168 protein-coding genes, 2 tRNA genes, 3 rRNA genes and 4 pseudogenes (2 of these 177 running past the window's edge) are annotated in these 230,686 nt (G+C 65.0%); 96 read left to right on the forward strand and 81 right to left on the reverse strand.

All coding sequences use genetic code 11. The annotated features are described in order from the left end of the window. A protein-coding gene (gene nhaR, locus C4K40_RS20770) for a transcriptional activator NhaR (protein WP_053137391.1) crosses the window boundary here: on the forward strand, positions 1 to 10 show its end. 896 nt of this gene lie to the left of the window's left edge; only the last 10 of its 906 coding nucleotides appear in the window; its start codon lies beyond the left edge, outside the window; the stop codon is at positions 8 to 10. A 3-nt stretch (positions 11 to 13) separates the two neighbouring features. Here the strand turns inward: nhaR and C4K40_RS20775 are convergent, their stop codons facing one another. Further along, the gene (locus C4K40_RS20775) at positions 14 to 1,174 is read right to left on the reverse strand and encodes an MFS transporter (RefSeq protein ID WP_053137386.1); all 1,161 of its coding nucleotides are present in this window, start codon (positions 1,172 to 1,174) and stop codon (positions 14 to 16) included. A gap of 346 nt (positions 1,175 to 1,520) precedes the next feature. On the opposite strand from C4K40_RS20775, the gene sstT reads away from it, so the two are divergent. Then, a complete protein-coding gene (gene sstT / locus C4K40_RS20780; RefSeq protein ID WP_022639740.1) occupies positions 1,521 to 2,753 on the forward strand; it encodes a serine/threonine transporter SstT in 1,233 nt (410 codons plus the stop codon). A gap of 78 nt (positions 2,754 to 2,831) precedes the next feature. Here sstT and C4K40_RS20785 read toward each other — a convergent pair whose 3' ends face one another. Together C4K40_RS20785 and C4K40_RS20790 are read right to left on the reverse strand one after the other, a co-directional pair. After that, on the reverse strand, positions 2,832 to 3,341 hold the full coding sequence (locus C4K40_RS20785; RefSeq protein WP_053137383.1) for a DUF1993 family protein: 510 nt from the start codon (positions 3,339 to 3,341) through the stop codon (positions 2,832 to 2,834). Positions 3,342 to 3,383: 42 nt separating this feature from the next. After that, complete coding sequence (locus C4K40_RS20790; RefSeq protein WP_053137380.1) at positions 3,384 to 4,439, reverse strand: AraC family transcriptional regulator; 1,056 nt, start codon at positions 4,437 to 4,439, stop codon at positions 3,384 to 3,386. Between the two features lie 161 nt (positions 4,440 to 4,600). Between C4K40_RS20790 and C4K40_RS20795 the strand changes: the two genes are divergently transcribed. Beyond that, positions 4,601 to 7,114: an alpha/beta hydrolase fold domain-containing protein gene (locus C4K40_RS20795; RefSeq protein ID WP_053137377.1), complete on the forward strand. Its 2,514-nt coding sequence runs from the start codon at positions 4,601 to 4,603 to the stop codon at positions 7,112 to 7,114. 208 nt (positions 7,115 to 7,322) lie between these two features. Next, a complete protein-coding gene (locus C4K40_RS20800; RefSeq protein ID WP_022639744.1) occupies positions 7,323 to 7,973 on the forward strand; it encodes a YceH family protein in 651 nt (216 codons plus the stop codon). 58 nt (positions 7,974 to 8,031) lie between these two features. Here the strand turns inward: C4K40_RS20800 and C4K40_RS20805 are convergent, their stop codons facing one another. Next, a complete protein-coding gene (locus tag C4K40_RS20805) occupies positions 8,032 to 8,850 on the reverse strand; it encodes a shikimate 5-dehydrogenase (protein WP_053137534.1) in 819 nt (272 codons plus the stop codon). A gap of 253 nt (positions 8,851 to 9,103) precedes the next feature. Here C4K40_RS20805 and C4K40_RS20810 point away from each other — a divergent pair, with 253 nt between their 5' ends. The 3 genes from C4K40_RS20810 (at position 9,104) to C4K40_RS20820 (ending at position 10,206) form a co-directional block, all read left to right on the forward strand. Next, a complete protein-coding gene (locus C4K40_RS20810) occupies positions 9,104 to 9,460 on the forward strand; it encodes a hypothetical protein (protein ID WP_022639747.1) in 357 nt (118 codons plus the stop codon). A gap of 250 nt (positions 9,461 to 9,710) precedes the next feature. Then, positions 9,711 to 9,905, forward strand: a complete 195-nt coding sequence (locus tag C4K40_RS20815) for a hypothetical protein (protein ID WP_022639748.1) — start codon at positions 9,711 to 9,713, stop codon at positions 9,903 to 9,905. A 118-nt stretch (positions 9,906 to 10,023) separates the two neighbouring features. Further along, a complete protein-coding gene (locus C4K40_RS20820; protein WP_022639749.1) occupies positions 10,024 to 10,206 on the forward strand; it encodes a hypothetical protein in 183 nt (60 codons plus the stop codon). A 54-nt stretch (positions 10,207 to 10,260) separates the two neighbouring features. Here C4K40_RS20820 and C4K40_RS20825 read toward each other — a convergent pair whose 3' ends face one another. Then, positions 10,261 to 11,328 (reverse strand): AI-2E family transporter, encoded by a 1,068-nt coding sequence (locus C4K40_RS20825; RefSeq protein ID WP_053137375.1) that lies wholly within the window; start codon positions 11,326 to 11,328, stop codon positions 10,261 to 10,263. Between the two features lie 156 nt (positions 11,329 to 11,484). Between C4K40_RS20825 and yegQ the strand changes: the two genes are divergently transcribed. Beyond that, positions 11,485 to 12,810, forward strand: a complete 1,326-nt coding sequence (gene yegQ, locus C4K40_RS20830) for a tRNA 5-hydroxyuridine modification protein YegQ (RefSeq protein WP_022639752.1) — start codon at positions 11,485 to 11,487, stop codon at positions 12,808 to 12,810. Between the two features lie 335 nt (positions 12,811 to 13,145). After that, positions 13,146 to 14,159, forward strand: coding sequence for a LysR family transcriptional regulator (locus C4K40_RS20835; RefSeq protein ID WP_022639753.1), 1,014 nt, complete (start codon positions 13,146 to 13,148; stop codon positions 14,157 to 14,159). Here C4K40_RS20835 and C4K40_RS20840 read toward each other — a convergent pair. After that, the gene (locus C4K40_RS20840) at positions 14,103 to 14,849 is read right to left on the reverse strand and encodes an SDR family oxidoreductase (RefSeq protein WP_053137531.1); all 747 of its coding nucleotides are present in this window, start codon (positions 14,847 to 14,849) and stop codon (positions 14,103 to 14,105) included. The genes C4K40_RS20835 and C4K40_RS20840 overlap by 57 nt on opposite strands. Before the next feature lie 302 nt (positions 14,850 to 15,151). Here C4K40_RS20840 and C4K40_RS20845 point away from each other — a divergent pair, with 302 nt between their 5' ends. Genes C4K40_RS20845 through C4K40_RS20865 form a run of 5 tightly spaced genes read left to right on the forward strand, consistent with a single transcriptional unit; the run spans position 15,152 to position 22,820 of the window. Beyond that, positions 15,152 to 19,339 (forward strand): amino acid adenylation domain-containing protein, encoded by a 4,188-nt coding sequence (locus tag C4K40_RS20845; RefSeq protein WP_256224250.1) that lies wholly within the window; start codon positions 15,152 to 15,154, stop codon positions 19,337 to 19,339. 31 nt (positions 19,340 to 19,370) lie between these two features. Further along, positions 19,371 to 20,126, forward strand: a complete 756-nt coding sequence (locus tag C4K40_RS20850) for an SDR family oxidoreductase (protein WP_022639757.1) — start codon at positions 19,371 to 19,373, stop codon at positions 20,124 to 20,126. Positions 20,127 to 20,158: 32 nt separating this feature from the next. Beyond that, positions 20,159 to 20,974 carry a 2OG-Fe(II) oxygenase gene (locus C4K40_RS20855; protein WP_201770008.1) on the forward strand — a complete coding sequence of 272 codons (816 nt, stop codon included), beginning with the start codon at positions 20,159 to 20,161 and terminating at the stop codon, positions 20,972 to 20,974. Between the two features lie 53 nt (positions 20,975 to 21,027). Then, positions 21,028 to 21,921: a phosphoserine phosphatase SerB gene (serB, locus tag C4K40_RS20860; RefSeq protein WP_053137369.1), complete on the forward strand. Its 894-nt coding sequence runs from the start codon at positions 21,028 to 21,030 to the stop codon at positions 21,919 to 21,921. After that, positions 21,918 to 22,820: a DMT family transporter gene (locus C4K40_RS20865; protein ID WP_053137364.1), complete on the forward strand. Its 903-nt coding sequence runs from the start codon at positions 21,918 to 21,920 to the stop codon at positions 22,818 to 22,820. The genes serB and C4K40_RS20865 overlap by 4 nt, the downstream gene beginning before the upstream one ends. Positions 22,821 to 22,880: 60 nt before the next feature. Here C4K40_RS20865 and C4K40_RS20870 read toward each other — a convergent pair whose 3' ends face one another. Next, complete coding sequence (locus tag C4K40_RS20870) at positions 22,881 to 24,197, reverse strand: Na+/H+ antiporter family protein (protein WP_164485057.1); 1,317 nt, start codon at positions 24,195 to 24,197, stop codon at positions 22,881 to 22,883. 580 nt (positions 24,198 to 24,777) lie between these two features. Here C4K40_RS20870 and C4K40_RS32260 point away from each other — a divergent pair. Further along, positions 24,778 to 25,848, forward strand: a pseudogene (locus tag C4K40_RS32260) (HAMP domain-containing protein); the annotation flags it as partial. Positions 25,849 to 26,196: 348 nt separating this feature from the next. Then, positions 26,197 to 26,706, forward strand: a pseudogene (locus C4K40_RS32265) (methyl-accepting chemotaxis protein); the annotation flags it as partial. Between the two features lie 159 nt (positions 26,707 to 26,865). On the opposite strand, the gene C4K40_RS20880 reads toward C4K40_RS32265, so the two are convergent. The 4 genes from C4K40_RS20880 to C4K40_RS20895 are packed head-to-tail and all read right to left on the reverse strand — an operon-like array spanning position 26,866 to position 29,466. Then, on the reverse strand, positions 26,866 to 28,179 hold the full coding sequence (locus C4K40_RS20880) for a sensor histidine kinase (protein ID WP_022639764.1): 1,314 nt from the start codon (positions 28,177 to 28,179) through the stop codon (positions 26,866 to 26,868). Beyond that, complete coding sequence (locus C4K40_RS20885) at positions 28,176 to 28,844, reverse strand: response regulator transcription factor (protein ID WP_022639765.1); 669 nt, start codon at positions 28,842 to 28,844, stop codon at positions 28,176 to 28,178. Before C4K40_RS20885 ends, C4K40_RS20880 begins: the two co-directional genes overlap by 4 nt. Continuing rightward, complete coding sequence (locus C4K40_RS20890) at positions 28,844 to 29,158, reverse strand: PepSY domain-containing protein (protein WP_031320197.1); 315 nt, start codon at positions 29,156 to 29,158, stop codon at positions 28,844 to 28,846. Before C4K40_RS20890 ends, C4K40_RS20885 begins: the two co-directional genes overlap by 1 nt. Beyond that, on the reverse strand, positions 29,158 to 29,466 hold the full coding sequence (locus tag C4K40_RS20895; protein ID WP_022639767.1) for a PepSY domain-containing protein: 309 nt from the start codon (positions 29,464 to 29,466) through the stop codon (positions 29,158 to 29,160). Before C4K40_RS20895 ends, C4K40_RS20890 begins: the two co-directional genes overlap by 1 nt. A 160-nt stretch (positions 29,467 to 29,626) precedes the next feature. Here C4K40_RS20895 and C4K40_RS20900 point away from each other — a divergent pair, with 160 nt between their 5' ends. The 9 genes from C4K40_RS20900 to codA all read left to right on the forward strand — a co-directional run bounded on the left by C4K40_RS20900 (position 29,627) and on the right by codA (position 36,446). After that, entirely contained in the window at positions 29,627 to 30,706 is a 1,080-nt protein-coding gene (locus tag C4K40_RS20900) for a patatin-like phospholipase family protein (RefSeq protein WP_022639768.1), read from the forward strand. A gap of 126 nt (positions 30,707 to 30,832) precedes the next feature. Then, positions 30,833 to 31,189 carry a 6-carboxytetrahydropterin synthase QueD gene (gene queD / locus C4K40_RS20905; RefSeq protein WP_022639769.1) on the forward strand — a complete coding sequence of 119 codons (357 nt, stop codon included), beginning with the start codon at positions 30,833 to 30,835 and terminating at the stop codon, positions 31,187 to 31,189. 78 nt (positions 31,190 to 31,267) lie between these two features. After that, positions 31,268 to 31,732, forward strand: coding sequence for a GNAT family N-acetyltransferase (locus C4K40_RS20910; RefSeq protein WP_022639770.1), 465 nt, complete (start codon positions 31,268 to 31,270; stop codon positions 31,730 to 31,732). Positions 31,733 to 31,749: 17 nt separating this feature from the next. Beyond that, positions 31,750 to 32,253, forward strand: a complete 504-nt coding sequence (locus tag C4K40_RS20915) for a nucleoside 2-deoxyribosyltransferase (protein WP_022639771.1) — start codon at positions 31,750 to 31,752, stop codon at positions 32,251 to 32,253. A gap of 60 nt (positions 32,254 to 32,313) precedes the next feature. After that, a complete protein-coding gene (locus C4K40_RS20920) occupies positions 32,314 to 32,937 on the forward strand; it encodes an NUDIX hydrolase (RefSeq protein WP_022639772.1) in 624 nt (207 codons plus the stop codon). Between the two features lie 82 nt (positions 32,938 to 33,019). Continuing rightward, a complete protein-coding gene (locus tag C4K40_RS20925; RefSeq protein WP_022639773.1) occupies positions 33,020 to 33,394 on the forward strand; it encodes a hypothetical protein in 375 nt (124 codons plus the stop codon). Next, a complete protein-coding gene (locus C4K40_RS20930; protein ID WP_022639774.1) occupies positions 33,391 to 33,588 on the forward strand; it encodes a helix-turn-helix transcriptional regulator in 198 nt (65 codons plus the stop codon). The genes C4K40_RS20925 and C4K40_RS20930 overlap by 4 nt, the downstream gene beginning before the upstream one ends. A 194-nt stretch (positions 33,589 to 33,782) precedes the next feature. Next, positions 33,783 to 35,051 carry a cytosine permease gene (codB, locus tag C4K40_RS20935; protein WP_053137355.1) on the forward strand — a complete coding sequence of 423 codons (1,269 nt, stop codon included), beginning with the start codon at positions 33,783 to 33,785 and terminating at the stop codon, positions 35,049 to 35,051. Between the two features lie 138 nt (positions 35,052 to 35,189). Beyond that, positions 35,190 to 36,446 carry a cytosine deaminase gene (gene codA / locus C4K40_RS20940; RefSeq protein WP_053137352.1) on the forward strand — a complete coding sequence of 419 codons (1,257 nt, stop codon included), beginning with the start codon at positions 35,190 to 35,192 and terminating at the stop codon, positions 36,444 to 36,446. A gap of 164 nt (positions 36,447 to 36,610) precedes the next feature. Here the strand turns inward: codA and C4K40_RS20945 are convergent, their stop codons facing one another. Beyond that, complete coding sequence (locus C4K40_RS20945; RefSeq protein ID WP_053137349.1) at positions 36,611 to 37,606, reverse strand: DeoR family transcriptional regulator; 996 nt, start codon at positions 37,604 to 37,606, stop codon at positions 36,611 to 36,613. 68 nt (positions 37,607 to 37,674) lie between these two features. Beyond that, positions 37,675 to 38,673 carry a cyclase family protein gene (locus C4K40_RS20950; RefSeq protein ID WP_022639779.1) on the reverse strand — a complete coding sequence of 333 codons (999 nt, stop codon included), beginning with the start codon at positions 38,671 to 38,673 and terminating at the stop codon, positions 37,675 to 37,677. A 99-nt stretch (positions 38,674 to 38,772) separates the two neighbouring features. On the opposite strand from C4K40_RS20950, the gene C4K40_RS20955 reads away from it, so the two are divergent. Next, positions 38,773 to 39,663: a LysR family transcriptional regulator gene (locus tag C4K40_RS20955; RefSeq protein ID WP_053137346.1), complete on the forward strand. Its 891-nt coding sequence runs from the start codon at positions 38,773 to 38,775 to the stop codon at positions 39,661 to 39,663. Positions 39,664 to 39,666: 3 nt separating this feature from the next. On the opposite strand, the gene C4K40_RS20960 is transcribed toward C4K40_RS20955, so the two are convergent. Next, positions 39,667 to 40,134, reverse strand: a complete 468-nt coding sequence (locus C4K40_RS20960; RefSeq protein WP_022639782.1) for an Lrp/AsnC family transcriptional regulator — start codon at positions 40,132 to 40,134, stop codon at positions 39,667 to 39,669. 533 nt (positions 40,135 to 40,667) lie between these two features. On the opposite strand from C4K40_RS20960, the gene C4K40_RS20965 reads away from it, so the two are divergent. Next, a complete protein-coding gene (locus tag C4K40_RS20965) occupies positions 40,668 to 41,819 on the forward strand; it encodes an MFS transporter (RefSeq protein ID WP_053137343.1) in 1,152 nt (383 codons plus the stop codon). A gap of 173 nt (positions 41,820 to 41,992) precedes the next feature. Here the strand turns inward: C4K40_RS20965 and C4K40_RS20970 are convergent, their stop codons facing one another. The 5 genes from C4K40_RS20970 to C4K40_RS20985 all read right to left on the reverse strand — a co-directional run bounded on the left by C4K40_RS20970 (position 41,993) and on the right by C4K40_RS20985 (position 47,187). Next, complete coding sequence (locus C4K40_RS20970; protein ID WP_053137341.1) at positions 41,993 to 44,437, reverse strand: TonB-dependent receptor; 2,445 nt, start codon at positions 44,435 to 44,437, stop codon at positions 41,993 to 41,995. Between the two features lie 96 nt (positions 44,438 to 44,533). Continuing rightward, positions 44,534 to 45,517, reverse strand: a complete 984-nt coding sequence (locus tag C4K40_RS20975; RefSeq protein ID WP_053137339.1) for a FecR family protein — start codon at positions 45,515 to 45,517, stop codon at positions 44,534 to 44,536. A 40-nt stretch (positions 45,518 to 45,557) separates the two neighbouring features. After that, entirely contained in the window at positions 45,558 to 46,058 is a 501-nt protein-coding gene (locus tag C4K40_RS20980; RefSeq protein WP_053137336.1) for an RNA polymerase sigma factor, read from the reverse strand. Between the two features lie 80 nt (positions 46,059 to 46,138). Further along, positions 46,139 to 46,291, reverse strand: coding sequence for a hypothetical protein (locus C4K40_RS31635; protein ID WP_022639787.1), 153 nt, complete (start codon positions 46,289 to 46,291; stop codon positions 46,139 to 46,141). After that, a complete protein-coding gene (locus C4K40_RS20985) occupies positions 46,282 to 47,187 on the reverse strand; it encodes a DMT family transporter (protein WP_053137333.1) in 906 nt (301 codons plus the stop codon). The genes C4K40_RS31635 and C4K40_RS20985 overlap by 10 nt, the downstream gene beginning before the upstream one ends. A 154-nt stretch (positions 47,188 to 47,341) precedes the next feature. Between C4K40_RS20985 and C4K40_RS20990 the strand changes: the two genes are divergently transcribed. Further along, a complete protein-coding gene (locus C4K40_RS20990) occupies positions 47,342 to 47,917 on the forward strand; it encodes a helix-turn-helix domain-containing protein (RefSeq protein ID WP_053137330.1) in 576 nt (191 codons plus the stop codon). Between the two features lie 87 nt (positions 47,918 to 48,004). Next, positions 48,005 to 48,451, forward strand: a complete 447-nt coding sequence (locus tag C4K40_RS20995; protein ID WP_022639790.1) for a hypothetical protein — start codon at positions 48,005 to 48,007, stop codon at positions 48,449 to 48,451. Between the two features lie 9 nt (positions 48,452 to 48,460). On the opposite strand, the gene C4K40_RS21000 is transcribed toward C4K40_RS20995, so the two are convergent. Both C4K40_RS21000 and C4K40_RS21005 read right to left on the reverse strand, forming a co-directional pair. Then, positions 48,461 to 48,877: a hypothetical protein gene (locus C4K40_RS21000; protein WP_053137327.1), complete on the reverse strand. Its 417-nt coding sequence runs from the start codon at positions 48,875 to 48,877 to the stop codon at positions 48,461 to 48,463. Positions 48,878 to 49,120: 243 nt separating this feature from the next. After that, positions 49,121 to 49,930, reverse strand: a complete 810-nt coding sequence (locus C4K40_RS21005; RefSeq protein WP_022639792.1) for a helix-turn-helix domain-containing protein — start codon at positions 49,928 to 49,930, stop codon at positions 49,121 to 49,123. A 473-nt stretch (positions 49,931 to 50,403) separates the two neighbouring features. Here C4K40_RS21005 and C4K40_RS21010 point away from each other — a divergent pair, with 473 nt between their 5' ends. From C4K40_RS21010 to C4K40_RS21030, 5 genes are all read left to right on the forward strand, one after another. Continuing rightward, a complete protein-coding gene (locus C4K40_RS21010) occupies positions 50,404 to 50,703 on the forward strand; it encodes a YXWGXW repeat-containing protein (RefSeq protein ID WP_053137324.1) in 300 nt (99 codons plus the stop codon). Next, the gene (locus tag C4K40_RS21015; RefSeq protein ID WP_256224249.1) at positions 50,700 to 51,332 is read left to right on the forward strand and encodes an RNA polymerase sigma factor; all 633 of its coding nucleotides are present in this window, start codon (positions 50,700 to 50,702) and stop codon (positions 51,330 to 51,332) included. Before C4K40_RS21010 ends, C4K40_RS21015 begins: the two co-directional genes overlap by 4 nt. Continuing rightward, positions 51,329 to 51,766: a hypothetical protein gene (locus tag C4K40_RS21020; RefSeq protein ID WP_053137321.1), complete on the forward strand. Its 438-nt coding sequence runs from the start codon at positions 51,329 to 51,331 to the stop codon at positions 51,764 to 51,766. Before C4K40_RS21015 ends, C4K40_RS21020 begins: the two co-directional genes overlap by 4 nt. Further along, positions 51,763 to 52,242: a periplasmic heavy metal sensor gene (locus C4K40_RS21025; RefSeq protein ID WP_022639797.1), complete on the forward strand. Its 480-nt coding sequence runs from the start codon at positions 51,763 to 51,765 to the stop codon at positions 52,240 to 52,242. The genes C4K40_RS21020 and C4K40_RS21025 overlap by 4 nt, the downstream gene beginning before the upstream one ends. 93 nt (positions 52,243 to 52,335) lie before the next feature. Beyond that, on the forward strand, positions 52,336 to 52,548 hold the full coding sequence (locus C4K40_RS21030) for a YXWGXW repeat-containing protein (protein WP_053137318.1): 213 nt from the start codon (positions 52,336 to 52,338) through the stop codon (positions 52,546 to 52,548). Positions 52,549 to 52,660: 112 nt separating this feature from the next. Here the strand turns inward: C4K40_RS21030 and C4K40_RS21035 are convergent, their stop codons facing one another. Beyond that, positions 52,661 to 53,536, reverse strand: a complete 876-nt coding sequence (locus C4K40_RS21035) for a LysR substrate-binding domain-containing protein (protein WP_022639802.1) — start codon at positions 53,534 to 53,536, stop codon at positions 52,661 to 52,663. 227 nt (positions 53,537 to 53,763) lie between these two features. On the opposite strand from C4K40_RS21035, the gene ampC reads away from it, so the two are divergent. From ampC to C4K40_RS21050, 3 genes are all read left to right on the forward strand, one after another. Next, a complete protein-coding gene (gene ampC, locus C4K40_RS21040) occupies positions 53,764 to 54,936 on the forward strand; it encodes a class C beta-lactamase (protein WP_053137315.1) in 1,173 nt (390 codons plus the stop codon). A 304-nt stretch (positions 54,937 to 55,240) separates the two neighbouring features. Beyond that, positions 55,241 to 55,957, forward strand: coding sequence for a phosphatidylcholine synthase (gene pcsA, locus C4K40_RS21045; RefSeq protein ID WP_053137528.1), 717 nt, complete (start codon positions 55,241 to 55,243; stop codon positions 55,955 to 55,957). A 138-nt stretch (positions 55,958 to 56,095) separates the two neighbouring features. Next, on the forward strand, positions 56,096 to 56,791 hold the full coding sequence (locus C4K40_RS21050; protein ID WP_053137312.1) for a hypothetical protein: 696 nt from the start codon (positions 56,096 to 56,098) through the stop codon (positions 56,789 to 56,791). Positions 56,792 to 56,855: 64 nt separating this feature from the next. Here the strand turns inward: C4K40_RS21050 and C4K40_RS21055 are convergent, their stop codons facing one another. Then, entirely contained in the window at positions 56,856 to 57,638 is a 783-nt protein-coding gene (locus tag C4K40_RS21055) for a sulfite exporter TauE/SafE family protein (RefSeq protein ID WP_022639801.1), read from the reverse strand. 313 nt (positions 57,639 to 57,951) lie between these two features. On the opposite strand from C4K40_RS21055, the gene C4K40_RS21060 reads away from it, so the two are divergent. After that, entirely contained in the window at positions 57,952 to 60,582 is a 2,631-nt protein-coding gene (locus tag C4K40_RS21060) for a patatin-like phospholipase family protein (RefSeq protein WP_053137308.1), read from the forward strand. Position 60,583: 1 nt separating this feature from the next. On the opposite strand, the gene C4K40_RS21065 is transcribed toward C4K40_RS21060, so the two are convergent. From C4K40_RS21065 to C4K40_RS21090, 6 genes are all read right to left on the reverse strand, one after another. Then, positions 60,584 to 61,114, reverse strand: coding sequence for a DUF3087 family protein (locus C4K40_RS21065; RefSeq protein ID WP_022639805.1), 531 nt, complete (start codon positions 61,112 to 61,114; stop codon positions 60,584 to 60,586). Positions 61,115 to 61,240: 126 nt separating this feature from the next. Continuing rightward, on the reverse strand, positions 61,241 to 62,734 hold the full coding sequence (locus C4K40_RS21070) for a PepSY domain-containing protein (RefSeq protein ID WP_053137305.1): 1,494 nt from the start codon (positions 62,732 to 62,734) through the stop codon (positions 61,241 to 61,243). Between the two features lie 53 nt (positions 62,735 to 62,787). Beyond that, a complete protein-coding gene (locus C4K40_RS21075) occupies positions 62,788 to 64,956 on the reverse strand; it encodes a TonB-dependent siderophore receptor (protein WP_053137302.1) in 2,169 nt (722 codons plus the stop codon). Positions 64,957 to 65,074: 118 nt separating this feature from the next. Then, positions 65,075 to 65,458, reverse strand: a complete 384-nt coding sequence (locus tag C4K40_RS21080) for a DUF2946 domain-containing protein (RefSeq protein WP_053137299.1) — start codon at positions 65,456 to 65,458, stop codon at positions 65,075 to 65,077. Between the two features lie 293 nt (positions 65,459 to 65,751). Further along, entirely contained in the window at positions 65,752 to 66,663 is a 912-nt protein-coding gene (locus C4K40_RS21085) for a universal stress protein (RefSeq protein ID WP_053137296.1), read from the reverse strand. Positions 66,664 to 66,760: 97 nt separating this feature from the next. Beyond that, entirely contained in the window at positions 66,761 to 67,888 is a 1,128-nt protein-coding gene (locus tag C4K40_RS21090; protein ID WP_053137293.1) for an MFS transporter, read from the reverse strand. A gap of 97 nt (positions 67,889 to 67,985) precedes the next feature. Here C4K40_RS21090 and C4K40_RS21095 point away from each other — a divergent pair, with 97 nt between their 5' ends. Next, positions 67,986 to 68,750, forward strand: coding sequence for a helix-turn-helix transcriptional regulator (locus C4K40_RS21095; RefSeq protein ID WP_053137290.1), 765 nt, complete (start codon positions 67,986 to 67,988; stop codon positions 68,748 to 68,750). 11 nt (positions 68,751 to 68,761) lie between these two features. Here C4K40_RS21095 and C4K40_RS21100 read toward each other — a convergent pair whose 3' ends face one another. The 4 genes from C4K40_RS21100 to C4K40_RS21115 form a co-directional block, all read right to left on the reverse strand. Next, positions 68,762 to 69,202, reverse strand: coding sequence for a carboxymuconolactone decarboxylase family protein (locus C4K40_RS21100; RefSeq protein WP_022639813.1), 441 nt, complete (start codon positions 69,200 to 69,202; stop codon positions 68,762 to 68,764). 262 nt (positions 69,203 to 69,464) lie between these two features. Next, positions 69,465 to 70,907 carry a mechanosensitive ion channel family protein gene (locus C4K40_RS21105; protein ID WP_053137287.1) on the reverse strand — a complete coding sequence of 481 codons (1,443 nt, stop codon included), beginning with the start codon at positions 70,905 to 70,907 and terminating at the stop codon, positions 69,465 to 69,467. A gap of 265 nt (positions 70,908 to 71,172) precedes the next feature. Continuing rightward, the gene (gene ycaC / locus C4K40_RS21110) at positions 71,173 to 71,799 is read right to left on the reverse strand and encodes an isochorismate family cysteine hydrolase YcaC (protein ID WP_022639815.1); all 627 of its coding nucleotides are present in this window, start codon (positions 71,797 to 71,799) and stop codon (positions 71,173 to 71,175) included. Positions 71,800 to 71,940: 141 nt separating this feature from the next. Further along, complete coding sequence (locus C4K40_RS21115) at positions 71,941 to 72,816, reverse strand: pirin family protein (protein ID WP_053137284.1); 876 nt, start codon at positions 72,814 to 72,816, stop codon at positions 71,941 to 71,943. 97 nt (positions 72,817 to 72,913) lie between these two features. Between C4K40_RS21115 and C4K40_RS21120 the strand changes: the two genes are divergently transcribed. Continuing rightward, positions 72,914 to 73,822, forward strand: coding sequence for a LysR substrate-binding domain-containing protein (locus tag C4K40_RS21120; protein WP_031320202.1), 909 nt, complete (start codon positions 72,914 to 72,916; stop codon positions 73,820 to 73,822). Between the two features lie 104 nt (positions 73,823 to 73,926). Next, positions 73,927 to 74,466, forward strand: coding sequence for a PaaI family thioesterase (locus C4K40_RS21125; RefSeq protein WP_022639818.1), 540 nt, complete (start codon positions 73,927 to 73,929; stop codon positions 74,464 to 74,466). A gap of 1 nt (position 74,467) precedes the next feature. Here C4K40_RS21125 and C4K40_RS21130 read toward each other — a convergent pair whose 3' ends face one another. The 5 genes from C4K40_RS21130 to C4K40_RS21150 all read right to left on the reverse strand — a co-directional run bounded on the left by C4K40_RS21130 (position 74,468) and on the right by C4K40_RS21150 (position 81,372). Continuing rightward, the gene (locus tag C4K40_RS21130; RefSeq protein ID WP_306108869.1) at positions 74,468 to 74,824 is read right to left on the reverse strand and encodes a response regulator; all 357 of its coding nucleotides are present in this window, start codon (positions 74,822 to 74,824) and stop codon (positions 74,468 to 74,470) included. 328 nt (positions 74,825 to 75,152) lie between these two features. Next, on the reverse strand, positions 75,153 to 75,869 hold the full coding sequence (locus C4K40_RS21135; protein WP_053137281.1) for an MgtC/SapB family protein: 717 nt from the start codon (positions 75,867 to 75,869) through the stop codon (positions 75,153 to 75,155). 98 nt (positions 75,870 to 75,967) lie between these two features. After that, the gene (gene mgtA, locus C4K40_RS21140; protein WP_053137278.1) at positions 75,968 to 78,730 is read right to left on the reverse strand and encodes a magnesium-translocating P-type ATPase; all 2,763 of its coding nucleotides are present in this window, start codon (positions 78,728 to 78,730) and stop codon (positions 75,968 to 75,970) included. Between the two features lie 672 nt (positions 78,731 to 79,402). After that, positions 79,403 to 80,740: a lysine N(6)-hydroxylase/L-ornithine N(5)-oxygenase family protein gene (locus C4K40_RS21145; protein WP_031320204.1), complete on the reverse strand. Its 1,338-nt coding sequence runs from the start codon at positions 80,738 to 80,740 to the stop codon at positions 79,403 to 79,405. 149 nt (positions 80,741 to 80,889) lie between these two features. Next, positions 80,890 to 81,372, reverse strand: coding sequence for a sigma-70 family RNA polymerase sigma factor (locus C4K40_RS21150; RefSeq protein ID WP_022639823.1), 483 nt, complete (start codon positions 81,370 to 81,372; stop codon positions 80,890 to 80,892). A 323-nt stretch (positions 81,373 to 81,695) separates the two neighbouring features. On the opposite strand from C4K40_RS21150, the gene C4K40_RS21155 reads away from it, so the two are divergent. The 5 genes and pseudogenes from C4K40_RS21155 to C4K40_RS21175 all read left to right on the forward strand — a co-directional run bounded on the left by C4K40_RS21155 (position 81,696) and on the right by C4K40_RS21175 (position 87,128). After that, entirely contained in the window at positions 81,696 to 82,868 is a 1,173-nt protein-coding gene (locus C4K40_RS21155; RefSeq protein ID WP_031320205.1) for an efflux RND transporter periplasmic adaptor subunit, read from the forward strand. Next, positions 82,869 to 84,842 (forward strand): MacB family efflux pump subunit, encoded by a 1,974-nt coding sequence (locus C4K40_RS21160; RefSeq protein ID WP_022639825.1) that lies wholly within the window; start codon positions 82,869 to 82,871, stop codon positions 84,840 to 84,842. It abuts the gene before it with no gap. Positions 84,843 to 84,845: 3 nt separating this feature from the next. Further along, positions 84,846 to 86,254: pseudogene (locus C4K40_RS21165) on the forward strand (efflux transporter outer membrane subunit). Between the two features lie 121 nt (positions 86,255 to 86,375). Continuing rightward, entirely contained in the window at positions 86,376 to 86,675 is a 300-nt protein-coding gene (locus C4K40_RS31640; RefSeq protein WP_053137273.1) for a DUF3349 domain-containing protein, read from the forward strand. Positions 86,676 to 86,702: 27 nt separating this feature from the next. Next, the gene (locus C4K40_RS21175) at positions 86,703 to 87,128 is read left to right on the forward strand and encodes an SMI1/KNR4 family protein (protein ID WP_022639828.1); all 426 of its coding nucleotides are present in this window, start codon (positions 86,703 to 86,705) and stop codon (positions 87,126 to 87,128) included. Between the two features lie 36 nt (positions 87,129 to 87,164). Here C4K40_RS21175 and C4K40_RS21180 read toward each other — a convergent pair whose 3' ends face one another. Beyond that, positions 87,165 to 88,796 (reverse strand): twin-arginine translocation signal domain-containing protein, encoded by a 1,632-nt coding sequence (locus tag C4K40_RS21180; protein WP_053137271.1) that lies wholly within the window; start codon positions 88,794 to 88,796, stop codon positions 87,165 to 87,167. 173 nt (positions 88,797 to 88,969) lie between these two features. Here C4K40_RS21180 and pvdM point away from each other — a divergent pair, with 173 nt between their 5' ends. From pvdM to C4K40_RS21195, 3 genes are read left to right on the forward strand one after another with little or no spacing between them, the layout of a single operon-like run. Beyond that, complete coding sequence (gene pvdM / locus C4K40_RS21185) at positions 88,970 to 90,319, forward strand: pyoverdine-tailoring dipeptidase-like protein PvdM (RefSeq protein WP_022639831.1); 1,350 nt, start codon at positions 88,970 to 88,972, stop codon at positions 90,317 to 90,319. A 30-nt stretch (positions 90,320 to 90,349) separates the two neighbouring features. Continuing rightward, positions 90,350 to 91,642, forward strand: a complete 1,293-nt coding sequence (locus C4K40_RS21190) for an aminotransferase class V-fold PLP-dependent enzyme (RefSeq protein WP_053137268.1) — start codon at positions 90,350 to 90,352, stop codon at positions 91,640 to 91,642. 37 nt (positions 91,643 to 91,679) lie between these two features. Continuing rightward, the gene (locus tag C4K40_RS21195; RefSeq protein ID WP_053137264.1) at positions 91,680 to 92,570 is read left to right on the forward strand and encodes a formylglycine-generating enzyme family protein; all 891 of its coding nucleotides are present in this window, start codon (positions 91,680 to 91,682) and stop codon (positions 92,568 to 92,570) included. Between the two features lie 191 nt (positions 92,571 to 92,761). On the opposite strand, the gene C4K40_RS21200 is transcribed toward C4K40_RS21195, so the two are convergent. After that, the gene (locus C4K40_RS21200; RefSeq protein ID WP_022639834.1) at positions 92,762 to 93,589 is read right to left on the reverse strand and encodes a N(5)-hydroxyornithine transformylase PvdF; all 828 of its coding nucleotides are present in this window, start codon (positions 93,587 to 93,589) and stop codon (positions 92,762 to 92,764) included. 205 nt (positions 93,590 to 93,794) lie between these two features. On the opposite strand from C4K40_RS21200, the gene C4K40_RS21205 reads away from it, so the two are divergent. Together C4K40_RS21205 and C4K40_RS21210 are read left to right on the forward strand one after the other, a co-directional pair. Continuing rightward, positions 93,795 to 95,447, forward strand: coding sequence for a cyclic peptide export ABC transporter (locus C4K40_RS21205; RefSeq protein ID WP_053137261.1), 1,653 nt, complete (start codon positions 93,795 to 93,797; stop codon positions 95,445 to 95,447). 149 nt (positions 95,448 to 95,596) lie between these two features. After that, complete coding sequence (locus C4K40_RS21210) at positions 95,597 to 97,966, forward strand: TonB-dependent siderophore receptor (protein ID WP_053137258.1); 2,370 nt, start codon at positions 95,597 to 95,599, stop codon at positions 97,964 to 97,966. 332 nt (positions 97,967 to 98,298) lie between these two features. Here C4K40_RS21210 and C4K40_RS21215 read toward each other — a convergent pair whose 3' ends face one another. Genes C4K40_RS21215 through C4K40_RS21225 form a run of 3 tightly spaced genes read right to left on the reverse strand, consistent with a single transcriptional unit; the run spans position 98,299 to position 135,346 of the window. Beyond that, entirely contained in the window at positions 98,299 to 116,475 is an 18,177-nt protein-coding gene (locus C4K40_RS21215) for a non-ribosomal peptide synthase/polyketide synthase (protein WP_124421349.1), read from the reverse strand. A 10-nt stretch (positions 116,476 to 116,485) separates the two neighbouring features. After that, positions 116,486 to 124,309, reverse strand: coding sequence for a non-ribosomal peptide synthetase (locus C4K40_RS21220; protein ID WP_124421350.1), 7,824 nt, complete (start codon positions 124,307 to 124,309; stop codon positions 116,486 to 116,488). Positions 124,310 to 124,312: 3 nt separating this feature from the next. After that, entirely contained in the window at positions 124,313 to 135,346 is an 11,034-nt protein-coding gene (locus C4K40_RS21225; RefSeq protein WP_124421351.1) for a non-ribosomal peptide synthetase, read from the reverse strand. A 174-nt stretch (positions 135,347 to 135,520) separates the two neighbouring features. Here C4K40_RS21225 and C4K40_RS21230 point away from each other — a divergent pair, with 174 nt between their 5' ends. After that, the gene (locus C4K40_RS21230; RefSeq protein WP_022639839.1) at positions 135,521 to 136,486 is read left to right on the forward strand and encodes a siderophore-interacting protein; all 966 of its coding nucleotides are present in this window, start codon (positions 135,521 to 135,523) and stop codon (positions 136,484 to 136,486) included. Between the two features lie 44 nt (positions 136,487 to 136,530). On the opposite strand, the gene C4K40_RS21235 is transcribed toward C4K40_RS21230, so the two are convergent. Beyond that, on the reverse strand, positions 136,531 to 137,271 hold the full coding sequence (locus tag C4K40_RS21235) for a thioesterase II family protein (RefSeq protein ID WP_053138873.1): 741 nt from the start codon (positions 137,269 to 137,271) through the stop codon (positions 136,531 to 136,533). A 153-nt stretch (positions 137,272 to 137,424) separates the two neighbouring features. Further along, positions 137,425 to 138,597, reverse strand: coding sequence for an MFS transporter (locus tag C4K40_RS21240; RefSeq protein ID WP_022639841.1), 1,173 nt, complete (start codon positions 138,595 to 138,597; stop codon positions 137,425 to 137,427). 125 nt (positions 138,598 to 138,722) lie between these two features. On the opposite strand from C4K40_RS21240, the gene C4K40_RS21245 reads away from it, so the two are divergent. The 9 genes from C4K40_RS21245 to C4K40_RS21285 all read left to right on the forward strand — a co-directional run bounded on the left by C4K40_RS21245 (position 138,723) and on the right by C4K40_RS21285 (position 148,096). Beyond that, the gene (locus C4K40_RS21245) at positions 138,723 to 139,310 is read left to right on the forward strand and encodes a TetR/AcrR family transcriptional regulator (RefSeq protein ID WP_053138870.1); all 588 of its coding nucleotides are present in this window, start codon (positions 138,723 to 138,725) and stop codon (positions 139,308 to 139,310) included. A gap of 118 nt (positions 139,311 to 139,428) precedes the next feature. Further along, positions 139,429 to 141,255, forward strand: a complete 1,827-nt coding sequence (locus C4K40_RS21250; RefSeq protein ID WP_053138867.1) for a glycoside hydrolase family 15 protein — start codon at positions 139,429 to 139,431, stop codon at positions 141,253 to 141,255. A gap of 52 nt (positions 141,256 to 141,307) precedes the next feature. Further along, positions 141,308 to 141,676 (forward strand): VOC family protein, encoded by a 369-nt coding sequence (locus tag C4K40_RS21255; protein WP_053138864.1) that lies wholly within the window; start codon positions 141,308 to 141,310, stop codon positions 141,674 to 141,676. 121 nt (positions 141,677 to 141,797) lie between these two features. Next, positions 141,798 to 142,184, forward strand: coding sequence for a hypothetical protein (locus C4K40_RS21260; protein WP_053138862.1), 387 nt, complete (start codon positions 141,798 to 141,800; stop codon positions 142,182 to 142,184). A gap of 32 nt (positions 142,185 to 142,216) precedes the next feature. Continuing rightward, entirely contained in the window at positions 142,217 to 142,669 is a 453-nt protein-coding gene (locus C4K40_RS21265) for a hypothetical protein (protein ID WP_053138859.1), read from the forward strand. A 59-nt stretch (positions 142,670 to 142,728) separates the two neighbouring features. Continuing rightward, on the forward strand, positions 142,729 to 143,634 hold the full coding sequence (locus C4K40_RS21270) for an alpha/beta fold hydrolase (RefSeq protein ID WP_053138856.1): 906 nt from the start codon (positions 142,729 to 142,731) through the stop codon (positions 143,632 to 143,634). Positions 143,635 to 143,711: 77 nt separating this feature from the next. Further along, entirely contained in the window at positions 143,712 to 144,185 is a 474-nt protein-coding gene (locus tag C4K40_RS21275; protein ID WP_022639847.1) for a hypothetical protein, read from the forward strand. 15 nt (positions 144,186 to 144,200) lie between these two features. Continuing rightward, positions 144,201 to 145,643 carry a TIGR01777 family oxidoreductase gene (locus C4K40_RS21280; protein ID WP_053138852.1) on the forward strand — a complete coding sequence of 481 codons (1,443 nt, stop codon included), beginning with the start codon at positions 144,201 to 144,203 and terminating at the stop codon, positions 145,641 to 145,643. 14 nt (positions 145,644 to 145,657) lie between these two features. Further along, the gene (locus C4K40_RS21285; protein ID WP_053138849.1) at positions 145,658 to 148,096 is read left to right on the forward strand and encodes an alpha/beta fold hydrolase; all 2,439 of its coding nucleotides are present in this window, start codon (positions 145,658 to 145,660) and stop codon (positions 148,094 to 148,096) included. A 7-nt stretch (positions 148,097 to 148,103) separates the two neighbouring features. Here the strand turns inward: C4K40_RS21285 and C4K40_RS21290 are convergent, their stop codons facing one another. Next, entirely contained in the window at positions 148,104 to 149,090 is a 987-nt protein-coding gene (locus C4K40_RS21290; protein ID WP_053138846.1) for a GlxA family transcriptional regulator, read from the reverse strand. A gap of 92 nt (positions 149,091 to 149,182) precedes the next feature. On the opposite strand from C4K40_RS21290, the gene inhA reads away from it, so the two are divergent. After that, the gene (inhA, locus tag C4K40_RS21295; protein WP_022639851.1) at positions 149,183 to 149,869 is read left to right on the forward strand and encodes an isonitrile hydratase; all 687 of its coding nucleotides are present in this window, start codon (positions 149,183 to 149,185) and stop codon (positions 149,867 to 149,869) included. Between the two features lie 11 nt (positions 149,870 to 149,880). Here the strand turns inward: inhA and C4K40_RS21300 are convergent, their stop codons facing one another. Together C4K40_RS21300 and C4K40_RS21305 are read right to left on the reverse strand one after the other, a co-directional pair. Then, positions 149,881 to 150,225, reverse strand: a complete 345-nt coding sequence (locus tag C4K40_RS21300) for an antibiotic biosynthesis monooxygenase (RefSeq protein ID WP_022639852.1) — start codon at positions 150,223 to 150,225, stop codon at positions 149,881 to 149,883. 23 nt (positions 150,226 to 150,248) lie between these two features. Continuing rightward, positions 150,249 to 150,881 (reverse strand): LysE family translocator, encoded by a 633-nt coding sequence (locus C4K40_RS21305; RefSeq protein ID WP_124421352.1) that lies wholly within the window; start codon positions 150,879 to 150,881, stop codon positions 150,249 to 150,251. A gap of 89 nt (positions 150,882 to 150,970) precedes the next feature. Between C4K40_RS21305 and C4K40_RS21310 the strand changes: the two genes are divergently transcribed. Then, entirely contained in the window at positions 150,971 to 152,296 is a 1,326-nt protein-coding gene (locus C4K40_RS21310) for a PLP-dependent aminotransferase family protein (RefSeq protein ID WP_124421353.1), read from the forward strand. A 267-nt stretch (positions 152,297 to 152,563) separates the two neighbouring features. On the opposite strand, the gene C4K40_RS21315 is transcribed toward C4K40_RS21310, so the two are convergent. Next, a complete protein-coding gene (locus C4K40_RS21315; RefSeq protein WP_053138783.1) occupies positions 152,564 to 153,364 on the reverse strand; it encodes an aminoglycoside phosphotransferase family protein in 801 nt (266 codons plus the stop codon). An 81-nt stretch (positions 153,365 to 153,445) separates the two neighbouring features. Further along, positions 153,446 to 153,904: an SRPBCC family protein gene (locus tag C4K40_RS21320; protein WP_053138786.1), complete on the reverse strand. Its 459-nt coding sequence runs from the start codon at positions 153,902 to 153,904 to the stop codon at positions 153,446 to 153,448. Between the two features lie 131 nt (positions 153,905 to 154,035). Between C4K40_RS21320 and C4K40_RS21325 the strand changes: the two are divergent. The 6 genes and pseudogenes from C4K40_RS21325 to C4K40_RS21345 all read left to right on the forward strand — a co-directional run. Then, positions 154,036 to 154,854: pseudogene (locus C4K40_RS21325) on the forward strand (ADP-ribosylglycohydrolase family protein); the annotation flags it as partial. Between the two features lie 54 nt (positions 154,855 to 154,908). After that, complete coding sequence (locus C4K40_RS31995; RefSeq protein WP_306108872.1) at positions 154,909 to 155,358, forward strand: GFA family protein; 450 nt, start codon at positions 154,909 to 154,911, stop codon at positions 155,356 to 155,358. Between the two features lie 38 nt (positions 155,359 to 155,396). Then, on the forward strand, positions 155,397 to 155,798 hold the full coding sequence (locus tag C4K40_RS21330) for a lysozyme inhibitor LprI family protein (RefSeq protein ID WP_053138792.1): 402 nt from the start codon (positions 155,397 to 155,399) through the stop codon (positions 155,796 to 155,798). A gap of 211 nt (positions 155,799 to 156,009) precedes the next feature. Next, positions 156,010 to 157,647 carry a WG repeat-containing protein gene (locus C4K40_RS21335; RefSeq protein WP_053138796.1) on the forward strand — a complete coding sequence of 546 codons (1,638 nt, stop codon included), beginning with the start codon at positions 156,010 to 156,012 and terminating at the stop codon, positions 157,645 to 157,647. A 101-nt stretch (positions 157,648 to 157,748) separates the two neighbouring features. After that, on the forward strand, positions 157,749 to 158,417 hold the full coding sequence (locus C4K40_RS21340; protein WP_053138799.1) for an HAD family phosphatase: 669 nt from the start codon (positions 157,749 to 157,751) through the stop codon (positions 158,415 to 158,417). A 467-nt stretch (positions 158,418 to 158,884) separates the two neighbouring features. Further along, positions 158,885 to 159,652 (forward strand): helix-turn-helix transcriptional regulator, encoded by a 768-nt coding sequence (locus tag C4K40_RS21345; RefSeq protein WP_022639861.1) that lies wholly within the window; start codon positions 158,885 to 158,887, stop codon positions 159,650 to 159,652. Positions 159,653 to 159,656: 4 nt separating this feature from the next. On the opposite strand, the gene C4K40_RS21350 is transcribed toward C4K40_RS21345, so the two are convergent. The 3 genes from C4K40_RS21350 to C4K40_RS21360 are packed head-to-tail and all read right to left on the reverse strand — an operon-like array spanning position 159,657 to position 163,847. Continuing rightward, positions 159,657 to 161,243, reverse strand: a complete 1,587-nt coding sequence (locus tag C4K40_RS21350) for a DHA2 family efflux MFS transporter permease subunit (RefSeq protein ID WP_022639862.1) — start codon at positions 161,241 to 161,243, stop codon at positions 159,657 to 159,659. Then, entirely contained in the window at positions 161,236 to 162,348 is a 1,113-nt protein-coding gene (locus C4K40_RS21355) for an HlyD family secretion protein (RefSeq protein ID WP_053138802.1), read from the reverse strand. The genes C4K40_RS21350 and C4K40_RS21355 overlap by 8 nt, the downstream gene beginning before the upstream one ends. After that, on the reverse strand, positions 162,345 to 163,847 hold the full coding sequence (locus tag C4K40_RS21360; RefSeq protein WP_053138805.1) for an efflux transporter outer membrane subunit: 1,503 nt from the start codon (positions 163,845 to 163,847) through the stop codon (positions 162,345 to 162,347). Before C4K40_RS21360 ends, C4K40_RS21355 begins: the two co-directional genes overlap by 4 nt. Before the next feature lie 250 nt (positions 163,848 to 164,097). Between C4K40_RS21360 and C4K40_RS21365 the strand changes: the two genes are divergently transcribed. Beyond that, a complete protein-coding gene (locus C4K40_RS21365) occupies positions 164,098 to 164,676 on the forward strand; it encodes a DUF4337 domain-containing protein (protein ID WP_053138808.1) in 579 nt (192 codons plus the stop codon). Between the two features lie 217 nt (positions 164,677 to 164,893). Next, complete coding sequence (locus C4K40_RS21370; protein WP_053138811.1) at positions 164,894 to 166,831, forward strand: amidohydrolase; 1,938 nt, start codon at positions 164,894 to 164,896, stop codon at positions 166,829 to 166,831. A gap of 157 nt (positions 166,832 to 166,988) precedes the next feature. Here C4K40_RS21370 and C4K40_RS21375 read toward each other — a convergent pair whose 3' ends face one another. Genes C4K40_RS21375 through C4K40_RS21385 form a run of 3 tightly spaced genes read right to left on the reverse strand, consistent with a single transcriptional unit; the run spans position 166,989 to position 170,584 of the window. Continuing rightward, positions 166,989 to 168,014: a histone deacetylase family protein gene (locus tag C4K40_RS21375; RefSeq protein ID WP_053138814.1), complete on the reverse strand. Its 1,026-nt coding sequence runs from the start codon at positions 168,012 to 168,014 to the stop codon at positions 166,989 to 166,991. A gap of 10 nt (positions 168,015 to 168,024) precedes the next feature. After that, positions 168,025 to 169,254 (reverse strand): Zn-dependent hydrolase, encoded by a 1,230-nt coding sequence (locus tag C4K40_RS21380; RefSeq protein WP_053138817.1) that lies wholly within the window; start codon positions 169,252 to 169,254, stop codon positions 168,025 to 168,027. A gap of 19 nt (positions 169,255 to 169,273) precedes the next feature. After that, a complete protein-coding gene (locus tag C4K40_RS21385; RefSeq protein ID WP_053138820.1) occupies positions 169,274 to 170,584 on the reverse strand; it encodes an MFS transporter in 1,311 nt (436 codons plus the stop codon). A 180-nt stretch (positions 170,585 to 170,764) separates the two neighbouring features. Between C4K40_RS21385 and C4K40_RS21390 the strand changes: the two genes are divergently transcribed. Then, entirely contained in the window at positions 170,765 to 171,700 is a 936-nt protein-coding gene (locus C4K40_RS21390; protein WP_053138823.1) for a LysR family transcriptional regulator, read from the forward strand. Here the strand turns inward: C4K40_RS21390 and C4K40_RS21395 are convergent. The 3 genes from C4K40_RS21395 to C4K40_RS21405 are packed head-to-tail and all read right to left on the reverse strand — an operon-like array spanning position 171,694 to position 174,673. Then, positions 171,694 to 172,623, reverse strand: coding sequence for a glyoxylate/hydroxypyruvate reductase A (locus C4K40_RS21395; RefSeq protein ID WP_053138825.1), 930 nt, complete (start codon positions 172,621 to 172,623; stop codon positions 171,694 to 171,696). The genes C4K40_RS21390 and C4K40_RS21395 overlap by 7 nt on opposite strands. Continuing rightward, positions 172,620 to 173,375, reverse strand: a complete 756-nt coding sequence (locus tag C4K40_RS21400; protein WP_053138829.1) for a class II aldolase/adducin family protein — start codon at positions 173,373 to 173,375, stop codon at positions 172,620 to 172,622. Before C4K40_RS21400 ends, C4K40_RS21395 begins: the two co-directional genes overlap by 4 nt. After that, the gene (locus C4K40_RS21405; protein WP_053138832.1) at positions 173,372 to 174,673 is read right to left on the reverse strand and encodes an MFS transporter; all 1,302 of its coding nucleotides are present in this window, start codon (positions 174,671 to 174,673) and stop codon (positions 173,372 to 173,374) included. Before C4K40_RS21405 ends, C4K40_RS21400 begins: the two co-directional genes overlap by 4 nt. 206 nt (positions 174,674 to 174,879) lie before the next feature. Between C4K40_RS21405 and C4K40_RS21410 the strand changes: the two genes are divergently transcribed. Beyond that, complete coding sequence (locus C4K40_RS21410) at positions 174,880 to 175,866, forward strand: LysR family transcriptional regulator (RefSeq protein WP_053138834.1); 987 nt, start codon at positions 174,880 to 174,882, stop codon at positions 175,864 to 175,866. A gap of 1 nt (position 175,867) precedes the next feature. Here the strand turns inward: C4K40_RS21410 and mrdA are convergent, their stop codons facing one another. After that, positions 175,868 to 177,760: a penicillin-binding protein 2 gene (gene mrdA / locus C4K40_RS21415; RefSeq protein WP_053138837.1), complete on the reverse strand. Its 1,893-nt coding sequence runs from the start codon at positions 177,758 to 177,760 to the stop codon at positions 175,868 to 175,870. Positions 177,761 to 178,045: 285 nt separating this feature from the next. Here mrdA and C4K40_RS21420 point away from each other — a divergent pair, with 285 nt between their 5' ends. Beyond that, positions 178,046 to 179,050 carry an alcohol dehydrogenase catalytic domain-containing protein gene (locus tag C4K40_RS21420; RefSeq protein ID WP_053138840.1) on the forward strand — a complete coding sequence of 335 codons (1,005 nt, stop codon included), beginning with the start codon at positions 178,046 to 178,048 and terminating at the stop codon, positions 179,048 to 179,050. Positions 179,051 to 179,149: 99 nt separating this feature from the next. Here C4K40_RS21420 and rrf read toward each other — a convergent pair. From rrf to C4K40_RS21445, 5 genes are all read right to left on the reverse strand, one after another. Continuing rightward, positions 179,150 to 179,265 (reverse strand): 5S ribosomal RNA (gene rrf / locus C4K40_RS21425). Between the two features lie 140 nt (positions 179,266 to 179,405). Next, positions 179,406 to 182,297, reverse strand: a 23S ribosomal RNA gene (locus C4K40_RS21430). Positions 182,298 to 182,511: 214 nt separating this feature from the next. Then, positions 182,512 to 182,587 (reverse strand) — tRNA-Ala (locus C4K40_RS21435). A 10-nt stretch (positions 182,588 to 182,597) separates the two neighbouring features. After that, a tRNA-Ile gene (locus C4K40_RS21440) sits at positions 182,598 to 182,674 on the reverse strand. 123 nt (positions 182,675 to 182,797) lie between these two features. Further along, positions 182,798 to 184,334, reverse strand: a 16S ribosomal RNA gene (locus C4K40_RS21445). The 16S, 23S and 5S rRNA genes sit together here with 2 tRNA genes alongside, the layout of an rRNA operon. A 695-nt stretch (positions 184,335 to 185,029) precedes the next feature. Here C4K40_RS21445 and rhtA point away from each other — a divergent pair. Both rhtA and C4K40_RS21460 read left to right on the forward strand, forming a co-directional pair. Continuing rightward, complete coding sequence (gene rhtA / locus C4K40_RS21455) at positions 185,030 to 185,917, forward strand: threonine/homoserine exporter RhtA (protein WP_053132972.1); 888 nt, start codon at positions 185,030 to 185,032, stop codon at positions 185,915 to 185,917. 158 nt (positions 185,918 to 186,075) lie between these two features. Beyond that, complete coding sequence (locus C4K40_RS21460; RefSeq protein WP_031320227.1) at positions 186,076 to 186,360, forward strand: hypothetical protein; 285 nt, start codon at positions 186,076 to 186,078, stop codon at positions 186,358 to 186,360. 9 nt (positions 186,361 to 186,369) lie between these two features. Here the strand turns inward: C4K40_RS21460 and C4K40_RS21465 are convergent, their stop codons facing one another. Next, the gene (locus C4K40_RS21465; RefSeq protein ID WP_053132976.1) at positions 186,370 to 186,939 is read right to left on the reverse strand and encodes a TetR/AcrR family transcriptional regulator; all 570 of its coding nucleotides are present in this window, start codon (positions 186,937 to 186,939) and stop codon (positions 186,370 to 186,372) included. 93 nt (positions 186,940 to 187,032) lie between these two features. Between C4K40_RS21465 and C4K40_RS21470 the strand changes: the two genes are divergently transcribed. Beyond that, positions 187,033 to 187,767, forward strand: a complete 735-nt coding sequence (locus C4K40_RS21470; protein WP_022639865.1) for an SDR family oxidoreductase — start codon at positions 187,033 to 187,035, stop codon at positions 187,765 to 187,767. A 35-nt stretch (positions 187,768 to 187,802) separates the two neighbouring features. Next, positions 187,803 to 188,399 carry a 2-hydroxychromene-2-carboxylate isomerase gene (locus tag C4K40_RS21475; protein WP_053132979.1) on the forward strand — a complete coding sequence of 199 codons (597 nt, stop codon included), beginning with the start codon at positions 187,803 to 187,805 and terminating at the stop codon, positions 188,397 to 188,399. 76 nt (positions 188,400 to 188,475) lie between these two features. On the opposite strand, the gene C4K40_RS21480 is transcribed toward C4K40_RS21475, so the two are convergent. The 4 genes from C4K40_RS21480 to C4K40_RS21495 form a co-directional block, all read right to left on the reverse strand. Beyond that, complete coding sequence (locus C4K40_RS21480; RefSeq protein WP_053132981.1) at positions 188,476 to 190,284, reverse strand: aminopeptidase P family protein; 1,809 nt, start codon at positions 190,282 to 190,284, stop codon at positions 188,476 to 188,478. Between the two features lie 54 nt (positions 190,285 to 190,338). Continuing rightward, a complete protein-coding gene (locus tag C4K40_RS21485; protein WP_031320228.1) occupies positions 190,339 to 191,496 on the reverse strand; it encodes an aminotransferase class V-fold PLP-dependent enzyme in 1,158 nt (385 codons plus the stop codon). Positions 191,497 to 191,705: 209 nt separating this feature from the next. Then, on the reverse strand, positions 191,706 to 192,320 hold the full coding sequence (locus tag C4K40_RS21490) for a LysE family translocator (protein WP_022639947.1): 615 nt from the start codon (positions 192,318 to 192,320) through the stop codon (positions 191,706 to 191,708). Between the two features lie 104 nt (positions 192,321 to 192,424). Then, positions 192,425 to 192,685 (reverse strand): hypothetical protein, encoded by a 261-nt coding sequence (locus tag C4K40_RS21495; RefSeq protein ID WP_053132984.1) that lies wholly within the window; start codon positions 192,683 to 192,685, stop codon positions 192,425 to 192,427. 401 nt (positions 192,686 to 193,086) lie between these two features. Between C4K40_RS21495 and msuE the strand changes: the two genes are divergently transcribed. The 4 genes from msuE to C4K40_RS21515 all read left to right on the forward strand — a co-directional run bounded on the left by msuE (position 193,087) and on the right by C4K40_RS21515 (position 197,207). Next, the gene (gene msuE / locus C4K40_RS21500; protein ID WP_022639949.1) at positions 193,087 to 193,650 is read left to right on the forward strand and encodes an FMN reductase; all 564 of its coding nucleotides are present in this window, start codon (positions 193,087 to 193,089) and stop codon (positions 193,648 to 193,650) included. A 9-nt stretch (positions 193,651 to 193,659) separates the two neighbouring features. Beyond that, positions 193,660 to 194,796 carry an FMNH2-dependent alkanesulfonate monooxygenase gene (ssuD, locus tag C4K40_RS21505; RefSeq protein ID WP_022639950.1) on the forward strand — a complete coding sequence of 379 codons (1,137 nt, stop codon included), beginning with the start codon at positions 193,660 to 193,662 and terminating at the stop codon, positions 194,794 to 194,796. Positions 194,797 to 194,895: 99 nt separating this feature from the next. Then, positions 194,896 to 196,083 (forward strand): acyl-CoA dehydrogenase family protein, encoded by a 1,188-nt coding sequence (locus C4K40_RS21510; RefSeq protein WP_053132987.1) that lies wholly within the window; start codon positions 194,896 to 194,898, stop codon positions 196,081 to 196,083. Positions 196,084 to 196,106: 23 nt separating this feature from the next. Next, positions 196,107 to 197,207 carry a sigma-54-dependent Fis family transcriptional regulator gene (locus C4K40_RS21515; RefSeq protein WP_022639952.1) on the forward strand — a complete coding sequence of 367 codons (1,101 nt, stop codon included), beginning with the start codon at positions 196,107 to 196,109 and terminating at the stop codon, positions 197,205 to 197,207. On the opposite strand, the gene C4K40_RS21520 is transcribed toward C4K40_RS21515, so the two are convergent. Further along, the gene (locus C4K40_RS21520) at positions 197,204 to 197,569 is read right to left on the reverse strand and encodes an antibiotic biosynthesis monooxygenase (RefSeq protein ID WP_053132990.1); all 366 of its coding nucleotides are present in this window, start codon (positions 197,567 to 197,569) and stop codon (positions 197,204 to 197,206) included. The genes C4K40_RS21515 and C4K40_RS21520 overlap by 4 nt on opposite strands. Positions 197,570 to 197,674: 105 nt before the next feature. Between C4K40_RS21520 and soxR the strand changes: the two genes are divergently transcribed. From soxR to C4K40_RS21575, 11 genes are all read left to right on the forward strand, one after another. Next, the gene (gene soxR, locus C4K40_RS21525; RefSeq protein WP_022639954.1) at positions 197,675 to 198,154 is read left to right on the forward strand and encodes a redox-sensitive transcriptional activator SoxR; all 480 of its coding nucleotides are present in this window, start codon (positions 197,675 to 197,677) and stop codon (positions 198,152 to 198,154) included. Positions 198,155 to 198,352: 198 nt separating this feature from the next. Further along, positions 198,353 to 198,820 (forward strand): VOC family protein, encoded by a 468-nt coding sequence (locus C4K40_RS21530; protein WP_053132993.1) that lies wholly within the window; start codon positions 198,353 to 198,355, stop codon positions 198,818 to 198,820. Between the two features lie 300 nt (positions 198,821 to 199,120). After that, positions 199,121 to 200,332, forward strand: coding sequence for a PepSY domain-containing protein (locus tag C4K40_RS21535; RefSeq protein ID WP_031320230.1), 1,212 nt, complete (start codon positions 199,121 to 199,123; stop codon positions 200,330 to 200,332). Further along, positions 200,329 to 200,871: a hypothetical protein gene (locus C4K40_RS21540; protein WP_022639957.1), complete on the forward strand. Its 543-nt coding sequence runs from the start codon at positions 200,329 to 200,331 to the stop codon at positions 200,869 to 200,871. Before C4K40_RS21535 ends, C4K40_RS21540 begins: the two co-directional genes overlap by 4 nt. Beyond that, entirely contained in the window at positions 200,868 to 201,206 is a 339-nt protein-coding gene (locus tag C4K40_RS21545; RefSeq protein WP_022639958.1) for a hypothetical protein, read from the forward strand. Before C4K40_RS21540 ends, C4K40_RS21545 begins: the two co-directional genes overlap by 4 nt. After that, the gene (locus tag C4K40_RS21550) at positions 201,203 to 201,775 is read left to right on the forward strand and encodes a DUF6162 family protein (protein WP_053132997.1); all 573 of its coding nucleotides are present in this window, start codon (positions 201,203 to 201,205) and stop codon (positions 201,773 to 201,775) included. The genes C4K40_RS21545 and C4K40_RS21550 overlap by 4 nt, the downstream gene beginning before the upstream one ends. A 36-nt stretch (positions 201,776 to 201,811) precedes the next feature. After that, positions 201,812 to 202,741, forward strand: a complete 930-nt coding sequence (locus C4K40_RS21555; protein WP_053133000.1) for a metal ABC transporter substrate-binding protein — start codon at positions 201,812 to 201,814, stop codon at positions 202,739 to 202,741. Then, positions 202,738 to 203,481 carry a metal ABC transporter ATP-binding protein gene (locus C4K40_RS21560; protein ID WP_053133004.1) on the forward strand — a complete coding sequence of 248 codons (744 nt, stop codon included), beginning with the start codon at positions 202,738 to 202,740 and terminating at the stop codon, positions 203,479 to 203,481. Before C4K40_RS21555 ends, C4K40_RS21560 begins: the two co-directional genes overlap by 4 nt. After that, complete coding sequence (locus C4K40_RS21565) at positions 203,481 to 204,380, forward strand: metal ABC transporter permease (RefSeq protein ID WP_022639961.1); 900 nt, start codon at positions 203,481 to 203,483, stop codon at positions 204,378 to 204,380. Before C4K40_RS21560 ends, C4K40_RS21565 begins: the two co-directional genes overlap by 1 nt. Further along, entirely contained in the window at positions 204,381 to 205,337 is a 957-nt protein-coding gene (locus C4K40_RS21570) for a metal ABC transporter solute-binding protein, Zn/Mn family (RefSeq protein WP_053133007.1), read from the forward strand. It abuts the gene before it with no gap. 189 nt (positions 205,338 to 205,526) lie between these two features. Continuing rightward, the gene (locus tag C4K40_RS21575; protein ID WP_053133010.1) at positions 205,527 to 206,351 is read left to right on the forward strand and encodes a bifunctional 2-polyprenyl-6-hydroxyphenol methylase/3-demethylubiquinol 3-O-methyltransferase UbiG; all 825 of its coding nucleotides are present in this window, start codon (positions 205,527 to 205,529) and stop codon (positions 206,349 to 206,351) included. A 64-nt stretch (positions 206,352 to 206,415) separates the two neighbouring features. Here C4K40_RS21575 and C4K40_RS21580 read toward each other — a convergent pair whose 3' ends face one another. The 4 genes from C4K40_RS21580 to C4K40_RS21595 all read right to left on the reverse strand — a co-directional run bounded on the left by C4K40_RS21580 (position 206,416) and on the right by C4K40_RS21595 (position 210,309). Further along, positions 206,416 to 206,640 (reverse strand): MbtH family protein, encoded by a 225-nt coding sequence (locus tag C4K40_RS21580; RefSeq protein WP_022639965.1) that lies wholly within the window; start codon positions 206,638 to 206,640, stop codon positions 206,416 to 206,418. Positions 206,641 to 206,722: 82 nt separating this feature from the next. Then, a complete protein-coding gene (locus tag C4K40_RS21585) occupies positions 206,723 to 208,135 on the reverse strand; it encodes an aspartate aminotransferase family protein (protein WP_053133013.1) in 1,413 nt (470 codons plus the stop codon). A gap of 170 nt (positions 208,136 to 208,305) precedes the next feature. Next, complete coding sequence (locus tag C4K40_RS21590; RefSeq protein WP_053133015.1) at positions 208,306 to 209,631, reverse strand: ATP-binding protein; 1,326 nt, start codon at positions 209,629 to 209,631, stop codon at positions 208,306 to 208,308. Beyond that, positions 209,632 to 210,309 carry a response regulator gene (locus tag C4K40_RS21595; RefSeq protein WP_022639968.1) on the reverse strand — a complete coding sequence of 226 codons (678 nt, stop codon included), beginning with the start codon at positions 210,307 to 210,309 and terminating at the stop codon, positions 209,632 to 209,634. A gap of 151 nt (positions 210,310 to 210,460) precedes the next feature. Between C4K40_RS21595 and dsbD the strand changes: the two genes are divergently transcribed. The 3 genes from dsbD to dsbG are packed head-to-tail and all read left to right on the forward strand — an operon-like array spanning position 210,461 to position 213,818. Continuing rightward, positions 210,461 to 212,212: a protein-disulfide reductase DsbD gene (gene dsbD / locus C4K40_RS21600; RefSeq protein WP_053133017.1), complete on the forward strand. Its 1,752-nt coding sequence runs from the start codon at positions 210,461 to 210,463 to the stop codon at positions 212,210 to 212,212. Beyond that, entirely contained in the window at positions 212,212 to 213,075 is an 864-nt protein-coding gene (locus tag C4K40_RS21605) for a TlpA disulfide reductase family protein (RefSeq protein WP_022639971.1), read from the forward strand. Before dsbD ends, C4K40_RS21605 begins: the two co-directional genes overlap by 1 nt. After that, positions 213,051 to 213,818 carry a thiol:disulfide interchange protein DsbG gene (gene dsbG, locus C4K40_RS21610; protein ID WP_053133020.1) on the forward strand — a complete coding sequence of 256 codons (768 nt, stop codon included), beginning with the start codon at positions 213,051 to 213,053 and terminating at the stop codon, positions 213,816 to 213,818. Before C4K40_RS21605 ends, dsbG begins: the two co-directional genes overlap by 25 nt. A gap of 163 nt (positions 213,819 to 213,981) precedes the next feature. Here dsbG and C4K40_RS21615 read toward each other — a convergent pair whose 3' ends face one another. From C4K40_RS21615 to C4K40_RS21640, 6 genes are all read right to left on the reverse strand, one after another. Then, positions 213,982 to 216,423 (reverse strand): TonB-dependent siderophore receptor, encoded by a 2,442-nt coding sequence (locus tag C4K40_RS21615; RefSeq protein ID WP_053133023.1) that lies wholly within the window; start codon positions 216,421 to 216,423, stop codon positions 213,982 to 213,984. Between the two features lie 89 nt (positions 216,424 to 216,512). Continuing rightward, complete coding sequence (locus C4K40_RS21620) at positions 216,513 to 217,487, reverse strand: FecR domain-containing protein (RefSeq protein WP_053133026.1); 975 nt, start codon at positions 217,485 to 217,487, stop codon at positions 216,513 to 216,515. After that, positions 217,484 to 217,990 (reverse strand): sigma-70 family RNA polymerase sigma factor, encoded by a 507-nt coding sequence (locus C4K40_RS21625; protein ID WP_053133029.1) that lies wholly within the window; start codon positions 217,988 to 217,990, stop codon positions 217,484 to 217,486. Before C4K40_RS21625 ends, C4K40_RS21620 begins: the two co-directional genes overlap by 4 nt. A 113-nt stretch (positions 217,991 to 218,103) precedes the next feature. Continuing rightward, complete coding sequence (locus C4K40_RS21630; RefSeq protein ID WP_053133032.1) at positions 218,104 to 219,156, reverse strand: hypothetical protein; 1,053 nt, start codon at positions 219,154 to 219,156, stop codon at positions 218,104 to 218,106. 54 nt (positions 219,157 to 219,210) lie between these two features. Continuing rightward, positions 219,211 to 220,248, reverse strand: a complete 1,038-nt coding sequence (locus C4K40_RS21635; protein WP_053133036.1) for a hypothetical protein — start codon at positions 220,246 to 220,248, stop codon at positions 219,211 to 219,213. A gap of 135 nt (positions 220,249 to 220,383) precedes the next feature. Further along, positions 220,384 to 230,686: the 3' portion of a non-ribosomal peptide synthetase gene (locus C4K40_RS21640; protein ID WP_053133039.1), read on the reverse strand. The gene runs 2,729 nt beyond the window's last position; 10,303 of the gene's 13,032 nt are visible here — the last part of the coding sequence; its start codon lies beyond the right edge, outside the window — the gene reads right to left on this strand; its stop codon occupies positions 220,384 to 220,386.

The following is a 230,686-nucleotide window of genomic DNA, read 5'->3' on the forward strand; positions in this document are numbered from 1 at the left end:
CGGCCACTGAACTTCAGGAAGCGCAGGCCTGGGGAGCGGCCTCCACCTTCATCAGCAGCACCGCCAGGAAGATGGACAGCAGGATGAAACCAGCCGCCGTGAACCCCAGGTGGCCCAGGCCGAAGGTATCGATCACCCGGCCGCCGACTATCGCCCCCAGGCCCACGCCGACGTTGGCCCCGGCGATGTTCAGCGAGGCGGCGAACGCCGGCGCCTGCGGGGCGGCTTTCATCATCCGCACATGGCTGACCAGGAACATCGCCGCCTGGGTCATGCCCCAGACTCCCATGGCCGCCGCCAGCCCCAGGGTCGAGTGAATGCTCGGCACCAGGGCCACCATGCCGCCCATCATCAAGGCACAGAACACCATCGAGGCGATCAGCGGATGGCGGTCCACCACCCGGCCTCCCAGGGAGTTGCCGATCAGCCCTACCGCGCCGAAGCCCATCAGGCACCAGCCCACCAGGGTACCGTTGAAGCCGGCCAGGCGCTCGAGGATATCCGCCAGGTAGGTATAGGCGGTGAACATGCCACTGAACACCAGGATCGACAGCAGCACATGCCCGAGCATCAGCGGATTGCGCAGGATGCCGAACTGCGAGCCCAGGCTGGCCTGTTCGTCATGCACCGCAGTCTTGGGCAAGTAGAGGAACAAGAGCAGTGCCTTGGCGAAGGCCACCAGGGCGAGGATGGCGAACGCGCTGCGCCAGCCGAAGACGTCGGCGATCAGGGTGCCCACCGGAATCCCGAATACCGTGGCGCAGACGATGCCGAAACCGATCTTGGAGATGGCGCGCCCGGCATCGTCCGGTCCGACGATATCCACCGCGGTTTCACTGGCCAGGGCCCAGAATACCGGCAACCCGAGGGCCGGCACCAGCCGGGCGAAGGCCATCACCCAGATGTTCGGCGCCAGGGCCGCCACGGTATTGGACAGGCCGAACAGCACCAATACGATGATGAACAGCTGCTTGCGCGGGAAACGCGCGAAGTAGGCGGTCAGGAACGGGCCGAACGCGGCGACGGTGAACGCGAACAGGGTCACCAGCAAGCCGGCCTGGGACACGCTGACCTGCAAGTCGCGGGCGATCGCCGGCAACAGGCCGACGATCACGAACTCCGTGGTCAGGATGGTGAAGCCCGCGGCCGATAACAGCAGGATGGGAAACAGCATGAAAACTCCAGCGACGACGAATGACAGCGAGGCCCGAAGGGCGCGCTGAGCGGATAGGAAAAAAGGGATGGCGAATACTAACAGACCGGGTCCGGGTCAAGGCAACCTCAAGCTGCTATCCCGGCTACCGACAAGTGGCAGATCGTCACATCGGCACGGGAAGCCGGGCCTGCTGTGCTAAAGTCCGCTCCCTGCCCCAAACGGACACCGGGCAAGCGCCTGCCACGTGATCGACCCGAGCGTCCGTTGCTTTCCGACCGCAGCCTTGTGTCGCGGTTCAATCCCGAGGCAGCGCCCTGCGGGACCGCCAACACGCACTGCACATTAAAAAAACAGAGATACCTTCATGAGCGCTTCACCTCCCTCTTTCCTGCAATCCCTCAAACGCTTGAGCCTGGTGACCCAGATCGTCATCGGCCTGATTGCCGGCATCGCCCTGGCACTGCTGGCGCCCGAGGCGGCCAAGTCCACCGCCTTCATCGGCAAGGTGTTCGTCTCGGCGCTCAAGGCCGTGGCGCCAATCCTGGTATTCGTGCTGGTCATGGCGTCGATCGCCAACCACAAGCACGGCCAGGAAACCCACATCCGGCCGATCCTGGTGCTCTACCTGCTGGGCACCTTCGCCGCCGCGGTGGTGGCCGTGATCGCCAGCAGCCTGTTCCCGTCGTCCCTGGTGCTGGTCACCCATGACGTGGCCGTCAGCGCCCCGGGCGGTATCAGCGAAGTCCTGCAAAGCCTGCTGCTGAGCGTGGTGGACAACCCGGTTAGCGCGCTGATGAACGCCAACTTCATCGGCATCCTGGCCTGGGCCATCGGCATGGGCGTGGCCATCCGCCATGCCGGGGAAGCCACCCGCAACGTGCTCGACGACCTGTCCAGCGGCGTGACCCTGATCGTGCGGGTGGTGATCCGCTTCGCGCCCCTGGGGATCTTCGGCCTGGTGGCCTCGACCCTGGCCACTTCCGGCTTCGATGCCCTGCTCGGCTACCTGCACCTGCTGGCGGTGCTGATCGGCTGCATGCTGTTCGTGGCCCTGGTGATGAACCCGCTGATCGTCTACTGGAAGATCCGCCGCAACCCCTTCCCCCTGGTGCTGACCTGCCTGCGCGAAAGCGGTATCACCGCCTTCTTCACCCGCAGCTCGGCAGCCAACATCCCGGTCAACCTGGAACTGAGCAAGCGCCTGGGCCTGCACGAAGACACCTACTCGGTGTCCATTCCCCTGGGCGCCACCATCAACATGGCCGGCGCTGCGATCACCATCACCGTGCTGAGCCTGGCCGCCGTGCACACCCTGGGCATCGCCGTGGACCTGCCCACCGCCGTGCTGCTGAGCGTGGTCGCGGCCATCTGCGCCTGCGGTGCGTCCGGCGTCGCCGGCGGCTCGCTGCTGCTGATCCCGCTGGCCTGCAGCCTGTTCGGCATCCCCAGCGAAATCGCCATGCAGGTGGTGGCCGTGGGTTTCATCATCGGTGTCCTGCAGGACTCGGCGGAAACCGCGCTGAACTCCTCCACCGACGTGCTCTTCACCGCTGCGGCCTGCATGGCCCAGGAAGACAAGGGCCAGGCATCCGCCTGATTGCGCCCCATTGAAAAAGCCCGGCCAGGTTGACCCTGGCCGGGCTTTTTCATGCCTGCAACACAGTCGGGAGCGGGATCAGAAGGCGCCCATGTAGTCACGCTTGCCCACTTCCACGCCGTTGTGGCGCAGGATGGCGTAGGTGGTGGTGACGTGAAAGAAGAACTGCGGCAGGCCGTAGCTCAGCAGGTAGGACTGGCCGCTGAAGCGCTTCTCTTTCGGAGTACCCGGGCGGGTGACGATCTCGATGCCTTCCTTGCCGTCGACCTGGGCCGGCTGGATGGTGTCGAGGAAGGCCAGGACCTTGGCCAGCAGCGCCTGGAGCTCGGCGAAGGTGGTTTCGCTGTCCTCATACTTGGGCAGCTCGATCTCGGCCAGGCGCGAGGAGACGCCCTTGGCGAAGTCCACGGCGATCTGTACCTGGCGCACCAGCGGGAACATGTCCGGATACAAACGCGCCTGGAGCAAGGCCGCAGGCTCGATGTTCTTCGCCGTGGCGTGGGCCTCGGCCTTGTGCAACACATCGCTCAGGGCCTTGAGCATCTGCTTGAAAACAGGAACGGAAGCGGCGTACAGGGAAATGGTCATGACAGTCTCGATCAACGGTGATGGGAATACAGCGCGCGCGGATTATAGCCCCAGGCCGTGACCCGGTGCGTCCTGCGCAATGCTCTGGCGGTAGACGCTGGGGGCCACGCCGAACCAGCGCTTGAAGCTCTGGGAAAAACTCGACAGGTCGCTGAAGCCCAAACGCTCGGCGATCTGGCCCAGGCTCAAGGCGGGATTGGCCAGCAGCTCCAGCGCCCGGGCCCCGCGCTGCTCGGCCAGCAACTGGCGATAGCTGGTGCCCTCCTCCTGCAAACGCCGCTTCAGAGTGCGCACGCTGGTGTGAATCAGGCGGGCCATGCCCGGCAAGTCCGGTACGCTGCCGGCGGGCTGCGCGTCCAGTTGCAGGCGCACCTGCGCGGCGCTGCCCTGGGATGCCTGCCGACGCTCCAGCAACTGCGCGCACATCTGCTCGCACATCGATACCGTGACCGGATTGGCCTGGGGCAAGGGACGCTGGAGCAAGCGCCGGTCGAACACCAAGGCATGATGGGCCGCACGAAATTCCGGAACCAGGCCGAAGATCCGCCGGGCCTCATCCACGCCATGCTGCACCGACGGAGCACCACGGCGAGTCAGCCGCAGCAGGCGAAAATCCTGGCCGACGATTTCCTTCATCAATACCGCCGCCGCGGCCATGTCCCGCTCCAGCAGGAACGTCCGCACCCGAGCGTCCGCCACCGCCGGCTCGCCAAAGGTCAGCACCCCAAGGCCGGGTTCCTGGTGATAGCCAATAGAGGCGAAGGCATAGGTCAGGGGCAGGAAACGCAAGGCCAGACGCAGGGCATCGGCCGGGGTCGCGCTGCTGATCAGGCCATAACCGAACAAACCATAGGTGGAAAAGTGATAGCGCAAGCCCACTTCATGGCCCAGCCCCGGCGGATGCCCCAGCAAGGCCAGCAAGTTGCCCACCAGTCGCAACTCCTGGGCCGCCGACAACAGGCTGTTGGGGTCCTGCAATTGCTCCAGGGACAGCCCCGAGCCAGCCAACAGGCGCGTCTGCGCCAGATCCCGCTCAAGGCCGAAGTTCACCAGCAACAGGGCGCTGGAGGGTCCGCGGGTGAATGACTGAATGTTCATGGGCCAGCTCGTCGCAGCATGTTTTGGCCCAAATACTAAAGTACTTGTCCCCTTCCAGCATGGGGTCGGCGCTCGATTGCCTGCATGCTTGCTCCACCAGGCTCGTAGTCTCCCCTCGGGAAGTGGCCACATCCCACCACAACAATAACAACGAGGTCGTCATGCCAGCATCCACCACTGCTTCGAACTCCGCACCCGACGCCAGCCAGCCCCTGGAGGCCATCATCATCGGCGCCGGCTTCGGTGGCCTGGGCATGGGCATCGCCCTGCGCAAGGCTGGGGCCAGCCGCTTCGTCATTCTGGAGAAAGGCCAGGACGTCGGCGGAGTCTGGCGCGACAACAGCTATCCCGGGGCCGCCTGCGACGTGCCCTCGCACCTCTACTCGTTTTCCTTCGAGCCCAATCCCCACTGGTCCCGGACCTTCGCCCCCCAGGCGGAAATCCACGCCTACCTGCGGCACTGCGTCAAAAGCCATGGCCTGGAACCGTTCATCCGGTTCGGCGCCGAGGTCCGCCAGGCCAGCTTCGACCAGGAGCTGGGCTGCTGGCAGGTGACCTGCAACGACGGCCAGGTGCTGCTGGCGCGCCTGCTGATCAGCGCCACCGGCCAACTGAGCCGTCCAGTGCTGCCGAAGCTGGCGGGCATGGAGAGCTTCGCCGGCCAGGTATTCCATTCCGCCACCTGGGACCACGACTACTCCCTGGCCGGCAAGCGAGTCGCGGTGATCGGCACCGGGGCCTCGGCGATCCAGTTCGTGCCGCAGGTCGCCGCCCAGGTCGCGGCGCTGAAAGTCTTCCAGCGCTCGCCGGCCTACATCATGGCCAAGTCCGACCGTCCCTACAGTCCCCGGGAAAAACAGCGTTTCGCCCGCTACCCGCTGTGGATGAAGCTGGTGCGCGCCGGCCATTACCTGCACTTCGAGTCCCGCGCCCTGGGTTTCACCCGCTTGCGCGGCCTGATGCGCTGGGCCGTGGGCCGGCCCTTCCAGAAGTTGCTGGAGACTTCGGTGTCCAACTCGCAGCTACGCCGGCAGATGACCCCGGACTATCCCATCGGCTGCAAGCGCATCCTGCTGTCCAACGACTACCTGGCCACCTTCGACCAAGCCCATGTGCAATTGCTGACCCAGGGCATCAAGCGCATCACCGAGCACGGTATCCAGACCCAGGACGGCGAGCAGCACGATGTGGATGCGATCATCTACGGCACCGGCTTCGCAGCCACCGAGTTTCTCTCGCCGATGCGCATCACCGGCCGCAACGGGCTCGATCTGAACCAGGCCTGGCAACAGGGCGCGGCCGCCTACCTGGGGCTCAGCGTGCCCGGCTTCCCGAACTTCTTCATGCTCTATGGCCCCAATACCAACCTGGGCCACAACTCCATCATCCATATGCTGGAAAGCCAGATATCCCATGTGCTGAAGGCTCGCCAGGCACTGCTGGCCAGCGGCGCCCGCACCCTGGAAGTGGACGAGCGCCCGCACCGGCGCTTCCAGTTGCGGATCCAGCAACGCCTGGCCAATTCGGTATGGAGCGGCTGCAAGAGCTGGTATGTGGACGAGCAAGGTCACAACAGCACCAATTGGCCCGGCTTCACCTTCACCTATCGCTGGCTGGCGCGATACGCCGGGCTGGCGGCCTACCAACTGTCCAGCCCGCTGAACCCGGCCTCGCCGGCGAGCGGGCGCAGCATCGCAGCCCCCCGGGACTGGCTGGAGCGGGCCAACGCGGCCTTCCTCAGGCTGTTCCTGCGCTGCACCTTCAGGGCCTTGATCGGCCCGCCACGGGCCCTGGCCAGCCAGCGCAAGCTCGTCGCCGGCATGTCCTGGCTGATGCCGCCAGCCCTGGGGGTCGCTCGGCGGCGCACGCACCTGGGCCAGGTACCGGTGCAGATCATCGAACCCAAGGCCACTGCCGCCAGGGGCACGATCCTCTACCTGCACGGCGGCGCGTTCTGCGTCGGCAGCCCGGACACCCACTACAGCGTCACCAGCCGCCTGGCCAAGGAAAGCGGCTGTGCCGTCTGGGTCCCCGACTACCTACTGGCCCCGGAGCACCCTTACCCGGCGGGCCTGGACGACTGCCTGGCCTGCTATGACGCGATCCGCGCCCAGGGTTGCCCGGCCGAACAACTGTTGATCGCCGGCGACTCCGCCGGGGGTGCGCTGGCGTTGGCCCTGGCCCTGGCCTTGAAGAAACGGGGCGACGGCATCGCCGCCGGGCTCATGCTGCTGTCGCCAGTCACCGACCCGACCCTGGCTGGCCCCAGCTTGCAGAGCCGCCAGGGCGTAGATCCGATGATTCGCCGCGACTGGCTGGAACAGGCCCTGCAAGCCTATGGCGCGCCCGATCAAGACCTGTTGCACCGCCCCCTGGAGGCCGAGCTGGACGGCCTGCCACCGATGCTGGTGCAGGTGGGTGACCAGGAGCTGCTGCTGTCCGACTCCTGCCGTCTGGCCGAGCATGCCCGGGCCTGCGGGGTACCTTGCGAGCTGGAAATCCACCACGAGCGCTGGCATGTCTTCCAACTGCAGGCCTTCTACCTGCGCTCGGCCAGGAATGCCCTGCGCAGCCTGGCGCGTTTCGCCCGGGAGCGCCTGGAGCAACCACCAGCAACCGATGCCCGACGGTCACCTGCAACGGCAAAAGCGTCCACGCAAGCACAACCCGGTTGATCGCCAGCGGCCACGCCCTCACGCGGGCGTGGTCCGGCACCCGGTTGCATGCCTGTCACCAAGTTCTGATGGCCAGAAACCGCTTCTGCGGGTAAAACAGAGCCCCTCGAAAGCGGCCATCATGGCCGTGGATATCCCCAGTGCCCAGCAGGCGACCTGAGCGGGCTATCCACGCGTCTTTCCATCAGTCATCAAGGGAGCAGTACTCATGAGCAGCGAACACGAAACCTCCAGCGAATCTCTGCGTCTTGGCAGCACGGAAATCCGCATCCTGGGTTCGTTGATCGAAAAACAGGCCACCAACCCGGAAACCTATCCCCTGACCCTCAACGCCCTGGTCATCGCCTGCAACCAGAAGACCAGCCGCGAGCCGGTGATGAACCTGACCCCGGGCCAGGTCGGCCAGAGCCTGCGCACCCTGGAGGCACAGGGTTTCACTCGCCTGCAGATGGGCAGCCGCGCCGATCGCTGGGAGCAGCGCCTGGAAAAAGCGCTGGAACTGGTACCCGCGCAATTGATCCTCTGTGGCCTGATGTTCCTGCGTGGCCCGCAGACCGTGAACGAACTACTGACCCGCAGCGGGCGCATGCACGACTTCGAAGACAGCGAGCAGGTCCTGCACCAGCTCGAGCGCCTGGTGGCCCGCGGCCTGGCCTTGCACCTGCCGCGCCAGGCCGGCCAGCGCGAAGACCGCTACACCCACGCCCTGGGTGACCCGGCGGACATGGAGGCGATCCTCGCCGCCCGTGGCAACCCGGTGGAGCGCAGCAGCGGCGGCAATGTGTCACTGGAGCGCATCGAAGAACTGGAAGCGCGGATCGCCGCCCTCGAAGAGCGTCTGGCCCGCCTGGAGGGCTAGGCCCTGGCCACTGCCGAAGGTTGCGACAATCGCGCGCGCCTTCGGCCCATCGGCCCCTTCAGCCCCGGGCGAAGGCCACGGCCTGCTGGAACTGCTCTTCGCTCGGGCGTACGCCGGTGTACAGCACGAACTGCTCCAGGGCCTGGATGGCAATCACTTCAAGCCCGGTGATGACCCGCTTGCCCGCAGCCCGTGCCTGTACGATCAACGGCGTCTCGGCCGGTACCGCCACCACATCGAACACGATATCCGCCGCGGCGATGGCCTGGGCCTCGAAGGCCAGTTGCTGCGCCTCGGGCCCGCCGCTCATGCCGATCGGCGTGACGTTGACCAGCATCCGCGGACGCAGGCTGCCCAGCTCCGCCTGCCACTGGTAGCCCAGGGAGCTGGCCAAGGCGCGGCCGGCCACTTCATTGCGGGCCACGATCACGCCATGGGCATAACCGCCGTCGCGCAAGGCACTGGCCACCGCCTTGGCCATGCCACCGCTGCCGCGCAGGACGAAGGTGCAATCCTTGGGCACGGCATGGGTCGCCAGCAACTGCGCCACGGCAATGTAGTCGGTGTTGTAGGCCTTCAAATGACCGTTGGTGTTGACAATGGTGTTGATCGAGGCAATGGCCCGGGCCGAGTCGTCCAGCTCGTCCACCAGGGCGATACAATCTTCCTTGAACGGCATGGAGACGCCGCAGCCACGGATACCCAGGGCCCGGATCCCTCCGACCGCGCCCGGCAGGTCCTGGCTGCTGAAGGCCTTGTAGTAGAAGTTCAGCCCCAGTTGCTCATACAGGTGATTGTGAAAGCGCAGGCCGAAGTTCCCCGGACGCCCGGACAACGACATGCACAACTGGGTGTCTTTATTGGGGTGCATTTGCATCTTCATCTCCTCGCTTGGCACTTTCGGATAGACGGGATTGGTCGGCCAGCCGCTTGTGCCCGATCATATCGGCGCTTGTTCAAAGGGCTCCAGCCGTCCAGGGATAACGGTAAAGAGGCCGGTACAGACCTTACACAACATTTACTCAGCGACTGTGCAGATTTTGCGATAACCGCTGTCTTAGAAGTATCCCCGCGTCAGTTCTTGAGTCTGGTGCAGACCATAAACGCAGGGGTTGAACCGAGGAAAAACCATGATCTCCAAAATCCCCAAGATAGCCCTGCTCATTGGTGCACTCGCTGTCGCCGGCCAGGCATCCGCCCATGGCGGTGGCTGGGCCGGGCCCGCCGCGCTGGGTGCGGTCGTCGGCGCAGCCGTCGTGGGTTCGGTGATCGCCAACCAGGATCGCCCGGTCTACGTGCAACAGGCCCCGGTGTATGTGCAACCAGCCCCGGTGTACGCCGCCCCACCGCCCCCTCCGGTCTACTACCAGCCGGCACCGGTCTATGTGCAACAGCCGATCTACTATCGCCCGGCACCGGTCTACTACGGGCCACCCCGTGGCTACTACGGCCATCCTCATTATTACTACGGCCCTGGCCGCTGGTAAGCCAACCCAGGTTCCCGAAACAGGCCCCGCCCTCCAAGGCGGGGCCTGTTGCATTCCGGCTCCGGCCGAATGTCTGAATAATTCTGCAGAATGTCGTGACTGGAACAGTACTTGCGTTTAAATCCGGCAATAGTGTGCCGATCCCAAGGAAGCCCCGGGCGACATGGGATGGTCATGTTTGTGTCATCCAAGGGCTGCAAGATCGATCCAGTCCGATCGCCCCAGGCCCATAACAACAAGGACGCTCCCCATGCCTACGCAAAATCCGCACCGCGTTGCCGGCCTCTGCACCTCCAGCCGGGTGTATGACGCCCTGACCGAGCTCAAGCACCTGGAGGGCCATCGCAACGCCAAGTTCCTCTCCCTGCTGACCCAGAACCTGGTGCGCAAGGGCCTGCTCAACGAGCATGAGGTGCTGCAGATGCTCGACCAGGTCGTGGACTGATCCCGCGCGCGCCGTGGGTGAATATCCTGCCCAGCCATCGATGTCCATTATCGATCCGGGTGATTTTTCGTAGCACTGGACACTTTGTAAGGTAACCGCTCCCATAGAGGAGCTTCCCATGCCCAAGGTCCAGATCATGTCCGTCATCGGCAGCGCCGTCCCCGCCCCACTGCGGGAATCGGGCTTGCTCGCCTGCTGGTACCTGGTCCGCGATGGCGAGACCGTCAGCGGCCCCCTGGCTTCATTAACCACTGCCCAGGCCCTTTCCCGGCAACTGGATCGCCAGCCGGTACACGCCTAGCTGCCTGAACGTTGACCGCAAGCGCGATGTCCCGAAGCTCCGGCACCAGGCCGTTCAGGGCAAGGGCAAGCGCGCCCGCGGCCGGGTCTCGACGAACAGTCCCCAGCTGGACAGGAACAACGCGGCGATCAAGGGGCCGATGACGAAGCCATTGAGGCCGAAGATCGCCAGGCCGCCAAGGGTCGAGACCAGGATCAGGTAATCCGGCATCCGGGTGTCCTTGCCCACCAGGATCGGTCGCAGCAGGTTGTCCACCAGGCCTATCACCAGCACCCCGAACAAGCCCAGCACCACGCTCTGCCAGATTGCCCCGCTGAGCAGGAAGTACACCGCCACCGGCCCCCAGACCAGCCCCGCACCCACTGCCGGCAACAGCGACAGAAAGGCCATCAGCACCGCCCACAGCAATACGCTGGGAATATCGAGAAACCAGAAGATCAACCCGCCCAGGGCGCCCTGGGTCACCGCCACCAGCACATTGCCCTTGACCGTGGCCCGCACCACCCGGGTGAACTTCAATTGCAGGCGCCGCTTCTGGTATTCCGCCAGCGGTACCGCGGCGCGGATCTTGCGCACCAACTCCGGGCCGTCGCGCAGGAAGAAGAACAGCAGGTAGAGCATGACGGAGAAACCCACCAGGAACTCGAAGGTGCCCTGGCCGAAACTGAACGCCTGGGTCGCCAGGTAGTGGCTGCCCTGCATCGCCCCCCTGGCCACCTTTTCCTGCAGGCCCTGGAGCTCCCCCAGGCCAAAGCGGTCCAGCAAGCCCTGGACGGACGGCGGCAGGCGATGCTTGAAAAGCTCCAGGTAGCCGGCGATGTCCAGTTGCCCGCTCTCGATCTTGCGATACAACTCGGCGCCTTCCTGGACCAACAGCACGCTGATGGCGATCACCGGCAGGATGGCGATCACCAGGCAAATGCCCAGGGTGCACAGCGAGCACAGGTTGCGTCGGCCCCCGAGGCGCAGCAGCAGGCGACGCTGCAACGGTGCGAAGAGAATGCCGAGGATCACCGCCCAGAACAGCGCGCCGTAGAACGGCAGCAAGATCCAGATGAAGGCCACACTGACCAATGCCAGCAACAGCAGCAGGCTCTTGTTTTGCAGGTTGTTCTGATTCATGTCCGGTCCAGGTCGGTCAACGCCGGTTGGCGTCCTGGGATTTAGTCCACCGTCGCGTCGCCAAGTGCCGTTTTTTCTCTAGCGGATATAGACCCAGGTCAATGAATGCCTGCGGGCGCTGCCTTACCCTCGCGACCTTTTGCGACCGACAGCCCCATGACGCTCCTCGCCAAACCCGAACTCCTGGCCCCCGCCGGCACCCTGAAGAACATGCGCTACGCCTTCGCCTATGGCGCCGACGCGGTGTATGCCGGACAACCGCGCTATAGCCTGCGGGTGCGTAACAACGAATTCGACCACGCCAACCTGGCCCTCGGCATCCGCGAGGCCCAGGCCCAGGGCAAGCGCTTCTACGTGGTGGTCAACATCGCCCCGCACAACGCCAAGCTCAAGACCTTCCTCAAGGACCTGGCGCCGGTGATCGAAATGGCCCCCGACGCGCTGATCATGTCCGACCCGGGGCTGATCATGCTGGTACGCCGGCACTTCCCGGCCATGCCGATCCACCTGTCGGTGCAGGCCAACACGGTGAACTGGGCCAGCGTCGAGTTCTGGCAGCAGCAGGGCCTGAGCCGGATCATCCTGTCCCGGGAGCTGTCGCTGGAGGAAATCGAGGAAATCCGCCAGCAGGTGCCGGCCATGGAGCTGGAGGTCTTCGTCCACGGCGCCCTGTGCATGGCCTATTCCGGGCGCTGCCTGCTCTCGGGCTACATGAACAAGCGCGACGCCAACCAGGGCACCTGCACCAACGCCTGCCGCTGGAAATACAAGGCCGAGCAAGCCACCGAAAACGACCTAGGGGAGATCGTCCAGACCTTCGAACCCGAGCCGACCCTGGGCCTGGGCGCCCCCACCGACCAGGTGTTCCTGCTCCAGGAAGCCAATCGTCCGGACGAGCAGATGCCGGCCTTCGAGGACGAGCACGGCACCTACATCATGAACGCCAAGGATCTGCGGGCGGTGCAGCACGTGGAGCGCCTGACACACATGGGCGTGCATTCGCTGAAGATCGAGGGCCGGACCAAGTCCCACTTCTACTGCGCCCGTACCACCCAGGTCTATCGCCGGGCCATCGACGACGCCGCAGCCGGGCGCGAGTTCGACCGCAGCCTGATGAACGACCTGGAATCCCTGGCCCAGCGCGGCTACACCGAGGGCTTCCTGCGCCGCCACGTGCATGACGAATACCAGAACTACCAAAACGGCAGCTCGGTGTCGGAGCGCCAGCAGTTCGTCGGCGAGCTCACCGGACTGCGCCGCGACCGCCTGGCCGAGGTCAAGGTGAAGAACCGCTTCGCCCTGGGCGACCACATGGAGCTGATGACGCCCAAGGGCAACTTCCACTTCGACCTGCATGAGCTGCACAACGCCCAGGGCCAGGCCATCGAAGTGGCCCCGGGCGACGGCCATACCGTGTACCTGCCGATTCCCGACCAGGTGGACCTGCGCTTCGGCCTGCTGATGCGCGATATCGGCGCCTGAGGCGCAACGCCCTCATCCTTCCCCCCTTGTCCGAGCACCGTCCGGCGTGAACCACGCCGGATGGGGGCATCCCCTGCGGTCCTGCCCAGGACCCGTCACGAAAGCCTGGTAAGCCTGATCGACAACGGTCTGCGGCCGCTGCCCGGATATCGTTGAATCAGGCCAGCCGCTGCCGGCAAACGCCCGCAGCGACAGGCCTGGCTGCCCCGGCCCACGCGGCTGGGAGAATAGGCGGGACGTTATACTTTTCGGCCGCGAAAGCAGACCGCGTTCGCGAAAAAGCAGCTCCTGCAGTAGCAGAATTACAACGATAAATACAAAGGAATGTCTTGATTATGTCCGACTCCAATCTGCATCGGCTCGCCAGCCAATTCTCTCCCAGACCCATGGAACACCGCCTGGAACTTCGCCATCTGCGCTACTTCAAGGCGGTGGCCGAAGAGCTGAGTTTCACCCGTGCGGCGCAGAAGTTGCACATGGCGCAACCCCCGCTGAGCCAACAGATCAAGCAGCTGGAAGAAGATCTTGGCGCCCTGCTGTTCGAGCGCCAGAGCCGGCCCCTGCGCCTGACCGAGGCCGGCGGACAATTCCTGCTCAAGGTCCGGGCCATCCTCGATGCCGTGCAGTCCAGCGTCAGGGAGATCCGCGGCCTGGCCGAAGGCCATACCGGACGCCTGTCCATCGGCTTCGCCGGCTCGGTGATGTACAACCGGCTGCCGGAAGTGCTGGGACTGTTCCAGCAGTGCTACCCGGATGTGGAACTGTCGTTCAAGGAACTGCTGGCGGCGGACATCGCCCCGGCGCTGCTGGAGCATCACATCGACATGGGCTTCGCCCGGCCCCCGATCGATGACGACCCGGCGATCGAGCAGCGCTTGCTGCTCAAGGAACCGCTGGTGGTGGCGCTCCCGGCCCGGCATCGCCTGGCCGGGCGCAAGCACCTGGAACTCAAGGACCTGGATAACGAGAAGACCGTGCTCTATCCGCGTTATCCGCTGCCGAGCCTGACCGACCGGATCCTGTCCCACCTCGAACCGCTGGGGATCAAGTTGCGCATCGTGCAACAGATCGAGAACCTGCAAGCCGCCCTGGGCCTGACCAGGGCCGGAGTGGGGCTGACCTTCGTGCCCCAGAGCGTCGGCGCCGAGCAACGCCAGGGCATCGTGTTCCTGCGGATTCGCGGCAACCCGCTGCATTCACCCCTGAGCGCCGCCTGGCTGCCGGCCTCCAACTCGGTGGCCCTGCGCAACTTCCTGCCCCTGCTCGGCCTGTTGGGAGAAGACCCCCAGGCCCTACCTGCCCCCGGCAACCGGGATAATGGCCCCGGTGACATAGCTCGCCGCGGCTGAGGCCAACCAGCACACGCAGTCGGCCACCTCCTCCGGCAATCCTGCCCTGCCTGCGGGCACTCCCGTGGACATCTCAGACAACCGCTCGGGTTTTCCGGCTGCGGCGTGCAACCCTGTCTCGATCAAACCTGGAGCCACGGCATTGACCCTGATTCCTTCGTCGGCGACTTCCTTGGCCAAGCCCCGGGTCAGGCTGTCGATGGCCCCTTTCGTCGCGGCGTAGTGGATCCACTCCCCGCCCCCGCCCAGTTCGGCGGCCCGGGACGACAGGTTGACGATGACCCCGCCCGCCCCACCATGGGAACGGCCCATGCGCCGCACCGCTTCGCGGGCACACATGAAGGCGCCGAACACATTGACCTGGAAGACATGCTCCAGGCGCTTATAGGACAGCGCCTCGAGCCGGGAGAAACCTTCGGTGATCCCGGCATTGTTCACCAGCAATGTCAGGGGTAGCGGGCGTCGATCCAGAGCCTCGAACAACGCCATGACCGCCACCGGCGAAGCGATGTCCAGCTGCCAGCTCCAGGCCACGCCACCAGCGGCGCCAATCGCCTCCTCCACCTGCCGGGCCGCCTCGCCGTCGTGCTCGTAGGTCAGGCACACCTCATACCCCAACAGCCCAAGCTGACGGGCCACCGCCGCACCTATTCCACGACTGCCACCGGTTACCAATGCCAAGCCTTTCATAGCGATTTCCTTATCCATTGCAGTTCAAGAAACCTTACAAGCCAAAGTTCAAAGAACAACTAATTTTTATAATTCCCGCCTCCAGCAAGTGTCAACGCCTAAGTTCATCAACAGCAACTTATATATAGCCCATATAAAAGCATACGCAGCCGATATTGGACGCAAGGTCCCGTGCTGCATAGCCTGCAGGCCAACTCGCTCATCTGTTGATGTTTTCCAGGCCGGCCACTTTGGCCACAAGGAAAGTTCTAATAACGGAGATGGAAATGGCTGAACTTCTAATAGAGCGGCTGACCGGATGGATGTCACGGTCGGCAGAACAAGTCGCACTCAGCGATGCCTCCCGGCAAATGACTTATTCAATGTTGGAACGAGATGCCCTGGACCTGGCCGGGCAAATCCGCGGACGTGGCATCGGCGCAGGACAACTGGTGGCGGTGGTCGGCCCCAGGTGCCTGGAAGTGGTGGTCGGGCTAGTGGCCGTGATGTTCAGCGGCGCCGCCTACACCATAGTCGAGATCGCCTCCCTTGAAGAGGACGCCGGCCCGCGCCTGGAGCAGATCGGCGCCGACCTGGTGCTGGCCGTGGGCGGCTACACCCTGATGCAGCACGATGCGGTGTCCTATGCCTTCGATGCCGACTGCCGCGCCGCTGCCCCTGCACCACAACCGACCATTGCCGGGGGCGATGCAGCCGCCTACGTGCTCTATACCTCCGGCTCCACCGGTACGCCCAAGGGCGTCGCGGTGTCCGCCCGCAACATCGCCCACTATTGCCAGGGCATCGCCCAGGCGCTGGGCATCACCAACGGCCTGCGCTATGCCCATGTCAGCACCCTGGCGGCCGATCTTGGCAACACCGGATTGTTCCTGGCGCTCTGGACGGGCGGCAGCCTGTACATCGCCGACGAATACGAACGCAAGGACCCCCGGGCCCTGTATCGGTTGCTGGGCGAACAACGCATCGACGTGCTGAAGATCACCCCCACCCACTGGCGCACCCTCCTCGACCAGGCCACGGCGGACCAGGGGCCGCGCCCGACCCTGGGCTGGTTGTTGCTTGGCGGCGAGGCCCTGGAGCCGCCATTGGCCCGCAGCACCCTGGCCAGTGGCATGGTCGGCCGGCTGTTCAACCATTACGGCCCGACGGAAACCACGGTCGGCGTCACGGTCCAGCCGGTCCTGGCCGAACAATTGGCAGCGCTGGGCGAGGCCAGTGTGCCCATTGGCCGCGCCCTGGGAGACAGCCAGCTGCGGGTGCTGGACGGCCATGGCCACCCTTGCCCCGCAGGAGTCACCGGCGAGCTGTTCATCGGCGGACCGCAAGTGGCCCTGGGCTACTGGCAACGGCCGGACCTGGATGCCGGGCGCTTCGTCGAACTCCAGGGCCACAGGTTCTACCGCTCCGGCGACCGGGTCCGGCTCGACGACCAGGGGCGCCTGCACTTCGCCGGGCGGGCCGACCGCCAGGTCAAGGTCAACGGCTACCGGGTCGAGTTGGGACATGTCGAAAGCGCGCTGCAACGGCTGCTGGAGCAACGGGCGGTGGTGGTCCATCGCCGCTTCGCCGAGCGCGACTACCTGCTGTGCGCCTATGAAGGGCCGCACAGGAGCAACGGCTGGCTGCGCGCCGGGCTCGCTCGGCAGGTGCCGGGCTACATGCTGCCGTTCAGCTTCGAGAACATTGCGCACCTGCCCATGAATGCCAACGGCAAGCTCGATCGCCAGGCCGTCGAGCGCCGGTTGCAGGAAGGTTTCGCCACAACCATGGCCAGCGCCCTGGACGACCAGGTCCAGGCCGACGAACCCTACGCCAAGCTGCTGAACGCCTTCCGCCGCCACTGCCGGGCAACGAGCGTGGAGACCGACAGCGACTTCTTCGACCTGGGCGGCGACTCCCTGGACGCCGTGCGCTTGATCTCCGAGCTGCAACTGGAGGGCTTCGACGTCAGCGCCCGGGCCTTTTTGGGCAGCCCCACCCTCGCCGGCCTGGTGGCCCAGCTGCAACAGGCCAGCTCACCCGCCGAGCCCGGCCACAACCGTGCCGAGCAGGCCAGCCGGGGCATCGCCGGCCCGGCGCAGCAGTGGTTCCTGCAACAGGACGTGCGTGAGCCCGACCGCTGGACCCAATCGATGCTGGTGCAAGCCGAAGTGCGCCTGGATGCCGGGCGCCTGGGCCAGGCCTGCCTCCAGGTCTTGCAGGCCCACGAGATGCTGCGCTCGCGCTTCGCCTTCGACGACCAGCGCCAGGCCTGGGTGTTCGAAGCCGGCGCCGCCTACCCCGAGGTGTTCTCCGAGCTGGATGCCGGAGCCGTCGATGCCAGCCTCGATGACTTGGCCAACCGTCGCTATGCCGTCCTGGAAAGCCGCTTGAGCATCAGTGCCGGACGCTTGTTCTTCGTCGAGCTGATCACCCACCAGGACCGGCAGTACCTGTTGCTGGTGGCCCACCACCTGGCCGTGGACGTGGTGTCCTGGAGCCTGATCCTCGACGAGTTGATGATCCGCTACACCAGCGACAGCCGCGCCATGCCCCTGCGCTGCGCCAGTTATGCCGACTGGGTCGGGCACCTGCAGGCCCACCGCGAACTCCTGGCCCGGGACGCCGGCTACTGGCGACAACGGCTCGCGAGCCCGGCGCAACAACCGTTCCCCGCCGGCCAGGAACAAGACGCCCAGACCGCCTGGATCGCCTTCGACGCCGAGCAGACCGCGCGCATCATGGCTGGCGCGGCGCGCAGCGGGGTGTCCATCGACCAGTACCTGCTGGGCCACTACCTGGCCCTGGCGAGCCGGCAATGGCCCGAACCGGTGCTCAACGTGACCTTCGAGAGCCACGGCCGCCTCAGTCTCGACGACCAGACCGAGATCTCGCGTACCGTGGGCTGGTTCACCGCCGCCTTTCCCCTGGCCCTGGACGCCGCCGAGCTGGCCCGCGAGCCAATCGCCACGGTTCGCCAGGCCCTGGCCGAGGTTCCCCACCTTGGACACTCCTATGCCAGCAGCGGGCTGCCGGCGTTCGCCACACGTCACTGCTTCAACTACCTGGGCAAGACCAGCCTCGGCCTGCGCGATGACTGGAAGCTGCGCCCGGCGCCGGTGACCTACGCCGGGCTGCGCGGTCGCGAGAACCCGCGGATCAACCAGTTCAAGCTCACCGGTCGGCTGGCGGGCGAGCAATTGATCCTGGACCTGAACTTCAACGCCCTGGCCACCCCGGCGGCGCTGATCGGCGAGTTCGCCCAGGCCCTGCGCGCGGCCTTGCTCGACGGCCAGGCCTCGGCAGGCGGCGTACAGCTGTCCGACAGCAGCTCCAGCGGCGCCTTGTGGAACATCCCCGCAACGGTGATCGGCAGCCATGGCGTGGCGCTGCCGGGCAAGGCCGCGCAGAACATCCTGCTGACCGGCGCCACCGGTTTCATCGGCATCCATGTGCTGCGCGAATTGCTGGAGCAGAGCAGCGCGACCCTGCACTGCCTGGTCCGGGCGGACTCCCCGAGCGCGGCCCGGGCCCGCCTGGCCGCCGCCTGGAGCCACTTCTTCAGCGATGCCAGCGCCTTGCCCCGGGAACGGGTGCAGGTTTGCGTCGGCGACATGAGCCAGCCCGGTTTCGGCCTGTCCCAGGCCCAATGGGCGAGCCTGGCCGGGAGCATCGACGCGGTCTACCACTTCGCCGCCGATACCCGCCTGGTGGGCAGCCGCAGCGACATGCAGCGCAATATCGTGTTTCCCACCCATGAACTGGTGCGCTTCGTCGAAAGCGGCCACGCCAAGGCCCTGCACTTCATGTCGACCCTGGCCGTCAGCGGCTGCTACCGGGGCGCCGAGCCGGTGGTGTTCGACGAAGACGCGCTGGACGTGGGCCAGGACTTCCTCAACGAATACGAGCGCTGCAAGTTCCTCGCCGAAGGCATAGTCCGGGAGCTGGCATACCGTGGGCACAGCGCCTTCATCTATCGCTCGGGCAACGTCACCGGCCACTCCCAGACCGCGATGTTCCAGCGCAACGCCAATGCCAATCGCTGGGTGCAGTGCATCAACGCCATCGCCCATGCCGGCTACGCACCGGCGCAGTACGACGAGCCGCTGGTGCTCAGCCCGGTGGACATCGTCGCCCGGGGCATCGTCAGCCTGTCTTTGGACCCGTCCCTGCGCAGCGGCACCTACCACGTCGACTCGCCCTACGCGATTTCCTCGGACCTGTTCGTCGCCTCGCTGCAAGACCTGGGCATCCCGATCAAGCGGGTCCGCGCGCACAGCCTCAAGGACGCCCTGGAACGCTCGGGCAAGACCACCCAGGCCGAAGTGGCGCTGGGCCTGTTCTGGGCCTCGCGCGAAGCACGCAACCTGACCTACGACCACTCACGGACCCTGTCGCGCCTGCAAGAACACCGGGTCGAGTTTTCCCAGCTGTCCCGGGACTGGGTGTTCACGTTCGTCCGACGCTTGAAGGATCGCGGATTGTTCGGGTACGCCCGGACCAACGGGTGACCACGGCCACCCCCACTTGAAGGAGCAAGCAATGAACAATCATTCGACCGTGGCGATCTCCGGCGGCACCTCGGGCATTGGCCGCGCCGTCGTCCAGGCGCTGGTGCAGGCCGGGGCCAACGTGGCCCTCAGCGGCCGCGACCAGGCCCGCCTGGAGCAGGTCTGCGCAGCGGCCAACGACAACGCCAGAAAGGCCGTCGGCATCGCCATGGATGCCTGCGACCCGGCCCATGTGCCGCAACTGTGGCGGGCCGGCGAGCAAGCCTTCGGCGAGCCGCCCAGCGCCTTCGTACTGTGCGCCGGGCGTGGCCTGCCAGGATCGCTGCTGGGCTCGGACAGCGCGCAGTGGCAAGAGCTGGTGGACGTCAACGTACTGGGCGCCATGCATCAGCTGCGCGCCGCGGCCAGGGCCTTCCTCGAACGCCGGCGCAGCAGCGAGCGGGTCCAGGACATCGTGGTCATCGGTTCCACCGTGGGGCGCCAGCTGTCCGCCGGCAACCCGGTATACGGCGCCACCAAGTTCGCCCTGCATTCGCTGGTGGAGTCCCTGCGCCAGGAGCTGGCCAGCAGCCTGGTCCGGGTGACCCTGATCGAGCCCGGGTTCGTGCGCACCGGCTTCCAGGAAACCGCCGGCTACGACATGCACGGCTTCGCTGCACTGGAACGCGACCAGGGTCCGTTCCTCGGCCCCGAGGACGTGGCCCGCGCCATCCGCTTCGTGCTCGAACAACCCGAGCACGTGCACATCGACGACATCCGCATCCGCCCTTCGCGGCAACGCATCTGACCCGCAACGTCACTTCCCAAGAGGATCCATGCATGAACATGCTCGTAAAACCTGCAAGAAGAGAAACCGCGCCACCGGTGGTGGCCAGCGAACTGACCACCGACACCCTGCTGGCCCTGGCCGCCCGGGAGATCGGCGCGATCCACGTCAAGGGCTACTACCCGGTGGCGATCGCCGAGCGAGCCGCCGAGGCCGCCATCGAGCACCCCAAGCTGGGTTACTACAACAAGAAATACACCAGCAGCGTCGGGCGCATCTGCACGCCGCACATCGATTCGGAGTGGGACCAGGAAGCCGGCCGCAAGTACCACGCCGAGGCGGTGGAGAACATCCAGGACCTGCGCAGCCTGTTCGAGCCGCACCTGACCCCGGCCGACAAGATCCGCCTGCAATTGCAGGAATACTGGCCCGGTGGCGCCAACATCCAGCGGCTCTACGGCCATGCCTGCTTCGTCGGCGCGATCCGCGTGTTCAAGCCGTCCTCGTCGCGGTTCTACCCGCACAACGACACCATCATCGAGGAGTCGGATGCACCGGAACTGGAGGGCATCGAGGAGCAATTGGTGGCCAACATGTACCTGCGCACCCCGCAACAGGGCGGCGATCTGCAACTGTGGCTGCGTGACCCGAGCCCCGAGGAGCTGGTCCTGATCCGCGATGTGGAAGGCCTGCTGCCGGAGAAGGTGGAGCAGCCGCCGCTGGTGCTGCATCCGGATGCCGGCGACCTGATTATCTTCAGTTCGCGCATGCTGCATGCCGTGACTCCCAGCAAAGACAGCTATCGTATCGGCATGGCGGCCTTCATTGGCTGCTATGGCAGCGACCGGCCCCTGACCTACTGGAGCTGATCGTCCCATGGACGTGGCGCCGCACCGATGCGGCGCCACCTTGGCGACAGGTTATGACACGACACCTCATTCTGTTCGGCTTCACCCCGGCACGACAGGCGGCCCTGGCCAGCGACCTGCACCAGCTGGGTTTGGACTCCCCCCGGCACGCCCACGGCAGTCTTGTCGTCCAGTGGCAACCGCGCCATGAAGCGCGGCGCGGGGAGCTGTTCAACGGCCTGCGCGAGCTGGCCACGGATTTCGCGGTGCTGCTCCCGGGCCTGGCCCTGGCGGACTTCCGCCTGCTGGCCTGCGACATGGACTCGACCCTGATCGAAGTCGAGACCATCGTCGCTTTGGCAGACCTCGTCGGCGCCACCGAGGAAGTCGGGCGCCTCACCGAGCGGGCGATCAGCGATGCCCGGGACGACTACGCCGCCAGCATGCGCTATCGCATCGGCTTGCTGCGCGGCCTGGCCGTGGCCGACCTGCATCGGCTGATCGAGCGCACCGTACGGCTGTCCCCCGGCGCCGCCGAACTGATCGCCATGGCCGCCCGGGCCGGCCTGCGGACCGCCATCGTCAGCGGCGGTTTCGACCTGGTGGCCCAGGGCATCAGGCAGCGCCTGGGCATGGACGAGGCGTTCGCCCACAAGCTGGAGGTGGTCGATGGGCGCCTGAGCGGCACCCTGCTCGGCGAGGTGATCGATGCCCCGGGCAAGGCCGCCATCGTCCAGCAACTGTGCGCCCGCCATGGCATCGCCCCGCAGCAGGTGATCGCCGTCGGCGACGGAGCCAACGACCTGGACATGGCCCGCCAGGCCGGGTTGTTCGTGGGCTTCCGGCCCAAGCCGGTGCTGCTGCCGGCCTGCGATATCGTCCTCGACCATGGGGGCCTCGACAGCCTGTCCACGGTCCTGGCCCAGGGCCGTCAGGTCGAGGGCCTGCGGGCCGAGGCAGTCCAGTGAAAAGCCTGCCGCCAACGTTGCGCCAGCGGCCGGACCTGTGGATCTCCGGCCTGTTCCTGCTGCTCTGGTCGTCGGGCTTCGCCATCGTCAAGGTCGGGCTGCAGTACTGCAGCCCGATGATGTTCCTCTGGCTGCGCTACGTGATCGTGGTGCTGGTGCTGCTGCCGGTGGTACTGGTGCAGCGTCCACCCCTGCCCCGGGGCCGGCCCCTGCTGGCGATGATCGCCAGTGGCGTGCTCATGCAGTGCGTGTACTTCGCCGGGACCTACCTGGCCATCGACGCCGGGATCAGCGCCGGCCTGCTGGCGCTGATCGTCTCGCTGCAACCGGTGGTGATCGGCGTCGCCTCGCCCTTGCTGCTGCGTACGCCGGTGGCCGGCCGCCAATGGCTGGGGCTGTTGCTGGGATTTTTCGGGGCGGCGGTGGTGATCCTGGCCAAGTCCGGCGTGGAACGCTTCACCGCGCTGGGCATGGGCCTGGCCTGGCTGTCGCTGCTGGGACTGAGCGCCAGCGTGCTGCTGGAGAAGGCCTCGACCCCGCAGCCGATCATCCTTTCGCTGTTCAGCCAGTACCTGCTGGGCATGCTGCTGGTCTCGCCCCTGGCCTTCACCTTCGATACCCAGCCGATCCAGTGGAACTGGGCCTTCGTCGGCTCCCTGGGCTACCTGTCGTTCTTCAATTCGCTGCTGGCGATCGCCTTGCTGATGCTGTTGGTGCGGCGTAACGAGGCGGCCAGGGTGTCGGCGGTGTTTTTCCTGGTGCCGCCCTGCGCGGCCCTGGTGGCCTGGCTGCTGCTGGGCGAGCCGATGCCCTGGCTGGCCTGGGGGGGCGTGGTACTGGCCGCCATGGGCGTGCGCCTGTGCAGCTCGCCCGCGCCGGGCAAGCCATTGCTCAAGTGATCGGCAGGACGGCCTGAGGCCAAAGGGGAGCCGGCCGGGCTCCCCGGGCGGGGATGTTGCTCAGAGCACCATGGCCGCGACCCAGCCAAAGGCCAGCAGCGGCAGGTTGTAGTGCAGGAAGGTCGGGACCACGGTGTCCCAGATGTGGTGGTGCTGGCCGTCGATGTTCAGGCCAGAGGTCGGGCCCAGGGTCGAGTCCGAGGCCGGCGAGCCGGCGTCGCCCAGGGCCCCGGCGGTGCCGACGATGCAGACGATGGCCACCGGGCTGAAGCCCAGTTGCACGCACAGCGGCACGAAGATCGCCGCCAGGATCGGCACGGTGGAGAACGACGAGCCGATACCCATGGTCACCAACAGCCCCACCAGCAACATCAGCAGCGCACCCACGCCTTTGCTGTGGCCGATCCAGCTGGCCGACGCCTGGACCAGGCTGTTGACCTCGCCAGTGGCCTTCATCACCTCGGCGAAGCCTGAGGCGGTGATCATGATGAAGCCGATCATGGCCATCATCTTCATGCCTTCGGTGAACAGCTCGTCGGTCTCGCGCCAGCGCACGATGCCCGACATCGAGAAGATCAGGAAGCCGCACAGGGCGCCGATAATCATCGAGTCCAGCAGCAGCTGGATGACGAACGCGGCGACGATGGCCAGGCCCGCCACCAACAGGGTCCGCGGGTTGTACTGCACCTCGACCTGCTCGACCTTCTCGATCCGGCCCAGGTCGTAGACGCGCTTCTTGCGGTAGCTGACGAACGCCAGCAACAGGCCACAGACCATGCCCAGGGCGGGAATGCCCATGGCGTGGGTGACGTTGACCTGGCTGATGTCGACACCACTGCGCGCGACGTTGGCCAACAGGATCTCGTTGAGGAAGATGTTGCCGAAGCCCACCGGCAGGAACATGTAGGGGGTGATCAGGCCGAAGGTGATGACGCAGGCGATCAGGCGCCGATCCAGCTGCAGCTTGGTCAGCACGTAGAGCAGCGGCGGCACCAGCAGCGGGATGAAGGCGATGTGGATCGGCAGGATGTTTTGCGAGGCGATGGCCACCACCCACAAAAGGCCGATCAGCAACCATTTGACCTGGCCGCCACCGTTGGCGTCCTGGCGATCCACCAGCAGCAGGATCTTGTCCGCCAGGGCGTGGGCCAGGCCGGACTTGGCGATGGCCACGGCGAAAGCCCCGAGCAAGGCATAGGACAGGGCCACCGTGGCCCCGCCGCCCAGGCCGCTGTTGAAAGCCTTGAGCGTGGCCTCGATCCCCAGGCCGCCGGTGAGGCCGCCCACCAGCGCGCCCACGATCAGGGCGATCACTACATGCACGCGGGACAGGCTGAGTACCAGCATCACGCCTACCGCGGCAATTACTGCGTTAATCATCGTTACCTCATTACTGCGGGCAAAAACCGCGCAAAAGCCAGTGACCGACCGGAGGGCAGCACGCTGCCGACATCGGGATGAAAGAGCTTGTTGTTAGAGGGCGCGCACTTTGCAGCAGTGGGCCCGGCTTGTCAAAACCGCGGCCCGGCGCCCATCGGCACCCGGCTTCGCATGGCTCGCAGGGCCGCATGGGTCGCAAGAACGCTGAAGGTCCTGCGGACCTTGGCGCAGCCTCGCGGGCTCGGCAGCGGCTACCCATATGGGGGGGTGACGGATTTCGAACGCTCGTTTAAAGAAACCCGACCAACGGCCGCTACAGTGCAAAGTCTCAGATATTTATCGAATAAAGGACGTCTCCATGTCGCTCAGACAACTTTCCATCCAATGGAAGATCACCTTGCTGGCCGGACTCTGCCTGTTGGGCATCGTGTCGCTGTTGGTGGGGCTTTCGCTGTATCGCATGGAGCACAGCTCCGAGATGGTCAAGGCCTCGAGCATGGAGATGCTCAATGAAGCCGCCCAGGCCCGGATCGAGGCCCAGGGCGAAGTCCAGGCCCTGGGGATCCGCCAGCAGTTCATGGACGCCTATCAATACGGCCACGGTTTCTCGCGCCAGGTGCTGTTCCTGCGTGAACAGGCCGAGAAGCGTTTCCTCGACGCCTTCGACCTGCGCGAGGACCTGACCCGCCAGGTCAAGTCGGCACTGCAGGCCAACCCCGACCTGCTGGGCCTGTCCCTGGTGTTCGAGGCCAACGCCCTGGACGGCAAGGACAGCCTGTTCAACGGCCAGACCGAACTGGGCAGCAACGAGCAAGGCCGCTTCGCCCTGTACTGGTCGCAACCGACCCCGGGCCAGCTGACCGCCATGGCGCTGCCGGAAAGCGACATGAGCAATACCCGCACCGGCCCCAGCGGCCAGCCGGCCAATGCCTGGTTCACCTGCCCGCGCAGCACCCTCAAGCCCTGCGTGATCGAGCCCTACTTCTATGACATCGCCGGGCAGAAGGTGCTGATGACCAGCATCGTCTTTCCGCTACTGGTGGACGGCAAGGTCATCGCCTCGCTGTCGGTGGACATCAACCTCAACAGCCTGCAGGCGGTCAGCCAGAACGCCAGCCGCAAGCTCTACGCCGGCCAGACCAATGTCAGCATCGTCAGCCCCGAAGGCCTGCTGGCCGGCTACAGCCCCGACGCCAGCAAGCTCAGCCAGCGCCTGGACAGCGTCGACAGCGCCAACGGCGCCGAGCTAATCCGCCAGCTGGCCAGCAGCACCCAGACCCGCAGCCTGCACAACAACCATGAGCTCAAGGTACTGGCGCCGTTCACCCCGATCCCCGGCGGCAAGCCCTGGGGCGTGCTGCTGGACGTGCCGGAAAAGGTCCTGGTGGGTCCGGCCGAGGCGCTGAAGAACGAACTGGATGCCAGCAACAGCAGCGGCACCCTGATGGAGCTGGGCCTGGGCCTGCTGGCTGCGGTGGTCGGCCTGCTGCTGGTATGGCTGATGGCCCGCAGCGTGACCCGGCCGATCCTTGGCGTGGCCGCCATGCTCCAGGACATCGCCAGCGGCGAAGGCGACCTGACCCGCCGCCTGGACTACGACAAGCAGGACGAACTGGGGCAACTGGCCGGCTGGTTCAACCGTTTCCTGGACAAGCTGCAACCGATCATCGCCGAGGTCAAACGCTCGGTGCAGGACGCCCGGGGCACCGCCGACCAGTCGTCGGCCATCGCCACCCAGACCAGCGCCGGCATGGAGCAGCAGTACCGCCAGGTGGACCAGGTGGCGACCGCATCCCACGAAATGAGCGCCACTGCCCAGGACGTGGCCCGCAGCGCCGCCCAGGCCGCCCAGGCTGCCCGGGATGCCGACCAGGCGACCCAGCAGGGCCTGACCGTGATCGACCGCACCACCCGCGCCATCGACCTGCTGGCCGCCGACATGAGCACCGCCATGGGCCAGGTCGAAGGCCTGGCCAGCGACAGCGAACAGATCGGCTCGGTGCTGGAGGTCATCCGTACCATCGCCGAGCAGACCAACCTGCTGGCTCTCAACGCCGCCATCGAAGCGGCCCGGGCCGGGGAAGCCGGACGTGGTTTCGCGGTAGTGGCCGATGAAGTGCGCAACCTGGCCCAGCGCACCCAGGAATCGGTGGAAGAAACCCGCCAGGTGATCGAGCAGTTGCAGAACGGCACCCGTGATGTAGTAGCGTCCATGGGCAATAGCCATCGCCAGGCCCAGGGTAGTGTCGAGCAAGTGGAACAGGCGGTGACCGCCCTGCGCCAGATCGGCGATGCGGTGACGGTGATCAGCGACATGAACCTGCAGATCGCCAGCGCCGCCGAGCAGCAGAGCGCCGTGGCCGAGGAGATCAACAGCAACGTGGCGACCATCCGTGACGTCACCGAATCGCTGTCGGAACAGGCCAACGAGTCGGCGCGGGTCAGCCAGTCGCTGAACAGCCTGGCCAACCAGCAGCAGGGGCTGATGGACCAGTTCCGCGTCTGACCCTGCAACCGCTGCCGAGCCCGCGACGCCGCGACAAGGCCCACAGGGCCTTCGGTGCCATCGAAGGCGACGTCCTCTTCGGAGTCGATCGCCGCCTTCGACAGCCGCGACGCCGCCAGCCCGGCATCCGGCAGCAGCGCAAAGCGGCCCCTGGCAAGCTCAGCGCCGGGGCAACTCGATCTCTACCCGCAAGCCGCCCAGGGGGCTTTGCCCAAGGCTCAGGCGGCCGCCCCAGGCCTCGACGATATCGCGCACTATGCCCAGGCCCAGGCCGTGGCCGTCGGTCTGTTCATCCAACCGGGCGCCACGGCTGAATACTTCATCCCGGCGCTGCTCCGGAATCCCCGGGCCATCGTCGTCCACCGCCAGGCAAAAGCCCGCGGCACCCTCCTCGACCTGCAGCCGCACTTGCGCATCCGCCCACTTGCAGGCGTTGTCCAGCAGGTTGCCCAACAGCTCCAGCAGGTCCTCGCGATCCCAGGGCAGGCGCAGCCCGGGCGCCGCGTGGTAGCTGAGCTCCAGGTGCTCGCCGTGGATCATGTTCAAGGTCGCCAGCAGCCCCGGCAACTCGGCATCGCACTCGAACAGCGCGCCGGGTAGCGCATCGCCGGCCAGCCGCGCCCGGTTCAATTCGCGGTTGAGCCGCGACTGCACCTGCTCCAGCTGCTCCAAAAGGATCTGCCGCACCTGCGGCTGGCCCGCCAGCTTCGGCCCCGAGGCCAGGCTCAGCAGCACCGCCAGGGGCGTCTTCAGGGCGTGCCCGAGGTTGCCCAAGGCATTGCGCGAACGCTTGAGACTGTCTTCGGTGTGCGCCAGCAAATGGTTGACCTGGGCCACCAGCGGCTCCAGCTCAACCGGTACCTGGGCATCGAGCTGGGAGCGCTGGCCCAGCTGCAGCTGGGCGATCTGCTCGCGGGCCGTCTCCAACGGACGCAAGGCCCGGCGCACGGTCAGGCGCTGCAGCAGCAGGATCAATAACAGCCCCGCCAGGCCCAGCCCGAGGCCGATCTGGCGCATGCGCTGGAAGCTCTCGCGCACCGGGGTGTAGTCCTGGGCCACGCTGATGCTGATGGCCTGGCCGAAGCGCTTGTAATCGCTGCGCAGCACCAGCAGCTGCTGGCCCTCGGGGCCCAGTTGCAGGTTGCCTTGCAGCCCGGCCTGCTCCAATTGCGGCAGGTCCTGGTCCCACAGCGAGCGGGAGCGCCAGTGCACGTTGGCGAAGTCGATACGAAAGTAATGCCCGGAGAACGGCCGCTGGTAGGCCGCCGACAGCCGCCGCTCATCCAGCTGCAAACCTTGCGGACCGCGAACCAGGGCCAGCAGCAGGCTTTCGCTGGCGTTGCGCAGGCCAGCCTCCAGGTAGCGTTGCAGGCCCACCTCGAACAACCACAGGCTGGTCTGCGCCAGCGCCAGCCCGACCACCAGCATCACCCCCACCAGGCCCAGGCTCAGGCGGCGCTGGATCGACCTCACGAGGCCGCCCCGCCGAACAGGTAGCCCTGGCCCCGACGGGTTTCGATGACGCTGCGCCCCAGCTTGCGGCGCAAATGGTTGACGTGGACTTCCAGCACGTTGGAATCGCGTTCGGTCTCGCCGTCATAGAGGTGTTCGGCCAGGTGGCTTTTGGAGAGGATCTGCTGCGGATGCAGCATGAAGTAGCGCAGCAAGCGGAATTCCGCCGCGGTCAGTTGCACGTCCTGGCCATCGCGGACCACGCACTGGCGGCCTTCGTCCAGGTGCAAGCCGGCGGCCTGCAGGGTCTGCTGGTTGGCCTGGCCATGGGACCGGCGCAACAAGGCCTGGACCCGCAGGTGCAGTTCTTCGGGATGGAACGGCTTGCTCAGGTAATCGTCGGCGCCGGCCTTGAGCCCTTCGATACGCTCGGCCCAGGAGCCCCGGGCCGTCAGGATCAGCACCGGGGTGGCCAGGCCTTCGGCACGCCATTGGCGCAGCACGTCCAGGCCCGGCACCCCGGGCAGGCCCAGGTCGAGGATGATCAGGTCATAGGGTTCGCTGGCCCCCTGGTACAGGGCATCGCGGCCATCGGCCAGCCAGTCCACGGCGTAGCCCTGGCGGTTCAGGCCTTCGAGCAACTCGTCGGCCAGGGATACATGGTCTTCCACCAGCAGCAGGCGCATCAGTCGTCTTCCTCGTCTTTCAACAGGCGCCCGGTGGCGGCCTCCAGGTCCAGCTCGCGGACCACGCCGTCCACGGTCAGCAACTCGACTTCATAGATGTATACGTCGTGTTTTTCTTCCAGTTCGGCCTCCAGCAGCTTGGCCCCGGGATAACGGTCCATGGCTTGTTGCAGCAGCTGCTCCAGGGGCAGGATCACCCCTCGCTGGCGCAGGCGCAGGGCCTCGTCCTGGTCCAGGTCGCGGGCCACCGCCAGCGAGCAGAACAACAACAGCGCCAGGGCCAGCCGGCTGCCGAGGGGCAATCTCCGATTCATTACGTGTCCTGATGATCCTTGAGTACCTGGCCGCTCACGGCGTCCAGTTCCAGGTCCCACTCCAGCCCCTGCGGGTCGCGCAGCTCGACCTGGTAGATGTACTTGCCGTACTCCTCTTCCAGCTCGGTTTCGCTGATGCTCGCCCCAGGATGCCGGGACAGGGCCATGGCATTGAGTTTTTCAAAGGAGGCAATGGTACCAGCGTCGCGCAGGCGCAGGGCTTCGTCGGGGCCCAGGTCGCGGGCATGGGCCAGGCTCGCGGTGAGGGCGATCAGGGTGGTGGCGAACAGGGCGGTCAGGGTCTTCATGGCAGGTCTCCAAGGCAGTGGCCAATGGCCAATGTTGTCCACGATACCCGGGGCAACTTAATTGAAGCTGAATCTGCCGCAGCGCCCTGACAGAACTTTCATTCGGCCCCCACGGGCAGGGTTCTCTATACTCGGCGACTGATTCGACAACGAGCCCGGTATGACCGCCATCCACATCAAGTTCGCCGCCCTGACCCTCAAGGCCGGCCCGCGCGCCTTGGCGCGCATCCGCCGCCAGGGCCTGCACGCCGGTGAAGTCGGCACCTTGCCCGGCGCTGCCGGCGGTCCCAAGGCCCTGGGCATCCAGGGCCTGGACCTGGCGCTGTTCGGCGAATGGTTGCCTGGAGTGCCCCGCGAACGTTCGCTGATCGGCGCCTCGGTGGGTTCCTGGCGGTTCGCCAGCGCCTGCCTGCCCGATGCCGCCGCAGGCATCCGCCGCCTGGGCCAGTTGTACAACGCCCAGAGCTTCGCCAAGGGCGTGACCATGGCGCAGATCAGCCAGAGCTCGCGGCAGATGCTCGACGACCTGCTCGAAGGCCGCGATGCCAGCATCCTCGACAATCCCCACTACCGACTGAACATCATGGTGGTCAAGAGCCACGGCCTGCTCGCCGATGACCATCGCGGGCGCCTGGGCCTGGGCTTGTCCTCGGTGATCGCCGACAACCTGCGCGGCCGCGCGCGGCTGTCACGGCACTTCGAGCGCCTGGTGCTGCACGACCCGCGCCTGGCCCCACCGCTGCATGCCCTGGAAGACTTCCCCTCGCGCTTCGTCCCCTTGGATCGCGGCAACCTGCGCCAAGCGCTGCTGGCCTCGGGCTCGATCCCCATGGTCATGCAGGGCGTGCGCGAGTTGCCCGGCGCCGGTGCCGGCACCTTCCGCGACGGCGGCCTGCTGGACTACCACCTGGACCTGCCCTACAGCGGCAGCGACATCGTGCTCTATCCACACTTCACCGACCGGGTGATCCCCGGCTGGTTCGACAAGACCCTGCCCTGGCGCCGGGCCAGCCCCGAGCGCCTGCGCGATGTCCTGCTGCTGGCGCCATCGCGGGAATACCTGGCGCGCCTGCCCTACGGCAAGCTGCCGGACCGCAACGACTTCAAGCGCTTCATGGGCGACGACGCCAGCCGGCAGAAATACTGGCGCAGCGCCATGGATGAAAGCCGGCGCCTGGGCGACGAGTTCCTCGAACTGGCCAGCCAGGGTCGCCTGGGCGAGCGCCTGCAGAGCCTCTGATACCCGGCATCGCTGCGGCAAAACCCTTTGATCAGGGTTTTTCCGTAACCGGGGGCAAGCTGATAAACTCGCCGACTGCCTCAATTCGCCCCAGGGCGATGCCATCCGACAGAGCTGACCGATACCGTGGAAATCTTCAAAGAATTTACCTTCGAATCCGCCCACCGCCTGCCTTTCGTGCCTGAAGGCCACAAGTGCGGCCGCCTCCATGGCCACTCGTTCAAGGTGGCGATCCACTTGAGCGGCGAGGTGGATCCGCATACCGGCTGGATTCGCGACTTCTCGGAAATCAAGGCCATCTTCAAGCCGCTGTACGAGCGCCTGGACCACAACTACCTGAACGATATCCCGGGCCTGGAAAACCCCACCAGCGAAGTCCTCGCCAAGTGGATCTGGAACGAGCTCAAGCCCCTGCTGCCGGAACTCAGCGCGATCCGCATCCACGAGACCTGCACCAGCGGTTGCATCTATCGCGGCGAATGAGCCGACCTGAAACCACCCCACGGGGTGGTTTTTTCATGCCTATGCTTGCCCCACTCCCGCCTCCCGAGCATTCGCGCCATGCCCTCGACCCCACCACCGACCATCCGCCCCGCCGCGCCACCTGACCTGGCCGCCATCGAACGCATCGCCAAGAACGCCTATGCGCCCTATATCGCGCGGCTCGGCCGGGAACCGGCGCCCATGCTCGAGGACTATTCCTGCCTGGTACTGGCCCGGCAGGTCTGGGTCCTGGAGGAGCAAGATGCGATCGCCGGCTTCGTCGTCCTGCTCGATGCCCAGGAAGCCCTGCTGCTGGACAACCTGGCGGTCAGCCCCGAGGCCCAGGGCCGTGGTCATGGCCGCCATCTGCTGGCCTTTGCCGAACGCCAGGCCCTGGCCGCCGGTCACAGTTGCGTGCGCCTCTACACCAACCAGGCGATGACCGAGAACATCGCCCTGTACGGCCGCCATGGCTACGTGGAAACCCACCGCGCGGTGGAGAACGGGCTGCACCGGGTGTACATGAGCAAACCGCTGGACTGAACCGCACAGGAGTTCCCATGCCGCCACGTATCTACCTCGCAGGCTTCGATGTGTTCCGCGCCGATGCGCAGGACCATGGCGAGTACCTCAAGCGGCTGTGCCAGGCCCAGGGCCTGCACGGGCTGTTTCCCCTGGACCACCAGGCACCGCCAGAGCTGTCGCCGGCGGCCACCGCGCAATGGATCTGCCGGCAGAACCTGCAGATGATCCGCGACTGCACGGCGCTGCTGGCCAACCTCAACGATTTTCGCGGCCTGGAGCCCGACTCCGGCACCGCCTTCGAAGTCGGCGCGGCCATCGCCCTGGGCAAGCCGGTGTGGGCCTACTTCAGCGGTCCCGCCACCCTGCGCCAGCAAGTGCCCCACGACGCCTGCGGCCGGGATGCCCAGGGCCTGCTGGTGGAGGACTTCGAGCTGCCGCGCAACCTGATGCTGGCCTGCAGCTGGAGCGGCCTGAGCACCACGGTGCAGTCCGCGATCAGCGAACTCGGGCAATGGCTGGCGCGTACAACCCCGGCTTGATCCCTGGGCCATGACGGTCTAAAACAACTCTCTTCGCCTTGAAGTCGCAGGAGCCCTCCCATGGAAAGCAGTTGGCTGACCCACGCCAAACGCCTGCAGGCCATCGCCTCCACCGGCCTGCATTTCTGCAAGGATGCCCACGATCGCGAGCGCTACCGGGAAGTCGCCGATATCGCCCACCAGATGCTCGCGCAGCTGGGCAACGTACCGTTGGAACGCATCACCGAACTGGTATCGGACTTCGCCCAGCGCTATTCGACGCCCATGGTGGAAGTGCGCGGCGCACTGATCGAGGACCACAAGATCCTCCTGGTACGGGAGATGACCGACGGTCTCTGGGCCTTGCCCGGCGGCTTTGCCGACGTCGGCCTGTCGGCCAGCGAGAACGTGATCAAGGAAATCCACGAAGAGGCCGGGATCGAGGTGGCCGTACGCGGCCTGTACAGCATCCGGCACAAGGCCAAGGGCCCCTACAAGGCCGACCATCGCGATTTCTACAAGCTGTATTTCCTCTGCGACCGGCAACAGCGCCGGGCGCCGGTGGCCGGTAGCGAGGCCAGCGAGGCCGGCTTCTTTGCCCTGGACCAACTGCCGCCGCTATCCCAGGGGCGCACCGTGGAGCGGGACATCCACGAAGCGTTCGACTTCCACCAGGGCAGGACCGCGCGGGTGCAATTCGACTGAGCACCAGCCGATGTAAAGTGAGCTTGACACCGGCATGTCGCTCCACCTAATGTAAAGCTCACTTTACATCAGGAGATCGCCCATGGGCGCCAAGCGTTACCTCGTGGAATTCACCTTGACCCTGTTGGCCTATATCGCCTGCGTGGTGCTCAGCAGCCATTGGCTGGAAGGCATGGCATCGGGCCCGGGCAAGATCGCCCTGGCCCTGGTACCGGTAGTGCCGATGATCGCCATGGCCCTGGCGGTGGTCCGGCAGTTGCGGCGCCTGGACGAAATGGTCCGGCGCGTCCAGCTCGAGGCCCTGGCCTTGTCCTTCGTCTGCACCGCGCTGATCACCTTCAGCTACGGCTTCCTGGAGACCGTCGGCCTGCCCAGGTTGTCGATGTTCTACGTGTGGCCGCTGATGGGCCTGATCTGGGCCCTGGCCACGGTGGTCGGCATGCGGCGCTACCAATGAACAACCAGGTACGCGAACTGCGCACCCGGCAAGGCTGGTCCCAGGCCGAGCTGGCCACCCGGCTCGAGGTGTCGCGCCAGACGGTGAACGCCATCGAGACCGGCCGCTACGACCCCAGCCTGCCCCTGGCCTTCAAGATCGCGCGGGCTTTCCAGATGCCCATCGAAGATATTTTCAGCCCGGACCCGGACTGACCTCTATCGGTGCGCCCTGGCCCGTTGCGCCAGGCTGCGCACCGTTTTACCCCAGCGTGCTTCAACGTCTTTACCCGGGGATTGGCTATAACTGCTGGAGCGCCCCGGCTCCAGCGGCGGCGTCCAGCCATGGCCGTCGAGAATGGCACGGCACCTGCAACACCACGTCGCGCCAATCAAACCAGGGACAGGCCATGACCCAGCACGCACCCGGCAACGACTACCCCTTGAGCGAAGTCCCGCAGCATGCCCGCAAGGGCCTGGCCTCGATGGCCATGGTGCTGCTGGGCTTCACCTTCTTCACCGCGACCATGTTCGCCGGCGGCAAGCTGGGCGTGGCCTACGACTTCCCCACCCTCTTGGCGGTGATCGTCCTCGGCAACCTGCTGCTGGGGCTGTACGCCGCGATCCTGGGCTACATCGCCTTCAGCAGCGGACTCAACTCGGCCTTGATGGGGCGCTTCTGCTTCGGCGAGCGAGGCAGCAAGCTCAGCGACCTGATCCTGGGCTTCACCCAGATCGGCTGGTATGCCTGGGGCACCGCCACCGCCGCCGTGGTACTGGGCAAGTACTTCCAGCTCGACCAGGGCGCGGTGCTGGGGTTGATGCTGCTGTTCGGCATGGGCTTTTGCGCCACCGCCTACATCGGTTATCGCGGACTGGAGCTTTTGTCCTGGATCGCGGTCCCGGCCATGGGCCTGCTGCTGGTGCTCTCGATGTGGACCGCCACCGAGCAGGTCGGCGGGCTCGACGGCCTGCTGGCACGGCAACCCAGCGGCGCGCTGGACCTGTCCACCGCCATCACCCTGGTGTTCGGCACCTTCGTCAGCGGCGCGACCCAGGCCACCAACTGGAGCCGTTTTTCCCGTTCGGCACGGGTAGCGATAGCAGCCAGCCTGATCGGCTTCTTCATCGGCAACGGCCTGATGGTGCTGATCGGCGCCTACGGCGCCATCGTCTACCAACAGCCGGACGTGGTCGAAGTCCTGCTGCTGCAAGGATTCGCCATGGCCGCCATGGCCATGCTCCTGCTGAATATCTGGAGCACCCAGGACAACACCATCTACAACTTCGCCGTGGCCGGCTGCAACCTGCTGCGCACCGACCGGCGCAAGAGCGTGACCCTGGTGGGCGCAGTGATCGGCACCCTGCTGGCGATGCTCGGCATGTACGACCTGCTGGTGCCCTACCTGATCCTGCTGGGCACGGTGATCCCGCCGATTGGCGGAGTGATCATGGCCGACTTCTTCTATCGCTGGCGCGGTCGCTACCCGCGCCTGGCCCAGAGCCAGCTGCCGGCCTGGAACTGGCCGGGCCTGGGCGCCTACGGCCTCGGCACCCTGGCCGCGTTCTGCTCGCCGTGGGTCGCGCCGCTGGTGGGCATCGGTGTCGCCAGCCTGGGCTACATCCTGTTCAGGACGCTCCTGGGCGGGCGCGCGCCGATCGCCGCCGACACGGCTTGACCCGACAGCCACCCAGCGCTGTTGTCTATCCGCTGCGCCGCAGGTCTATCATGGCCCCATCCAGAACATGACCGCCGGACCAGGGCCAGGGCCCGGATCCGGCGGCAACCTTTCCGACCGCCCCGAGGAACCACCCCGATGCTGATCACCAACGCCCGCCTGCGCCACCGTGAAGGCCTGCACCAACTGCACCTGGAACACGGGCGCATCGCCCGCATCCTGCCCCAGGAACAGCAGCCCCCGGTGCCGGCCCACGGCCCGGAGCACCTGGATGCCGGCGGCAACCTGGTGGTACCGCCTTTCGTCGAGCCACATATCCACCTGGACGCCACCCTCACCGCCGGCGAGCCACGCTGGAACATGAGCGGCACGCTGTTCGAGGGCATCGAGTGCTGGGGTGAGCGCAAGGCCAGTATCACCGCCGAAGACACCCGTACTCGCGCCCACAAGACCCTGCGCGCCCTGGCCGCCCATGGCATCCAGCAGGTGCGTACCCATGTCGATGTCACCGACCCCGACCTGACCGCGCTCAAGGCCATGCTCGAGGTGCGCGAACAGGCCCGGCACCTGGTGGACTTGCAGATCGTCGCTTTCCCCCAAGAAGGGATCGAGTCGTTTCGCAATGGCCGCCAACTGATGGAGCAAGCCATTGCCCTGGGGGCCGACGTGGTGGGCGGCATCCCGCATTTCGAATACACCCGCGACCAGGGCGTGAGCTCGGTGAAGTTCCTCATGGACCTGGCCGAACGCACCGGCTGCCTGGTGGACGTGCATTGCGACGAGACCGATGACCCGCACTCGCGCTTTCTCGAGGTGCTGGCCGAGGAAGCTCGCAGCCGCGACATGGGCTCGCGGGTCACCGCCAGCCACACCACGGCCATGGGCTCCTACGACAACGCGTACTGCGCCAAGCTGTTCCGCCTGCTGGGGCACTCCGGGATCAGCTTCGTCTCCTGCCCGACCGAAAGCATCCACCTGCAGGGCCGCTTCGATACCTTTCCCAAGCGCCGCGGGGTCACCCGAGTCAAGGAGCTGCTGGATGCGGGCATGAACGTCTGCTTCGGCCAGGATTCCATCGTCGACCCCTGGTATCCCCTGGGCAACGGCAACATCCTGCGGGTGCTGGAAGCCGGTTTGCACATCTGCCACATGCTCGGCTACAGCAACCTGCAAGGCGCCCTGGACCTGGTCACCGACAACAGCGCCAAGGCCCTGGCCCTGGGCGATGGCTACGGCCTGGAGGAGGGACGCCCGGCGAACCTGCTGATCCTGTCCGCCGACAGCGACTACGAAATGCTCCGCAGCCAGGGCCTGCCGCTGTATTCGATCCGCCACGGCAAGGTGCTGATGCAACGCCAGATGGCCCAGGTGCAGTTGCAGGACACCCCGCTGTAACTCCAGCACCTGGTGTCACGGCCACAGCCTCGCCATGTAGCCGCTGCCGCAGGCTGCGCACGAGCCGCAAGGCCGGCATCCATGGCCTGCCTGATGCACCGCGTCGCCCGTCTTCACGACCGCTGCGCGCCCGGGCACAACCTCGGCAGCTCGGTAGCTAACGGCTACAGGGGCATGCGCTGAGCGGTGCCGAACAGGCTCACGCGATGCAGGACTCCGTCGCGCTCTTCCAGGCGCAACGGCGCGGTGCCGCCCGGCATCACCACCTGGACCTCGCCGGCCTTGACCCAACCCACCCGCCAGGCGGCGCAGGCCACGGCACTGGCACTGGTGCCGGAGGACGCCGTCGGCCCCTCGCCCCGCTCGAACACCCGGGCCACGATGCGTTGCCCCGATTCACGCGCCGCCCATTGCAGGTTGACCCCGGCCGGGCACGGCTCGCCACTGCCCACCGGCAAGGCGAAGGCCGTGGCGGTCAGGCCCTCGGCCAAGGGCGACTCAAGCATCTGCCGGTTGTCCGGCAAGGCGCCGGCCTCATCCACCAGGGTCACGCAATGGGGATTGCCGACCCGCACGAACTGGCTGTATTCCCATTGCGGGTTCAAGGCCTGCAGCGGGCTGACCTGGCTCAGTTGGCGTCCATTGAACGTCACTGCCTCGACGCCCAGGGCCGCCACCGCCTCGGGACCGAACGCCGGTTGCCCGAGATCCAGCCAGAAGCCCTGCACACCCGCCACCTGGGCTGGCTCCACGACCGTGGTCACTGGCGAGAGGCCGGCGCCCTGGTCGTGATGGACCTGCAACACAGTCTGCCCCGGGTCCGGCAGCAACCCTTGCTCGGTGAGGGCCTGGGAGAAGATCGTCAGGCCGTTGCCGCTGCGCTCGGCCAGGGTGCCGTCGGTGTTGACTATCAGCAGGTCGAACGGCGCCGCCTCCTGGAACGGCCCCACCAGCAGGCCATCGCTGCGGTGGGCCTTGGCTCCGGCCGGGCGGCTGCCCGGCGCCCAGTCGCACAAGGCGGCGATGGCCTGCTCGGCCCATAGCCGTCGATCCCGCGCCGCCTGGGCCGCAGTGCCCGGCAGGGCCACCCCCAGGCGCCGCAACGCCGCCGGCGAGACCACGCCATAGATATTGCCCCGTGCATCGTAGAACGCCGCCATCGCCCCATCTCCGAAAAAAACCAGCCGCTGACATTACGACCAATGCCGCGGCTGTACCAGAGGATCGATCAGCGAATCGGCAGGGCCATCGGCCGGATCGGCGCCGCATCGGCACCCCGCAGCTTGAGCGAGGCACCGATGAAGGCGAACTGGTAGACCTTGTCCCGGGCCAAGCCCTCGAGATTCACCAACTCCATGATCGGCGCGCCCTGCATCGCCAGCAGATAGGTGTGCAGTGGCAGGTAGTTGCCCTCGACCTCGGACGGGAAGGTCTCGAAGCTCAGGTTGTCGGCCCCCACCACCATGGCACCGCCCTCTTCCACCAGGAACTTGGCGGCATCCAGGCTCAGGCCCGGCGGGTTGGCCATGTACACCTGGGCGTTCTCGTAGTCACGCATGCGCCCGGTGCGGATCAACACCACATCGCCCTTCTCCAGGGCCACCTTCTGCTTGGCCAGGGCCTGCTTCAGATCGGCGCGGGTCACCCGGTAGCTGTCGGCCAACTGGTCCAGGCCCTTGGCCGCGGCCACATCGATCATCACCCCGCGGGCAATGATCGGTGGCAGCTTCTCGGCCCCGGTGACGTTCCAGCCCCGGTCGCCCAGGTGTTGGTCGGCGCGAAAGCCGTTCCAGATCTTGCCGTTGAGCCCGAAGTGGTTGAGGGCGTCGATATGGGTGCCCATGTGGGCGTACATCGACACCGCCGAACCACTGTAGCTGACGTGCTGGTTCATCGGCTCGCCGACCTGCATCGGGTCGGCGATCACATTGCCGTGGGGGGTGTGGGTCATCCACATCTGGTACGGCGGATCGCCGGCGGCCTGCCAGCTGGGCATGCCGACGAAGTAGTCCACCGCCAGGTCGTAGGCCTGCTCGCCGCTGACCCGGGACATGATCGCCGCTCGCGATTCGGGGGTGATCAGGTTCAGGCGGCCGATCTCGTCCTTCGGCCCCCAGGGGCTGATGCCCACGTCTGGCTGCTGCGCGGTGGCGGCGCTGCAAGCGGCGCTGACGAGCGACAGGGCGAGGACCCCGGGAAGGATTTTCGACATTGCGCGGATACCCATGACAACACTCCTTTGAAATAGAAGTGGCCATGGTATTGGGCGGCTATTCAGAGATAATCAGCCGATTGGTGAATAGATATTCAACTCAAGGGAAACAATATGGATGTACTGATGGCCATGCGCACCTTTCGCCGGGTGGTGGAACGCGCCAGTTTCAGCCTCGCCGCCGCCGACCTCGGGCAGTCCACCGCCGCGGTGAGCAAGCAGGTCCGGCAGCTGGAAGAGCGCCTGGGCAGCTTGTTGATTCTGCGTACCACCCGGCGCATGAGCCTGTCGGAAGCCGGGCAAAGCTACTTCACCGAGTGCTGCCACCTGCTGGACGAACTGGACGCCCTGGAACGCGCCACCCAGGCCGGATCGAGCGAGCCCGGCGGGCGCCTGCGGGTCAACGCGCCGCTGTCGTTCGGGCTCAAGGTGCTGTCGCCGATCCTGGTGGCCTTCATGCAGCGCTATCCGCAACTGCAAGTGGACCTGACCCTCAACGATCAGGTGCTGGATGTGGTGGGCGAGGGTTTCGACGTGTCGCTGCGGATCCGCCGCCAACTGGAAGACTCATCGCTGATCGCCCGCCACCTGGGCCAGGTCGAGCAGGTGATCTGCGCCGCGCCGGCCTACCTCCAGGCCCAGGGCGCGCCGGTGGGCATCGCCGACCTGCACCGGCATCGCTGGCTGGCCTATCGCCTGGCCGAGCACCCCGGGCGCTGGCAACTGGAAGGTCCCGAAGGGCAAACCCGGCTGGAGCTGCCAGTGCACTTCGCGGTGGACAACAGCCTGATGCTGGCCGACATGCTGGTGGCCGGCCTGGGCATCGGCGCCCTGCCCGGCTTCGTCGCCCAACCGCTGCTCGACAGCGGCCAGTTGCAGCGGCTGTTGCCGGAACAAAGCCTGCCCAGCAGGCACATCTATGCCCTGTATCCCAGCCAGAGGCACCTGTCGCAGAAGGTGCGGGTATTCGTCGACTTCCTGGTCCAGGCCCTGCAGCAAGGCTGAGTCTCAGGCGGTGGGGACTTCCAGCCCGACCTTGACCCGGTTCATCGCCACCAGGGTCTTGAAGCGCTTGACGTTGGCGTTGTCGAAGAACAGCTCGCGGGTCAGCTGGTTGTACTGGGCCATGCTGCGCACGCAGAAGATCAGCACGAAGTCGCACTCGCCGGCCACGTAGTAGCACTGCTGGACCTGGGGACAGGCCTGGAAGCTGCGCTTGAGCGCATCGAGCTGGTCGACCCGCTCACTCTCCACCTCCACCTCGACGATGATGCTCAGCTCATGGCCCAGGGCATCGGGGGCGACCACCGCCGTATAGCGTTCGATCACCCCTTCCTCGGCCAGGCGCTTGAGGCGCCGGTTGACCGCTGCGGTGGACAGGTTGACCCGCAACCCCAGCTCGCTCTGCGCGGTGCTGGCATCGCGCTGCAGCTCGGCGAGCAGCTTGAGGTCGTAGGCGTCGAGGCTGGTGGTCATGATGGGGCTCCGGGTACGGCAGGCATGGGTGGAATGATATTGCGCGACGGCGCGCGATTATGCGTAACCGACGCCCGGCCTGCGCAAGTTTATTCCGGCCCTGCGAGCTGGTTCGGTGGCAGCTTCAAGCACTTGCCGGCTCCTGCTCTGCGTCCGGAGGAAGGGTTGCCCGGGCAGCACGGCACCTGTTCCACACCCCTGGGCTGATCGACCGCGACGCTCATCGCGAGCAGGACTGGCCTGGTGATTTCTGCAACCTTGGCTCGCCAGATTTGTCACAATCCCCGACTCGGCCGCATGGGGTGCCCTGCGCTACCTGGCGGCCGGCAACGAACGGCTCGACCGCAGGCGGCCGGCTAATCCGCCGCCGTGGGCGGTTCAGGCAACCGCCCCATGGCCGGCCCTGGATGTCCGTTCGCCCATGCTCCTGATCAATATTGAAGACGCCACCGACACCGCCCCCACCAGCACAGGGTCGGCGAAACGGCACGATCGGCGGCCCCCCGCACGATGCCCGGCCAGCAAGGATTTTTATGACTGCCAGCAACACCCACTTCCAGGCCACCCCCGGCCGCCTCGAACAGATGTCCACCCGCGTGGCTTATTTCATCGCCGGGTTCGGCATCGCCGCCTGGGCTCCGCTGGTGCCCTACGCCAAGAGCCGGGCCGGACTCGACGAAGGCACCCTGGGCCTGTTGCTGTTGTGCCTGGGCGTGGGCTCGATCCTGGCGATGCCCATCGCCGGCGCACTGGCCGCGCGCCATGGTTGCCGGCGGGTGATGGCCGCCGGCACCTTGCTGATCTGCATTGCCCTGCCCTTGCTGGCGACCCTGGCGTCGGCGCCGTCGCTGATGTTCGCCCTGTTCATGTTCGGCGCCGGGCTCGGCACCGTGGACTCCACGGTCAACCTGCAAGCGGTGATCGTCGAACGAGCCAGCGGCAAGACCATGATGTCGGGGTTCCACGGCATGTTCAGCCTCGGCGGGATCGTCGGCGCCGCCGGCGTCAGCGCCTTGCTGGGCCTGGGCCTGTCGCCCCTGGGAGCGACCCTGGTGGCGGTGGTGCTGATGCTGCTGGCCCTGGCCAAGTCCGCGCCGCACATGCTGCCCTACGGCAGCCAGAGCTCGGGACCAGCCTTTGCCGTGCCCCACGGCGTGGTGCTGTTCATCGGGTGCCTGTGCTTCGTGGTGTTCCTGGCCGAAGGCGCGGTGCTGGACTGGAGTGCGGTGTTCCTCACCGCCGAGCGCGGCCTGGACACCGCCTACGCCGGCCTGGGTTATGCGGCCTTCGCCCTGACCATGACCGCCGGGCGCCTGACTGGCGATGCCATCGTCCATCGCCTGGGCGCCCGTCGGGTGATCCTCATCGGTGGTGCCACCGCGGCGGCCGGCATGCTGCTGGCCACTCTGGCCCCGGCCTGGGAAGCGGCGCTGCTGGGGTACGCCCTGGTCGGCGCCGGGTGCTCGAACATAGTGCCGGTGCTGTACACCGCGGTGGGCAAGCAGAAGGTCATGCCCGAGGCCATCGCCGTCCCGGCCATCACCACCCTGGGTTACGCCGGCATCCTCGCCGGGCCGGCGGTGATCGGCTTCATCGCCCATGGCAGCAGCCTGAGCGCGGCCTTCGGCCTGATCGCCGCGGCGCTCTTGGCAGTGGCCGCCAGCAGCAAGGTGCTCAAGGTCTGAACCCCCGGCCATGTAGCCGCTGCTGAGCCTGCGAAGCTGCGCACGGGGGCGCAGCATCCGCAGGCCTCGCACCCGGCCGTGCCAGGCCCGACGCGCCGACGACACCAGCGTCTGCTGCGCAGCCGTACGCAGCCTGCGGCAGCGGCTACACGAAGCCAGCCGGGCGGCACGTCTCAGAAACCGACGCTGGCCTGGACGAAGAAGGTCCGTGGCGCGCCCACGTAGATCCCCGAGTTGTTGTCGCTGGAGCGGGTGTAGTACTGGCGGTCGAAGACGTTCTTCACCCCAGCGCCCAGCTTCAGGTTCGACAACTGCGGGCCGAAGTCATAGCCACCACGGATGTTCCACAGCACATAACCGGGCATGTCGCCGTACTGGCCGTCGGCGCTGCCCTCAGTGATGTAGTTGCCGGTGAAGTTGCCGTTGCTCTTCACCCCGGTGCCTGGCGAACGCTGCCCGGACTGGGCGAAGGCATCGATGTTGTAGGTCCAGTGGTCGATGTCGTAGCGCAGCCCGAGGGTGGCCACCTGACGCGAATAGAACGGCAGGTCGCGGCCCTTGAAGCCGGGGATCTCGCCTTCGTAGCTGGCTCGGGTATAGGTGAAGCCGGCGCTGGCGGTCAGCCCTTGCAGCCGTGGGTCCAGGGCAGCGAGATCGTAGTGCATGGAGGTTTCCAGGCCCTGGTGCTTGGTGGCGCCAAGGTTGGTCCAGCCCACGTCGTTGCTGATGTATTGCAGTTCATCGTCGAAGTCGATGTAGAACAGGGTCACCTCGCCACCCCAGACATCGTCGTTGTAGCGCGTGCCGATTTCGTAGGTCTTGGCCTTTTCCGGGCTCAGGCCGTTGGCGGTCTGGTCGCCTTGGCCGCCCTGGCCCAGCTGGAAGTACTGCAGGCTGCCGAAGGAGGTCTCGTAGTTGGCGAACAGCTTCCAGGCGTCGGACAGGTGGTACATCACGCTCAGGGCCGGCAGCGCCTCGTTGCTGTCGATGCTGCGGCGCTTCTCCTGGACCCGCACGCCATCGGTGCCCGGCACCGGCCGGTCATGCCAACGGGTGCTGATGTCCTCGAAGCGGATCCCCGGGGTGATGGTCCAGTTGCCGACGTCGATCTTGTCGTCGATGTAGTAGGCATGGGCCTCGGTGCCGCCGGTGCGATCCTGGTAGACGTGGCCATCGGAATCCTTGGTCAGCACCGGCTGGTTGTTCACCAGGGCCACGCGACTGGCCTGCTCATGCATGCCTTCCTTCAGGTAGCGGTAGCCCAGGCTGACCTCCTGGGTGGTGGGCCCGAGGTCGAACACATGGGACACCCGGGGCTCGATGCCGAAGGTGTAGTAGGTGCGCGGGTAGGACACCAGGGTCTTCTGGTCGCGGGCGGCGATGTTGCTGCCGCGGAAGCTGTCGGAGTAGTAGGTCAGCACCTCGAACTGGGTACGGTCGTCCACCTGGCGCAGGTACTTGAACGACACATCCTTGCGCCGGCCACTGAAGTTGTCCCAGTCCCGGTCGGAGTCGTAGGGGTGGGCGTCGTACTGCTTCTGGGTCAAACCGCCGGGCATGTCGGCGGTGGCATCGTAGTAATGCAGGTTCAGCGAGAAATCGTCCTGGTCCGTGGGTGCCCAGTGGGTCTTGAGGATCACGTCGTCGATGTCGTTGCCATTGTTGCGCTCGCGGTAGCCGTTGCCATTGACCCCGGAATACAGCAGCGCCACCCCCAGGCCGTTGTCGGCGGTACCGCCCAGGAACGCCGTGTCGATGTGCTTCCAACCGCCGCGCTGGGAGGTTTCCAGGGTCGTGCCGATTTCCCCGGTCGCCTGCTCCGGGATAGCCCGCGTCACGAAGTTGATCACCCCACCGACGTTCTGCGGTCCGTAGCGTACCGAACCGGCGCCGCGCACCACATCGATGCTGTCCAGGTTGCCCGAGGAAATCGGTGCCATGGACAACTGCGGCTGGCCGTAGGGCGCGAAGGCCGCCGGCACACCGTCGATCAGCACCGTGGAGCGCGGCGACAGGCGCGAGGTCAGGCCGCGCACGCCGACGTTCAGGGCGATATCGCTGCCGCCGGTACCGTTGGCGTCCTGCACCTGCACCCCCGGTACCCGGCGCAACACATCGCCGACGTTCATCGCGCCCTGCTCGACCATGGCCTCGCGGCGGATCACCGTGCGTGCTCCCGGATGGTTCTGGACTTTCTCGGCATCGGCATCGGCCAACCAATCGCCCACCACGCTGATACTGGTGGAATCCAGTTGCAGGCTACCGGCGGCGGCAGCCGGGGCCGGGCTCAAGGTCACCGAGCTGCCGTCGATCCGGTACTGCAGGCCACTACCCTGGAGCAACTGGCCCAGGGCCTGCTCCGGGGAGAGGTTGCCGTCCACCGCCGGGGCCTGCTTGCCGGCCACCAGCTCGGGGCTGAAGAACAGTTGCAGTGAAGTCTGCAAACCCAGCTGGCCCAGGGCCTGGCCCAAAGGCTGGGACTGGATGTGGATGGCATTGGTGCCCTGTGCGGCCTGGGCCTGGGGCAATGCGGCCGACACCGCCAGGGCCAGCGCCAGAGGCAGCCAGCGGCGGGTGGGCAACGGTGATACGGCAGGAAGAACGGTTATTTTTGTCACGTCGGCGGCTGTCCTGTGGATCGCACCAGGGTGCGTCTGTTAATGCAAACCAGTTGCGTTGGACAAGAAGACGACGAACTGAAAAAAAACCTGAATCTAACGGGAAAAAATTTCCTGGCTGCCGTCGGCCCGGGTGCGTACCGCCACCGGCAGGATGCTCGGCAGGGCTTTTAGCAGAGCGTCGGTGTCATCGGACTTGAATACGCTGGTCAGGCGCAACTCACCCAGCGCCGGGCTGGCCAGGTGCAACGGCTGCTGGCGGTAGCGCGCGACCTCGGCCAGCACATCGGCCAGCCGGGCGTTGTCGAACACCAGCTTGCCGTGGCGCCAGGCCGTCGAATTCTCGGGATTCACCGCGTAGGCCGTGGCCACCCGGCCCTGGGCGTCGACATGGGTCCCAAGGCCCGGGGTCAGGGTGATGAAGTCATCGGCGCCAGCCTGTCGGCCCTGGACCCTGACCCGCCCCTGGGCCACCACGACCCGGGTCTGTTGCGGGTCGCGGCGCACGTCGAAACGGGTCCCGGTCACCGTGACCTTGCCCGGGCCGGCATTCACCACGAAGGGTCGGGCGCTGTCGTGCTCGACGCTGAACAGGGCCTCGCCCTCCTCCAGCTCCACCAGGCGCTGGTCCTGGGCATAACGGACCTGAAGCCGGCTGCGGCTGTTGAGTTCGACCTGCGAGCCGTCGGGCAAGGCCACCAGGCGCCGCTCGCCCAGGGCGGTGGCGAAGCTGGCGCTATAGGAAGTCGTCGGGCCCAGGCCGCTGAACGTACCCAGGGCCACCGCCACGGCCAGCACCGCAGCGGCCGCGGCGACACGCAACCACGGGCGCCGCCCGCCGGTAGCCGCAGGCTCGGCGCACAGGGCCCGCAAACGTGCCGCCGGCACCAGCTCGGCAGCGGCCCACAACGACTGCAGCACTTGCCACTCATGGTGGTGTTGCGGGTGTTCGGCCAGCCAGTGCTGGAAATCCGCCTGTTGCTCCTGGCTCAGCCCGGGCTCTTGCAGGCGCACGAACCACTGCGCCGCCTCATCGCGAACCTTGGCCTGTCCACAGGCACAAGCGCGGCTGTCCATCATGCGGATTCCTGTTTGGCAGAGGGTGAAGAAACCTTGCGACTCATGGCAGCGGCCCATCCAGGCGCTCGCGCAGGTGCCGCAGGGTGCGGATCATATACTTTTCCACCATGTTTTTTGACAGCCCCAGGCGCTCGGCGATCTCGGCCTGGGTCAGGCCCTCGATCTTCTGCCAGACGAACACCTTGCGGCAGTTCACCGGCAATTCGCCCAGCGCCCGCTCGACGGACGCGGCCAACTGCAACGCATGCATGAAATGTTCAGGATCGCCGCTGGGCGACACGCCAAGCTGGGCCTGGTGTTCTTCCAGGCCGGCGCGCCGGTCTTCACGGCGAAAAGCATCCACGGCGATATTGCGCGCGGTCTGGTGCAGGTAGGCCCGCGGCTGTTGCACGCTGGCGGCGTCGGACTCCAGCACCCGGACGAAGGTGTCGTGGGCCAGGTCCTCGGCCTGCTGGCGATTGCGCAAGCGCCGGGTCCAGGTACCGATCAACTCTTCGTAATGCTCGAAAAAGCCTGGTCTGCGGGGCGGCTTGGCTGTCATCGCGATGCGCTGGAAAGGTGGGGCGTGAATAGTAATGCTTCGCATTAATGCCGGCAATGGACTTGCCGACCGCTCGCCTCCTAACGGCTATAGAACCTTGGCGGTTCGACGAACAGGTGGGTTTGCCCGGCCACCAGCCAATCCCCCAGGCACGGTTGCAGGTGGGCCAGGCAGTGCAGCAACTGCCACGCCTGGGCATAGGGAAAGTCCAGCAGGCGCAGGCTCAGCCCCATGTCGCCCGGCCTTCGCGGACGCTGCGCAAGCGCAGGCACCAGCCAAGATTGAGCCCGGCGGCGGCCAGCAGGATGGCCGCGCCACCCAGGACCTGCAGCCAACCCAGGCGATGGCCGAAGACCAGCCAGTCCACCAGCACCGCCACCAGCGGATAGATGAACGACAGGGCCCCCACCAGCACCGTGGACAGCCGCTGGATGGCGCCATAGAGCAAGGTCGACATCAAGCCAGTGTGGATCACGCCGATGGTCACCAGGTAGAACCAGGCCTCGCCGGCGGGCGCTGGCAGCGAACCCAAGGCGAAAGGCGCGCTGAGCAGCATGCCGAGCAGCATCTGCAGCAGCACGATCAACGGCGCCGGGACTTCGCGCAGATGCTTGGTGGTAGCCGCGGCGATGGCATAGAAGAAGGCCGCGCCCAGGGCCAGGAGGATGCCAAGCAGGTAGTCGCCGCCGACCATTCCCGAGGCAGGCCGGGCACCGACGATGAACAGCATTCCGGCGAAGGCCAGGGCCAGCCAGCCGAGCTTGCCCGGCGTCAGGCGCTCACCGAACAGCAATGCCCCAAGGCCCACCAGCATGAACGGCTGGGTGTTGTAGACCACGGTGGCCACGGCGATCGACGCCTGGCTGTAGGCGCTGAACAACAACACCCAGTTGAGCATCAGCGCGCAACCACCCAGGGCGATCAGCGCCACCTGGCGCCCGCTCAAGCGCAAGCCTCGCAACAGGCCCAGGCCGGCGCAAGCCAGCAGCATCGCCAGGGCCCCGAACACACAGCGCCAGAACACCACCACCCAGGGCGCCTGTCCCGAGCCCACCACCAGCCAGCCCACGGTGCCGGAGATGGCCATGGCCGCGAGCATTTCCAGGGTTCCGCGAGTCTTGGTCTGCATCCTGTGCTTCCTGTTGGCAGGCGCCCGGGCGCGACCCGGTATGAGAAACTCCAGGGCACGGCGAGCAATAGTCATTAAAACGAACAATAGATCGACATAATGAACAGAGCGAATTATGCCCGTCAAGCACTTCAAGGATGATTTAATAGACGATATGAACGATAAAACGAACGAAATGAACGAACTGTCCCCCATCGGCCTGCTGGCCCACGCCATCAAGCGCGAGCGCCTGAACGCCGGGTTGTCGGTCTCGGAACTGGCCAAGCGCGCCGGGGTGGCGAAGTCCACCCTGTCGCAACTGGAAGGCGGGGTGGGCAATCCCGGCATCGAGACGCTGTGGGCCCTGGCCATGGCCATGGGCCTGCAAGTCACCAAGTTCCTGGAGCAGCCCGCCCCGCAACTGAAGGTGATCCGCGCGCAAGAAGGCATGACCGTGCACGCCGAAGATGCGCCCTATGCCGCCACGCTGCTGGACAACTGCCCGCCCGGGGCGCAGCGCAACCTGTACCGGGTGCTCGCCCAGCCCGGCCGGCCTCGACAGTCCAGCGCCCATCCACCGGGCACGGTGGAACATGTCTTGCTGTGCCGCGGACGAGCGCTGGCCGGGCCGCTGGAACAGCCGCTGAGCCTTGAGCCCGGCGACTACATCAAGTACAGCGCCAGTACCCCGCATCTGTTCGAAGCGCTGGAACCGGACACCCTGGCCCTGGTCGTGATGGAACATCCCTGATCAGCGCAACGCGCTTGGACGGCACAGGTATTTATCTGTGCCGTCGAGTCTGGAATCATGCCCCTCTCCCTACAGGATCGAGCCCCGATGCCACTTCTACCGCGCCTGGCCACCACCCTGCTCGGGGTGCTGCTGGGCAGCCTGGCCGCCCACGCCGCCCAGGCTCCCGAACCGCATATCTACTACAGCCTGGTGCCCGGGCATTACCTGTTCATCGGCAAGGAGCCCGACGGCGGCCCGACATATTCCGGCACGGCGGTGATCCGCTTCGAAAACCAGGCCCTGACCCTGATCAAGACTCTCAATGGCCAGACCACCACGGCCATCGGCAAGGTGGAGCGGGCCGTGATGGGCGAGGCCGAAGTGTTGCGCTTCAGCTGGCCGGGGCACAGTTCCACCTGCCTGGTGCGCGGCGACCTGGACAACTACTCGCGCCTGACCTGCTACTGGATCAAGGCCGGGATCGAGCACCTGGAGCCGGGCCTGGAAGCCTACTTCCCGACAGAAACCTGGCCCGGCCACCAGCACGAGTGATGCCCGCCCCTACCAGTTGTGCTGGTTGTTGCGTGACGGGGTGAGCAGGCGCTGGGCCAGGTGCGCCGCCGCCAATGGCGATGCGCTGTGCAACAGCGGATACCCCCAGAACTTCTCGTAATTGCCGGCAAAGGCCTCGACCCCGGCCTGGGCCTCGGGCTCCGGGGCGACCACGATCATCGCCTTGATCCAACGCCGCAGCGCCGCCTTGTGGCGCTTCATCCACAACGATCCCTGCTTGAGCAAGGCCAGGCTCTGCTCGCTGGCGCGCTCTTGCGGATCGGGCATGCCCTCGCTCAACAAGACGAAGGCATGGCCACGCTCCATGAGTTGCTCGAGTTGCTGGAAGGGGTCGGTTTCAAGGCCCGGACCAGGGGCGGCGTGACGCATCCAGACCAGGGGAAAATGCTGGTGATCGAAGTACATGGGACACCTCATGATGGCTTTCAAACAAGAATGCTTATCATCTTCGAGAGGCAATCTGTCCACATCAGTCAATATCGACAAGTTATTGATCAATCCAGCCAAAGATCACCACCAGGCCGCCGCGTCGTATAGCCGCTGCCGCAGGCTGCGCACGGGCGCGTAGCACCGGTAAATCCCGGGTGTCCAATCGGGCGGGCGCCGCCTCGCAGGCTCGGCGGCTACAGGAACAGGTGTGAAGCGAAATTACAGGTCGCTGTCCAGGACCTGGCGGCGCTCGGCGAAAAAACGCCCGGGCGGCTGGCCCACGGCCTTCTTGAACATGCGGATGAAGGCACTGGCGCTGTCATAACCCAGGGTCAGCGCCACCCGCTCCACCGAATCGCCGCGCCCCAGTTGCTTGAGCCCCAGCAGGATATGCAGCTGGCGCTGCCAGCGCCCGAAACTCAGGCCGGTTTCGGCCAGGATCAAGCGGCTCAGGCTGCGCTCGCTGAGACCGATCAGCTCGCCCCACTGCTCCAGGCTCAGGCGCTGCTGCGGCTGTTCGAGAATCTGCTGGGCCAGGCGGCGCAGTTGCCCATGCCGGGGCATGGGCAGGTGGATCTGCTCCCGTGGGGCAACGGCCAGCTCGTCCAGGGCCACCGCCATCAATCGCCCCTGGGCGCCATCCAGGTCGTAGAGCTGCGGCAACTGCGCACAACGGCGCAACAGCTCCTGCAACAAGGGTGAGACCGCCAAGGTACAGCAGGCAGCGGGCAGGCTCCGAGCCTGTTCCGGCTCGACGAACAGGCAGTAACCCTGGGCATGCTCCAGCCCCTGGACCCGGTGCGCGACCGCGCTGGGAATCCATACGGCGCATTGCGGCGGCGCCAACCACAGGCCCTCGGCGCTTTCGCAACTGAGCACCCCGGCCAGGGGGAACAACAACTGCGCCTTGCGGTGGCTGTGCCAGGGTCGCTCCCAGCGCTCCTCCTGGGCCGAGATGCGCAAGGCGCAAACCGGACGCGGGATGGCGTCCGGGTCCTGAAGTTCATCCTGCTGGTCGAATTCGAGCATCTCGCTCCCTGCAACGGTTGCATCGGTTGCCCGCCGCCCCTGTGGGCTGCATGGCAAGGCCGGCCATTGTGCCGGGGGGCCAGTCCTTAGCCAACCACGGCGCGGCCCCAGGCGGGGCTAGCGGTAGTAGCCATAGCGGTAGCAGCAATGATGATAGTGCCCGGGGTACACCACGCAGCCGCCCAGGGACAGCAGGGTGGCCATGACCAACAGCAGTGCGATACGACGCGACATGATCGATTCCTCGTGGGTTGCTCGGTATTGCCGGAGGATGTGCCCCGGATACGCCTTGAACGTCCCGGCCGCGGCCTTTCCGTCGCCCTGGCGAGAAACTTTCTCGCCGTTGCCAGGCTGAATCCGGGTTGAACCATCCGCCAAAAAATATTTCATCGCGCCGCGACGGATTGCGCCGCCATCTATCGTTGAACCCATCAGCTGCGTTCATCAGCCAACGCAGGTCTGAAGGAGTCATCATGAAGCTCGCCCGTTTCCTGCTGCTGGTCCCCCTGGCGTTCAGCGCCCTGGCCAGCAGTCCCTCGTTCGCCCAGACCGTGATCATCCAGCAAGCCCCGCCCCCCCTGCGCTACGAAGCAGCACCCGGGGCCCGCCCTGGCTACGCCTGGGATCGCGGCCATTGGCGCTGGCATGGGCGTGGCTACGCCTGGGTGCCGGGCCACTGGCAGCCGGTGATGCGCCGTGGCCAGTGGGTCCCCGGGCATTGGCAGGCCCGAGGGCCGAACTGGTACTGGATCGAAGGCCACTGGGTCCGCTGAGCTGTCGTCACAGGAACTGCCCCGCCACCGGACCGAGAACCGCCCATTTGAACGACACCGACCCGGACCTGGAACTGCTGGCCCGCATCGGCAACAACGAAGCCCAGGCCGTGAAAGAAATGGTCACCCGCAAGCTGCCGCGCCTGCTGGCCCTGGCCGGCCGCCTGCTGGGAGATGCCGACGAAGCCCGGGACATCGCCCAGGAGAGTTTCCTGCGGATCTGGAAACAGGCGGCCAGTTGGCGCAACGAGCAAGCGCGCTTCGATACCTGGCTGCACCGGGTCGCGCTGAACCTGTGCTACGACCGCCTGCGCCGGCGCAAAGAACACTTGAGCATCGATGCCGAACAGGCCGTCGAGCTCGCCGATGACGCGCCACTGCCCCTCGCCCAGCTGGAAGCCGAGGCCGAGGACCGACGCATGGCCTGGGCCCTGCAGCAGCTACCGGAACGCCAGCGTGAGGCGATCGTCCTGCAGTACTACCAGGAGCTGTCCAACATCGAGGCCGCGGCGCTGATGCACATCAGCGTCGAGGCCCTGGAAAGCCTGCTGTCGCGGGCCCGGCGCAATTTGCGCAGCCACCTCGCCGAGCCCCCCGGCGCGGACCTCTCAGGAAGGAGAACACCATGACCCCCGAACGTTTTGTGCAGCTGGCCGACGCCTATGGAGCCGACCTGGGTCGCTGGCCCGCCGGCGAGCGTGAGGCCGCCCGCGAAGTACTGGACTCGGGCCATCCGCAGGCCATCGCGGCCCTGCAGCAGGCGGACTGGCTCGACCGCCGCCTGGACCGCCATCCGGTGCCCAAGCCGAGCCCGGAGCTGGTCCGGCGCATCATCGCCAGCGCGGCGCCCTACCAGCGTCGCGCCTCGTTCTGGGGGCGTCATCACACCTGGCTGGCGTCCCTGGGATGGGCCGGAGTGGGCCTGAGCGGGATAGCCGCAGGCATGCTCGCCGTGGCCCTGAGCCTGCCGCTGCCGCATTCCAGCGAAGCCCTGCCCAGCGTCTTCGACCAGAGCGACGCGGAATTCGTCCTGAGCATCAATACCGAGGAGGCCGAGCAGTGAACCTGTCCCCACGTCCCTGGAAAACCTTCCTGGTGCTGTCGCTGCTGCTCAACGTATTCCTGATCGGCGGTGTGGCCGGCGGGCTCTACCAGTGGTTGGGCCAGCCCCGGCCGGTGCAGGCCCTGGCCGTCCCCCAGCACGGCCTGCGCCAGGCCATGGCGCAACTGCCGCAGGAACGCCGGCGAGAATTGCGCCAGCTGTTGCGCCAAACCCGCAACGACAGCCAGCCACTGTTGCTGGCCGGGCGCGAGGCACGCCAGGCGGTGGTCCGCGAACTGCAGGCCGAGCCGCTGGACCGCAACGCCCTGGACGCCGAACTGGGCAGGTCGCGGGACGCTGACATGGCCTTGCGGGCTCGGGTCGACGAAGCCCTCGCGCAATTTGCCGGCAGCCTGTCGCTCCAGGAACGCCAGCACCTGGTGGAATCGATGCACCTGCGGGGGCCTGGGAAAAACCGCGCGGCACTGGGCAACTGAACCACCAGCGACGGAATTCCTGCTGCCCCACGTTCAATCAGCAACGGCCCATCAATGTGGCGGGCCGGCTATTCATATTCAGGAAACCTGACCATGTATCGCGTCCTGCAAAGCCTTCTGATCGCCACCCTGCTCGGCACCACCCTGGCCGGTTGTGTCGTTGCCCCGGCGCACCCGCGTCGGCCACCCCCGCCGATCGTCGAAGTGGTACCGGTGGCGCCAGCACCGGGCTACCACTGGGTCGCCGGGCATTACCGCTGGCGCGCTGACCAATGGGTCTGGGTACCCGGCCATTGGCGCTACTGAACGATGGGACAGTGCTTGGGCTAGCGACAGCAGCGACCGCAAGTACAAGGTGGCCTGGTCGATCGCTGAAGGCCCCGCGGGCCTTGGCCCAGCCTCGCAGGCTCGGCAGCGGCTAGGGGGCAGCCTGCTCCAGCAACCAGCCCTTGAAGATGCTCATGGCCGCGGTTTCCGTGCGGGATTGCAGGCGGGTCAGCCAGTAGCTGCCGGTGACGATGCCCACCGCAAAGGGTTGCTCTATCGCGCCGCTGGCCAGTTGTCGCTCGAACATCATCGGCGGCGCCAGGGCCACGCCCAAGCCTTGCAGGGCCGCTTCGAGCATGCCCAGGGACGAATCGAAGACGATGCTTTGCGGCAACAGCGTATTGCTCCCGAGGCCCGCGGCCTCGAACCACTGCGGCCATTCATCGGTGCGATAGGAACGCAGCAGGGTCTGGCCCAGCAAATCCGCCGGGGCCTGCAACTGGCGGGCGATCTCCGGCACGCACAACACCGACAGCGGCGCTTGCATCAACTGCAACGCCTCGGTGCCGTGCCAGGCCCCGCTGCCGAAGCGGATGGCATAGTCCAGGCCCTCGGCGGCCACGTCCACCCGGTTGTTGTTGGTGCTCAGGCGTAGATCGATATAGGGAAAGCGCGCCTGGAAATCCCCCAGGCGTGGCAACAACCAGCCCACGGCGAAGGTGCCCACCGCCCCCACCGTCAGCACCTCGCGATAGTGGCCGCCATCGAAGCGCCCCAGGGTCTGGGCGATGCGGTCGAAGCATTCGCGCAGCACCGGCAGCAGCGTCTCGCCCTCGCTGGTTAGCATCAGCCCCCGGGGCAGGCGCTTGAACAGGGTGACGTTGAGCTGGGCCTCCAGGCTCTTGACCTGGTGGCTGACGGCAGCCTGGGTCACGCACAGCTCGATGGCCGCGCGGGTGAAGCTCAAGTGACGCGCGGAAGCCTCGAAGGCGCGCAGGGCATTGAGGGGTAGATGAGGTCTGAGCATATTAGAGCCTTAGTTTTTCTAATGGCTAGCGCGAGATATCGTCGTTTGTCGATCCTCCGCAGACTGCCTAAATTTGGCGTCGCTCGTGCGACCTGCACGCTGTCCTTCCCTGCCAGGAAAGATCCACGGGCCTTGCGCAGCGGAGCGTTCAAACCGCTCACGCAAACCGCAGAGCCGCTTGAAAGCCTGCGGCCAACACCACTAAAAAACATGGAAAACCAATAATCATGCGGCAAACAACCTTGACTGGATTGACCATGATCAGCGCCTGCGCGCTGCTCGTCCTCGCGCCCCGCGCCCTGGCCGAAACCAGCCCCGAGCACGCGCTGAAAGCCACGGTGGATGCCACCATCCGCCCCCTGATGCACCAGCAGGGTATCCCCGGCATGGCGGTGGCGATCATCGCTGGCGGCCAGCGACATTACTTTAACTACGGCATCGCTTCCAAGGACAATCAGCGACCGGTGGACAATGACACCCTGTTCGAGGTGGGTTCGGTGAGCAAGACCTTCACCGCGACCCTCGGCGGTTATGCCCAGGCCAGCGGCAAGCTGGCCCTGCAAGACCCCGCCAGCCAGTACTTGCCGGCCCTGCGCGGCAGCGTCTTCGACGGCGTCAGCCTGTTGCAGCTGGCCACCTACACTGCTGGCGGCCTGCCGCTGCAGTTCCCCGATGAAGTCCAGGGCGAGGCCAAGACCCTGGACTACTACAACACCTGGAAACCCCGCTTCGAGCCCGGCACCCAGCGCCAGTATTCCAACCCCAGCATCGGCCTGTTCGGCTACCTGGCCGCCCGTAGCCTGGGCCAGCCATTCGACCAGTTGATGGAAGGCTTGCTGTTTCCCAAGCTGGCCCTCAAGCACAGCTACCTCCACGTGCCCAAGGACCAGCTGGAGCACTACGCCCAGGGCTACGACAAGCAGAACCGGCCAGTACGCGTCGGGCCCGGCCCCCTGGACGCCGAAGCCTACGGGGTCAAGACCAGTGCCCCGGACCTGCTGCAGTTCGTTGCCGACAACCTGCAACCGGGGCAGCTCGACGGCACCCTGCAAAAGGCCCTGGCCAGTACCCAAAGCGGCTACTACCAGGTGGGCGACATGACCCAGGGCCTGGGCTGGGAGCGTTATGCCTACCCCGTGCCCCTGGCGCGGCTGATGGCCGGCAACTCGACACCGATGGCCCTGGAGCCGCATCCGGTGCAATGGCTGACCCCGGCCCAGCCGCCCAAGGCCGACGCGCTGTACAACAAGACCGGCTCCACCAACGGCTTCGGCGCCTACGTCCTGTTCGTACCGGGCCAGCAGGTGGGCATCGTGCTGCTGGCCAACAAGAACTACCCCAACGAGGAACGGATCAAGGCCGCCCACAAGATCCTCGACGCCCTGGATAGCCCACGCTAAGGGCGCCCCTCGACGCCCCTCGAGCCAGGCGCCACGGGCCGGCAACGGCTACGTGGCGCCTGGCTTGTCGCCTTGGCCAAGGCGCCTAGACTCAATGAATCCCCTCGACCGTTTACCCAGGCAAGGTTGGCCAACGGCGGCTCGGCTGTACCAAGACCGAGTCCGCAAACCCGCAGATTTGCAGGCGCAGGCTTGCACGCTGAACCTTCCACGCCGCTTTCCGGTCGATAACTGCAACCGGGCCCGGGTTGCCAGCGTGCTGCAGGCAACCGGCCAGGTATCCAAGCCGCCGGAGAGACGCCCCGTGATCACGACAATGCAAATCGCCAGAATCAAAGCCTGGGGCGCCCATGGCTTCACCGCTACCGGAGTGGTCAGCGCCCTGCTGGCGACCCTGGCGCTGTTCGACAACCAGCCCAAGGCCTGCCTGCTGTGGCTGGGAGTGGCGCTCTTGGTGGATGGCGTCGACGGTTCCCTGGCCCGCAAGGTCAAGACCAGTTCGGTGCTGCCCAACATCGACGGCTCGGTGCTGGACCTGGTGATCGACTACCTGACCTACGTGTTCATCCCGGCGCTGTTCATCTATCGCTACATTCCGCTGCCGGAATACAGCGCCTTGCTGGCCACCTCGCTGATCCTGCTGTCGTCGCTCTTGTGTTTCTGCAACGTCAACATGAAGAGCCACGACAACTACTTCCAGGGCTTTCCCGCCGCCTGGAACGTAGTCGCGCTGTGCTTCTACCTGATCGAGCCGGGCCCCTGGACCACCCTCTTGAGCATCTTCGTCCTGGCTCTGCTGACGGCTACCCGGGTGCAGTTCCTGCATCCGTTCCGGGTCCGCAAGTGGATGCCGGTGAACATCATCGTGACCTTCGTCTGGCTGCTCAGCGGCGCCTTGCTGATCCTCGGCCACCCGCAGCACAACCCGGCGATCATGGGCCTGTGGCTGGCCGCTTCGGCCTACTTCCTCGGGATCTGCCTATGGCGCTCGGCGCAGGAGTGGCTGGGCAAGGGGGCTTGAAGCGACGCCATCAACGATGGCTTTGGAGCCGTAAGGAGGCTAAGGCCTCCTTTGATCGTGCCTGCGCCAACAACTTCCATTCAGCCCATGATGCGTATCCGGTAGGCTGTCGACCACGACTGCCGAGCCAGGAAAGACATGAGCCATCTACCACTGATCGATCTTTATCCCATCAGCGATGATCCACCTTCGCCATGGGAAGTCAGCTTGCATCAAGCAGCTCTCCAGAACGGCTGGCCCACCAGGCCACTAAGAGAACAGCAGACCGTCAACGATGCCCGGGAGCTGGTCATCCATACCCTGCACAACTACTCACTTTCGGGAATCATCAGTGAGCTGCGCCGCCAGCTCAACGCCCACCCCCATCTGCGGCAGGCCAAGTCGGAAATGCCCTACCTGAAGGACTCCGAACCACTGCGGCAGTATCAAAAAGGCTCGGACAAGTTTCCCTTGGCGACGCTGAACGATGAAGTCAGGCGCCACGGCAAACTCCTGGCTCCGCGCCAGGTACTGTTCCACGGAGGGTCCTGCGGGCCAGTTGATGTCGGATCTTTCGTCACCAACCGGCCGTTATCGACCTCGCTCTGCCCGCAGATCGCTGCCTGGCACGCCTATAACGATCGGCTACCGAACGCCAACCCCGATCCCGCGATATGGATCCTGAACGCCCCCTATGGCAACAAAAAAGCGGTCATCTATCGCAAAGGCGGAGCAGGAATGGAAAATGAACAGGAGGTTCTGGTCGAGTCGGGGGCCACCATCAGCCCCTGGCGCCAGTTCAACGTTCGTACTTCATCGGCCAACGTTCTGGTGATCGAAGCGATCTTGACCTGATAGGAATGGCTCGCCATGGCGCTCTTTCCCTGAGCGAAAATCCGCCATGGCCCGGCGCGAAAGCTCAGAACGCCAGCTTGTAGCCGATGGAGAACAGCATCACCGCCAGGCACGGGCGCAGGAGTTCGTCGGAGACCCGGCCAGTCATGTGGCTGCCCAGCCAGATGCCCGGCAGCGAGCCTATCAGCAGGAACCCCAGGAGCTCCCAGTCCATGTTGCCCATGCTGGCGTGGCCCAGGCCCGCCACCAGGGTCAGGGGCACGGCGTGGGCGATCTCGGTGCCCACCAGGCGCTTGGTGGCCAGGAACGGATAGAGCAGGAACAGCGCCACGGTGCCCAGGGCCCCGGCGCCGATGGAAGTCAGGGCGACCATGGTGCCCAGGATCAACCCGGTGACCACGGTCAGAAGATTCAGGCCGCCGGCGCTGGGGCGGTAGTCGCCGCCGTGGCGCTGGGCGAAGGCCATGAGTTTTTTCTTGAACACGATGGCTAGGGCAGTCAGCAGCAGGACCACGCCCAGGCCTTGCTTGATCACCGCGTTCAGCGACTGCGGATCGGTATGCAGGTTCTTCAGGAACCACAAGGTCAGCAGCACCGCCGGCACGCTGCCCAGGGTCAGCCAACCGGTGATGCGCCAATCGATATTGCGGTTCTTCTGGTGCACCAGCACCCCACCGGACTTGGTGATGGCGGCGTACAGCAGGTCGGTACCCACGGCGGTGGCCGGATTGATGCCGAACCACAGCAGGATCGGGGTCATCAACGACCCGCCACCCACTCCGGTCATACCCACGATGAAGCCGACGATCAGGCCTGCGACGACAAAACCGAAATTACCCACATCCATCAAATAAAGCCCTACAGATCATGCGGCCAGGTGAAAAACTGGCGGCAGCATAGCGGCTAAAGCTTATGACCATTTATATGAATAAAATCTAACGTTATAACCACCTTTGAATTTTCCATGCACCCGGCGCATGCCAACCCCGCCCCGCTTGCATACTGCGCACCACCGGACCTTGCGTCGTCCCGCTGCCACGCTCGGTCCAGGTGTGGCGTCCCAGGGCCCGGCTGCATACCCGGGCCCTGGCATCCGGTATCCTGCTCGGCGCTTGCCGGGGCGCCCGGCGCAGCGCTCCCTGCGTATCCAAGGAAGGCCCATGACACCCGCCGACACTCCCTACCAGATCGAACAGCAACGCATCCGCTTCAGGCGCCTGAGCTTGCAACAATCCGCCACGGAGCAGCAGCCACCCCTGGAAAACTGGGGCCTGGCGCTGTCCGGCGGCGGCATCCGCAGCGCCACCTTCGGCCTTGGGGTCCTGCAGGCGCTGGCCCGGGCACCGGTCCCCGACGCCCATCAGGCGAACCCCGAACAGCCTTCGGCCAACACCGAGGAACGTAGCTTGCTGTCGCGGTTCGACTACCTGTCCACGGTCAGTGGCGGCGGTTACATCGGCAGTTTCTTTTCCAGCCTGTTCCTGCCCGGCCGCCTGCGCCCTGCGGACTCCCGTGACCCGGTGGGCCAGGCCGCCCGCGACGCCTACCAGGCCCTGCGCTTCGAACCACCGGGGCGCATCAGCACCGGCGTCGACTATGCCGAGCGCCCGGTCGGCCAGGGGCCTACGGCCTGGCTGCGGGAAAACGGTCGCTACCTGACCCCGACCGGGGCCGGCGACATGCTCTACGCCCTGGCCATGACTTGGCGCAACTGGTTGTCGCTGCACGCCATGCTCGGCCTGCCGATCGTGCTGGTGCTCAGTTTGCTGAGCCTGTTCCAGGTGCTGAGCCAAAGCAGCCTCTTGCTCTGGCCGCTGATGGCCGCGTTGCTCTTCGCCCTGCCCTGCGCCGTGGCTTATTGGCTGGTGATTCCCCGGGGCGACCTGGACCAGCCGCCGCGCCTGGACAACGCGGCCTACCGCAGCCTGCTGGCGCTGGTCGCCGGCCTGTGGCTGGCTGGCGGCCTGGCCGATAGCGTGGCCCAGTGGCATGGCGTGGGCGTCCTGGCCCTGGCCGCCGCCCTGGTGGGCAGCAATGCACTGCTGATCACCCGCCAACTGGTGCGCAACCTGGCCAACAACCGCGATCCGGGCAAGGACAGTACCTGCCAGAACTGCGTGCGCAATTACCGGGTGCAGGTCACCCGGGCCTTGGGCCGGGCCATGGCCGCGGTGGCGTTGCTGGTCTTCCTCGCCCTGCTGGTGAGCGGCGCCGAGCTGCTGTACGGCTACTTGCAGGCCTACCGGACCCTGGGCGCCATGGCCCTGCTGGTGCTGGTGATGTGGCTGGTGCGGCGGCTGGTGCTGCTCAAGGACGAGAAACCGTTGCCAGGCTGGATGCGCAAGCTGCCGCTGGATGTACTGGCGCTGATCGCCGGCGGCCTGCTGCTGGCCCTGCTGTGCCTGGGCTGGGCCCTGCTGGTGCAGTGGGTGGCCCACGACGGTGGAAGGGTGGCCTACGACGCGGCGGCGGCCTGGCGCCTGCTGGGACTGAGCCTGCTGGCGGCGCTGCTGGTGTGCGTCAGCGGCCGCTTCATCGGCTTTCTCAATACCTCGTCGCTACAGGCCTTCTATAGCGCCCGGCTGACCCGGGCCTACCTCGGCGCCTCCAATGGCCGGCGTTTCAACGGCCCGGCGCAGCAACGCCGGACCTACCTGAGCGTGGCCGAGCCGATGTCCAGCGACGACCTGTCGTTGCAGCAGTACTACGCCACGCCAAGCGCCGGACCGGTGCACCTGATCAATGTCACCATGAACCTCACGGTGGACCCCGCCGAACAGCTGGTACAGCGCGATCGCAAGGGCCAGCCGCTGTGCATCGCCCCGAACTGGGCGCCAGCCCTGGACGGTAGCTGCGCCCCCTGCGACGGCCCGGCCGAAGGCTACACCCTGGACGGCAAGCCCTACCGCCGCGACCTGCAACAGGCCCCAGCCTCGGAGATCATGCTGCCCTTGAGCCTGGGCGGATGGATCGGCGTGTCCGGCGCGGCCTTCAGTACCGGGCTGGGGCGAGCCACCAGCCTGGGCATGTCGCTGGTACTGGGCCTGGCCAACGTGCGCCTGGGCATCTGGTGGCCCAGCCGCTTCCTCGATCCCGGCCAGCAGCACTGGGTGCGCCAGGATCTCAAGCCCTGGACCTACTACAGCACCCAGGCTTATCTGTTCTACGAACTGACGGCGCGTTTCCACGGGCATCGCCGCGATTACCAATACCTGTCCGACGGTGGGCACTTCGAGAACACCGCCACCTACGAACTGCTGCGCAAGGAACGCCAGGTACGACTGATCGTGACCTGCGACAGCGGCTGCGATCCGGACTACCGCTTCGATGACCTGGCCAACCTGGTGCGCCTGGCGCGTATCGACCAGGCCCTGGAGATCCGCGAGGACCCGGGCGTGCTCCAGCATCCACTGCTCAAGACGGTGTTCGCCAGCCAGGAGCAGTTCCGCCAGCCACCGGACGCCGACAGCCGCCAGTGCGCGCTACTGCTCAATGTGCATGCCCATGCGCCTGGCTGCGAGAGCGGCATCGCCGCCCAGCCCCATTGCCGGATCCTGGTGCTCAAGCCGCGCCTGATCGCCGGGCTGGCCCCCGACGTGCGCAATTACGCCCGCAACAACCCGGGCTTTCCCAACCAGAGCACCGTGGACCAGTTCTTCGACGAAGCGCAGTTCGAAAGTTACCGGCAACTGGGCCTGGAGATCGGCCAGACGCTGTTCGGCCAGGAGGGACAAACCAACGAGATAGCCCAGGCCCTGTGGCGCTATCTCGATGGTGAAGCAGCGCTCTAGCTCAACGTGGCTGGTGCGCCTTGACCGCTTCCAGCCATTGCGCCTGAAGGCGCTCCTGCTGCGGGTCGATGCCCTGTTCGGCCAGCAGCGCCAGATGCCGCTCCACCTCGCCGAGCATCTGCCCATGGGCACTGGAGTTGGCATCGAGCTGGTGCATCTGGCCCAGCCCCAGGTGATAGAAACGCAGCAGCTTGAGGGCCGCCGGGTCACGGGCGGCCACCCCCGCGGTGACCTGGTGCATGACGTTGGTCACCCGCATCAGGCTGCGCTTGAGGCGCCAGCCATAGACCGCCGCCGCCATCCACGGCTGGTGCCAGAACACAGTACGTACCAGGGCTGCGCAGACCAGCAGGCCAACGCCCACCCCGGTGGCATTCCAGACCAGGTTGTCGCCGCCACCCTGGCCGAACAGCGCCACCGCGGCGCTGGAGAACAGCATGGCCAGGGCAATGAACACCAGGGCGATGATCAGGGTGCTGCGCCGGGTCTGCCGGCGGTAGAGCTCAGGGTCCTGGGGGGTGATGACGAACATGGGGCGATGGGCTCCACTGGCAAGGAAATGGGCGGGCATTATCACCGCTGGCGGCCACGGCGGTGACGAAAATCGCCGCACAGGACGGAAATATCCCCTCGGCTTGATCCAGGTCGGTATTCACCGCTATCGCTCCCGGGGCCGGCGAGGACGCAATGCGCGCCCCAGGCGCCGCCAGCCCAGCACCACACCGCTGACGCTGATCAGCAAGCCGCCGGCACTGAACAGCAACATCCACAGGTCCCACAGTGGTCGCTTGCCCAGCAGCGGCAGCCAGTCCCAACTGTGCAGCAGGGCGAACAGCCAGCGCGAGGCACGCCGTGGCTGGTCCAGCTGGCCCACCACGGCGCCGGTGTAGAGATCCAGATGCAACCAGGTCCGGGCCGGATCGTCGAAGCGCACCCGCAGTGCCGGCAAGCGCTGCTGCAGATGGCCGAGCATGGCCTGGGGCTCCCGGGCGTAGTAGTAGAAGTCGTAGGCCTGCAGTTGCTCGACCTGCAGCGGTTGGCCAGGGCTGATGGCCTGGGCCGCCTGTTGCAGGGTATGGGGCTCGAACCGCGACAACACCCGGTCCGCGGCCATGTCCAGGATCCGCGTGCGCCCGGCGCCGTCGTAGCCGATCACGTAGCCCTGGCCGGCAATCATTCGCCACTCCAGCTCCCGGGCCCGCAGGCCGTCGCCGGCAAAGCGCTCCAGGACCTGGCGCGCATCCAGGGGAAAGGCCGCGGCATCGAGCGCCGCGCCCTGGTACGCCGCCAGCGACAACGGCCGGGCGCTGCTGAAGATCTTCCATGGATTCATCGACATCAAGCCACTGAAGATCCAGGTGATGGCGAGCACCCCGAACAGCAAGCCGCCCAGGTGATGCCAACGGGCAAAGCCCTGGTAGGGCGAGCGCGAGCCATTGCGATAGGTGCGGCCAAAGCGCCAGCGCAACAGGCCTACCGCCAGGCCCAAGACCGCCATCAATGTCGCCCCCAGGGACAGGTAGGTGACGATCGGCCCCCAGGCGCCATCGATGCCGATGCCGCGCAACGCATACAGCCAATGCAGCCAGGCACCGATCCAGTTCCAGGCCCGTTCATTGGCGGTGGCATCGCGCACCACCTCGCCGGTGCTGGCGGAAACGTACAGCAACCGGTCCTCGGCATCGGCCAACGCCACCCGATGCAACGGCCGGTCGCCATCCAGGGCCCGGGACAGGCTCCAGGTATCCTGCGCGACTACGCCACGCTCGCTTGCAGCCACCCCCGGGGCGAACTGGCGAGCCGCCGCCAGCGCCTGTGGCCAGTCGGTGGGGGGCATGGGCCGGGCGCTGCGGGCGTCCACCGCCTGCTTGCGCGCTCCGGGATATTCCAGGACATAACGCGGGGTTCCGGCCACCGTGAGCAGGCGCAGGCTGGTCGGCGCTTGCCCGCTGTCGGCGGCCGCCAACACCCGCTCCAGGCTGGCGCCCTCCTGGTCCAGGACCAGCGGCGGCAGGTGAGCCAGGTGTTCGGCGGGGGTCAGCTTGGGATATCCGACATACAGCATCACGGCCCCGGAGATGAACCACAGGGCCATGAACAGGCAGGCGACGATCCCCAGCCAGCGGTGCCAGAGGTACAGGTAACGCTTCATCACATCGATCTCGCAGCGACGCGGGGCACCCTCGGGCGCCCCGCCGGTTCAGGTCAGAAGCGCGTTTGCAGCGCCAGCTCGAAGGTCCGCGGTGCCCCCAGGTACAGTTGGGTCGGCGCGGTGCTACGGGCGTATACCCGGTCGGTGAGGTTGCGTACCCGGGCGGTGACCCGGGTATCGGCATCGACCCGATAGCCGACGAAGGCGCCGAAGATCGCGTAGCCCGGGGCATAGCGGGTGTTGGCCGCGTTGGCGTACATCGACGACACATAGCGGCTGTCGGCCCCCACCTGCCAGGACGAGTCCAGGTCGTAGGTCAACCACAGGTTGGCCACCTTCTCGGGAATGTTCGTGGGACGGTTGCCCTTGCGCGACACAGACCGGCCGCCGACGTTTTCATAGAACTCGTCGTACTGCGCATCGACATAGGCGAAGTTGCCCTCGGCCAGAAGCTTGGGCGTGACCCGCAGCGACGCCGCCAGCTCGACCCCGCGGGAAGACTGCTGGCCCACCGGCTGGCTATTGCCCGGGTTGGCCGGGTCGGCGGTGGACAGGTTCTTGCGTTCGATGCGGTAGGCCGCCAGGGTGGCCGAGCCGCGCCCTTCGAGGAAGTCGAACTTGCTGCCGATTTCCCACTGGTTGCCGGTGCTCAGGTCGAAGTCGCGCACCTGGCCATAGCTGGCGGTGGTGAGGACCCCGGAGGGCGGATCGGCGGCGGTGCTGTATTGCACATAGACATTGGCCGTCGGGGTCAGCTCGTAGACCAGCCCCAGGCGCCCGGTGGTGGGCCGGTACTTGCGCTGGAAGAATGCCGGGTTGGCCGCGTTGACGGCGCGGTAGTTGGTCACTTCCAGGTCGATCTGGTCATGGCGCAGCCCACTGAGCAAGGACAGGCGCTCGCTGAGTTGCAGGCGGTTTTCCAGGAACAGCGCCCAGGTGTCCACCTGGTTGCACCGGTTCTTGTCGAAGCTGCGGCGCACTCCGGGCAGGTCCCAGAAGCTGCCGGGCTCGAAGCGGTCCGGATCGAGCTGGTCGCCCGGGCCCGGCAGGGACAGCGGGTAGTTGCTCATGACGTTGTGGCTGTAGTCGATGCCCGTCGACCATTGGCTGTCCAGGCCGAACACATTGCCCTGATGCAGCAGTTCGAAGCGATTGCCGTTGAGCTCCTGGGCATGGCGCTGGAGCAAGGTGCCGGAACGGATCACCCGGGAGTTGTCGGCGTTGTAGGCGTAGTTCTCGACGTTGCGGTATTCGCGATCGGCGTTGTAGTGGTACAGGGTGTTGCGCAGCGAGGTGGCGTCATCGAGCTGGTAGTCGATGATCGAGCGCAACCAGCGCACCCGCTGCTCGTAGCGACCGTCGTCGACGTTGTAGTTCTCGAAGCGTCGGCTGCGCTGCACTTGCATCTTGCCCTCCAGCGGCGCCAGGGCCGGGGTTCCCCAGTAGGGACTGTCGACACGCTCGTCCTGGTATTCGAAGGCCAGGGTGTGGGACAGCTGGTCGTTGATATCCGTCAGCAGGGAAAAGGCCAGGGTCCAGGCATCGCGTTGCTCGCGGTCGATGTAGCCGTTGCTGGTGCTGTGGTTGAAGTCCAGGCGCGCGTAGTGCCGGGGGCCCGGTCCGGCGTTGAGGGCGTGGTTGAAACCCAGGGACAGGGCGCGGCTGTCGTAGGAGCCGTAGCTGATCCGCCCTTCGTTGAACGACTCGCTGCGCGAGGCCAGCTTGGTGATGTAGTTGATGGAACCACCCACGGCCCCGGCGCCGTAGAGAAAACTCGAGGGCCCGCCCACCGCCTCGACCCGATCGTAGATCCAGCTGTCCACCGGCCGCGCGGCGATGGAGTCGTACTGCACGCTGATGCCATTGAACAACTGGGTAATCTGCGGCCCGGAGAAGCCACGATAGGACACGAATCCCGGGATACCCGGCGACGAAGCGGCGTTCATGCCCGGCATGCCCAGTAGTACATCCTGGGTCGTGGCAGCACCGCGCTGCTCGATCTGCTGGCGCTCGACCACGCTGATCGACGCCGGGGTCTGCCTGGGGGTCAGGCCCAGGCGCGAACCGGTGGTGCCCTGGGTATCGAGTTGCAGGCCGAACTTCTTCTGTTCATCGGCGCTGATGCGCATCTGCGGCAGTTCCAGCGTGCCCTCGGCCAGGGCATTGAAAGACAGGGCGCAGCACAGCGCCGCGCAGCTTGGAGAGCGATACAGGTACTTCATAGTCTCGGACTCGGAAAAAACCATCGAATGCCGCCCGCCCGTGGCCACGCGAACGCGCGCACGGCAACAGGCCAGGGACGGCAATGAGGCGACCGCGATGGGTCGCCGGGGAGCCAGGTCAGCTCAGAGGGGGAGCCCGAGGGTTGAGGGGCGGCCAGCCATAGCGTGGCGGCGCCTTGTCATGCTGCGCGACCTTGGGTCGTTGCAGGCACTGGCGACGCAACAGCCAGGCCAGGCAGAACAGCAGCCCCAGGCCCAGGGTGACGGCCGAGCACAACGGGCAGACCAGGGTATTGAGCCAGCCGGCACCTGCCTGGTCGCTGAAGTCGGTGTCCACCGCCAGGCCCTGGTTGCCCAGGGCGGAACAGAACTGCCCGCCTACGCCATTAAGCTCCAGCCCGGCCACCTGGCCATGACCCAAGCCGCAGACGAACACGTTGAACAGCACGCAGAAATACAGCGTCCAGGCAACGTAGCGGCGATAGGGTGAGGTGCGAGTCATGGGGCGCAAGGTTAACAGCCGGCAACGCCGTGGAAAATCACCGTTACATTTTTCGTCACCCCATCCACTGCGCCGGGTGTAGCTGCTGCCGCAGGCTCGGTACGAGCCGCCGGGGCTTACGCGTTCAACCTGAAACACTGCGATGGTGGGCGCTGCGCACCCGGTCGCAGCCTCGCCCGCTCGGCAGCGGCTACAAGGGCTGACACGGCTTGGTGTAGCCGCTGCCGCAGGCAGCGTACGACTCGGCACGAGCGGATCATGCGCTCAGCCAGGGATACCGCGCTGGCGGGCGATCATTCGCGGTCCTGGGACTTCACCGCCAGGATGCTGCCCGGCATCGAATACAACGCTCGCTCGGTGGTGCTGCCGATCAGCCGGCCAAAACCGCTGCGGTGCACGGTGCCCATGACCACGGCGTCCACCAGGTACTCGTCGACGAACTGGGCGATGCCCGGGACCGGTGGCCCCATGATGAAGTGGCGAAACTCCTGGGGCACGTTGTGCGCGTCTCCCAGGCGCTCGAACTCCTTGTGCAGGGAATCACGCAACTCGTCCAGGCAACTGGCGCTCCAGGCCGTGGAAGCCACCGGCGCCACGCCGTCGAGCATCGGCATCAGGTCATAGGCATACAGCAGGTGCAACTGCGCGTCGCACTGCAAGGCCAGGGCATTGGCGGTGCGGATGATCTGGGCATTGAGGCCGCTGATCTGGGTATCGGACTGGGCCGGGTCCACCGCCGCGACGATCCGCCGTGGCAGGTTGTTCGGTGCGTCGTTGACCAAGTGCACCGGCACTGGGGCGTCGCGCAGCAGGTGGCAGTCCAGCGGTGTGACGAAGACCCGCTTGAGCGCCGATTCCAGGGTCACGTCCTTGATCAGCAGGTCAGGCTGGAACTCGGCGATGTAGTCCAGCATGTCCTTGAGCACCTGGGTGCTCCAGATCACCTGGGTGCTGACTTCCACCCCCTGCTCGCGCATCCATTGCGCCTCCACTTGCAGCCAGCGCTCATGGCGTTGCAGATAGGCCTGGCGCTCGCTGTCCTCCAGGTGTTCTTCCCACAGGTAAGTGCGCGCTGGCGGTTCGACGAACACCAGGGCATGCAGCTTGGCGCCACTGGCCCGGGCCAGGGCGGCGGCCCGGCGGGCGGCGGGTGACTGGTGCTGCTGGGGATCGGCGATCAGCAGCAGACGCTGGTACTGGCTCATGGTGCACCTCCTTGTTGGGCAGTGGCCTCGAGTGTCGAGCCTGGCAGCCACGAACGCCTTGATACGCATCAACGGCGCCAGCGCTTCTCCATCAAGACTAGCGGCGCAAGCCCGGCAAGCACAGCAACAGGGCCATTGCGCCGCACAGGCACAGGCTCGCCCCCAGTGCCTGGCCCCAGCCCACCAGCAGCAATCCGGCACCGATCAACAAGTAATAGAACAGGCCGAACAAGGCCCCGGCACTGCCCAGCCGGTCGCTGTAGGCGGTCAGGGCCGAACCGAGGATATTCGGGATCGCCAGGCCGAAACCCAGCACCACACCGCCCATGGGCAACACCAGCCACAGGCTGTGTTGCAAAGCCAGTACTCCCAGCCCCCCGGCCAGCACCGCCAGGGCCGCCAGCACCAGCAGCCGGGCACTCTGCCAACCGCGCCCGAGCAGCCAGCGATTGCACCAGGCGCCACAACCGGAGCCCAGGGCCAGCAACGCGCCGCTGTAGCCGAACCATTGCTCGCCCTGCCCCAATTGGCGGAACAGGAAGGGACCCAGGCTGTAGTAGCTGAGCAACGCGATGTTGAACGCCGCCACCAGCAACGCCGAGCGCCAGATACCAGGGTCGCGCAGCATCTGCCACAGGGTCCCGGCCAGGGGCGCCAGGGGCTGGGCCGGCGGTCGGGTTTCCGGCAGCGCCCGGGCACAACAGGCCAGCAGTATCAGGGCCAGTACCAACAGGGCCGCCAAAGCCCCGCGATACCCCAGGGCCTGGGTCACGCCCGAACCGGCGAACAGGCCAATGGCCGGGCTGGCCGCCAGCACCATGCCGACCAGGGAAAATACCCGGGCCAGTTCACGCCCCTGGAACAGGTCCCGCAACAAGGTCTGGGTCACTACCGAGCCAGCCGCCACGCCCACGGCGGCCAGGGCCTGGCAACACAAGAAGGCAGCGAAGTCGTTGGCCAGCAGCCCCAGGCACTGGGCCAGGGCATACAGGGCCAGGCCGCCCAGCAAGGCTGGGCGTCGGCCCCAGCGATCGCTCAGGCGGCCCCACAAGACGACGCCCGGGGCAAACCCCAGGATGAATACCGAAAGGCTCTGGGCCGCCTGCTCCGCAGGCACGTCGAAGGCCTGGCCGACATCGGCCAGGGCCGGGCTGTAGAGGGTCTGGGCGATCTGCGGAAACATCAGCAAGACCATGGCCAGGGGCAATAAGGTACGGGGATTCATCGGGCTGCTCGGCAAGAAAAACACGCCGGCGATTCTAAGCAGGCGGCATTGGCGTATTATCGAAATCTTGCCAATAAACATTGGAAACCAGACAACCATGGCATGGCTCGAGCCCCAGGCCCGCTTCGACCCGGACGCCTTCACTACCCCGGTGGTCGGCATCGCCGCGACCCTGGGCGATCATGACTCCGGCCTGCACCAGCATCAGCGCGGCCAGTTGCTGTACACCCGCCAGGGCTGCACGCGCATCACCCTGGCCGACCGCCTGTGCCTGCTGCCGCCCTCACGAGCGGCATGGATACCCTCCGGCGTCCGCCATCGCGCCCAGATGCAGCAAAGCGTGGACTACCGCTCGCTGTACTTCTGCCGCGAACTGGCCCCGCAGCTGCCAGCGGAGGTGGCGGTGATCGAGGTCAGCCCACTGTTGCATGCGGTGCTGGAGCCCATGGCCCAGGCCGCCTTCGATTGTGACTGGAGCCAGGGGCGCTACCCGCACCTGCTGGGCCTGTGTCTCGAGGAAATCGCTACGGCCGCGCGCCAACCGCTGTCCTTGCCCCTGCCCCGGGACAAACGCCTGCGACCTCTGCTGGACGACCTGCAAAGCCTGCCGCCGGAACTGCAGGTGCTGGCGACCCGGGTGGGCGCCAGCAGCCGGACCATCGGCCGCATTTTCCAGCGCGAGACTGGCCTGGGCTACCAGCAGTGGCGCCAGCAATGGCGGCTGATGCGGGCCATCGAATTGCTCGCCACCGGTCGCAGCATCAGCTACAGCGCCTTCGAACTGGGCTTTGCCAGCGACAGCATCTTCATCGCCTTCTTCAAGGCCATGACCGGTACCACGCCTCGCGCCTACTTCAAGTGAGGCTCGACGCCTCAGGCCTGGGGCAACTTGCGAAAACCCACCGCCAGGCGGTTCCAACTGTTGATGGTGGAGATCGCCATGGTCAGGTCGACGCATTCGCTGGGGCTGAACTGACCGGCCAACAGCTCGTAGTCGGCGTCCGGTGCCTGGGTCTCGCTGAGCCGGGTCAGGGCTTCGGTCCAGGCCAGGGCGGCGCGCTCGCGCGCAGTGAAGAACGGGCTTTCGCGCCAGACCGCCACGGCGAACAAGCGGCGCTCGGTCTCCCCTTGCTTGAGGGCATCCAGGCTGTGCATGTCGACACAGAAGGCACAGCCGTTGACCTGCGAGGCCCGCAGCTTGACCAACTCGATCAGGGATTTTTCCAGTGGCAGCCGTGAAACCGCGGCCTCCAGGGCGAGCATGGCCTTGAGGGCGTTGGGCGAAGCGGTATAGAAATCCAGGCGTGGTTGCATGGGGTGGCTCCGGTTCAGTCAAGATGCCGCCACGTTACGCCGCCCCCAAGTGCCGACCAATGGCCAATCCCCGGGAACTTGGCTAGACCAATGCCTGGTGCTTCGTGTAGCCGTATGACCTGCCAGCCCGCATCGTCGGCGCGGTTTATGCGATAGGCCTGCGAGCGCGTACCGGCGGGCGCTGCGCACCCGGTCGCAGCCTCGCCAGCTCGGCAACGGCTACAGGGACTGGCACGGCTGCGGGATGGTCTGTCGGCGCGGCTCAGGTGCGGCTACGCAGCCATTGCATGAAGCCCTTTTTCAACACCGGCTTGGGTTGGGACTGGGTCAGGCTCTGGGCCATATGCCGACGGAAATCCAGCAGGTTCTTCATGGCTTCGTTGATGTCGTGGCGGGCATCCAGGCACGGTTTGAGGAACTCGTTGTCGATGCGGTACAGGCTGCAGAAGGTCTTGGCCGAGAACTGCGCCAGGGTCGCCTCCTCGGACACCACTCCAGCCTCGCCGATCACCTCGCCCGGCCCCATGCGTCCAGCCTCGAACGGCTGGCCTTCGCGCTGCATGGTCACCGACACCACTCCAGACTCGATGATGAACAAATGATCGCTGACCTCGCCGGCCGGCAGGATGACCTCGCCGGCACGGAAGGTCTGCAACTGCATGTTCTGGCTGAAGGTGTCCTTCTCCTCCTGGCGCAAGGTGGAAAAGATGCTCGAGGTGTCCAGCAGCGCCCGGGGCCGGGATGCGCCCGCCGCTTGGCTGGCCTCGTTGCTGGACAACAGGCTGACGCCACTGGCCTGCAGATGACGGAACGCCAGGTCGAACAGTTGATTACGCACTTCGCGTTTTTGCCCCATGCTGGCGACGAAACCACTGATCTCGTACTCCGCGCCAGTGCTGCTGGTGCTTTTCATGGCGACGCTGGCAGCCGGGCTGGCCAACAGGAACCGGCAGCCCAGGGTCGCGCGCTCCAGGGCCTCGATGACCTTCTGCGGCCGGGCATGGGGGCTGACCTGCAGGCTCACCGCCACCCCATGGACATCGCTGGGCCGGCTGAAGTTGGTGATCTTGGCCTTGGAGGCCAGGGAGTTGGGGATCACCACCATGCTGCCCTGGGAGGTCTGCAGCCGGGTGGCTCGCCAATCGATGTCCAACACCCGTCCCTCGGTGCCGTCGATGGCGATCCAGTCATCGATCTGGTAGGGCTTGGTGGTGTTGAGCACGATCCCGGAAAACAGGTCGCTGAGGGTGCTTTGCAACGCCAGGCCGACGATGATCGCCAAGGCCCCGGAGGTCGCCAGCACGCCCTTGACCGGCAGTTCCAGCACATAGGCCAGGGCGGCGATGATGGCGACCAGGAAGATCAGCGCCCCCATCAAGTCCTGCAGCAACCGTCCGGTATGACCGACCTGCTGCATCATCAGGGTGCCCAGCAATACGGTCAGGGTCCGCGCGCCGAACAGCCACCAACCGATCTCCAGGCCAGTGGCGGCCAGGTGCAGCGGTACATCGTCCGGCCAGGGCGCAGCTTGCAGGGGGTTCATGCCCTGGTTGAACAGCATCAGGCTGTAGAGGCAGAAGATCAGCACCCGCACCGCCAGTTTCCAGTACTCGCCACGGGCGCCTATCACCCGCCAGAGCACGATATCCAGGAACAGCAGGAACAACGCGGCCAACAACGGATGGTCGGTGAACAGGGAAAACATCGAGGCGCTCCGGCAAGACGAGGACGGCAAGATCGCACGAAAGGGCTTGCAGCAGGTATAGCCGCAAAAGCCGGGCATGGAGGGAAAGAGATCAGCCGCCGGGATACGGCGGCTTCACAGGCCTATCGGATATAGCCCCTGCCACAGGCTGCGCCCGGTTCGGCACGAGCGGCCCAACTTGCCTGGGCGATGAACCCCGCGCATTGGCGAGTGCTGCGCGCCCGGACGCAGCCTCACGGGCTCGGCAGCGGCTACCAGGACCGGCTTACTTGCCCTGGGTCAGGGTGTTGTAGCTGGTCATCAGGTTGCGGTAGTCAGGGATGTGGTTGGAGAACAAGGTGCCCAGCCCCTCGATGTCGTTGCGCCAGTCACGATGCAGCTCGCAGGCCAGGCCGAACCAGGTCATCAGTTGGGCGCCGGCGGCGGACATGCGGTTCCAGGCCGAGTCGCGGGTCAGTTCATTGAAGGTACCGGAGGCATCGGTGACCACGAACACCTCGAACCCCTCTTCCAGGGCCGAGAGCGCCGGGAAGGCCACGCAGACTTCGGTCACCACGCCGGCGATGATCAATTGCTTCTTGCCGGTGGCCTTGACCGCCTTGACGAAGTCCTCGTTGTCCCAGGCATTGATCTGGCCAGGACGGGCGATGTACGGCGCATCGGGGAACAGCGTCTTCAGTTCGGGCACCAGCGGACCATTGGGGCCGGTTTCGAAACTGGTGGTGAGGATGGTCGGCAGCTTGAAGTACTTGGCCAGGTCGCCCAGGGCCAGGACGTTGTTCTTGAAGCGATCGGGGTCGATATCGCGCACCAGCGACAGCAAGCCGGCCTGGTGGTCTACCAGCAGAACGGCAGCGTTGTCCTTGTCCAGGCGTTTGTAAGCAGTAGTCATGATGAAGTCCTCGCTAATGATCGATGCCGGGCAATCCGGCCTGAGTTAAACCCGTGGAGCCCATCCGTGCTTGACGGTGGGTCACGGGGTACAGCACGCGACGCGCAAGAGTTGCCCTGCGAGCCGCGCCAGCGCTGCCGGTCAGTGACCGGCGGCGTCCATCTGGCCGAAGCGTCCCGATTGGAAATCGACGAAGGCCTGGTGAATCTCCTCTTCGCTGTTCATCACGAACGGGCCGTGGCCGACGATGGGTTCGTCGATGGGCTCGCCGCTGAGCAGCAGCACGATCGCGTCGCTGTCGGCCTCCAGGCCGAGCAGGTCGCCATCGCGCTCCAGCAATACCAGCTGGCCTTCGCGCACCCGCTCCTGGCCATTGACCTGCAAGGTGCCGCGCAACACTACCAAGGCCGTGTTACGCCCGGCCTGCAGCTCCAGGTCCAGGGGCTTGCCGGCCCGCAGGCGCAGGTCCCAGACGTCGATCGCGGTGAAGGTCCGGGCCGGGCCCTGGCGACCGCCGAACTGACCGGCGATCAGGCGCAGGCTGCCGGCATTGCCCGGCAGTGGCAGTTGCGGGATGTCGTTGGCCAGGATGGTCTGGTAGCCAGGCGCGGCGAGCTTGTCCCGGGCCGGCAGGTTGACCCACAGCTGGACCATTTCCAGGTTGCCGCCACGGCGGGCGAAATCGGCGGAGTGAAACTCCTCGTGGAGGATCCCCGAGGCCGCGGTCATCCACTGCACGTCACCCGGGCCGATCTTGCCGCCGCTGCCAGTGGAGTCGCGGTGCTCGACCTCACCGTCGTAGACGATGGTGACGGTTTCAAAACCGCGATGGGGATGCTGGCCGACCCCGCGCCGGGCGCTGGTAGGGCTGAACTGAGCGGGACCAGCATGGTCGAGCAACAGGAATGGGCTGATGTGCTGGCCCATCTGGTCGTAGGAAAACAGGGTGCGGACCGGAAACCCGTCGCCGACCCAATGGGGCCTGGGGCTGGTGTAGATACCGATGATGTTTTTCATGTGGTCCTCCAGAACTTTCTGATGGACACACCTTAAATCCCACACCTTTGACCCGCTAGACTGCAAAAATCACCCTTAGCGTTCTATTTGGAGAACGATCTTGGAAGACCTCAATACCCTCTACTACTTCACCCAGGTAGTGGAACATCGCGGCTTCGCCGCCGCCGGAAGGGCCCTGGACATGCCCAAGTCCAAGCTCAGCCGGCGCATCGCCCAGTTGGAGGAACGCCTGGGCGTACGCCTGATCCAGCGCACCAGCCGGCACTGCTCGCTGACCGAGATCGGCCAGGAGTACTACCAGCGTTGCCTGGCCATGCGGGTCGAGGCCGAAGGCGCGGCGGAAGTCATCGAGCGCAATCGTTCCGAGCCCCAGGGGCTGGTACGGGTGGCTTGCCCCACCGCCCTGCTCAACTCCTGGGTCGGGCCGATGCTCACCCGCTTCATGCTCAAGTACCCGTTGGTGGAATTGTTCATCGAGAGCACCAACCGCCGGGTCGACTTGATCCACGAAGGGTTCGACATCGCGCTGCGGGTGCGCTTCCCGCCACTGGAAAGCACCGACCTGGTGATGAAGGTGCTGGGCAACAGCACCCAATGCCTGGTGGGGCATCCGGACTTTCTCCAGCGGCTGTCGAGCCCGCCCTCGCCGGCCGACCTCAGCGGCCTGCCGAGCCTGCACTGGGGCGCGGGGCAACGGGACTACCAATGGCAATTGCAGGGCCCGGACGAGGCCGAGGCCCTGATCCGCCATCACCCACGGTTGGTCACCGATGACTTGATCGCCCTGCGCCATGCGGTGCTGGCCGGGATCGGCATCGCCCACCTGCCCCTAGTAGTGGTGCGCGAGGACCTGGAGGCCGGGCGCCTGCATGAACTGGTTCCCGGCTGGGCGCCGCGTTGCGGGATCGTCCATGCCATCTTCCCTTCGCGCCGCGGCCTGCTGCCTTCGGTGCGCGGCCTGATCGATTTTCTCGGCGAGGAGTTCAGCCACAGCGACATGGCCTGAAGCGCGGGAAACGGCTGATCCATGGCGGGTATGGCACTGGGCAAGAAAATATTCCAGCCATAATATTTTCCCCAGAACCCTGTCGCCCAGCCGAGGAGAAGCCCATGCACAGCCCAACCCGTGAAGCCACCCTGGCCCAATGGCAAGCCCAGGAACAAGCCATGCGTGCGCGCCTGGCCGGCCCCGGGAGCCTGTCCCTGGCCGAGGTCAGCGCCCTCACGCCGGAACAGTTCTTCGCCGGGATCGGCAACGGCGAGTTGCCTTCACCGCCCATCGGCAGCCTGCTGGATTTCATACCTATCGAGTGGGACAACGGCCTGTTCGTGTTCCAGGGCACCCCGGATAACCGCCACTACAATCCACTGGGCACCGTCCATGGAGGCTACGCCGCCACCTTGCTGGATTCATGCATGGGTTGTGCGATCCATACCCGCCTGCAACAGGGCCAGGGCTACACCACCCTGGACCTGCGCATCAGTTATGTAAGGGCCTTGACTGGGGACAGTGGCCCGGTGCGGGCCGAAGGCAAGATCGTGCATCTGGGCCGCAGCACGGCCCTGGCCGAGGGCCGGATCTATGACGTGGATGGCCGGCTGTATGCCACCGGCAGCACCACCTGCATGATCCTCCAGCCCAGGGATTGAGCTACCGCGGACAGGGGCCTGCCTGGGCTGGATAATCCGCTGGATCGATCAACTGCATCAGCTGCCCGAGTGCCTCGTGGTCCGGCAACTGCGCCTGGCTGACATGGATGCTCTGGCGCCTGTGGCTGGCGATTCCCGGCCAACCCGGACAATCGTAGATCAGCACCTGGTGCAATTGCCGGTTGTCCATGCAGAAGGCCAGCAGGTCGAAGCCGTCCGCGACATCGAAGGTAGCGCTGATGATCGCCAGGTCGAACGGGGCGCTGGAGTACTCCACCAGGGTCAGCAGCTCCTCGAGCCGGTGTACGGGAACGATGCGGTAATAACCCAGCTGGTTGAGGGCTCTCTCGATTTGCATCCGTTGAAAATGCTGATTGTCGGCAATCAGTATGCGCAGCGCTCTGTTGGACATTCTTCTGATCCTATTGCTGGGTGGCGACCGACAGGAACCGGTCTTGTCCTCCTGAATCGGTAGAAGGCTGGAGTAAGCATCCCAGGGCCTGCCATGAGATCGTTCTGAAACCGCTCCAGCTCGGTCCTGCCATCGGCACAGCGCACGGGCCGATGAAGTAGACGACAGTTCGTCGTCAGATCCGCGCAAGACTGCAAACCACATTAAGCGGCGATCAACACTCAAGGCAGCAAGGCGTCTGTGTGTAATTGTTTCGAAGGCTCTGGACTGGCCATCATTCGGTGGTACTGGGGCTCCAGAACGCCTGCTGGACCAACGACGAGCCCGAGAGCCGGGCCACCAGCGCGTCCAGCTCGTCACCGTCCACCGAGGTACTGGCGAGCGTCGCCTCGATTTGCACTTCCTCGCTGCCGAAGGCATGCACGTCGACGTCGCTGGCCGGATGGTTGCAGCGCGCCAACTCGGCCTCCAGCAAGGCGAACACGGCTTTCTGCCGGGAACGATGGGCGATCACGTAGACGATGTTCGTGACCTCCGCGGAGATCACGTCCAGCGGCTGGCGGTTGATGTTGTTGACGATAGGCCGCAAGAGGGTGTTGGCCGCCAGCACGAACAAGGTGCCGAGCAGGGCTTCGAGGATCAGGTCGGCACCCGCGCAGGCCCCCACCGCCGCCGAGGCCCAGAGGGTGGCGGCGGTATTCAACCCTCGCACATTGCCCTCCTCGCGCATGATCACCCCGGCGCCGAGGAAACCGATCCCCGAGACCACGTAGGCCACTACCCGCACGGCCCCTTCGGCGCCACCCAGGCGGTTGGCCATGTCGACGAAGATCGCCGCCCCTACCGCCACCAGCACGTTGGTGCGCAGCCCGGCAGTGCGTTGGCGGAACTGGCGCTCGAAGCCGATCAGCCCGCCAAGGATGAACGCTGCGCTAAGGCTGACCAGGGTATCGATCAGCGAGTCCAGGTTGACGTTGTGCAAGGCTTGCATGGCGAAGATCCTCTTGGCGACCTGCGGCAAGCTAGCAGTGGCAGGTTACAGGCAGCGCAGCGCCCCCCTGAAAACCTGCCGCGTGCCAGTACTGCCCGTTACTGCCAGCCGAAGCGCCGGATGTAGAACCCCTTCACCGCCTGGGTCAGGGCCATGTAGGCCACAAGGATCAGCGGCAGGTACAGGAAGTACAGCGGTGGCAAGGCCTGCAGCTTGAAGTAGTGGGCCAGCGGCCCCATCGGCAGGAAGATGCCCACGGCCATGATGATTCCGGTCATGACCATCAGCGGCATGGCCGCCCGGCTTTGCAGGAACGGAATCTTCGGCGTGCGGATCATGTGCACGATCAGGGTCTGGGTCAGCAGCCCCACCACGAACCAGCCGGACTGGAACAACGTCTGGTGCTCTGGAGTACTGGCGCCGAATACATGCCACATCAGGGCGAAGGTGGTGATATCGAAGATCGAGCTGATGGGCCCGAAGAACACCATGAAGCGTCCGACATCCGCCGGCTGCCAACGCTGGGGCTGCTTGAGCATCTCGTCGTCGACGTTATCGAAGGGAATGGCGATCTGCGAAATGTCGTACAACAGGTTCTGTACCAGCAGGTGCATCGGCAACATCGGCAGGAACGGGATGAAGGCACTGGCCACCAGCACCGAGAACACGTTGCCGAAGTTGGAGCTGGCGGTCATCTTGATGTACTTGAGCATGTTGGCGAAGGTCCGCCGTCCTTCCAGCACGCCCTCCTCCAGCACCATCAGGCTCTTTTCCAGGAGGATGATGTCCGCCGCTTCCTTGGCGATATCCACCGCACTGTCCACCGAAATGCCGATGTCGGCGGTGCGCAACGCCGGCGCGTCGTTGATGCCGTCGCCCATGAACCCCACCACGTGCCCGTTGGCCTTGAGCAGGCGGACGATGCGCTCCTTGTGGGTCGGGGTCAGCTTGGCGAAGACATTGGTGGTCTCCACCGCCTTGGCCAGTTGCTCGTCGCTCATGCACTCGATGTCGTTGCCCATCAACAGGCCCTGTTGCTCCAGGCCCACTTCACGGCAGATCTTGGCAGTCACCAGCTCGTTGTCGCCAGTCAGCACCTTGACCGCCACGCCGTGCTCGGCCAGGGCCTTGAGCGCCGGCGCGGTGCTGTCCTTGGGTGGATCGAGGAAGGCCACGTAGCCGATCAGGGTCAGCTCACGCTCATCGGCCAGGCTGTAGGTGTCGCGTCCTTCGAGCATGGGCCGGGCCGCTACCGCCACCACCCGCAGGCCCTCTTCGTTGAGATCGGCAGTGACCCGGCGGATCCGCGCCAGCAGCGTATCGCTCAGGACTTCCTCGGCCTCGCCATGACGCACGCTGCGGCATACCGCCAGCACTTCCTCCACCGCCCCCTTGCAGATCAGCAAATGCGGCTGGCCCTGCTCCGCCACCACCACCGACATCCGCCGGCGGGTGAAGTCGAAGGGGATTTCATCGATCTTGCGAAACGCCGTGCCGACGGCCAGTTCACGCTGGATCTCGACATGCTCGAGCACCGCCACGTCCAGCAGGTTCTTCAGTCCGGTCTGGTAGTAGCTGTTGAGGTAGGCCATCTCCAGCACGTCGTCGGACTCCTCGCCCCACACGTCCACGTGGCGCGCCAGGAAGATCTTGTCCTGGGTCAGGGTGCCGGTCTTGTCGGTGCACAGCACGTCCATGGCGCCGAAATTCTGGATCGCATCCAGGCGCTTGACGATGACTTTCTTGCGCGACAGGAACACCGCGCCCTTGGCCAGGGTCGAGGTGACGATCATCGGCAGCATTTCCGGGGTCAGGCCCACGGCGATGGACAGGGCGAACAGCAGCGCCTCCATCCAGTCGCCCTTGGTGAAGCCGTTGATGAACAACACCAGCGGCGCCATGACGAACATGAAGCGGATCAACAGCCAGCTGACCTTGTTGACCCCGTTCTGGAACGAGGTCGGCGCGCGGTCGGTGGCGCTCACCCGCTGGGCCAGGGCGCCGAAGTAGGTGCTGTTGCCGGTGGTCAGGATCACCGCCGTGGCGGAACCGGAGACCACGTTGGTGCCCATGAACAGGATGTTGTCCAGGTCCAGGGGGTTGCTGGTATCGGCATCCTGCTGGCGCGGGAATTTCTCCACGGGCATGGATTCACCGGTCATGGCCGCCTGGCTGACGAACAGGTCCTTGGCACTGAGCACCCGGCAGTCGGCGGGAATCATGTCGCCGGCCGAGAGCACGATCAGGTCTCCCGGCACCAACTGCTTGATGGGCAGCTCGATGCGCCGCGCGCCTGCGGCCTCGACGGCTGCCGGCAAGCGCCCAGGCGTGGCCGACGCCAGGGATGGCGAGTCCGGCCGCATCACGGTGGCGGTGTTGCTGACCATGGCCTTGAGGGCATCGGCGGCCTTGTTCGACTTGGCCTCCTGCCAGAAACGCAGCAAGGTCGAGAGCACCACCATGGAAAAGATCACCGTGGCCGCCTTCATGTCCTCGGTCAGCCAGGAGATCACCGCCAACAGGGTCAGCAGCAGGTTGAAGGGGTTCTTGTAGCAGTGCCACAGGTGGGTCCACCAGGACAGCGCCTGCTCGTGCTCGACTTCATTGAGGCCGTGGCGCTCACGCAGGGCCTCGGCTTCCTCGGTACTCAAGCCATCGGTGTGGCTGCCGAGCTGGTCCAGCAGATGCGTCGCGTCGCTGTTGGCCGCCGCGACCAGTGTTTGTGCCAGGGTTGGCGGGACATCGCGACTGACGCTGGCGTCGCTGAAGCTTTCCAGCAGGGCCAGGCGCCGGAAGTGCCGGGCGAAATGCCGGGTCCGCAGGAAACCGGCGAAAAACTCTTTCAACAGGGTGAGCTTCATGATGATGACTCCTGCACGGCCGGTGCATGACATAAAAACGGCCGCGTTGAAACGAAACAGTCAGGGAGATGGAACAAGGCAGGATTGGGCTCACGCCTGAAGCAATCGCCCCATCAGGGATAGGCGATGTTGCTGGCGATGCTGACGGGTGTATCCCATGGCTGTTCCCCTGGACGGACGGTGCTGGAAACGCCACAGGCAGGTACCGCCGGAGCTGCCACAGGGCGCGTCGAACGCCCACGCAGGACCAGCCCGCAGGTCCATGGAACCTGCGCGTCGAACCAGCCGCGACACGGCAACAGGCCGGATCGGGCATCGATCGGAGTCATCAAGAAGGGAAATCTGGGCGACCAGGATGGGTCGCGACCGGGACGCCGCCTCTCGCTGGGTGGCGAGACAACGGCAGGAATCAAGGCTGCGCGTTATCTTGCCGGGACCGCGCCGGTTATCGAGACCGGCTGACTCCTGTCACTCGAACAAGTACCCACACTGGGCCTCCATTGATTGAAAACGCGCGCAGCTTACGCCGCACGTTTTATAGAGTAAACCTGGGAAAAAACCTTGCCGGGGGGAATTGAAAAGTTCTTCAGCGCAGGTTCAGGAAGGAGTGAAACATGAAGCTTTCATGACCTCGGCGGCCGCTACCGCAGGGCTGCGGCAGCGGCCGGTACATCAACTGGCGGTGGCCAGCAGCATGTCGCGAACCGAGCGGCTGTGACCACGGGTCTTGCCATGCTCGTACAGCGAATCGGCGATCTCCTGGGCGCGGATCGGCAGTACCGACAAGAGGGTATCGCTCAAGCCGTGGCTGGCCTGGCTGAAGCCCTGCAGGTAGACACCGGCCTTGCAGCGCTCGTCGGTGATCAGGCGGTAGTTGCGATCCACTTCGAAGTCACCCAGGTAGGCTTGCAGCGGCGCCAGCAGGTCGCGGTACAGGTTGCGCTCGTAGCCGGTGGCCAGGACCACGGCGTCGTAGTGGCGCACTTCACGCTCGCCACTGGCGCCATGGCGCAGGATCAGCTCGATGCCCAGGTCGGTGGCGGTGGCCTTCTCGACGGTGGTCAGGGTACGGAACGCATGGCGCGGGACGCCGGAGACCTTCTGGCGATAGAAGATCCCGTAGATGCGCTCGATCAGGTCGATGTCCACCACCGAGTAGTTGGTGTTCTGGTACTCGCTGACCAGGCGCTCGCGCTCGTTGTCGTTCTGCTGGAACACCAGGTCGGTGAAGGCCGGGGAGAACACTTCGTTGACGAACGGGCTGTCGTCGGCCGGCTTGAGGGCCGAGCCGCGCATGATGATGTCGGCCTGCACCGAGGGGAAGCTGTCGTTGAGGTCGATGAAGGCTTCCGCGGCGCTCTGCCCGCCACCGATGATGGCGATGTTCATCGGCTTGCCGTTGACGCAAGGCTGTTGGGCCATGCGCTCCAGGTATTGGGAATGATGGAAGACCCGCGCATCGCCCTTGAGCCCCTTGAACAGCTCCGGAACCCGTGGCGTGCCACCGGTGCTGACTACCACCGAACGGGTGGTGCGTACCTGCTCGGCGCCCTGGGCGTCACGGGAGATCACCCGCAGCGCCTCGACCTGCTGGTTGTGCAGCACAGGCTCGATGCCCAGCACTTCTTCACCGTAGCGGCTGTGCTCCTGGAAATGCCCGGCCACCCAGCGCAGGTAGTCGTTGAACTCCATGCGGCATGGATAGAAGGTGCCGAGGTTGATGAAGTCCACCAGGCGCCCGTGGTGCTTGAGGTAGTTGACGAAGGAGTAGGGACTGGTTGGGTTGCGCAGCGTCACCAGGTCCTTGAGGAAGGAAATCTGCAGTTCGCTCTGGGTCACCAGGGTGTTGCCGTGCCAGCGATAGTCCGCTTGTTTGTCGAGGTACAGCGCGTCCAGCGGACCGTGCTCCTGGCCGCGCTCTTCCAGCGCAATGGCCAGCGCCAGGTTCGAGGGGCCGAAACCGATACCGATCAAATCGTGAACGTGGGCCGATGCAATTGCCTGTGTCATTTCCAGTGTCCTCTGGATAAACCGCCTCAACGCGGGGGATAAAGTGTCACGGTGACCCGACTGGCCCGCAAAGGTCAGCAGATCGTCTGTTGAGTAGGGACGAGGACAGTGAAAAAAAATTTAACTAAATAAGACGCACTGCGCTTGGCCTATTGGGCCTCCCACTGGCGCAGGCGAACCCGGCAGTGCTTCATCGCATTGACGATGTGTTTTTCCACCAGGCTGCGGGAAATTCCCAGCTGTTCGGCGATCTGTTGGTGGGACATGCCCTCGAGCTTGCGCAGCAGGAAGCTCTCGCGGCACAGGCGGGGCAGCTCGGTCAGCGCCCGTTGCAGCATATCCAGGCGCTGGCCCTGGTCCAGGCTGGTTTGCGGCGATGGGTTGAAGTAGCGCTCCTCGTTGTCCAGCACCTCCAGGGGTTCGGACTGGCGCAGGGCATTGCGCCGATGGCCATCGATCACCAGGTTCAGCGCCGTGCGATAGAGGAAGGCCCGCGGCTGCTCGATGGGCGTGTCGCTGGAACGCTCCAGCACCCGGACGTAAGCGTCGTGCACTACATCCTCGGCCACCTGGCGGTTACCCAGCTTGGCATGGAGGAAGCACATCAGCTCGCGATAGTAACTTTCCAACATGGCTCCCAACCGCCCCCGTGACGGTTATTTCCTTGAGCGAGACCGACGTTAGCCGGTTGGCCCGGTGATTCAATGATGGCAGTTTCGACCCTGCGTAATTTATAGTAATTCTCATATAGATTTAAAGTACCGCAGGGTCGCAGTGGGTTTATTTCGCTATCCGGGCAGCTGTAACGCCATATGTCGGCAGTTAAATTCCCCCTGCGGCCTCTCGTTTACCTGACAGCTCCCCGTCCCTGCCGCTCATTCGGCAACCAGCAGCCAGCCTGTCCCCTGTACCGGCGCTGGACCGACGGGCCGATACCTCTTGGCCGGAACCCTGCATGAAACGTCCTCGAAACTCCCGACGCGCCCTGCTTGCCGCACTCTGTGTGATCCCCATCGTCGCCATCGCCGCCTGGAAGTTCATTCCGTCAGGGCGCGACCAGTTCAGCACCGTGCAAGTGCGCCGGGGCGATATCGAAAGCAGCGTCACGGCCCTGGGCACCTTGCAACCGCGCCGCTATGTGGATGTCGGCGCCCAGGCCTCCGGGCAAATACGCAAGATCCATGTGGAAGCCGGCGATGCGGTCAAGGAAGGCCAACTGCTGGTGGAAATCGACCCTTCCACCCAGCAGGCCAAGCTGGATGCCAGCCGCTTCGCCATCGAGAACCTGCAGGCCCAGTTGCAAGAGCAATACGCCCAGAACCAACTGGCCCGGCAGAAGTACCAACGCCAGCAGAACCTCGCCGCCGGCGGTGCGACCCGCGATGAGGACGTACAAACCGCCCAGGCCGAGCTCAAGGCCACCCAGGCGCGGATCGACATGTACAAGGCACAGATCCGCCAGGCCCAGGCTAGCCTGCGCAGCGACCAGGCCGAACTGGGCTATACCCGCATCTATGCGCCGATGTCCGGCACCGTGGTCGCGGTGGATGCCCGCGAAGGCCAGACCCTCAACGCCCAGCAGCAGACCCCGCTGATCCTGCGGATCGCCAAGCTGTCGCCGATGACGGTCTGGGCCGAGGTCTCGGAAGCCGACATCGGCCATGTGAAGCCCGGCATGAGCGCCTACTTCACCACCCTGAGCGGCGGCGGCCGGCGCTGGACCAGTACCGTACGGCAGATCCTGCCGATCCCGCCCAAGCCGCTTAACGAGACCAGCCAGGGTGGCGGCAGCCCCAGCAGCACCAGCAAGAGCGGTAGCGGCCGGGTGGTGCTCTATACCGTGCTGCTGGACGTGGACAACGCCGACAACGCACTGATGGCGGAAATGACTACCCAGGTATTCTTCGTCGCCAGCTCGGTCAAGGACGTACTCACTGCGCCCATCGCCGCCCTGCAGGACGGCGCGGCGCCAGGCCAGCAGATCGCCCGGGTGGTGGCCGACAACGGCGCCATCAGCGAACGCCAGGTCCGGGTCGGCATCAGCGATCGCCTGCGGGTGCAGATCCTCGATGGCCTGAACGAAGGTGATCACCTGCTGATCGGCCCAGCCAACAGCAGCGGAGGTTGAATGCAGACGCCCCTGATCGACCTGCGCAACATCCGCAAATCCTACGGTGGCGGCGACAGCCCACAGGTCGATGTCCTGCGCGGCATCGACCTGTCGATCCATGCCGGGGAATTCGTGGCTATCGTCGGCGCCTCGGGCTCCGGCAAGTCGACCCTGATGAACATCCTCGGCTGCCTGGATCGGCCAACCTCCGGCGAGTACCTGTTCGCCGGCGAGAACGTCGCCCACCTCGACAGCGATGAGCTGGCCTGGCTGCGCCGGGAGGCCTTCGGTTTCGTGTTCCAGGGTTACCACCTGATCCCCTCGGGCTCGGCCCAGGAAAACGTCGAGATGCCGGCCATTTATGCCGGCACCCCGGCCGCCGAGCGCCATGCGCGTGCTGCAGCCCTGCTGGAACGCCTGGGCCTGGGCAGCCGTACCGGCAACCGCCCGCACCAACTCTCCGGTGGCCAGCAACAACGGGTATCCATCGCCCGCGCGCTGATGAACGGCGGCCACATCATCCTCGCCGACGAACCCACCGGCGCCCTGGACAGCCACAGCGGCGCCGAGGTCATGGCCCTGCTGGACGAACTGGCCAGCCAGGGTCACGTGGTGATCCTCATTACCCATGACCGCGAAGTGGCCGCCCGGGCCAAGCGCATCATCGAGATCCGCGACGGCGAGATCATCAGCGACACCGCCGATACCGACCCTAGCGTACAGGCGACTGCCAATATCGGCGCCCTGCAAGCCGTGGACCTGCGCCAGCGCCTGGCCGATGGCAGCGAACCTACCGGGGCCTGGAAAGGCGAGCTGGTGGAAGCAGTGCAAGCCGCCTGGCGAGTGATGTGGATCAATCGGTTCCGCACCGCCCTCACCCTGCTGGGAATCATCATCGGCGTGGCCTCGGTAGTGGTGATGCTGGCCGTGGGCGAAGGCAGCAAGCGCCAGGTGATGGCACAGATGGGTGCATTCGGCTCCAACATCATCTACCTCAGCGGCTACTCGCCAAACCCGCGGACACCCGCCGGGATCATTAGCCTGGACGATGTCGCCGCCGTAGGCGCCCTGCCCCAGGTCAAGCGCATCATGCCGGTCAATGGCTCAGAGGCGGGCGTGCGCTTCGGCAACCGTGACTACATGGCCTATGTAGGCGGCAACGACACCAACTTCCCGCACATCTTCAACTGGCCGGTAGCCGAAGGCAGTTACTTCAGCGACGCCGACGAGCACGCAGCCTCCGCCGTGGCCGTGATCGGCCACAAGGTGCGGGAAAAACTGCTCAAGGATGTGGCCAACCCCATCGGCCAATACATCCTGATCGAGAACGTCCCCTTCCAGGTAGTGGGCGTCCTGGTGGGCAAGGGCGCCAGCTCGGGAGATAGCGACAGCGACGATCGCATCGCCGTGCCCTACTCCGCCGCCAGCACCCGGCTGTTCGGCAGCCGCAACCCGGAATATGTCGCCATTGCCGCCGCCGATGCCAGCAAGGTCAAGGAAACCGAGCAAGCCATCGACCAATTGATGCTGCGCCTGCACAACGGCAAGCGCGACTACGAACTGACCAACAACGCCGCGATGATCCAGGCCGAGGCCCGGACCCAGAACACCCTGTCGCTGATGCTCGGCGCCATCGCCGCCATCTCCCTGCTGGTCGGCGGCATCGGCGTGATGAACATCATGCTCATGACCGTGCGCGAGCGTACCCGCGAGATCGGCATCCGCATGGCCACCGGCGCCCGCCAGCGGGATATCCTGCGCCAGTTCCTCACCGAGGCGGTGATGCTCTCGGTGGTCGGCGGACTGACCGGCATCGGCGTGGCCCTGATCATCGGCGGCGTGCTGATCCTCAGCGAAGTGGCGGTAGCATTTTCCCTGGCCGCGGTACTCGGCGCCTTCGCCTGCGCCCTAGTCACCGGTGTCGTCTTCGGCTTCATGCCGGCCCGCAAAGCTGCCCGGCTCGACCCGGTCACGGCCCTTACCAGTGAATGATCGATGAAGACCACCCTGACCCTGATTGCCACCAGCATCTTGCTGGCGGCCTGCAGCAGCTCCACTCCACACCCTGACAGCGGCCTGCAAGCGCCAACGGCCTGGCACGCCCCCAACAACCGCGAAGGCCAGCAACAGGACCCGCGCTGGTGGGCCCGCTTCGGCAGCCCGGAACTGGACCGCCTGATCGCCGAAGCGCGAACCGGCAGCCATGACCTGGCAGCGGCCATGGCCCGGGTCCGCCAGGCCCAGGCCAGCGCCATCGTGGCCGGCGCCCCGCTCCTGCCCTCGGTCGAAGGCAGTTTCAATGCCAGCCGGCAAAAGCGCATGGGCGGCAAAGGCAGCAACCAGCAAGACAGCACCAGCAGCGACAAGACCACGAATACGTTCGATGCCGGACTCAGCGCCACCTACGAAGTCGACTTCTGGGGGGCAGGCGCGCAGCCCGCGATAGCGCTCTGCTCGGCGCCCAGGCCAGCGAATTCGACCGCGCCACCGTGGAGCTGACCCTGCTCAGCGGCGTGGCCAACAACTACGCCCAACTACTTGCGCTACGGGAACAGACGCGGATCGCCGAGCTCAACCTGGCCAACGCCCAGCGCGTCCTGCGCCTGGTCCAGACCCGCTACGACTCAGGCTCGGCCACGGCCCTGGAACTGGCCCAGCAAAAGAGCCTGGTGGCGAGCCAGCAACGCCAGGTACCGCTGGTGCAGCAGCAGGCCGAAGAAGCCCTGATCACCCTCGCCACCTTGCTCGGCCGGCCAGTGCAGAGCCTGACCCTGAACGCACAACCTTTCACCGACCTGACCTGGCCGGACATCGATGCCGGAGTCCCCAGCGAACTGCTGACCCGCCGCCCGGATATCGCCAGCGCCGAAGCCCGGCTCGCGGCAGCCCAGGCCGACGTCAGTGTGGCCCGGGCCGCCATGCTGCCCACCGTGACACTGACGGCAAGGCTGGGCTCGAGCGCCAACAAATTCGACGACGTCCTGCGCAACCCCTTCTACAACCTGGCTTCCGGCCTGGTGGCACCGATCTTCAATGCCGGGCGCCTGAGCGCGGAGCGCGACCGGGCCACGGCACGCCAGGAGGAGCTGCTGGAGACCTATCGCGGGGCGATCATCAACGGCTTCGCCGATGTGGAAAAAGCCCTCAACAGCATTCGCGGCCTGGACCAGCAACGGCAATGGCAGAGCGAGGAGCTGGAACAGGCGCAACGGGCGTTCGATATCGCCCAGAGTCGCTACCAGGCCGGGGCCGCAGACCTGCTATCGGTCCTGGACACCCAGCGCACCCTCTACGCCGCACAGGACCAGAATGTGCAGTTGCGCCTGTCGCGACTGCAATCGAGCGTCGCGCTGTACAAGGCACTGGGAGGCGGTTGGCAGGCTTCCACACCAGCCACGCGCTAGGCCCTGCGGAGCAAGTCGCTGGGCGGCTGGCGAAGCCTTGTGCATCGCCAGCCACCAGGACAACCGGTCGGTTGTTCGCCTAGAATCGACGGTTCGCCACCCATCCCAGGAAGAGCACCCGATGCCCCTCAGAACCGAGCTGGACGAGCCATTGGCAGAAGCCGTTTCAGCGTTGAAGGAGGCCTTCCCCGACGGTGTCGCTACAGCGGACTACCACGCCCTGCTGGCCGTCCTGTATGAGCACTTTTCAGATCGCAATCTGGCGCTCGTCGTTGCGCAGCTGACCCAGCGCGACCCCGCACTCGTGCTGAACGACATCCACCAGGCCGTGACCCTCGCGAAACCCAGCCAGCAGGCGATCGCATCGCTGAACACCCACCTGCACCGCCACGGCGTCGCCAAGCTCCTGGCTGACGACTGAATACCCGATGCATCGACGGACCGACCAATGGATTTCGATCACTTCAAGCAACTGCTGGACCACCAGCGCAAGGCCAACCCCATCTGGTTCGAACTGCCCTCGGACAGCCTCGCCAGCGAAGCTGCAATCATCGAATTTGAAAAGGCCATGGCGCTGCGGCTCCCTGGCCAATACCGGCATTTCCTCAAGACCTATGGCGGCGGTTACTTTGCCTTGGGAATCGTGTATTCGCTGGACCCAGCCAGCGATTTCAACCTGGGTAGAAACAACAGCGCCGGCAGCAGCCATTTGCTGTTTTCAGACAATGGCTGCGGCGACTTCTACGGCTTCGGGATAGATAACGGCCAATGCCTGGAACAGGTGCTGTTTTTCGACCACGGCCTCGAACAATGGCAACAGACCCGGTACCCAGGACTGTTCAGCTTCCTGGCCGCTACGGCCCTTGCCAACTGAACGTTGCGCCGCCCGGAACCAAGGCGGCTCCTGTCGCTAGAACAGCCGCTCCTTGACCTTCAAGTGCCGCGCATACCAGGGGCGGCGCGGCACCTTGCGGAACAGGTCGGCCAGCTGTTTTTCATCGTCGATGAAGGTGATGCGCAGGGCCAGTTTCATGGTTTCCGGGTCCATTTCCACGCTCTTGCCCACCTGCAATCCCGGCGTGGTACTGCAACCATGGGTCACCGGCCCCAGCCACGGGTCATCCACCTCGACCCAGCGCCCGGGAGCGAACCAGGGCACGCCGTTGACCTCCAGGCGTTCGAGCTCTCCAGGATGGAAGCGCTCGTGGGCACGGAACCAGTCTTCCAGGCGATCGTCGATCCAGCCATGGAAACGCCAGAACACCGGACTGACATGGGATGAGAAAGGGTCTCCCAGGAAGTCGTTTTCCGACTGGTACCAGCGTGCGGAGAAGTCCGCCGGATCGCGGGCCATGGGCACCGGTACGCCACTGGAAGGATCACGCGGCACCGACGCCCAGCGCATGTGCAACCAATCGTGCAGGCCCAGCTCGATCTCCGAGCCGAACTGGCCGAGGGTCAGCTTCGCCAGGTAGCGCGGGTCGCGATATTGCGACTCCCAGACCAGGAAGTTGCCCTGGTAGGTCTCGGTGGCCTTGATATCGCTGACCCACTGGCTGTATTCGTCATCGTCCTGGGCCAACCAGCAGGGCGGCAGTGAACCGCCATCGTGATTGTCGAAGTAACGAGCGAAGCCCTGGCGATCGCGCAGCAGCTCAGGCTGCGGCAGGGGAAAGTGCTGCCAGGACGGCAAGTCCTGCATGGAGCGCGCAGTACCGAGCATGTGCCGGTGCATGAAGAAGAAATCGATCCCCGAACCATTGCGATCCTTCTTCGGGCCACGGGCATCACGCTCCTTGTCCCTGGGGCCTGGCTGCCAGCCGATACCACGCAGGGCCTCGCGTTTTTCCTCGGTCAATCGGTGCCACTTGTCCCGGGTGGCATGCCACAGCTGGTGGAACAGCCGATGCTCGGGGGATATCAGCCAGGTCATCAGGGTCGAGTTGAGTGCGATACGTTGCCGGGCTTCGGGGAACATGTGCTTGGTGGCCACGAAGCGATTGTCCTGGGCAGCCAGCATCAGCGGCCGGTCCAATCGCTCGACCCGGCCACTGAGGGTGCCGCTGCCGGCGTTGCCAAAATCAGCCCAGACCTCATCCAGGGCCATGCTGAACTCGTAGCTGGCAGCGCCATCCAGAGCATCGGAGCGAATCAGTCGCCAGTACATCTGCCCAGGTTGCGGACTGACCAGGTCACCCACCACTTGGTAGCGCGGCTCGCCCGGCCCTCGCAGCCCCTCGGCGGTATCCAGGTAGCCGCGCAAGCCACGCCCGCGCTGGGCGACGTCGATGAACAGCTCCAGATTCCGGGATGGCAGGCCTTCAAGGCCTGCGTCAGCACCCTCGAAGCGAATGCTCCAGATACCTCGCAGTTGGTCCGCCAGGCGCTGCCCGGAGGTATCCGCCAGCTCCACCGACGCTTCGCCGGGGGTGATCGGAAATTCTTCTTCACGCGTCAACTCACGATGCACGTAAAGCGCCGCCGGCACCGCAGCGCCAGTCAGCGCCAAGCCAGCCATGAACCCTCGTCGAGAAATCGTCATTGCCCTACCTGTGTCAGCCATGAAGCAGGCTTTATCCAAGCAAGGACGTTTGCTGCCGGGGGAAATTTACCGCTCGCGCCACCACGTTAAATTTCCCCCGCCGCCGCTCGTTCTCCCCAGATAGCAAAGGCTCCTGTGCCTGCACCCTGATGGCGAATCCGACTGAGATGGCAATGACTAAACCACGTTCGAAGAAGGCTCTCTACATTGGCCTGCCACTGGCCCTGGCGATTGGTGCCGGCGCCGGCTTCCTGGCCTGGGACTATTGGTTCAGGGACAACCCCGGCTACCCGGTCAAGGTGATGAAACAGGCAGAGGAGCTGCAAGAGCGGATTATTTCCTTCGACAGCCATGTGACCGTACCACTGGACTTCGGCAGTACCGGCAACGAGGCGGACAAGGACGGCTCCGGCCAGTTCGACCTGGCCAAGGCCGGACGCGGGCGACTCTCGGGCGCCGCCCTGACGATCTTCGGCTGGCCGGAAATCTGGAACGGCCCGAACGCACCGCATCGCCCCACCGACGGCTTCGTCGACGCCGCGCGCAATGAGCAGGAGGCCCGCTACAAGATCCTTACCGGCATGGTCCGCGACTTCCCCAACCAGGTCGCCATCGCCTATACCCCGGATGATTTCCGTCGGTTGCACGGCGAAGGCAAGTTCGCGGTATTCCTCAGCATGCTCAATGCCTACCCTCTGGGTACCGACCTCGACCAGCTGGACCACTGGACCGCTCGCGGCATGCGCATGTTCGGCTTCAGCTACGTGGGCAACAATGCCTGGTCGGACTCCTCCCGACCGCTACCGTTCTTCAACGACACCCCGGACGCCCTCGACGGCCTGTCCGAACTGGGCAAGCAGGCGGTGCACCGCCTCAACGACCTGGGGGTGATCATCGACGTCTCGCAGATGTCGACCAAGGCCCTGGAGCAGGTCAGCCAGCTGAGCCGCGCGCCCTTCGTCGCCTCCCACTCCGCTCCCCGGGCCCTGGTGGACATCCCGCGCAACCTCAGCGACAAGGAAATGCAACTGATCAAGGACAGCGGCGGCGTGGTGCAGGTCGTTGGCTTCGGCGCCTACATCCGCCCCCTGAGCCAGCCCACCCGGGACAAACTCAATGCCCTGCGCGCGCGCTTCGACCTGCAGCCACTGACTGGCCTGGAGATGGCCCTGATGCCCGGCGACCCGATCATCACCGTCTGGCCGCCACAGCGCTTTGGCGAATACGCCAGCGCCCTGTACGGCATCCTAGAGGAAGAACCCAAGGCCACTCTCAAGGACTTTGGCGATGCCATCGACTACACCGTGAAGAAGGTCGGTATCGACCACGTCGGCATCAGCTCGGACTTCAACGACGGCGGCGGCCTGGACGGCTGGAAGGACGTCAGCGAGGGCCGCAACATCACCGCCGAGCTACTGCAACGCGGCTACAGCGAGGCCGATATCGCCAAGCTCTGGGGCGGCAATTTCCTGCGGGTCTGGGACCAGGTGCAAAAGTCTGCCAAACCCGTCGCCACCCGCTGAGCCCTTACTGTCTAGAAGTGAAACGTGTTAATGACCGACCGTCGTAGTTTTCTCAAGCAGGCCGGGATCCTCGCCATGGGCCTGCCCATGGCGGCAGGCGCCGCCACCCAACCTGCCCTGTCGACCGCAACCAGAACCGCTTCCTCGCAGCCCATCGCCTCCTGGCCCGAGCTGCGCCAACTGTTCACCCAGGACCCGGACTACATCCACTTCGCCAACTTCCTGGTAACCACCCATCCCAGGCCGGTGCAAGAGGCCATCGAGCGCTACCGCGCGCAAATCGACCGCAATCCGGGCCTGGCCATGGACTGGGATCTGCAGGAAACCTGGAAACGCGAAGCCCAGGTACGCCTGTGGGCCGGCCGCTACCTGCAAGCCAAGCCCGAACAGATCGCCCTCACCGGTAGCACCAGCGAAGGCCTGGCGATGATCTACGGTGGCCTGCACGTACGCCCGGACCAGGAAATCCTGACCACGGTGCATGAGCACTACGCCACCGAGTTCAGCCTGGACTTCCGGATGCGCAAGCAAGGCACCCAGGTCCGCAAGATCAAGCTGTTCGAAAACTCCAGCCAGGTTTCCAGCGCCGAAGTGCTGGACTCCATCAAACGCGCCATCCGCCCCAATACCCGAGTGCTGGGCATGACCTGGGTGCAGTCGGGCAGCGGCGTGAAACTGCCGATCGGTGCCATCGGTCAACTGGTGGACGAGCTCAACCGCGACCGCGACGAGAAGGACCGGATCATCTACGTGGTCGACGGCGTGCACGGCTTCGGCGTGGACAACCTGGACTTCCCGCAGATGCATTGCGACTACTTCATCGCCGGCACCCACAAATGGATGTTCGGCCCTCGCGGCACCGGGATCATCTGCGCCCGCTCGGAAAAGCTCCAGGACCTGACCCCGACCATCCCGACCTTCTCCGAGGACCGCAACTTCGCTACCTCGATGACCCCGGGCGGCTACCACGCCTTCGAGCATCGCTGGGCCGCGGACGAAGCCTTCAAACTGCACCTGCAACTGGGCAAGGCCAAGGTCGAGACACGCATCCACCAGCTCAACAGCGAGCTCAAGCAGCGCCTGCAGGCCCATTCCGGGATCGAGCTGGTCACCCCGCTGGACCCGAGCCTGTCGGCAGGCTTCACCTTCTTCCGGGTCAAGGGCCAGGACTGCGATCAGGTGGCGGCCTACCTGATGCAGAACCGGATCGTGGTCGACGCCGTGGACCGCGATGTCGGCCCAGTGGTGCGCACTGCTCCCGGCCTGCTCAACAACGAAGGTGAAATCGAGCGCTTCATGAAACTGCTGGCCAAGCCGCTCTGAGCCGCTGCACCTCCTCCAACCCTGATCGAGAACACTCATGAATCCAGACCAGAGCTCCTCCCGACCGCCGTTCAAGGCACTCGCTACCCTGGCCTTGGGCGCCCTGCTGGCCGGCCTCCTGCCGGGCACCGCCCAAGCCGGCGAACCGCAACCGGGCAAAGTCTTCAAGGACTGCAAGGACTGCCCGGAAATGGTGGTGCTGCCATCCGGCAAATTCATCATGGGCACCCCGGACGACGAGGTCGGCCGCGAGCCCGATGAAGGCCCAATGCACGAAGTGACCTTCGCCAAGCCCTTTGCCATGAGCCGCTTCCAGATCACCGCTGCGGAGTGGGACAGCTACATCCGCCAGACCGGGGTCAAGATCCCCGATGGCGACACCCGCCCCGGGCGTGAATGCATCGCCAGCAAGCCGCGCTACCCCCAGGGGCCGCGCCAGCCGGCGGTGTGCATGAACTTTGCCGAGGTGCAGGCCTACGTGGCCTGGCTGTCGAAGAAGACCGGCCACCAATACCAGATGGTCAGCGAAGCCCAGCGCGAATATGCGGCGCGCGCCGGCTCCACCGGCCCCTTCCCTTTCCCCTTCGATGAAGGCAAGGAATACAGCATCGCCAAGCATGCCAATACCTACGGTCCGGCAGACGGCTACAGCTATACCTCGCCGGCAGGCAGCTACCCGGCCAACGCCTTCGGCATGTACGACATGCATGGCAACGTCTATGAATGGATCGCCGATTGTGAACACCCCAACTACGTAGGCGCCCCCACCGACGGCAGCGCCTGGGTCGAGCCGGGTTGTGAATCGCTGCAACTGCGCGGCAACGATTGGGGCGAGGCCCCGGTGTTCTCCCGCTCGGGCAACCGCAACAATATCTACCCGCAAACCCGCGGCGACTGGATCGGTTTTCGCGTGGTACGCGTCCTCTAATCCTCTCCTGTCGGCTACACCGCAACCGGTGTAGCCGCTACCGCAGGCTACGAGGCCCACCACAAAGGCCGTCAACCCTGACGGCACCAATAGCCTGGCCCCACACCCTCTGCCTACGACTGCTGTGCAGCTGGTCGCAGCCTGCGACAGCGGCTACAGGACAAGCCTGCCATGCCGCGCCGCAAGCCAACTCAGGACTGTTTGGCCAACAGCGCCAAGCCTTCGTGCAAGGCCGGGAACAGGCTGTTGTTGAAGTTGTTCCAACGCAATTCGAGGATGGTGTCTTCGGGGGAAATCTCGGTATTGAGCACGTCGTGGAATACCTCGCCGGAGTCGATACCGTTGTCCACGTAGTGGAAGGAAGCCCCGGTCAGATACAGCGGTTCGGTTGGCACGGTCTCCCGGGTCGCCCAATCCACCACCTTCTCGCCCCGGGCGCCATACAAGGCATTCCAGGTGGCGTAGGCACCGCGGCGCTCATAGGGCGACTCGATGCGAGTGATACCCGGATGGATGTTCATGATCCGCCGGGCGAACGGCGCACCCGGGCGCACCAGCTCGTCGAGGATCACCAGCAAGCCGTCCAGCACCACAATATCGGCCTTGAGCTCAACCAGGGTGTCGTACAGGCGACGTTCGAAATCCTGCTTGCCAGCGATGTGCTCGGCGCTGCCGCGTGGATGGCGACGATAGGTGGATGGCACGCTCAGCAGCAGGTCGTTGACCAAGCGCCCCTGCACGGCGAGGTCCGCCGGATATAGCCACTGGCGCCCCGGCTGGTAGGCGAAGCCGTAGTCGCTCACCAGCTTCTGGTCCCGTGGCGATTGCTCGTCATCGTCGTAGACCACTCCCACCAGGTTGTAGGCCTCGCCCAGGGGAGTCTGGTTCAACGCCTCCACCAGGGACTCCAACACCGACTTCATGTAGCGCTCGTGGTCCTTGTAGGCCACCGGCTGCCCCGCCTTGTCGGCCGCGGCGTTTCGCAGGGACCAGACATACACCAGATTCTTCTTCGTCATTCGTTCGCTCTCGCTCAATGGATCAGGCACTGCGTCGATACACGTGCGCCCACAGAACAAGAACGAACCAGGCTCCGGGCAATTTATCCGGGACGCCTGCGCCCGGTGGTGGCCGGCAAAGCTAAATAGTCGCCGCGACGCTTCGTTTGTTCAGGGGTAAGGGTCCGTGTGCCCCGACCCTCTATCCACTCTCTGGGAAGTACTTATGACCGACCCCAAGCGCGGCGCCTTCAAAGGCCTGCTCGCATTGCTCAGGCCCTTTCGCAGCATAGTGCTGGTTTCCGTTGCCCTGGGCATGGCCGGCGGCCTGGCCATCACCCTGCTATTGGCCACCATCAACAACGCCCTGCACTCGGACGGCGGCCTAACCCAGGGCGTGGTCCTGACCTTTGCTGCACTCTGTGCATTGGCCCTGGTCAGCTCGATCGTCTCGGACATCGGTACCAACTACGTGGGCCAGCGGATCATCGCCGCCCTGCGCAAGGACCTGGGCGAGAAGGTGCTCTCGGCGCCCATCACCCAAATCGAGCGCTACCGCTCCCACCGCCTGATTCCAGTGCTGACCCACGACGTCGACACCATCAGTGACTTTTCCTTCGCCTTCACTCCCCTGGCCATTGCCGCCACGGTCACCCTGGGCTGCCTGGGCTACCTGGCGTACCTGTCGGTACCGATGTTCCTGATGATGGTGGTGGCCATCATCATCGGCACCAGCGTGCAACTGGTGGCGGGTGGCAAAGGCATCAAGGGCTTCGATGAAGCTCGGGACCACGAGGACGAACTGCAGCGCTACTACAACGCCATTGCTTCGGGCGCCAAGGAATTGCGCATCCACCGACCGCGGCGTTTTCGCATGAACACCCACCGGATCCAGGAGACCGCGGACCGCATCAGCGATATCCAGGTGCGCTCGGTGAACATCTACATCCTGGCCAAGAGCTTCGGCTCGATGCTGTTCTTCGTGGTCATCGGGCTGGCCCTGGCCATGCAAGCCTACTACCCGAACCCGGACCCTACGGTGATGACCGGTTTCGTGCTGGTGCTGCTGTATATGAAGGGACCACTCGAACATGTAGTTGGCTACCTGCCCATCGTCGGCAAGGCGAAGATTGCTTTCTCTCGGATCAGCGAGTTGTCGGAGCGCTTCTCCTCCCCCGAGCCGCACCTGCTGATGGACGCCAGCGAAGCGCCCCAGCCAGTGGTGCATAGCCTGGAGCTACGAGGGGTGAGCTACAGCCCTCCACCGGTAGAGGGCAGCGAACCGTTCCACCTGGGGCCGATCAACCTGAGCATCAAGCAGGGCGACATCGTGTTCATCGTCGGCGAGAACGGTTGTGGCAAGACCACCCTGATCAAATTGCTGCTAGGCCTGTACCAGCCCCAGTCCGGGGAGATCCGCCTCAACGGCGAAACCGTGACCGACAAGGCCCGGGACGATTACCGACAACTGTTCACCACGGTGTTCGCCGACTACTACCTGTTCGACGACCTGGTCCAGGGCAATGCCGGCAAATCGATGGACGTCGCCACCCAGTACCTGGATCGCCTGGAGATCGCCCACAAAGTCAGCGTCAAGAATGGCGCGTTCACCACCACCGACCTGTCCACCGGCCAGCGCAAGCGCCTGGCCCTGGTCAACGCCTGGCTGGAAGAACGACCGGTACTGGTGTTCGACGAATGGGCCGCCGACCAGGACCCGGCCTTCCGGCGGATTTTCTATACCGAGCTGCTGCCCGACCTCAAGCGCCTGGGCAAGACCATCATCGTGATCAGCCACGACGACCGTTATTTCGACATCGCCGACCAACTGGTGCGCCTGCGTGCCGGCAAGGTCGTACACGAAATGGAACCGGCCTGAGTTTTTTTTCCGGTTTGTTCAAGGAGGAACGTCTTACCAGTGGTAATGAGAATTAACCGCAATAAATACCTATAACTGCCCACTACACAGAAGAGAAATCATCCATGTCTGCACTACTCGGTCTCAGTTCCCTGAGTAAAGCGCGATCCATGCGACGAGCCTTGAACGTCAACCTCCTGCCCAGCGCCCTGGCCCTGGCAGTCTCGATGCCGATCGCCGGTTACGTCCAGGCCCAGGAAATCGAGATCGACGTACCGGAACAATCTCTGGGCAGTGCCCTGCAGGAATTTGGCCGGCAGACCAACCTGCAGGTGCTGTACAACCCTACGGATGTGCAGGGCAAGCGCAGCAAGGCAGTGAAGGGCAAGTTGGAACCAAGCCAAGCGATTGCGACGCTGCTGTCCGGTACAGGGACCCGCTTCCAGCTGCAGGGCAACTCCGTCACGATCAACGCCAGCAACACCGCGGCAGGACTTGAACTGGGCACCACTCAAGTCACTGCCAACCAGTTGGGGACGGTCACCGAAGGCACCGGCTCCTACACTCCGGGTACCATCGCCACCGCCACACGGCTGGTGCTCACGCCACGGGAGACGCCGCAATCGATTTCCGTGATCACCCGTCAGGTCATGGATGATTTCGGCCTCAACGCCATCGACGATGTAATGCGCCACACCCCGGGCATCACGGTATCGTCCTATGACAGTGAACGGACCAATTACTATTCCCGCGGTTTCTCCATCGTCAACTTCCAGTACGACGGTATTCCCACCATGCGCAACGCAGCCTATTCAGCCGGTCAGACCCTGACCGACATGGCCCTGTACGATCGCGTGGAAGTCCTCAAGGGCGCTACCGGCCTGCTCACCGGCGCCGGCGGGCCTGGCGGCACCATCAACCTTATCCGCAAGAAGCCCACTTCCGAATTCAAGAGCAGCATCGAACTGGGTGCCGGCACCTGGGACAACTACCGCACGCAGCTCGATGTCAGCGGCCCATTGACCGATACCGGCAACGTACGTGGCCGGGCAGTGGCGGCCTATCAGGACAAGAAGTCGTTCCTGGATCATTACTCCCGCAAGACCAGCGTCTACTACGGCATTCTTGAGTTCGACCTGACGCCCGACACTTTGCTGACGGTGGGGGCCGACTATCAGGACAACGATCCAAAGGGCTCCAGCTGGACCGGCAGCCGCACCGTATATGACGCGGACGGCAACTATCTGAACCTGCCACGCTCTTTCAACAACGGACCGAGATGGAGCGGGTGGGAACAGTACACCCGCACCGTATTCGCGACCCTGGAACACAGCTTCGCCAATGGCTGGACTGCCAAGGGCCAGTACAACCACCAGATCAACGGCTACAACGCGCCTCTGGGCTACATCTCCCAGGACACCGCCACTACCAGTTCCATCTGGGCCCAGAAATATACCGGCAAAACCACCAGCGACAGCTTCGATGCTTATGTTTCGGGGCCTTTCGACCTGTTCGGTCGTGAGCATCAGTTGGTTCTCGGCCAATCGCTGTCGATCGCCAAATGGAAAGCCAAGGATTACTCCAACCCGACGTATTTCGATAACTCCTACGACTTCTCCAAATGGGACGGCAAGGCCATTGAACCGCTATGGAACGAGCCCACCACCATCAATGACCAAACCACCCGCCAAAACGGTACCTACATGACCGGTCGCTTCAGCCTGATGGACGATCTGTCGCTCATGCTGGGTGCGCGTGTCGCCAACTACCAGGTCACCGGCACCGCCGACGCCAAGGACAGTGGCAAGGTCCTGCCCTATGCCGGCCTGGTGTATGACCTCAACGACAACTTCTCCGCCTACGCCAGCTACACCGAGATCTTCCAGCCGCAAACCGATTACCGCGATCGCAACCGCAAGATGCTCGAGCCCAACGAGGGCAAGAACTATGAGCTGGGAATCAAGGGTGAATTCTTCGATGGCCGCCTGAACAGCAGCCTTGCTTACTTCGAGGTGCATGAAGAAAATCGGCCGATCGAAGACGCCGTCTACAACTCTCAACCTGGCACAGAGCAATCCTGGATTGGGACCAAGACCAAGACCAAGGGTTACGAAGCGGAGATTTCCGGTGAACTTCGCCCGGGCTGGCAACTGCAGGCGGGCTATACCCACAAGATCAGCCGCGATGACAAGGGGAAGAAGATCTCCACATGGGAACCGGAAGACCAACTCAGCTTCTATACCAGCTACAAACTCACCGGCAGCCTCGACAAGCTCACCCTTGGCGGCGGTGCCCGTTGGCAGGGCGAAGCCTGGCAAACGCTGTATAATCGCCCCAAACAGCGCAACGAAAAGTTCTCCCAGGATCCGTTCTGGCTGGTGGACCTGATGGCGCGCTACCAGATCACCGACAACCTGTCGGCCACCCTGAACGTCAACAACCTGTTCGACAAGTCGTACTACACCAACGTCGGCTTCTATAACTCGGCCTACTACGGCGACCCGCGCAATGTGATGGTAACTACCCGCTGGGATTTCTAAGCTCGTCCTTTACCAGCCCCTGGATCAGTCGCTGACCAGGGGCTTTTTCATGCCTGTCTGATGGCCTTGATCAACCACCCTCAATACCTGGCGGTGACCTGTCCTCCCCTCACACCAGCGACTCGCCAGCATCGTTGTACGCCGCATAACATCATGAGCATCGATCCTGGGCCTTCCATGCTTGCCTGACGGTCTCGGCCAGCCAGGCCCATGGCTCTGCAGTAGCCATGAAAGTCCCTTCTCAGCGACTCGCCAGGGTCTTTGCATGCCACACAACAAAACGCCCCTGACCATTCATCATGATCAGGGGCGTTTCTTTTGGCGTCGACTCCTTACTTCATGCTTGCAACGAAGAGGCTGATGAACTGCGGGTTATCGATAATTCGATCGTGGGTGGTATCGATGACCGTGGATGAGCGGATACCGTCCTGGCCGATAACCTGGGCCATGCTCGCCTCGATCAGATCACGATGCTGGCCACCGTTGCCTTGCGCGGCCCACCAACAGTTCACCGGGGCCTGGATCGCCTGGTAGTCGGCACCCTGCAGACGCAGGTCCAGATCCTGCTTGATCTCCCAGGATACCTGCGCCTCGCGAACGTCGAGCAACTGCTCCCTGATAGCCGCATATGCGCTTCCGACATGCTCTGCCGCCCAGGCGTCCAGCTGTTGCCAGGCCTTCACCTCATCCGACACCTCATTCACGGCTGCCTGCCACTGGGCGCCTATCTGCTCGGCGAACTCGGGGAACATCACGGCCAGCATTTCGGCTTGCCGCTGCTGCGTGGAGAACACTTGCGGTTCAGCAACCAGGTCTTCTTTCCAGAAGTCCTCGACATGTGCAGGAGGAGGTGCATCGATCCAATCCACCGACTCCACATGTCGCCCGGCCCGTTCCAGACGATAAGCGACCTCCATCGCCAGGTTGCCTCCCAACGACCAACCAGCCAATCGGTAATTGCCTTGTGGATAGGCGACGAGCAATTGCCCGACGTAGTCATCGACCATGTCCGTCCAGGAAGGCACTCGATGTTCGGCATCGAGCAGGGCCCGACAGATCACACCAATGACCGGACGTTGTTCCCTGAGCGCCAAGGCTATTGCTCTGTAGCAATGCACCGAGCCGAAGCTTGGGTGGAACAGGAACAACGGCGTGCCCTGGGACTGGGCGTTGAGCCTGACCAGCAGCGAACCCTGCTCTTGTCCTTGGATACAACCGACCTGGCCCCGCACCGTAGGGTGCAACATCAGTTGGCTGACGCTGAGATCGACACCTGTGATTTTCTTGATACGGTCGCGGAGCATCAGGATCAGTAATGAATGTCCTCCCAGTTCGAAGAAGTTGTCGTTCAGGCTGATCTGCTCGACCTCCAGGACCTCGCTCCAGGCGGCAGCGACCTGCTGCTCCAGCGGGCTCTGCGGTGCCACGTACTCCCGCGCCTGCAAGCTGGCATCGGGCTTGGGCAAAGCCTTGCGGTCCAGCTTGCCGTTGGGGCTCAGCGGCATCTGCTCCAGCACCACCCACTGCGCCGGCACCATGTAGTCCGGCAGGTGCGCGGCCAGGTGGGCACTCAGTACTTCGCGCCAGTCTTCGCCCGCGCCTTCCAGCACCAGGTAACCCACCAGGTGCTGGTTATCCACCGCCAGTACCGCGGCCTCGCGTACCCGCTCGTGCTCCAGCAGTCGCGCTTCGATCTCGCCCAACTCGATGCGCAGGCCCCGCAGCTTGACCTGGTGGTCGATACGCCCGGCGTATTCGATCACCCCGTCTTCGCGATAACGCGCCAGGTCGCCGGTACGGTACAGGCGCTCGCCGGCCACGAACGGATGGGCCACGAAGCGTTCGGCGCTCAAGGCCGGGCGACGGTGGTATCCACGGGCCAGGCCCACGCCACCCAGGTACAGCTCGCCCAGCACACCCATCGGCACCGGCTCGAAGTTGCTGTCCAGGATGTAGCAGCCCAGGTTGGCGATCGGCCGGCCGATCGGTACGCCATCGCGGCCTTCATCGACACAGGTCCAGTGGGTCACATCGATCGCGGCCTCGGTCGGGCCATACAGGTTGTACAACCCGGCCTTTGGCAACTTGGCGAATACTTGCTGCTGGGCATCCACCGGCAATGCTTCGCCGCTGCAAACGATGCGTTGCAGGCTGGTGCACGAACCCACATCACGATCCTGCAGGAAGGCTTGCAGCATCGACGGCACGAAGTGCAGAGTCGTGACCTGCTCGCTGTTGATCAGGCTGACCAAGCGGGCCGGGTCGCGATGATCCCCCGGCGCCGCCACCACCAGCCGCGCGCCCGTCATCAGTGGCCAGAAGAACTCCCACACCGAAACGTCGAAGCTGAACGGGGTCTTTTGCAAGACCGTGTCGCCAGCCCCCAGGGCATAAGCCTCCTGCATCCAGCACAGGCGGTTGAGCAGTGCCGAATGCCGGTTGCCGGCGCCCTTGGGCTGGCCGGTGGAGCCGGAGGTGTAGATCACGTAGGCCAGGTTCTCACCGTCCAGGGCGATCTGCGGATTTTCTTCGCTGTAGTGTTCCAGCCACGCTTCCCCCTGCTCCAGCACCAGGCTGGATAGCCCCTGGGGAATCGGCAACTGCTCCAGCAGATGCGCCTGGGTCAGCAGCAGTTTCACGCCACTGTCTTCGAGCATGTAGGCCAGACGTTCGCGCGGGTATTCCGGGTCCAGCGGCACATAGGCGCCACCGGCCTTGAGTACTGCCAGCAGGCCCACCACCATTTCGATCGAGCGTTCCACCGCCAGCCCCACCAGCACATCCGGGCCGACCCCGGCCTGGATCAGGCGATGGGCCAGGCGGTTGGCCCGGCGGTTGAGTTCGGCATAGCTCAGGCGCTGCTGAGCAAAGACCAGGGCCGGGGCCTCGGGAGCCAGGGCTACCTGTTCCTCGATCAACTGGTGCACCTGGCGTTGCAGCGGGTAGTCACGCTCGGTGGCGTTCCATTGCCGGACTATCGCCTGTCGCTCATTGTCATCCAATATCGCCAACCGGCTCACCTGCTGTTGCGGGTTCGCAAGCATTTCCAGCAGCAACTTCTCCCAATGCCGAGCCATTCGCTCGATAGTGGTCGCGTCGAACAGATCACTGGCATAGGTCAACGAAGCCCAAAGCCCATCGTCCGAATCGCGGGTATCCAGGCTCAAGTCAAACTGCGCAGATTGGCCGGCCCACGGCAACTCGCTGACCTGCAATGGCAGTTGGTCCGACTGGACCTGTGCTCCTCGCACTTCGCTCTGGTGGTTGAACATCACCTGGAACAACGGGTTGTGACTCAGGCTGCGCTCCGGCTGCAGCGCCTCGACCAACTGCTCGAACGGCAGGTCCTGATGACTCTGAGCCTCCAGGGCCCGCTGCTTGACTTGGGCCAGCAGCTGGCTGACGGTCATTTGCTCGTCGATATCGGCCTTGAGCACCTGGGTGTTGACGAAGAAGCCGATCAGGCGCTCGGTCTCCACCCGGTTGCGGTTGGCGACCGGCACCCCGACACGGATGTCATGCTGACCGCTGTAGCGATGCAGCAGCGCCTGGAAGGACGCCAGCAGCACCATGAACAAGGTCCCCCCTTCGCTCTGGGCAAATACCCGGAGCGCCGCGATCGATTCCGGCTCGAAGTCGATATCAAGATGGGCGCCACGATAGCTTTGCAAGGCCGGACGCGCATGATCGAGCGGCAATTGCAGCACCGGCTGGGAGTCGCCGAGCAGACCACGCCAGTAATTGAGTTGACGTGCCTTCTCACCGGCCTCCATCCAACTACGCTGCCAAACCGCATAGTCGGCATATTGCACCGGCAATATCGGCAATTGCAGAGTCGAGCCAAGACTATGGGCGGCATACAACTGCACCAGTTCGTCGACCATCACCTGCATCGACCAGCCATCGGAAATGATGTGGTGCTGGACCAATACCAGTACGTGATCGTCTTCGGCCAGACGCAGTAGCTTGACTCGCAACAGCGGTCCCTGTTGCAAGTCGAACGGCTGTTGCACCTCAGCCTCGATAAGCGCTTGCAGACCTTCTTCTTGAGCATCGCCCAAGAGCATTTCGATCCGTGCCTGCGGAGCTATTACCTGCACCACTGCACTATCGGTCTGGCGCATAAGGGTGCGCAGGCTTTCATGACGCGCCACCAGGCTATCGAAACTGCGCTGCAAGGCGTCTACATCCAACTGCCCCTTCAAGCGCAATGCACTGGGCACATGGTATGCCGAGCCTTGCGGATCCAGCTGCCAGAGGAACCACTGGCGTTCCTGGGCATAGGAGAGCGGCAATGGCTGGTCGCGCCTTACTGGCACAAGGGCGGGCATACCGGCATCCGCATTCCCCTCCAGCGCCTCCAGGGCAAGGACGAATGCCTGCAAGCGCGGCTGCTCGAACACTACCTTGAGCGGCACCTCCAGGCCCTGGACTTGGCGCAAGCGCGAAACCACCTGCATCGCCAATAATGAATGACCGCCCAACTCGAAGAAGTGATCGGTCAAGCCAACCCTCTCGACCCCCAGGACATCCGCCCAGATAGCTGCCACCTGCTGCTGGAGCAGGCTCTGCGGGGCCACCCATTGTCCCTGGAGCAAGCTGGCGTCCGGACGCGGAAGCGCCTGGCGATCAAGCTTGCCGTTAGGGTTCAGCGGCATGCGTTCCAGGAAGATCAGGTGCGCAGGCACCATGTAGTCCGGCAAATGCGCCTGCAGGGCATCCTTGAACTGCTCGCTCAGCAGTTGCCGGGCCTGCGGCGAATCCACCGCTTGTTCGACTACCAGATAGGCCAGCAACTGATTATCCGCTGCAAGTACCAGGGCCTCGCGTACACCGTCCTGGGCCAGCAACAGGGTTTCGATTTCGCCCAGTTCGATGCGGAAGCCACGAATCTTCACCTGATGGTCGACCCGTCCTACATACTCGACCACGCCATCGGCACGGTAGCGCGCCAGGTCGCCAGTGCGATACAGGCGCTCGCCACCATTCCCGAACGGATTGGCCACGAACCGCTCGGCAGTCAATGACGGTCGTTGCAGATAGGAGCGGGCCAGGCCGCAAGCACTGCCAATATAGAGTTCACCCACGGCACCAAACGGTGCCAGGTTCAGGTTCTGGTCCAACACGTACAGGGCCCTGCCCGACAGCGCCCGACCGATCGGACTGGCACTGGCGCCAACGACGCTTGGGTCGCTGGAGCAATCCAGCACGCTGGAAACGACTGTCGCTTCGGTCGGTCCATAGGTATTGAGCAGCCGAACATGGCCCAGCCCTGCCCGACGCCATTGCGCCGGACCGTCTAGGGGCATCGCTTCACCACCGATATGTATCTGGCGCAACGCACCATAGGTGCGAGGCCCGGCGGCAAGGCAATCGAGCAGGAACAGGTTCCAGTAGGCTGTCGGCAGGTCAGCCAGGGTGATCCCCTGGTCGATGATCTCGCGGTACAGGCGGCCACTGTCCCACAGCTGCGGACCACGCAGGACCACCGTGGCGCCGTGGGTCAACGCCGGGTAAAGCTGTTCGACGAAACCGTCGAAGTTGAGGGTGGCGAATTGCAGGACCCGATCATCCTCGTTCAAGCGTGAATAATCGGCAGCGATAGTGGAAAACTCGCTCAACGCGGCGTGATTGATCGCCACGCCCTTGGGCTTGCCTGTAGAACCGGAGGTGTAGATCACATAAGCCAGGTTCTGCAGCTCTGCCTTGCCCCCGGGATTTTCCGCAGGATATTGCGCAAGCTGCGGGCCCACCAGGTCAAGGGCCAGAGTGGCAATATCATCGGGCAAGGCCAGTGGTACATGGGAATGCGTCAGGACCAGGCGCACATCACTGTCCTCGAGCATATGCACCAAGCGTTCGCGGGGATACTGCGGGTCCAGCGGTACATACGCACCCCCAGCCTTGAGGATCGCCAACAGGCTGACCACCATGGCGCAGGAGCGCTCCAATGCGACCCCTACCAACACCTCGGGACCGACACCCAGTGCAATCAACTGGTGCGCCAAGCGGTTGGCCTGGCGGTTCAGTTCGGCGTAACTCAAGCACTCCTGATCCAACTGCAACGCCACTGCCTCGGGGCGCCTGCGCGCCTGGGCCTCGAACAACTGATGAACCAATTGCAGCGGCGACGCCGCCGGGCGGGCATCGTTCCAGCGCAAGATATCCAGCTCTTCGGCATCGGTCAGCGATGGCAGATCGGCCAGGTAGCGTGGTTTGGCGTCGATGAACGCCTCGAGCAGTTGCTTGAAATGCTCGCCCAGGCGCCGCACCTGCGCGGCAGAGAATGACCGGGAATCGTAGTTGAACTCGATACCCAGGATTTCACCGATACCCAGGGCAACGGTCATTGGATAGTTGGTCTGCTCGATGCTATCGACCTGGCTGAAGACCAATCCCGAAGGGGCTCCCTGCTCTAGCGCTTCGGAAACCGGGTAGTTCTCGAATACCAGGATCGAGTCGAACAGGGCTTCTCCTCCCATTCCGGCCCAACGCTGGATCTCGAACAGCGGCGAATGCTCTTGCTCGCGCAAACGCAGGTTCTGCTCCTGCAATTGCTGCAACCACTGGTTGATCTCGAGCTCAGGGGCAGGACTGGCCACTACCGGCAAGGTATTGATGAATAGGCCGACCTGTTGCTCGATACCCCGTAGTTCGGCCGGACGTCCGGATACAGTGGCCCCGAAGGCCACCGTTTCCTGGCCAGTATGGCGCTGCAGCAACAGCAGCCAGGCTGCTTGTACCAGGGTATTGAGGGTGACCTTGATGCCCTGGGCAAAGGACTTCAGGCGCTGGGTATCTTCTGCCCCCAGGCTGAGGCGGTAATCGCCAAAGGCCTGGGGCTGGTCGACGTCCTGTCCCAATGGACGCGCCAGGCGAGTAGGTTCTTTAAGCGAAGCCAGTTGTTCCTTCCAGAACGCTTCGCTAAGCACCGCATCCTGTCGCTGCAACCAGGCGATGTAGTCGCGATAACGTCCGGTCGAAGCCCGAGACGATACGCCTGCGTAGTCCTGCAGCACCTCTCCGAACAACTGTGAGCTGCTCCAGCCATCCATCAGGATATGGTGATTGGTATAGATCAGGTGATGACGGTTAGTAGCGGTACGCACCAACACCAGGTTCAACAACGGCGCCTGCTGGAGTGCAAAACCCTGTTGGCGCATGTCCTGCGCCAGTGACTCCAGGGCCTGTTGCAGCTCTTCACGATCCTGCCAGTCATATTGCTCGACGGGCAATTGCACCTGCTTGTAGACCACCTGCAATGGAGCCTCGGCATCGGTCTGCCAGAGGAACCCGCTGCGCAGTACATCGTGATGCTGCAAGGCGGCCTGCCATGCGGCACAGAAACGCTCTACATCCAGCCCTTCGACATCGACTCGCATCTGGTTGACATAATCGCCGGATGCCTGGCCATACAATGAATGAAACAGCATGCCCTGCTGCATGGGCGACAGCGGATAGAGATCTTCCACCTGGTCCATGGTCAACGGCAGTCGGTCCAGTTGCTCCTGGTCCAGGCGAGCCAGCGGGAAATCGGACGGCGTCACACCACGAGTTTCCGACTTGCAGCAATGTTCGATCAACGCCTTGAGTTCCTCGGCGTACTCATCGGCCAAATGCTGGATGTTCACCTCGTCGAACATCTGCTGGCTGAAGCTCCAGTTCAGGTTCAACTCGCCGTTATAGACCTGGCCATTGATTTCCAGCCAGTTGCCCAGGCAGGCATCCGGCCCTTGATCCGCACCACAGGAGTCTCCCGAAGGTGCGAACAGCCCCTCCTGCTCGGCATCATCAAAACTGCTATCGAACTGCCCCAGATAGTTGAAGGTGATACGTGGCTGTGGCAACTGGCGCAGCGCTTCCCTGACCGAGTCACGTCCCAGGTAGCGCAAGGCCCCGAAACCGATACCCTTGTCCGGAATGGCCCGCAGTTGCTCCTTGATGCCCTTGATGGAATCGGCAATGCCAGTAGCTGGGCGCAACCGAACCGGATAGATACTGGTGAACCAGCCGACGGTGCGCGTCAGGTCCACGTCCTCGAAAAGATCCTCCCGCCCGTGCCCTTCCAATCGGATCAGGGTCGAGTCCTGGCCTGTCCAGCGTCCAATCACCCTGGCAAGGGCCGTCAGCAGCAGATCGTTGATCTGCGTGCGATAGGCCACAGGAGCATCCTGCAGCAACCGGCGGGTGAACGCCTGGTCCAGATGAGTGGTGACCCCCAGGGCATGTCGGTTGCTCAGGCTGGCCCGAGCGTCAGCGCCTGGCAGGTCGGTTAGTCCGTCCTGCAATTGTGCTTGCCACCACTGGAATTCCCGCTCAAGCGCGGAATCCTCAGCGTAGGCTTGCAAACGCTGGGCCCAGGCATGGGTCGAACTGGTCTTGGACGGCAGCACCACTGGCTGCCCTTCAGCCAGTTGGCGATAAGCCGCCTGCAGATCCTCGAGCAAGATACGCCATGACACCCCGTCCACCACCAAGTGATGAACCACCAGCAACAACCTCTGGGCTCCCTCGGCCAGGTCCACGAGCACCGCCCGTAATAGTGGCCCCTCGCCCAGATCGAGACTCCGCTGTGCCTGCTCGGCAAGTGCGGTGAGATCGTCGAGCCCCTCTGCGCTACGGCACCACAATACTTGCTCGGCCTGGTGCAGATCGGCGGCGCGGTAGCTCGCTTGCCACCCCTTATCCGTCTTGATGAACTGCGAGCGCAACGCATCGTGGTGCACCAGGAGGGCTTGCAAGGCCTGGATCAACAACTCCGGCTGCAGGCGACCATGGGCCTGGAGCGCCACGGATTGGTTCCAGTGATGGCGATCGACGACCTCGTCATCGAAGAAGGCTTTCTGGATCGGCAACAGCAACAAGTCACCACTCAGCGGCCCCTGGTCGATGACCAGGCCTTCGCCCCCTTCCCTGGCGACCGAGGCCAGGCTTTGCACGGTCTGGTGCTGGAACAGGTCCTTGGGCGTAAAGCGCACGCCGGCTTGCCGCGCACGGCTCACCACCTGGATCGAGATGATCGAATCACCGCCCAGCTCGAAGAAATTGTCGTTGATCCCCACCCGTGGCAGGCGCAGGACCTCGGCCCAGATCGCCGCGATTTTCCCTTCCAGTTCACTCTGCGGAGCCACATAGGCTTGCTGCAACTGGCTGGCGTCCGGCTGTGGCAGCCCTTTGCGATCCAGCTTGCCGTTAGGAGTCAGCGGCATGCGTTCGAGGAACATCAGGTGCGCCGGCACCATGTAGTCCGGCAGGCGCGCCTTGAGCGCCTGGCGCAGCGCCTCGCGGCATTGCGCTTGCGCCACGGCGTCGCTCACCAGCTCCGGGTCCACCGGTACCACATAGGCCACCAACTGCTTGCCGCTGAGACCACTTTGCGCCACCACCACGGTTTCCCGCACGGCCTCCTGCTCACGCAGGCGCGCCTCGATCTCACCCAGCTCAATCCGGAAACCGCGGATCTTCACCTGGTGATCGACCCGGCCCAGGTAGTCCACCACCCCATCGGGACGGCCACGGGTCAGGTCGCCACTGCGATACACCCGGCTGCCCGGTGCGCCGAACGGATCGGGCACGAAGCGTTCGGCCGTCAGAGCCGGACGCTCCAGGTAACCCCGGGCCACCCCCTCGCCGCCCAGGTACAACTCACCCGCCACGCCGATCGGTTGCAGGTTCAACTCGGCGTCCAGCACATAACCGCTGCGGTTGCCCAGCAGCGTGCCGATCGGGGCGTAGGCCGCGCCGCATGGATCGTCCTTGCTCGCCTTCCACAGCAGCGGCGTGACCACGGTTTCGGTCGGGCCATAGCCGTTGAACAGGTAGGTCGGGCGCAGTGCCCGCCAGGCCAGGTCGTAGCTGGCCTGGGCCACCGCATCACCACCGAAGCAGTACACCCGCACCGCCGGTGGGTTGCCGTCGCGCTCGGCGTGTTCGGCCAGCTGCTGCAGGTACACCGGTGGGAACACCCCCACGGTCACGCCGTGGCGATGCATCTGGGCGTAGGTCTGCTCCGGCAGCCACAGGTTGTCGTCGCGGATCAGCACCCGCGCACCGTTGATCAGCGGGTGCATCCAGCCTTCATGGGAGCCGTCGAAGGCGAACGACATGAAGTGCAGCTCGCAATCGGCCGCGGTCATTTCGTAGCGCTCACCGGTGGCGATGATGTGCGCCACCAGCGGCCCATGGGACACCGCCACGCCCTTGGGCAAGCCGGTGGAGCCGGAGGTGTAGATCACATACGCCAGGTTGTCGCCGTCCAGCGTCACGTGCGGAGCGCTGTCGTCGTCACCACTCCACTGCTCGGTACGGTCCACCGCCAGGCTCTCCAGGCCTTCCGGCACCGGCAGGCGCTGTTGCACCGCCGAGTGGGTCAGCAGCAGTTGCGCGCGGCTGTCCTGCATCATGTACAGCAGGCGGTCCTCGGGGTATTCCACGTCCAGCGGCACATACACGCCACCGGATTTCAGCACCGCCAGGAACGCCACCATGATCTCGGCGCTGCGCGGCATGGCGATCGCCACCCGCACTTCCGGGCCCACGCCACGGGCGATCAAGGCCCGGGCCAGGCGGTTGGCGCTGCGCTCCAGCTCGCCGTAGGTCAGCTGTTGCTCACCGAAGATCACCGCTACCGCCTCGGGGGTTTCCCGGGCACGGTCGGCCACCAGCTCGTGCACCAGGCGCGTGGCCGGGAAGCCAGAATCGGTCCGATCCCAGAGCTGGATGATCTGCCGCTGCTCCGCCTCGTCCAGCAGGTTCAGCTGGCCGATGGCTTGTTGCTGGTCGGCGACCATCGCCTGCAGCAGGTTCTGCCAGTGGCGGGCCATGCGCTCGATGGTCGAGGCCTCGAACAGGTCGGTGGCATAGCCAAACGATGCCCAGATGTCATCGGCCGCCTCATTGATGTCCAGGTCCAGGTCGAAGTGCGCGGTCTGGCTGTCCCATTCCAGTGCTTCCAAGCGCAGTCCGGACGCCTGGCGCCCGGCACTGGCCAGGCGCGCCTGGGCCTGATGGTTGAACATCACCTGGAACAGCGGGTTGAGGCTCAAGCTGCGCTCCGGCTGCAGCGCCTCCACCAGTTGTTCGAACGGCAGGTCCTGGTGGGCCTGGGCTTCCAGGGCCCGTTGCTTGACCTGCGCCAGCAGCTGGTCGACGGTCATCTGCCCGTCGATATCGGCCTTGAGCACCTGGGTGTTGACGAAGAAACCGATCAGGCGCTCGACTTCCACCCGGTTGCGGTTGGCGATCGGCACCCCGACACGGATGTCCTGCTGGCCGCTGTAGCGGTGCAGCAAGGTCTGGAACGAGGCCAGCAACAGCATGAACATCGTTACGCCTTCGCGCTGGGCCAAGGCTCGCAAGCCGCCGACCAAACGAGTATCCAGCGCCAGCTCCAGCCGCGCGCCACGATGGCTCTGTACCGCCGGACGCTGATGATCGGTGGGCAGTTCCAGCACGGGTTGTTCACCACCCAGCAGTCCACGCCAGTAGTCCAACTGGCGAGCCTTTTCCCCGGCCTCCATCCAGTCGCGCTGCCAGGCGGCATAGTCGGCGTACTGGATCGGCAAGGCCGGCAGTTGCAGCTCTTCATTCAGGCTGTAGGCCGAATACAGCTGCACCAACTCATCGACCATCACCTGCATCGACCAACCATCGGAGACGATGTGGTGCTGGACCATGACCAGCACGTGGTCATCCTCGGCCAGGCGCAGCAACTGGACTCGCAACAAGGGCCCCTGTTGCAGATCGAAGGGACGCGCGATCAGGGCCTGAACCCGGGACTTGAGATTGTCTTCATCGGTATCGGCGCAAGCGATCTCGACCGAGGCCTGGGCACCAATGACCTGGACAGCTCGCTCACCGTCCTGGTGCAGATGGGTGCGCAGGCTCTCATGGCGCGCCATCAGGGTGTCGAAACTGCGCTGCAACGCAGCCAGATCCAGCTGGCCCTTCAAGCGCAGCGCGCTGGGCACATGGTAGGCCGAGCTTTCAGGCTCCAGCTGCCAGAGGAACCACTGGCGCTCCTGGGCATAGGACAGCGCCAACGGACGATCCCGATCGACCACGACCATCGCCGGAGCGGTGGACGCCAGCCCGGCGCTCGGCAAGGCGCCCACGAAGGCGTCCAAGCGTGGCTGTTCGAACAACGTCCTGAGAGGCACCTCAAGCCCGAGAACCTGGCGCAAGCGCGAGACCACCTGCATGGCCAGCAAGGAATGCCCGCCCAGTTCGAAGAAGTGATCGGTCAAACCAACGCGCTCGACATCCAGGATCTGCGCCCAGATTGCCGCGACCTGCCGCTCGGTCTCACTCTGCGGAGCCACCCAGGCCTTATGTGCCTGGCTCATATCCGGGCGTGGCAATGCCGCACGATCCAGCTTGCCGTTGGGGTTCAACGGCATCCGCTCGAGGAATACCAAGTGCGCCGGCACCATGTAGTCCGGCAACTGCTCGCGCAATGCGACCTTGAGCTCATCGCCCAACACCTGTTGCGCTGCGGGCGACTCATGGACCTGGTTCGCCACCAGGTAAGCGACCAACTGGCCATCTGCAGCCAATACCACCGTTTCACGTACAGAGTCCTGGGCCAGCAACAGCGCCTCGATCTCTCCCAGCTCGATGCGGAAGCCACGGATCTTCACCTGGTGGTCGATCCGCCCGGCATATTCGATCACCCCATCGGCGCGATAACGCGCCAGGTCGCCCGTACGGTACAAGCGCTCGCCAACTTCACCGAAGGGATCGGGAACGAAGCGCTCTGCCGTCAACAGTGGCCGTTGCAGGTAGGCCCGTGCCAACCCCCTGGCACTGCCGATGTACAGCTCGCCCACCGCCCCCAGTGGGGCCAGGTTCAGGTCGCGGTCCAGGACATACAGGGCCCGGCCGGGAAGCGAACGACCAATGGGGCTGGCGGTGGCGCCAGTGATTTCATCGAGAGAAGAGCAATCGAGCACACTGGAAACCACAGTGGCCTCGGTCGGGCCATAGGTATTCAACAACCGCACATGCCCTGCGCCACTGCGAAGCCATTGGGCCGGGCCATCCAGCGGCATCGCCTCGCCACCGATGTGGATCTGCCGCAGGTTGCCGTAGGAACGCGCACCGGCCGCTTGGCAATCGAGCAGGAACAGGTTCCAGTAGGCTGTCGGCAGGTCCGCCAGGGTAATGCCCTGGGCCATGATTTCCTGGTACAGCCGGGCGCTGTCCCACAGCTCGGGACCACGCAGCACCACGCTCGCTCCCCGGGTCAAGGCTGGATACAGCTGCTCGACGAAACCATCGAAGTTCAATGTCGCGAACTGCAATACTCGATCGTCGCAGGTCAAGCGTGAATAGTCCGCGGCGATCTGCGCGAACTGGCTCAGGGCAGCATGGTTGATGGCCACGCCCTTGGGCTTGCCGGTCGATCCCGAGGTATAGATCACATAGGCCAGGCTGAGGGGATCGACCACCACTTGCGGATCGTTCACCGGACACTGCTGCAGACGCTGCCGGGCGAGGTCCAGGTCCAACACCGCCAGCTCCAGTGGCAACGGCAAGCGCTGGCGTAGGTGGGACTGGGTCAGGACCAGGCGCAGCTGGCTATCCTCGAGCATGTGCACCAGGCGCTCGCGTGGGTACTCCGGGTCCAGAGGGACATAGGCACCGCCTGCCTTGAGCACCGCCAACAGGCTCACCACCATGGAGAAGGAACGCTCTACCGCCACGCCGACCAGCACTTCCGGGCCAACACCCTGCTCGATCAGGTAATGCGCCAGGCGGTTGGCCTCCTGGTTCAACTCGGCGTAGCTCATCGACTGTCCGTCGAGCATCAGGGCCAAGGCTGCGGGACGCAGCCCGGCCTGGACCTCGAACAGCCCATGGACACTGTCCGTGGCCGGCAAGGCGTCATCAGCGGCATTCCACTGCTCAAGCATGCGCTGCCGATCAGCGCCACCGACCAACTCCAGCTCGCCGACCAGGCTCGCCGGGGCACTGGCCAAGGCTTGCAACATGGCTTGCCAGTCCCGGGCCAGGCGCTGCACGGTCGCGGTATCGAACAAGTCCGTGGCATAGGTCAGGGAAGCCCAGATGCCTTCGGCGGACTCAGAGGTATCCAGGCTCAGGTCGAAGTGGGCCGTGTGGCTGTCCCACTCCAGGCCCTCCACTCGCAGCCCGGGCAACTGCTGCGGTCCAGCGGCGCCCGAAGCCTCGCTCTGATGGTTGTACATCACCTGGAACAGCGGGTTATGGCTCAGGCTGCGCTCCGGCTGCAGCGCTTCCACCAGTTGTTCGAATGGCAGGTCCTGGTGGGCCTGGGCCTCCAGGGCACTGCGCTTGACCTGCTGCAATAGCTCGACGAAGGACATCCGGCCATCGATATCGGCCTTGAGCACCTGGGTGTTGACGAAGAAGCCGATCAAGCCCTCGGTCTCGACTCGGTTGCGGTTGGCGATCGGCACCCCGATGCGGATATCGGCCTGGCCACTGTAGCGATACAACAAGGCCTGGAACGAGGCCAATAACACCATGAACAGCGTCACGCCTTCACGTTGGGCCACGTCCTTGAGCTGCACGACCAAAGGCGCATCCAGCGCCAGGTCCAGGCGCGCGCCACGATGGCTTTGCGTAGCCGGCCGCGGATGATCCAGAGGCAGTTCCAGCACCGGCTGCACCTGGCCCAATTGGCCACGCCAGTACTCAAGTTGCCGCTGCTTCTCCCCGGCCTCCATCCAGTTGCGTTGCCAGGCCGCGTAATCGGCGTACTGGATCGGCAGCTCCGGCAGCTGCAACTCCTGCCCCTGGCTGTAGGCGGCATACAGCCGAACCAGTTCATCGACCATCACCTGCATCGACCAGGCATCGGCAACGATATGGTGCAGCACCAGCACCAGGACATGCTCATCTTCGGCCAGGCGCAACAGCTTGACCCGCAGCAGCGGGCCTTCGCGCAGGTCGAACGGTCGGGCGATCTCGGCCTCGATCCGCTCCTGCAACCGAGCGGCATCGACCGCTGGCAAGACCTCGTACTCCACAGGTTGGGCGCTATTTTCCCCGACCACCTGGACGGCATGCAGGCCATCGATGGCGAATCGGGTGCGCAGGGTTTCATGACGTGCCGCCAGAGCATCGAAAGCTCGCTGCAAAGCGGTACGATCCAGCTGTCCCGTCAGGCGCAGCGCACCGGGAATATGGTAGGCAGCGCTTTGTGGCTCCAACTGCCAGAGGAACCACTGGCGTTCCTGGGCATAGGACAAGGCCGGAGGCTGATCGCGATCGATCCTGGCGATAGTCGCCATCTGCGCCCCGCCCTGCCCCAACGCCTGGACAAAGTCGCCCAGTACCGGTTGTTCGAACAGCGCCTTGAGGGCCACCTCGATACCCAGTGCCTGGCGCACCCGCGAGACCACGCGGGTGGCCAGCAGCGAATGGCCGCCCAACTCAAAGAAGTGGTCTTCGAGCCCGACCTGCTGCGCCCCGAGTACATCGGCCCAGATCGCCGCGACTTGCTGCTCTCTTTCGCTGACCGGTGCCACATGGCGTTTTTGCAGCAGGCTCGCATCGGGTTTGGGCAGGGCCTTGCGGTCCAGCTTGCCATTGGGAGTCAGTGGCATGCGCTCGAGGAAGATCAGGTAGGCCGGTACCATGTAGTCCGGCAAGGCCTCACGCATGGCCGCCTTGAACTGTTCGCGCAATGTCGCCTGGTCGGCTTCGGCAGTGACCTGGTGAGTCACCAGGTACGCAACCAGCCGATCATTGTCAGCCAGCACCGCAGCTTCGCGCACAGCGGGCTGCTCACGCAAGCACGCCTCGATCTCGCCCAGCTCGATACGGAAACCGCGCACCTTGACCTGGTGGTCGACCCGGCCGATGTACTCCACGATCCCCTCGGCGCGATAACGCGACAAGTCACCTGTGCGATAGACGCGCTCGCCGCTGGTGGAAAACGGATGGGGAACGAAGCGCTCGGCGGTCATCGCTGGGCGCTCGTGGTAGCCCCGGGCCAGGCCGACGCCACCGATCAACAGCTCGCCAGCCGCGCCCTGCGGGCAAGGAGTCAATCCACCGTCGAGGATGAACAGCGAGGTGTTGGCGATCGGCCGGCCAACGAAGGGCTGCGCCTCGGCCAGCCGGTGGGCCGCCGACCAGATAGTGGTCTCGGTAGGCCCATACAGGTTCCAGACCGCGCCTTGCAGTTCGAGCATGCGCTTGGCCAGGTCGGCCGGCAGCGCCTCACCGCCACACAGGCACTTGATACCCCGCAGCATTGCACTGGCACGCGGACTGTCCAGCAACATGCGCCAGGTCGATGGAGTCGCCTGCAAGACGCTGGCGCTGCGGGTTTGCAACAGATCGAGAATGGCCTCCGGGTCCAGGGCCAGCTCCTTGTCCCCCAGGATCACGATAGCGCCCGTAGTCAGCGGCACATAGAGCTCAAGGGCAAAAATATCGAAGGAGAAGGTGGTCAGCGACAACACCCGCGCATCGGCGCCAATCTCCAGGGTCGTGGCCATGCCACTGGTGAAACTGCTCAGCGCCTGGTGCCGCACCATCACACCCTTGGGCTTGCCGGTGGAACCGGAGGTGTAGATCACATAGGCCAGGTGCTCGGGTGAAAGGCTTACCTGTGGATTGTCCACCGGGCAGGTGGCATCGGCCTCGGCCTCCTCCACCAGCAATACCTGCAGTTGCGCTGGCTGAGGCAGACGCTGGCGCAGGTGCTGCTGGGTCAGCAACACCCGGGCCTTGCTGTCCTCGAGCATGTAGGCCAGGCGATCGGCCGGGTATTGCGGGTCCAGCGGCACATAGGCGCCACCGGCCTTGAGCGTCGCCAACAGGCTGATGACCATTTGCGCGGAGCGCTCCACGCTCACCGCCACCAGCACATCCGGGCCGACGCCCATGGTGATCAGGCGATGGGCCACGCGGTTGGCGCGCTGGTTGAGCTCGGCATAGGTCAGGGACTGGTCGTCGAACTGCAGGGCCAGCGCCCCGGGACGTGCCAGGGCCAGGGCTTCGAAAAGCTGGTGCACCCCTTGCTCACGCGGATAGTCGAATTCGGTGGCATTCCATCCATGCACGATCCGCTGCCATTGCGCGTCGTCCAGCATGGGCAACTCATCGACGCGCAAAGAGGCGTTGGCCGCGACCGACTGCAGGAGGTTCTGCCAGTGTTGCAACAGGCGTTGCGCGGTTTCGCTGTGGAACAGGTCGCTGGCGTAGGTCAAGGACGCCAGCAGGCCCTCGGCGGACTCCTGGGTATCCAGGTTGAGGTCGAATTGCGCGGTCTGGCTTTCCCACTCCAGGCTCTGCACCTGCAGCCCGGACACCGGACCGGCACCCTTGCCCCCACGGGCATCGGTCTGGTGGTTGAACATCACCTGGAACAACGGGTTGTGGCTCAGGCTACGTTCCGGCTGCAGGGCCTCCACCAACTGTTCGAACGGCAAGTCCTGGTGGGCCTGGGCCTCTATCGCGCGCTGCTTGACTTGTTGCAGCAACTGGACAAAGGACATCTGGCCATCGATATCGGCCTTGAGCACCTGGGTATTGACGAAGAAGCCGATCAGGCGCTCGGTTTCCACCCGGTTGCGGTTGGCGGTCGGTACGCCGACACGGATATCGGACTGGCCACTGTAGCGATACAGCAAGGTCTGGAACGAAGCCAGCAGCAACATGAACAGCGTCACGCCTTCGCGCTGGGCGACGGCCTTGAGCCTGGCGAACAACTCGCCCTCCAGCGTCATGTCCACTCGAGCGCCACGATGGCTCTGGATAGCGGGACGCGGATAGTCCAGGGGCAGTTCCAGAACCGGTTGCGTGCCACCCAACCGATCCAGCCAATACCCCAGCTGGCGCTCCTTCTCGCCAGCCTCCATCCAACTGCGCTGCCACAGCGCGTAGTCGGCGTACTGGATCGGCAACTCCGGCAGTTGCAGCTCGCGCCCCTGGGTGCAGGCGGCATACAGCTGCACCAGCTCGTCGACCATCACCTGCATCGACCAGCCATCGGAGACGATATGGTGCTGGACCAGCACCAGGACATGCTCATCCTCGGCCAGGCGCAGCAGGCTCACGCGCAGCAATGGCCCCTGCTGCAGGTCGAAGGGACGGGCGATCTGTGCTTCCACCAGGCCCTGCAACCGCGCTTCGTCGGCATCGACCACCAGGATCTCGATGAGCATTTGCGGCCGGATGACCTGCAAGGTGTTGTCGCCATCCTGCTGCAGGCAAGTACGCAGGCTTTCATGGCGCGCCACCAGGGTATCGAAGCTGCGCTGCAATGCTGCCAGATCCAGCGGTCCATTCAGACGCAGCGCCCGAGGCACATGATATGCCGTACTCTCGGGCTCCAATTGCCAGAGAAACCATTGCCGCTCCTGGGCATAAGAGAGTCGCAGCGGTTCATCCTGCTGGCGCTTGAAAACCGGGGCGATCTCAAACAGGTTGATGCCTTGCTGTTTGAGCAGTACCGCCAACGCTTTCTTTTCTTGCGCAGAAAGAGAACCCACCGACTCGATTAATGCTTGCACGCCACGCCCCTCAGGAAGTCAATTTATCCAAATCTTCTGCTGATAGACGTTTGAGGGCCTCCAGGGATTTAGCCAATGCATCCTGCACCGGCGAAATATTTGTCTGCTGCGCTGCGACATGGGCACAGAACTCGGCCAGGGTCGGTGTGGTGAAGATCGACTTGACGTCGATCTCGCTGTGCAGCTGCTCGCGCAATCGCACCACCACTTGCGTGGCCAGCAACGAGTGTCCGCCCAACTCGAAGAAGTTGTCCTTCAAGCCGACGCGCTCCACTTCCAGTACCTGCGCCCAGATCTGCGCGACCTGCTCCTCCAGCGGACTCTGCGGTGCCATGTACTCCCGTGCCTGCAAGCTGGCATCGGGCTTGGGCAAAGCCTTGCGGTCCAGCTTGCCGTTGGGGCTCAGCGGCATCTGCTCCAGCACCACCCACTGCGCCGGCACCATGTAGTCCGGCAGGTGCGCGGCCAGGTGGACACTCAGTACTTCACGCCAGTCTTCGCCCGCGCCGTCCAGCACCAGGTAACCCACCAGGTGTTGGTTATCCACCGCCAGTACCGCGGCCTCGCGTACTCGCTCGTGCTCCAGCAGTCGCGCTTCGATCTCGCCCAATTCGATGCGCAGGCCCCGCAGCTTGACCTGGTGGTCGATACGCCCGGCGTATTCGATCACCCCGTCTTCGCGATAACGCGCCAGGTCGCCGGTACGGTACAGGCGCTCGCCGGCCACGAACGGATGGGCCACGAAGCGTTCGGCGCTCAAGGCCGGGCGACGGTGGTATCCACGGGCCAGGCCCACGCCACCCAGGTACAGCTCGCCCAGCACACCCATCGGCACCGGCTCGAAGTTGCTGTCCAGGATGTAGCAGCCCAGGTTGGCGATCGGCCGGCCGATCGGTACGCCATCGCGGCCTTCATCGACACAGGTCCAGTGGGTCACATCGATCGCGGCCTCGGTCGGGCCATACAGGTTGTACAACCCGGCCTTTGGCAACTTGGCGAACACTTGCTGCTGGGCATCCACCGGCAATGCTTCGCCGCTGCAAACGATGCGTTGCAGGCTGGTGCACGAACCCACATCACGATCCTGCAGGAAGGCCTGCAGCATCGACGGCACGAAGTGCAGGGTCGTGACCTGCTCGCTGTTGATCAGGCTGACCAAGCGGGCTGGATCACGATGATCCCCCGGCGCCGCCACCACCAGCCGCGCGCCCGTCATCAGTGGCCAGAAGAACTCCCACACCGAAACGTCGAAGCTGAATGGGGTCTTTTGCAAGACCGTGTCGCCAGCCCCCAGGGCATAAGCCTCCTGCATCCAGCACAGGCGGTTGAGCAGTGCCGAATGCCGGTTGCCGGCGCCCTTGGGCTGGCCGGTGGAGCCGGAGGTGTAGATCACATAGGCGAGGTTCTCGCCGTCCAGGGCGATCTGCGGGTTCTCTTCGCTGTAGTGTTCCAGCCACGCTTCCCCCTGCTCCAGCACCAGGCTGGATAGCCCCTGGGGAATCGGCAGCTGCTCCAGCAGATGCGCCTGGGTCAGGAGCAGTTTCACGCCACTGTCTTCGAGCATGTAGGCCAGACGCTCGCGCGGGTATTCCGGGTCCAGCGGCACATAGGCGCCACCGGCCTTGAGTACCGCCAGCAGGCCCACCACCATTTCGATCGAGCGTTCCACCGCCAGTCCCACCAGTACATCCGGGCCGACCCCGGCCTGGATCAGGCGATGGGCCAGGCGGTTGGCCCGGCGGTTGAGTTCGGCATAGCTCAGGCGCTGCTGAGCAAAGACCAGGGCCGGGGCCTCGGGAGCCAGGGCTACCTGTTCCTCGATCAACTGGTGCACCTGGCGTTGCAGCGGGTAGTCGCGCTCGGTGGCGTTCCATTGCTCCAGCACCTGGCGCCGCTCGGCAAGGTCGAGCATCGGCAGCTCACCCAGGCTCCGGGTACTGTCGGCCAGCATACCCAGCAGCAGGTTGGTCAGGTGCCGACCATAGGACTCCACGCTTTGCGCGGTGAAACTGGCCCGGGTGAAGCTGAATTGCAATGACAGTGTCTCGCCAAGGTCCACCAGCAGGGTCAAGGGATAGCTGGTCTGCTCGTGCGCCTGGGGCACACCAAAGCCGATACCGCTGCCGCCCTGCTCCAGCGCCTTGGATACCGGGTAGTTCTCGAACACCAGGATGTTGTCGAACAGTGCTTCGCCACCCTGGCTGGCCCAGCGCTGGATATCGTACAACGCGGTGTGTTCATGTTCGCGCAGGGCCAGGTTGCGCTCCTGCACATCCTGCAGCCACTGCGCCACCGAACGCTGGGCATCGACGGCGCAAATCACTGGCAAGGTATTGATGAACAAACCGATTTGCTGCTCGATCCCGGCCAGTTCAGCCGGGCGACCGGCCACGGTGGCGCCGAAGGTCACCACCGACTGCCCGCTATGGCGTTGCAGCAGGATCAGCCAGGCTGCCTGGATCAAGGTGTTGAGGGTGACTTTCTGGCTGCGGGCGAAAGCTTCCAGACGTCCGGTCAGCTCGGCATCCAGGGCCCAGCGGTACTCGCCATGGCCCTGTGCAGCCAAGGGCAGGTTGCTGCCCAAGCGCGTCGGTGCCGGCAACTGGCTCAACTGCTCGCGCCAGAAGGCCTCGGTCGCCTTGGCATCCCGTTGTTGCAACCAGCCGATGTAGTCGCGATAGCGGCCACTGGCCTCCGGCACCGCTACGCCGGCATAGCGTTGCAATACTTCACCAAACAACCGCGAATTGCTCCAACCGTCCATGAGGATGTGATGGTTGGTGTAGATCAGCTCATGGCGCTGCTCACCCGTACGTACCAGCAGCACTCGCACCAGGGGCGCCCGGGCCAGGTCGAAACCCTGGCGGCGCTGGGCTTGCTGCAGGTTCTGCAGCTCTTGTTCGAGCTCGGGCATGGCGCGCCAATCGAGTTCTTCGATCGGCAGGCTGGCCTGGCGATAGACCACCTGGCACGGCCATTCCAGCTGGCCTTGCCAGAAGTAGCCGCTGCGCAGCACTTCCTGGGCCTGCACCGTGGCCTGCCAGGCCTGCCGGAAACGGCTCACATCCAGGTTGTCGACCGTGACCCGGATCTGGTTGATGTAATCGCCCGCCGTCTGCTCGTACAGGGTATGGAACAACATGCCCTGCTGCATTGGCGACAAGGCATAGATGTCCTCGATGTCGCTAGCCACCAGGGGCAGGGACTCGAGCTGGGGCTGGGTCAGCCTGGCCAAAGGGAAGTCCGAAGCGGTGACGCCAGCGTTGCCCGGGGTGCAGCAGTGCTCCACCAGGGCCGCCAGTTCGCGGGCATAGTCCTGGCTCAACTGTTCGATCACCGCTTCATCGAACATCAGCGGGCTGAAGGTCCAGCTCATGTGCAACTCGCCGCCATATACCTGGCCGTTGAGGGTCAGCCAGTTACCCAGCGCGCCCTCGGGGCTCTGCTCGGCGCCGGTGCTTTCCGCCGCCGGGGTGAACAGGCCGTCTGGCTGGTCGAAGCTGCCATCGACCTGCCCCAGGTAGTTGAAGGTGATGCGCGGCACCGGCAACAGGCTGAAGGCCTGGCGGGTCTGCTCGTCCCCGAGGTAGCGCAAGGCACCAAAACCCAGGCCCTTGTTCGGCACGGCGCGCAGCTGCTCCTTGACCTGCTTGATCGAGCCCGCCAGGTCGGCGGCCGGGGTGAGGCGCACCGGGAACAGGCTGGTGAACCAGCCCAGGGTGCGCGTCAGGTCCAGGTCATCGAACAGCTCCTCGCGGCCGTGGCCCTCGAGCTGGACCAGGCTGGAGGCATGGCCGGTCCAGCGGCAGATCACCCGGGCCAGGGCCGTCAGCAGCAGGTCGTTGATCTGCGTCCGATAGGCCATAGGCGCCTGTTGCAGCAGTTGCCGGGTACGCTGCGCATCGAGCTGGCTGACCAGGGTCCGGGCCAAACGGCCCGGACGAGCGCCCCGGGGATCGCGGCACGGCAATTCGGCACTCACGCCCTGCAACTGTTGCTGCCAGTAGTCTTGTTCCTCGTGCATCGCGGCGCTGCGGGCATGGGCTTGCAGGCGCTCGGCCCAGGTCTTGAACGCCGACGTCTTGGCCGGCAACCGCTGCTGGCGACCCTCGACCGACTGCTGATAAAGGTTCTGCAAATCTTCGAGGAAGATCCGCCAGGAAACGCCATCCACCACCAGGTGGTGCATGACCAGCAACAGTCGCTGGCTGCCATCGGGCAACTCAGCCAGCACCGCCCGCAACAACCGGCCCTGTTGCAGATCGAGGCTGCGCTGGGCGCGTTCGCACAGCTCTTGCAGCTCATCGGCAGTCTCCAGGCGGGCCTGCCAGAGCAAGGTCGTTGCCACAGCATCATGCCGGGCCTTCCAGCCGTCGGGCTGCGGGTTGAAGCTCAGGCGCAGCACATCGTGATGCACCACCAGCGCCTGGAGTGCCGCTTCCAACAGGTCCGCGCGCACCGGTTGGCGCGGCGTCAACAGCAAGGACTGGTTCCAGTGATGCCGATCCGGCAGGTCCATGGCGAAAAACAGCTGCTGGAAAGGCAGCAATGGTGTCTCGCCCTGCACCGGCCCCTGGTCGATCACCTGCACGGCCTGCAACTGGGCCACCCGCGCCAGGCTGCGCACGGTCTGGTGCTGGAACAGCGCCTTGGGGGTGAAGTGGATCCCGGCCGCCCGGGCCCGGCTGACCACCTGGATCGAGATGATCGAATCGCCGCCACGCTCGAAGAAGTTATCGTTCAGGCCCACCTGCTCGATACCCAGCACCTCGGCCCAGATCGCGGCGATCTGTTGTTCCAAAAGACTTTGTGGAGCCTCATAGGCTTGGGCGGACTGCGCCTTGTCCGGCTTGGGCAAAGCCTTGCGGTCCAGCTTGCCGTTGGGGCTCAGCGGCATCTGCTCCAGCACCACCCACTGCGCCGGCACCATGTAGTCCGGCAGGTGCGCGGCCAGGTGGGCACTCAGTACTTCGCGCCAGTCTTCGCCCGCGCCTTCCAGCACCAGGTAACCCACCAGGTGCTGGTTATCCACCGCCAGTACCGCGGCCTCGCGTACCCGCTCGTGCTCCAGCAGTCGCGCTTCGATCTCGCCCAACTCGATGCGCAGGCCCCGCAGCTTGACCTGGTGGTCGATACGCCCGGCGTATTCGATCACCCCGTCTTCGCGATAACGCGCCAGGTCGCCGGTACGGTACAGGCGCTCGCCGGCCACGAACGGATGGGCCACGAAGCGTTCGGCGCTCAAGGCCGGGCGACGGTGGTATCCACGGGCCAGGCCCACGCCACCCAGGTACAGCTCGCCCAGCACACCCATCGGCACCGGCTCGAAGTTGCTGTCCAGGATGTAGCAGCCCAGGTTGGCGATCGGCCGGCCGATCGGTACGCCATCGCGGCCTTCATCGACACAGGTCCAGTGGGTCACATCGATCGCGGCCTCGGTCGGGCCATACAGGTTGTACAACCCGGCCTTTGGCAACTTGGCGAACACTTGCTGCTGGGCATCCACCGGCAATGCTTCGCCGCTGCAAACGATGCGTTGCAGGCTGGTGCACGAACCCACATCACGATCCTGCAGGAAGGCCTGCAGCATCGACGGCACGAAGTGCAGGGTCGTGACCTGCTCGCTGTTGATCAGGCTGACCAAGCGGGCTGGATCACGATGATCCCCCGGCGCCGCCACCACCAGCCGCGCGCCCGTCATCAGTGGCCAGAAGAACTCCCACACCGAAACGTCGAAGCTGAATGGGGTCTTTTGCAAGACCGTGTCGCCAGCCCCCAGGGCATAAGCCTCCTGCATCCAGCACAGGCGGTTGAGCAGTGCCGAATGCCGGTTGCCGGCGCCCTTGGGCTGGCCGGTGGAGCCGGAGGTGTAGATCACATAGGCGAGGTTCTCGCCGTCCAGGGCGATCTGCGGGTTCTCTTCGCTGTAGTGTTCCAGCCACGCTTCCCCCTGCTCCAGCACCAGGCTGGATAGCCCCTGGGGAATCGGCAGCTGCTCCAGCAGATGCGCCTGGGTCAGGAGCAGTTTCACGCCACTGTCTTCGAGCATGTAGGCCAGACGCTCGCGCGGGTATTCCGGGTCCAGCGGCACATAGGCGCCACCGGCCTTGAGTACCGCCAGCAGGCCCACCACCATTTCGATCGAGCGTTCCACCGCCAGTCCCACCAGTACATCCGGGCCGACCCCGGCCTGGATCAGGCGATGGGCCAGGCGGTTGGCCCGGCGGTTGAGTTCGGCATAGCTCAGGCGCTGCTGAGCAAAGACCAGGGCCGGGGCCTCGGGAGCCAGGGCTACCTGTTCCTCGATCAACTGGTGCACCTGGCGTTGCAGCGGGTAGTCACGCTCGGTGGCGTTCCACTGATGAACGATGCGCTGGCGCTCTTCAGCCTCCAGCAGAGCCAGGTCCTGGATCGGTAAAGTCGGATCGGCCACGGCCGAGCGCAGCAGGTTCTGCCAGTGGCGCGCCAGGCGCTCGATGCTCGCGTGGGTGAACAGGTCGGTGGCGTAGGTCAGGGAGGCCCAAATACCCTCGGCGGTTTCCTGGGTGTCCAGGCTCAGGTCGAACTGGGCGCTCTGGTTGTCCCACTCCAGGCTGGCCACTCGCAGGCCGGGCAACTGCGTCTCGCCGGCGTCGGCCTGGGCACTGGCCTGGTGGTTGAACATCACTTGGAACAGCGGGTTGTGGCTCAGGCTGCGCTCCGGTTGCAGCGCCTCGACCAACTGCTCGAACGGCAGGTCCTGATGGGCCTGGGCTTCCAGCGCGCGGCGCTTGGCTTGCTGCAGAAGCTGCGCAAACGTCAGCTGCCCGTCGATATCGGCCTTGAGCACCTGGGTATTGACGAAGAAACCGATCAGGCGCTCGACTTCCACCCGGTTGCGGTTGGCGATCGGCACCCCGACGCGGATGTCCTGCTGGCCGCTGTGGCGATGCAACAAGGCCTGGAACGAGGCCAGCAGGACCATGAACAGGGTCACGCCCTCACGCTGGGCCAACCCCTTGAGTGCCGCTACCAGCCCTTGTTCCAGGGCCACATCCAGGCGTGCGCCACGGTAGCTCTGTTGTGCCGGGCGAGGATGATCGAACGGCAACTCCAGCACCGGCTGGACACCGCCGAGCAGTGCCAGCCAGTACTCCAGCTGCCGCGCTTTCTCCCCTGACTCCATCCAGCTGCGTTGCCACAGGGCGTAATCGGCATACTGGATCGCCAGGGCCGGCAACGCGCACTCCTGCCCCTGGCTGTAGGCGGCGTACAGCTGCATCAGCTCCTGGACCATGACCTGCATCGACCAGCCATCGGACACGATGTGGTGCTGCACCAGCACCAGCACGTGCTCTTCTTCACCCAGGCGCAGCAGACTGGCCCGCAGCAATGGGCCTTGCAGCAGGTCGAAAGGCCGGGCCATTTCCTCCTCTACCCGTTCCTTGAGGCGGGCTTCGTCGATCGGCTCCAGGATGATCTCGATCGAAGCCTGGGCCAGCACCTGCTGGGTCATGCGATCGTCTTGCAGGTGCAGGCGGGTGCGCAGGCTTTCGTGACGCGCGACCAGGCTATCGAAGCTGCGCTGCAAGGCCGCGATGTCCAGGCGTCCGCTCAGGCGCAATGCGCCGGGCACATGATAGGCGGCACTGTCGGGCTCCAACTGCCAGAGAAACCACTGGCGCTCCTGGGCATAGGACAGCGGCAGGTTGTCGTTGCTTTCACGAACGGAGGCGATGGGCAGTTGGGCGAAGCTCATGCCACGGCTTTGCAGGCGCTGGTAGAACTGCTTGCGCTGCTCCAGAGGCAGTCGAAGAAAGCGCGATACCAGATCGATGTTTGGGTTGGAAAGCATGGTTCAAATCGCCTCTAGTTCGCTCAAGAATTCACGAAGATCATCAAAATCAGCCGCACTGCCAGCGCGACAAACGCTGGCGGCCTCGACATAGGCCCGCAAGGATTCGGTCTGGAACACTTCCACCAGTGGCACTTCCAGGCCCAGCTCGGCCTGGACCCTGGAGGTGATCTGGATCGCCAGCAGGGAATGGCCGCCCACTTCGAAGAAGTTGTCGTTGAGCCCTACCTGCGGCAGGCGCAGGACCTCGGCCCAGATCGCCGCGATCTGTTGCTCCAGTTCGCTCTGCGGGGCCACGTAGGCCTGCTGCATCTGGCTGGCGTCCGGTTGTGGCAGGCCCTTGCGGTCCAGCTTGCCGTTGGGGGTCAGGGGCATCTGCGCCAGGAACATCAGGTGGGTGGGCAGCATGTAGTCCGGCATGCGCGCCTTGAGGGCACGGCGCACGGCGTCCCGGGCACTGGCCTGGGCATTGGCATCGTCGACCAGGGCTGGATCGAACATCACCAGGTAACCCACCAGTTGCTTGCCGGTCGGCCCGTCCTGGGCCACCACCACCGCCTCCCGCACGGCCTCCTGCTCACGCAGGCGCGCCTCGATCTCGCCCAGCTCAATCCGGAAGCCGCGGATCTTCACCTGGTGGTCGACCCGACCCAGGTAGTCCACCACCCCATCGGGACGGCCACGGGTCAGGTCGCCACTGCGATACACCCGGCTGCCCGGTGCGCCGAACGGATCGGGCACGAAGCGTTCGGCCGTCAGAGCCGGACGCTCCAGGTAACCCCGGGCCACCCCCTCGCCGCCCAGGTACAACTCACCCGCCACGCCGATCGGTTGCAGGTTCAACTCGGCGTCCAGCACATAACCGCTGCGGTTGCCCAGCAGCGTGCCGATCGGGGCGTAGGCCGCGCCGCATGGATCGTCCTTGCTCGCCTTCCACAGCAGCGGCGTGACCACGGTTTCGGTCGGGCCATAGCCGTTGAACAGGTAGGTCGGGCGCAGTGCCCGCCAGGCCAGGTCGTAGCTGGCCTGGGCCACCGCATCACCACCGAAGCAGTACACCCGCACCGCCGGTGGGTTGCCGTCGCGCTCGGCGTGTTCGGCCAGCTGCTGCAGGTACACCGGTGGGAACACCCCCACGGTCACGCCGTGGCGATGCATCTGGGCGTAGGTCTGCTCCGGCAGCCACAGGTTGTCGTCGCGGATCAGCACCCGCGCACCGTTGATCAGCGGGTGCATCCAGCCTTCATGGGAGCCGTCGAAGGCGAACGACATGAAGTGCAGCTCGCAATCGGCCGCGGTCATTTCGTAGCGCTCGCCGGTGGCGATGATGTGCGCCACCAGCGGCCCATGGGACACCGCCACGCCCTTGGGCAAGCCGGTGGAGCCGGAGGTGTAGATCACATACGCCAGGTTGTCGCCGTCCAGCGTCACGTGCGGAGCGCTGTCGTCGTCACCACTCCACTGCTCGGTACGGTCCACCGCCAGGCTCTCCAGGCCTTCCGGCACCGGCAGGCGCTGTTGCACCGCCGAGTGGGTCAGCAGCAGTTGCGCGCGGCTGTCCTGCATCATGTACAGCAGGCGGTCCTCGGGGTATTCCACGTCCAGCGGCACATACACGCCACCGGATTTCAGCACCGCCAGGAACGCCACCATGATCTCGGCGCTGCGCGGCATGGCGATCGCCACCCGCACTTCCGGGCCCACGCCACGGGCGATCAAGGCCCGGGCCAGGCGGTTGGCGCTGCGCTCCAGCTCGCCGTAGGTCAGCTGTTGCTCACCGAAGATCACCGCTACCGCCTCGGGGGTTTCCCGGGCACGGTCGGCCACCAGCTCGTGCACCAGGCGCGTGGCCGGGAAGCCAGAATCGGTCCGATCCCAGAGCTGGATGATCTGCCGTTGCTCCGCTTCGTCCAGCAGGTTCAGCTGGCCAATGGCTTGTTGCTGGTTGGTAACCATCGCCTGCAGCAGGTTCTGCCAGTGGCGGGCCATGCGCTCGATGGTCGAGGCCTCGAACAGGTCGGTGGCGTAGCTCAGCGAGGCATGCAACTGCTGCTGGGATTCTTCGATATCCAGGACCAGGTCGAACTGCGCCGCGGTTTCATCCCAGGTCACCGGGCTCATGTCCAACCCCGGCAAACGCTGCAAATGATTGCCTGCCTGGCTGATGTGATGGTTGAACACCACCTGGAACAGCGGGTTGAGGCTCAAGCTGCGCTCCGGCTGCAGCGCCTCCACCAGTTGTTCGAACGGCAGGTCCTGGTGGGCCTGGGCTTCCAGGGCCCGTTGCTTGACCTGCGCCAGCAACTGGTCGACGGTCATCTGCCCATCGATATCGGCCTTGAGTACCTGGGTGTTGACGAAGAAACCGATCAGGCGCTCGGTCTCTACCCGATTGCGGTTGGCGATCGGCACCCCGACGCGGATGTCCTGCTGGCCGCTGTAGCGATGCAGCAGGGCCTGGTAGGACGCCAACAACAACATGAACAGGGTCACGCCACGGACCTTGGCCAGGTCCTTGAGCTCATCCACCAGGGCAGCGGGTAGCGGTATCGACAGGCGAGCACCACGATGGCTCGGCAAGGCCGGGCGCTGATGGTCGAACGGCAACTCCAGCACCGGCTGCTGCCCACCGAGCATGTCACGCCAGTAGCCGAGCTGACGGGCCTTTTCGCCGGCCTCCATCCAGTCGCGCTGCCAGGCAGCGTAGTCGGCGTACTGGATCGGCAAGGCCGGCAGTTGCAGCTCTTCATTCAGGCTGTAGGCCGAATACAGCTGCACCAGCTCTTCGATCATCACTTGCATCGACCAGCCATCGGAGACGATGTGATGTTTGACCAGCACCAGCACATGGTCATCTTCGGCCAGGCGCAACACGTTGGCTCGCAACAATGGGCCCTGGCGCAAATCGAACGGCTGGGCGATCTGCGCCTCCACCAGGGATTTGAGGCGCGACTCATCGGCCTCGACCACCCCCAGCTCGAACCGCGCCTGGGCTTCGATCACCTGGACGGTGCGCTGGCCATCCTGCTGCAAGCGGGTGCGCAGGCTTTCATGGCGCGCCACCAGGGTGTCGAAACTGCGCTGCAACGCAGCCAGATCCAGCTGGCCCTTCAGGCGCAGTGCGCTGGGTACATGGTAGGCGGCGCTTGTCGGGTCCAGCTGCCAGAGAAACCATTGGCGCTCCTGGGCGTAGGACAGGGCCAGCGGCTGCTCCCGGTCCACCGGCAGGATCGCCGGGGCCGAGGCGTCGACAGCGCCCAGGGCGCCGACGAAATCGGCCAGCACCGGATGCTCGAACAGGGTCTTGAGGCTGACCTCGATACCCAGGCCATGTCGCACTCGGGACACCATCTGGGTGGCCAGCAGCGAGTGGCCGCCCATCTCGAAGAAATGATCGCCGAGGCCGACCCGCTCGGCACCCAGGACCTGGGACCAGATGGCCGCCACCTGCTGCTGTAGCTCGGTGACCGGAGCGATCCAGTTGGCCAGCGCCTGGCTGGCATCGGGCTTGGGCAGCGCCGCGCGATCGAGCTTGCCATTGGGGCTCATGGGCAGGCGCTCCAGGAACAGCAGGTGCCCCGGCACCATGTAATCCGGCAGTTCTGCACGCAGGCTCGCTTTCAACTGCTCGCGCAACGGCTCTTGCTGTTGCTCGGACAAAGCCTGGCTGACCACTACATAAGCGACCAGCTGGTTATCGGCGGCGACCACCAGGGCTTCGCGCACACTGGCCTGGGCCAGCAAGCGTGCTTCGATTTCCCCCAGCTCGATACGGAAACCACGCACCTTGACCTGATGGTCGATCCGTCCGATGTACTCGATCACCCCGTCGGTCCGGTAGCGTGCCAGGTCGCCGGTACGGTACAGGCGCCCGGCCCCGTCCGCGGCGAACGGATCGGGAATGAAACGCTCGGCGGTGAGTTCGGGACGCTGGAAGTAACCACGGGCCAGCAGCGGCCCGCCAATCACCAATTCACCGGCCACACCCACCGGCACCGGGTTGAGGTTGGCATCGAGCAAGTAGATGGCGCGACCGTCCAGTACCCGGCCAATGGGCATGACTGCCGGCAACGGCTCGCCACCGCAGACATAAGCGGCGCAGTCCAGAGCCGTGGCACTGACCGTGGTCTCGGTGGGGCCATAGGTGTTGAACAGCCTGACGTGCTCCAGCCCCGCCGCGCGCCAGGCATTGAGGCCTTCCGGCGGCATGGCTTCGCCGCCGATATGCACCTGGCGCAGGCGCCCGTAGTCGCGTGGGCCACGGTCGGCGAAGTCCCGTACCAGCAGGTACCAGTAGGCGGTGGTCAGGTCGGCCACGGTGATCTGGTGTTCGATCAATTGCTGGTAGAAGGTGTCGCTGTCCCACAGTTCGCCACCGCGCACCACGACCGCCGCACCGCAGCACAATGCCGGGTACAGCTGTTCGACGAAGGCGTCGAAGTTGAAGGTGCCGAATTGCAGGGCCCGGTCATCGGCCTTGAGCTCGAACAACTCGGTGATCACTTCCACATGCCGCGCCAGGGAACCCAGGTCGATCCCGACCCCCTTGGGCCGGCCAGTGGAGCCGGAGGTGAACATCACATAGGCCAGGTTGCCCGGCTGTGAACGCACCGGCGGATTCTCGGCGCTGTAGGCGGCCAGCCAGTGCTCATCCTGCTCCAGGCAGATCAGCGGCAAGCCGGGGCTGATCGGCAATTGCTCCAGCAGCGGTTGCTGGGTCAGCAGCAAGCCCAGGCCGCTGTCCTCGATCATGCACTGCAGGCGCTCGCGGGGGTATTTCGGGTCCAGCGGCACGTAGGCGCCACCGGCCTTGAGCACCGCCAGCAGGCCCACGACCATTTCCAGGGAACGATCCACCGCGACCCCGACCAGGGAATCGGCCTTCACTCCCAGCTCGATCAAGCGCTGGGCCAGGCGGTTGGCCCGCTGGTTGAGCTCGCCATAGGTCAGGCGGCGCTGGTCGAGGATCAGCGCCAGGCGCTCCGGTTGCATCGCCGCCTGCTGCTCGAACCGTTGCACTAGGCTGGCCTGCGCCGGCCGCGAGGCATCGCGCGGATTCCAGGCCTGCAACAGGTGCCGTTGTTCCGACTCCGGCAGCAACGGCAAGGCCCCAAGAGCCTGCTCCGGCACCTCGAAAAAGCGCTGCAGCAGCGCTTGCAGGCAGGCCGCCAGGCGCTGCACTGCCTGGCTGTCGAATTCGGCCTGGAGGTACTCCAGGTGCAGGCTCAAGCGTGCACCGCCGTGCGCAGTCAGGGTCAACGGGTAGTTGGTGCGTTCCTGGCTCTTGACCTCGCTGAAGCGCAGGCCCTCGACAGCGCCCTGCTCCAGGCTCTTGGCCACGGGGAAGTTCTCGAACACCACCAGGGTATCGAACAGCGCCTCGCCGGCGGCCCCGGCCCAACGCTGGATATCGAACAACGGCGTGTGTTCGTGCTCGCGCATCTCCAGGTTCAGCGCCTGAACCTGGCGCAGCCAGTCGCCGACCGACTGCGCCGGATCCACGTTGGCGATCAAGGGCAAGGTGTTGATGAACAGGCCGACTTGCTGCTCCACATCCGCCAACTGCGCCGGGCGTCCGGAGACCGTGACCCCGCAGGCCACGCTGGACTGGCCGGTATAACGCTGCAACAGCAACAGCCAGGCCGCTTGCACCAGGCTGTTGAGGGTCACCTGTTGAGTCCGGGCAAAGGCACCCAGGCGCCGGGTCTGCTCTTCATCCAGTTCACAGAGCAGTTCGCCGTATTCGCCCGTTGCCGGTTGCCCGCTCCTGGCCACGCTGCGAGCCAGGAAGGACGGCTCGTCCAACTGTGCCAGGCGCTCGCGCCAGAACGCCTCGCCCAGCGCCGGGTCCTGGGCCTGCAACCAGGCGATGTGCTGGGCAAAACCGGCACCTGTCGGCGCCAGCGGCTGGCCCTTGCAGGCTTGCAGTACTTCGTTGAGCACCAGGGCGTTACTCCAGCCATCCATGAGGATGTGATGGCTGGTGTACACCAAGTGCCAGCGGTCCTCATCGGTGCGCACCAGCACCACCCGCAGCAAGGGCGGACGAGCCAGTTCGAAACCTTGCTGGTGCTGCTCCAGGGCCAGGGCGTCGAGCGCCGCCTGCAGATCCGCACGAGTGCGCCAGTCATGCTCGATCAGCGGCAGCTCGACCTGGCGATAGACCACTTGCAGGGCCTGGCCCTGGTCGTCCTGCCAGACGAACCCGGTGCGCAGCATGTCATGACGGCCCAGCACCTGCTCCCAGGCTTGCTGGAAGCGCGCCACGTCCAGGCCCTGGACATCGGCCCGCAACTGGCTGACATAGACGTCGCCCTGGTCTTGCTGGTACAGGCTGTGGAACAGCATGCCCTGCTGCATCGGCGACAGCGGATACACATCCTGCACTTCGCGGGACGCCAGGGCCAGATCATCCAGTTGCTGCTGGGTGAGCCGCGCCAGGCTGACGTCGGACGGGGTCAAGGCGCCCTGGAGCGGGTCCAGGCAATGTTCGATCAAGGCCAGCAACTGCTCCTGGTAGTCATCCACCAGACGCTGGATGGTTGAGGCGTCGAACATCTCACGACTGAAGCCCCAGCTCAGGCTCAACTCGCCGCCGTAGACCTGGCCTTCGATCACCAGCCAGTTGGCCAGCGGCGCACCAGGGTCCTGGGTCTGCCCGGCCTTCTCGGCGGCCGGCACCAGCAGCGCCTGGGCATCGAACTGGCGGTCGAACTGCCCCAGGTAGTTGAAGGTGATGCGCGGTTGCGCCAGCTGCGCCATGGCTTCGCGGCTGGCGGTATCGCCCAGGTAGCGCAGCAGGCCGAAGCCCAGGCCCTTGTCCGGCACAGCGCGCAATTGCTCCTTGATGCCCTTGATCGCCGCCCCTGGCTCGTCGGCGGCGCGCAGGTACACAGGGAACAGGCTGGTGAACCAGCCGACGCTGCGGCTCAGGTCCAGGTCGCTGCCCTGGGTTTCCCGGCCGTGGCCTTCCAACTGCACCAGGGTGCCCTCGGCGCCGGTCCAACGACCGATGGTGCGGGCCAGGGCGGTGAGCAGCAGGTCGTTGATCTGGGTGCGATAAGCGCCCGCTGCCTGTTGCAGCAATTGCGCGGTGCGCTGGGCATCCAGGGTCAAGGTGATTTTCTGTTCATGACGGTTTTCCAGGGCGCCAGCCGGACGCTCGGCCGGCAGATCGGCGACCTGGACCGGGATCTGCGCCTGCCAGTAGGCCAGCTCGGAACTACGTTCCCCCGCCAGTTGTAGCAGGTGAGCGGACCAGGCCTGGTAGGAGCTGGTGCGTGGCGCGAGAGCCTGTTGCGGCTGGCTATACAGCTGCTGCAGGTCTTCCAGCAGTACGCGCCAGGACACCCCATCAACCGCCCAGTGGTGGACCACCAGCAACAAGCGCTGGCTGCCGCCGGCCAGGTTGACCAGCATGCCGCGCAGCAATGGGCCTTGCTCCAGATCCAGGCTGCGCTGGGCAGCCTCGCACAGCTGGGTGAGTTGCTCCGCATCGCCCGCCTCACGCAGCCACAACAACTCACCGGGCTCCTGGGCATAGGCCTGCTGCCAGCCAGCGGCCACTTGGCGCACGCGCAAGCGCAGCGCATCGTGATGCTTGGCCAGGCGCGCCAGGGCTTCGGCCAGGCGCTGGGCATCCAGGGGCTGGCGGGCTTGCAGCAACAGCGACTGGTTCCAGTGCTGGCGCTGCGGTACCGCTTGTTCCATGAACCAGTGCTGTACCGGCGTCAGCGCCAGCTCGCCGCTGGCCGGGCCACTGTCCTGCTGGCCGAGGGCCACCGGCTTGGCCACCTGGGCCAGGCTACGCAGGGTCTGGTGCTGGAACAGGTCCCGTGGACTGAGCGCCAGGCCAGCCTGGCGGGCGCGGCTGACCACCTGGATGGAAATGATCGAGTCGCCACCCAGGGCAAAGAAATTGTCATCCAGGCCGACCTGCTCCACCGTCAGCACCGCTCGCCAGATCTCGGCCAGAGTCTGCTCGGCCCCCTCGCGCGGCGCACTGTAAGGAGCCAGTTGCACCTCACCGACCTGGCTCAGCAGGGCCTTGCGATCGAGCTTGCCGTTGGCGGTCACGGGCATGCTGTCCAGCAGCACCCACTGCGCCGGCACCATGTAGTCCGGCAGGCTGCGGCCCAGGTGTGCGGCCAGTGCCTCGCGCCAGTCGGCGGCGGCCTCTTGCAGGACCAGGTAACCCACCAGTTGCTTGCCGTCCACCACCAGCACCGTGGCTTCGCGCACTTGCGGATGCTCCAGCAGGCGCGCCTCGATCTCGCCCAGCTCGATACGCAGGCCGCGCAACTTGACCTGGTGGTCCAGGCGCCCCAGATACTCGATCACGCCATCGGCGCGCTGGCGCACGCGGTCGCCGGTGCGATACAGGCGCGCGCCATCATGGAATGGACAAGGTACGAAACGCTCGGCAGTCAACGCCGCACGCCGATGATAGCTGCGGGCCAGACCGGCACCGCCCAGGTAGAGCTCGCCAGCGACCCCGGCAGGCACCGGCAGTAATTGTGCATCCAGCACATGGGTGCGCAGGTTGGCGATCGGCCGGCCGATCGGCACGCTATCGAGCCCCTCGTCGACACAGGTCCAGTGGGTTACGTCGATGGCTGCTTCGGTCGGGCCATACAGGTTGTACAAACCGACCTTGGGCAATTTGGCGAACACCTGCTGCTGGGCATCCATGGGCAAGGCTTCGCCACTGCAGACGATGCGCTTGAGGCTGGTACAGGCCGACACGCCGCTGTCGCGAATAAATGCCTGGAGCATCGAAGGCACGAAATGCAGGGTAGTGACCTGCTGCTCGGTAATGGTCCGGATCAGTCGTGCCGGTTCGCGATGGGCCCCGGGAGCCGCCACCACCAGGCGTGCCCCGGTCATCAACGGCCAGAAGAACTCCCACACCGAAACGTCGAAGCTGAATGGAGTTTTCTGCAGCACCGCATCACTGGCGTCCAGGCCATAGGCCTGTTGCATCCATTGCAGGCGATTGACCAGCGCCGCATGGCTGTTGCCGGCGCCCTTGGGCTTGCCGGTGGAACCCGAGGTGTAGATCACGTATGCCAGGTTCAGCGGATCGATCAGTACCTCCAGCGGGCTGTCGCTGTAGGCATCGAGCCAGTCCGGCTCCTGGTCGAGGGTGATGATCCGGACCGTTTCGCCAGGCAGCGACGCCAGCAGCGAGCTCTGGCTGAGCAGCAGGCCGATGCCGCTGTCCTCGATCATGTAGGCCAGGCGGTCCTGGGGATACTCCGGGTCCAGGGGCACATAGGCTCCGCCGGCCTTGTGGATCGCCAGCAGCCCCACGACCATTTCGATGGATCGCTCGATACAGATCCCCACCAGCGTGTCGGCTGCCACCCCCTGCTCGCGCAACAAGCGCGCCAGCTGGTTGGCCCGGGCGTCCAGCTCGCCATAGCTGAGCTGGCGCTCGCCGAACACCAGGGCACAGGCCTGCGGAGTACGCCCGGCCTGGGCCTCGATCAACTGGTGCATGCAGACTCCGCGGGGGTAGTCCACCGCGGTGCGGTTCCATTCATGCACCAGCAACTGCTGCTCCTGGACATCGAGCAGGGGCAGCTCGCCGATACGTTGCCCGGCATCCGCCAGCATGCCTTGCAGCAGGCTGGCCCAGTGACGCGCCATGCGAGCGATGGTGACCGCATCGAACAGGTCATCGGCATAGGTCAGCGCCGCATGCAACCTGCCGGATTTCTCGTAGGTATCCAGGGTCAAGTCGAACTGGGTGGTACGGCTTTGCCACTCCACCAACCCCAGCTCCAACCCGGAGGCGGTGTTCACCGTGGTGATATCGGCCACCTGCGGCTGGTGGTTGTACATCACCTGGAACAACGGCGTATGGCTCAAGCTGCGCTCCAGCTTGAAGGCCTCCACCAGTTGCTCGAACGGCAGGTCCTGGTGGGCCTGGGCCCCCAGAGCCGCCTCCTTGACTGCCTGCAACAGCTCGCTGACCCGGGTCTGGCCGGTGAGCTCGGTGCGCAGCACCTGGGTGTTGACGAAGAAGCCGATCAACCCCTCGACCTCGGCCCGGTTGCGGTTGGCGATGGGCACGCCGACGCGGATGTCGCCCTGGCCGGTGTAGCGATGCAACAGCACATTGAAGGCCCCGAGCAGGAGCATGAACAGGGTAACGTTGTGCTGTTTCGCCAGGGCGCGCAACTGCTCGGCCAAGGCCGGCTCCACGGCGAACTCATAGCGAGTCCCACGGTAGCTGGGCACCGCCGGGCGCGGATGGTCGGTGGGCAGCTCCAATACCGGATGCTCATCGCCCAGGCGGGCCTGCCAATACTCCAGCTGACGCGCCTGCTCCCCCGCCTCCAGCCAGCGCCGCTGCCACAGGGCATAGTCGCTGTACTGGATCGGCAGTGCCGACAATTGCGGCGCCTCGCCGCGCTCGAAGGCGTCATAGCAACGGATGAATTCGTCGATCAGCACGTTCATCGACCAGCCATCGGACACGATGTGGTGCAGGGTCAGTAACAGCACATGGTCCTGGTCCGCGAGCTTGAGCAGCTTGATCCGCAACAGCGGTCCCTGGCCCAGATCGAACGGCAGCAATGACTGGCGCTGGGCCTCGGCAGCCACCGCCTGTTCGCGCAAGGCGGCATCCGTGGCACTCAGGTCCTGGTACTCCAACGGCAATGGGCTGTCGACCACCACTTGCTCCAGGCGGTCATCGACGTGGCGCTTGAACAGGGTACGCAGGGTTTCGTGGCGGGCGATCAGGTGGGCGAAAGCCTGCTCCAGCGCACCGCGATCCAGCTCGCCCTTGAGACGCACGGCACCCGGCAAGTTGTAGGCGCCGCTCTCGGGGTCCAACTGCCAGAGGAACCACATGCGCCGCTGGGCGTAGGACAGGTCCCAGCGATCATCCACGGCCACGTCGGCCGGAATCGGAAACAACGAAAAGTCGATGTTTTCATCCCGCAGGCCATCGAGGAACAACCGCCGCTTCTCCAGCGGCAGCTCGATAAAGCGGCGAGCAAGTTTCAGGGACTTTTCAGCGTTCATCGGGGTTCATCCGTACATGTTGGGTATCGAGCGAGGGCTCGGCTATCCCTACGAAACGGATGGGCGCCGGGAAAAATTAACCCTGCGCGCAGACCCCGGATCGCCCCCTCAGCGGTAAATTCCACCCCCTGCGGCTCGTTAAATCAGGACCTTCTTTTTCATAAGGTCGCGATCATGTCCTCAGCCACTTCCCTGGCCAGCTCGCTGGCAAATGGCTTGCGCAAACTGGTAGGCGCAGGCGTCCAGTCACCTCGCAGTTACCGGGTGATCAACGTCGAGCTCAAGCAGCGCATCGACCTCAGCCCCTCCCTGGTACGCCTGGTATTCAGCGGCGAGGACATCGCCCAGGCCCGCACCCTGGCCCCGGACCAGCGCATCAAGCTGCTGTTTCCCGCCGCCGATGGCAGCCTGCCGCAGTTGCCGGTGGAGGGCGACTGGCATGCCGCGCGGCGCAAGCTGCCGAGCGAGCAGCAACCGCCGATGCGCACCTACACCATCCGCGAGCTGCGCCTGCAGCCGGCGGAACTGGACGTGGACTTCGTGTTGCACGGAGTCAACGGGCCGGCCTCGAGCTGGGCGACCTGCGCGCAACCTGGCGACCGCTTGCAGATGGTGGTACCGAACAAGGCCTTCAGCGGCGACCCCGGCGGCTATGAATGGCAACCGCCGGCGGGCATCCGCAAAGTACTGCTGATGGGAGATGAAACCGCCCTGCCGGCCATCGCCGGGATTCTCGATGAGCTCAAGGAGTATCCGGACTACCCGGATGTGCAGGTGTTCATCGAGGTGCCCCACGAGAGCGACTGCATCGACCTGCATTGTCATCCGCTGACCCGGTTGAACTGGCTGCCCCGCGACATGCTCGACGCCCGCCATGGCGAGCCCCTGATCCACGCCGCCCGGGAGCTGGCCGAACTGCCGCCACCCAGCGCCGGAAGGCGACCGGTCAAGGCCGGGCGGGACGATGAAGAGCGGCCCTGGGAAACCGCAGAGCCGGCGGACAACCAGTTCTATGCCTGGGTGGCCGGGGAGTCGGCCACGGTGATGAGCATCCGCCGCCACCTGATCAATGAACGTGGCCAGGAGCGGCGCAACCTGACCTTGATGGGCTATTGGCGCATGGGCACGTCCCTGGGCTGAACCCTGCCCTGCCGGCTGTGCGCCCTGCACAGCCGGCAACAGGGCTACAAGGACAGCGCGACGGGGGCCAGGTGACGGCGCCGGTGCACATCCAGGTGTCCCTTGACCAGGCTCAGCACCTTGGCTTCATGTTCGTGGATGAAGAAATGCCCGCCGGCGAGCATGTCCACCGAGAACCCGCCATGGGTCTCCTTGCTCCAGCCGATCAACTGTTCGGTGGTGGCGCGATCGGCCTTGCCGCCCAGCACGTGCACCGGGCAATTGAGCAACGGGCGCTGCACAGGCCGGAAGCGCCCGCACAACAGGAAGTCGGCCCGCAGGATCGGCAACGTCAGGCTCATCAGCTCCTGGTTGGCCAACACTTCTTCGCTGGTGCCGTTGAGGGTGCGCAGTTGCTCGATCAGTTGTGCATCGGTCTTGGGCTCGGCAAAACCGCGGTCGTATTCGGTGCGCAAGGTCGGCGCCGCGGTTCCCGAGGCGAACAGCGCCACCGGCTCCGGGCAACCCAGGGCCCGCAGGGCATGGGCCAGCTCGCAGGCCAGCAGGGCTCCCAGGCTATGGCCGAACAAGGCATAGGGTAGCCGCAACGTAGCCTGGATTTCTCCGGCCAGCTGCCTGGCCAGCTCGCGCATGTCGGTGTGCAGGGGTTCGGCGTAGCGGGCACCACGCCCGGGCAATTCCACCGGCGACAGCTGCAGCCACTCCGGCAGCTTGCGCCGCCAGCGGCTGTAGACCATGGCGCTGGCTCCAGAGTACGGCAGGCATAGCAGGTTCAACTGGGTCACGGTTTTCCCTCGGCAGATGATCGGTCGGCAGCCCCTGCAAGACTGCCGCGCCAGCCAAGGCCGGGGAACGCTGGCTCCCGTGGCTGGCGCTCTTTGCAGGGGCTCCAGAGAAACAACGCGGCGCAGCGTGGACAAATTAGTCCCTTCGTCGTTTCAGCGCAGGCTGCGATAGCTCTGCAAGGCCGCCACCAGCACCACCGCACCGCCAGCCAGGGCCAGCCAGAAGCCGCTGCGGGCGCCGAACTGGTCCACCAGGCCGCCGGCACCGGCGGCCCCCAGGGCCACGCCCACCCCCAGGCCGGTGACCAGCCAGGTCAGGCCCTCGGTCAGCTTGGCCGGCGGCACGATGCGCTCCACCAGGGCCATGGCGACGATCAGGGTCGGGGAGAAGAACAGCCCGGCGACGAACACCGCCAGCGACAAGCCGAGGATGTTGCCGGCCAGCAACAGCGGCAAAGTAGTCACCGCAGTGGCGATACCGCTGTACATGAACAGCCGGGGCAGCGGCGTGGCCAATTTCAAGGCACCGAAGGCGATCCCCGCCAGGCACGAACCGGTGGCGTACATCGACAGCACGATGCTCGCCGCCGCCGGCTGGCCCTGTTGCTGGGCGAAGGCCACGCTGACCACATCCACCACGCCGACGATGACGCCCATGGCAGTCATCAGCAGCAACAGCAGGCGGATCTGCGCCGAGCGGATGATCGAGCCCGAATGCTGTTCGTCATGGGGATGGACTGGCGGCTCGGTGGACTTCTGCACCACGAACAGCGCTACCCCCAGCGCCAGCATCAGCAGCGCCACCAGCGGCCCGGCCTCGGGAAACAGGCCGACGCTGAGACCGACCGAGATCGGCGGGCCGACGATGAAGCACACCTCGTCCAGCACCGACTCCAGGGCGTAGGCGGTCTGCAACTGCGGCTGGCCCCGGTACAGCTCGGTCCAGCGGGCCCGGACCATGGCCGACATGCTGGGCATGCAACCGGCCAGGGCGGCGCAAAGGAACAGCGCCCAGTGCGGCGCCTGCAAGCGGGTGCACAGCAACAGCGCCAGCAAGGCGCCGCCGCCCAGCCCGGCCGCCAAAGGCAGGACCCGACCCTGGCCGAAGCGATCCACCAGGCGCGAGACCTGGGGCGCACAGAACGCCGTGGCCAGGGCGAAGGTAGCCGCCACCGAACCGGCCAGGGCGTAGCCGCCGTGCAATTGCGCCAGCATGGTGATCAGGCCGATGCCGGTCATGGAGATCGGCATGCGCGCGATCATGCCGGCCAGCACGAACGCCCGGCTGCCGGGGGCCTTGAACAACTCGCGGTAGGGGTTTGCCATGTACAACGACTCCTTGGGGGTCCTCAGGGCGGCTTTGCAGTAGCTACACATACGCCGCGTATGTTAAAAAGCATGAAAACATACGCCGCGTATGTCAATCCATCATGTGTTGGAGAATTGTTTTCATGAGCAGCCGCCCGCGCGCCGAAATGATCGAAGCCACCCGCGCCAAGCTGATTGCCAGCGCCCGCCAGGCCTTTGCCCGCCAGGGCTACGCCAAGACTTCCATGGACGACCTGACCGCCGAAGCCGGGCTGACCCGAGGTGCCTTGTATCACCACTTCGGTGACAAGCAAGGCCTGCTGGCCGCAGTGGTGGAGCAGATCGACAGCGAGATGGACGCCCGCCTGGACCGAGTCAGCGACCAGGCCGGCGATCCCTGGGAAGGTTTTACCCGGCGCTGCCGGGCCTACCTGGAGATGGCCCAGGAGCCGGAAATCCGGCGCATCGTCCTGCAGGACGCCCGGGCCGTGCTCGGCGAACGCCTGCCGGACCAGGAACACTGCATCGACTCCCTGGGCCGGCGCCTGCAAACCCTGGCCGAGGCCGGGATCATCAGCCCCGCGCCAAGCCAGGCCCTGGCCCGCCTGGTCAATGGCAGCCTGGTGGACACCGCGCTGTGGATCGCCGCCGACGCAGCGCCCGGACAACGCCTGGAACAAGCGCTGCAGGGCCTGGAACTGCTGCTGCGGGGATTGCGCGCCAAACCCTGAAATGAACTCCCGGGACGCTGCGCAGGTCAGCTCAACAGAAGCCGGGCGTCCTCGCCTGGCCTGACCTTCGCCCCGCTCATCGCCTGTGGCATGGGCCTGAACCCGGAGTCTTGCGGCCATGGCTGAGCAGCATCCTGCGACCCAGCGTCCCATCGACGCCCACGGCATCATCGGCGACATGCGCAGCGCCGCCCTGGTGGACGACCAGGGCAGCATCGATTTCTTCTGCTGGCCGGAATTCGACAGCCCGACGATCTTCTGCGCCCTGCTGGACAGCCCCAGCGCCGGGATCTTCCAGCTGGCGCCAGCGCTGGCCAATGCTCGCCGCCAGCAGATCTACCTGCCCGACAGCAACGTCCTGCAGACCCGCTGGCTGGGCAACGAGGCGGTGGTGGAAGTCACCGACCTGCTGGCTATCGATGAAGACGTCGAGCTACTGCCACTGCTGATCCGCCGGGTCCGGGTGGTCAGCGGCCAGGCCAGGCTGCACTTGCACTGCGCGCCACGGCTGGATTACGCCAGGGCCACCACCCAGGCACGGATGGACGGCGCCGCGGTGTGCTTCCAGGCCCCCGGCCAGCCCGGCCTGCGCCTGGTGGGCGACCGGCCGCTGCAACTGGAACAGGACGCGGCCGTGGCTGAATTCGTGCTGGAACAAGGCCAGAGCGCCGAATTCATCCTCGGCGGCAGCGACGATCCGCGGGTGCAGTGCGGCGCCGGCGACCTACACCTGAGTCGCACCTTGCGGTTCTGGCGCGATTGGATCGGGCGCTCCAACTACCGCGGGCGCTGGCGCGAGATGGTCAATCGCTCGGCCCTGGCGCTCAAGCTGCTGACCTCCAGGCGTCATGGCGCGATTCTCGCCGCGGCGACCTTCGGCCTGCCGGAAAGCCCGGGCGGGGTACGCAACTGGGACTATCGCTACACCTGGGTGCGCGATGCTTCGTTCACCGTCTACGCCTTCATGCGCCTGGGCTACGTCGAGGAAGCCAACGCCTACATGCGCTGGCTGCGCGGGCGGGTCAGCGACTGCCATGGCAAGCCGACGAAACTCAACGTCCTGTATGGCATCGACGGGCGCCAGGAACTGCCGGAAGTGCAGCTTGCGCACCTGTCCGGCCACGGCGGCGCACAGCCGGTGCGCATCGGCAACCAGGCCTACGAACAAGTGCAGCTGGACATCTTCGGCGAGCTGCTGGATGCGGTGTACCTGGTGAACAAGTACGGCGAAGGGATCTCCCACGAGGGTTGGAAACACACGGTGCAGGTGGTGGACCGGGTGTGCGCCGGCTGGCAGCACAAGGATGTGGGAATCTGGGAGATGCGCGGCGAGCAGCATCACTTCCTGCATTCGCGGCTGATGTGCTGGGTGGCGGTGGACCGGGCCATCCGCCTGGCCTCCAAGCGCTCGCTGCCGGCGCCCTTCGCCCGCTGGGACCAGGCCCGCCAGGCCATCTACGACGACATCTGGAGCCAGTTCTGGAACGAAGAGCGCGGGCACTTCGTCCAGCACATCGGCAGCACCGCCCTGGACGGCTCGATGCTGTTGATGCCGCTGGTGCGTTTCGTCGGTGCCCGTGATCCACGCTGGCTGTCCACCCTGGAAGCCATCGAGAACAGCCTGGTGCGCGACGGCATGGTCTACCGCTACCGCAACGACGACAGCCGGATCGATGGCCTGGACGGTACCGAGGGCGCGTTCGCCGCCTGCTCGTTCTGGTACGTCGAATGCCTGGCCCGGGCCGGGCGCCTGGAGCAGGCGCACCTGGAGTTCGAGCAATTGCTGCGTTATGCCAACCCCCTGGGCCTGTACGCCGAGGAGTTCGACCCCCACGGCCGCCACTTGGGCAATACGCCCCAGGCCCTGACCCACCTGGCGCTGATCAGCGCGGCCTGCTTCCTCGACCGGCGCTTGAGCGGCGACAAGGAGGTCTGGCAACCTTGAGCGCCGCCTGTGAGCACAGGCACCCTCCTCCCCCGGCCCAATGGATGTGCCCATGCCCGACTCACCGATCATCGCCGTGATGATCCACGCCGCCGACTGGCGCGCCGCCACCGACTGGTACGCCCAGGCGTTTCCCCAGGCCCGCCGGGTGCGGCATGAGCCCGACGATTTCGGGCACCTGCAACTGGGCGAGCTGGCGCTGGAAATCGTCCCCAGCGACGCCAAGGTCGGCCAGGGCCCGGCGGGCAGCGTGGTGTACTGGCGCGTCGCCGACCTGCCCGGCGAGCTGCAGCGCCTTGTGGCCCTGGGCGGCCGCTTGTATCGCGGCCCCATGGCCATCGAAGGTGGCGAGTGGATCTGCCAGGTGCAGGACCCCTGGGGCAACTGCATCGGCCTGCGGCAACCGGCGCCCTTGGCCTAAGGTGAAAAATGGCGCACCTCTTTCAAGCAGCGTGTCCACAGCACCGACCTGCAAGTGAAGCCGATGCGGCGAGCGACACCGCGCTAGAATCCACCCCTCGACTTTCACCTGGGGCCCCCTCATGAGCCTGGAGTTGCACCTTGAAGCCGACAAACGCCTGACCACGGCGCTGCTCGGCCGTCTGCTGGAGGGTCTTGCGGGAGCCGAAATGGCCCGTGCGTCCGGAGGCCTGCAGGCGACCTTCCCATCAGGGCTGAGCCTTGACAACGAGGATTCGAACCTGGAGCCCGAAATCCGCGCCGAAGACCGCAAAGGCTGCGACTTCGCCGTCGGCCTGCGCTGCTACTTGCGCATCAAGGGCCCCGAACCCGAGGGCCACAGCGCCCTGGATGACCTGCGACGACTGCTGGACAGCATTGCCCAGAACAGCGAGGCGCTGTTCATCCTCTCGTTCCAGTACGAATCCACGCTCTACTGGCGCGACGCCGACGGTCTGCATGAAGCCTGAGCCACGAAACCACCACGAGTGACACCACCCCGATGAAAACACTGGTCGCCCTGTTTGCCCTGCTGTTCAGCAACGTCGCCCTGTGCGCCTCGTTCAGCGACTCCCCCGAAGCTCTGGTGCGCCAGTTCATTGCCGACTATCAGCAGTGGAGCGACAACGCCAGCGCACGCCAGCCGGTGGACGCGCCCCTGCAATCGCTCGACCTGGCGCAGCAGGAGTACGCCCGGTTGCTGGCCAAGTTCTGCCTGCCGGGCTTCCAGGGCCAGCCGATTGCCTTCACCTCCCCGGCCAGCCACGGCACGGGCTATGAGCAAGTTCTCTCGAGCAGCCGTACCGGTGATCGCGCGCTGGTGAAAACCCGGGCGATCACGCCCGGTACGGGGTTTGCCGCCGATTACCACTACCAGCTGATCTTCCGTGACCAGCGCTGGTACCTCAGCGAAGTGTTCTACGTGGACGATGAGGGCCAGTACGAATCGCTGTAGATCACCTGCAAGCCATTTTTACGCTAGGGTGTTGCGAGCCACCGAACTCCGGAGTCGCCATGCCCAGCCCAGCCGCCCTGCATCACGCCACCACTGCCAGCCTGCATATCGCCTACGAGGAACACGGCCCGCGTGGGGGCGAGCCGGTGATCCTGCTGCACGGTTTTCCCTACGATCCACGGGCCTACGACGAGATCGCCCCGCCCCTGGCCGAACGCGGTTATCGAGTGATCGTGCCGTACTTGCGCGGCTATGGGCCGACGCGCTTCACCCACCCGGGGATCATGCGCTCCGGGCAACAGGCGGCACTGGCCCAAGACCTGCTGGAGCTGATGGATGCCCTGCAACTGCCCACGGCCACCCTGGCCGGCTACGACTGGGGCGGACGCGCAGCGTGCATCGTCGCGGCACTCTGGCCGCACCGGGTGCGCGGCCTGATGAGCGCCGACGGCTACAACATCCAGGACATCGCCAAGGCCTGTGAGCCCCGGGCTCCGGAAACCGAGCTGCGGCTCTGGTACCAGTACTACTTCAATACCCAGCGCGGAGTGGACGGCCTGCGCGCCAACCGCCGGGAATTCTGCGAGCTGCTGTGGCGCCTGTGGTCGCCGACCTGGCAACAAGGGCCCGGGCTCTATGGGTTGAGCGCGCCGTCCTTGGACAACCCGGATTTCGTCGAGGTGGTGATCCACTCCTATCGTCATCGCTTCGGCTACGCCCCGGGCGATCCAGCGCTGGAACCCATCGAGCAGGCGCTGCTGGCCCAGCCGCCGATCCAGGTGCCGACCATCGCCCTGTGCGGCGCCGACGATGGCGTCGGCGCGCCACTGGTGCCGGACCCCGACGGCCCGCAGTTCACCCGCGGTTATGAACGGCGGATCTTGCCCGGGGTCGGCCACAACGTGCCCCAGGAGGCGCCGCAAGCCACCCTCGAGGCCCTGCTGGAGCTGCTGCAAGACGCTTGAAGAGCGCGACTGGCGCACGCCATGGCGGGGGAAAAATCGGTACACTGCGCGGCCTCGATCCCCCCACAGGACATGGAATGTTATCCGCCGCCTCTTCTTCACGCCCTGGCCTGCGCCGGGGCCTGGTGCTCTGGCTGTACGCCGCCGGCGCCGGCCACTTGCTCGCCGGCCTACTGCTGACCTGGGCCGGCCACCAGGCGCTGTTCAACGACTACCTGGCCACTATCGAACAAGCCTTCTGGGGCGCCGCCGCCCCGGCGCCGGCCCGGGCCCAGCAGGTCTGGTGGCTGGGCCTGTTCGGCGCCACCCTGCAAAGCTACGCCCTGTACCTGCTGGCTCTGGTGTACCTGGGCGATCGCCTGCGCGCGCCGGCGGCCTGGGCCTGGCTGATGGCCGGGATCGTCCTCTGGGCGCCCCAGGACATGTGGCTGTCCTGGCAGGTGGGCATGTCGTCCCATCTGTGGATCGACAGCTTCGCCCTGCTGGTACTGCTACCACCTTTGGCCTGGCTATACCGCCACGACCGCCTTACCTCTCGCTCTCTTTCGTAAAAGGATTTCATCATCGTGGCTGACTTGCCGTTCCTGCAGTGGGCCGTCGCCCTGCTGCTCGCCCAAGGGGTGCTGGGCGCCCTGGACACCCTCTACCACCACGAACTCACCGTGGCCCTGCCGCAACGCCACAGCGCGCGCAAGGAACTGAGCATCCATGCCCTGCGCTCGTGCTTCTACGGCGTGCTGTTCATGGGCATCGCCCACCTGGCGTTCCAGGGCATCTGGGCGCTGGTGATCGCGCTGCTGTTCGCCCTGGAGATCGGCCTGACCCTGTGGGACTTCGTGGTCGAGGACCGCAGCCGCAAGCTGCCGGCCATCGAGCGCATCATGCACACGGTGCTGGCGATCAACGCCGGTGCCTTCTTCGCCTTGTACGGCCTGCAACTGCTGGAATGGTCGCGCTTGCCCAGCGCCCTGACCCCTATCGACCTGGGCTGGCAGGGCTGGGCCCTGAGCCTGTTCGCCGTGGGCGTGAGCGCCTCGGGGATTCGCGATGGCCTGGCGGCCCTGCGCCTGCAACGCCAGGGGCAGGCGATCAATCCGTTCACCGGCGGCGCAGGCAAGCGGGTGCTGGTCACCGGCGGCACCGGCTTCATCGGCGAAGCGCTGGTCAACCGGTTGCTCGACGCCGGGCACACGGTCAGCGTGCTGGCCCGGGACCCCTTGCGCGCCGCCTACTTGTTCGACGGTCGCGCCCGCTGCCTGCGCTCCCTGGACAAGCTGGGCCACGGCGAAGCGTTCGACGTGATCATCAACCTGGCCGGCGCCCCGGTGGCCGGGCCGCGCTGGTCAGCCAAACGCCAGGCACAACTGCTGGCCAGCCGGGTCGGCACCACCGAAGGCCTGCTCAACTGGCTGCAACACGCCCAGCACAAGCCGGCGTTGTGGATCCAGGCCTCGGCCATCGGCTTCTACGGGGTGCGCGATGCCAGCCAGGAACTGGATGAAGACGCCGCGCGCGGCGAAGGCTTCATGGCGGATTTGTGCGCTCGCTGGGAGTCCTCGGCCGAGCCCGCCAAACGCTTCGGCGTACGCCAGGTGGTGCTGCGCCTGGGTATCGTGTTCGGCCCCGGCGGCGCCCTCAAGCCGTTGCTGATGCCCTTCTACTTCGGTTTTGGCGGGCGCATGGGCGATGGTCGGCAGATCATGAGCTGGGTGCACCGCGACGATGTGCTGCAAGTGATGGCCCGCGCCATGCGCGATGAATCGCTGGAGGGCACCTACAACCTGGTGGCCCCGGATGCCGTGAGCCAGGGGCAGTTCGCCGAGAGCGTCGGCCAGTTGCTCAAGCGCCCGGTATGGCTGCATGTACCCGCAGCGCCGGTGCGGGCCCTGGCCGGGGAAATGGCCCAGCTGTTCTTCGATGGCCAGAAGGTGGTGCCGGCGCGGCTGTTGCAGGCCGGCTACCGCTTCCGCTACCCGACCCTGGACAGCGCCCTGCGCGACCTGGCCTGAACCGAGGAGCCTCGATGAGCAAGCCCCTGTTGTACTTGCTGGCGGGCAACGGCAGCGCCAGCGACTGGTGGGACGATGCCGTACCGCACTTTCGCCATTATCGAGTGCAAACCCTGGAACTGCCGGGGTTCGGCGACAACCCTCAGCCACCGTGCGACGACCTGGGGCAATACGCCGAGGCCCTGCTGGCGCTGACCGCCCCGGGCAACGCCATCGTCGCCGTGGGCATCAGCGCCCTGGTGGTGCTGCACGCCTTGCAGCGCCGTCCCGGGCACTTCTCCCGCAGCGTGCTGCTGTCGCCGGTGGGGGCCTTCCTATGGCAGCGGCGCCTGCCGGCGTTGATGTCGCCACTACCGGTGCGGCTGTTGATCCACCGTTTGCTCAGTCAGCGTCCGGCCTGGTTCGCCCACAAGTTCTCGCGCCAGCGCTGGAGCCCCCAGCAGTACCGGCGCATGGGCGCAGGTTATGCCCGCTGCCGGGCCTTCGTGCCGCTGTGGGAGCAATTGCGGGCCGACACCGCGCTGCCGCTGCTGGAATGGATCGAAGACCCGGTGGAGCTGGTCTGGGGTGATCAGGACCAACTGCTCGGCAGCGCCCAGGCCGCAGCCTGGAGCGCGATCCTGGCCCGCGCCGACCTGCGGGTCAGCCTGCGCCCGGGCTGGGGCCACTACCCGTGGATCGATGCGCCGGCCGAGTTCGTCGCCTGGATCGAGGCGCCCAACGATGGCTTCGTCGCCCACACCAAGGGCGGGCGCCTGCATCTTGCGCAATGGGCCGGCCAGCCGGTGCCGGCCGCACTGAGCCTGGACAGCGCCGAGGATCCGCGCCTGCCATCGCTACTGGCCAGCCAGCCCGATGCCCTGTGGGCCGTGCGCTCCTCCAGCTATGGCGAAGACCAGGCCGACTCGGCCAACGCCGGGCTCAGCACCACCTACCTGCGGGTGGCCGCCAGCGAAGTGGCGCCACGCATCGACGAGCTGCGCCAGAGCGGGGTCGAGGAAGTGGTGGTGCAGCGTTTCGTCCAGCCGGTGCTGTCGGGGATCGCCTTCGTGCGCCACCTGGCAGTGGAACTGGAATGGGTCGAGGGCCACCTGGAAAGCCTCGCCGATGGCCAGGCCAGCCCCGAGCGGGCGGTGCTGTCGCGCCTGGGCCCGGCGTGGGAAAGCGACACCTTCGCCACCCGCCACGGCCTGTCTGCCAAGGCCTTGTGGGACTTTCTGCAAGGGGTGCTGAAGGTCTTCCACTACGTCCCGGGCGACATCGAGTGGGCCTGGGATGGCCAGCAACTGTGGCTGCTGCAATACCGCCCGATCAGCGACTACGGCTGGCGCCGGCACCTGACCGCGGCCAACATCGCCGAGATCCTGCCACCGCAACCCAGCCGCTTCGTCGAGTACGGCCAGCGCCGGGCAGCAGCCAGCATCCCGGCGATCATGGCCCGCTGGGACAGCCGGGTACTGGAGAACAACGAGCCGTTTACCGCCCTGTTCGGTGGCGCCTCCTACATCAACAACGACCTGTTCCTGGCGCGCCTGGCGGATTGGGGACTGCCCTCCTCCGGTTATGCCGCCGAAGTCGGTGGCGCGGCCCCGGCCCTGCCCTTGCGGCCCCTGCGCCTGCTGCGTTCGCTACCACGCCTGCTGCGCATGCAGTTCATCGCCCGCAGCCACCTGCTGACCCTGGAACCGGGCCTGCGACGTTTCGAACGGGAACTGGCGCAACTGCGCGAGGCCGGGGCCTCGGGCCAGCAACTGGCGGACTGGTTCAGCCGCTTCTACGTGTTCGTGGTCCAGGGCAACCTGTGCATCGCCACGGCCCTGGCCAGCAGCGGTGGCGCCCTGCTCGGTCGCCCGCCCACCGCCTACGACAACCTGGAGCACAGCCCCCATCGGTTGCCCTGGGAAACCGATCCCGGCACTGCGCGCCCGGCATGCGCGCCGCTGCCATTGCAGGCGTTCCCAAGCTGGAGCCCCGCCGTCGCCCTGGCCCATCGCCTGGGCCTGCCGGGCATGCGCGGCTACTACCTGCAAGTGCGCGAATGGTACCGGGACAACCTGATGCGCCTCTTCATGGGCCTGCACCATGCACTGCCCGAAGCCGATCGCGACTACTGGTTCGCTCCCCACGAACAGGTGCGCAGTCGCGGTGGCAGCTTCTGGCAGGACGGCCGCGAAGGCAGCGAGCAGGCCAGTGGCTTCATGATCTACCCGGGCCAGGCCCAGGGCATCCTCGGGGTGGACATCCTCCTGGAGGACACCCTCGACCCCGGCCGGCATGCCCACTACCAGCAGGCGCGGGCAGTGATCGCACGCATGGGCGGGCGCCTGTCCCATGGCTCGACCCTGCTGCGGGAACTGCGCAAGCCCTCGGCGGTGCTGCCCCAGGTGGATCCGAGCTGGATGGGCCGCGAGGTGCGCTATGTCGACGGTCAACTGAACCTGGTCCAGGACTGAAGGCGGCTCAGGAGGATTCCTGGGTGGCGGCGAAACGTTCGCGATAGGCCTGGGGCGTCACGCCCAGGGCCCGCAACACGCTGCGACGCAGGGTCTCCTCACTGCCAAAACCGCACTGCACGGCAATGCGCTTGATCGACAGGCCAGTGTCGGCCAGCAAGCGGCGGGCGGTTTCCACCCGGATCAGCTCGATGGCCCGGGCCGGGGTCTGGCCGGTGTCGGCGCGGTAGTGGCGTACGAAACTGCGCTCGCTCATGGCCGCTTGCTCGGCCAGCACCGGCACCGTCAGTTCCCGGTTGAGGTTCTCGGCGATCCAGGCGTGCAGTCCATCGAAACGCCCGCCACCGTTCTGCAGCGCCAGGGTCACGCTGAACTGCGCCTGCCCGCCCGGGCGCTTGAGGAACACCACCAGTTGCCGGGCCACTTCCAGGGCCGCCTCGCGCCCCAGGTCAGCCTCCACCAGGGCCAGCGCCAGGTCGATGCCGGCAGTGACCCCGGCCGACGTCCAGACCGGGCCGTCGTTGATGAAGATCGGGTTGGCCTCGACCCGCAATTGCGGATAGGCCTCGGCCAGTTGCTCGCAGCGAGTCCAGTGGGTCACTACCCGGCGGCCATCCAGCCAGCCGCTGGCCGCCAGCAGGAAAGCCCCGGTGCAGACTGAGGCCACCCGCCGTGCCGCCCCCGCCCGGGTCGCGACCCAGGCCACCAGTTGCGGGTCACGGGCAGCCGCGTAGACCCCGCCACCGCCAGCCACGATCAAGGTGTCGCAAGCCTGCTCCAGGCCCGGCAGGGGGTCGGCCAACAACGCCAGGCCCGACGAACTGAGGGTCGCCCCGCCTGGGCTTGCCACCACCCGGGGGTTATAGGGCAACGGCAACCCCCGCTCGCGGGCCCGGTCGTTGGCCGAAGCGAACACCTGCAAAGGCCCGGTGACATCCAGTAACTGGGCGTTGGTAAAAGCCAGGACAAAGACGTTTTTCGCGGTGGCAGGCATGATTGGCGTAAATCGAGGGCAGGTTGGCGTATGCGCCAAATCCTAGAAGGCTAGAGTCAGCTCGTCCACCCCATCGATACAAGGAGCTCGCAATGGCTGTGCAGATCGGTTTTCTGTTGTTCCCAGGCGTCCAGCAACTGGACCTGACTGGCCCCTATGACGTGCTGGCGGCGCTGCCGGATACGCAAGTGCATTTGCTGTGGAAGGAGCCAGGGCCGATCAACTCCAGCGCCGGAATGCTGCTGCAAGCCACCACCGGCTTCGCCGCTTGCCCGCCGCTGGATGTGCTCTGCGTACCGGGCGGGGCCGGCGTCGGGGCCTTGATGGAAGATCCACAAGTGCTGGATTTCCTCCGCCAGCAGGCCGCCCAGGTGCGTTACCTGACCTCGGTCTGCACCGGCTCCCTGGTGCTCGGCGCCGCCGGCCTGCTACAGGGCAAGCGGGCCACCACCCACTGGGCCTACCACGAGTTGCTGGCGCTGCTGGGGGCCATTCCCGTCCATGAACGAGTGGTGCGCGATGGCAACCTGTTCACCGGCGGCGGCATCACCGCGGGCATCGACTTCGCCCTGACCCTGGCCGCCGAGCTGTTCGACCCACAGACCGCGCAGCGGGTGCAACTGGATCTGGAATACGCCCCGGCCCCACCCTTCGACGCTGGCAGCCCGGACACCGCCCCCGCAACCCTGGTGCAACAAGCCCGCCAGGCCACCACGGCCTCCCTGAACAAGCGCCGGGAAATCACCCTGCGCGCCGCCGCCAGGTTGCAGGCCGGCTGATCCGGCAACCGTCAGGCGCGGCGTACCGGGCCGTGGCGATCGCTGGCCAGCAAGGAGTCGATACCGCCATCGCCATAGACCCGCTCGACCCTGGAGATCACCACCTGGTAACCGGCGTACCAACGCCGGTACTGGCGCTTGGCGGCAAGGTGCCGGGGGTCGCGGGCGAAAGCCTGGATCGACGCCTCGTCCTCCCAGTAGTAGCTGGCGTTGACCAGGCCCTGGCCAGCGTTGGCCCAGGACTGGGCGCCGACGAAACCCGGCAGGCTGGCGGCAACTTCGTCGATGATCGCGCTCAGGCGCTGGAACTCTTCGTCGGCCTGGCCGGGCTTGTAGATAAAGGCGGCGATGTACATGTTCGGACTCCATTGGGGAAGAATCAGCTCGGCTGGGTCATCAGCGCCAGGCGCAAGGCCAGGGCCAGCAACACCGCCGCCAGCAGCCAGGACTGCAACCTGGCGGCACGCGCCGTACGAGCGGCGAGGCCACGGCCCAGGGCCGCACCAAAGACTCCCAGGCTGGTATGAAAGACTCCGCTGACCAGGGTCAGGACCAAACCCAGGAACACCAGTTGCCAGGCGATGCTGCCCTGCCCGGGGCTGACGAACTGCGGCAAGAAGACCATGAAGAACAACAGCGCCTTGGGGTTGAGCAGGCTGTTGCCCATGGCCCGGACGAACACGGTGGCCAGCGGCACCCGGGGCGTGCCGGCAAGGTTCAAGCCAGCCCTGCTGCCCAGGGCCTTCCAGGCCAGCCACAAGAGGTAGGCGACCCCGGCGTAGCGAATCAGGTCCAAGGCCGGCGGCCAACTGGCCACCAGGGTGGTGACGCCGGTGGCGGTGAGTAGGGTCAGGCAGATATCCGCGACCCCGATCCCCAGCCCCGAAGCGACCCCTCCCCGCCAGCCATAGGCCATGCCCTGGCTGAGGACGAAGGCCATGTTCGGCCCCGGTGACAACAGCAACAACAGTACGGCACCGATGAAGATCGATAGGGTCGTCCAGTCCGGCATGCTTGCGCGCTCCTGCGGGAAAGCCGGTAGATTAGGAGCCCTTCCTGATACAAACAAAAAACTGTTCTAGATACACCGGGAGTCCTGCAATGCGCCGCACTCGCTACAAGGCCATCGTCGATGATTTCGCCCTGCGCATTCGTGCCGGGCAATTGCCGCCCGGCACCCAGTTGCCCACGGTCCGGGCGCTGATGGCCAGGGAGCGGGTGGCCCTGGCCACCGCCTTGCGGGTCTACCAGGAGCTGGAAGCCATTGGCCTGGTGGTGGGCGAGGCCGGGCGGGGGACCTTCGTACGGGACAGCAGCCTGTCCCGGGGGATGGGCCTGGAGCAGCAACCGGCCAAGGACTGCGAGGTGGACCTGTCCTTCAACTACCCGGCCCTGCCCGGCCAGGAACAGAGCCTGCGTGAGGGCCTGCGGGCCATCGCCGCCTCCGGCGACCTGGATGCCCTGCTGCATTCCGCTCCCCAGGGCGGGCGCCTGCATGAACGCCAGACCGCGGCCCGGCACCTGCGCAATCGTGAGATCCGCGTCGGCGCCGAGCAGGTGCTGATCGTCAATGGCGCCCAGCAGGGGCTGGCGGTCAGCCTGCTGGCGCTGCTGCGACCCGGGGATGTCCTGGCGGTGGACGCCTTGACCTACCCGGGCCTCAAGAGCCTGGCCCTGGTCCACCGCCTGGACCTGGAACCCCTGTCGCAGATCGATGGTCTGACCGACCTCGACGCCTTGGAAGAGCTGTGTCGCCGGCGGCCGGTGCGCGCGCTGTACTGCATGCCTACCCTGCACAATCCCCTGGGCACGGTGATGCCCCTGGCTCAGCGCCAGCACCTGGCGCAACTGGCCCGCGAGCATGACTTCTGGCTGGTCGAGGACGGGGCCTATGCCTTTCTCGCCGAACCGGCGCCGCCACCACTGCAGACTCTGGCGCCGGAGCGCACCTTGTACATCTCGGGTTTATCCAAGAGCGTCGCCTCGGGGCTGCGCATCGGTTTCATCGTCGCGCCCCCGGCGTTGATCCCGGCCCTGGAACGGGCGATTCGAGTGTCCAGCTGGAGCACCCCGACCCTGACCGTGACCCTGGGTTGCCTGTGGATCGAATCGGGGCTGGTGGACAACCTGGAAGAGCAGAAGCGCCACGACGCCCGCCAACGCCAGCACCTGGCTGCCAGGGTGCTGCAAGGTTGCGATTACCTGGCCAACCCTTCGTCCTACTTTCTCTGGTTGAAGCTGGAGGACGGTCGCCGGGCCGACAGCGTGGTGGCGGCCCTGGCCCGGCAGAAAGTGACCGTGACCTCGGCAGATCCCTTCGCCACCACGACCCACACGCCCCAGGCGTTGCGCCTGGCCCTGGGCTCGATCAGCCCGGCGCTGCTGGAACAAGCGCTGCACAAGGTGCACAGCGAAGTTACCCGTTGACCGACCGGAGCCTGGCCGTTGCGAGCTCCGGACACATGAAAACCCGGGCGAAAAAAAACCCGCCGAAGCGGGTTTCTTTCAAGACCATCATGACATCCTGTCTGCAGCATCCGTGCTAATGGTCGATCTTCCGTGATCCTGAAGCGCGTCCTGCGCTGCAGTTGTGGGAAGAGATATTAAACACGCACTCGGGTAGGCAGAAGGCGCATTGAAATACAGCGCGTGTAGGAAATTGGCTACAGCACACCTAGGCAATCCCTTAGGCCATCACGCCAGCGCCTGAATCGCCAAAGCCGCCAGCTGCAATTGGTGCCTGGCACCGGGTTGATGATCGTCCTGGAGGAACCAGGCGGCAGACAGGCCACTGAAGGCCAGCACCCACTGCACCAGCCGCCGGGGTTCCAGGTTGGCCGCTTCGGCGATCACTTGTACCTGGCGCTCGAAACGCAGGGGATCGGTAGCGCTGGGCAGGTCCGGATTGCAGATCAGGTTGGCGAAATCGAAACAGCGTTCGCCACGAACCCGCTTGGGATCGATCACCAGCCAGCCACGCTCGGCGAAATCCAGCACATTGTCGTGGTGTACATCGCCGTGCAGCACCACTTCATCCCGAGGCGTGGCGAGCAAATGTTCGGCCATGGCCAGGCTCTCGACGAACAAGCCACCCTGGTGCTGCGCCGCCTCGCGCAGGTCCTTGAACCAGTGGTCCAACGCCAGCAAGGGTGGCCGGGGTTCAGACCGTGGCGCATGCAGGCGCGCCAGGGTGGCGCAGACGATCCGGCTCACCGCATCGTGCTCGCCAGCCAGGGCCATGCGCATCAGCGACCCCGGCCCCATGGCCCGCTCCATCAGCAGCGCAACGTCTTGCTGGGCGTGTACCCGCGCCGCGCCCTCGCCGCCCCACCAGGCCATCAACCGGTTGCCGGCTTGTTCGTCCTCATCCAGGGCGATCTTCAGCATCGCCGGGGCGCCAGTCTCCAGGCGCACCGGCAACAGGCGACTGCCGGGGGTGACGATGGGTTCGCCATCGGCCAGCAGGCGCCAGCGTTCAATGTAGGTTGCAAACACAACAGCAGCTCCGAGCGACCAGCGACAAGCTGCAAGTTTCAAACGGCGCCGGGCACCTGCGCAAGGTTGGCAGCCCGGCAATCATTGCTGGCGCAGGTAGTTCTCGATATTGGCCATCTGCTCGTCCCAACCGCGGCTGTTCATGCGAAAGGCCTTGAGCCGGCGTTCGGCGGGAATGGCGTCGAACCCCGACTCACTGACCCGCAGCAAGGTGCCTTCGGGGTGCTCGTCCAGCTCGAAGCACACCAGGGTGGTGGGCTCGCTCGAGTAGTCATGACCCGGCTCCACGGCGTAAGGATGCCAACGGAAGGAGAACAGCTCCTCGGGCAGCATCTGCTGCACCTGCAACTCCAGCACCAGGTGTTCGTAGCCGGGGTAAGTGATGGCGCCACGGGCCTGTTGGCCCGGGGCGAAATGCTGGCCGGCGAGCGTCACGCCGAACCAGCGACCAAAGCTCTGGGCCTCGCTCAACGCGGCCCAGACCTGCGACGTACTGGCCTGGAGCAGCACCTTGCGTTCGATACGATCTGAAGAATTCATAAGCCACCTCCAGTGATCAACACTAGACCGCCCTGGGTCCAGCGCAACCGTCAGTTGCTTGCGGAGCGACCCGGCGGCCCTGGATAAAAATGCTAATGTCACCCACCCAACGCTTTCGCAAAGGACCTGCTATGCCCCTCGCCCTCCTCGACCGCTATCGCGGCAGCCTGCTGGGCCTGGCCTGCGGCGATGCCGTCGGCACCAGCGTCGAATTCAAGCCCCGCGGCAGCTTCCCACCCGTTACTGACCTGCAAGGTGGCGGACCGTTCAACCTCAAGCCCGGCCAGTGGACCGACGACACCTCGATGGCCCTGTGCCTGGGGGAAAGCCTGCTGCGCAAGGACGGATTCGATGCCGCCGACCAGATGGGCCGCTACCTGAACTGGTGGCAGTGGGGTTATCTGAGCGCCACCGGCGAATGCTTCGACATCGGCATGACCGTGCGCCAGGCCCTGGCCGACTACCAGGAGCATGGCCAGCCCTTCGCCGGCTCCAGCGATCCCTATACCGCCGGCAACGGTTCGCTGATGCGCCTGGCACCGGTGGTGCTGTTCTTTTACCCCGACCTGGCCCGGGTCCGGCAGTTCGCCGGCGACAGCTCGCGCACCACCCATGGCGCCGCCGAGGCCATCGAATGCTGCCAGCTGTTCGCCAGCCTGATCGCCAGGGCCCTGGCCGGCGCCTCCAAGCAGGAGCTGCAGGTGGTGGAGGACATGCGGTTCGAGCAAGCCAAGGTGGCGACCCTGGCTCGTGGCAGCTACCTGAGCAAGGCCCGCGAAGAGATCCGCGGCAACGGTTATTGCGTGGACTCCCTGGAAGCCGCGTTGTGGTGCTTCCAGCACAGCGACAACTACGCCGATGCGGTGCTGGCCGCGGCCAACCTGGGGGACGATGCCGACACCACCGCCGCCATCGTCGGCCAACTGGCCGGAGCCTTCTACGGCATCCAGGGCATACCCGGGCACTGGCTGGCCAAGCTGCACATGGGCCAGGAGATCCGGGCCATGGCCGATGACCTGCTGGCCGCCGCCCAACGCCAAGCGCCCGCCCGGCCGTTGCACGGCAGTTGCCTGTGCAAGGCCGTGCAATACCAGGTCGAGCGCCTGGACATGCCCATCGGCCACTGCCATTGCCAGACCTGTCGCAAGGCCCACGCCGCCGCCTTTGCCTCCACAGCCGGGGTAATGCGCGAGCACTTCCGCTGGCTGTGTGGCCGGGAACACCTGAGCAGCTACGAATCGTCCCCGGGCAAGCTGCGGCACTTCTGCTCGGTCTGCGGTTCCCAGCTTCTAGCTGAACGTGCAGGACAACCCCATGTGATCCTGCGGGTAGCGACCCTGGACGATGATCCGGGGCAGACGCCGCAGATGCACATCTGGACCTCCCACGATGTGCCTTGGCTGGCTCATGCAGGCCTGGACAGCTGGCCCGAGTGGCAACCCGGCCGCGACTAGACTGCGATTCTTCCCACAGACCGATTGCGAGACCTTCCATGCGCCCAACCCTGATCCTGTTCCTTGCGCCCATGCTGCTGGCGCCATTGGCCCACGCCAGCGAGTGCAGCGACGCTCCCGACCAAGCCGCCCTGAGCCAGTGCGCCAGCCTCGAGTACAAGACTGTGGACAAGGAGTTGAACAGCCTGTACCAACAGATCAGCCAGGGCCTGAAGAACCAGGCGCAAACCAAGCAGCGGTTGGTTGGCGCCCAGCGCGCCTGGGTAGCGTTCCGCGATGCCGAGTGCGGCTACGCCACCTCCGGCGTGGAGGGTGGCAGTCTTTATCCGCTGGCCTACAGCCAGTGCATGACCGCACTGACCAAGGCCCGGGTGGAGAACTTCAAGAACTACCTGAAGTGCGAGGAAGGTGACTTGAGCTGTCCGGTGCTGGGGCGGTAGCGGGCGCCGGTCTCCAGCCTCGCGGGAATGTTGCCCGGCGCGCCATGTCGTGAAAAACGTCTGGGCCTGGTGCAGCGCGGCATGCTGTACCGGTGGTTTTCTTTGCAATTGGACCTTGCATTTCTCCGTCGCCGCCGCAGAATCACCCCGCCCTGCCTGGCCGTTTGCGCAGGCAGTGCAATTTCCCCCTATTGCAAAGGAACCTTTGTTCATGGATAGAAGCGCCAGCGCCCGTCTCGGCTCGCTGATCCTCTCGTTGTCTGCTCTGGCCCTGACCGGATGCAAGGAAGAATCCAGTCCCAAGACCGTGGCTGCCGCGCTCGCCCCGGCACCTGCCGCCATGGTGATCCCGGTGTGCGCCAACGGCGAATGCGCAGTGCTGGACCAGAACGGCGCAGTGCTGGTCGGCGCCGACAACGACTACGACGCGGTGGTCACCCTGCCCCTGGACAAGAGCTTCCTGTTCGCCAAGGACGGGACCTGGAACCTGGCCAGCGCCGACGGCAAGCAGATCCTGCTGGCCAACTTCACCGACGACCTGCGGCCATTGACCCCCGGCTACTTCGGCTTTGGCCAGGACGACAGGCTGGGCATCATCGACCAGAGCGGCAAGCAGGTGCAGCCACCGCGCTTCGACGACTTGTACGTGGGCGGCCAGGACGACTTCATCGTCTATGAGCTGAACGAGAAACGTGGCCTGCTGGATGCCAAGGGCCAGGAGCTGACCCAGGCGCTGTATGACAGCAGCGTGGTGCGCGACGACTTTGCCAAGCGTGGCTGGTGGATGACCGCCGAACGCGGCGAAGAAAAATGGGCATTCAACCTCAAGACCCACGAGCAGAAGCAGGTCGAGTTCGACAGCATCGACAGCGCCGCCAATGAACATCTGGTGGTCAGCAACGAACAGGGCAAGTCCCTGGCTGATGCCCAGGCCCGCCTGGTGGATCCTGCCCGTTACTACTGGCTTGGGGTACCCGGCGACAACCGCGTGGCCTTCCGGGAAAAATACGACACTCCATGCGGCTACCTCGACCTGCAAGGCAAGGTCGTGATCCAGGCCCAGTTCAGCACCTGCGAAGTGTTCGGCAAGCAGGGCGCGCTGGTCACCGCACAGGCCGCCGAAGGCGAGCACGGCAAGATCGGCATGATCGACCCGCAGGGCCAGTGGAAGGTACAGCCGGTATACGACTCGGCGGAACCAGCGGGCTTCAGTCCTCTGGGCCTGTTCCCCCAGGTCCCGGGGCTGAACCAGGTCGGCGTGCTGCAAAGCGCCTTCACCGCGACCTTCGGCATCTTCGATGTGGACAAGGGCGTCGAGTTGTTCAAGCCGACCTACAGCAACATTGGCGCGATCACTCCCGAGCTGTTCGTCTTCAGTACGCCCGACAGCCCGACCAAGCCGGTCACCCTGTTCGGCGAAGCCACCAAGATCGCCACCGTCGGCCTGATGGACGCTAGCGGCAAGGTGCTGATGGAGCCGGGCCAGTACGTGGACATCCGCCTGGACAGCACCGGTCACTACTTGCTGGCCAGCGAAGACACTTCGCCGCTGGCGACCGTGGCGTTGCTGGACCTGAAGGGCAAGCGCCTGATTTCCAGCAAGTGGCAGGAACTGGTGGTCGATGAAGCTCGTGGGGCGATCTTCGGTTACGCCGTGGAAGGCGTGGGCGACGACCAGACCCGCAGCATCAAGGCGCTGTACCGCTTGGACGGCACCCCGAGCTTCCAGGTGACCCAGGTCGACTGTGGCGCCGAGCAGGTCCTCGATGGCCAGGGCAAGGTGCTGTGGCCAACCAATCCGCAGGATCACTGCCCACAGCCTGACGACGACGGCCCAGCCGAAGGCTGAGCCCGGCCCGAGCGGCCACGGCTGCGATCAAGCCTGCTAGGATGCGGGCTTGATCGATTCAGCCAACCGGCCCGGATGGGGCCCGACAGGAACTGTCTCCCATGCTCAACGCTTTGCTCTTCGACCTCGACGGCACCCTGACCGACACCGACGCCCTGCACCTGCTGGCCCTGCAACAACTGCTGCTGGAGGAAGAGCAGCGGGTCTTCAGCCACGCGCAATTCATGGCCCATGTCAGCGGCCAGGCCAACGCCAACATGTGCCGTTACCTGTTCCCCGAGCGTAGCGTGGCCGAACACGAAGCCTTCGCCGAGCGCAAGGAGCAGCGTTTTCGCCAACTCTCCCCACAACTGACGCCGATCCCCGGCCTCCTGCGCCTGCTGGACTTCGCCGAGCAACAAGGCATCGGCACCTGCGTGGTGACCAACGCGCCCCGGGCCAATGCCGAACACATGCTCCAGGCCCTGGACCTGAGCCAACGCCTGCCGATCGTACTGGTGGCCGAGGAACTGCCCCGGGCCAAGCCCGATCCCCTGCCCTACCTGCACGGCCTGCAAGCCCTGGATGCCGCGGCCGGCCAGGCGCTGGCCTTCGAAGACTCGGTCCCCGGGTTGAAAGCGGCGGTGGGCGCCGGCATCTGCACCTTCGGCCTGGCCACCAGCCAGCGCCCGGAGACCTTGCTGGACGCCGGTGCCCATCGGGTGATCCGCGACTTCGACGATCCGCAGTTATGGGCCGAGATTCATCGACGGCTCGAACAGCCGGCCTGACGCACAGGCCTCGGCAATACCGCAAAGGGTTGGGAGATAGCAGGTAAAGGAGACAGGAGAGGAAGCAGCCAGGGGAAGGGAGGAAAGGGTGCTCGCCCATCACTTCGACCATGGCATCTTAAGTCGAAGCCCCCCTTTGGCTGGGCGAGCAGGTGGTCATGTTACGGAGGCGCCGGGGATGGCCCTATCGGATAAATCCGAAAAGGTTGTGGGATTGTGGAAAAAACTAAGGCGTTTTTTCTTGGGCGCGACCTTTTTTTCACGGCCCTTTCACCTCGACGCCCGTAGATTGGGGCCACTCCTCAACGAATCCCATTTGGCCCGCCCCTGGCGGGCTTTTTTTTGCCCTGGACTCAAGCAACGGCTCTGCTGCAACTAATCAGCTAAACAGGCTTTTGTTATCGCGAATTAGACATCCGGCCTTATGATGGACGCCCTCGTCCCTGTTGCCGGAGACACCCCGTCCCATGTCCGACCTGCTTGTGGTTTCGTCCATCGATAGCCTGGCGGTGCCAGTCACCAGCATTGCCGTGGATTATCCCAACGGCCACGTGATCCCCTCCCACAGCCATCCCCGTTCGCAGTTGGCCTATGCCATCGAAGGTGTGCTGGTGATCGACACCCAGTCCGGACGCTGGGTGGTGCCGCCCAGTCGTGGGGTCTGGCTGCAGGCCGGGGTCGAGCATCGGGTGCGCATGCGCGGCGCGGTGCGCATGCGCAGCCTGTTCGTCAATGTCGACGCCATCAGCGGTTTGCCCGAGAACGACTGCGTGATCGAAGTCTCGCCCTTGCTGCGAGAGTTGATCCTGGCCGCGTCCCAGGTCGATGAGCACTACCAGGCCGACAGCCGCGACGGCCGCCTGATGCGCTTGATCCTCGATGAGATGCGCTCGCTGCCGGTGCTGCCGTTCAGCCTGCCCTGGCCCCAGGAGCCACGCATGCTCCACGTCTGCCAGGCCCTGGCCGACGACCCGGCGGACAACCGCACCGCCGAGCAATGGAGCGACCGCCTGGCCATGAGCGCCAAGACCTTCCACCGCCAGTTCCAGCGCCACACCGGCATTACCTTCGGCCGCTGGCGCCAGCAGGCGCGGTTGTTGATGTCCCTGGAGTGCCTGGCCCAGGGCATGCCGGTGGTGCAGGTGGCCCTGCAACACGGCTACGACAGCCAGAGTGCCTTCGCCGCCGCCTTCAAGCGCCAGTTCGGCACCCCGCCATCGGAGTTCTATCGCTGAGCGCTCAGGCCCGGCGCAGCAGCAATCCGGCCAGTACGCACAGCAACATCGCCGCCCCGGCCAGCAGGAAGGCATCGCTGTAGGCCAGCAACAAGGCGTCGCGGTGCAGCACCCGGTTCATCAGTTCCAGGGCCTGTCGGCGCAGGGGCGCGGCCGCCGCCGAATGCAACGCGCTGGCGTAGTCCAGCGGTGCCTGGGCGAGCATCCGCACCCACTCCACCAGGCGCTCCTGGGTGGCTTGGGCAAACAGGTTCACCGACTCGCCGATGCGTTGGCCATGGAACTTCTCACGCTCCACCACCACCTGGCTGGACAGGGCGATGCCGATGGCGCCACCGACGTTGCGCACCATGGAGAACAGCCCCGAGGCAGAGCCCACCTGGTCCTTTTCCATACCCTGGATGGCCATCACCCCCAGCGCCACCACTACCAGTGACTGGCCGATGCCACGGATCACCAGCGACGGCACTATGACGTTGACCGAGGCATCGGGGTTCAGGTGCATGTTCATCAGGCAACCGATGCCGGTGATGGCGAAGCCGGCGACGATGATGGTCCGCGCGCTGGTCCAGCGCATCAGGTGCGGCGTAGCGAAGGACATGGCGAACTGCACCAGGCCGTAGGGAATCATCATCAGGCCGATCTGCCGGGCGTTGTAGCCGTGGATCTCGGCGAAGTAGTTGGGCACCAGGAACACCACGCCGAACACCACCGCACCGAAGGTGAATTGCATCAGGCTGGCGATGCCAAAGTTGTAGCGGGCCAGCAGCCGCAGGTTGATCAGTGGCTGTGGGCGACGCAGTTCGATGACCGTGAAGGCCAGCAGGCCGACACAGGCCAGCAGCGCGCAGTTGACGATGAACGACGAGGCCAGCCAGTCATGGCGCCCGCCCTCCTCCAGCATGATCTGCAAGGCCGCCAGGCCCACCGCCATGCTCGCGATACCACCCCAGTCGCCCTGGCGCAGCTTCTCCAGGACCATGGGCTGCGGGCGCACCGACCAGCCGATGGCCGCCAACAGCAACAACCCCGGCGGCACTTGCAGGTAGAAGATCCAGCGCCAGGAATAAGCATCCGTGAGCCAGCCGCCCAGGGACGGGCCCGCCGCCTGGGCGACGTTGTTGGCCACCGCGAACAGCGCCATGCCCAGGGGATGGCGGGCCGCCGGCAGCTCGGTGACGATCAGTTGGAACGACAACGGAATCAGTACGCCGCCAAAGGCTCCTTGCAGCACCCGCGCCAGGATCAGGGCGTGGATGTTCGGCGCCAGGGAACAGGCGATGGAGAACAGCACGAAGCCGGCGGTGCCGACCATCAGCACCCGGCGCATGGAAAACACCGAGACCAGCCAGCCGGTCATGGGGATGATGATGATCTCGGCCACCAGGTAGGCCGTGGTGATCCACGAGCCCTCCTCGAAGGTGGCGCCCAGGGAGCCGCGCACGTCCGGCAGCGAAGCGTTAGTCACATGCACGTTCATCCCGGCCATGAAGCAGCCGACCACGCTGCCCAGCACCGCGACCCAGGTGCGTAGGCTGATCGTTGGCGCTGTCTCGGCCGCTGGTTCGGCCACGCGTTGGGCACTAGTCATGGCGGGTATCCACGGTCACCACCACCGACATGCCCGGGCGCAGCTCGGCCTGGCGCGGCTGCCCGGAATCCAGGTGGATGCGCACCGGCATGCGCTGCACGATCTTGGTGAAGTTGCCGGTGGCGTTGTCCGGCGGCAGCAAGGCGAATTGCGCACCGGAGGCCGGGGCGAAGCTGTCCACCCGCCCGGTGAGCACCTGGCCCCCCAGGGCGTCGACCTCGACCCGTGCCACCTGCCCGGGACGCATGCCCTGGACCTGGGTTTCCTTGTAGTTGGCCACCACGTAGGCCTCCCGGGGCACCACCGCGAGCAGCGGCGCGCCGACTTCCACATACTGCCCCGCGCGCAAGCTGCGTTGCCCGGCAATCCCGGCCACCGGGCTGCGCAGCTCGGTGCGGGCCAGGTCGATACGGGCCAGGCGCAGTTGGGCATCGCTGCGGGCGACGCCGGCCTCGAGCTTGTCCAGCTGGGCCCGGGTACTTTGCTGCTCGGTATCGAGCACCGCCACCTGCAGGCGTCGCGCGGCCAGGTTGGCGCGGGCGGCGACCAGCGCGGCATCGGCCTGGCGCGCCAGGGCATCGGCGCTTTCCAGTTGCTGCACGCTGCTGACCTGCTGGCTGGCCAGGTGCCGTTGCCGGCGGCCTTCCTGGCCGGCGCGCAAGGCCTCGGCCTCGGCGGCGCCGACCCGGGCCCGGGCCTCGTCGATCAAGCTTTGCTGTTGTTGCTGGCGCGCCTGCAGGTTGGCCACCCGGGCTTGCCCGGTGCGCCAGTCGGCGCGGGCCTCGCGCAGCATCGCCTCGGCCTGCTCGACCCGGGCCGAATAGTCGCTGTCGTCGATCCGGGCCAAGAGGTCGCCTGCCTCGAGCGCTTGGTTGTCACGCACCTCGACGCTGGCCAGGTAACCGGCCACCCGGGGCGCGATGGTGACGATATCGGCCCGCAGGTAGGCATCGTCGGTCGCCACCAGGAACCGGCCGTCGAACCACCAGTACAGGCTCCAGGCCAGGATCGACAACAGGCCCAGGGTCAGTCCCGCATACAACGCCAGGCGGCGCCGGGTCAGGCCGGGGACAGCGGGAACGGGGGTGGTAGCGGTATCGGTCATTGCGGGGACTCGCCAGTGGCTGGAAGGGAAGAAGCTCGCAACAAAGAGCTGCGAGGGGACAATGCGCGGCGCCCAGGCTCCACCTTGGGCAGGATCACCGGCGGGGCCTCGCGCCAACCGCCACCGAAGGCCTTGAACAGCAGGACCTGGCTGTCGATCAATTGGGCATCGGCCCGCGCCGCGGCAGCCCGGGAGGCCACGTCGGTGCGCTGGGCATCGAGGTAGTCCAGGGCGCTGGATGCCCCGGCAGCCCGGGCCAGGCCGGCCAGGCGCAGGGCTTCTTGGTTGCGCTCGGCCGCCAGCTGCAGGTCTTGCTGGCGTTGGCCGGCGGCCTGGTAGTCGTTCAGGGCCTGGCGCTGCTCCTTGAGAGCCCCGAGGATGCTGCGGTCGAACTCGGCCAGTGCCGCGCTTTCCCGGGCATCGGCCTGGGCGATGCGGGCACGCACCGCGGTGAAGTTGGGAAAGCTCCAGGACAGCAGCGGGCCCAGGCGCCAGACCGAGGCGTCGCGCTCGTCGAAACCGCTGGGATGATGGGCCGAACTGGCGATCCCCGCGCCGAGGCTGATCCGAGGATAGAGATCGGCCCGGGCCACACCGATACGCGCCGTGGCCGCCACCAGTCGGCGCTCGGCCTGGCGCACATCGGGGCGCCGGCGCAGCATCGCCAGGGCATCGCCACCGGGCAGGCTGGCAATCAGTGCCGGCGCCTGGCGACAGGCTTGCGCCTGGGCCGGCACATCCCCCGGCAGGCGCCCCAGCAGTACCGCCAGCTCGGCCAGGGCCCGCTGGCGCCCGGCCTCCAACGGCGGCACGGCAGCGCGCACCTGGCCCACCAGGCCCTCGGCCCGGGCCACGTCTAGGGGCAGAGCGGCGCCGGAACGATGCAGTTCGGCGGTCAGGTCGCGCCCCTGCTCCACCAGAGCCAGGGACTGGCGCGCCACATCCAGGCGCTGGCCATAGCTGCAGGCTTGCAACCAGGCGCGGGTGGTTTCGGCGGCCACCACCACCCGCAGGCCATCCTCGGCGGCCCTGGCGGCTTCGGCATCGGCCCGGGCCGCCTGCTCCAGCCCTTGCAGGCGTCCGAACAGGTCCATCTCCCACTGCACGTCCAGGCCGATGCCGGAGCGGGTGCCGGTGCGGATTCGCCGGCTGTCGCCCAGCGCCGCCTCCAACTGGTCATCCGCGGTGCTGCCGTAGCCAGTGTTGGCCGACAACCGGGTCTGCGGCTGGTCCAGGCTATCGGCTTCACGCAGCAGGGCCTTGGCTTGCAGCAGGTTGGCCGCCGCCACCCGCAGCTCGCGGTTCTGCCCCAGGGCTTCCTGCACGGCGGCGTTCAGCGCTGGGTCCCGGTACAACCGCCACCACTGGTCGTCGGACTCCGGGGTCGCGGCTGGCGTGGCGGGCAGCTGCAAGGTGGTGTTCGGCGGCCGTTGCGGGCCGACGCTACAGGCGCCCAACAGGGCGCACAGGGCCAGCACGGGCCCACGATGAATAGGCATGAGGGGTACTCGATGGTTCGATGCACCCAACTTTAAGAAGGCCCCTGGCGACCGTCTAACGAGAACTTCCTTTTAACTATCGCAAAATGGTCATTCTCTACCGTTCGTCCAGCGCTGCGCTATCGTACTGGTATCCCGAAGCTGCCCCAAGGCTGTCGCCCGGCTGAACGAACGTGCGCCAGTGCAGCCGCTCCACGGGGCCGTGGATACACTTCGCCACTCCTCCCTCCCCTCCTTTCGATCGATCGCCATGACCGAAGACTTCGAAGTGCCCAGCCCCCACGAAGAGCATGTGGAACACCTGAGCGAACAGGCCCATGCCCGCAATGACAGCTTCGCCAGCAAGATCGCCGTCACCACGGCGATCATGGCCACCCTCGGTGCCTTGCTGAGCTACCAGGCCGGCTCCAGCGAGAGCCTGGCGGCGATGGACAAGAACAACGCGGCGATGAAAAAGACCGAGGCGGCCAACCAGTGGAACTACTACCAGGCCAAGTCCAGCCGCCAGAACCTCGCGGAGCTGGCAGCCCACATCCCCGGGGTCGACGCCAAGCACTACAGCATCGAGGCCCAGCGCTACCAGAAGGAAAAGGAAGCCGTGCGCCTGAAGGCTGAGGCCCTGGAAGCCCAGGCCCAGGATTGGGATGAACAATCCGAAGCCACCTTGCACCAGCACCATCGCTGGGCCCAGGCGATGATGGCGATCCAGATCGCCATCTCGATGGCGGCCATCACCCTGCTGACCCGCAAGCAATGGCTGGCGCGCCTGGCCTATGGCACGGCCGGGGCCAGCGTGCTGCTGGGCTCGCTGGCCTGGCTGCACATCTAGCCGCGCACCAGGGAATCCTCGAGGGCTGCCTGCGTTTGCCAAAGCGCCCCCCAACCAACCCCGCCACGGGCCGGCGCAGGACCGGGCCGCCCGTGGCAATGGGCCAGCCCGCCCGGCGAACGGCTGCTACGCTCAGCGCGAGCCGGATCGTACCTGCCTGTGCTCCTGGCTCATCGACCTTTCCCCTCAAACCACCAAGAACCTTGAGGAACGCATCATGGGATCAAATGGAAATGATCACGACTACATCCAGTGCGGATGCCACAACCCGGTCTGGGAAGCGCTGAAGCACAGCCTTGACCCGGCCCGCTACATGGCCGGGCTGCCCCGCGAAGCCCATGGCCCGCTGCAAGAGCCGGACGGCGCATCCATCGTCTTCACCAATGGCACCATCTATCCCCTGCGCGAGGGCAACATGGACGACCGGGTCGATGCCCTAGGCATCCATGCCGGCGACGTGGTGGCCGTCGGCACCCTGACCGAGGTCAAGGCGCGCATGCAGGACTTGAAGCTCACCTACACCACCCAGGACCTGGGCGGCAGGACCTTGCTCCCCGGCCTGGTGGAACCCCACGCCCATATCGTGCAGAGCTGTGCCATGGATGGCTGGCTGAACCTGGGCGCCATCGTCAATGACGTGGATACCGACCCCGACAGCCAAACCTTCAACCACGACGAGCGGCAGAACCAGCGACTGCGCCCCGTCTATGACTGGAACTGGCTGAAGACCACCATCCAGGCCCAGTTGCCCAAGGACGATTCGACCTGGATCCTCGGGCACATGGTCGATCCGGCGCTGATGCCGTTCAAGGTGGTGCCCGGGGGCCAGAACCAGCTCATCACCCTGGGCTGCGGCTTCGACGAAGAAGTCGGCAACCTGGACAGCATCGACAAGCTGCACCCGATGCTGCTGGTCAGCGCCTCGATGCACACCGCCTACCTGAACAGCGCCGCCAGCGAACTGGTCACCAAGGCCGGGATCTCGGTCACTAACGGCACGGTGCAGGAAGAGGATGTGCTCAAGGCGATCCTGGTCATTCCCCTCAAGCAGCAATTGGAGATGCTCAATATCTTCAAGCGCCTGGAGCACTACTTCGCCACCGCCGCGCGGCGCGGTATCACCCTGTTGTACGACGCCATGATGGACCCCATCTCCAAGCTGCTGCTGGATGCCTATTTCCTCAACCATCCACGGACCCTGCGCATCGGCTACGCCGCTGCCTGCAACGGCACGCCCAAGAGCATCAGCCAGCTACCGGCCTATCAGCCGGCCACCCGCGAACAGGCCAAGCGCATGTACCAGGGCTCGGTGAAGCTGGTCTCGGACGGTTCCAACCAGGGGCTGACCGGTTACCAGACCGCCGACTACTGCTGCAATGCCGGTACCCGCCCCAAGGGCAACTTCAACTTCTGCGATGAGGGCGAGCAGGATCCGCAAGACCTCCCCGTCGCCTACCAGGACCTGGTCCAGGCCGTCGCCGCCAAGGGCTGGCCGCTGATGATCCACGCCAATGGCGACCGGGCCATCGACTTCACCCTGCAGGCCTACCAGAAAGCCTTCGAGCAGGGTGTGGGCCTGAACAAGCGCCACCGCATCGAACACTGCTCGCTGCTCAGCGAAGATCGTCTCAAGACCATGGTCAAGCTGGGGCTGTCGCCCAGTTTCCTGGTGGGGCATGTCGGTTACTGGGGCTACGCCTTCCAGCAGGCGATCTTCGAGAATCGCGCAGACACCATGCTCGACCTGTGCCAGATGGCCCTGGGCAAGGACCTGCGGATCTCCCTGCACAGCGATTGCACGGTCACGCCGCTGGGCCCGCTGCGCTCGATGGAGCAGGCGGTGACGCGCAAGATGGAAGGCCTGCGCCTCCCAGGACAGACGCCTTATGTGCGGGACCCGCAACAGTTGCCGGTGCTCAACCCCGAAGAGTGCCTGACGCGTAAACAAGCGCTGAAGGCCATCACCTACGATGCCGCCTGGCAGTGCAATGCCGAAGCCTGGACCGGCTCCCTGGCTGAGCGCAACTTCGCCGACTTCGTGATCCTCGAGCAGGACCCGCTGGACGAAAACGTCCCGGCCACCAGCATCCGCGACATCAAGGTGCATGAGACCTGGAAAGGCGGCCAGCGGGTGTACTCCAGCAGCGCCAGCTGACACCTCGGCAAGCCCTCTCCCGCAGCACCGGCGATGGTGTTGCGGGACACTCGGGCCGTTGCAGATGCCAACACTCAGGGAAAGGTAAAGGCTCTCGCCAGGGGCGAGTGACGTCCAGCCGCTCCCCTGGCAAACACACAGCCAGCGTCTGATCCGGTCAGCAGGCCCAGGCAGCGGCGTCGGCGAAGAAGGCCCGGGCGTTGTCTTCCAGGCTTTCCAGGTGATAACCACCCTCCTGGACGATCAGGCATGGCAGGCCCAGGCCGCGGATACGCTGGCCCAGGCTGGCGAAGCCGGCACGGGTCACCGCCACCTTGCTTTGCGGGTCCAGCTCGAAGATATCGAAGCCCAGGGACAGCACCAGCACCTGGGCATCGAACGCCCGTACCGCGGCCAGGGCCTGCTCCAGCCGCGCGAGGAAATCCTCTTCGCTGGCACCGTGGGCCATGGGCAGGTTGAGGTTGTAGCCCTGGCCTGCACCACTGCCACGCTCCTCGGCAAAGCCGGCGACGCCCGGGTAGAAGTTGGTGGGGTCGCCGTGCACCGAGACATACAGCACGTCGCTGCGCTCGTAGAAGATTTCCTGGATGCCCTGGCCATGGTGCATGTCGGTATCCAGTACCGCGACCCGGCTGTATCGCTCCCGCAGCACCTGGGCGGCGATGGCCGCGTTGTTCAGGTAGCAGAAGCCACCGGCGGCCTCGGCCCGCGCATGGTGCCCCGGCGGGCGGCAAAGGGCGTAGGCCGCCGGTTCGCCATCGAGCAGCGCCCTGGCCCCGGCGATGGCGCTCTGGGCCGACCAGTAGGCCGAGCGCCAGGTCCATTCGCCCACCGGGCAACTGCCGTCGGCCAGGTAGCGCGCGGCCTGGGCCAGGACACCACGCAGGGCATTGGGCTCACGCACGAAGATGTTGGACATGACCTCCTCGCCCCAGTCCTCGGGGATGTCCTTCCAGCGCCGATGGGCCTGTTCGAGGAACTCCAGGTAGGCCGCACCATGCACCGCTAGCAAGGGTTTCAGGCCGGCATCCAGCGGTTGCTCCAGGGCGAAACCCAGGGTGTGTACCGCCTGTACCAGGCGCCGGGCCCGCTCGGGCACTTCCTGGGGCGTGCGCATCTGGCCGCGGGAGAAATAGCTCCGGGGATGGTGAAGCAATTGTTCGGGGTGGAAAAAACTGCGCATGCAAGGCTCCTCAGGCGACCCGGCCAGCACGGGCCAGCACGGCGTTAAGCAGGACATCGGCGCCCTGGCGCACGTCCTCGGGCAAGACATCTTCGGCTTCGTTGTGGCTCAGGCCGCCGACACAGGGAATGAACACCATGGCGGTCGGGCAGTAGCGCGCCAGCAGGATCGCATCATGGCCGGCGCCGCTGACGATGGACTGCTGAGGGTAGCCCAGGCCATCCACCGCCTCCTGCACCGCTGCCACGCAGTCGGCGTCGAACGGCGTGGCCGGGCTCACCCAGTGACGGCTGATACGTACCTTGAGCCCCCGTTGCTGGGCGATCTCCTCCAGGCGCTGCTGGACCTGTTGCTCCATGGCGGCGATCTGCTCGTCCTGGTGATGGCGCAGGTCGACGGTGAATTGCAGCAGGCCGGGAATGGTGTTGCGCGAGGATTTGGCGATGCTCAACTCACCCACGGTGGTCAGGCCTTCGGGAGCGAAATCGGCGGCCAGTCGCTCCACCGCCAGGATCATCTGCGCCGCGCCATACAGGGCGTCCTGGCGCAATGGCATCGGGGTGGTTCCGGCGTGGGCGGCCATGCCTTCGACCTGGATGTCGAGCCAGCGGATGGCCTGGCCACCGCTGACCACGCCGATGCTCTTGGCGTTGTCTTCGAGGATCGGTCCCTGCTCGATATGCGCTTCGAAGTAGGCATCCACCGCCCCGCCCAAGGGCCGCTGGCCGGCATAACCGGTGTTCTGCAAAGCCTGGGCGACACTGATGCCCTCGGCGTCGCGCACCGCCAACGCTTCTTCCAGGGCCATGGCCCCGGTGAACACCGCCGAACCGAACATCGCCGGGGTGAAGCGCGCGCCCTCTTCGTTGGTCCAGACCGCCAGCTCCAGCGGCTTGCAGGTGGCAATGCCCTGGTCGTTCAGGCTGCGCAGCACTTCCAGCCCCGCCAGCACCCCGTAGACCCCGTCGAAACGGCCGCCTTCGGGCTGGGTGTCCAGGTGGCTGCCGATCATCACCGGCGCAGCCTGCGGGTCGGTCCCGGGGCGCCTGGCGAACAGGTTGCCGATGGGATCGACGCTCAGGTCCAGCCCGGCTTCGCGGCACCAGTGGGCGAACAGTTCGCGACCGGCCTTGTCTTCCTCGCTCAAGGCCAGGCGGCAGCTACCGCCACGGGCGGTGGCGCCGATCTCGGCCATGGCCATCAGGCTCGCCCACAGGCGTTCGCCATTGATCTTCAACATCTTCAGGTTCTCCAGACAGTCAGGCGTGGGATGCCATTTCCAGGCGATGGGCTGCGGCGTGCCGGCGCGCCAGGGCTAGCACGCACAGCAGCGATACGGCGGCGATCAGGCTGTAGAACAGCGCCATCGGCCACCATTGGCCGAGAAAGCGATGGGCCAGCCAGGTGCCGATCAAGGGTGTCAGGCCACCGGCCACAGCGCCGCAGACCTGGTAGGCCAGGGAGATCGCGGTGTAGCGCACCCGGGTCTCGAACATGCCGCTGACGTAGCCGGCGATCACCGCATAGAAGGACGCCATGCACACCACCGCCAGGGCGATGCCGAGGATCATCAGCGGCGCCTGGGCCGAACTCACCAGTACGAACATCGGGTACGGCGAGGCCATGGCCAGCAGCGCCACCAGGCACAGGAAGCGCGTGGCGCCGATCTTCTCGGCGACCCAGGCGGCCAGGGGCTGGATGCAGAACTGGATGATCGCCACCACGAACAGGCACTCGAGGATCAGCGACCGGGGAATCTGCAGCTGCTGGGTGCTGTAGGCGATCATGAAGGTGTTGGTGAAGTACACCCCGGCGATTCCCAGGGTGTTGGCGCCGATGCACAGCAGCAACGGCCGCCAGGCGCTGTGCAGCACTTCCAGTACCGGCGCCTGCTCATGGCGGGCAACCTTGGCGGCGCGCTCGCGGCTGGCGAGGAATTCCGGCGACTCCTCGACCCCCAGGCGAATCGCCAGGCCCACCACCAGCAACAGCGCACTGGCCAGGAACGGCAGGCGCCAGCCCCAGCTCATCAGGGCCTCCTCGGGCAAGCGGGTCACGGCGCTGAACGCCAGCAGCGAGAGGATCAACCCGGCCGGGCTGCCCAGCTGGGCGAAGGAAGCGAAGAAGTTGCGCCGGCCCTTGGGCGCATGCTCGCCGGCCATCAATACCGCCCCGCCCCACTCGCCACCCACGGCGATGCCCTGGACGATGCGCAACAGGATCAGCAGCACCGGCGCCGTGGCACCGATCTGCGCGTAGGTCGGCAGCAGGCCGATGCACACCGTGACCACGCCCATCATCAGCAAGGTGATGACCAGGGACTTCTTGCGCCCGATGCGATCGCCGATATGGCCGAAGATGATGCCGCCCAGGGGCCGGGCGAAGAAGCCCACGGCGAAGGTGCCGAAGGCCGCCATGGTGCTGAACAGCGAGTCGCTGGAGGGGAAGAACAAGGCGCCGAATACCAGCGCCGCGGCCGTGGCGTAGATGTAGAAGTCGTACCATTCGATCATGGTGCCGATGAACGCGGCGGCAGCGGCCCGGCGCGGTTGAGGCGAGGCGGAGGACATGGATCAGGCTCCCTTGATTGTTGTTCTGGCAGGAGGACGGTGCAGCGCAGGCGCCTTCTGTGGGCGCCGTTGTGGAGTGGATTTATCCGCGGCCGGGGATAATCAGTCAATTTTCTATTGGTTATCTCGATTATTATCCTGGCTTATTATCAAGCCCTCGCCCGCCCCAGAGCCTTCGCCATGTCCGACCACGATGCCCGCCGCTTGCTCAACGACCGCCTGGACTGGAATCTGCTGCGCACCTTCCGGGTGATCGGCCAGGAACTGAGCATCAGCCGTGCGGCGGCGCGCCTGCACCTGACCCAGCCCGCGGTGAGCCAGGCCCTCAAGCGCCTGGAGGAACAACTGGGCCGGCAGTTGATCGCCCGCCGTGGCCCGCGCTTCGCCCTGACCGAAGTCGGCGAGCAGATCTTCGCCCTGGCCGGCGAGATCTACGGCCAGGTGTCCCAGGTCGGCAGCGTGCTGGAGCAGCCTGCCGACGAGGTGATCGGCAAGGTCCGGCTGCTGATCATCAGCCGCATCTGCAACGAGCGCTTCGACCAGTTCCTGGCGGACTTTCATCGCCAGCACCCACGGGTCGACCTGGAGGTGGACGTGATGCGCAGTTCGGACATCGTCAGCGCCCTGCAGGAAAAGACCGCGACCCTGGGCCTGAGCCTCAACCGCCGGCCGCAGCCGCGCCTGGAGCAACGCTTGTTCCTGCGCCAGCGCTATGCGTTCTTCTGTGGCAAGCACCACCCGCTGTTCGGCCGCGCGGATGTGGCCGAGGGCGACCTGCAACGGGAGAACTTCGTCAGTTTCACCAGCGACCAGATCGGCGGCATGCTCTCGCCGTTGACCATCTTCCGCGACCAGCAGGGCTTCAGCGGACGTATCGTCGCCTCCTCCCCCAGCCTGGAAGAAGTGCGCCGCCTGGTGATCGCCGGGTTCGGCATCGGCTGCCTGCCGGAGCATGTGGTGGCGGCCGATGTCGACAGCGGGCTGCTGTGGCGGCTACCGCCCCACGAGGGCATCGCCGATGTCGACATCCACCTGCTGTGGAACCGCGAGCAGCGCCTGAGCCGCGCCGAGGCGTTGTTCCTCGAACGCTTGCAGGCGTGCCTGGACGCTCAGTAGCCCAGGCGGCGGTCGGCCAGGTTCAGCAGCGGTTCGCCCGCCTCCAGGCGGCGCAGGTTCTCCGCCACTTGCCGGGCAATGCAATCGTGGGAGGCGGCCGAGGCCATGTGCGGGGTGACGGTGACCCCGGGCAGGCTCCACAACCGATGGTCCGCCGGCAGCGGCTCCTGGTCGAAGACATCCAGCAAGGCGCCGCGCAGTTGGCCACTGGCCAGGGCCTGTTGCAGGTCGTCGATCCGCAGGTGCCCGCCACGCCCGCAATTGACCAGCGCCGCCCCGGGCGCCAGCCGGGCGAAGGTGGCATGACCGAGGATGCCCCGGGTCTCGGGCGTCAGGGGCAGCAGGTTGACCAGCAGGTCCAGGCCGTCGAGGAAGCCATCCCGCCCCTCGGCGCCGGCGAAGCAGCGCACCTGGGGCAACTGCTTGGCGCTGCGGGCCCAGCCGCGCACCTGGTAGCCCGCGCCAGCCAGGTCCTGGGCGATGGCGGCGCCCAGGGAGCCCAGGCCCATGACCCCGACCTTGAAGTCCTGCGCCGGCACTTGCAGCGGCCGCTCCCAGCAGTGCCCGGCCTGCTGCCGCAGTACCCTGTCGAAGCCCCGGTGGTAGTGGATCACCGCCCAGCGCACGTACTCGGTCATGCCCTGGCGGTGCCCGGGGTCCACCACCCGGCACACCGGCAATGGCGGGCAGCCTGGATCGTGTTCCAGGTGATCGATGCCGGCCGCCACCGAATGGATCAACTGCAATGCCGGCAAGGCTCGCAGGCTGCCCGGCGGCGGGAACCAGCAGGCCGCCAGCCGTGCCTCGGCAGCCCCGGGGTCGCCTACCAGCAATGCCTGCACCTGCGGCGCACTGCGGGCAAAGGCCTGCTGCAGTTGTTGCAGCAACAGGTGGTCACGGGACAGCAGCACCACAGGGCTCATGACAGGTAGGACTCGCGCTGGTGTTCGATCAGGGTCAGGGCCGCGTCCCAGGCCAGCTCGATGATGTGGTCGGCATCGTCGCGCTCGAACTGCTCGGCGGTGTGGACACAGACCTGCGGCGAGGGGTAGTTGAGCACCGAGCCACCGGCCAGGGCCTGTACCTGGGCCTGGCAGGCGCGCTCCAGGAAGTGGATCTCGTGGAAGGCGTGGGCCACGCTGGCACCGCCCACCAGCAGGCCGTGGTTGCGCAGGATCATGGCCTTGTGCGGGCCCAGGTCGGCGATCAGGCGCTGGCGCTCGTCCAGGGACAGGGCGATGCCTTCATAGGTGTGGTAGGCCAGCTTGCCGTAGAACTTCAGCGCGTGCTGGCTGATGGGCAGCAGGCCCTGCTGCTGGGCCGCTACTGCCATGCCGGCAGCGGTGTGGGTATGGATCACGCAATTGAGGTCGGGACGGGCCATGTGGATCGCCGAGTGGATGACGAAGCCGGCGGCGTTGACCCGGTGTCCGCTGTAGTGGGGATCGACGATGCGCCCCTCCTGGTCGATGCGTACCAGGTCGCTGGCACGCATGCGGTCGAAGATCACCCCGTAGCGGTTGATCAGGAAGTGGTGCTCGGGCCCGGGGATGCGCAGGGTGATGTGGGTGTCGATCAGGTCGGTCATGCGAAAGTGCGCCACCAGGCGATACAGCGCCGCCAGTTCGCAACGGGCTTGCCATTCGACGGCACTCATGTGTTCAGGTTTGCTCACGGATACACCTCTTGGGGAGCGGGTTGGACCACCGGCTTGGCGCGCATGCGCGCCAAGCCACAGACGCCGATCAGCGACAACGCCGACAGCAGGCTGAAGAACAGCGCCAGGGGCAGCCATTGCCCGGAAAACTTACTGGCCAGCAGCGTCCCCAGCAGCGGCGTGGTGCCGCCGGCCAGGGCGCAACTGAGTTGGTAGGCGATGGAGATGCCTGAGTAGCGCAGGTGCACCGGGAACGCCTGGGTCATGTAGCCGGCGATCACCGCGTATAGCGCCGACAGGATCACCACCGCCAGGGCGATGCCGAGGGTCATCAAGAGGATGTTCTGGGTACCGACCAGCAGGAACATCGGGTACGGCGTGACCATGCACAGCAGGGCCACCAGGGTCAGGAAGCGCCCTTCGCCGATGCGCTCGGCCAGCAGGGCCGAGAGCGGTTGCGACAGCAGCTGGATCACGGTGACGAGGAACAGGCAGTCGAGGATGGTGGCCCGGGGGATGCCTTGGTACTGGGTGACGTAGGTGATCATGAAGGTGTTGGTGAAGAAGAAACCGGCCGAACCTATGGTCACCGCCGCCGCGGCCAGGAGGATCTGCCGCCAGCAGTCGCGGACCACCTCCAGCACCGGGTAGCGCGCCGTCTCCTGGTTATCCCGGGCCTTGGCGAACTCCGGCGATTCATGCACCCCGCTACGGATCATCAGGCCCACCATCATCAGCACGCCACTGGCCAGGAACGGCAGGCGCCAGCCCCAGGCGAGGAAGTCCTCGGGGGCAAGGCTGGTGACCAGGCGAAAGGCGATCAAAGCCAGCAACAGGCCGGCGGGGCTGCCCAATTGGGCGAAGGAGGCGTAGAAGGTCTTGCGCCGGGCCGGAGCGTGTTCGCTGGCCATCAGCACCGCCCCACCCCATTCGCCGCCGACGGAAATGCCCTGGATCAAGCGCAACACGATCAGGCCGATGGGCGCCCAGATACCAACGCTGGCATAGCTGGGCAGCAGGCCGATGCCGGTGGTGGCCAGGCCCATCAGCGCCATGGTCACCAGGAGCATCTTCTTGCGCCCGAGGCGGTCGCCCAGGTGGCCGAAGACCATGCCCGCCATGGGCCGGGCGACGAACCCCACGGCAAAGCTGCCGAACGCCGCCAGGGTGCTGGTCACCGGGTCGCTGCTGGGAAAGAACACCTGCCCCAGCACCAGGGCCGCGGCCGTGGCGTAGATGTAGAAGTCGTAGAACTCGATGGTGGTGCCGATGAAGGCCGCTGCCGCGGCGCGTCGCGGCTGAGGGGTGCTGTGCATGCAAGGACCTGTGTATTTGTAGTTATGGGCAGGTGCTGAAGGCTTAGTCAGGCGGCGCTCTATGGCGCTTGTGGGCTTTATCGCCGTCGTGCCAGGATTAGTCAATTTTCGAATTCTTATCCTAACTATTAGCCTTGCTACTACTAGAGCTCCCCATAGGCGCTTCTAAAAACCTAGGCGAGGCAGGTCGTTTTTAGAGGAGCCCCATGTCGACACTCGATCCTGTGACCGGCTCCTGGGCCGGACGGCGTTTTCTCAACGATCGCCTGGACTGGAACCTGTTGCGTACCTACCTGGTGATCGGCCAGGAAGGCAGCATGAGCCGCGCCGCCGCGCGCCTGCACATCACCCAATCGGCAGTCAGCCAGGCCCTCAAGCGGCTCGAGGAGCAGTTGGACTGCCTGCTGATCGTCCGTAGCGGACGGCGCTTCGAACTCACCGAGACCGGCGAGGAAGTGCTGCGCATCGCCACCGATATCTATGGCGACATCTCGCGCCTGGGCACCGTGGTGCAAAGCCGCCAGGACGACGTGGTGGGCAAGATCCGCACTCTCACCGTCAGTGGGGTGAAGGCCCGGCACTACGATGAGTTCCTCGCTGACTTCCATGCCGCGCACCCGAAGATCGAGCTGGAGGTGGAGGTGCTGGGCAGTCCGGACATCATCAGTTCGCTACTGCAAAAGACCGCGACCCTGGGGGTGGGCCTGTGCCGGCTGCCGCAGCCCAGGCTGGAGCAGCGAGTGCTGTTCCGGGAGCGCTACGCCTACTTCTGCGGCCCACGCCATCGGCTGTTCGGCCAGGCCAACCTGAGCCTGCAACAGCTGGCCACGGAGAACTTCGTCAGCTTCACCAGCGACCAGCTGGGAGGCAATCTGTCACCCCTGACGCTGTTTCGCGATCAGCAGGGTTTTACCGGCAAGATCGTCGCCTCTTCCACCAGTTTCGAGGAAATTCATCGGCTGATCTGCGCCGGCTTCGGCATTGGCTGCCTGCCGATCCACCTGGTGCGCCGGGACGTCGAACAGGGCTTGCTGTGGCCACTGCCGCCGGAGGATGGGGTGGTGGATTTCGATATCCAGCTGCTGTGGAACCGCGAGCAGAAGATGAGCCAGGCCGAGGCGCTGTTTCTCCAGAGCATCCAGCACATGCTCAGTATCCACGAGCAGGTGCCGGACAGCCTGGTGCTGCGCTGACTCAGGCGTGGGGATCGCCAGGAGCCTTGGCCGGTGCGGCGTACTGCGGCTTGAGGTGGCCGTTCTGGTCCAGTAGCCAGGCGTCCATGATCTGCCGCACCACGGGGCCGGCGACCCGGCCACCGGCCTCGCCGTTCTCGATCATCACCGAGATCACGATCTGCGGATGCTCGGCCGGGGCGAAGCCGACGAACAGGGCGTTGTCGCGGTTGCGCTCACGGGTCTTGAGGCGGTCATAACGCTCGCCCTGCTTGATCGCCACCACCTGGGCGGTACCACTCTTGCCGGCGATCCGGTACTGGGCCCCAGCGGCGGCGGCACGGGCGATGCCGCGAGGATCGTGCATGACCATCTGCATGCCATGGTTGACCTGGTCCCACTCGCGCGGGTCCTTCAACAGGATGTTGGGCATCGGATGCGGGTCCACCGGGGCCACGCCATCGACGGTCTTGGCCAGGTGCGGCCGGTTCCATACCCCCTTGTTGGCGATCAGTGCCGTGGCCTGGGCCAGCTGCAGCGGCGTGACCTGCATGTAGCCCTGGCCAATGCCGAGGATCAGCGTTTCTCCCGGGAACCACGCCTGGCGGCGGGTGGCGCGCTTCCAGGCCTGGGACGGCATCAGTCCCGGGGCTTCCTCGAACATGTCCAGGGAGACCTTCTCCCCGAGGCCGAACATGGCCATGTAGTCGTGCAGGCGATCGATGCCCAGCTTGTGGGCCAGGTCGTAGAAGTAGGTGTCGTTGGAGCGCATGATCGCCGCGTCCATGTCCACCCAGCCGTCGCCACTGCGGTTCCAATTGCGGTATTTGTGGTCGTAGTCCGGCAGTTGGTAGTAGCCCGGATCGAAGACGCGGCTGGAGGGGGTGACCACGCCGGTATCCAGGCCGGCGATGGCCACTTCCGGCTTGATGGTCGAGCCCGGCGCATAGAGGCCGCGCAACGCGCGGTTGAACAGCGGCCGGTCGATGGAATCATGCAGGGCGGCATATTCCTTGAAACTGATGCCGGTAACGAACAGGTTGGGGTCGAAGCTGGGGTTGCTGACCATGGCCAGCACTTCGCCCGTGGACGGGTCCAGGGCAACCACCGAGCCGCGGCGGTCGCCCAGGGCTTGCTCGGCAGCCTCCTGGAGCTTCACGTCCAGGCTCAGGACGATGTTCTTCCCGGGAACCGGATCGGTGTGCTTGAGCACGCGCATGACCCGCCCCTGAGCGTTGGTCTCCACCTCTTCGTAACCGACATGGCCATGCAGTTCGGATTCGTAGAACTTCTCGATACCGGTCTTGCCGATGGATTGGGTACCGCGGTACTCAACCGAGTCCAGGGTCTTGGCTTCTTTCTCGTTGATCCGCCCGACATAACCGATGGAGTGGGCGAAGTGCATCCCCAGGGGGTAATGCCGGACGAACTGGGCTTCGACATCCATGCCTGGCAAGCGGTATTCGTTCACCGCCAATACGGCGATCTGCTCCTCAGTGAGCTGGTAGAACAGGGTGACGGGCACGAAAGGATGGCGGGCCTGCTTCATGGCCTTGTCGAACAGCGCCCGGTCTTCCGGCGGCAAGTGCAGGAGCTCGGCCACGGTATCCAGTTCGCCTTTGAGATCGGTGGCGCGCTCACGGGTGATGGTCAGGTTGAAGCTGGGGCGGTTGTCCGCCAGGACCACGCCATTGCGGTCATAGATCACCCCACGGGTCGGGGTGATGGGCAACACGTGGACACGGTTGTTCTGCGAAACAGTGGAGTGGTAATCGAACTCCACCACCTGGAGGAAATACATGCGCCCCACCAACGCACAGGTGATCGCCGCTACCAGCACGGCGCAGGCCAGCAGCCGCTTGTTGACCAGGCGGGTTTCTTTCTCGTGGTCCTTGATCGGAATCGCTTCGGGCATTGCTACAGCTTCTCGGTGAAATAGAGGTCGACGCTGGTCCGTGCGGGTGAAATCGGGTCCGTAAAAAAGAGCTGCACCATACCAAAAACCGGCCGCCGACTTTGCCGGGATTTCCCCCACGGCTGATCAATGGTGCTGGCCGGAGGGCATTATTGACCTGTGATCAAGGGTGTTGTTCCGATTCTTGGGTTTTTCCCGCATTACTCACTGGGGAGACTGCAAGATGCTCTTGGCCGGTCGACCTGGCTGGCGCAAGAGCGTCTTGAAACCTGATGGAGAGTGAAGATGCCAAGCGAATATGTGGCCTGGGGCTGGACCCGGGGAGCCGGCCTGCCTGGCCTGCGATCGATCCGTAAAGCCCTGCCGCAACCGTCGGCCAATCAACTGCTGATCGCCAATAGCGTGATCGCGTTGAATCCGGTGGATTGGAAAATGATCGAGTGGGGCCACGACGACTGGCGGGACGGCCATGTGCCGGGTGTGGATGGGGTCGGGGTAGTGGCGGCGGCAGGCCCTGATGCGAGCATCCGACCAGGAACCCGGGTGGCTTATCACCAGGGGTTGAGCGCTGACGGTAGTTTCGCCGAATACAGCCTGATCGATGCCAGGGCCGCCCTCGTCCTGCCCGATGAGCTGGACGACGCTGTGGCGGCGGCCTTGCCATGCCCAGGTCTGACGGCCCTGCAAGCTTTGGACAAGCTGCCCCAGGCGGGCGTGGGGGATGTGCTGGTGGTGGGTGCCGGCGGCGCCGTGGGCTCGTTGCTGGCGCAGATGGCGGTAAAAAGGGGGATGCGGGTCTGGGCCACGGCTTCAGCCAAGCATCATGAACGACTGCTGGAGCAAGGTGTGGTTGGAGTCTTCGACTATCATCGGCCAGAGTGGCGGGCTGAATTGCAATCCCGCCTGGGTAGCCGCCGGCTTTCGGCTATCTTCGATACGGTCAGCGGCAGACACGCGGCGAACCTGGCCGAGTTGCTGGGCTACAACGGGCACTTGGTGTGTATCCAGGATCGCCAGGAGACGGCGCCGTTGCCAGCATTCAGCACAGCCATTTCCCTGCATGAAGTGGCGTTGAACAGTCTTCATGCACACGGCGTTGAGGCGGATTGGCAACGCTACCAGCAACAGGGTACCTATTTGCTGCAGCAGGTTGCACAAGGTCAGCTCAAGGGCTCTGCCCTGCTGCCTTTCGACTTCAACGAACTGCCGGCAAAGCTCGAGGCGCTCAGGGATGCGGAGCAGCACGGCAAGTGGATCACCCGCCTGCGACCCGGGCAAGTGCTTGCCTGAACCAGGTCAGGCCCGGCAAGTGCCGGGCCGCTCTGCTAGTTTTCGTCCGCGCAAAGACAAAACCCCAACTGCTTTCGCAGTTGGGGTTTCGGAATTTAATCTTGACGATGACCTACTCTCACATGGGGAAACCCCACACTACCATCGGCGATGCATCGTTTCACTGCTGAGTTCGGGATGGGATCAGGTGGTTCCAATGCTCTATGGTCGTCAAGAAATTCTGTAGCTGAGCCGTTGTTTGGGCAACGTTCCAGCGAATGGGTATGCAATAGGTTTGTGTGTCAAACTTTCGGTTGGTCATCTTCACACACCGCAATCTGGTCTCTGTCGAGTTCGCAAATTGCTTGGGTGTTATATGGTCAAGCCTCACGGGCAATTAGTATTGGTTAGCTCAACGCCTCACAGCGCTTACACACCCAACCTATCAACGTCGTAGTCTTCGACGGCCCTTTAGGGGATTCAAGATCCCAGTGAGATCTCATCTTGAGGCAAGTTTCCCGCTTAGATGCTTTCAGCGGTTATCTTTTCCGAACATAGCTACCCGGCAATGCCACTGGCGTGACAACCGGAACACCAGAGGTTCGTCCACTCCGGTCCTCTCGTACTAGGAGCAGCCCCTCTCAAATCTCAAACGTCCACGGCAGATAGGGACCGAACTGTCTCACGACGTTCTAAACCCAGCTCGCGTACCACTTTAAATGGCGAACAGCCATACCCTTGGGACCGGCTTCAGCCCCAGGATGTGATGAGCCGACATCGAGGTGCCAAACACCGCCGTCGATATGAACTCTTGGGCGGTATCAGCCTGTTATCCCCGGAGTACCTTTTATCCGTTGAGCGATGGCCCTTCCATACAGAACCACCGGATCACTAAGACCTACTTTCGTACCTGCTCGACGTGTTTGTCTCGCAGTCAAGCGCGCTTTTGCCTTTATACTCTGCGACCGATTTCCGACCGGTCTGAGCGCACCTTCGTACTCCTCCGTTACTCTTTAGGAGGAGACCGCCCCAGTCAAACTACCCACCATACACTGTCCTCGATCCGGATAACGGACCTGAGTTAGAACCTCAAGGTTGCCAGGGTGGTATTTCAAGGATGGCTCCATGAGAACTGGCGTCCCCACTTCAAAGCCTCCCACCTATCCTACACAAGCAAGCTCAAAGTCCAGTGCAAAGCTATAGTAAAGGTTCACGGGGTCTTTCCGTCTAGCCGCGGATACACTGCATCTTCACAGCGATTTCAATTTCACTGAGTCTCGGGTGGAGACAGCGCCGCCATCGTTACGCCATTCGTGCAGGTCGGAACTTACCCGACAAGGAATTTCGCTACCTTAGGACCGTTATAGTTACGGCCGCCGTTTACCGGGGCTTCGATCAAGAGCTTCGCTTGCGCTAACCCCATCAATTAACCTTCCGGCACCGGGCAGGCGTCACACCCTATACGTCCACTTTCGTGTTTGCAGAGTGCTGTGTTTTTAATAAACAGTCGCAGCGGCCTGGTATCTTCGACCGGCATGGGCTTACGGAGCAAGTCCTTCACCCTCACCGGCGCACCTTCTCCCGAAGTTACGGTGCCATTTTGCCTAGTTCCTTCACCCGAGTTCTCTCAAGCGCCTTGGTATTCTCTACCTAACCACCTGTGTCGGTTTGGGGTACGGTTCCTGGTTATCTGAAGCTTAGAAGCTTTTCTTGGAAGCATGGCATCAACCACTTCGTCACCTAAAAGGTAACTCGTCATCAGCTCTCGGCCTTGAAATCCCGGATTTTCCTAAGATTTCAGCCTACCACCTTAAACTTGGACAACCAACGCCAAGCTGGCCTAGCCTTCTCCGTCCCTCCATCGCAATAACCAGAAGTACAGGAATATTAACCTGTTTTCCATCGACTACGCTTTTCAGCCTCGCCTTAGGGACCGACTAACCCTGCGTCGATTAACGTTGCGCAGGAAACCTTGGTCTTTCGGCGTGCGAGTTTTTCACTCGCATTGTCGTTACTCATGTCAGCATTCGCACTTCTGATACCTCCAGCAAGCTTCTCAACTCACCTTCACAGGCTTACAGAACGCTCCTCTACCGCATCACTTACGTGATACCCGTAGCTTCGGTGTATGGTTTGAGCCCCGTTACATCTTCCGCGCAGGCCGACTCGACTAGTGAGCTATTACGCTTTCTTTAAAGGATGGCTGCTTCTAAGCCAACCTCCTAGCTGTCTAAGCCTTCCCACATCGTTTCCCACTTAACCATAACTTTGGGACCTTAGCTGACGGTCTGGGTTGTTTCCCTTTTCACGACGGACGTTAGCACCCGCCGTGTGTCTCCCATGCTCGGCACTTCTAGGTATTCGGAGTTTGCATCGGTTTGGTAAGTCGGGATGACCCCCTAGCCGAAACAGTGCTCTACCCCCTAGAGTGATACATGAGGCGCTACCTAAATAGCTTTCGAGGAGAACCAGCTATCTCCGAGCTTGATTAGCCTTTCACTCCGATCCACAGGTCATCCGCTAACTTTTCAACGGTAGTCGGTTCGGTCCTCCAGTCAGTGTTACCTAACCTTCAACCTGCCCATGGATAGATCGCCCGGTTTCGGGTCTATACCCAGCGACTAAACGCCCTATTAAGACTCGCTTTCGCTACGCCTCCCCTATTCGGTTAAGCTTGCCACTGAATATAAGTCGCTGACCCATTATACAAAAGGTACGCAGTCACAGAACAAAGTCTGCTCCCACTGCTTGTACGCATACGGTTTCAGGATCTATTTCACTCCCCTCTCCGGGGTTCTTTTCGCCTTTCCCTCACGGTACTAGTTCACTATCGGTCAGTCAGTAGTATTTAGCCTTGGAGGATGGTCCCCCCATATTCAGACAAGGTTTCTCGTGCCCCGTCCTACTCGATTTCACTTCTAAGATCCTTTCGCGTACAGGGCTATCACCCACTATGGCCGCACTTTCCAGAGCGTTCCGCTAAAATCAAAGAAGCTTAAGGGCTAGTCCCCGTTCGCTCGCCACTACTAAGGGAATCTCGGTTGATTTCTTTTCCTCAGGGTACTTAGATGTTTCAGTTCCCCTGGTTCGCCTCTTGCACCTATGTATTCAGTGCAAGATAACCATCTTATGATGGTTGGGTTCCCCCATTCAGAGATCTCCGGATCAAAGTCTGTTTGCCGACTCCCCGAAGCTTATCGCAGGCTACCACGTCTTTCATCGCCTCTGACTGCCAAGGCATCCACCGTATGCGCTTCTTCACTTGACCATATAACCCCAAGCAATCTGGTTATACTGTGAAGACGACATTCGCCGAAAGTTTGAATTCACAAACTTTACCTTAGCCTGATCCACTACCAGTGAAGTAGTGTTCAGTCTATCTTTCTATCACATACCCAAATTTTTAAAGAACGATCTAATCAAAAGACTAGAAATCAACATTCGATTTGAATGCTCATTTCTAAGCTTTCAGAAGCAGTTTATGGTGGAGCCAAGCGGGATCGAACCGCTGACCTCCTGCGTGCAAGGCAGGCGCTCTCCCAGCTGAGCTATGGCCCCATAACAAAATTGGTGGGTCTGGGCAGATTCGAACTGCCGACCTCACCCTTATCAGGGGTGCGCTCTAACCAACTGAGCTACAGACCCAATTTCGAGCTTGTAACTGTTAGCTTGGAGCTATCAGCTTGGAGCTTAAAGCTGCTTCTATCGTCTTCTTCAATGAATCAAGCAATTCGTGTGGGAGCTTATGAAGCAGCTGATGTCGTCGATTAAGGAGGTGATCCAGCCGCAGGTTCCCCTACGGCTACCTTGTTACGACTTCACCCCAGTCATGAATCACACCGTGGTAACCGTCCTCCCGAAGGTTAGACTAGCTACTTCTGGTGCAACCCACTCCCATGGTGTGACGGGCGGTGTGTACAAGGCCCGGGAACGTATTCACCGCGACATTCTGATTCGCGATTACTAGCGATTCCGACTTCACGCAGTCGAGTTGCAGACTGCGATCCGGACTACGATCGGTTTTGTGGGATTAGCTCCACCTCGCGGCTTGGCAACCCTCTGTACCGACCATTGTAGCACGTGTGTAGCCCAGGCCGTAAGGGCCATGATGACTTGACGTCATCCCCACCTTCCTCCGGTTTGTCACCGGCAGTCTCCTTAGAGTGCCCACCATAACGTGCTGGTAACTAAGGACAAGGGTTGCGCTCGTTACGGGACTTAACCCAACATCTCACGACACGAGCTGACGACAGCCATGCAGCACCTGTGTCAGAGCTCCCGAAGGCACCAATCCATCTCTGGAAAGTTCTCTGCATGTCAAGGCCTGGTAAGGTTCTTCGCGTTGCTTCGAATTAAACCACATGCTCCACCGCTTGTGCGGGCCCCCGTCAATTCATTTGAGTTTTAACCTTGCGGCCGTACTCCCCAGGCGGTCAACTTAATGCGTTAGCTGCGCCACTAAAGTCTCAAGGACCCCAACGGCTAGTTGACATCGTTTACGGCGTGGACTACCAGGGTATCTAATCCTGTTTGCTCCCCACGCTTTCGCACCTCAGTGTCAGTATCAGTCCAGGTGGTCGCCTTCGCCACTGGTGTTCCTTCCTATATCTACGCATTTCACCGCTACACAGGAAATTCCACCACCCTCTACCATACTCTAGCTTGCCAGTTTTGGATGCAGTTCCCAGGTTGAGCCCGGGGCTTTCACATCCAACTTAACAAACCACCTACGCGCGCTTTACGCCCAGTAATTCCGATTAACGCTTGCACCCTCTGTATTACCGCGGCTGCTGGCACAGAGTTAGCCGGTGCTTATTCTGTCGGTAACGTCAAAACAGCAAGATATTAGCTTACTGCCCTTCCTCCCAACTTAAAGTGCTTTACAATCCGAAGACCTTCTTCACACACGCGGCATGGCTGGATCAGGCTTTCGCCCATTGTCCAATATTCCCCACTGCTGCCTCCCGTAGGAGTCTGGACCGTGTCTCAGTTCCAGTGTGACTGATCATCCTCTCAGACCAGTTACGGATCGTCGCCTTGGTGAGCCATTACCTCACCAACTAGCTAATCCGACCTAGGCTCATCTGATAGCGCAAGGCCCGAAGGTCCCCTGCTTTCTCCCGTAGGACGTATGCGGTATTAGCGTCCCTTTCGAAACGTTATCCCCCACTACCAGGCAGATTCCTAGGCATTACTCACCCGTCCGCCGCTAAATCCGTGAGCAAGCTCACTTCATCCGCTCGACTTGCATGTGTTAGGCCTGCCGCCAGCGTTCAATCTGAGCCATGATCAAACTCTTCAGTTCAATACTGCTTGGGTTTTTAAGAAACCCTAAACTTGGCTCAGCAATCTCAAATGACTATGTGATTTCTCGCATGGTCACTCGTGATGCTGATAATCTTTTTGACTATCAGTCTGACTACACAAGCACCCACACGAATTGCTTGATTCAGTTGTTAAAGAGCGGTTGGTTAAGATCTTTCGTCTCAACCGAGGCGCGCATTCTACAGCAGCCTCATTTGCTGTCAAGTGATTTTTTTTAAGAAGTTTTCAAAGTTTCCTTTGCAACTTCAACCACTTGCGCTTTCGATCTCTCGTTAGCGGGAGGCGAATTCTACAGCGTTACACGCTGCTGTCAACACCTCTTTTTAACCGCTTTCGATCGAGAGGATCGAAACGCTAACAAGGCTACTTTCGCTGCCTTATCAGCTCCTTTCGGACTTCGATGAACTGAAGCGTGACCGCTGCCGAAATCTTCGTAACTCGTTGAATTTCAAGGAGTTTTCCGTTTCGACTGCGCCGGAAGTGGGGCGAATTATAGACCTGTAGAATCTGCCGTCAAGCATTAATTTGCATTTTCTATGACTCAACGCAAAACAGCCGATTCGACACCTCTATATAGAAGCGTGAAAAAGACTTTGCGCACTATATTGCCCATCTACCGTTAGTTGAGCATCATGCCCCAAGTACTCTTTCTTCCCCATACCTTGGACGCCCTGCATGAACGACCACCCCCGCAGCCTCGCCTCGACCCTGTTTCCGGTCGGCCTGCTGCTTATTGCCATGGCCTCGATCCAATCAGGAGCCTCCCTGGCCAAGAGCATGTTCCCCGTCGTGGGTGCGCAAGGCACCACAGCCCTCAGGCTGGTTTTCGCCAGTATCATCATGCTGCTCCTGCTAAGACCCTGGCGTGCCAGGTTCACCGGCAAGACATTACGCACGGTGCTGGTCTACGGCATGGCATTGGGTGGAATGAACTTCCTCTTCTATATGTCCCTGCGCAGCGTGCCACTAGGAATCGCCGTGGCCCTGGAATTCACCGGCCCACTGGCCGTAGCTCTCTGCGCCTCGCGCAGGCCACAGGACTTTCTATGGATAGCCCTGGCGATCGTCGGCCTGGTGCTACTGATCCCGACCGGAGCCACCGAGACCGCCATCGACCTGGTCGGTGCCAGCTATGCATTGGGCGCGGGGATCTGCTGGGCGCTCTATATCCTCTTCGGCCAAAAGGCCGGCGCCGAGAACGGGATCCAGACAGCAGCCCTTGGCGTGTTGATCGCAGCACTGCTGGTCGCCCCCATAGGTATCGCCCATGCCGGCGCGGCACTGCTCACTCCATCCCTGATCCCCGTAGCGCTGGGGGTGGCCGTATTGTCCACCGCACTGCCCTACAGCCTGGAAATGGTCGCGCTGACTCGCATCCCCGCACGAACCTTCGGCACCCTGATGAGCATCGAGCCTGCCTTCGGTGCACTCTCCGGCCTGCTGTTCCTGCATGAATACCTGTCCCTGGCTCAATGGGCCGCAATCGCTTGCATCATCCTCGCTTCCGTTGGGGCCACCCTGACCATGCGCCGCGACCCAAAGCCATTAGTTGCAGCTGATTGAGAGGCAACTCTGGTAATTGACGCTCAATTAGGCCATGTTTAGCCGGCTGTTCAACGTCACCCAGGAAGTTGTCGGACAGGGATATCGCCAACGCAAAAGACGCCAGATACTGCAGTCACACTCGGACATCAGATCCGAGGCTAGCGATAAGGACGGGGATGAAACGATTTTTGATTCTGCTGACCATACTTGCCATTACAGGTTGTGCGGCAACCACCAGCAAGACCGAAGTCAAACGGGGTAAAAAAGGACTCCACATCAATTGCTCGGGTTTGTCCTCTTCTTGGGACAAGTGCTACACCAAGGCAAGCGAGTCCTGCGGACCGAAGGGTTACAAGGTGATCGCCAAATCCGGCGATGCGGTCGAAGATCCAGGGGATTACCCCTTCGGCCTGAACCCTGCCGGCTATACCAGCCGCAGCATGATCGTGATCTGCAAATAACCCGGCTTCTCAGTCGTGGGGCAGGCGCTCCAGTTGTCCGATGATCTGTTCATGATTGCCGGCCAGGAGCTGCTCCTGGAGGCTCGAGCTCACCAGCATCCGCGCCACCATCAGGGCCCCCACGCATTGCGCCAGGATCGACCAGGCCAGGCTCTCGCTGCCCAGCGTTTGCGCCCAGGCCTGGTGTAATCGATAGATAAGATCCTCGGCCCGCTGGCGCACCTCCTCCGGGCCTCGGGAAATCTCCACCCCCAGCGCCGGCAACGCGCAGCCTGCTCCCGGCTGCTGCACATGGGCCATGCTCAAGTACTGCTTCAGACAGCGTCGCAACTTCTCCCGATCGTGCTGGCCGTTGCCTGCCAGGCGCTCCAGGCTCTGGCGCAGTTCGCGCTCGACAATCGAACCGAACAGTTCGTCCTTGGAAGCAAAATGGCTGTAGAAAGCCCCGCCGCTCAGGCCGATGGCCTTCATCAAGGCATCGACCCCGACAGTGGAAAAACCTTCGTCCTTGGCCTGGACCGAACTGCTCTGCAACAGGCGTTCACGGGTTTCCTGCTTGTGACCGGCGGAATAACGCATCCCTGAAAGCTCCCCTAGACATTCTTGACGACTGAAAAATCATAGCATAACGTTCGTTTACCTAACGATCGTTTACCAAAGAGCGAGCCCCTCATGACCTTGAACAAGAAGAAAGTCGTACTGGTGGTTGGTGCCGGCGATGCCACAGGTGGCGCCATTGCCAAACGTTTCGCCGCCGAAGGTTTCATCGCCTGCGTAACCCGGCGCAGCGCGGACAAACTGCAACCTCTGGTGCAAAGCATCCAGCAGGCAGGCGGCGAAGCCCATGGCTTCGCGTGTGACGCCCGCAAGGAAGAGGAAGTGATCGCCCTGGTCGAACAGATCGAAACGCAGCTCGGCCCCATCGAAGCCTTCGTATTCAACATAGGTGCCAACGTGCCGTGCAGCATCCTCGAAGAAACGGCGCGCAAGTATTTCAAGATCTGGGAAATGGCCTGTTTTTCCGGATTCCTCAATGCCCGTGAAGTGGCCAAGCGCATGGCTACCCGCCAGCGCGGCACCATCCTGTTCACTGGCGCGACCGCCGGGATACGGGGTGCCGCCGGGTTTGCCGCCTTCGCCGGAGCCAAGCACGGCATTCGCGCCCTGGCCCAGAGCATGGCCCGCGAGCTGGGGCCAATGAATATCCATGTGGCCCACGTCATAGTCGACGGCGCCATCGATACCGACTTCATCCGCAGCACATTCCCCGAGAAATACGCCCTCAAGGACCAGGACGGCATTCTCGATCCCGAGCATATCGCCGAGAACTACTGGTACCTGCATAGCCAACCCCGGGATGCCTGGACCTTCGAGATGGACCTGCGCCCCTGGAGCGAGCGCTGGTGAACCCTCTCTGCAAGAACAATCATCGAGATTCGATCATGAGCAAAAGCGTGGAGTTCTTCTTCGACCTGGGCAGCCCGACCGCCTACCTGGCCTACACCCAACTGCCGCAGATCTGTGCCCAGACCGGCAGTCAACTGGTCTACCACCCCATGCTGCTGGGAGGCGTCTTCAAGACCACAGGCAATGCCTCCCCCATCAGCATCCCCGCCAAGGGGCGCTACATGCTGCACGACCTGGCACGTTTCGCCCGGCGCTACCAGGTGCAGCTCAGCTTCAACCCGCACTTCCCCATCAACACCCTGTTGCTGATGCGCGCAACCACCGGTGTGCAGATGCGCCTGCCGGAACGTTTCGTCGACTTCATCGACTGCCTGTTCCGCGCACTCTGGGTCGACAAACAGAACCTCAACGACCCCACCACCGTGACCCAGGTCCTGGAACGAAGCGGTTTCGATCCACAGCAGATCCTCGACCTGAGCAATGATGAAGAGGTCAAGGCCAGGCTCAAGGACAAGACCGAGCAAGCGTTGCAGCGAGGAGTGTTCGGTGCCCCCAGCATGTTCGTGGGAGACGAACTGTTCTTTGGCCAGGACCGCCTGGATTTCGTGCGCGAAGCACTGGCTGCACAGTAAGGCCGAGTGCTCCCGGTGGCCTTCACCGGGAGCACGCTCCTTGGCATCACCCGCCTTGCGCGGGTGAAGGTGGTTTTCAGATTGCCGCGGTACGCACCTGCAGCCAATCCAGCGCCGCCCCTTGCAACAGGGGGCTCAGGCGCTGCCGCACTTCCTCGTGATAGGCATTGAACCACTCACGCTCTTGCTGGGTGAGCAACGAAGGCTCCAGGCAACGGGTATCGATGGGGCACAGGGTCAGGGTTTCGAAACGCAGGAATTCGCCGAACTCGCTGCTGCCCGCCTCGCGGTTCAACGCCAGGTTCTCGATACGCACCCCCCAACGTCCAGGGCGATAGGTCCCGGGCTCGATGGACGTGATCATCCCCGGCTGCATCGCCGTCTGCGGTGTCGGCGCCGCCTGATAGGCGATCACCTGCGGACCTTCGTGGACATTGAGGAAATACCCGACGCCGTGTCCGGTGCCATGCCCGTAGTCCACGCCTTCGGCCCAGATCGGCGCACGGGCGATGGCATCCAGCAAGGGCGAGAGAATGCCCCGCGGGAACTGCGCACGGGACAGCGCGATGACCCCCTTGAGCACCCGGGTGCAGTCACGCTTCTGCTCGGCGCTGGGCGTACCGATCGGCACCATGCGCGTGATGTCGGTGGTCCCCCCCAGGTACTGGCCGCCGGAGTCGATCAGCAACAAGCCGTCACCCTCGATCACCGCATGCTCCTGGGCAGTGGCGTGGTAATGGGGCATCGCGCCATTGGCGTTGAACGCCGCGATGGTATTGAAGCTCAGCGACACATAACCCGGACGCCGCTCACGGGCTGCGGTCAGGTGTTCATCGATGGTCAGCTCGGTGATGCGCTCACGGCCCAGCGCACCGTCCAACCAGGCGAAGAACTCGCACAACGCCGCACCGTCCTGCTCCATGGCCTGGCGAATGTGTTCGGCATCGGCCAGGCTCTTGCGTGACTTGGCCAGGGTCGTGGGGTTGAGCCCTTCGACCAGCCGTACCTGCGGATCGAGGTGCTCCAGCAGGCCCACCGTGACCCGTGCCGGATCGATCAGCAGGCTCGCAGTGCCGGGTACCGCACCCAGCGCCGCCGCCACTTGTGAATAATCACGCAGGCTGACGCCATCGGCTTCAAGTACCGCACGCAGCTGCGCATCGATCTTGTCCAGGGCCACGAACAAGGTGGCCTGTTGCTGGCTGATCAGGGCGAAGGAAACGAATACCGGGTTGAAGGACACATCCGCGCCACGCAGGTTGAACAGCCAGGCGATGTCGTCCAGGGTGGCGATGAAATGCCAGTCCGCACCACGCTCCTTCAGCACCTCACGCAGCGCCGCGAGCTTCTCCACCCGGCTTTGCGTGGCCTGGGGCGGCAGGTGCTGGTACACCGGCTGGTCGGGCAACGCCGGGCGATCATGCCAGGCCTCCAGGAGTAAATCGATATCGGCACGCAGGCTGGCTCCACGCTCGGCCAGCTTGTCGCCCAGGGTACGGGCCGACGCCAGCGCCATGACCGCGCCATCCACTGCAACCACACCACCGGCAGGCGTCTGCTGTGCCAGCCAGTCCAGGGGACCGGGTTGGCCAGGCAAGAGCTTCACCAACTCGATGCCGCTGCCCTTGAGCTCCTTGGTGGCCTGCTCCCAGTAACGACTATCGGCCCACACGCCGGCAAAGTCCGCAGTCACGATCAAGGTGCCGACCGAACCGTGGAAACCCGACAACCATTGGCGCCCCTGCCAGTAGCCCGGCAGGTATTCCGACAGATGCGGATCGGCCGAGGGTACCAGCAGGGCATGGATACCCTCGCGGTTCATCAACTGGCGGACATGCGCCAGGCGCTGGGGGACCCCTGCGTTGGTCGAAGGCTGCGTACTCATTGTGTCTCCTTAACCGGCTAATCATTGTTATGGAAGATCGGGGCCGCCCGATCCTCAGGTCTTGGCTCCGGCCCAGAATGCCGGAGCAGTGGCGAGTGACGCCTTGATCAGTTGTGCTGCACGGTCCACATCCTGCTCGGTGGTGAAACGTCCGAGACTCAAGCGAATGGTCCTGCCGGCCTGCCGGGCATCGAGCCCCAGCGCCAACAGCACATGGGACGGAGTATTGCTTGCCGAATTGCAGGCCGACGTAGCGGAAAACGCCATGGACGCACTCAATGCGGCGGCATCGAACCCACCTTCGGCGAAGGTCAGGCTCAAGGTATGGGGTATGCGCTGGGTATCACTGCCATTGAGGCGCAGGCCGGCGATATCGGCCAATTGCGCGAGCAGCCGCTGGCGCAGGCGGGCGATCTTTGCAGTCTCCTCCTGCCACGACTCCCCCGCCAAAGCGAAGGCTGCACCCATGGCGGCAATCTGGTGGGTGGCCAACGTCCCGGAACGCAGCCCACCCTCATGCCCGCCGCCATGGATCTGCGCCTGCAATCGCTGGCGAGCCCGGGGCCCGACATACAAGGCGCCAATGCCCTTGGGGCCGTAGAGCTTGTGGGCGGAAAACGACATCAAGTCCACCGGCCAGCGGGCGAGATCGATGGCGACCTTGCCAGCGCCCTGGGCGGCGTCCACATGCAACAAGGCCCCGTGCTCACGGACCACCTGGCCGATTGCCGGGATGTCGTTGAGAGTGCCGAGCTCATTGTTCACCAGCATCAGCGACACCAGTACGGTGTCATCTCTCATGGCCCGGCTCACTGCCTCGGGGCCGATCAGCCCATCGGCATCGGGCGCCAGGTAGGTCACCGCCACGCCGGCATCCTGCAACTGCCGGGCAGTATCCAGAACCGCCTTGTGTTCGATCTGACTGGTGATGACATGGCCACGGGCCTGCATCAAACCCTTGAGCGCCAGGTTGTTGGACTCGGTGGCCCCCGACGTCCAGATGATCTGTTCCGGCTCCGCACCGACCAATTGCGCCACCTGCTGCCGCGCATTCTCGACGCTACGACGCGCCTGCTGGCCGAAGGCATGGGAGCTGGACGCCGGATTGCCGAAATTGCCATCGAAGCCCAGGCACTCGAGCATCACCTGGATGACCCGCTCATCCACCGGCGTGGTGGCAGCGTAATCAAGATAAAGAGGACGTGTGTTCATGGCTGAAAACCTGCAGAGCTTGTTCCAGGACCGGGGTCGATTCGAAAAAGAAGACCCATCGACGCGTCATTCGCAGCAGGCGCATCAACGGTAGTCAGCGAGGCGATACCCGATCAGATGCTTAAAGGAAGAGGACTTCATTTAAAAGTGCGTAGGAACGCTCCTGGCAGCCAGCTTAACAGGCCAGGACCGCAAAATTGAAGTGGGACTTAACAAAGGCTTTCCACCAGCAGTGGAACCAAGGACAGCACCAACAGCGCCGCCATCCCCAGGTTGAACAGGCGCAACCAGCGCGGATTGCGCAACACATTGCGCAGCAGGCTGCCGCAGGCCGCCCAGAGACTGACGGTCGGGGCATTGATCAGGGCAAATACCGCGGCGATCACCAGCACATTGGTGAAATAGCCTTGCAGCGGCGTATAGGTGCTGATGGCGCCCACAGCCATGACCCAGGCCTTGGGGTTGACCCACTGGAAAGCCGCGGCCCCCCAATACCCCAGGGGCCGGCCCCGGCCCTGCTGCTCATCGGATAGAGGACCGGAACGGGCGATATTCCACGCCAGGTACAACAGGTAGGCCGCCCCGACATAGCGCAGCACGCCATACAGCAGTGGATAAGCCTCGAACACCGCCCCCAGGCCCAGGCCGACCGCCAGCACCAGCACGAAGAAACCGCAGCTGATGCCGAGGATATGCGCAATCGAGCGCCTGAAGCCGAAATTCACGCCCGAGGCCAGCAACATGGTGTTGTTGGGGCCAGGGGTAATCGAAGTGACCAGGGCAAACAGGGCGAACGCCAACAACAGGTCGGGGCTAAGCGGCATGGTTTGAAGGATCCGGGAGCAGGTCGGTCAGGCTTCGACCCTACTCCACGCCCACGGCGAAACCCACGGACAGTTGACGGAAACTTCGACCGGTACAGTCTTCTTCAACTGGCTGGCTGGATGCGACTGATACTACGTTGGGCGCTCATTTCACCGCTGTCATCGAAGGCCGCCGAATGCCCCTGCAACTCGGCCTTCTTCTGCTGGTACTCCTCGAACGACAAGCCGCGCCGGCTCAGGGCTTCCAGGGCCAGCTCGCGAGTTTCCTGGGCGGTATAGGGACGCAGTTCCGGAGCGCCGGGGCTGGCGCAGCCGGCCAGGACACTGAAAACCAACAACAGCAAGACAACGGATAAAGCCTTCATGGCGGGCACCTGGAGCAGGTTGCGAACGATGGAGTCAGGCTACTCGCGGGCCGTGCGGGGCAAAAATCATCCCGCTCGATAGTCGCTATCGACTGTTCATGGATCGACGCTAAGCGACAGGCATATTCCCCAAAATTCTATAAATAGAGAAAAACGCTCTTTTGCGGAATAAAAAACAGCATTTATAACAACCACATCCCGTCACCCAACTGTTGCCAGGGCAACTGTTGCGCTGGCAACAACCGATCAACAAAACAGTGCTGGTCCAACAACAGCCAAACCTTGCTCACAAGGCGCAAGCCTCGTGGCACAAGGCTAACAGGGGGTTGGTACAGCTCTTGCTCCAAGGCCTGGCACCTGCCAAGGCTCGTCGAGCCACTGTCTTTGCCAAGGAGTTGTCCATGTCCCGTCCCTTGAATGTCGTTGCCCTCTCCGGTGGTACCTGGCGTCCGTCCCGGACCCTGGTCCTGACCCAGGCCCTGCTGGCCGAACTGTCGAGCCAACTGCCGATCGCCAGCCACCTGATCGAACTGGGCGACATTGCCCGGCCCGTGGGTGCGGCCCTGTCGCGCCAGGAATTGCCGCCTGAAGTGGAGGCCGAGTTGCAAGCCATCGAGAGCGCCGACCTGCTGATCGTCGCCGCCCCGGTATATCGCGGCTCCTATCCGGGCCTGCTCAAGCACCTGTTCGACCTGATCGACCTCAACGCCCTGGTGGACACCCCGGTCCTGCTGGCCGCCACCGGCGGCAGCGAGCGGCATGCCCTGGTCCTGGACCATCAGTTGCGCCCACTGTTCAGCTTCTTCCAGGCCCTGACCCTGCCGATCGGCGTGTATGCCACCGAGGCCGACTTCAGCGACTACCGGATCACCAGCGAGTTGCTGCAGGCACGCATCCGCCTGGCCGCCGAGCGAGCCGCGCCGCTGTTTGCCGCGCACCCGGACAAACTGCTGAAAATCGCCTGAGGAGCAAACATGGATGTGTTCTGGTTTCTCCCGACCCACGGCGACGGTCATTTCCTGGGCACCACCCAGGGTGCGCGCCCGGTCACTCTCAACTACCTCAAGCAAGTGGCCCAGGCCGCGGACAGCCTCGGCTATCACGGCGTGCTGATTCCCACCGGACGCTCCTGCGAGGACTCCTGGGTCATCGCCTCGGCCCTGGTGCCCCTGACCGAGCGCCTGCGCTATCTGGTGGCGATCCGCCCCGGGATCATCTCGCCCACGGTCTCGGCACGCATGGCCGCGACCCTTGACCGCCTGTCCAACGGCCGTTTGCTGATCAACGTGGTGACTGGCGGCGACCCGGACGAAAACCGTGGTGACGGCAGCTTCCTCAGCCATGGCGAGCGCTACGAGGTTACCGACGAATTCCTGCGGATCTGGCGCCGGGTCCTGCAAGGCGAGGCCGTGGATTTCCAGGGCAAGCACCTGCATGTACAAAACGCCAAGGCCCTCTACCCGCCGGTGCAGAAGCCCTATCCACCGTTGTATTTCGGTGGTTCCTCCGAGGCTGCCCATGAACTGGCCGCCGACCAGGTGGACGTCTACCTGACCTGGGGCGAACCGCCAGCGGCAGTGGCGCAGAAGCTCGCCGACGTGCGCGAGCGCGCTGCCCGCAAGGGCCGCCAGGTGAAGTTCGGGATCCGCCTGCACGTCATCGTGCGCGAAACCGAAGAGCAAGCCTGGAAGGCCGCCGACCGGCTGATCGAGCACATCAGCGACGAAACCATCGCTGCCGCCCAGCAGTCGTTCGCGCGGTTCGACTCCGAAGGCCAGCGACGCATGGCCGCCCTGCATGGCGGGCGCCGCGACCAGCTGCAAATCGCGCCCAACCTCTGGGCAGGGGTCGGCCTGGTACGCGGTGGCGCCGGCACCGCCCTGGTGGGCGATCCACGGCAAGTAGCCGAACGGATCAAGGAATATGCGGACCTGGGCATCGACAGCTTCATCTTCTCCGGCTATCCGCATCTGGAGGAGGCCTACCGCTTCGCCGAACTGGTGTTCCCGCTGCTACCGGAACCCTACGCCAGCCTGGCCGGCCGTGGCCTGACCAACCTGACCGGGCCGTTCGGCGAAATGATCGCCAACGACGTGCTGCCCAACCGCTGAGCTTCGCAGCCAGCCGTGGCCAGGCGCCCCTGGCGCCAGCGACGGCTCCTGCACCGTCCTTCCCCCGCCGCAGCGACGGCCAAGAATGAGGAACACCGCGTGACTGCCACACCGCAAAGCGCCCTGTTATCCCCCCTGCAGACCGCCCGCCAGCTAGCTGCCGAATTCGCCCTGAGCGCCGTCGAGCGCGATGAGCGCGGCGGCACTCCCAAGGCCGAACGCGACGCCCTGCGCCACAGCGGCCTGCTGGCCCTGAGCATTCCCCGCCAGTTCGGCGGTCTCGGCGCCTCCTGGAGCGAAACCCTACAAGTCGTTCGCGAATTCGCCAGGGTCGACAGCTCCATCGCCCATGTCTTCGGCTTCCATCACCTGATGCTGGCCACCGTGCGCCTGTTCGCCCGGCCCGAGCAGTGGCAGCCATGGTTCGAGCAGACGGCGCGCAAGAACTGGTTCTGGGGCAATGCCCTCAACCCCCTGGACACCCGCACGGTGGTCAAGAACCTGGGGGGCTGGCGCGAATTCTCCGGCAAGAAGAGCTTCTGTTCCGGGGCCAGCGATTCGGAAATGCTCATCGCCTCGGCGGTGGACGAGAGCAACGGCGGCAAATTGTTGATCGCGGCGATTCCCAGCGGCCGCAGCGGCATCACCCTGCACAACGACTGGAACAATATCGGCCAGCGCCAGACCGACAGTGGCAGCGCCACCTTCGAGCGGGTCAGGGTCGAGGAGTCCGAACTGCTGCTGGACCCGGGCCCGCTCAGCACGCCATTCGCCTGCCTGCGCCCATTGATCGCCCAATTGACCTTCAGCCACATGTTCCTCGGAATCGCCGAAGGTGCCTTCGCCGAGGCCCGGCAATACACCCTCGGCGAAACCCGGGTCTGGCATCGCTCCAACGCCCGCGACATCAGCCAAGATCCCTACATCCTCAGCCACTACGGCGAGTTCTGGGTGGCCCTGGAAGGCATCCGCCTGTTGGTGGAACGAGCTGGTGTCCTGCTGGACCAGGCCTGGGCCAAAGGCCCCGCCCTGGGCGCCGAAGAACGGGGACACCTGGCCACCGCCATCGCCACCGCCAAGGTCGCTGCCAGCCGCCAGGGCCTGGAGCTGTGCAGCCGGTTGTTCGAGGTCACCGGGGCCCGCTCGACCCACGCTTCCCTGGGCCTGGACCGGCATTGGCGCAACCTGCGCACCCAGACCCTGCACGACCCACTGGACTACAAGCTCCATGAGCTGGGGGACTGGGCGCTGAACCAGGCCCTGCCGACGCCGACTTTCTATTCCTAGCCTTCTGCCTGCGGAGAATGCCCATGCAGCTTCTGACCCTGCCCCCCTCGCCCGCCCTGGCGACCTCGATCCGCGCCACTGCCCAAGTGTTCGAGGACCCGAAATCCCAAGCCTTGCTGGCCCACCTGCAGCAGGTGGCGCCAAGCGAGGCCAGCGTGCTGATCATTGGCGAGACCGGGACCGGCAAGGAGTTGGTGGCACGGCATATCCATAACCTCAGCGCACGACGCAACCGCCCTTTCGTGGCGGTCAACTGCGGGGCCTTTTCGGAATCCCTGGTGGAAGCCGAACTGTTCGGCCATGAAAAAGGCGCCTTCACCGGCGCCCTCAGCGCCAAGGCCGGCTGGTTCGAGGAAGCCGATGGCGGCACCTTGTTCCTGGACGAGATCGGCGACCTGCCCATGGCCATCCAGGTCAAGCTGTTGCGGGTGTTGCAGGAGCGCGAAGTCGTGCGCCTGGGATCACGCAAGAGCATCCCCATCGATGTGCGCGTGCTGGCAGCCACCAACGTGCAGCTGGAAAAGGCCATCAACGCCGGGAATTTCCGCGAAGACCTGTACTACCGCCTGGATGTGGTCGGCCTGGAACTGAGCCCGCTGCGAGAACGCCCCGGTGACATCCTGCCGCTGACTCGGCACTTCATCGAGGCCTACAGCCAGCGCCTGGGCTACGGCAACATCAGCATCAGCCCGCAGGCCGAGCACAAGCTCAAGAGCTACAGCTGGCCGGGCAATATCCGCGAGCTGGAAAACGTCATCCATCACACCCTGCTGATCTGCCGCGACGGGGTTATCGCCGAGGGCGACCTGCGCTTGTCGAACATGCGCATCGAACGCGCCGACGACGGCCACTGCGGCCCCGACGACTCAGCCGAGGGCCTGTTGGAGCGGGCCTTCCAGAAACTCTTCGCGGAGCAGGCCGGCGCGCTCCACGAAAAGGTCGAGGACGCCCTCTTGCGCGCGGCCTACCGCTTCAGCCACTACAACCAGGTGCATACCGCCAACCTCCTGGGGCTGAGCCGCAACGTCACCCGGACCCGGCTGATCAAGATCGGCGAGCTGGCGGTGAACAAGCGCCGACCTGCGGACAACCTCAACGAGCGCACCCTGCAGTTGTCGATCTAGCCCGGCAAGTGGCAATGCAAGGCATCGTCATGGCTGCGGGCGATGCTGGTGCGTACCTGGAAGGAACCGAAGGTCACGGTCTTGGTCTGGTGCGCCAGGATCAGTTGCCAGAAGTCCTGCTCGCCACTCTCGAAACGCTGGAACGCCGCCTCGCCGGCCTCGCGGGTTTGCCACTGCAGGTAGTTGAGCACCCGCCGCCCATCGTCGCTGGCTTGCACGCTGGCACTGAGGAAACCGCCGTAGCCCTGGGCCAGCCGTTCGCTCTGCGCTGCCAGGGCCGATACCAGCGCCTCTTGTTGATGAGGCTCGATCTCGAACTCGATCAATTGGGTGAAGCTGCGATGTCTTTCAAAGGCGCTCATGGGTCATTCCCTACTGCGGAAGAGGATCTTGCGGTTGGATATGCGGCAGGGTAAAACCTCTAGTTAAGTAAAGGTCAAGCCCGTTTTTCACTTTTGGCGCCCTCGATGATCGATCACGACACCATCCACAAGGAACTCACCGTCGGCCAACTGGCCGCCCGCAGCGGAGTAGCGGTCACCGCGCTGCATTTCTACGAAACCAAGGGGCTGATCAAGAGCCAGCGCAACCAGGGTAATCAACGCCGCTATCCGCGCTCGGTGCTGCGCCGGGTGGCGCTGATCAAGGTGGCCCAGCGCCTGGGCATTCCCCTGGCGGAGATTGGCCGGGCCCTGGCCACCCTGCCTGATGACCGAGCGCCCAGCGCCGCGGATTGGCAGCGCTTGTCGGAGCAATGGAGCCGCGAGCTGGACGCCCGCATCCAGCAGCTCACCTTGCTGCGCGAACGCCTGAACCTGTGCATCGGCTGCGGCTGCCTGTCGATGCAAGGCTGTCCGCTGCGCAACCAGGGCGACTATCTCGGGGAAACCGGCCAGGGCGCCCGCCTGCTGGAACCCGATGCGCCCAGCGATGACCTGGCACCTTAGGCATGTCGAGACGGCAACCGTCGAACCGAAAGATCCGCCCTCGAGGCTCATGGGGACTGCTGGGCCAGATCCCTGGGCAAATCGCCGAAGGATGCTGCCCGAACTGCACCTCGTCGGCCCATCCCGGTCCTGCAACATTGCGGGTATAGAGTGAAAGTGCTCGATCCACCCCCCATAACAAGAGCAAGGAGCCCCATCATGAGCGTCAAACCCATTCCCGAAGGTTTCATAGGCGTCACTCCCTACCTGGGTATCCGCCAGGCCGCCGAAGCCATCGAGTTCTACAAGAAGGCCTTCGGCGCCCAGCAAATCATGCGCCTGGACATGCCCGATGGCAGTGTCGGCCATGCCGAGCTGCTTATCGGCGGCGCGCCCATCATGCTCGGCAGCCCTTGCGAGGAAACGCCGATGGGCAGTCCCGAAGCCCACAAGACCTCGGTGGGCCTGCATCTGTACGTCGAAGATGTCGACAGCTACTTCGCCAGGGCGATTGCCGCCGGTGCCAGCGAAGCGGAACCGATCAAGGACCAGTTCTATGGCGACCGCAGCGGTGCCCTGCGCGATCCTTTCGGACATGTCTGGTTCATCGCCACCCGCAAGGAAAACCTGACGGTCGAGGAGATCAACCAGCGCGCCGTAGAGCTGTTCCAGCAACAGTCGCAGTGATCCCCCCAGCGCCTTCGCCTTTCGCCGCTGGCGCCAGCGGATTGTCGGCCCCGGTGGCCGGCAATCCCTCCTCAACGCCAGCGGGCCGGCATCAGCCGATCCACACATCATGCTGATTTCTGGGCCCAGTAAGGCTCTGTAACATTTACTTTCATATCCAGCTTCGGGATTTACGATTCTCATTCGTCTTAACTAGATGCAGCAGGCCGCGTTGGCCATGGCTATGCCCAGAGAGAACCACATCAGGGCCAGCCCGGAGTTCCAGCGCCGCTCCACTCCTCGAATCAAGACGCCCATTCAATGTCGAAGAAATCCCGCTCAAAAATCTGGTTTCTAGTGCACAGCTGGTTGGCACTGCCCATCTGGTTCTTCGTGCTGATCGTCTGCGTCACCGGCACCCTGGCAGTAGTCAGCCAGGAAATCGTCTGGCTGGCCAACCCCGATGTCCGTGCCAGCAAACCCACAGACGACGCTCAACCCCTGAACTACGACCAGATCGTCCAGGCCATCAAGCGCGCCGAACCCCAGACCCGGGTGGACACCATCATCACCCCGGATGAAAGCCATTTTGCCTTGAGCGTCAACGTCACTTATCCGGACGGCCGCTCGCCCACGCTGTACGTCAACCCCTATACCGGAGCGATCCAGGGCGCGAGCCCGGACTTCGACTTCCAGGCCTTCACCCGCGCCCTGCATGGCTGGTGGCTGGTGCCCTTCACCAACGGCTATAGCTGGGGCTGGTACCTCGTATCGTTCCTCGGCGTACCGATGCTGATCTCGTTGATCACCGGCCTTGTGGTCTACAAGAAGTTCTGGAAGGGCTTTCTCAAGCCGACCCTGCGCCTGCGCCATGGCGCGCGGATCTTCTGGGGCGACTTCCATCGCCTGAGCGGCATCTGGTCGATCTGGTTCATCGCGGTGATTTCCATCACCGGTATCTGGTTTCTCATTCGCGCGATCCTGGGCGACAACCACATCAGCATCTCCAGCGAACCCATAGTCCCGGTGATCGCCCGGGAGCAGGTTCCGGTCAGCACCGACGGCAGCCCCGCGCCGATGATCAGCCTGGAACAGGCCATCGGCACCGCCACCCAGAAGATTCCCGGGTTCGACATCAGCTTCGTCAGCTTGCCGAGCAATGCCTATAGCCACCTTTACGTGGGCGGGCGCGGCTGGTATCCACTGATGTTCCAGACCGCCAACATCAACCCCTACACCGGTTCCCTGGACTCCTCGTACCTGCTGGGCGACCGCTCCACCCTGGAGTTCGTCACCGAATCCATGCGCCCCCTGCATACCGGGGACTTCGGCGGGATCTGGATCAAGCTGGTCTGGTTCTTCTTCGGCCTGGTGCTGAGCATGATGGTGCTCAGCGGCCTGCTGATCTGGACCAAACGCACCGCCCTGGCCACCGCCAACGCCCTCAAGCGCGAGGAAAAGGCCGCCCGCGCCCGCCCTGCCCGCAATCCCGCCCCGGCCCTGGGCCGGGAAACCTCGGAGAGTCCCCTGTGAGCCAGACCCAAACCGCCACCGCGGATTCATCCCTGAGCCGCTTCTGGCACAAGTGGCGCTTTCACCTGAATATCCTCCTGGTGCTCATTCCCCTGGGTTTCATGCCCAAGTACTTCGCCGATGCCGCGCTATTTCGCGGGGACAGCGGCCTGGGCGAACGAGAGATCGGCGAAGTCCAGGTCGGCCCCTGGAGCCTGCGCCTGGCCGAGATGCGCATCGAGCCACCGCGCAGCGACGGCCCCGCCGGTTATCTGAAAAGCTTCAATGCCGCCCTGTGCCAGGCCTGCATCGAGCCGGTCAAGGCCACCTACCTGCGCATCGGCAAGCCTCGCAGCCTGCGGGCCGCCGGAGTGATCTTCTTCGGCAGCCCATACCGCATGGGCGCCAGCCTGCCAATTCCGGAAAAGACCAAGGCCGACGCCGAGCTATGGATCACCATGGAAGGCTGGGACGGCAGCATGCACCAGGCGGCCATTCCCCTGAGCCAGGCCTCGCCGGCCACCGTGGCCTGGCTCGAAAAACAAGGAGGCAAACCATGATCCGCGCACTCTTCACCCGACGCTTCGGCGCCGCGCTCCTGCTGCTCGCTGGCGCAGCATTCAGCCACAGCGCCCTGGCCCATAACCCGATGTGCGAATGCAAGGCCATCGACGCCGAGCAGATCCGCTGCACAGGGGGCTTTTCCGATGGCAGCGGCGCCCCGGGCGTGACCCTGGACGTGATCGGCTACGACGAGACCATCCTGGTGCCCGGCAAGCTGGGAACCGACTCGACCCTGACCTTCAAGAAACCCGCCAGCGAGTTCTACGTCCTGTTCGATGCCGGCCCCGGCCACGTCGTCGAGATCGACCAAGCGGATATCGAGGCCCCATGACCCCTGCCACCACCCAGGTCGTGCGCCCCGCCGGCGCCGGCCATGAAACCCTGTATGTCCTGCTGCTGTGCCTGCTGATCCTCTGCGCAGCCGCCAGCGTGGTGCTGTGGCACAGCGAGGCGGACGCCAGCAACACCATCGCCGCCCATCAACTGGATGCCCGCCGCGACCTGAGCGCCGGCGAACAAGGGATCTATGCCGACTTGCGGGTGACCCTCGACGAAATCCGCCTGCTGCAAACCGAAGGCCAGGCCCTGCCCAGTCCCGCGCAACTGGCCGAGGAAGGTTTCGCCCCCTTCGCCCAGGACGCCAGCTCGGTCAGCCGTGGTGGACATGCCTGGCAGGTGCTGGACCAGGCCTACCTGGGGCTGAGCCAGAACCCACAGGTGGCCGGCTCCTTCCTGATGCGTATCGCCCCAGAGGATGACGCCCAGGTGGATATCTGGCTCAACCGCAGTCCCTCGGCCAGCGTCCCCCACGACCTCGGCCAGCAACAGCTGATCGCCGCCGGCTGGCAGCAGGTGGTGGCGCAATTCGATGCCGGAGTGACTCGCCAGCACCGCCACTGAGCCCACGCATTCCCCCCGAGAGAAGAACACTAGCCCATGCCCATTTCATCTCCACGTCGTCCATTCTTGCAGGTGCTGCTGGTCAGCCTGCTGGCCCTCCTCCTCAGCCCCATGGCCAGCGCCGATGGGGCCAAGCGCCTGCGCATCGGCATTACCCTGCACCCCTACTACAGCTATGTGGCCAACATCGTCGGTGACAAGGCCGACGTGGTGCCGCTGATCCCGGCCGGCTTCAACCCCCATGCCTACGAACCTCGCGCCGAGGACATCAAGCGCATCGGCACCCTGGACGTCATCGTGCTCAACGGTGTGGGCCACGACGACTTCGCCGACCGCATGATCGCCACCAGCGAGCGCCCGGACATCCCGGTGATCGAGGCCAACGAGAACGTACCGCTGCTGGCCGCCACCGGGATCGCCGCCCGCGGCGCCGGCAAGGTGGTCAACCCGCATACCTTCCTGTCCATCAGTGCATCCATCGCCCAGGTCAACAACATCGCCCGGGAGCTGGGCAAGATGGACCCGGCCAACGCCAAGACCTACACCCAGAACGCCCGCGCCTACGGCAAGCGCCTGCGGCAGATGCGCGCCGATGCCCTGGCCAAGCTGACCCAGGCGCCCAACGCCGACCTACGGGTGGCCACGGTGCACGCCGCCTACGACTACCTGCTGCGCGAATTCGGCCTGGAAGTCACCGCCGTGGTCGAGCCGGCCCACGGCATCGAGCCCAGCCCCAGCCAGTTGAAGAAGACCATCGACCAACTGCGCGAACTGGACGTCAAGGTGATCTTCTCGGAGATGGACTTCCCCTCCACCTACGTCGATACCATCCAGCGTGAATCCGGGGTCAAGCTCTACCCGCTCTCGCACATTTCCTACGGCGACTACAGCGCCGACAAGTACGAGAAGGAAATGAAGGGCAACCTCGATACCGTGGTCCGCGCCATCCAGGAGGCCGGGGCATGACCGCCATCGAGACCCTGCTGCGGGGCCCGGCCATCGAGTTCGACCAAGTCAGCCTGGTCCTGGGCCGCACCACCATCCTCGACCAGGTGACGTTCCAGGTGCAGCCCGGCAGCCTGCACGCCCTGGTCGGCCCCAACGGTGGCGGCAAGAGTTCACTGATCAAGACCCTGCTGGGACAGATGCCCCACCAGGGCCAGTTGCGCCTGCAGTGGCCGGACGCCCCGGGCACCATCGGCTATGTACCCCAGGCCCTGGAGTTCGATCGCGGCCTGCCGATGACCGTGGACGATTTCATGGCCGCCATGTGCCAGCGCCGGCCGGCGTTTCTCGGCCTGAGTCGGCATTACGCCAAGGCCATCGGCGAAGCCCTGGAGCAAGTCGGCATGCAGGACAAGCGCAAGCGGCGCATGGGCGCCCTGTCCGGCGGCGAGCGCCAACGGGTGCTGCTGGCCCAGGGCCTGATTCCGGCACCGCAACTGGTGGTGCTGGACGAACCCATGTCGGCCCTGGACGAAGCCGGGATCCAGGTCTTCGAGCGCTTGCTCCAGGACTGGCGCCAGCGCGGCATCACCCTGTTGTGGATCGAGCACGACTTGGAAGCCGTGGGCCGCCTGGCGGACCGGGTCACCGGTCTCAATCGCCGGGTGCTGTTCGACGGCCCGGCGCAGCAGACCCTGACGCCGGAACGCCTGCTCAGCCTGTTTTCCACCCATCCACGAGCCGCCGGGAGCGCTGCCTGATGAGTTATGAAGCTTTCCGCCTGATGGTCCAGGGCTGGGCCTCTTCAGGCTACCTGCCGGAAGCCCTGGCCTACGGTTTCGTGGTCAATGCCCTGCTCGCCGGCCTGCTGATCGGCCCGGTGCTCGGCGGCCTGGGCACTCTGGTCGTGGTCAAGCGCTTCGCTTTCTTCTCCGAAGCCGTGGGCCACGCCGCCTTGACCGGGGTGGCCATCGGCATCCTCCTGGGCGAGCCCTACACCGGCCCCTACGGCAGCCTGTTCGGCTACTGCTTGCTGTTCGGCATCCTGCTCAACTATCTGCGCAATCGCACCGGCCTGGCCCCGGACACCCTGATCGGGGTATTCCTCTCGGTGTCCCTGGCGCTGGGCGCCAGCCTGCTGCTGATCCTGGCCGGCAAGATCAACGTGCATATTCTCGAGAACGTATTGTTCGGCTCGGTGCTCACGGTCAATGGCGACGACCTGCTGGTGCTGCTGGTCGTCGGTAGCCTGGTCCTGGGCCTGAGCCTGCCGCTGTACAACCGCATCATGCTGGCCAGCTTCAACCCGCAGCTGGCAGCGGTACGCGGCGTGGCAGTGAAGACCCTGGATTATCTGTTCGTGATCCTGGTGACGCTGATCACCGTAGCCGCGGTGAAAGTCATCGGCGCGATCCTGGTCGGCGCCCTGCTGGTGATCCCGGCCGCCGCGGCGCGCCTGCTCAGCCAGTCGCTCAAGGGGTTCTTCTGGATCTCGGTGAGCATCGCCACCCTCTGCACCTTGTGCGGCATCCTGCTGCCGATCGTCTTCGACCTGCCGGTCCCCTCCGGCGCCGCGATCATCCTGGTGGCCGGCATCTGCTTCGCCCTCGCCGCCATCGCCCGCGGCACCGTCCCCAGTCTGAAAGGGAATATCGGATAAATGCACAATTCATCACCCAATCTGTCACTGCCGCGCCTGGCCCTGGTCTTGGTTCTCGGCGGCCTGCTCCATGCCCCGACCCTGTCGGCAGCGGACAATGTCCGCCAGCGCCAACCGGCACCCGCCGCCACCCAGCAGCCATTGACGGTGCTGGCCTCGCTGCCGGTGACCTTCGGCCTGGGGCAAATCCTGCTGCAAGGTACCGACGTCAAGCTGGAGCGGGCCGCCCCGGCCAACCTGCCGGGCTCGCGGCAGACCGCCTACTTCACCGGGCGCGGTGCCCCGGCCCTGGGCAAGCTGGCCCAGGGTGCCGACGCGGTGATCGGCCTGCGTTCGATCTGGCCGGACGACCCGCTGTATCCCAACGCCCGACGCAGCAATATCCGCATCGTCGAAATCGATGCCGCACGGCCGGTGGATGGCGCCCTGCCCGGCGTCGCCCTGCAACCGGGCAAGAGCGACGGCCTGAACGCCCAGCCATGGTTATCGAGCAACAACCTGGGACGCATGGCCGATGTACTGGCGGCCGACCTGGTGCGCCTGGCTCCCGCGGCCAAACCGCAGATCGAGAGCAACCTGGCCAACTTGAAACAGCGCCTGCTCAAGCTCAGCGCCGACAGCGAGGCGCGCCTGGCCGAGGCCGACAACCTCAGCGTACTGAGCCTGTCCGAGCATTTCGGCTACCTGATCGGCGGCCTGAACCTGGAGTTGCTGGAGGTGGACGCCCGGGCCGACAACGAATGGACGCCCGAAGCCCTGAAGAAACTGCAGGCTCGACTCAAGGACAACGACGTGGCCCTGGTCCTGCATCACCGCCAGCCGTCGGAAGCACTGAAGGCCGCCATCAGCGCCGGCGGCAGCCAGTTGCTGGTGCTGGAAACCGACAGCGCCGACCCAGCTGGCGAGCTGGAAACCAACCAACAGAAGATCATCCAGGCCCTGGCCCCGAAAAGCTGAGCCTGTAACCGTTGCCGAAGCTGAAAACGGTCTGGGCGGCACCCCGTGGCAGGGCTGCAATGCGTCCATGACCTGGAGGTTCGGCAACGGCTACAAGTGGCACGGCGGCGCTTACATATTTGCTCAAGATCGCGCTCATTTCCCGGTGCTAGTCTGCGCCTCGCCTAAATAGACGCTAGGAAGAGCGCCATGAGCGATTACGTAAACCTCAACAAGACCAACTGGGACGAGCGCGCCCCCCTGCATGCCGCCTCGCCGGACTATTGCGTGCAGCGCTTCATCGACGACCCGCAATACCTCTCCGACGTGGTGCGTTTCGACCTGCCGCTGCTGGGGGATATCCGTGGCCTGCGCGGCGTGCACTTGCAATGCCATATCGGCACCGACACCCTGTCCCTGGCTCGCCTGGGAGCACAGATGAGCGGCCTGGACTTCTCCCCCGCGTCCCTCGCCGAGGCCCGTACCCTGGCCCAGCGCTGCGACACCGCCATCGATTACCACGAGTCGGATGTATTCAAGGCGGCCGAAGTGTTGCCGGCCGCCAGCTTCGACCTGGTCTACACCGGCATCGGCGCCTTGTGCTGGCTGCCGAGCATCGAGCAATGGGCCCGGACCGTGGGCGCGCTGCTCAAGCCCGGTGGCAGGCTGTTCATCCGCGAAGGGCACCCGATGCTCTGGGCTATCAACGAAGATCACAGCGATTCGCTACGGGTGGAACTGTCCTACTTCGAACGCAGCGAACCCTTGGTCTGGGATGACAGCAGCACTTACGTGGAGACCGACAAGGAGCTGGAGGCCACGGTCACCCACGAATGGAACCATGGCCTGGGCGAGATCATCAGCGCATTGCTGGGCCAGGGCCTGGAAATCACCGGTTTGGTGGAGCACCAGAGCATTCCATGGGAAGCCCTGCCCGGGCAGATGGAAGTCGACGAACACGGCGAATATCGACTCAAGCATGCACCTTGGCGCCTGCCGCTGAGCTACACCCTGCAGGCCGTCAAGCGAGCCTGAGCCCCAGGAACGAAAAAGCCCGCTGGACCGAACGTCCAGCGGGCTTTTTCATGGCAGCGACGGCTTAGCCGGCAACCGCTTGCTGATCCATCTTCTGGCGCAAGCTCAAGGGGCGCATGTCGGTCCAGACTTCCTCGATGTAGGCCAGGCAGTCTTTCTTGAAGCCGCTCTTGCCCACGGTGCGCCAGCCTTGCGGCACGGCCTTGTAGTCAGGCCAGATCGAATATTGCTCTTCATGGTTGACCACTACCTGAAACAGGATGTCGTCGCGGTCGAATACAGAAGTCATTGCTTGTCTCCATCACTGAATGAGTGCCGCCGCGCCCAGGCGCGGCGATGGTGTAGAAGTAACGAACCAGGGCCGCGAAAAATTAGAGGCCGGCCACGGCGGCGGCCACCGCCTTGCTGAAGATCTCCGCCACCTGGTCGATCTGCGCCGCGGTGATCACCAGCGGCGGCAGGAAGCGCACCACGCTGCCATGGCGCCCGCCCAGCTCCAGGATCAGCCCGCGCTTGAGGCATTCGCGCTGCACCAGCGGCGCCAGGCGTTGATGTTGCGGCGGATGCCCCAGGGCGTCCGGCGTACCTTGCGGGTCCACCAGTTCCACCCCCAGCATCAGGCCCCGGCCACGAACGTCGCCCAGTTGCGGGTAGTCACGCTGCAGGATCAGCAGGTGCTCGCGCAGGCGCTCGCCCATGGCCGCCGCGTGTTCGGTCACCCGGTGTTCCTTGAGATAGCGCATCACCGCGGAACCTGCGGCCATGGCCATCTGGTTGCCACGGAAGGTGCCGGCATGGGCGCCGGGCTGCCAGGTATCGAGCCAGTCGCGATAGACCATCACCGCCAGCGGCAAGCTGCCACCGATGGCCTTGGACAGCACCACCACATCCGGGATGATCCCAGCATGCTCGAAGGCGAACATCTTGCCGGTGCGTCCGAAACCGCTCTGGATCTCGTCGACGATCAGCGCCACCCCGGCCTTCTCGGTGATACGGCGCAGCCCGCGCAGCCATTCCAGGTCGGCCGGGATCACGCCCCCCTCGCCCTGTACCGTCTCGACGATCACCGCTGCCGGCAACGCCACGCCGGCTTCCGGATCGCAGAGCAGGTTCTCCAGGTAGTTCAGGTTGGCCTTGACCCCGGCGGCGCCACCGAGTCCGAACGGGCAACGATAGTCATAGGGGAACGGCAGGAACTGCACGCCGTTGTTCAACAGCCCAGCCAACGCCCGCTTGGGTCCCAGGCTGCCCATCAGGCTCAGCGAACCCTGGCTCATACCATGGTAGGCACCCTGGAACGACAATACGGTGCTGCGCCCGGTGGCGGTCCGGGTCAGCTTCAGGGCCGCTTCCACCGCATCGGTGCCGGTGGGGCCGCAGAACTGGATCTTGGCCTCGGCGGCCAGGGCTTCGGGCAACAGGCCGAACAGGTCCTGGACGAACTGGTCCTTGACCGGCGTGGTCAGGTCCAGGGTCAGCAGCGGCAGTTCATCGGCCAGTACCTGCTGGATCGCCGCGATCACCACCGGATGGTTGTGGCCCAGGGCCAGGGTCCCGGCACCGGCCAGGCAATCGATGAAGCGCCGTCCCTCGACATCCTCGACGTGGATACCGCTGGCGCGCTTGAGGGCCAGGGGGATGCGCCGCGGATAACTGCGGGCATTGGACTCCTGGCGATTCTGGCGAGCCAGCAGGGGCGACTCGTCGAACTGGTAGAGCGTCTCGGCCACCGGGGCGGCATGCCCCACCGGCTGATCTTCCATAAGGCTGGTAACGGCTGACATCTGTGGAACCCTCACGCTGCAATTTGAGCAAAACGGCCACCGGCCGGATGCGCAGCCGAGAGGGGGTGCGCATTGACAGGTTTTCCTGTTCTGAAAACGCACCAGCAGCGTCGGGATTTACACCTTGGATCGGGGAAATTGCCCAAAGGCCCGTCCCGGGCCAGGGCGGCTCAAGCGCGCCGGGCAGGCAGAGTCAGTTCCACCCGCAGGCCATCGGACTGGCTGTCGAAATGCAGCTCGCAGCCACAGCGCTGGACGATGGCCTGGACGATCGCCAGCCCCAGGCCGCAACCACTGCTCCGGCTGTCACGCCAGAAGCGTTGGGTCAGGTGTTGCAGATCCGCTTCGGGAATCCCCGGGCCGTGGTCCCGCACCTGGAAACGCACACGGCCAGCGACCAGCTCCAGGTTCAGCTCCACCGGACATTCTTCGGGCGTATGGCGCAGGGCATTGTCCAGCAGGTTGCGCAAGGCGGCGATGGCCAGGGTCGAGGGCATATCCACCGCAGCGCCAGCCGCTGTCGGCTCCAGATTCAACTGGACCCGCTGGCGAGCGCCGACGACCGCGTCCTGGATCGCCAGGCGCGCCACCTGCTCCGCCGTGCACTGCACACCGTCATCGAACGACAGGCTGCCCTCGACACGAGCCAGCAACAACAGCTGCTCCAGGGTCCGATGCATGCGATCGGCGCCCTCCTCGGCCCGGGCCAGAGCCTGGTCGTGGGCCGCGCCCTCGGTCATTCGCGCCACTTGCAGGTGGGTCTTGATCGCCGTCAGCGGGCTGCGCAGTTCATGGGCGGCATCGCCGGTCAGCCGCCGCTCGCGCTCGATGGTCCGGGCAATGCGCTGGAACAGCTGGTTCTGGGTTTCCAGCAGCGGGCGCAACTCGCTGGGCATGGGCTGGATCTGCAGCGGCTCCAGGGAGTCGGCGCTGCGCCGCATCAGAGCATCACGGATGCGGTTCAGCGGCGCCAGGCTCTGGCCGATTCCCAGCCACAACAGCCATAGGCACCCCAGCAGGGCCACGCCCACCGGCACCGAAGCCGCCAACAGGATCGACAAGTTCAGGGCCTCGCGCTCCACCTGGCGGTCGGCGGTGGTGATGCGCAGGTCGCCACGCACCAGGGTGAAGGTGCGCCAGGGTGCGTCGTCGATCATCTGGTCGTGGAACCCCAGCTTCTCGGCTTCCAGTGTGTGATCGGGAGTACTGTGGCTACGGGCCAGGATCTGTCCGCGCAGGGAGCTGACCTGGCAAGCCATGCCGCCGGGAATGCTCAGGGCGGCACTGTCGATGTGATCGTGCGGACCATGGGATGGCAGGGCCGGCATCTGCTCCAAGAGGCCCGCGACCATCCGCGCCGAAGCCACCAGGCGCTGGTCCAGGGAGAACATCATCTGGTTGCGCAAATCGCTGAGCATCCAGGCGGCGGCCAGGGTCCAGATCAGGATGAAGGCAGCGCCCAGGGTGATGCTCAGGCGCAGGCGCAGGCTCCTCACTTAGCGACTCTCCTCGCCATCCGCCGGCCCCAGGCGATAGCCCAGGCCCCGTACGGTCTCGACGATACCATTGCCGAGCTTGCGCCGCAGGTGATGGATGTGCACGTTCAGGGCGTTGCTCTCCAGCTCGTCGTTGAAGCCGTAGACGCTGTCCTTGAGCTGCTCGCTGGACAGCACCCGGCCACGGTTATGCAGCAAAGCCTGGAGCAACGATTGCTCGCGCCGGGACAGGTCCACCGGCTGCCCGCCGAGCAAAGTCTCGCGGGTGCTGGGGTCGTAGGTCAGGCGCCCGTGCTCGATCAGGTTGACGCTGCGTCCCGCCGCCCGGCGCAACAGGGTATGCAGGCGCGCCGCCAGCTCGCGCAGGTCGAAGGGCTTGAGCAGGTAGTCGTCGGCACCGGCCTGCAGGCCGTCGACCCGGTCGGTCACCGCGTCCCGGGCGGTGAGGATCAGCACCGGGATCTCCAGGCCCTGCTGGCGCTGTTGCTTGAGCAGTTTCAGGCCATCTTCATCCGGCAGGCCAAGATCCAGTACCATCACGTCGAAATCGGCCACGCCGAGCATGGCCCGCGCCGCCGAAGCGGTGGCCACATGCTCGACCGTCAGGCCCTGGGCCGTGAGGCCGGCGACGATCCCGCTGGCGATCAGCTCATCATCTTCACAGACAAGTACGTGCATGGTCGGTCCTGTACAAAGGGCGTTGATTAAGCAAGCGGCGGATTAAGCGGACATTATGCCCGCCCGCCCCGGGCCACAAGGCGCGGTTTAATCATCGGTTAATCAGGGCCGGCCATTGTGCTCGCAACTTGCACCGGTTTAAGGCTTGACCATGCGTCGATTGTTCATCCTGTTGTTCATGCTGTTCACCACCCTGGCGCAAGCCGGCAACAACCCGTTCGAGGTCAAGCCCGACTTCCTGCCGGTGGGCCAGGCGTTCGTATTCAGCTCCGAGCGCCTGCCCTCGGGCGAGACCCAGCTGTTCTGGCAGATCGCCGACGGCTACTACCTGTACCAGAAGCGCCTGAAGTTCGACGGCCTGCCGCCGGAGCAGCAGCCGAGCCTGCCGGCGGGCGAAGCCCATAGCGACGAATTCTTCGGCGACCAGACCGTGTACCGCCAGGGTCTGGAGGTGAAGCTGCCGGCAACCGCCACGGGCAAGGTCAAGCTGGGCTGGCAAGGCTGCGCCGACGCCGGCCTGTGCTACCCACCACAAACCCTGGAGGTGGACCTGGGCGGAGCCCCGGCCGCAGCGGCTAGCGCCGGCGCCCAGAGCGGCACCGCAGCGGCCCAAGACCAACTGCTGGCCAACGACCTGCAACAGAAATCCTGGGGCCTGGGCCTGCTGGCGTTCTTCGGCTTCGGCCTGCTGCTGGCCTTCGCTCCCTGTTCGCTGCCGATGCTGCCGATCCTCGCCGGCATGGTGGTGGGCAGCGGCGCCAGCCCGCGCCGGGGCCTGGCCCTGGCATCCAGCTATGTGCTGTGCATGGCCCTGGTGTACGCCGGCATGGGCGTGATCGCCGCCCTGCTGGGCAGCAATCTGCAAGCCTGGCTGCAACAACCCTGGGTCCTGGGCAGCTTCGCCGCGTTGTTCGTGCTGTTGGCCTTGCCGATGTTCGGTTTCTTCGAATTGCAGATGCCGACCTTCCTGCGCGATCGCCTGGAAGGCGCCAGCCGCCAGCGCCAGGGCGGCAGCCTGATCGGCTGCGGGGTCCTCGGCGCCCTGTCCGCGCTGCTGGTGGGCCCGTGCATGACCGCGCCCCTGGCCGGCGGCCTGCTGTATATCGCCCAGACCGGCAATGCCCTGTTTGGCGGCCTGGCGCTGTTCGCCCTGGGCCTGGGCATCGGCCTGCCGTTGTTGCTGCTGGTGACCCTGGGCAACCGCTTCCTGCCCAAGCCCGGCCCCTGGATGAACCTGCTCAAGGGCATGTTCGGCATCCTTTTCCTCGGCACCGCCATCTACATGCTGCGGCCGGTGCTGAACGCCAGCCTGTGGATCGGCCTGTGGGGTGCCCTGGCCCTGGTACTGGCCTACTGCGCCTGGCAGCAACGGGCGATCGCCGGGCGCCTGCTGCACCTGTTCGGTGCCGGGGCGTTGCTGTTCGGCATCTGGGGCAGCGTGCTGCTGGTGGGCGCCGCCGGCGGCAGCGACGACCTGCTGCACCCGCTGAAGGTCTACAGCGGCGGCGCCCCCGCCAGCAACGCCAGTGCCCACGACGCCTTCACCACGGTCAAGACCCCTGCCCAGCTGCAAGGCGCCCTGGACAGCGCCCAGGCCCAGGGCCAGTGGGTGCTGCTGGACTACTACGCCGACTGGTGCGTGTCGTGCAAGATCATGGAGAAGACCGTATTCGGCCAGCCCCAGGTCCTCGAGACCCTGAAGGACGTACGCCTGCTGCGCCTGGACGTGACCCTGGATAATGCCGACGGCCGCGAACTGCTCGGCCGCTACAAGGTACCGGGACCTCCCAGCATGCTGTGGATCGGCCCGGATGGCAGCGAGCGCCGCAGCCAGCGCATCACCGGCGAAGTGGATGCCGCGACCTTCCTGCAACGCTGGACCCAGACCCTGGAAGCCCGCTGATGCTGACCTTTACCATCGGCACCTTCGCCATCGCCCTCAACCACCTGCTGCTGATCAGCGCCCTGGCCCTGGCCACGCTGGTGGGCTGGCGCGTGGCCAAGCGCGGCGGTGACAACCCGGAGTCGGTGCTGTTCTCGCTGTTCCTGATCGGCATGCTCGCCGCCCGGGTCAGTTTCGTCATCGCCTACTGGAGGCACTACCGGGACGACCTGTGGATGACCATCGACCTGCGCGACGGCGGTTTCCTCGCCTGGCCCGGGGTACTGGTCATGCTCCTAGCAGCCCTGGCCTGGGGCTGGAAACGCCCGGCCCTGCGCCGCCCCCTGGGCGCCGGGATCGCTACCGGCCTGGCGTTCTGGCTGCTGGCGACTCTGTCCCTGAGCCTCTACGACCAGGGTACGCGCCTGCCGGAAGTGGCCCTGCGCAACGCCAACGGCGACACCGTGCAGCTCACCGACTACCAGGGCGGGCCGCTGGTGATCAACCTCTGGGCCACCTGGTGCCCGCCCTGCCGGCGGGAAATGCCGGTGCTGGAAAAAGCCCAGCAACAACGCCCGGACCTGACCTTCCTGTTCGTCAACCAGGCCGAGAGCATGCAGAGCGTCGCCACCTTCCTGGCCACCCAGGAACTCAACCTGGACAACGTACTGTTTGACGGCAGTGGCCGCCTGGGCAAGGCCGTGGGTTCCATGGCCCTGCCCACCACCTTGTTCTACAGCGCCGACGGCCGCCTGCTGGGCAGCCATCTCGGGGAACTCTCGGAGGCCAGCCTGGCCCGCGCCCTGGAGAACTTCGACGGCATCCATCCGACTCCGGTCGCCCCCTCAAGGAAACCCCCATGCCCTTCATCCGCCACCTGCTGAGCCTGTCCCTGGGCGCGGCACTGCTCAATGTCCCGCTGCTGCAGGCCGAGGAACTGCCCGCGCCAATCCGCAAGATCGAAGCCAAGGGCGCCAAGATCATCGGCAGCTTCGACGCTCCGGCTGGCCTCAAGGGTTATGCCGCGCAGTACCAGAACCGCGGCATGACCCTGTACCTGACCGCCGATGGCCAGCACGTGCTGCTGGGCAACCTGTACGACGCCGACGGCAAGGACCTCAGCGCCGAACCGTTGCAGAAACTGGTCTATGCACCGATGGCCAAGGAAGTCTGGGGCAACCTGGAGAAAAGCGACTGGATCGCCGACGGCAAGGCCGATGCGCCACGTATCGTCTACCTGTTCAGCGACCCCAACTGCCCTTACTGCAACATGTTCTGGGAACAAGCCCGGCCCTGGGTCAAGGCCGGCAAGGTACAACTGCGGCACATCATGGTCGGCATCATCCGCGAGGACAGCCCGGGCAAATCCGCCGCCCTGCTGGCCGCCAAGGACCCGAGCCAGGCCCTGCAGGATCACGAGAAGGCCGGCAAGGGCAGCAGCCTGAAACCCCTGCAAAGCATCCCCAAAGCGATCCAGGCCAAGCTCGACGCCAACATGAAACTCATGGAGGAACTGGAGCTGTCGGCCACCCCGGCGATCTTCTACCTCGACGACAAGGGCGAGCTGCAACAACAGCAAGGCGCCCCGGCCCCGGGCAAGCTGCCGCAGATCCTGGGTCCGAAGTAGAGGGCGCATGCTCCGGCTGGGGTGTGCTCCCCAGCCACACCCTGCGGGCTGCCTGATACACCGCAACGCCAGGACCACGACGCCACTGAGCACAAGCAAGCGCCCTCGCCATGAACATCATCGCGAGGGCAGCCTCCCCTTCATTCGAGCATCCTGCCCGGCCTTACCAGTCGTAGCTCATTTCCACCGAGGCCACGCGCTCCTGGCCGTAGTAGCAGCCAAAGTTGTAGTTGCAGTCGGAGACGTATTCCCGGTCAAACAGGTTCTGCACGTTGAGGCTGCTTTTCAGCCCCCGCAGGCTCGGATCGAGCTTGCCCAGGTCATAGCTGACGGTGGTGTCGTACACCACATAGGCCGGTGTGCTGAAGGTGCTGTTCGAGTCCCCCGGTTTTCTGCCGGTGTAGCGCGCACCCACGCCAAAGGTCAGGCCGTTGAGCGCCGCCTGGGTGAAGTGGTAGTCGACCCAGGCACTGGCCGAGACTGGCGCCTGGGCCTCATTGCGATTGCCCTTGGTGGAGTCATTGGCCTTGGTATAGAAGGAGTCGATGTAGGTGGCGGCGGCCATCATGTCGATGTTGTCCAGGCTGGACTTGATTTCCAGTTCGATGCCCCGGGAGCGGATCTCACCCTGCTGCGCGTTGTATTCGGGGTAGTCGATGTCGCTGGTCAGGGCGTTCTTCTGCTTCACCTGGAACACCGACGCGGTCATCAGCGTCTTGTCCAGGGGCTGGTACTTCACCCCCACTTCATACTGCTCGCCCTCGGTCGGTTTAAAGGCCTTGGCGCCGCGCTCCGGGGCCCCGGTACCCACGGTCGGCAGGAACGACTGCGAGTAGCTGACATAGGGCGCCAGGCCGAACTCGGTGACGTAGGTCAGACCCACCCGGCCGGTGAATTTATGATCGCGCTGTTCGACGATGCTGCGGGCCAGCAAGTCCTTGTTTTCCACTTCGGCCCAGTCCTGGCGGCCGCCGATGGTCAGGATCCACTGGTCGAGCTTGATCTGGTCCTGGGCATAGATACCGGTCTGCTTGATCGTGTTGTCCCAGCGGGTGGTCAGCTCCGGGGTCACGCTGCCGGTGTCGTAGTTGTTCTTGCCGTACAGGTCCACCGGCAATACCCCATAGGCGTTGTAGCCGGTGTACTTGCGGTTGAAGTGACGGTAGTCCACGCCGGCCAGGGCGGTGTGTTCGAGAGCGCCGGTGTTGAAGCGATACTCCAGGTTGTTGTCCAGGGTGTAGGCGGTGTTGTGCTGTTGCCAGTCGAGCTTGGTACGGGTGGCCCGGGTGTAGTCGGTGACGCCGCCGGCATCGGTGACGAAGCCCCGCAGAAAGAAGCCCTTGTAACGGTCGCGCACATCGATGTAGCGCGCGGTGGAGCGCCATTTCAAGTCGTCGTTGAGGGCCTGGCTGAAGTCATAGCCAAGGATGTACTGGTCGCGCTTGTAGTCGTTGTAGCGCGAATCGCCGTTGAAGAAATCACGGTCGATCTTGCGCCCATCGGGACCACGCTGGAGGGTGCCGATCATCGGCAGCGCCTGATAGTCCGCCAGGCCGTCGTCACGCTGAATCTGCGCATACAGGGTCAGGCGGGTGGCATCGCTCGGACTCCAGCTCAGGCTCGGCGCTAGCAGGGTGCGCTGGCTATTGGTATGCAGCACCTGCTCGCCGCCCTTCTTCGCCACACCGACCAGGCGGTAGGAAAACTCTCCTTGATCATCCAGCGGCCCGCTGCTGTCCAGGGCGCCATTGACCCGGTCATAGCTGCCCAGGCCGAACTTGACCTGATGCTGGGCGGTGCTGGCAGGACGCTTGGAGACCATGTTCACCAGGCCGCCGGGCTGGTTCTGCCCATAGAGCACCGATGACGGCCCCTTGAGGACCTCGATACGTTCCAGGGTATAGGGATCGATCTGCGGCGCGCCCCCAAGGCTGCCGGCATACGGCAAGTAGGCACCATCGAGGTACAGCGGGGTCGGGGCGAAACCGCGGCTGGTGATCTCGTCGGCAATGGTGTTGCGGTCGGTGTAGCCATTGACGCTCAGCCCCGGCGTGTAGCGCAGGACCTGGGTCAGGTTGCGCGCGCCCTGGGTCTGCACTTGATCGGCGGTGACTACGTTGATGGTCTGGGGAATTTCCAGGATCGGCGTGTCGGTCTTGGTCGCGGTGGCGCTGCGGGTCGCCACGTAGCCGTCCACCGGCCCCCAGGCCTGCTCCTGGGCCTGGCCCTGGATATGGGTCGGTTGCAGCTGCAGTGCCGACCCCGTTGGCAATAGGTAGAGGCTCCAGGTACCGCTGGGGGTGGTGGTCAGGCCGAGGCCGCTGCCCACCAGGGCCTGCTGCATGGCTTGCTCGGGGGTCAGCTGGCCGCTGACCCGGCTGGCGCGCTTGCCGGCAAGCAACTGCGGGGCCACCGATAGCACCCGACCGCTGTCACGGGCGATGTGGCTCAAGGTCTCGCCCAGATCACCGGCTGGTAGATCGAACGACCGGGTGGCCTGGGCCTGTTGCGGCTCGGCTGCGGCGTGGGCGGCAACGGGCAGTGCGGCGTAACTCAGAACGACAGCCATCGCCAGCAGGCTGGGACGGAAAAAAATCTGGGACATGGGAAGGGCTCGTTATAGGTTGGCTTTCCATAACCAGGACACGGGAAAACCCCAACCCCCTCATCGTCCTGGTGTTTTTCTGGAAAAAATCAGCGCAACTCGATGCGGGTCAGCCAGAAGCCATGGCGGGTGACCTGGATCGGCAGGGTTTCGCCGAGAGACAGCAGCACCTGATCGCTGTCATCCAGGGGAAACACGCCATAGACCCGAACCCGTGCGGCTTCCGGGCTGATGCGTAGCAGGCCGCTGCGATAGGGCCGCAGCAACTCGATCAACTCGCCCAGGGGCTCGTTGCGCACATCGATGCGGCCGTCGAGCCAGTCCACCCGGGTGCGCAGCGAGGCTGCCTGGCGTTCGATGCCATGACCATCGAAGGCAAAAGCGTCCCCGGCCTCGACTCGCTGCTGGCGACCCTGGGAGGTGGTCAACAGCACGCTGTGCTGCTGCACAGAAACCAGGCTGCCCAGATCGTTGCGGCTGACCATGAAACGGGTGCCCAGAGCCTGCACTCGTCCATCGCGGCTTTCGACGATAAACGGCCGCGCAGGGTCGGCGGCGACATCGACCTGCACCGTGCCTTCACGCAAGATGATGCGCCGCTGCTCGGCATCGAAGCGGATATCCACCGCGCTGCGAGCATTCAGATGGATCCGGCTGCCATCGGCCAGGGTCCTGGAGGTGCGCTGGCCGGTGGCGGTATCCAGATCGGCCAGCACATGGCCCAGGGGCAGCACGCGGTTGACCAGGCCGGCAGTGCCGCCCCCCAGCAACAGCAGGGCCAGGCCGCCGCCCAGCACTTTGCGCCGCGAGGGCGCAGGCAGCGAACGCAAGGCTCGGCTAGCCGCTTGCAGTTGCCCGGGGCTGCGCTGCTCGGCGCCCTGCAGATGCTGCAAGGGCTGGCTCAGCACAGCGTTGACCCGCTGCCAGGCAGCGGCATGCTCACCACTGTGCGCCAACCAGTGGGCAAAGGCCTGCTGCACGGCATCGCCCGGCGTGCTGGATTCCAGCTTCAGCAACCAGTCCACCGCGGCGCGATTGGCCTGTTCGATAGCAGTACGGCTCATGCAGCGCACTCGCTGAGACAATGCAGGAAGGCCCGCCGCAGGTCGCGCTCGACGGTCGCCAGGGACACCTCCAGGCGCTCGGCGATCTGCGGCTGCGACAGGCCTTCAAGGCGATGCAGGATAAAGGCATGGCGCGCCCGTTGCGGCAAACCCTCGAGCAGCCGGTCGATCAACTCCAGCGCTTCGCGCACCAGTGCCAGATCTTCTTCGGAGGGGCTGAAGACCTGCGGCATCCGCGCCAGTTCCACCAGGTACCGCTGCTCCAGGGCACGGCGTCGGAACAGATTGCTCAACAAGCGCTTGGCCACCGTGGCCAGAAACGCCCGCGGCTCGTTGAGATCGGCCAGCTGGCCGGCCGTCAGTGTGCGCACGAAGGTGTCCTGGGTCAGGTCCGCGGCATCCTGCGGACACTGCAATCGGCGATACAGCCAGGCCCGCAACCAGCGGTAATTCTCGCTGTAGAGGTTGGCGACTATGGCTTTGGTGTCTACGGGACTGTGCATCGAGACCGGCACGCTAATGGTAATTGTTATCATTATCCAGTTTGCCGATCGCGAAAATCAATGTTCATCGCTGCAAAACCCCACATTGCCACGGCGCACCCGCGGGGTGATGGTCAGGGGAATTCTGCCGGCGCCTCGCGTTCGAGAACTTGCTCCAAGTCGCTCAGGTCACCGCGCTCCTTGAGGATGCCCCTCACCTGATCGATCCACACTTGTTCCGAAGCGATCCCCGCCCACGACTGGCTGCCGAAGCCGTGATACGGCCGGTCGTCGAAGGTGCTGATGAGCAGCTGGTTCAAGCGCGCCGTCTCCAGGTTCTTGCGCTGGATCTGCACCTGCAGCGCCCCCAGTACCTTCTGCTGCTCCTGCGGATTCGGCGCATAGGCCGTCACCCGCGGCGAGCTGAGCACCAGGAACTGCGGCGGCAGGTTCTCATCGATGGCGGCCTGCAAACGGTAATGCCCGTCAAGAATCAGGTAGCTGTTCAGGCCGCTGACATACCACAACAGGATCGGCGGCAAGCTGCCTTCGCGGGCTTTCTTGCGCCACCACTTCAGGCGCCCGGCCAGCGGATCGACGCCATGCAGGCCAACCACCGCGCCACCCCCTTCCCAGAGTTCGACCCAACGCGCCGGGCCAGGCCGTTGGTTGTCGAGAATGTTGCGGCCGTCGATGGTCCACTGCGGCATATGGCTCAGGGCATCTTCGCCGCCTTTGAAGTACCACTGGTCGATGCCGCTGGGCAGTGATCGCCCATAGGGGTGGGCAGCAGGCTGCAGGGCCCGCACCAACCAATAGCCGGGGTAGAGAAAATCCGCTTGATGTCGCAGCAACTGCTGGACGAAAAACCGACTCCAGGCCTTGAGCCGCAGGGGCGGGGCGAGACGCGAATGTTGTTCCACCTGGGGCGAATCGATGGGCTCGACCAGGGTTTGCGGCAGTTGCCCAGGCAGCTGGTTGCGCACCAGCCACACCCCGTAGAGACAGCGCGACATGGTGGCCCAGAGCAGCGTCTGGCCTCCGACGACCAACTGCATGCGCCGGTTGTCGCCACTGAGCAGGCGCAGGTTCGGCTTGCCGTTGGCCGGAGGCCTGGCGTCCACCCCAAGGCCGCTCCAATTGCCAGCCAGATCCTCGATATCCCGCCAGAAAACCTGTTCCACCATCGTCCCTAATCCCCTGCCCTGTGGCGCGCGGGCGCGACTATAACAGAGGCTCCGTCAGCCACGCCGGGCAATCACTGCGTCCACCTCGCTCCCAAGCCCCTGCCCGATCAGACACTGGCGCACCTCATCGCACCACTGCTCCTGGGGTTCATTGCCGGCCCAGGCCTGGGTCGCGCTGACGTAGTGCGGCCGATCGTCGAAAGCCTGGATCAGCACCCGGTTGAGGTTCTCGGTACTCAAGGCCTTGTTGCGCGGCGCCGCATCGCCACGCTTGTGCAGCGAATCCATGACCCGTTGCCGATGCTCGAGGCTCGGCGTGAAGTCGCGCGCGCGGGTAGCACTGAGGACGATGAAGGACGGCGCGAGATTTTCCGCGATGGCGGCCTGCAAACGGTAGTGCCCATCGATCACCAGGTAGGACGCCAGTCCGCCGACGTACCACAACAGCACCGGTGGCAGGCTGCCCTCCCGGGCCTTCTTGCGCCACCACTTGAGCCGCCCCGCCATTGGGTCGACGCGATGCAGGCCGATGAGCTTGCCGCCGCCGTGCCACCAGTCGATCCACTCCAGAGTCTGGGGTTGCAGGTTGTCGAGAAAGTCCTCGCCATACAGGAACCAGCTGGGCACGTGGGTCAACGGGTCGACCCTCGAGGTGAAGCGCCATTTGTCCAGGCCGTGGCCGGTACTGGACGGTTCCGGCACCAGGCCCTGGGCCAGCCAGTAGCCAGGGGTGAGGAAGTGCCGGGCACTGGCGCCCAGACGGCTGACGAAATAGCGGCTCCAGGCCTTGATCCGCAGCTCGGGCGCCAATGCCGCGTGCTGTTCGACGGTGGGTGAGTCGATGGGGGCGAGCAACCGGCATTCAGCGCCATCGGCCAGTGGCTTGCGCACCAGCCAGACACCGCCATGGTCCCGGGCAATGGTGGCCCAGAACAGCGGTGTGTCGTGGTGCATCAGCTTGAACCGGGCATTCTCGCCGGTACGCAGGTACAGCGGCGGCTTGTCCGTGGCGCCGGGTTCGACCTCGACGCCCAGGCCGCTCCAGTGGCCCAGGGTATCTTCGATATCGTGCCAGTAAAGCTGCTCTGCCATGGTTCCGGTCCTTGAATGAAAACGCCCGGCGCAGGTACTTGGACCTGGGCCGGGCGCGATCATAACAGAGGGCTTGAGGGGCTATTGGCCAACAGAACCTGACTGGCCAGCGAACAAGGCCCCGTCACCCTTGGGTCACAAGCCCTCCAGCTCAGCCATCAGGTCGCTCAGGCGATCGACCTTCTCTTCGCTGATTTCATTGGCCTCCAGTCCGTCGATATAGGCCGCCAGCTCCTGCACCGTGCTGCATTCGAACATCGCCCGCAATGGCACGTTGCGTTGCAGGGTCTTCTGTACCCGCGAGGCGATCTGGGTAGCCAGCAACGAGTGCCCGCCCAACTCGAAGAAGTTGTCGCGCACCCCCACTCGCTCCACCTTGAGCACTTCGGCCCAGATGTCCACCAGGGTCTGCTCCAGCTCGCTGCTCGGGGCCAGGTAGTCCTGGCTCTGCAACTGGCCGATCTCCAGGGCCGGCAGGGCCTTGCGATCGAGCTTGCCGTTGGCGTTGAGCGGCAGGCGCTCCAGCCACAACCAGTGCAGCGGCACCATGTACTCCGGCAACTCGGCGCGCAGGCGCGGCTTGATCCGCTCCAGGCGTTCGCTTTGCCCCAGGCCCGAGTCGCTGGCGACCAGGTAGCCCACCAGGTGCTTGCCATTGACGCCCTCCTGCACCCCGACCGCGGCATCCCGCAGCTCCGGTTGTTCGTGCAGGCGCGCTTCGATCTCACCCAGTTCGATGCGGTAGCCACGGATCTTCACCTGATGGTCGATCCGCCCGACGTACTCCAGCACGCCGTCGCTGCGCCGGCGTGCCAGGTCGCCGGTGCGGTACAGGCGTTCGCCCGCAGCACCGAACGGATGGGGCACGAAGGCTTGCACAGTGCGCAACGGGTCGCTGACGTAGCCACGGCCGACACCGGTACCGGCCACGCACAGCTCGCCCACCGCACCCAGGGGCACCAGCTCCAGGGCTTCGTCCATCAGGTACAACAGGTTGTTGTCGGTGGGCATGCCGATGGGCAGGTAGCTGCCCCGGGTCGAGGCCAGGTCCACGCGGAAGAAGGCCACGTCGTCGGAGCACTCCGCCGGGCCGTAGGCGTTGACCAGGCCGATCTGTGGATAACGCAGCAGCCACTGATGCGCCAGCTCCGGTGGCATGGCCTCGCCGGTGGGCAGCATCCAGCGCAGGCCGTCCAGGGCGATGGCGTCCTGGGCCAGCATGCCCTGGATCAGCGACGGCACGCTCTCCAGCACGGTGATGCCCTGCTCCTGGACGTGGGCCAGGAGCCCCTGGGGATCATGGGCGATGGTATTGGGCACGATGTCCACCCGAGCGCCGAACAGCGGCGCGGCAAGGAACTGCCAGACCGAGATATCGAAGCTCTGGGAGGCGGTCTGGGCGATCACATCGGCCTCGCTCAGTTGCAGGTACGGCACCTTGCTCAACTGGTTGTTGAGCATGCCGCGCTGCTCCACCATCACGCCCTTGGGCAGGCCGGTGGAACCGGAGGTGTAGATCACGTAGGCGAGGTTGTCCGCACGGCTGTAGCGTCCGGGATTGTCCTCGCGCCCAGCCCCGGCCTGGACGTCTTCCCAGACCAGCAAGCGCGGACGACCGGCGCAGCCGAACTCGTCCAGCAGGGCCTGGGCCTGTTCACGGCAAGCCTGGGTACAGACCAGGATCGGCGTGCGACTGAGCTCGATGATGCGGCCCAGGCGCTGGCCCGGCAGGCCCGGGTCCAGGGGCAGGTAGCCGGCCCCGGCCTTGAAGCTGCCGATGATCATGCCCAACAGCTCCAGGCCACGCTCGGCCAGCAGGGCCACCGGCTGGTCAAAATCCACGCCCTGGGCCACCAGGGCATGGCCCAGGCGGTTGCTGCGCAGGTTCAACTCGGCATAGCTATGGCTCTGTTCCAGGCAGCTGGCGGCGATACGCTGCGGATGCGCGGCCACCTGGGCCTCGAACAACTCCACGTAGCTGCGCTCCAGCGGGTACTGGTGCTGGCTCTGGTTGCAACCGGCCAGCAGGAAATCACGCTCCTCCTCGCCCAGCAACGGCAGCTCGGCCATATCGCCATTAAAACCCTGCATCAGCGCCAGCAGCAGGCGCTTGAACTCGCCCAGCATGCGCTCGATGGTCGCCTGCTCGAAGTAGCGCTGGTCATAGGACAGGTGCAGCCCCAGGTCGTCCCCCGGGTAGCAGACGGCCGTGATCGGAAAGTTGGTGTGGGTGCGGCCGGAGTCCGAACTGGCGTTCAGGCTCTGGGCCCGATCCAGTACCGAGACCTCCACCGGGGCGTTCTCGAACACGAACAGGCTGTCGAACAGCGGCTGGCCCTTGGGCAGCTCGCTGGTTTCCTGGATCGCCACCAGTGGCAGGTACTCGTACTCGCGCAGCTGCATGTTGCTGTCCAGCAACTGGCCCAGCCATTGGCGCACGCTGCAACGCTGGCCATCCTCGGGCAGCTTGACCCGCAGGGCGATGCTGTTGATGAACAGGCCGACGGTGCGCTGCATCTGCGGCATGTCCACCGGCCGCCCGGCCACGGTGACCCCGAACAGCACGTCGCGGTCACCGCTCATGCGCCGCAGGACCAGGGCCCAGGCCGCCTGGGCGAAGGTGTTGACGGTCAACTGGTGCTGCTGCGCCAGCTCGCGCAATTGCGCACCGTCCCGTGGATCGAGCCGGGTGTAGCAGTCGCCGACGATCATGCCGCCGCTGTCGCCGGCATGCTCGCGCAGGAACGGCCGGTCGCTGGGGATCGGCGTGGTGCGCTCGAAGCCCGCGAGATTCTGCCGCCACCACTGGCGCGCCTCGGCCAGGCTCTGGTGTTGCAGCCAGCCGATGTAGTCGCGGTAGCGCGGCGGTACTGCCAACTGCGCCTCGCGGCCTTCGCCCAGGGCGGTGTAGATCTCGAAGAAGTCGTTCATCAACAACGAGCGGCACCAGGCATCGATGAGGATGTGGTGGTTGCTCATCATGAACCAGTAGCGCGCGGCGCCGACACGGATCAGCCGCAGGTGGAACGGCGCCTGGTTGAGCAGATCGAAACCGGCCTCGCGCTCGGCTTTGTGCAGGGCTTGCAGCCTGGCTTCTTGCTCGACCTCCTGTTCGGCCTCCGGCACATCGCTCCAGTCCAGGTACTCGATGGGGGTGCTGCCCGGCTTGTGGATAACCTGCAGCATGTCCTCGCCCACGTTCCAGCAGAACGAGGCGCGCAGGGCTTCATGCCGGGCCACCACGGCCTGCCAGGCCTGGGCGAAGCGCTCGGGGTCCAGTTCGCTGTTGATGCGGTAGCGGTCCTGCATGTAGTAGAGGCCGGTGCCCGGCTCCAGCAGGGTGTGCAGCAACATGCCTTCCTGCATCGGCGTCAGCGGATAGACATCCTCGATCTGCGCCGCCGGTACTGGCAGGGCATCGAGCTGGGCCTGGGTCAGGCGCGCCAGGGGGAAGTCCGACGGCGTCAAGCCACCGGCATCGTCCTTCAGGCAATGGGCGATCAGGCTCTGCAGCTCACCCAGGTAGGCCGCCGCCAACTCGGCGATCAGCTCGGGGTCGAAGCGCTCGGCACTGTAGGTCCAGCGCAGCACCAGTTCACCGCCGTAGACCTGGCTGTCGATGCTCAGCTCGTTGGGCAGCGGTGCCTCCAGGGCATGGGCCGGGCCGACTGACTCGTCCAGCGGACGCAGCAGCGCATCGCTACCGAAGCTCTGGTCGAACTGCCCCAGGTAGTTGAAGGTCACCGGCGCCAGCGGTAGCGCCGCCAGGGCCGCTTGGCAGGCGTCATCGGCCAGGTAGCGCAGCACGCCATAGCCCAGGCCCTTGTGCGGCACACCGCGCAATTGCTCCTTGATCGCCTTGATCGAGGCGCCCTGCCCCGCGGCTTCTTCCACCTGCAACGGCGTCAGGCGCAGCGGATAGGCGCTGGTGAACCAGCCCACGGTGCGGGTCAGGTCGATCTCGTCGAACAACGCCTCGCGGCCGTGGCCTTCCAGTTGCACCAGTGCCGAAGGCTGTCCGCTCCAGCGGCACAGCACCCGGGCCAGGGCGGTGAGCAGCAGGTCGTTGACCTGGGTGCGATAGGCCGCCGGGGCCTGTTGCAGCAGTTGACGGGTGCGCTCGGCATCCAGGGTCACGCTGTGGCTGCGGGCATGCTGGTGTTGCTGGCCACCGTCCGGCTGCAACCCTGGCAATTGCGCCACCGGGCCGGCCAGTTGCTGTTGCCACCAGGCCAGTTCCTCGCGCAGCGACTCACTGCCGGCGTAGGCCTGCAAGCGGCTCGACCAGTCGCGCAGGGCACTGGTCTTGGCCGGCAACTGCACGGCCTGGCCGGCCTCCAACTGGCGATAGACGTTCTGCAGATCCTCCAGCAGCACCCGCCAGGACACGCCGTCCACCACCAGATGGTGGATGGCCAGCAGCAGCCGCTGCTCACCCTCCGGACCGTCCACCAGCACCGCACGCAGCAGCGGCCCATGCTCCAGGTCGAGGCTGCGCTGGGCATCGGCGAACAAGGTTTCGCAGGTAGCCATGGACGGCACCCGTACCTGCCACAGCAACGGCGCATCGGACAGCGGCAAGTACTCGGCGCGCCATTGTTCGTTGCCCTGGTTGAAGCGCAGGCGCAGGGCGTCGTGTTGTTCCACCACCGCCAGCAGTGCCTGCTCCAGGCGCTGGACATCCAGGGGCGCCACCGGCTCCAGCAGCAGCGCCTGGTTCCAGTGCTGCGGCTGCGGGATGCGGCTATCGAAGAACCAATGCTGGATCGGGGTCAGCGGCGCCTCGCCGCTAAGCAGTCCTTGCTCGGCGCTGATGCGCTGGCTGCGGCTGGCCACCCGCGCCAGGGTCTGCACGGTCTGGTGCTGGAACAGGTCACGCGGGGTGAAATGGATGCCCAGCTGGCGCGCACGGCTGACCACCTGGATCGACAGGATCGAATCGCCGCCCAGTTCGAAGAAGTTGTCGTTGAGGCCCACCTGCTGCACGTTCAGCACATCGCACCAGATACGCGCCAGGCTCTGCTCCAGCTCGTTGCTCGGGGCCACGTACTGCTGGCGATTGAGCTCCGGATCAGGCATCGGCAAGGCCCGGCGATCGAGCTTGCCGTTGGCGGTCAGCGGCATGCTGGACAGCAGGATCAGGTGAGTCGGCACCATGTAGTCCGGCAACTGGGTCTTCAATTGCTGCTTGAGGGCTTCGCGCAGGTTGGCCTGCGCCACCTCGTTGTGCCCCGCGACCTCGGTCACCAGGTAACCCGCCAGTTGCTTGCCCGATGGCGCATCCAGCGCCAGCACCACCGCTTCGCGTACCGCAGGATGATCCAGCAAGCGGGATTCGATTTCCCCCAGCTCGATACGGAAACCGCGGATCTTCACCTGATGGTCGACCCGGCCGATGTATTCCACCTGGCCGTCGGCGCACTGGCGCACCAGGTCGCCGGTGCGATACAGGCGACCGCCGGCGCAACTGAACGGATCGGCGACGAAACGCTCGGCGCTCAGGCCCGGGCGACGATGGTAGCCCTGGGCCAGGCCCGCACCGCCCACATACAGCTCACCGGTCGCGCCTTGGGGCACCAGCGCCAGGTCGGCATCGAGGATATAGGCCACCCGCGCGCCGACGATGCTGCCGATGGGCACGCTGGCCACGCCTTCGGCCAATTGTTCCGGCGCCAGGCTGGCCAGGGGCATGACCACGGTTTCGGTCGGGCCGTAGGCGTTGAAGAACAGGCTCGGCTGGAAGGCCGCGCGAATGCGTTGCAGGTGCTCGCCGGTCAGGGCCTCGCCACCGGTGATGCACATGCGTACCGCCAGGGTTTGCTGCTGGGTCGCCAGGTGCTGGGCCAGTTGGCTGCCATAGCTGGGGGTGAAGCCCAGGATGCTGACCCGATGCTGGCGGATCAGCTGGCAGATTTCCTCGGCGTCCCACTGGCCCTGGGCCCGCAACACTACCTGGGCACCGCTGAGCAGCGGCACCAGCAAGCGCTCGGTAGCGGCGTCGAAGTTGATGGAATAGAAGTGCAGTTCGCAATCGTCGGCACGCATGCCGAATCGACGGATCACCGCCTGGCAGTGCATGGCGATTTCCCCATGGGACACCACCACGCCCTTGGGCAGGCCGGTGGAACCGGAGGTGTAGATCAGGTAGGCCTGGTGTTGCGGCAGGCTGACCAAGGGCAATTCGCTGGCCGGGTAGTCGGCCAGCAGTGCGCCGTCCTCCTCCAGGCACCAGCGCGCCACGCCTGCCGGCAGTTCGCCGAGGGCCTGGAACATCCGCGCATCGCTGAGCAGCAGGCCGATGCCGCTGTCCTCGATCATGTAGTGCAGGCGATCCAGGGGGTATTCCGGGTCCAGCGGCACATAAGCGCCGCCGGCCTTGAGGATCGCCAGCAGGCCGATCACCATCTCCAGCGAGCGCTCCAACGCGAGGCCGACCCGCACCTGCGGGCCCACCCCACGTTCGCGGAGCATCCAGGCCAGACGATTGGCGCGGCTGTCCAATTCGCTGTAGCTCAGGGTCTGGCCGGCGAAGGTCAGTGCCGGGGCATCCTGGCGTGCCCGCGCCTGCTGGCTGAACAACTGCTGGATGCATTGGTCCAGGCGCTGCTCGCCGGCTTCGCTACCCAGGCTATCGAGCAGCTGACGCTGCTCGTCCGACTGCAGCAATGGCAGTTCGCACAGACGCTGCGTCGGGTCGCCCAGCAACGCCTCCAGCAGGTTGCGCCAGTGGGCAGCCATGCGCGCAATGCGCGGCTCGTCGAACAGGTCGGTGCTGTAGGTCAGGCAGCAGCCAAGGCGCTGATCCAGGTCGGTGACTTCCAGGTTGAGGTCGAACTTGGTGGCCCGGGCATCGTTGACCAGGTACTCCACGGTCATGCCCGCCAGTTGCCGGCTCTGCTGGAACTCCCAGCGCTGGACGTTGCACATCACCTGGAACAGCGGGTTGTATGCGGCGCTGCGCGGTGGTTGCAGGGCTTCCACCAGATGGTCGAACGGCAGGTCCTGGTGGGACTGGCCATCGATCACCGTCTGGCGTACCTGCTCCAGCAACTGGCCGACGCTCATCTGTCCATCCAGCTGGCAGCGCAGCACCTGGGTATTGAGGAAGGCACCGATCAGGCCTTCGCTTTCCGGGCGGATGCGGTTGGCCACTGGCGCGCCGATGCGCAGGTCGGTCTGGCCGCTGTAGCGATACAGCAGCACCGACAGGGCGGCGGTCATAGTCATGAACAGGGTCAGGCCGTGCTCGGCATTGAAGGCCCGGACCCGGGCCGCCAGTGCGTCGCCAAGGTCGAAGCGATAGAGCTCGCCCTGGTGGCTCTGCACCGCCGGCCGTGGCCGGTCGCTGGGCAGCTCCAGCAATGGATGCTCACGGCCCAGTTGTTCTGTCCAGTAGTCCAGCTGGCGCTGGCGCTCGCCGGATTCCAGCCATTGGCGCTGCCACACGCTGTAGTCCAGGTACTGCACCGGCAGCGGTTCCAGGGGCGAATCGCGATCGTCGAGGAAGGCTTCGTACAGCGCTCCCAACTCACGGGCGAAGATGTCCATGGCCCAGCCTTCGGTCACGATGTGGTGCAGGGTCAGGACGAAGTAGTGTTCCTGATCGCCGGCCTTGACCAGGCAGGCCCGCAGCAAGGGACCGGTTTCCAGGTCGAAGGGCTGGTGCGCCTCGCTGTCCGCCAGCTGCTGCAGGCGCTGTTGCCGCGCCTCGGGGGCCAGGGCCGAGAAATCCTTCCAGGCCATGCGCAGGCCGGTATCGGCATGCACCTGCTGGCGAGCCACGCCGTTGACGCTGGGGAAGGTGGTGCGCAGGGTTTCATGGCGCAGGATCAGCGCTTGCAAGGCCGCCTCGAAACGCCCGACATCCAGCACACCGCTCAGCCGCGCCATGCCGCCGACGTTATAGGCCGGGCTGTCCGGCTCCATCTGCCAGAGGAACCACATGCGCTGCTGGGAATAGGACAGCGGCACCGGTTGGCTGCGATCGACCTGGGCGATCGGCGGCTGCTGGTTGTGCGCCCCGGTCTCCTGGATCAGTCGCACTTGTTCGGCAAAGGTCCCCAACTCGCTGGCTTCGAACAGCACGCGCAGGGGCAGCTCCACATCACAGGCCTGGCGAGTGCGGGAAATGATCTGGGTGGCCAGCAACGAATGGCCGCCCAGGGCGAAGAAATCGTCCGTCAGGCCGATGCGCGGCTGGCCCAGCACCTCGCGCCAGATAGCCGCGATCTGCTGCTCCAGCTCGGTGCAGGGCTCGACATGCTCGCGCACCTGCCATTGCGGCTCGGGCAGCGCCCGCCGATCCAGCTTGCCACTGGGGCTCAGGGGCATGGACTCAAGGCGCACCAGCTGCGCCGGTACCATGTATTCGGGCAGCTCGGCGGCCAGGGCGGTTTTCAGGCGGGCGCTCTGCTGTTGTTCATCTTCTTCGTCGGCATGGGCCGTGTAGTAGCCGATCAACTGCGCTCCGGCCTGGGTCTTACGCACCAGCACCGCGGCCTGGGCCACGCCGTCCTGGGCGAGCAGGCGCGCTTCGATCTCCTGGGGTTCGACCCGGAAGCCCCGCAGCTTGACCTGCTGGTCGAGGCGACCGAGGTATTCCAGCACGCCATCGGCGCACCAGCGCACCCGGTCGCCGGTGCGGTACAGGCGCGCGCCCTCCTCGCTCAACGGGTCCACCACAAAGCGTTCGGCAGTCAGGGCCGCACGCCCCAGGTAACCCCGGGCCAGGCCCTGGCCGCTGATGCACAGCTCACCGGGCACTCCAGCCGGCAGCACGTTGAGTTCGGCGTCCAGCACACGGCAGATCACATTCCCCAAGGGACGACCGATGGGCGAACGCTCGCCATCAGCCACCACGCAGTGCCAGTGGGTGACGTTGATCGCGGTTTCGGTCGGGCCATAGCGGTTGTGCAGTTGCACGCCCGGCAGTTGCTCCAGCAGGCGGTTGCGCAACTCGGCGGGCAAGGCTTCGCCACCGGAGAATACCCGGCGCAGGCTATGGCAGCCGGCGCTGAGCGGCTCGTCGACGAACAGCTGCAACAGCGGCGGGACAAAGTGCAGCGTGGTCACGCCGTGCTCCTGCACCAACTGCGCGATACGGTGCGGGTCGCGATGCTCGCCGGGAGCGGCAATGAACAAGCGGCAGCCGGTGATCAGCGGCCAGAAGCATTCCCATACCGATACGTCGAAGCTGATCGGGGCTTTTTGCATCAGCACGTCATCAGCCTGCAACTGGTAGCTGTCCTGCATCCATTGCAGGCGCTCCATCAGCGCGGCGTGGGTATTGCCGACGCCCTTGGGTTGGCCGGTGGAACCGGAGGTGTAGATCACATAGGCCAGGTTATCGCCATGCAGGTGCAGGCCCGGGGCCTGGCTCGGCCAATTGTCGAGCTTGAGGCTGTCCATGGCGATGGCGCTGACGCCCGCAGTGACCGGCATGCGCTCGAGCAGGTGGGTCTGGGTCAGCAGCAGCTCGACACCGCTGTCGCCGAGCATGTAGGCCAGGCGCTCGGCGGGGTAGTCCGGGTCCAGGGGTACATAGGCGCCGCCGGCCTTGACGATGGCCAGCAGGCCGATCAGCAGTTGCGGCGAACGCTCGGCGGCGATTGCCACGCACACGTCGGGGCCGACGCCCTTGTCCCGCAGGTAGTGGGCCAGGCGGTTGGCCTGGGTATGCAGCTCGGCAAAACTCAACTGGCCACCCTCCCACACCAGCGCGGTGCGTTCCGGGGTCAGCTGCCATTGTTCATGCAGCCGTTCCGGCAGCCAGCGCTCGGCCGGCGCACAGGGGGCCACGCTCCACTGTTGCAGCTGCTCGGCCTGTGCCTGGCTCAAGAGCGGCAGGTCGCCCAGGGCCGCCTCAGGTTGCTGGCAGGCGTGTTCCAACAGGCTGATGAAGTGTCCGGCCAGGCGCTCGATGGTCGCCGCTTCGAACAGCTCGTCGGCATAGTCGAAGGCCAGGCTCAGGCGTCCGTTGCGATCTTCCTCGGTGTGCAGTTGCAGGTCGAACTTGGCTTCGCGGCTGTGCCACGGCAGCTCTTCGGCCAGCAACCCGGGCAGGCGACGCAGGGCACTGAGGTCGCGTTGCTGGTGGTTGAACATGACCTGGAACAGGCCTTGCTCGCGGGCCTCGGGGAAGGCTTCCAGCAGTTGTTCGAACGGCAGGTCCTGGTTGGCCTGGGCGCCCAGGGCAGCCTGGCGAACCTGTTGCAGCAACTCGGCGAAGGACTGGCGCCCATACAACTGGCCGCGCAAGACCTGGGTGTTGATGAAGAAGCCCAGCAGGCCCTGGGTTTCCAGGCGCGGGCGGTTGGCATTGGGCACCCCGACGCGGATATCGCCCTGGCCGGTGTAGCGGTACAGCAGGGTCTGGAAGGCTGCCAGCAGCAGCATGAATGGCGTCACCTGCTGGGCCTGGGCCGCCTGGCGCACGGCC

This window comes from Pseudomonas sp. CMR5c, from assembly GCF_003850545.1.
GTDB lineage: Bacteria > Pseudomonadota > Gammaproteobacteria > Pseudomonadales > Pseudomonadaceae > Aquipseudomonas > Aquipseudomonas piscis.

Coding starts and splice junctions, on each gene's coding strand:
- C4K40_RS20775 (WP_053137386.1), bottom strand. CDS start 1,174: ATGCTGTTTCCCATCCTGCTGTTATCGGCCGCGGGCTTCACCATCCTG.
- C4K40_RS21495 (WP_053132984.1), bottom strand. CDS start 192,685: ATGAAGGCTTTATCCGTTGTCTTGCTGTTGTTGGTTTTCAGTGTCCTG.
- mrdA (WP_053138837.1), bottom strand. CDS start 177,760: ATGCCCGAAGCGATTCCGATCAAGGACCACGAGAAAGAAACCCGCCTG.
- soxR (WP_022639954.1), top strand. CDS start 197,675: ATGATCGATCACGACACCATCCACAAGGAACTCACCGTCGGCCAACTG.
- C4K40_RS21385 (WP_053138820.1), bottom strand. CDS start 170,584: ATGTCCTCCGCCTCGCCTCAACCGCGCCGGGCCGCTGCCGCCGCGTTC.
- pvdM (WP_022639831.1), top strand. CDS start 88,970: ATGACTAAACCACGTTCGAAGAAGGCTCTCTACATTGGCCTGCCACTG.
- C4K40_RS21050 (WP_053137312.1), top strand. CDS start 56,096: ATGAGCCATCTACCACTGATCGATCTTTATCCCATCAGCGATGATCCA.
- yegQ (WP_022639752.1), top strand. CDS start 11,485: ATGACGCTCCTCGCCAAACCCGAACTCCTGGCCCCCGCCGGCACCCTG.
- C4K40_RS20955 (WP_053137346.1), top strand. CDS start 38,773: ATGGATGTACTGATGGCCATGCGCACCTTTCGCCGGGTGGTGGAACGC.
- C4K40_RS21460 (WP_031320227.1), top strand. CDS start 186,076: ATGAAACGATTTTTGATTCTGCTGACCATACTTGCCATTACAGGTTGT.
- C4K40_RS21030 (WP_053137318.1), top strand. CDS start 52,336: ATGTATCGCGTCCTGCAAAGCCTTCTGATCGCCACCCTGCTCGGCACC.
- C4K40_RS21580 (WP_022639965.1), bottom strand. CDS start 206,640: ATGACTTCTGTATTCGACCGCGACGACATCCTGTTTCAGGTAGTGGTC.
- C4K40_RS21365 (WP_053138808.1), top strand. CDS start 164,098: ATGACCGAAGACTTCGAAGTGCCCAGCCCCCACGAAGAGCATGTGGAA.
- C4K40_RS20810 (WP_022639747.1), top strand. CDS start 9,104: ATGATCTCCAAAATCCCCAAGATAGCCCTGCTCATTGGTGCACTCGCT.
- C4K40_RS20980 (WP_053137336.1), bottom strand. CDS start 46,058: ATGACAGCCAAGCCGCCCCGCAGACCAGGCTTTTTCGAGCATTACGAA.
- C4K40_RS20920 (WP_022639772.1), top strand. CDS start 32,314: ATGGAAAGCAGTTGGCTGACCCACGCCAAACGCCTGCAGGCCATCGCC.
- C4K40_RS20975 (WP_053137339.1), bottom strand. CDS start 45,517: ATGATGGACAGCCGCGCTTGTGCCTGTGGACAGGCCAAGGTTCGCGAT.
- C4K40_RS31635 (WP_022639787.1), bottom strand. CDS start 46,291: ATGGGGCTGAGCCTGCGCCTGCTGGACTTTCCCTATGCCCAGGCGTGG.
- C4K40_RS20785 (WP_053137383.1), bottom strand. CDS start 3,341: ATGACCATTTCCCTGTACGCCGCTTCCGTTCCTGTTTTCAAGCAGATG.
- C4K40_RS21180 (WP_053137271.1), bottom strand. CDS start 88,796: ATGACGATTTCTCGACGAGGGTTCATGGCTGGCTTGGCGCTGACTGGC.
- C4K40_RS21335 (WP_053138796.1), top strand. CDS start 156,010: ATGGATAGAAGCGCCAGCGCCCGTCTCGGCTCGCTGATCCTCTCGTTG.
- C4K40_RS20990 (WP_053137330.1), top strand. CDS start 47,342: ATGAACGATAAAACGAACGAAATGAACGAACTGTCCCCCATCGGCCTG.
- C4K40_RS20895 (WP_022639767.1), bottom strand. CDS start 29,466: ATGAAGACCCTGACCGCCCTGTTCGCCACCACCCTGATCGCCCTCACC.
- C4K40_RS21550 (WP_053132997.1), top strand. CDS start 201,203: ATGACCCCTGCCACCACCCAGGTCGTGCGCCCCGCCGGCGCCGGCCAT.
- C4K40_RS21125 (WP_022639818.1), top strand. CDS start 73,927: ATGCACAGCCCAACCCGTGAAGCCACCCTGGCCCAATGGCAAGCCCAG.
- C4K40_RS21190 (WP_053137268.1), top strand. CDS start 90,350: ATGACCGACCGTCGTAGTTTTCTCAAGCAGGCCGGGATCCTCGCCATG.
- C4K40_RS20850 (WP_022639757.1), top strand. CDS start 19,371: ATGAACAATCATTCGACCGTGGCGATCTCCGGCGGCACCTCGGGCATT.
- C4K40_RS21065 (WP_022639805.1), bottom strand. CDS start 61,114: ATGTTCGTCATCACCCCCCAGGACCCTGAGCTCTACCGCCGGCAGACC.
- C4K40_RS21105 (WP_053137287.1), bottom strand. CDS start 70,907: ATGTTTTCCCTGTTCACCGACCATCCGTTGTTGGCCGCGTTGTTCCTG.
- C4K40_RS21225 (WP_124421351.1), bottom strand. CDS start 135,346: ATGAACGCTGAAAAGTCCCTGAAACTTGCTCGCCGCTTTATCGAGCTG.
- C4K40_RS21145 (WP_031320204.1), bottom strand. CDS start 80,740: ATGACACAGGCAATTGCATCGGCCCACGTTCACGATTTGATCGGTATC.
- ycaC (WP_022639815.1), bottom strand. CDS start 71,799: ATGACTACTGCTTACAAACGCCTGGACAAGGACAACGCTGCCGTTCTG.
- C4K40_RS21205 (WP_053137261.1), top strand. CDS start 93,795: ATGACCGACCCCAAGCGCGGCGCCTTCAAAGGCCTGCTCGCATTGCTC.
- C4K40_RS21320 (WP_053138786.1), bottom strand. CDS start 153,904: ATGAATTCTTCAGATCGTATCGAACGCAAGGTGCTGCTCCAGGCCAGT.
- C4K40_RS21360 (WP_053138805.1), bottom strand. CDS start 163,847: ATGCCTATTCATCGTGGGCCCGTGCTGGCCCTGTGCGCCCTGTTGGGC.
- C4K40_RS21150 (WP_022639823.1), bottom strand. CDS start 81,372: ATGTTGGAAAGTTACTATCGCGAGCTGATGTGCTTCCTCCATGCCAAG.
- C4K40_RS21480 (WP_053132981.1), bottom strand. CDS start 190,284: ATGAGTACGCAGCCTTCGACCAACGCAGGGGTCCCCCAGCGCCTGGCG.
- C4K40_RS21465 (WP_053132976.1), bottom strand. CDS start 186,939: ATGCGTTATTCCGCCGGTCACAAGCAGGAAACCCGTGAACGCCTGTTG.
- C4K40_RS20825 (WP_053137375.1), bottom strand. CDS start 11,328: ATGAATCAGAACAACCTGCAAAACAAGAGCCTGCTGCTGTTGCTGGCA.
- C4K40_RS21210 (WP_053137258.1), top strand. CDS start 95,597: ATGCGACGAGCCTTGAACGTCAACCTCCTGCCCAGCGCCCTGGCCCTG.
- C4K40_RS21380 (WP_053138817.1), bottom strand. CDS start 169,254: ATGTTGAAGATCAATGGCGAACGCCTGTGGGCGAGCCTGATGGCCATG.
- C4K40_RS21155 (WP_031320205.1), top strand. CDS start 81,696: ATGAAACGTCCTCGAAACTCCCGACGCGCCCTGCTTGCCGCACTCTGT.
- C4K40_RS21515 (WP_022639952.1), top strand. CDS start 196,107: ATGCAGCTTCTGACCCTGCCCCCCTCGCCCGCCCTGGCGACCTCGATC.
- C4K40_RS21555 (WP_053133000.1), top strand. CDS start 201,812: ATGCCCATTTCATCTCCACGTCGTCCATTCTTGCAGGTGCTGCTGGTC.
- C4K40_RS21135 (WP_053137281.1), bottom strand. CDS start 75,869: ATGCAAGCCTTGCACAACGTCAACCTGGACTCGCTGATCGATACCCTG.
- C4K40_RS21095 (WP_053137290.1), top strand. CDS start 67,986: ATGGCATGGCTCGAGCCCCAGGCCCGCTTCGACCCGGACGCCTTCACT.
- C4K40_RS21240 (WP_022639841.1), bottom strand. CDS start 138,597: ATGGCAAACCCCTACCGCGAGTTGTTCAAGGCCCCCGGCAGCCGGGCG.
- C4K40_RS20790 (WP_053137380.1), bottom strand. CDS start 4,439: ATGAACATTCAGTCATTCACCCGCGGACCCTCCAGCGCCCTGTTGCTG.
- C4K40_RS21475 (WP_053132979.1), top strand. CDS start 187,803: ATGAGCAAAAGCGTGGAGTTCTTCTTCGACCTGGGCAGCCCGACCGCC.
- C4K40_RS21375 (WP_053138814.1), bottom strand. CDS start 168,014: ATGCGCAGTTTTTTCCACCCCGAACAATTGCTTCACCATCCCCGGAGC.
- C4K40_RS21115 (WP_053137284.1), bottom strand. CDS start 72,816: ATGAAAAACATCATCGGTATCTACACCAGCCCCAGGCCCCATTGGGTC.
- C4K40_RS21340 (WP_053138799.1), top strand. CDS start 157,749: ATGCTCAACGCTTTGCTCTTCGACCTCGACGGCACCCTGACCGACACC.
- C4K40_RS20910 (WP_022639770.1), top strand. CDS start 31,268: ATGCCCTCGACCCCACCACCGACCATCCGCCCCGCCGCGCCACCTGAC.
- C4K40_RS20815 (WP_022639748.1), top strand. CDS start 9,711: ATGCCTACGCAAAATCCGCACCGCGTTGCCGGCCTCTGCACCTCCAGC.
- dsbG (WP_053133020.1), top strand. CDS start 213,051: ATGCCCTTCATCCGCCACCTGCTGAGCCTGTCCCTGGGCGCGGCACTG.
- C4K40_RS20855 (WP_201770008.1), top strand. CDS start 20,159: ATGAACATGCTCGTAAAACCTGCAAGAAGAGAAACCGCGCCACCGGTG.
- C4K40_RS21570 (WP_053133007.1), top strand. CDS start 204,381: ATGCACAATTCATCACCCAATCTGTCACTGCCGCGCCTGGCCCTGGTC.
- msuE (WP_022639949.1), top strand. CDS start 193,087: ATGTCCCGTCCCTTGAATGTCGTTGCCCTCTCCGGTGGTACCTGGCGT.
- C4K40_RS21260 (WP_053138862.1), top strand. CDS start 141,798: ATGAGCCTGGAGTTGCACCTTGAAGCCGACAAACGCCTGACCACGGCG.
- C4K40_RS20915 (WP_022639771.1), top strand. CDS start 31,750: ATGCCGCCACGTATCTACCTCGCAGGCTTCGATGTGTTCCGCGCCGAT.
- C4K40_RS21485 (WP_031320228.1), bottom strand. CDS start 191,496: ATGAACACACGTCCTCTTTATCTTGATTACGCTGCCACCACGCCGGTG.
- ssuD (WP_022639950.1), top strand. CDS start 193,660: ATGGATGTGTTCTGGTTTCTCCCGACCCACGGCGACGGTCATTTCCTG.
- C4K40_RS21575 (WP_053133010.1), top strand. CDS start 205,527: ATGAGCGATTACGTAAACCTCAACAAGACCAACTGGGACGAGCGCGCC.
- C4K40_RS21250 (WP_053138867.1), top strand. CDS start 139,429: ATGGCTGAGCAGCATCCTGCGACCCAGCGTCCCATCGACGCCCACGGC.
- C4K40_RS21530 (WP_053132993.1), top strand. CDS start 198,353: ATGAGCGTCAAACCCATTCCCGAAGGTTTCATAGGCGTCACTCCCTAC.
- C4K40_RS21060 (WP_053137308.1), top strand. CDS start 57,952: ATGACACCCGCCGACACTCCCTACCAGATCGAACAGCAACGCATCCGC.
- C4K40_RS21635 (WP_053133036.1), bottom strand. CDS start 220,248: ATGGCAGAGCAGCTTTACTGGCACGATATCGAAGATACCCTGGGCCAC.
- C4K40_RS21200 (WP_022639834.1), bottom strand. CDS start 93,589: ATGACGAAGAAGAATCTGGTGTATGTCTGGTCCCTGCGAAACGCCGCG.
- C4K40_RS21090 (WP_053137293.1), bottom strand. CDS start 67,888: ATGAATCCCCGTACCTTATTGCCCCTGGCCATGGTCTTGCTGATGTTT.
- C4K40_RS20930 (WP_022639774.1), top strand. CDS start 33,391: ATGAACAACCAGGTACGCGAACTGCGCACCCGGCAAGGCTGGTCCCAG.
- C4K40_RS21195 (WP_053137264.1), top strand. CDS start 91,680: ATGAATCCAGACCAGAGCTCCTCCCGACCGCCGTTCAAGGCACTCGCT.
- C4K40_RS21410 (WP_053138834.1), top strand. CDS start 174,880: ATGTCGACACTCGATCCTGTGACCGGCTCCTGGGCCGGACGGCGTTTT.
- C4K40_RS21245 (WP_053138870.1), top strand. CDS start 138,723: ATGAGCAGCCGCCCGCGCGCCGAAATGATCGAAGCCACCCGCGCCAAG.
- C4K40_RS20795 (WP_053137377.1), top strand. CDS start 4,601: ATGCCAGCATCCACCACTGCTTCGAACTCCGCACCCGACGCCAGCCAG.
- C4K40_RS21255 (WP_053138864.1), top strand. CDS start 141,308: ATGCCCGACTCACCGATCATCGCCGTGATGATCCACGCCGCCGACTGG.
- C4K40_RS21160 (WP_022639825.1), top strand. CDS start 82,869: ATGCAGACGCCCCTGATCGACCTGCGCAACATCCGCAAATCCTACGGT.
- C4K40_RS21035 (WP_022639802.1), bottom strand. CDS start 53,536: ATGCTCAGACCTCATCTACCCCTCAATGCCCTGCGCGCCTTCGAGGCT.
- serB (WP_053137369.1), top strand. CDS start 21,028: ATGACACGACACCTCATTCTGTTCGGCTTCACCCCGGCACGACAGGCG.
- C4K40_RS20995 (WP_022639790.1), top strand. CDS start 48,005: ATGCCACTTCTACCGCGCCTGGCCACCACCCTGCTCGGGGTGCTGCTG.
- C4K40_RS21275 (WP_022639847.1), top strand. CDS start 143,712: ATGTTATCCGCCGCCTCTTCTTCACGCCCTGGCCTGCGCCGGGGCCTG.
- C4K40_RS21350 (WP_022639862.1), bottom strand. CDS start 161,243: ATGACTAGTGCCCAACGCGTGGCCGAACCAGCGGCCGAGACAGCGCCA.
- C4K40_RS21595 (WP_022639968.1), bottom strand. CDS start 210,309: ATGCACGTACTTGTCTGTGAAGATGATGAGCTGATCGCCAGCGGGATC.
- C4K40_RS21470 (WP_022639865.1), top strand. CDS start 187,033: ATGACCTTGAACAAGAAGAAAGTCGTACTGGTGGTTGGTGCCGGCGAT.
- C4K40_RS21620 (WP_053133026.1), bottom strand. CDS start 217,487: ATGAGCCGTACTGCTATCGAACAGGCCAATCGCGCCGCGGTGGACTGG.
- ampC (WP_053137315.1), top strand. CDS start 53,764: ATGCGGCAAACAACCTTGACTGGATTGACCATGATCAGCGCCTGCGCG.
- C4K40_RS21270 (WP_053138856.1), top strand. CDS start 142,729: ATGCCCAGCCCAGCCGCCCTGCATCACGCCACCACTGCCAGCCTGCAT.
- C4K40_RS21355 (WP_053138802.1), bottom strand. CDS start 162,348: ATGACCGATACCGCTACCACCCCCGTTCCCGCTGTCCCCGGCCTGACC.
- C4K40_RS20890 (WP_031320197.1), bottom strand. CDS start 29,158: ATGAATCGGAGATTGCCCCTCGGCAGCCGGCTGGCCCTGGCGCTGTTG.
- rhtA (WP_053132972.1), top strand. CDS start 185,030: ATGAACGACCACCCCCGCAGCCTCGCCTCGACCCTGTTTCCGGTCGGC.
- C4K40_RS21630 (WP_053133032.1), bottom strand. CDS start 219,156: ATGGTGGAACAGGTTTTCTGGCGGGATATCGAGGATCTGGCTGGCAAT.
- C4K40_RS21535 (WP_031320230.1), top strand. CDS start 199,121: ATGTCGAAGAAATCCCGCTCAAAAATCTGGTTTCTAGTGCACAGCTGG.
- C4K40_RS21545 (WP_022639958.1), top strand. CDS start 200,868: ATGATCCGCGCACTCTTCACCCGACGCTTCGGCGCCGCGCTCCTGCTG.
- C4K40_RS21330 (WP_053138792.1), top strand. CDS start 155,397: ATGCGCCCAACCCTGATCCTGTTCCTTGCGCCCATGCTGCTGGCGCCA.
- C4K40_RS31640 (WP_053137273.1), top strand. CDS start 86,376: ATGCCCCTCAGAACCGAGCTGGACGAGCCATTGGCAGAAGCCGTTTCA.
- C4K40_RS21100 (WP_022639813.1), bottom strand. CDS start 69,202: ATGCAACCACGCCTGGATTTCTATACCGCTTCGCCCAACGCCCTCAAG.
- C4K40_RS20985 (WP_053137333.1), bottom strand. CDS start 47,187: ATGCAGACCAAGACTCGCGGAACCCTGGAAATGCTCGCGGCCATGGCC.
- C4K40_RS21265 (WP_053138859.1), top strand. CDS start 142,217: ATGAAAACACTGGTCGCCCTGTTTGCCCTGCTGTTCAGCAACGTCGCC.
- C4K40_RS21020 (WP_053137321.1), top strand. CDS start 51,329: ATGACCCCCGAACGTTTTGTGCAGCTGGCCGACGCCTATGGAGCCGAC.
- C4K40_RS21130 (WP_306108869.1), bottom strand. CDS start 74,824: ATGCAAATCGAGAGAGCCCTCAACCAGCTGGGTTATTACCGCATCGTT.
- C4K40_RS21300 (WP_022639852.1), bottom strand. CDS start 150,225: ATGTACATCGCCGCCTTTATCTACAAGCCCGGCCAGGCCGACGAAGAG.
- C4K40_RS21615 (WP_053133023.1), bottom strand. CDS start 216,423: ATGTCCCAGATTTTTTTCCGTCCCAGCCTGCTGGCGATGGCTGTCGTT.
- C4K40_RS21055 (WP_022639801.1), bottom strand. CDS start 57,638: ATGGATGTGGGTAATTTCGGTTTTGTCGTCGCAGGCCTGATCGTCGGC.
- C4K40_RS21070 (WP_053137305.1), bottom strand. CDS start 62,734: ATGAAGCGTTACCTGTACCTCTGGCACCGCTGGCTGGGGATCGTCGCC.
- C4K40_RS20950 (WP_022639779.1), bottom strand. CDS start 38,673: ATGGGTATCCGCGCAATGTCGAAAATCCTTCCCGGGGTCCTCGCCCTG.
- C4K40_RS20945 (WP_053137349.1), bottom strand. CDS start 37,606: ATGGCGGCGTTCTACGATGCACGGGGCAATATCTATGGCGTGGTCTCG.
- C4K40_RS20800 (WP_022639744.1), top strand. CDS start 7,323: ATGAGCAGCGAACACGAAACCTCCAGCGAATCTCTGCGTCTTGGCAGC.
- dsbD (WP_053133017.1), top strand. CDS start 210,461: ATGCGTCGATTGTTCATCCTGTTGTTCATGCTGTTCACCACCCTGGCG.
- C4K40_RS21345 (WP_022639861.1), top strand. CDS start 158,885: ATGTCCGACCTGCTTGTGGTTTCGTCCATCGATAGCCTGGCGGTGCCA.
- C4K40_RS20845 (WP_256224250.1), top strand. CDS start 15,152: ATGTCACGGTCGGCAGAACAAGTCGCACTCAGCGATGCCTCCCGGCAA.
- C4K40_RS21405 (WP_053138832.1), bottom strand. CDS start 174,673: ATGCACAGCACCCCTCAGCCGCGACGCGCCGCGGCAGCGGCCTTCATC.
- C4K40_RS20885 (WP_022639765.1), bottom strand. CDS start 28,844: ATGCGCCTGCTGCTGGTGGAAGACCATGTATCCCTGGCCGACGAGTTG.
- codB (WP_053137355.1), top strand. CDS start 33,783: ATGACCCAGCACGCACCCGGCAACGACTACCCCTTGAGCGAAGTCCCG.
- mgtA (WP_053137278.1), bottom strand. CDS start 78,730: ATGAAGCTCACCCTGTTGAAAGAGTTTTTCGCCGGTTTCCTGCGGACC.
- C4K40_RS21565 (WP_022639961.1), top strand. CDS start 203,481: ATGAGTTATGAAGCTTTCCGCCTGATGGTCCAGGGCTGGGCCTCTTCA.
- C4K40_RS21230 (WP_022639839.1), top strand. CDS start 135,521: ATGTCCTCAGCCACTTCCCTGGCCAGCTCGCTGGCAAATGGCTTGCGC.
- C4K40_RS20960 (WP_022639782.1), bottom strand. CDS start 40,134: ATGACCACCAGCCTCGACGCCTACGACCTCAAGCTGCTCGCCGAGCTG.
- C4K40_RS21305 (WP_124421352.1), bottom strand. CDS start 150,881: ATGCCGGACTGGACGACCCTATCGATCTTCATCGGTGCCGTACTGTTG.
- C4K40_RS21585 (WP_053133013.1), bottom strand. CDS start 208,135: ATGTCAGCCGTTACCAGCCTTATGGAAGATCAGCCGGTGGGGCATGCC.
- C4K40_RS21520 (WP_053132990.1), bottom strand. CDS start 197,569: ATGAGCGCCTTTGAAAGACATCGCAGCTTCACCCAATTGATCGAGTTC.
- C4K40_RS21220 (WP_124421350.1), bottom strand. CDS start 124,309: ATGCTTTCCAACCCAAACATCGATCTGGTATCGCGCTTTCTTCGACTG.
- C4K40_RS21310 (WP_124421353.1), top strand. CDS start 150,971: ATGCGCCGCACTCGCTACAAGGCCATCGTCGATGATTTCGCCCTGCGC.
- C4K40_RS21390 (WP_053138823.1), top strand. CDS start 170,765: ATGTCCGACCACGATGCCCGCCGCTTGCTCAACGACCGCCTGGACTGG.
- sstT (WP_022639740.1), top strand. CDS start 1,521: ATGAGCGCTTCACCTCCCTCTTTCCTGCAATCCCTCAAACGCTTGAGC.
- C4K40_RS21605 (WP_022639971.1), top strand. CDS start 212,212: ATGCTGACCTTTACCATCGGCACCTTCGCCATCGCCCTCAACCACCTG.
- C4K40_RS21560 (WP_053133004.1), top strand. CDS start 202,738: ATGACCGCCATCGAGACCCTGCTGCGGGGCCCGGCCATCGAGTTCGAC.
- C4K40_RS21285 (WP_053138849.1), top strand. CDS start 145,658: ATGAGCAAGCCCCTGTTGTACTTGCTGGCGGGCAACGGCAGCGCCAGC.
- C4K40_RS21175 (WP_022639828.1), top strand. CDS start 86,703: ATGGATTTCGATCACTTCAAGCAACTGCTGGACCACCAGCGCAAGGCC.
- C4K40_RS20805 (WP_053137534.1), bottom strand. CDS start 8,850: ATGCAAATGCACCCCAATAAAGACACCCAGTTGTGCATGTCGTTGTCC.
- C4K40_RS21395 (WP_053138825.1), bottom strand. CDS start 172,623: ATGAGCCCTGTGGTGCTGCTGTCCCGTGACCACCTGTTGCTGCAACAA.
- C4K40_RS21625 (WP_053133029.1), bottom strand. CDS start 217,990: ATGCACAGTCCCGTAGACACCAAAGCCATAGTCGCCAACCTCTACAGC.
- C4K40_RS21075 (WP_053137302.1), bottom strand. CDS start 64,956: ATGAAGTACCTGTATCGCTCTCCAAGCTGCGCGGCGCTGTGCTGCGCC.
- C4K40_RS20840 (WP_053137531.1), bottom strand. CDS start 14,849: ATGAAAGGCTTGGCATTGGTAACCGGTGGCAGTCGTGGAATAGGTGCG.
- C4K40_RS20820 (WP_022639749.1), top strand. CDS start 10,024: ATGCCCAAGGTCCAGATCATGTCCGTCATCGGCAGCGCCGTCCCCGCC.
- C4K40_RS31995 (WP_306108872.1), top strand. CDS start 154,909: ATGGCCGATGACCTGCTGGCCGCCGCCCAACGCCAAGCGCCCGCCCGG.
- C4K40_RS21490 (WP_022639947.1), bottom strand. CDS start 192,320: ATGCCGCTTAGCCCCGACCTGTTGTTGGCGTTCGCCCTGTTTGCCCTG.
- C4K40_RS20965 (WP_053137343.1), top strand. CDS start 40,668: ATGACTGCCAGCAACACCCACTTCCAGGCCACCCCCGGCCGCCTCGAA.
- C4K40_RS21080 (WP_053137299.1), bottom strand. CDS start 65,458: ATGACTCGCACCTCACCCTATCGCCGCTACGTTGCCTGGACGCTGTAT.
- C4K40_RS21010 (WP_053137324.1), top strand. CDS start 50,404: ATGAAGCTCGCCCGTTTCCTGCTGCTGGTCCCCCTGGCGTTCAGCGCC.
- C4K40_RS21290 (WP_053138846.1), bottom strand. CDS start 149,090: ATGCCTGCCACCGCGAAAAACGTCTTTGTCCTGGCTTTTACCAACGCC.
- inhA (WP_022639851.1), top strand. CDS start 149,183: ATGGCTGTGCAGATCGGTTTTCTGTTGTTCCCAGGCGTCCAGCAACTG.
- codA (WP_053137352.1), top strand. CDS start 35,190: ATGCTGATCACCAACGCCCGCCTGCGCCACCGTGAAGGCCTGCACCAA.
- C4K40_RS21085 (WP_053137296.1), bottom strand. CDS start 66,663: ATGAGCCAGTACCAGCGTCTGCTGCTGATCGCCGATCCCCAGCAGCAC.
- C4K40_RS20900 (WP_022639768.1), top strand. CDS start 29,627: ATGACCGCCATCCACATCAAGTTCGCCGCCCTGACCCTCAAGGCCGGC.
- C4K40_RS20835 (WP_022639753.1), top strand. CDS start 13,146: ATGTCCGACTCCAATCTGCATCGGCTCGCCAGCCAATTCTCTCCCAGA.
- C4K40_RS21000 (WP_053137327.1), bottom strand. CDS start 48,877: ATGTACTTCGATCACCAGCATTTTCCCCTGGTCTGGATGCGTCACGCC.
- C4K40_RS21420 (WP_053138840.1), top strand. CDS start 178,046: ATGCCAAGCGAATATGTGGCCTGGGGCTGGACCCGGGGAGCCGGCCTG.
- C4K40_RS21370 (WP_053138811.1), top strand. CDS start 164,894: ATGGGATCAAATGGAAATGATCACGACTACATCCAGTGCGGATGCCAC.
- C4K40_RS21005 (WP_022639792.1), bottom strand. CDS start 49,930: ATGCTCGAATTCGACCAGCAGGATGAACTTCAGGACCCGGACGCCATC.
- C4K40_RS20925 (WP_022639773.1), top strand. CDS start 33,020: ATGGGCGCCAAGCGTTACCTCGTGGAATTCACCTTGACCCTGTTGGCC.